At 28.3% G+C, this 230,686-nt stretch carries 239 protein-coding genes, 3 pseudogenes, 1 CRISPR repeat array and 6 riboswitches (1 of these 249 running past the window's edge); of the genes and pseudogenes, 196 read left to right on the top strand and 46 right to left on the bottom strand.

Features of this window, described 5'->3' with window-relative positions:
* Positions 1–74: 74 nt before the first annotated feature.
* The 4 genes from ccpN (at position 75) to ACTG48_RS13485 (ending at position 4,711) form a co-directional block, all read left to right on the top strand.
* Positions 75–713: a transcriptional regulator CcpN gene (ccpN, locus tag ACTG48_RS13500; protein WP_044213709.1), complete on the top strand. Its 639-nt coding sequence runs from the start codon at positions 75–77 to the stop codon at positions 711–713.
* A 6-nt stretch (positions 714–719) separates the two neighbouring features.
* A complete protein-coding gene (locus ACTG48_RS13495) occupies positions 720–1,562 on the top strand; it encodes a pyruvate, water dikinase regulatory protein (protein ID WP_044213707.1) in 843 nt (280 codons plus the stop codon).
* A gap of 60 nt (positions 1,563–1,622) precedes the next feature.
* Complete coding sequence (gene ppdK, locus ACTG48_RS13490; protein WP_021385345.1) at positions 1,623–4,250, top strand: pyruvate, phosphate dikinase; 2,628 nt, start codon at positions 1,623–1,625, stop codon at positions 4,248–4,250.
* Positions 4,251–4,465: 215 nt separating this feature from the next.
* Positions 4,466–4,711 carry a zinc ribbon domain-containing protein gene (locus ACTG48_RS13485; RefSeq protein ID WP_021385311.1) on the top strand — a complete coding sequence of 82 codons (246 nt, stop codon included), beginning with the start codon at positions 4,466–4,468 and terminating at the stop codon, positions 4,709–4,711.
* A gap of 66 nt (positions 4,712–4,777) precedes the next feature.
* On the opposite strand, the gene ACTG48_RS13480 is transcribed toward ACTG48_RS13485, so the two are convergent.
* Positions 4,778–6,043, bottom strand: coding sequence for an ROK family protein (locus ACTG48_RS13480; RefSeq protein WP_479917109.1), 1,266 nt, complete (start codon positions 6,041–6,043; stop codon positions 4,778–4,780).
* 168 nt (positions 6,044–6,211) lie between these two features.
* On the opposite strand from ACTG48_RS13480, the gene ACTG48_RS13475 reads away from it, so the two are divergent.
* Positions 6,212–7,243: a proline racemase family protein gene (locus tag ACTG48_RS13475; protein WP_479917108.1), complete on the top strand. Its 1,032-nt coding sequence runs from the start codon at positions 6,212–6,214 to the stop codon at positions 7,241–7,243.
* A 318-nt stretch (positions 7,244–7,561) separates the two neighbouring features.
* On the opposite strand, the gene ACTG48_RS13470 is transcribed toward ACTG48_RS13475, so the two are convergent.
* The 3 genes from ACTG48_RS13470 to ACTG48_RS13460 are packed head-to-tail and all read right to left on the bottom strand — an operon-like array spanning position 7,562 to position 13,256.
* The gene (locus tag ACTG48_RS13470; protein WP_479917107.1) at positions 7,562–8,872 is read right to left on the bottom strand and encodes a TolC family protein; all 1,311 of its coding nucleotides are present in this window, start codon (positions 8,870–8,872) and stop codon (positions 7,562–7,564) included.
* Between the two features lie 21 nt (positions 8,873–8,893).
* A complete protein-coding gene (locus ACTG48_RS13465) occupies positions 8,894–12,028 on the bottom strand; it encodes an efflux RND transporter permease subunit (protein WP_479917106.1) in 3,135 nt (1,044 codons plus the stop codon).
* 4 nt (positions 12,029–12,032) lie between these two features.
* A complete protein-coding gene (locus ACTG48_RS13460) occupies positions 12,033–13,256 on the bottom strand; it encodes an efflux RND transporter periplasmic adaptor subunit (protein WP_021385269.1) in 1,224 nt (407 codons plus the stop codon).
* A gap of 251 nt (positions 13,257–13,507) precedes the next feature.
* Between ACTG48_RS13460 and ACTG48_RS13455 the strand changes: the two genes are divergently transcribed.
* Entirely contained in the window at positions 13,508–13,993 is a 486-nt protein-coding gene (locus ACTG48_RS13455; protein WP_021385271.1) for a MarR family winged helix-turn-helix transcriptional regulator, read from the top strand.
* 112 nt (positions 13,994–14,105) lie between these two features.
* On the opposite strand, the gene ACTG48_RS13450 is transcribed toward ACTG48_RS13455, so the two are convergent.
* The gene (locus ACTG48_RS13450) at positions 14,106–16,334 is read right to left on the bottom strand and encodes a type IA DNA topoisomerase (protein ID WP_479917105.1); all 2,229 of its coding nucleotides are present in this window, start codon (positions 16,332–16,334) and stop codon (positions 14,106–14,108) included.
* Positions 16,335–16,446: 112 nt separating this feature from the next.
* Here ACTG48_RS13450 and dut point away from each other — a divergent pair, with 112 nt between their 5' ends.
* Positions 16,447–16,878: a dUTP diphosphatase gene (gene dut / locus ACTG48_RS13445; protein WP_021385268.1), complete on the top strand. Its 432-nt coding sequence runs from the start codon at positions 16,447–16,449 to the stop codon at positions 16,876–16,878.
* 261 nt (positions 16,879–17,139) lie between these two features.
* Positions 17,140–18,330 carry a C40 family peptidase gene (locus tag ACTG48_RS13440; RefSeq protein ID WP_021385281.1) on the top strand — a complete coding sequence of 397 codons (1,191 nt, stop codon included), beginning with the start codon at positions 17,140–17,142 and terminating at the stop codon, positions 18,328–18,330.
* Between the two features lie 239 nt (positions 18,331–18,569).
* Here the strand turns inward: ACTG48_RS13440 and ACTG48_RS13435 are convergent, their stop codons facing one another.
* Genes ACTG48_RS13435 through ACTG48_RS13425 form a run of 3 tightly spaced genes read right to left on the bottom strand, consistent with a single transcriptional unit; the run spans position 18,570 to position 19,646 of the window.
* Positions 18,570–19,142 carry a manganese catalase family protein gene (locus ACTG48_RS13435; protein WP_021385285.1) on the bottom strand — a complete coding sequence of 191 codons (573 nt, stop codon included), beginning with the start codon at positions 19,140–19,142 and terminating at the stop codon, positions 18,570–18,572.
* Between the two features lie 28 nt (positions 19,143–19,170).
* On the bottom strand, positions 19,171–19,437 hold the full coding sequence (locus ACTG48_RS13430) for a spore coat protein CotJB (RefSeq protein WP_021385274.1): 267 nt from the start codon (positions 19,435–19,437) through the stop codon (positions 19,171–19,173).
* On the bottom strand, positions 19,437–19,646 hold the full coding sequence (locus ACTG48_RS13425; RefSeq protein ID WP_021385270.1) for a spore coat associated protein CotJA: 210 nt from the start codon (positions 19,644–19,646) through the stop codon (positions 19,437–19,439). The genes ACTG48_RS13430 and ACTG48_RS13425 overlap by 1 nt, the downstream gene beginning before the upstream one ends.
* A gap of 268 nt (positions 19,647–19,914) precedes the next feature.
* Between ACTG48_RS13425 and ACTG48_RS13420 the strand changes: the two genes are divergently transcribed.
* From ACTG48_RS13420 to ACTG48_RS13395, 6 genes are all read left to right on the top strand, one after another.
* Positions 19,915–20,775: a tRNA 2-thiocytidine biosynthesis TtcA family protein gene (locus ACTG48_RS13420; RefSeq protein WP_021385277.1), complete on the top strand. Its 861-nt coding sequence runs from the start codon at positions 19,915–19,917 to the stop codon at positions 20,773–20,775.
* A 47-nt stretch (positions 20,776–20,822) separates the two neighbouring features.
* The gene (locus ACTG48_RS13415) at positions 20,823–21,851 is read left to right on the top strand and encodes a 3'-5' exonuclease (protein ID WP_021385272.1); all 1,029 of its coding nucleotides are present in this window, start codon (positions 20,823–20,825) and stop codon (positions 21,849–21,851) included.
* Between the two features lie 359 nt (positions 21,852–22,210).
* The gene (locus ACTG48_RS13410) at positions 22,211–22,717 is read left to right on the top strand and encodes a flavin reductase (RefSeq protein WP_479917104.1); all 507 of its coding nucleotides are present in this window, start codon (positions 22,211–22,213) and stop codon (positions 22,715–22,717) included.
* 402 nt (positions 22,718–23,119) lie between these two features.
* Positions 23,120–23,794: an MORN repeat-containing protein gene (locus ACTG48_RS13405; RefSeq protein WP_479917103.1), complete on the top strand. Its 675-nt coding sequence runs from the start codon at positions 23,120–23,122 to the stop codon at positions 23,792–23,794.
* 211 nt (positions 23,795–24,005) lie between these two features.
* The gene (locus ACTG48_RS13400) at positions 24,006–24,512 is read left to right on the top strand and encodes a 3'-5' exonuclease (protein ID WP_479917102.1); all 507 of its coding nucleotides are present in this window, start codon (positions 24,006–24,008) and stop codon (positions 24,510–24,512) included.
* A 128-nt stretch (positions 24,513–24,640) separates the two neighbouring features.
* Complete coding sequence (locus ACTG48_RS13395; RefSeq protein ID WP_479917101.1) at positions 24,641–25,657, top strand: transglycosylase domain-containing protein; 1,017 nt, start codon at positions 24,641–24,643, stop codon at positions 25,655–25,657.
* Between the two features lie 240 nt (positions 25,658–25,897).
* Here the strand turns inward: ACTG48_RS13395 and ACTG48_RS13390 are convergent, their stop codons facing one another.
* On the bottom strand, positions 25,898–26,884 hold the full coding sequence (locus tag ACTG48_RS13390; RefSeq protein WP_479917100.1) for a CPBP family intramembrane glutamic endopeptidase: 987 nt from the start codon (positions 26,882–26,884) through the stop codon (positions 25,898–25,900).
* A gap of 20 nt (positions 26,885–26,904) precedes the next feature.
* Positions 26,905–27,069, bottom strand: coding sequence for a succinate dehydrogenase (locus ACTG48_RS13385; RefSeq protein WP_479917099.1), 165 nt, complete (start codon positions 27,067–27,069; stop codon positions 26,905–26,907).
* Between the two features lie 404 nt (positions 27,070–27,473).
* Between ACTG48_RS13385 and ACTG48_RS13380 the strand changes: the two are divergent.
* The 6 genes and pseudogenes from ACTG48_RS13380 to ACTG48_RS13355 form a co-directional block, all read left to right on the top strand.
* Positions 27,474–27,647 (top strand): annotated as a pseudogene (locus ACTG48_RS13380) (BlaI/MecI/CopY family transcriptional regulator); the annotation flags it as partial.
* A gap of 130 nt (positions 27,648–27,777) precedes the next feature.
* Positions 27,778–27,872, top strand: a riboswitch (guanidine-I (ykkC/yxkD leader).
* Between the two features lie 63 nt (positions 27,873–27,935).
* A complete protein-coding gene (locus ACTG48_RS13375) occupies positions 27,936–28,640 on the top strand; it encodes a B3/B4 domain-containing protein (protein WP_021385282.1) in 705 nt (234 codons plus the stop codon).
* 19 nt (positions 28,641–28,659) lie between these two features.
* The gene (locus ACTG48_RS13370) at positions 28,660–29,349 is read left to right on the top strand and encodes a radical SAM protein (protein ID WP_479917098.1); all 690 of its coding nucleotides are present in this window, start codon (positions 28,660–28,662) and stop codon (positions 29,347–29,349) included.
* Between the two features lie 368 nt (positions 29,350–29,717).
* Positions 29,718–30,092: a BlaI/MecI/CopY family transcriptional regulator gene (locus ACTG48_RS13365; protein WP_021385207.1), complete on the top strand. Its 375-nt coding sequence runs from the start codon at positions 29,718–29,720 to the stop codon at positions 30,090–30,092.
* On the top strand, positions 30,085–31,233 hold the full coding sequence (locus ACTG48_RS13360; protein ID WP_479917097.1) for a M56 family metallopeptidase: 1,149 nt from the start codon (positions 30,085–30,087) through the stop codon (positions 31,231–31,233). The genes ACTG48_RS13365 and ACTG48_RS13360 overlap by 8 nt, the downstream gene beginning before the upstream one ends.
* A 16-nt stretch (positions 31,234–31,249) precedes the next feature.
* Positions 31,250–31,855, top strand: a complete 606-nt coding sequence (locus tag ACTG48_RS13355; protein ID WP_479917096.1) for a peptidoglycan-binding domain-containing protein — start codon at positions 31,250–31,252, stop codon at positions 31,853–31,855.
* A gap of 127 nt (positions 31,856–31,982) precedes the next feature.
* Here the strand turns inward: ACTG48_RS13355 and ACTG48_RS13350 are convergent, their stop codons facing one another.
* Both ACTG48_RS13350 and ACTG48_RS13345 read right to left on the bottom strand, forming a co-directional pair.
* Positions 31,983–32,999 carry an alpha-hydroxy-acid oxidizing protein gene (locus ACTG48_RS13350; RefSeq protein ID WP_479917095.1) on the bottom strand — a complete coding sequence of 339 codons (1,017 nt, stop codon included), beginning with the start codon at positions 32,997–32,999 and terminating at the stop codon, positions 31,983–31,985.
* Positions 33,000–33,335: 336 nt separating this feature from the next.
* Positions 33,336–33,518, bottom strand: coding sequence for a hypothetical protein (locus ACTG48_RS13345; protein WP_021385205.1), 183 nt, complete (start codon positions 33,516–33,518; stop codon positions 33,336–33,338).
* A 317-nt stretch (positions 33,519–33,835) separates the two neighbouring features.
* Between ACTG48_RS13345 and ACTG48_RS13340 the strand changes: the two genes are divergently transcribed.
* The 11 genes from ACTG48_RS13340 to ACTG48_RS13290 all read left to right on the top strand — a co-directional run bounded on the left by ACTG48_RS13340 (position 33,836) and on the right by ACTG48_RS13290 (position 47,890).
* Positions 33,836–34,255, top strand: a complete 420-nt coding sequence (locus ACTG48_RS13340) for a DUF3785 domain-containing protein (RefSeq protein ID WP_479917094.1) — start codon at positions 33,836–33,838, stop codon at positions 34,253–34,255.
* A gap of 163 nt (positions 34,256–34,418) precedes the next feature.
* On the top strand, positions 34,419–36,227 hold the full coding sequence (locus ACTG48_RS13335) for a diguanylate cyclase (RefSeq protein ID WP_479917093.1): 1,809 nt from the start codon (positions 34,419–34,421) through the stop codon (positions 36,225–36,227).
* 83 nt (positions 36,228–36,310) lie between these two features.
* Complete coding sequence (locus tag ACTG48_RS13330) at positions 36,311–38,140, top strand: diguanylate cyclase (RefSeq protein ID WP_479918798.1); 1,830 nt, start codon at positions 36,311–36,313, stop codon at positions 38,138–38,140.
* Positions 38,141–38,156: 16 nt separating this feature from the next.
* Positions 38,157–40,148 carry a sigma 54-interacting transcriptional regulator gene (locus ACTG48_RS13325; protein WP_021385125.1) on the top strand — a complete coding sequence of 664 codons (1,992 nt, stop codon included), beginning with the start codon at positions 38,157–38,159 and terminating at the stop codon, positions 40,146–40,148.
* Positions 40,149–40,411: 263 nt separating this feature from the next.
* Positions 40,412–41,671 carry a pyridoxal phosphate-dependent aminotransferase gene (locus ACTG48_RS13320; protein WP_021385193.1) on the top strand — a complete coding sequence of 420 codons (1,260 nt, stop codon included), beginning with the start codon at positions 40,412–40,414 and terminating at the stop codon, positions 41,669–41,671.
* A gap of 60 nt (positions 41,672–41,731) precedes the next feature.
* A complete protein-coding gene (gene iorA / locus ACTG48_RS13315; protein ID WP_021385153.1) occupies positions 41,732–43,519 on the top strand; it encodes an indolepyruvate ferredoxin oxidoreductase subunit alpha in 1,788 nt (595 codons plus the stop codon).
* A 1-nt stretch (position 43,520) separates the two neighbouring features.
* On the top strand, positions 43,521–44,096 hold the full coding sequence (locus tag ACTG48_RS13310) for an indolepyruvate oxidoreductase subunit beta (protein WP_021385150.1): 576 nt from the start codon (positions 43,521–43,523) through the stop codon (positions 44,094–44,096).
* A gap of 52 nt (positions 44,097–44,148) precedes the next feature.
* On the top strand, positions 44,149–45,219 hold the full coding sequence (buk, locus tag ACTG48_RS13305) for a butyrate kinase (protein ID WP_021385231.1): 1,071 nt from the start codon (positions 44,149–44,151) through the stop codon (positions 45,217–45,219).
* A 217-nt stretch (positions 45,220–45,436) separates the two neighbouring features.
* Complete coding sequence (locus ACTG48_RS13300; protein WP_021385203.1) at positions 45,437–46,138, top strand: YczE/YyaS/YitT family protein; 702 nt, start codon at positions 45,437–45,439, stop codon at positions 46,136–46,138.
* Positions 46,139–46,186: 48 nt separating this feature from the next.
* Positions 46,187–46,693, top strand: coding sequence for an NUDIX hydrolase (locus ACTG48_RS13295; RefSeq protein ID WP_021385184.1), 507 nt, complete (start codon positions 46,187–46,189; stop codon positions 46,691–46,693).
* Positions 46,694–46,867: 174 nt separating this feature from the next.
* Positions 46,868–47,890 (top strand): AI-2E family transporter, encoded by a 1,023-nt coding sequence (locus tag ACTG48_RS13290; RefSeq protein WP_021385219.1) that lies wholly within the window; start codon positions 46,868–46,870, stop codon positions 47,888–47,890.
* 146 nt (positions 47,891–48,036) lie between these two features.
* Here the strand turns inward: ACTG48_RS13290 and ACTG48_RS13285 are convergent, their stop codons facing one another.
* From ACTG48_RS13285 to ACTG48_RS13275, 3 genes are all read right to left on the bottom strand, one after another.
* The gene (locus ACTG48_RS13285; protein ID WP_021385244.1) at positions 48,037–48,345 is read right to left on the bottom strand and encodes a DUF1540 domain-containing protein; all 309 of its coding nucleotides are present in this window, start codon (positions 48,343–48,345) and stop codon (positions 48,037–48,039) included.
* 59 nt (positions 48,346–48,404) lie between these two features.
* Positions 48,405–48,833, bottom strand: a complete 429-nt coding sequence (locus ACTG48_RS13280; RefSeq protein ID WP_479917092.1) for a hypothetical protein — start codon at positions 48,831–48,833, stop codon at positions 48,405–48,407.
* A gap of 219 nt (positions 48,834–49,052) precedes the next feature.
* The gene (locus ACTG48_RS13275; RefSeq protein WP_479917091.1) at positions 49,053–50,510 is read right to left on the bottom strand and encodes a carbon starvation CstA family protein; all 1,458 of its coding nucleotides are present in this window, start codon (positions 50,508–50,510) and stop codon (positions 49,053–49,055) included.
* Between the two features lie 383 nt (positions 50,511–50,893).
* On the opposite strand from ACTG48_RS13275, the gene nadA reads away from it, so the two are divergent.
* The 12 genes from nadA (at position 50,894) to saoL (ending at position 60,544) form a co-directional block, all read left to right on the top strand.
* Positions 50,894–51,808, top strand: a complete 915-nt coding sequence (gene nadA, locus ACTG48_RS13270; RefSeq protein WP_021385143.1) for a quinolinate synthase NadA — start codon at positions 50,894–50,896, stop codon at positions 51,806–51,808.
* Positions 51,809–51,820: 12 nt separating this feature from the next.
* Positions 51,821–53,122 carry an L-aspartate oxidase gene (locus tag ACTG48_RS13265; protein ID WP_021385088.1) on the top strand — a complete coding sequence of 434 codons (1,302 nt, stop codon included), beginning with the start codon at positions 51,821–51,823 and terminating at the stop codon, positions 53,120–53,122.
* Complete coding sequence (nadC, locus tag ACTG48_RS13260) at positions 53,103–53,939, top strand: carboxylating nicotinate-nucleotide diphosphorylase (protein ID WP_479917090.1); 837 nt, start codon at positions 53,103–53,105, stop codon at positions 53,937–53,939. The genes ACTG48_RS13265 and nadC overlap by 20 nt, the downstream gene beginning before the upstream one ends.
* 262 nt (positions 53,940–54,201) lie before the next feature.
* Positions 54,202–54,534, top strand: a complete 333-nt coding sequence (gene saoD / locus ACTG48_RS13255; protein WP_021385110.1) for a DsrE-related protein SaoD — start codon at positions 54,202–54,204, stop codon at positions 54,532–54,534.
* Positions 54,535–54,622: 88 nt separating this feature from the next.
* Complete coding sequence (gene saoT, locus ACTG48_RS13250) at positions 54,623–54,880, top strand: thioredoxin-like (seleno)protein SaoT (protein WP_243192668.1); 258 nt, start codon at positions 54,623–54,625, stop codon at positions 54,878–54,880.
* Positions 54,881–54,906: 26 nt separating this feature from the next.
* Positions 54,907–55,992 carry an efflux transporter SaoE gene (gene saoE, locus ACTG48_RS13245; protein ID WP_479917089.1) on the top strand — a complete coding sequence of 362 codons (1,086 nt, stop codon included), beginning with the start codon at positions 54,907–54,909 and terminating at the stop codon, positions 55,990–55,992.
* Positions 55,985–56,443, top strand: coding sequence for a Cys-Cys-COOH (seleno)protein SaoC (gene saoC / locus ACTG48_RS13240; protein WP_021385152.1), 459 nt, complete (start codon positions 55,985–55,987; stop codon positions 56,441–56,443). Before saoE ends, saoC begins: the two co-directional genes overlap by 8 nt.
* A 34-nt stretch (positions 56,444–56,477) precedes the next feature.
* Entirely contained in the window at positions 56,478–57,569 is a 1,092-nt protein-coding gene (gene saoX / locus ACTG48_RS13235) for an ABC transporter substrate-binding subunit SaoX (RefSeq protein WP_479917088.1), read from the top strand.
* A gap of 13 nt (positions 57,570–57,582) precedes the next feature.
* Positions 57,583–58,362: an ABC transporter substrate-binding (seleno)protein SaoB gene (saoB, locus tag ACTG48_RS13230; protein WP_479918797.1), complete on the top strand. Its 780-nt coding sequence runs from the start codon at positions 57,583–57,585 to the stop codon at positions 58,360–58,362.
* Complete coding sequence (saoP, locus tag ACTG48_RS13225; RefSeq protein WP_479918796.1) at positions 58,338–59,138, top strand: ABC transporter permease subunit SaoP; 801 nt, start codon at positions 58,338–58,340, stop codon at positions 59,136–59,138. Before saoB ends, saoP begins: the two co-directional genes overlap by 25 nt.
* On the top strand, positions 59,138–59,890 hold the full coding sequence (saoA, locus tag ACTG48_RS13220; protein WP_021385238.1) for an ABC transporter ATP-binding protein SaoA: 753 nt from the start codon (positions 59,138–59,140) through the stop codon (positions 59,888–59,890). Before saoP ends, saoA begins: the two co-directional genes overlap by 1 nt.
* A 12-nt stretch (positions 59,891–59,902) precedes the next feature.
* Positions 59,903–60,544 (top strand): MerB-like organometallic lyase SaoL, encoded by a 642-nt coding sequence (gene saoL / locus ACTG48_RS13215; RefSeq protein ID WP_265113941.1) that lies wholly within the window; start codon positions 59,903–59,905, stop codon positions 60,542–60,544.
* Between the two features lie 134 nt (positions 60,545–60,678).
* On the opposite strand, the gene yidA is transcribed toward saoL, so the two are convergent.
* Positions 60,679–61,500, bottom strand: a complete 822-nt coding sequence (yidA, locus tag ACTG48_RS13210; protein WP_021385259.1) for a sugar-phosphatase — start codon at positions 61,498–61,500, stop codon at positions 60,679–60,681.
* Positions 61,501–62,011: 511 nt separating this feature from the next.
* On the opposite strand from yidA, the gene ACTG48_RS13205 reads away from it, so the two are divergent.
* The 16 genes from ACTG48_RS13205 to ACTG48_RS13130 all read left to right on the top strand — a co-directional run bounded on the left by ACTG48_RS13205 (position 62,012) and on the right by ACTG48_RS13130 (position 78,363).
* Positions 62,012–63,706, top strand: coding sequence for a M3 family oligoendopeptidase (locus ACTG48_RS13205; RefSeq protein WP_021385122.1), 1,695 nt, complete (start codon positions 62,012–62,014; stop codon positions 63,704–63,706).
* A 330-nt stretch (positions 63,707–64,036) separates the two neighbouring features.
* Positions 64,037–64,148, top strand: a riboswitch (glycine riboswitch).
* A 103-nt stretch (positions 64,149–64,251) separates the two neighbouring features.
* Positions 64,252–64,623 carry a GrdX family protein gene (locus ACTG48_RS13200; RefSeq protein ID WP_021385187.1) on the top strand — a complete coding sequence of 124 codons (372 nt, stop codon included), beginning with the start codon at positions 64,252–64,254 and terminating at the stop codon, positions 64,621–64,623.
* 95 nt (positions 64,624–64,718) lie between these two features.
* Positions 64,719–65,666: a thioredoxin-disulfide reductase gene (gene trxB, locus ACTG48_RS13195; protein WP_021385149.1), complete on the top strand. Its 948-nt coding sequence runs from the start codon at positions 64,719–64,721 to the stop codon at positions 65,664–65,666.
* 68 nt (positions 65,667–65,734) lie between these two features.
* On the top strand, positions 65,735–66,052 hold the full coding sequence (trxA, locus tag ACTG48_RS13190; RefSeq protein ID WP_021385220.1) for a thioredoxin TrxA: 318 nt from the start codon (positions 65,735–65,737) through the stop codon (positions 66,050–66,052).
* A gap of 275 nt (positions 66,053–66,327) precedes the next feature.
* On the top strand, positions 66,328–67,614 hold the full coding sequence (locus tag ACTG48_RS13185) for a glycine/sarcosine/betaine reductase component B subunit (protein ID WP_021385101.1): 1,287 nt from the start codon (positions 66,328–66,330) through the stop codon (positions 67,612–67,614).
* A gap of 112 nt (positions 67,615–67,726) precedes the next feature.
* Positions 67,727–68,200: a glycine/sarcosine/betaine reductase complex selenoprotein A gene (grdA, locus tag ACTG48_RS13180; RefSeq protein WP_079739759.1), complete on the top strand. Its 474-nt coding sequence runs from the start codon at positions 67,727–67,729 to the stop codon at positions 68,198–68,200.
* A 31-nt stretch (positions 68,201–68,231) separates the two neighbouring features.
* Positions 68,232–69,542 carry a glycine reductase complex selenoprotein B gene (gene grdB, locus ACTG48_RS13175; RefSeq protein WP_079747011.1) on the top strand — a complete coding sequence of 437 codons (1,311 nt, stop codon included), beginning with the start codon at positions 68,232–68,234 and terminating at the stop codon, positions 69,540–69,542.
* Between the two features lie 253 nt (positions 69,543–69,795).
* Positions 69,796–71,328 carry a glycine/sarcosine/betaine reductase complex component C subunit beta gene (gene grdC / locus ACTG48_RS13170; RefSeq protein WP_479917087.1) on the top strand — a complete coding sequence of 511 codons (1,533 nt, stop codon included), beginning with the start codon at positions 69,796–69,798 and terminating at the stop codon, positions 71,326–71,328.
* A gap of 10 nt (positions 71,329–71,338) precedes the next feature.
* Positions 71,339–72,484: a glycine/sarcosine/betaine reductase complex component C subunit alpha gene (grdD, locus tag ACTG48_RS13165; protein ID WP_479917086.1), complete on the top strand. Its 1,146-nt coding sequence runs from the start codon at positions 71,339–71,341 to the stop codon at positions 72,482–72,484.
* A 569-nt stretch (positions 72,485–73,053) separates the two neighbouring features.
* Positions 73,054–73,356 (top strand): ArsR/SmtB family transcription factor, encoded by a 303-nt coding sequence (locus ACTG48_RS13160; protein ID WP_479917085.1) that lies wholly within the window; start codon positions 73,054–73,056, stop codon positions 73,354–73,356.
* Between the two features lie 78 nt (positions 73,357–73,434).
* Positions 73,435–74,451 carry a permease gene (locus ACTG48_RS13155; RefSeq protein ID WP_479917084.1) on the top strand — a complete coding sequence of 339 codons (1,017 nt, stop codon included), beginning with the start codon at positions 73,435–73,437 and terminating at the stop codon, positions 74,449–74,451.
* A gap of 19 nt (positions 74,452–74,470) precedes the next feature.
* Positions 74,471–74,821, top strand: coding sequence for a thioredoxin family protein (locus ACTG48_RS13150; RefSeq protein ID WP_479917083.1), 351 nt, complete (start codon positions 74,471–74,473; stop codon positions 74,819–74,821).
* Positions 74,808–75,224: an arsenate reductase ArsC gene (locus ACTG48_RS13145; protein WP_479917082.1), complete on the top strand. Its 417-nt coding sequence runs from the start codon at positions 74,808–74,810 to the stop codon at positions 75,222–75,224. The genes ACTG48_RS13150 and ACTG48_RS13145 overlap by 14 nt, the downstream gene beginning before the upstream one ends.
* 253 nt (positions 75,225–75,477) lie before the next feature.
* Positions 75,478–76,053, top strand: a complete 576-nt coding sequence (locus ACTG48_RS13140; protein WP_479917081.1) for a flavodoxin family protein — start codon at positions 75,478–75,480, stop codon at positions 76,051–76,053.
* A gap of 518 nt (positions 76,054–76,571) precedes the next feature.
* Positions 76,572–77,651, top strand: a complete 1,080-nt coding sequence (locus ACTG48_RS13135) for a M24 family metallopeptidase (protein WP_479917080.1) — start codon at positions 76,572–76,574, stop codon at positions 77,649–77,651.
* A 112-nt stretch (positions 77,652–77,763) separates the two neighbouring features.
* Positions 77,764–78,363: a hypothetical protein gene (locus ACTG48_RS13130; protein WP_479917079.1), complete on the top strand. Its 600-nt coding sequence runs from the start codon at positions 77,764–77,766 to the stop codon at positions 78,361–78,363.
* A 175-nt stretch (positions 78,364–78,538) separates the two neighbouring features.
* Here the strand turns inward: ACTG48_RS13130 and ACTG48_RS13125 are convergent, their stop codons facing one another.
* Positions 78,539–79,411, bottom strand: a complete 873-nt coding sequence (locus tag ACTG48_RS13125) for a LysR family transcriptional regulator (protein WP_021385235.1) — start codon at positions 79,409–79,411, stop codon at positions 78,539–78,541.
* A 432-nt stretch (positions 79,412–79,843) separates the two neighbouring features.
* Between ACTG48_RS13125 and ACTG48_RS13120 the strand changes: the two genes are divergently transcribed.
* The 9 genes from ACTG48_RS13120 (at position 79,844) to ACTG48_RS13080 (ending at position 91,266) form a co-directional block, all read left to right on the top strand.
* Complete coding sequence (locus ACTG48_RS13120; protein ID WP_479917078.1) at positions 79,844–81,229, top strand: aspartate-alanine antiporter-like transporter; 1,386 nt, start codon at positions 79,844–79,846, stop codon at positions 81,227–81,229.
* A 26-nt stretch (positions 81,230–81,255) separates the two neighbouring features.
* Positions 81,256–82,800: an acetyl-CoA hydrolase/transferase family protein gene (locus ACTG48_RS13115; RefSeq protein WP_021385112.1), complete on the top strand. Its 1,545-nt coding sequence runs from the start codon at positions 81,256–81,258 to the stop codon at positions 82,798–82,800.
* 31 nt (positions 82,801–82,831) lie between these two features.
* Positions 82,832–84,223, top strand: coding sequence for an aldehyde dehydrogenase family protein (locus ACTG48_RS13110; protein WP_021385100.1), 1,392 nt, complete (start codon positions 82,832–82,834; stop codon positions 84,221–84,223).
* A gap of 188 nt (positions 84,224–84,411) precedes the next feature.
* Positions 84,412–85,908, top strand: a complete 1,497-nt coding sequence (gene abfD, locus ACTG48_RS13105; RefSeq protein ID WP_021385092.1) for a 4-hydroxybutyryl-CoA dehydratase/vinylacetyl-CoA-Delta-isomerase — start codon at positions 84,412–84,414, stop codon at positions 85,906–85,908.
* Positions 85,909–86,042: 134 nt separating this feature from the next.
* Positions 86,043–86,318 carry a hypothetical protein gene (locus ACTG48_RS13100; RefSeq protein WP_021385158.1) on the top strand — a complete coding sequence of 92 codons (276 nt, stop codon included), beginning with the start codon at positions 86,043–86,045 and terminating at the stop codon, positions 86,316–86,318.
* A gap of 25 nt (positions 86,319–86,343) precedes the next feature.
* Positions 86,344–87,651 carry an acetyl-CoA hydrolase/transferase family protein gene (locus ACTG48_RS13095; protein ID WP_479917077.1) on the top strand — a complete coding sequence of 436 codons (1,308 nt, stop codon included), beginning with the start codon at positions 86,344–86,346 and terminating at the stop codon, positions 87,649–87,651.
* 19 nt (positions 87,652–87,670) lie between these two features.
* A complete protein-coding gene (locus tag ACTG48_RS13090; protein ID WP_021385140.1) occupies positions 87,671–88,789 on the top strand; it encodes a 4-hydroxybutyrate dehydrogenase in 1,119 nt (372 codons plus the stop codon).
* Positions 88,790–89,073: 284 nt separating this feature from the next.
* A complete protein-coding gene (locus ACTG48_RS13085) occupies positions 89,074–89,994 on the top strand; it encodes a 5-bromo-4-chloroindolyl phosphate hydrolysis family protein (RefSeq protein WP_479917076.1) in 921 nt (306 codons plus the stop codon).
* A 114-nt stretch (positions 89,995–90,108) separates the two neighbouring features.
* Entirely contained in the window at positions 90,109–91,266 is a 1,158-nt protein-coding gene (locus tag ACTG48_RS13080) for a toxic anion resistance protein (protein ID WP_021385209.1), read from the top strand.
* A gap of 143 nt (positions 91,267–91,409) precedes the next feature.
* Here ACTG48_RS13080 and ACTG48_RS13075 read toward each other — a convergent pair whose 3' ends face one another.
* Positions 91,410–92,909, bottom strand: coding sequence for an IMP dehydrogenase (locus ACTG48_RS13075; protein WP_021385196.1), 1,500 nt, complete (start codon positions 92,907–92,909; stop codon positions 91,410–91,412).
* A 594-nt stretch (positions 92,910–93,503) separates the two neighbouring features.
* On the opposite strand from ACTG48_RS13075, the gene ACTG48_RS13070 reads away from it, so the two are divergent.
* From ACTG48_RS13070 to ACTG48_RS13030, 9 genes are all read left to right on the top strand, one after another.
* Complete coding sequence (locus ACTG48_RS13070) at positions 93,504–94,925, top strand: PTS mannitol transporter subunit IIBC (protein WP_021385174.1); 1,422 nt, start codon at positions 93,504–93,506, stop codon at positions 94,923–94,925.
* Positions 94,926–94,950: 25 nt separating this feature from the next.
* A complete protein-coding gene (locus tag ACTG48_RS13065; protein WP_234781121.1) occupies positions 94,951–97,089 on the top strand; it encodes a BglG family transcription antiterminator in 2,139 nt (712 codons plus the stop codon).
* 28 nt (positions 97,090–97,117) lie between these two features.
* Positions 97,118–97,540 (top strand): PTS mannitol transporter subunit IIA, encoded by a 423-nt coding sequence (locus ACTG48_RS13060; RefSeq protein ID WP_021385085.1) that lies wholly within the window; start codon positions 97,118–97,120, stop codon positions 97,538–97,540.
* Positions 97,541–97,558: 18 nt separating this feature from the next.
* Complete coding sequence (locus ACTG48_RS13055; protein WP_479917075.1) at positions 97,559–98,707, top strand: mannitol-1-phosphate 5-dehydrogenase; 1,149 nt, start codon at positions 97,559–97,561, stop codon at positions 98,705–98,707.
* Positions 98,708–98,811: 104 nt separating this feature from the next.
* Positions 98,812–98,913, top strand: a riboswitch (purine riboswitch).
* A gap of 181 nt (positions 98,914–99,094) precedes the next feature.
* Positions 99,095–99,667, top strand: a complete 573-nt coding sequence (locus ACTG48_RS13050; protein WP_021385179.1) for a xanthine phosphoribosyltransferase — start codon at positions 99,095–99,097, stop codon at positions 99,665–99,667.
* Between the two features lie 64 nt (positions 99,668–99,731).
* Complete coding sequence (gene fsa / locus ACTG48_RS13045) at positions 99,732–100,382, top strand: fructose-6-phosphate aldolase (protein ID WP_021385171.1); 651 nt, start codon at positions 99,732–99,734, stop codon at positions 100,380–100,382.
* A gap of 137 nt (positions 100,383–100,519) precedes the next feature.
* Positions 100,520–103,444 carry a sigma 54-interacting transcriptional regulator gene (locus ACTG48_RS13040; RefSeq protein WP_479917074.1) on the top strand — a complete coding sequence of 975 codons (2,925 nt, stop codon included), beginning with the start codon at positions 100,520–100,522 and terminating at the stop codon, positions 103,442–103,444.
* A 714-nt stretch (positions 103,445–104,158) separates the two neighbouring features.
* Positions 104,159–106,444: a bifunctional diguanylate cyclase/phosphodiesterase gene (locus ACTG48_RS13035; RefSeq protein WP_479917073.1), complete on the top strand. Its 2,286-nt coding sequence runs from the start codon at positions 104,159–104,161 to the stop codon at positions 106,442–106,444.
* 6 nt (positions 106,445–106,450) lie between these two features.
* The gene (locus ACTG48_RS13030) at positions 106,451–108,370 is read left to right on the top strand and encodes an extracellular solute-binding protein (protein WP_479917072.1); all 1,920 of its coding nucleotides are present in this window, start codon (positions 106,451–106,453) and stop codon (positions 108,368–108,370) included.
* Between the two features lie 309 nt (positions 108,371–108,679).
* Here ACTG48_RS13030 and ACTG48_RS13025 read toward each other — a convergent pair whose 3' ends face one another.
* Positions 108,680–110,158, bottom strand: coding sequence for an arylsulfotransferase family protein (locus ACTG48_RS13025; RefSeq protein WP_479917071.1), 1,479 nt, complete (start codon positions 110,156–110,158; stop codon positions 108,680–108,682).
* Between the two features lie 492 nt (positions 110,159–110,650).
* Between ACTG48_RS13025 and ACTG48_RS13020 the strand changes: the two genes are divergently transcribed.
* From ACTG48_RS13020 to ACTG48_RS12970, 11 genes are all read left to right on the top strand, one after another.
* On the top strand, positions 110,651–111,109 hold the full coding sequence (locus ACTG48_RS13020; RefSeq protein WP_021385161.1) for a PTS sugar transporter subunit IIA: 459 nt from the start codon (positions 110,651–110,653) through the stop codon (positions 111,107–111,109).
* 64 nt (positions 111,110–111,173) lie between these two features.
* Positions 111,174–111,449 (top strand): PTS sugar transporter subunit IIB, encoded by a 276-nt coding sequence (locus ACTG48_RS13015; RefSeq protein ID WP_021385190.1) that lies wholly within the window; start codon positions 111,174–111,176, stop codon positions 111,447–111,449.
* A 58-nt stretch (positions 111,450–111,507) separates the two neighbouring features.
* Entirely contained in the window at positions 111,508–112,782 is a 1,275-nt protein-coding gene (locus ACTG48_RS13010) for a PTS galactitol transporter subunit IIC (RefSeq protein ID WP_479917070.1), read from the top strand.
* Positions 112,783–112,912: 130 nt separating this feature from the next.
* Positions 112,913–113,965, top strand: coding sequence for a galactitol-1-phosphate 5-dehydrogenase (locus tag ACTG48_RS13005; RefSeq protein WP_021385173.1), 1,053 nt, complete (start codon positions 112,913–112,915; stop codon positions 113,963–113,965).
* Positions 113,965–114,996 carry a zinc-binding dehydrogenase gene (locus tag ACTG48_RS13000; RefSeq protein WP_479917069.1) on the top strand — a complete coding sequence of 344 codons (1,032 nt, stop codon included), beginning with the start codon at positions 113,965–113,967 and terminating at the stop codon, positions 114,994–114,996. The genes ACTG48_RS13005 and ACTG48_RS13000 overlap by 1 nt, the downstream gene beginning before the upstream one ends.
* 90 nt (positions 114,997–115,086) lie before the next feature.
* Positions 115,087–115,899 carry a transketolase gene (locus ACTG48_RS12995; protein ID WP_021385185.1) on the top strand — a complete coding sequence of 271 codons (813 nt, stop codon included), beginning with the start codon at positions 115,087–115,089 and terminating at the stop codon, positions 115,897–115,899.
* Positions 115,900–115,901: 2 nt separating this feature from the next.
* Positions 115,902–116,822, top strand: coding sequence for a transketolase family protein (locus ACTG48_RS12990; protein ID WP_021385137.1), 921 nt, complete (start codon positions 115,902–115,904; stop codon positions 116,820–116,822).
* A gap of 174 nt (positions 116,823–116,996) precedes the next feature.
* Positions 116,997–117,443, top strand: a complete 447-nt coding sequence (gene rpiB / locus ACTG48_RS12985; RefSeq protein ID WP_479917068.1) for a ribose 5-phosphate isomerase B — start codon at positions 116,997–116,999, stop codon at positions 117,441–117,443.
* 31 nt (positions 117,444–117,474) lie between these two features.
* Positions 117,475–118,140 (top strand): ribulose-phosphate 3-epimerase, encoded by a 666-nt coding sequence (locus ACTG48_RS12980; protein WP_021385138.1) that lies wholly within the window; start codon positions 117,475–117,477, stop codon positions 118,138–118,140.
* A gap of 110 nt (positions 118,141–118,250) precedes the next feature.
* Positions 118,251–119,753, top strand: coding sequence for a phosphohexomutase domain-containing protein (locus ACTG48_RS12975; RefSeq protein WP_479917067.1), 1,503 nt, complete (start codon positions 118,251–118,253; stop codon positions 119,751–119,753).
* 339 nt (positions 119,754–120,092) lie between these two features.
* Positions 120,093–121,088 (top strand): GGDEF domain-containing protein, encoded by a 996-nt coding sequence (locus ACTG48_RS12970; protein WP_479917066.1) that lies wholly within the window; start codon positions 120,093–120,095, stop codon positions 121,086–121,088.
* A 113-nt stretch (positions 121,089–121,201) separates the two neighbouring features.
* Here ACTG48_RS12970 and ACTG48_RS12965 read toward each other — a convergent pair whose 3' ends face one another.
* Together ACTG48_RS12965 and ACTG48_RS12960 are read right to left on the bottom strand one after the other, a co-directional pair.
* Positions 121,202–122,794: a HAMP domain-containing sensor histidine kinase gene (locus ACTG48_RS12965; protein WP_479917065.1), complete on the bottom strand. Its 1,593-nt coding sequence runs from the start codon at positions 122,792–122,794 to the stop codon at positions 121,202–121,204.
* Positions 122,763–123,479 (bottom strand): response regulator transcription factor, encoded by a 717-nt coding sequence (locus ACTG48_RS12960; protein ID WP_021385102.1) that lies wholly within the window; start codon positions 123,477–123,479, stop codon positions 122,763–122,765. Before ACTG48_RS12960 ends, ACTG48_RS12965 begins: the two co-directional genes overlap by 32 nt.
* Before the next feature lie 452 nt (positions 123,480–123,931).
* On the opposite strand from ACTG48_RS12960, the gene ACTG48_RS12955 reads away from it, so the two are divergent.
* Positions 123,932–124,585, top strand: coding sequence for an NUDIX hydrolase N-terminal domain-containing protein (locus ACTG48_RS12955; RefSeq protein ID WP_479917064.1), 654 nt, complete (start codon positions 123,932–123,934; stop codon positions 124,583–124,585).
* Between the two features lie 105 nt (positions 124,586–124,690).
* Here the strand turns inward: ACTG48_RS12955 and ACTG48_RS12950 are convergent, their stop codons facing one another.
* The 5 genes from ACTG48_RS12950 to modA form a co-directional block, all read right to left on the bottom strand.
* On the bottom strand, positions 124,691–125,491 hold the full coding sequence (locus ACTG48_RS12950) for a PIG-L family deacetylase (RefSeq protein WP_479917063.1): 801 nt from the start codon (positions 125,489–125,491) through the stop codon (positions 124,691–124,693).
* 236 nt (positions 125,492–125,727) lie between these two features.
* A complete protein-coding gene (locus ACTG48_RS12945) occupies positions 125,728–126,459 on the bottom strand; it encodes a Rossmann-like domain-containing protein (RefSeq protein ID WP_479917062.1) in 732 nt (243 codons plus the stop codon).
* Positions 126,446–127,141, bottom strand: a complete 696-nt coding sequence (locus ACTG48_RS12940) for an ATP-binding cassette domain-containing protein (protein WP_021385115.1) — start codon at positions 127,139–127,141, stop codon at positions 126,446–126,448. Before ACTG48_RS12940 ends, ACTG48_RS12945 begins: the two co-directional genes overlap by 14 nt.
* 1 nt (position 127,142) lies before the next feature.
* Positions 127,143–127,856, bottom strand: coding sequence for an ABC transporter permease (locus ACTG48_RS12935; RefSeq protein ID WP_479917061.1), 714 nt, complete (start codon positions 127,854–127,856; stop codon positions 127,143–127,145).
* Between the two features lie 87 nt (positions 127,857–127,943).
* On the bottom strand, positions 127,944–128,756 hold the full coding sequence (gene modA / locus ACTG48_RS12930) for a molybdate ABC transporter substrate-binding protein (RefSeq protein WP_479917060.1): 813 nt from the start codon (positions 128,754–128,756) through the stop codon (positions 127,944–127,946).
* 553 nt (positions 128,757–129,309) lie between these two features.
* On the opposite strand from modA, the gene ACTG48_RS12925 reads away from it, so the two are divergent.
* A complete protein-coding gene (locus ACTG48_RS12925) occupies positions 129,310–130,377 on the top strand; it encodes a GGDEF domain-containing protein (protein ID WP_479917059.1) in 1,068 nt (355 codons plus the stop codon).
* A 958-nt stretch (positions 130,378–131,335) separates the two neighbouring features.
* Positions 131,336–131,431, bottom strand: a riboswitch (cyclic di-GMP riboswitch).
* Positions 131,432–131,790: 359 nt separating this feature from the next.
* Here the strand turns inward: ACTG48_RS12925 and ACTG48_RS12920 are convergent.
* Positions 131,791–131,991 (bottom strand): cold-shock protein, encoded by a 201-nt coding sequence (locus tag ACTG48_RS12920; protein ID WP_021385087.1) that lies wholly within the window; start codon positions 131,989–131,991, stop codon positions 131,791–131,793.
* A 1,768-nt stretch (positions 131,992–133,759) separates the two neighbouring features.
* Here ACTG48_RS12920 and ACTG48_RS12915 point away from each other — a divergent pair.
* Positions 133,760–134,440, top strand: coding sequence for a response regulator transcription factor (locus ACTG48_RS12915; protein WP_021385119.1), 681 nt, complete (start codon positions 133,760–133,762; stop codon positions 134,438–134,440).
* A 395-nt stretch (positions 134,441–134,835) separates the two neighbouring features.
* Entirely contained in the window at positions 134,836–135,027 is a 192-nt protein-coding gene (locus ACTG48_RS12910) for a hypothetical protein (RefSeq protein WP_479917058.1), read from the top strand.
* Between the two features lie 511 nt (positions 135,028–135,538).
* On the opposite strand, the gene ACTG48_RS12905 is transcribed toward ACTG48_RS12910, so the two are convergent.
* Positions 135,539–135,715 (bottom strand): hypothetical protein, encoded by a 177-nt coding sequence (locus ACTG48_RS12905; protein WP_021385172.1) that lies wholly within the window; start codon positions 135,713–135,715, stop codon positions 135,539–135,541.
* Between the two features lie 53 nt (positions 135,716–135,768).
* Positions 135,769–135,865, bottom strand: a riboswitch (cyclic di-GMP riboswitch).
* 147 nt (positions 135,866–136,012) lie between these two features.
* On the opposite strand from ACTG48_RS12905, the pseudogene ACTG48_RS12900 reads away from it, so the two are divergent.
* Together ACTG48_RS12900 and ACTG48_RS12895 are read left to right on the top strand one after the other, a co-directional pair.
* Positions 136,013–136,287, top strand: a pseudogene (locus ACTG48_RS12900) (N-acetylmuramoyl-L-alanine amidase); the annotation flags it as partial.
* A 105-nt stretch (positions 136,288–136,392) separates the two neighbouring features.
* Positions 136,393–136,680 carry a hypothetical protein gene (locus ACTG48_RS12895; protein WP_021385224.1) on the top strand — a complete coding sequence of 96 codons (288 nt, stop codon included), beginning with the start codon at positions 136,393–136,395 and terminating at the stop codon, positions 136,678–136,680.
* Positions 136,681–136,753: 73 nt separating this feature from the next.
* Here ACTG48_RS12895 and ACTG48_RS12890 read toward each other — a convergent pair whose 3' ends face one another.
* The 4 genes from ACTG48_RS12890 to ACTG48_RS12875 form a co-directional block, all read right to left on the bottom strand.
* Positions 136,754–137,071 carry a hypothetical protein gene (locus ACTG48_RS12890; RefSeq protein WP_479917057.1) on the bottom strand — a complete coding sequence of 106 codons (318 nt, stop codon included), beginning with the start codon at positions 137,069–137,071 and terminating at the stop codon, positions 136,754–136,756.
* A gap of 190 nt (positions 137,072–137,261) precedes the next feature.
* Positions 137,262–138,062, bottom strand: a complete 801-nt coding sequence (locus ACTG48_RS12885; protein ID WP_479917056.1) for a CPBP family intramembrane glutamic endopeptidase — start codon at positions 138,060–138,062, stop codon at positions 137,262–137,264.
* A gap of 76 nt (positions 138,063–138,138) precedes the next feature.
* The gene (locus ACTG48_RS12880; protein WP_479917055.1) at positions 138,139–139,152 is read right to left on the bottom strand and encodes an ArsR/SmtB family transcription factor; all 1,014 of its coding nucleotides are present in this window, start codon (positions 139,150–139,152) and stop codon (positions 138,139–138,141) included.
* A gap of 783 nt (positions 139,153–139,935) precedes the next feature.
* Complete coding sequence (locus ACTG48_RS12875; protein WP_479917054.1) at positions 139,936–141,060, bottom strand: tyrosine-type recombinase/integrase; 1,125 nt, start codon at positions 141,058–141,060, stop codon at positions 139,936–139,938.
* A 223-nt stretch (positions 141,061–141,283) separates the two neighbouring features.
* Here ACTG48_RS12875 and ACTG48_RS12870 point away from each other — a divergent pair, with 223 nt between their 5' ends.
* Positions 141,284–142,837, top strand: coding sequence for a cell wall-binding repeat-containing protein (locus ACTG48_RS12870; RefSeq protein WP_479917053.1), 1,554 nt, complete (start codon positions 141,284–141,286; stop codon positions 142,835–142,837).
* 112 nt (positions 142,838–142,949) lie between these two features.
* On the opposite strand, the gene ACTG48_RS12865 is transcribed toward ACTG48_RS12870, so the two are convergent.
* Positions 142,950–143,177, bottom strand: coding sequence for a helix-turn-helix domain-containing protein (locus ACTG48_RS12865; RefSeq protein WP_479917052.1), 228 nt, complete (start codon positions 143,175–143,177; stop codon positions 142,950–142,952).
* A gap of 270 nt (positions 143,178–143,447) precedes the next feature.
* On the opposite strand from ACTG48_RS12865, the gene ACTG48_RS12860 reads away from it, so the two are divergent.
* Positions 143,448–143,588 carry a hypothetical protein gene (locus ACTG48_RS12860; protein WP_159067252.1) on the top strand — a complete coding sequence of 47 codons (141 nt, stop codon included), beginning with the start codon at positions 143,448–143,450 and terminating at the stop codon, positions 143,586–143,588.
* 46 nt (positions 143,589–143,634) lie between these two features.
* Here ACTG48_RS12860 and ACTG48_RS12855 read toward each other — a convergent pair whose 3' ends face one another.
* On the bottom strand, positions 143,635–144,000 hold the full coding sequence (locus tag ACTG48_RS12855) for a helix-turn-helix domain-containing protein (protein WP_107613007.1): 366 nt from the start codon (positions 143,998–144,000) through the stop codon (positions 143,635–143,637).
* Positions 144,001–144,165: 165 nt separating this feature from the next.
* On the opposite strand from ACTG48_RS12855, the gene ACTG48_RS12850 reads away from it, so the two are divergent.
* The 4 genes from ACTG48_RS12850 (at position 144,166) to ACTG48_RS12835 (ending at position 145,851) form a co-directional block, all read left to right on the top strand.
* Positions 144,166–144,357: a helix-turn-helix transcriptional regulator gene (locus tag ACTG48_RS12850; RefSeq protein WP_167640219.1), complete on the top strand. Its 192-nt coding sequence runs from the start codon at positions 144,166–144,168 to the stop codon at positions 144,355–144,357.
* A 61-nt stretch (positions 144,358–144,418) separates the two neighbouring features.
* Entirely contained in the window at positions 144,419–144,862 is a 444-nt protein-coding gene (locus ACTG48_RS12845) for a helix-turn-helix domain-containing protein (RefSeq protein ID WP_479917051.1), read from the top strand.
* A 15-nt stretch (positions 144,863–144,877) separates the two neighbouring features.
* Complete coding sequence (locus ACTG48_RS12840) at positions 144,878–145,666, top strand: phage antirepressor KilAC domain-containing protein (protein WP_479917050.1); 789 nt, start codon at positions 144,878–144,880, stop codon at positions 145,664–145,666.
* Positions 145,667–145,722: 56 nt separating this feature from the next.
* Positions 145,723–145,851, top strand: coding sequence for a hypothetical protein (locus ACTG48_RS12835; RefSeq protein ID WP_255613034.1), 129 nt, complete (start codon positions 145,723–145,725; stop codon positions 145,849–145,851).
* A 3-nt stretch (positions 145,852–145,854) separates the two neighbouring features.
* On the opposite strand, the gene ACTG48_RS12830 is transcribed toward ACTG48_RS12835, so the two are convergent.
* Positions 145,855–146,034, bottom strand: coding sequence for an Arc family DNA-binding protein (locus tag ACTG48_RS12830; RefSeq protein WP_074438730.1), 180 nt, complete (start codon positions 146,032–146,034; stop codon positions 145,855–145,857).
* A gap of 135 nt (positions 146,035–146,169) precedes the next feature.
* On the opposite strand from ACTG48_RS12830, the gene ACTG48_RS12825 reads away from it, so the two are divergent.
* The 47 genes from ACTG48_RS12825 to ACTG48_RS12595 all read left to right on the top strand — a co-directional run bounded on the left by ACTG48_RS12825 (position 146,170) and on the right by ACTG48_RS12595 (position 171,008).
* Positions 146,170–146,349 carry a hypothetical protein gene (locus tag ACTG48_RS12825; protein ID WP_074438729.1) on the top strand — a complete coding sequence of 60 codons (180 nt, stop codon included), beginning with the start codon at positions 146,170–146,172 and terminating at the stop codon, positions 146,347–146,349.
* On the top strand, positions 146,342–147,097 hold the full coding sequence (locus tag ACTG48_RS12820) for a Rha family transcriptional regulator (protein WP_479917049.1): 756 nt from the start codon (positions 146,342–146,344) through the stop codon (positions 147,095–147,097). The genes ACTG48_RS12825 and ACTG48_RS12820 overlap by 8 nt, the downstream gene beginning before the upstream one ends.
* Before the next feature lie 46 nt (positions 147,098–147,143).
* Positions 147,144–147,395 (top strand): hypothetical protein, encoded by a 252-nt coding sequence (locus ACTG48_RS12815; protein ID WP_479917048.1) that lies wholly within the window; start codon positions 147,144–147,146, stop codon positions 147,393–147,395.
* A 77-nt stretch (positions 147,396–147,472) separates the two neighbouring features.
* Positions 147,473–147,688, top strand: coding sequence for a hypothetical protein (locus ACTG48_RS12810; RefSeq protein ID WP_479917047.1), 216 nt, complete (start codon positions 147,473–147,475; stop codon positions 147,686–147,688).
* A 10-nt stretch (positions 147,689–147,698) separates the two neighbouring features.
* Positions 147,699–148,013, top strand: coding sequence for a hypothetical protein (locus tag ACTG48_RS12805; protein WP_479917046.1), 315 nt, complete (start codon positions 147,699–147,701; stop codon positions 148,011–148,013).
* Positions 148,014–148,091: 78 nt separating this feature from the next.
* The gene (locus ACTG48_RS12800) at positions 148,092–148,373 is read left to right on the top strand and encodes a hypothetical protein (protein ID WP_479917045.1); all 282 of its coding nucleotides are present in this window, start codon (positions 148,092–148,094) and stop codon (positions 148,371–148,373) included.
* Positions 148,351–148,986, top strand: coding sequence for an ERF family protein (locus ACTG48_RS12795; RefSeq protein WP_479917044.1), 636 nt, complete (start codon positions 148,351–148,353; stop codon positions 148,984–148,986). Before ACTG48_RS12800 ends, ACTG48_RS12795 begins: the two co-directional genes overlap by 23 nt.
* A gap of 15 nt (positions 148,987–149,001) precedes the next feature.
* A complete protein-coding gene (locus ACTG48_RS12790) occupies positions 149,002–149,805 on the top strand; it encodes a hypothetical protein (RefSeq protein WP_479917043.1) in 804 nt (267 codons plus the stop codon).
* A 78-nt stretch (positions 149,806–149,883) separates the two neighbouring features.
* Positions 149,884–150,141, top strand: a complete 258-nt coding sequence (locus tag ACTG48_RS12785) for a hypothetical protein (protein ID WP_479917042.1) — start codon at positions 149,884–149,886, stop codon at positions 150,139–150,141.
* Positions 150,142–150,152: 11 nt separating this feature from the next.
* A complete protein-coding gene (locus ACTG48_RS12780; RefSeq protein WP_479917041.1) occupies positions 150,153–150,518 on the top strand; it encodes a hypothetical protein in 366 nt (121 codons plus the stop codon).
* The gene (locus ACTG48_RS12775) at positions 150,518–150,652 is read left to right on the top strand and encodes a hypothetical protein (RefSeq protein WP_479917040.1); all 135 of its coding nucleotides are present in this window, start codon (positions 150,518–150,520) and stop codon (positions 150,650–150,652) included. Before ACTG48_RS12780 ends, ACTG48_RS12775 begins: the two co-directional genes overlap by 1 nt.
* Positions 150,636–150,968 carry a hypothetical protein gene (locus tag ACTG48_RS12770; protein WP_479917039.1) on the top strand — a complete coding sequence of 111 codons (333 nt, stop codon included), beginning with the start codon at positions 150,636–150,638 and terminating at the stop codon, positions 150,966–150,968. Before ACTG48_RS12775 ends, ACTG48_RS12770 begins: the two co-directional genes overlap by 17 nt.
* Before the next feature lie 108 nt (positions 150,969–151,076).
* Complete coding sequence (locus ACTG48_RS12765) at positions 151,077–151,316, top strand: hypothetical protein (protein WP_107578205.1); 240 nt, start codon at positions 151,077–151,079, stop codon at positions 151,314–151,316.
* Positions 151,317–151,320: 4 nt separating this feature from the next.
* Entirely contained in the window at positions 151,321–151,488 is a 168-nt protein-coding gene (locus ACTG48_RS12760; RefSeq protein ID WP_021425925.1) for a hypothetical protein, read from the top strand.
* The gene (locus ACTG48_RS12755) at positions 151,481–151,852 is read left to right on the top strand and encodes a hypothetical protein (protein WP_479917038.1); all 372 of its coding nucleotides are present in this window, start codon (positions 151,481–151,483) and stop codon (positions 151,850–151,852) included. Before ACTG48_RS12760 ends, ACTG48_RS12755 begins: the two co-directional genes overlap by 8 nt.
* Before the next feature lie 2 nt (positions 151,853–151,854).
* Complete coding sequence (locus tag ACTG48_RS12750; protein ID WP_479917037.1) at positions 151,855–152,034, top strand: hypothetical protein; 180 nt, start codon at positions 151,855–151,857, stop codon at positions 152,032–152,034.
* Between the two features lie 78 nt (positions 152,035–152,112).
* Positions 152,113–152,298 (top strand): hypothetical protein, encoded by a 186-nt coding sequence (locus tag ACTG48_RS12745; protein ID WP_021408363.1) that lies wholly within the window; start codon positions 152,113–152,115, stop codon positions 152,296–152,298.
* Between the two features lie 13 nt (positions 152,299–152,311).
* Positions 152,312–152,551, top strand: a complete 240-nt coding sequence (locus ACTG48_RS12740) for a zinc ribbon domain-containing protein (RefSeq protein ID WP_227859908.1) — start codon at positions 152,312–152,314, stop codon at positions 152,549–152,551.
* An 18-nt stretch (positions 152,552–152,569) separates the two neighbouring features.
* Entirely contained in the window at positions 152,570–152,785 is a 216-nt protein-coding gene (locus ACTG48_RS12735) for a DUF3850 domain-containing protein (RefSeq protein WP_479917036.1), read from the top strand.
* Positions 152,786–152,806: 21 nt separating this feature from the next.
* On the top strand, positions 152,807–153,109 hold the full coding sequence (locus ACTG48_RS12730; protein ID WP_227437393.1) for a hypothetical protein: 303 nt from the start codon (positions 152,807–152,809) through the stop codon (positions 153,107–153,109).
* Positions 153,110–153,118: 9 nt separating this feature from the next.
* Complete coding sequence (locus ACTG48_RS12725; protein WP_479917035.1) at positions 153,119–153,562, top strand: RusA family crossover junction endodeoxyribonuclease; 444 nt, start codon at positions 153,119–153,121, stop codon at positions 153,560–153,562.
* Positions 153,563–153,942: 380 nt separating this feature from the next.
* On the top strand, positions 153,943–154,431 hold the full coding sequence (locus ACTG48_RS12720; RefSeq protein WP_074179355.1) for a hypothetical protein: 489 nt from the start codon (positions 153,943–153,945) through the stop codon (positions 154,429–154,431).
* A 626-nt stretch (positions 154,432–155,057) separates the two neighbouring features.
* Positions 155,058–155,750 (top strand): phage terminase small subunit, encoded by a 693-nt coding sequence (gene terS / locus ACTG48_RS12715; RefSeq protein ID WP_479917034.1) that lies wholly within the window; start codon positions 155,058–155,060, stop codon positions 155,748–155,750.
* A complete protein-coding gene (locus ACTG48_RS12710) occupies positions 155,728–156,981 on the top strand; it encodes a PBSX family phage terminase large subunit (RefSeq protein WP_479917033.1) in 1,254 nt (417 codons plus the stop codon). Before terS ends, ACTG48_RS12710 begins: the two co-directional genes overlap by 23 nt.
* A gap of 5 nt (positions 156,982–156,986) precedes the next feature.
* Complete coding sequence (locus ACTG48_RS12705; protein ID WP_479917032.1) at positions 156,987–158,426, top strand: phage portal protein; 1,440 nt, start codon at positions 156,987–156,989, stop codon at positions 158,424–158,426.
* Positions 158,416–159,777, top strand: a complete 1,362-nt coding sequence (locus ACTG48_RS12700; protein ID WP_479917031.1) for a minor capsid protein — start codon at positions 158,416–158,418, stop codon at positions 159,775–159,777. The genes ACTG48_RS12705 and ACTG48_RS12700 overlap by 11 nt, the downstream gene beginning before the upstream one ends.
* 2 nt (positions 159,778–159,779) lie before the next feature.
* Entirely contained in the window at positions 159,780–159,941 is a 162-nt protein-coding gene (locus ACTG48_RS12695; RefSeq protein WP_479917030.1) for a CPCC family cysteine-rich protein, read from the top strand.
* Between the two features lie 70 nt (positions 159,942–160,011).
* Positions 160,012–160,206, top strand: coding sequence for a hypothetical protein (locus ACTG48_RS12690; protein ID WP_167650228.1), 195 nt, complete (start codon positions 160,012–160,014; stop codon positions 160,204–160,206).
* A gap of 43 nt (positions 160,207–160,249) precedes the next feature.
* Positions 160,250–160,816: a phage scaffolding protein gene (locus tag ACTG48_RS12685; protein WP_021385807.1), complete on the top strand. Its 567-nt coding sequence runs from the start codon at positions 160,250–160,252 to the stop codon at positions 160,814–160,816.
* A 17-nt stretch (positions 160,817–160,833) separates the two neighbouring features.
* A complete protein-coding gene (locus ACTG48_RS12680) occupies positions 160,834–161,736 on the top strand; it encodes a hypothetical protein (protein WP_021385818.1) in 903 nt (300 codons plus the stop codon).
* Positions 161,736–162,026, top strand: a complete 291-nt coding sequence (locus ACTG48_RS12675; protein WP_021385810.1) for a hypothetical protein — start codon at positions 161,736–161,738, stop codon at positions 162,024–162,026. Before ACTG48_RS12680 ends, ACTG48_RS12675 begins: the two co-directional genes overlap by 1 nt.
* Before the next feature lie 9 nt (positions 162,027–162,035).
* Positions 162,036–162,446: a hypothetical protein gene (locus tag ACTG48_RS12670; RefSeq protein WP_479917029.1), complete on the top strand. Its 411-nt coding sequence runs from the start codon at positions 162,036–162,038 to the stop codon at positions 162,444–162,446.
* Positions 162,440–162,787, top strand: a complete 348-nt coding sequence (locus ACTG48_RS12665) for a hypothetical protein (RefSeq protein WP_168346847.1) — start codon at positions 162,440–162,442, stop codon at positions 162,785–162,787. Before ACTG48_RS12670 ends, ACTG48_RS12665 begins: the two co-directional genes overlap by 7 nt.
* Complete coding sequence (locus tag ACTG48_RS12660; protein WP_479917028.1) at positions 162,787–163,212, top strand: HK97 gp10 family phage protein; 426 nt, start codon at positions 162,787–162,789, stop codon at positions 163,210–163,212. The genes ACTG48_RS12665 and ACTG48_RS12660 overlap by 1 nt, the downstream gene beginning before the upstream one ends.
* Positions 163,205–163,642, top strand: coding sequence for a phage tail terminator family protein (locus ACTG48_RS12655; RefSeq protein WP_479917027.1), 438 nt, complete (start codon positions 163,205–163,207; stop codon positions 163,640–163,642). Before ACTG48_RS12660 ends, ACTG48_RS12655 begins: the two co-directional genes overlap by 8 nt.
* Entirely contained in the window at positions 163,629–163,811 is a 183-nt protein-coding gene (locus ACTG48_RS12650) for a hypothetical protein (RefSeq protein WP_479917026.1), read from the top strand. The genes ACTG48_RS12655 and ACTG48_RS12650 overlap by 14 nt, the downstream gene beginning before the upstream one ends.
* A complete protein-coding gene (locus ACTG48_RS12645) occupies positions 163,812–165,122 on the top strand; it encodes a phage tail sheath family protein (protein WP_479917025.1) in 1,311 nt (436 codons plus the stop codon).
* Positions 165,123–165,149: 27 nt separating this feature from the next.
* Positions 165,150–165,626, top strand: coding sequence for a phage tail tube protein (locus ACTG48_RS12640; protein WP_479917024.1), 477 nt, complete (start codon positions 165,150–165,152; stop codon positions 165,624–165,626).
* A 69-nt stretch (positions 165,627–165,695) separates the two neighbouring features.
* A complete protein-coding gene (locus ACTG48_RS12635) occupies positions 165,696–166,136 on the top strand; it encodes a phage tail assembly chaperone (RefSeq protein WP_479917023.1) in 441 nt (146 codons plus the stop codon).
* A gap of 347 nt (positions 166,137–166,483) precedes the next feature.
* Entirely contained in the window at positions 166,484–166,735 is a 252-nt protein-coding gene (locus tag ACTG48_RS12630; RefSeq protein WP_479917022.1) for a hypothetical protein, read from the top strand.
* 57 nt (positions 166,736–166,792) lie between these two features.
* Positions 166,793–167,116, top strand: a complete 324-nt coding sequence (locus ACTG48_RS12625) for a DUF6054 family protein (protein WP_479917021.1) — start codon at positions 166,793–166,795, stop codon at positions 167,114–167,116.
* A 274-nt stretch (positions 167,117–167,390) separates the two neighbouring features.
* On the top strand, positions 167,391–167,549 hold the full coding sequence (locus ACTG48_RS12620) for a type I toxin-antitoxin system toxin (protein WP_021369367.1): 159 nt from the start codon (positions 167,391–167,393) through the stop codon (positions 167,547–167,549).
* Positions 167,550–167,820: 271 nt separating this feature from the next.
* Entirely contained in the window at positions 167,821–168,669 is an 849-nt protein-coding gene (locus tag ACTG48_RS12615; protein WP_479917020.1) for an SHOCT domain-containing protein, read from the top strand.
* Positions 168,670–168,866: 197 nt separating this feature from the next.
* Positions 168,867–169,496 carry a hypothetical protein gene (locus tag ACTG48_RS12610; RefSeq protein WP_479917019.1) on the top strand — a complete coding sequence of 210 codons (630 nt, stop codon included), beginning with the start codon at positions 168,867–168,869 and terminating at the stop codon, positions 169,494–169,496.
* 177 nt (positions 169,497–169,673) lie between these two features.
* A complete protein-coding gene (locus tag ACTG48_RS12605) occupies positions 169,674–169,856 on the top strand; it encodes a hypothetical protein (RefSeq protein ID WP_479917018.1) in 183 nt (60 codons plus the stop codon).
* Between the two features lie 120 nt (positions 169,857–169,976).
* A complete protein-coding gene (locus tag ACTG48_RS12600; protein ID WP_479917017.1) occupies positions 169,977–170,795 on the top strand; it encodes a BRO-N domain-containing protein in 819 nt (272 codons plus the stop codon).
* Between the two features lie 54 nt (positions 170,796–170,849).
* The gene (locus ACTG48_RS12595) at positions 170,850–171,008 is read left to right on the top strand and encodes a hypothetical protein (RefSeq protein ID WP_227851781.1); all 159 of its coding nucleotides are present in this window, start codon (positions 170,850–170,852) and stop codon (positions 171,006–171,008) included.
* 73 nt (positions 171,009–171,081) lie between these two features.
* A CRISPR array of direct repeats spans positions 171,082–172,028; the repeat unit is 29 nt; unit sequence GTTTTATATTAACTATGTGGTATGTAAAG.
* 108 nt (positions 172,029–172,136) lie between these two features.
* On the opposite strand, the gene ACTG48_RS12590 is transcribed toward ACTG48_RS12595, so the two are convergent.
* On the bottom strand, positions 172,137–172,340 hold the full coding sequence (locus ACTG48_RS12590; RefSeq protein WP_479917016.1) for a helix-turn-helix domain-containing protein: 204 nt from the start codon (positions 172,338–172,340) through the stop codon (positions 172,137–172,139).
* Positions 172,341–172,583: 243 nt separating this feature from the next.
* Between ACTG48_RS12590 and ACTG48_RS12585 the strand changes: the two genes are divergently transcribed.
* From ACTG48_RS12585 to ACTG48_RS12480, 22 genes are all read left to right on the top strand, one after another.
* A complete protein-coding gene (locus ACTG48_RS12585; RefSeq protein WP_479917015.1) occupies positions 172,584–173,369 on the top strand; it encodes an ORF6N domain-containing protein in 786 nt (261 codons plus the stop codon).
* A gap of 32 nt (positions 173,370–173,401) precedes the next feature.
* Complete coding sequence (locus ACTG48_RS12580) at positions 173,402–173,578, top strand: hypothetical protein (RefSeq protein WP_479917014.1); 177 nt, start codon at positions 173,402–173,404, stop codon at positions 173,576–173,578.
* A 584-nt stretch (positions 173,579–174,162) separates the two neighbouring features.
* Complete coding sequence (locus ACTG48_RS12575; protein WP_479917013.1) at positions 174,163–174,318, top strand: hypothetical protein; 156 nt, start codon at positions 174,163–174,165, stop codon at positions 174,316–174,318.
* A 578-nt stretch (positions 174,319–174,896) separates the two neighbouring features.
* On the top strand, positions 174,897–175,424 hold the full coding sequence (locus ACTG48_RS12570; RefSeq protein WP_479917012.1) for a zinc-ribbon domain-containing protein: 528 nt from the start codon (positions 174,897–174,899) through the stop codon (positions 175,422–175,424).
* 82 nt (positions 175,425–175,506) lie between these two features.
* Entirely contained in the window at positions 175,507–177,918 is a 2,412-nt protein-coding gene (locus ACTG48_RS12565) for a tape measure protein (protein WP_479918795.1), read from the top strand.
* Between the two features lie 17 nt (positions 177,919–177,935).
* Positions 177,936–178,625, top strand: coding sequence for a LysM peptidoglycan-binding domain-containing protein (locus tag ACTG48_RS12560; protein WP_479917011.1), 690 nt, complete (start codon positions 177,936–177,938; stop codon positions 178,623–178,625).
* Complete coding sequence (locus tag ACTG48_RS12555) at positions 178,618–180,576, top strand: C40 family peptidase (RefSeq protein ID WP_479917010.1); 1,959 nt, start codon at positions 178,618–178,620, stop codon at positions 180,574–180,576. Before ACTG48_RS12560 ends, ACTG48_RS12555 begins: the two co-directional genes overlap by 8 nt.
* Before the next feature lie 13 nt (positions 180,577–180,589).
* On the top strand, positions 180,590–180,850 hold the full coding sequence (locus ACTG48_RS12550; RefSeq protein WP_479917009.1) for a DUF2577 domain-containing protein: 261 nt from the start codon (positions 180,590–180,592) through the stop codon (positions 180,848–180,850).
* A gap of 4 nt (positions 180,851–180,854) precedes the next feature.
* Positions 180,855–181,274 carry a DUF2634 domain-containing protein gene (locus ACTG48_RS12545; protein WP_479917008.1) on the top strand — a complete coding sequence of 140 codons (420 nt, stop codon included), beginning with the start codon at positions 180,855–180,857 and terminating at the stop codon, positions 181,272–181,274.
* Positions 181,274–182,320 carry a baseplate J/gp47 family protein gene (locus tag ACTG48_RS12540; protein ID WP_479917007.1) on the top strand — a complete coding sequence of 349 codons (1,047 nt, stop codon included), beginning with the start codon at positions 181,274–181,276 and terminating at the stop codon, positions 182,318–182,320. The genes ACTG48_RS12545 and ACTG48_RS12540 overlap by 1 nt, the downstream gene beginning before the upstream one ends.
* Positions 182,313–182,930, top strand: a complete 618-nt coding sequence (locus ACTG48_RS12535) for a YmfQ family protein (protein WP_479917006.1) — start codon at positions 182,313–182,315, stop codon at positions 182,928–182,930. Before ACTG48_RS12540 ends, ACTG48_RS12535 begins: the two co-directional genes overlap by 8 nt.
* A 15-nt stretch (positions 182,931–182,945) precedes the next feature.
* On the top strand, positions 182,946–183,968 hold the full coding sequence (locus ACTG48_RS12530) for a phage tail protein (protein WP_479917005.1): 1,023 nt from the start codon (positions 182,946–182,948) through the stop codon (positions 183,966–183,968).
* A gap of 14 nt (positions 183,969–183,982) precedes the next feature.
* Positions 183,983–185,575 carry a glycine rich domain-containing protein gene (locus ACTG48_RS12525; RefSeq protein WP_479917004.1) on the top strand — a complete coding sequence of 531 codons (1,593 nt, stop codon included), beginning with the start codon at positions 183,983–183,985 and terminating at the stop codon, positions 185,573–185,575.
* A gap of 16 nt (positions 185,576–185,591) precedes the next feature.
* A complete protein-coding gene (locus ACTG48_RS12520; protein WP_479917003.1) occupies positions 185,592–185,939 on the top strand; it encodes a hypothetical protein in 348 nt (115 codons plus the stop codon).
* Positions 185,940–185,951: 12 nt separating this feature from the next.
* Complete coding sequence (locus ACTG48_RS12515; protein WP_479917002.1) at positions 185,952–186,122, top strand: hypothetical protein; 171 nt, start codon at positions 185,952–185,954, stop codon at positions 186,120–186,122.
* A 34-nt stretch (positions 186,123–186,156) separates the two neighbouring features.
* The gene (locus ACTG48_RS12510; protein WP_479917001.1) at positions 186,157–186,348 is read left to right on the top strand and encodes a hypothetical protein; all 192 of its coding nucleotides are present in this window, start codon (positions 186,157–186,159) and stop codon (positions 186,346–186,348) included.
* 13 nt (positions 186,349–186,361) lie between these two features.
* On the top strand, positions 186,362–187,000 hold the full coding sequence (locus tag ACTG48_RS12505; protein ID WP_479917000.1) for a hypothetical protein: 639 nt from the start codon (positions 186,362–186,364) through the stop codon (positions 186,998–187,000).
* Positions 187,001–187,009: 9 nt separating this feature from the next.
* Positions 187,010–187,192, top strand: a complete 183-nt coding sequence (locus tag ACTG48_RS12500; protein WP_479916999.1) for a hypothetical protein — start codon at positions 187,010–187,012, stop codon at positions 187,190–187,192.
* A gap of 103 nt (positions 187,193–187,295) precedes the next feature.
* Positions 187,296–187,502 (top strand): hypothetical protein, encoded by a 207-nt coding sequence (locus ACTG48_RS12495; protein ID WP_021425972.1) that lies wholly within the window; start codon positions 187,296–187,298, stop codon positions 187,500–187,502.
* A 64-nt stretch (positions 187,503–187,566) separates the two neighbouring features.
* Positions 187,567–187,995 (top strand): phage holin family protein, encoded by a 429-nt coding sequence (locus ACTG48_RS12490; protein WP_479916998.1) that lies wholly within the window; start codon positions 187,567–187,569, stop codon positions 187,993–187,995.
* 3 nt (positions 187,996–187,998) lie between these two features.
* Positions 187,999–188,796 carry an N-acetylmuramoyl-L-alanine amidase gene (locus ACTG48_RS12485; RefSeq protein ID WP_479916997.1) on the top strand — a complete coding sequence of 266 codons (798 nt, stop codon included), beginning with the start codon at positions 187,999–188,001 and terminating at the stop codon, positions 188,794–188,796.
* 123 nt (positions 188,797–188,919) lie between these two features.
* Positions 188,920–189,234 (top strand): hypothetical protein, encoded by a 315-nt coding sequence (locus ACTG48_RS12480; RefSeq protein ID WP_479916996.1) that lies wholly within the window; start codon positions 188,920–188,922, stop codon positions 189,232–189,234.
* A 160-nt stretch (positions 189,235–189,394) separates the two neighbouring features.
* Here the strand turns inward: ACTG48_RS12480 and ACTG48_RS12475 are convergent, their stop codons facing one another.
* Positions 189,395–189,712: a hypothetical protein gene (locus ACTG48_RS12475; protein ID WP_227836032.1), complete on the bottom strand. Its 318-nt coding sequence runs from the start codon at positions 189,710–189,712 to the stop codon at positions 189,395–189,397.
* Positions 189,713–189,916: 204 nt separating this feature from the next.
* On the opposite strand from ACTG48_RS12475, the gene ACTG48_RS12470 reads away from it, so the two are divergent.
* Together ACTG48_RS12470 and ACTG48_RS12465 are read left to right on the top strand one after the other, a co-directional pair.
* A complete protein-coding gene (locus ACTG48_RS12470) occupies positions 189,917–190,648 on the top strand; it encodes a hypothetical protein (RefSeq protein ID WP_074178328.1) in 732 nt (243 codons plus the stop codon).
* A 29-nt stretch (positions 190,649–190,677) separates the two neighbouring features.
* Positions 190,678–190,965, top strand: coding sequence for a hypothetical protein (locus ACTG48_RS12465; RefSeq protein ID WP_479916995.1), 288 nt, complete (start codon positions 190,678–190,680; stop codon positions 190,963–190,965).
* 413 nt (positions 190,966–191,378) lie between these two features.
* On the opposite strand, the gene ACTG48_RS12460 is transcribed toward ACTG48_RS12465, so the two are convergent.
* Both ACTG48_RS12460 and ACTG48_RS12455 read right to left on the bottom strand, forming a co-directional pair.
* Positions 191,379–191,582, bottom strand: coding sequence for a hypothetical protein (locus ACTG48_RS12460; RefSeq protein WP_479916994.1), 204 nt, complete (start codon positions 191,580–191,582; stop codon positions 191,379–191,381).
* 23 nt (positions 191,583–191,605) lie between these two features.
* The gene (locus ACTG48_RS12455; protein ID WP_054272103.1) at positions 191,606–192,025 is read right to left on the bottom strand and encodes a DUF6530 family protein; all 420 of its coding nucleotides are present in this window, start codon (positions 192,023–192,025) and stop codon (positions 191,606–191,608) included.
* 731 nt (positions 192,026–192,756) lie between these two features.
* Here ACTG48_RS12455 and ACTG48_RS12450 point away from each other — a divergent pair.
* Both ACTG48_RS12450 and ACTG48_RS12445 read left to right on the top strand, forming a co-directional pair.
* On the top strand, positions 192,757–193,134 hold the full coding sequence (locus ACTG48_RS12450) for a BlaI/MecI/CopY family transcriptional regulator (protein ID WP_479916993.1): 378 nt from the start codon (positions 192,757–192,759) through the stop codon (positions 193,132–193,134).
* A 103-nt stretch (positions 193,135–193,237) separates the two neighbouring features.
* Positions 193,238–193,624, top strand: a complete 387-nt coding sequence (locus tag ACTG48_RS12445; protein WP_479916992.1) for a BlaI/MecI/CopY family transcriptional regulator — start codon at positions 193,238–193,240, stop codon at positions 193,622–193,624.
* A gap of 106 nt (positions 193,625–193,730) precedes the next feature.
* Here ACTG48_RS12445 and ACTG48_RS12440 read toward each other — a convergent pair whose 3' ends face one another.
* Positions 193,731–193,877: a hypothetical protein gene (locus ACTG48_RS12440; protein ID WP_479916991.1), complete on the bottom strand. Its 147-nt coding sequence runs from the start codon at positions 193,875–193,877 to the stop codon at positions 193,731–193,733.
* A gap of 334 nt (positions 193,878–194,211) precedes the next feature.
* Here ACTG48_RS12440 and ACTG48_RS12435 point away from each other — a divergent pair, with 334 nt between their 5' ends.
* Both ACTG48_RS12435 and ACTG48_RS12430 read left to right on the top strand, forming a co-directional pair.
* Positions 194,212–194,904 (top strand): response regulator transcription factor, encoded by a 693-nt coding sequence (locus ACTG48_RS12435; RefSeq protein ID WP_479916990.1) that lies wholly within the window; start codon positions 194,212–194,214, stop codon positions 194,902–194,904.
* A gap of 195 nt (positions 194,905–195,099) precedes the next feature.
* Positions 195,100–197,175, top strand: coding sequence for a HAMP domain-containing sensor histidine kinase (locus tag ACTG48_RS12430; RefSeq protein WP_479916989.1), 2,076 nt, complete (start codon positions 195,100–195,102; stop codon positions 197,173–197,175).
* 202 nt (positions 197,176–197,377) lie between these two features.
* On the opposite strand, the gene ACTG48_RS12425 is transcribed toward ACTG48_RS12430, so the two are convergent.
* The 4 genes from ACTG48_RS12425 to ACTG48_RS12410 all read right to left on the bottom strand — a co-directional run bounded on the left by ACTG48_RS12425 (position 197,378) and on the right by ACTG48_RS12410 (position 200,793).
* Entirely contained in the window at positions 197,378–197,704 is a 327-nt protein-coding gene (locus tag ACTG48_RS12425) for an AzlD domain-containing protein (RefSeq protein WP_021385118.1), read from the bottom strand.
* A complete protein-coding gene (locus ACTG48_RS12420) occupies positions 197,697–198,398 on the bottom strand; it encodes an AzlC family ABC transporter permease (RefSeq protein WP_021385123.1) in 702 nt (233 codons plus the stop codon). Before ACTG48_RS12420 ends, ACTG48_RS12425 begins: the two co-directional genes overlap by 8 nt.
* A gap of 276 nt (positions 198,399–198,674) precedes the next feature.
* Positions 198,675–200,060, bottom strand: a complete 1,386-nt coding sequence (locus ACTG48_RS12415; protein WP_479916988.1) for an aminotransferase-like domain-containing protein — start codon at positions 200,058–200,060, stop codon at positions 198,675–198,677.
* Between the two features lie 310 nt (positions 200,061–200,370).
* Positions 200,371–200,793, bottom strand: a complete 423-nt coding sequence (locus ACTG48_RS12410) for a DUF3284 domain-containing protein (RefSeq protein ID WP_479916987.1) — start codon at positions 200,791–200,793, stop codon at positions 200,371–200,373.
* A 483-nt stretch (positions 200,794–201,276) separates the two neighbouring features.
* On the opposite strand from ACTG48_RS12410, the gene ACTG48_RS12405 reads away from it, so the two are divergent.
* The 9 genes and pseudogenes from ACTG48_RS12405 to ACTG48_RS12365 all read left to right on the top strand — a co-directional run bounded on the left by ACTG48_RS12405 (position 201,277) and on the right by ACTG48_RS12365 (position 211,434).
* Positions 201,277–204,180 (top strand): sigma 54-interacting transcriptional regulator, encoded by a 2,904-nt coding sequence (locus tag ACTG48_RS12405; RefSeq protein ID WP_021385245.1) that lies wholly within the window; start codon positions 201,277–201,279, stop codon positions 204,178–204,180.
* Positions 204,181–204,211: 31 nt separating this feature from the next.
* Positions 204,212–204,658, top strand: coding sequence for a PTS sugar transporter subunit IIA (locus ACTG48_RS12400; protein WP_479916986.1), 447 nt, complete (start codon positions 204,212–204,214; stop codon positions 204,656–204,658).
* A 121-nt stretch (positions 204,659–204,779) separates the two neighbouring features.
* Positions 204,780–205,082: a PTS sugar transporter subunit IIB gene (locus ACTG48_RS12395; protein ID WP_021385097.1), complete on the top strand. Its 303-nt coding sequence runs from the start codon at positions 204,780–204,782 to the stop codon at positions 205,080–205,082.
* 189 nt (positions 205,083–205,271) lie between these two features.
* Complete coding sequence (locus ACTG48_RS12390) at positions 205,272–206,678, top strand: PTS galactitol transporter subunit IIC (RefSeq protein WP_479916985.1); 1,407 nt, start codon at positions 205,272–205,274, stop codon at positions 206,676–206,678.
* 660 nt (positions 206,679–207,338) lie between these two features.
* Positions 207,339–207,404 (top strand): annotated as a pseudogene (locus ACTG48_RS12385) (transposase); the annotation flags it as partial.
* A gap of 22 nt (positions 207,405–207,426) precedes the next feature.
* Complete coding sequence (gene tnpB, locus ACTG48_RS12380; protein ID WP_479916984.1) at positions 207,427–208,536, top strand: IS200/IS605 family element RNA-guided endonuclease TnpB; 1,110 nt, start codon at positions 207,427–207,429, stop codon at positions 208,534–208,536.
* Positions 208,537–208,928: 392 nt separating this feature from the next.
* Entirely contained in the window at positions 208,929–209,987 is a 1,059-nt protein-coding gene (locus tag ACTG48_RS12375) for a galactitol-1-phosphate 5-dehydrogenase (RefSeq protein WP_021385239.1), read from the top strand.
* Between the two features lie 95 nt (positions 209,988–210,082).
* Complete coding sequence (gene araD / locus ACTG48_RS12370; protein ID WP_479916983.1) at positions 210,083–210,769, top strand: L-ribulose-5-phosphate 4-epimerase; 687 nt, start codon at positions 210,083–210,085, stop codon at positions 210,767–210,769.
* Between the two features lie 17 nt (positions 210,770–210,786).
* Entirely contained in the window at positions 210,787–211,434 is a 648-nt protein-coding gene (locus tag ACTG48_RS12365) for a class II aldolase/adducin family protein (RefSeq protein WP_479916982.1), read from the top strand.
* 151 nt (positions 211,435–211,585) lie between these two features.
* On the opposite strand, the gene ACTG48_RS12360 is transcribed toward ACTG48_RS12365, so the two are convergent.
* Entirely contained in the window at positions 211,586–212,953 is a 1,368-nt protein-coding gene (locus tag ACTG48_RS12360; RefSeq protein ID WP_021385186.1) for an alanine/glycine:cation symporter family protein, read from the bottom strand.
* Between the two features lie 186 nt (positions 212,954–213,139).
* Positions 213,140–213,228, bottom strand: a riboswitch (glycine riboswitch).
* A gap of 420 nt (positions 213,229–213,648) precedes the next feature.
* On the opposite strand from ACTG48_RS12360, the gene ACTG48_RS12355 reads away from it, so the two are divergent.
* On the top strand, positions 213,649–215,769 hold the full coding sequence (locus ACTG48_RS12355; RefSeq protein WP_479916981.1) for a DNA topoisomerase III: 2,121 nt from the start codon (positions 213,649–213,651) through the stop codon (positions 215,767–215,769).
* A 103-nt stretch (positions 215,770–215,872) separates the two neighbouring features.
* The gene (locus ACTG48_RS12350; RefSeq protein WP_479916980.1) at positions 215,873–217,126 is read left to right on the top strand and encodes a flagellar protein FliS; all 1,254 of its coding nucleotides are present in this window, start codon (positions 215,873–215,875) and stop codon (positions 217,124–217,126) included.
* Positions 217,127–217,217: 91 nt separating this feature from the next.
* On the opposite strand, the gene ytvI is transcribed toward ACTG48_RS12350, so the two are convergent.
* Positions 217,218–218,279, bottom strand: a complete 1,062-nt coding sequence (gene ytvI, locus ACTG48_RS12345; RefSeq protein WP_479916979.1) for a sporulation integral membrane protein YtvI — start codon at positions 218,277–218,279, stop codon at positions 217,218–217,220.
* A 274-nt stretch (positions 218,280–218,553) separates the two neighbouring features.
* Between ytvI and ACTG48_RS12340 the strand changes: the two genes are divergently transcribed.
* From ACTG48_RS12340 to ACTG48_RS12295, 10 genes are all read left to right on the top strand, one after another.
* A complete protein-coding gene (locus tag ACTG48_RS12340) occupies positions 218,554–219,294 on the top strand; it encodes a tyrosine-protein phosphatase (RefSeq protein WP_021385117.1) in 741 nt (246 codons plus the stop codon).
* An 11-nt stretch (positions 219,295–219,305) separates the two neighbouring features.
* Entirely contained in the window at positions 219,306–221,084 is a 1,779-nt protein-coding gene (locus ACTG48_RS12335; RefSeq protein ID WP_479916978.1) for a BglG family transcription antiterminator, read from the top strand.
* Between the two features lie 173 nt (positions 221,085–221,257).
* Positions 221,258–222,175 carry a 1-phosphofructokinase gene (gene pfkB / locus ACTG48_RS12330; RefSeq protein ID WP_479916977.1) on the top strand — a complete coding sequence of 306 codons (918 nt, stop codon included), beginning with the start codon at positions 221,258–221,260 and terminating at the stop codon, positions 222,173–222,175.
* Between the two features lie 36 nt (positions 222,176–222,211).
* Positions 222,212–224,131, top strand: a complete 1,920-nt coding sequence (locus ACTG48_RS12325) for a PTS fructose transporter subunit IIABC (RefSeq protein ID WP_479916976.1) — start codon at positions 222,212–222,214, stop codon at positions 224,129–224,131.
* 376 nt (positions 224,132–224,507) lie between these two features.
* Complete coding sequence (locus ACTG48_RS12320; RefSeq protein ID WP_021385223.1) at positions 224,508–225,329, top strand: transporter substrate-binding domain-containing protein; 822 nt, start codon at positions 224,508–224,510, stop codon at positions 225,327–225,329.
* 13 nt (positions 225,330–225,342) lie between these two features.
* Positions 225,343–226,011, top strand: coding sequence for an amino acid ABC transporter permease (locus ACTG48_RS12315; RefSeq protein ID WP_021385257.1), 669 nt, complete (start codon positions 225,343–225,345; stop codon positions 226,009–226,011).
* Positions 226,012–226,344: 333 nt separating this feature from the next.
* On the top strand, positions 226,345–227,871 hold the full coding sequence (locus tag ACTG48_RS12310; protein WP_479916975.1) for an FAD-dependent oxidoreductase: 1,527 nt from the start codon (positions 226,345–226,347) through the stop codon (positions 227,869–227,871).
* A gap of 26 nt (positions 227,872–227,897) precedes the next feature.
* Positions 227,898–228,455: a DUF2238 domain-containing protein gene (locus ACTG48_RS12305; RefSeq protein WP_021385210.1), complete on the top strand. Its 558-nt coding sequence runs from the start codon at positions 227,898–227,900 to the stop codon at positions 228,453–228,455.
* 363 nt (positions 228,456–228,818) lie between these two features.
* Entirely contained in the window at positions 228,819–229,946 is a 1,128-nt protein-coding gene (locus ACTG48_RS12300) for a hypothetical protein (RefSeq protein WP_021385162.1), read from the top strand.
* 110 nt (positions 229,947–230,056) lie between these two features.
* Positions 230,057–230,686: the 5' portion of a peptidylprolyl isomerase gene (locus tag ACTG48_RS12295; RefSeq protein WP_021385262.1), read on the top strand. 513 nt of this gene lie beyond the right edge of the window; only the first 630 of its 1,143 coding nucleotides appear in the window; the start codon lies at positions 230,057–230,059; its stop codon lies beyond the right edge, outside the window.

The raw sequence follows: 230,686 nt of genomic DNA, 5'->3' as shown, positions 1-230,686 counted from the left end.
AGAATGGTATATATAGTTATATAATATACTATATAAGATGCGAAAAGATAAAAAGTATAGCACAATGAAAGAAGGTGATTATTATTCAGCTTAATGAAAGACAACTAAAAATTATAGATATAGTTAAGGAAAATGAACCAATAACGAGTGAAAATATTGCCTCCAGCTTGAATGTGACTCGTGCTACGCTTAGATCTGATTTAGCTATATTGACAATGACAGGAATACTAGACGCAAGACCAAAAGTTGGATATTTTTATTCAGGAGTCAGTGAAATTAATTTAATTGGTAAAAGTATAAAAGAGAAATCAGTAGAAGATATAATGAGCATGCCTGTACTAGCTAAGAAAGACGAAAGTATATATGATGTAATAGTCACTATGTTTTTATCTGATGTAGGCAGTATAGTTATTATAGATGAGAATGAAGAGTTATGTGGAGTTGTTTCCAGAAAAGACTTGTTAAAAGCAACAATAGGAGGTTCTGATATAAATAAGATGCCAATAGGTATGATAATGACAAGAACTCCAAATGTAGTTACCTTAACTAAAGGAGCAAGTGTTTTATTAGCTTCAAGAAAAATAATAGAACATGAAGTAGATTCGATTCCAATTGTTGAATATAAGGGAGAAGACAAAAATCATATGAGAGTTGTTGGGAGAATATCAAAAACCAACATAACTAAGCTATTCTTAGAAATAGTTGACAATTAAGGAGGTATGCTGGTGAAAAACCTAATTATATATGCAGTATCAGATTCAGTTGGGGAGACTGCACAACAAGTTGCAAAAGCATGTATGTCTCAGTTTTATGTAAATGAAACTTATGAAATAAAAAGATTTCCATACATGATTAATAAAGGAGTACTACTTGAAACTTTGGAGAATGCAAAAGCTGAAAACGCTTTGATTGTATATACATTAGTCGATGAAGAGTTATGCAGTATTGTTGAAAGATATTGTGAGAGAGAAGGTCTTAGCTGTATAGACCTGATGACAGATATACTAAGAGAAATAAGCAAGAGAACAGGAAGAAAACCTAAAAGAGAAGCTGGTATAATTAGAAAATTAGACGAATCTTATTTTAAGAGAGTTGAAGCTATAGAGTTTGCAGTAAAATATGATGATGGAAAAGACCCTAGAGGTGTTCTTCAAGCAGATATAATTTTAGTGGGAATCTCAAGAACATCTAAAACTCCTTTGAGTATGTATTTGGCTAATAAAAATATAAAAGTAGCTAATGTTCCATTAGTTCCAGAAATACCAATTCCTAAAGAGGTATTTGAGATAAATACTAAGAAGATAATAGGTCTTACTAATTCACCTGAAAAGCTTAATGAAATAAGAACTCAAAGATTAAAAGCTTTAGGTCTATCTAGTAAAGCCAACTATGCTAATCTAGAAAGAATACTTCAGGAATTAGATTATTCAGAAGAAATAATGAAAAAAATTGGATGCCCAGTAATAAATGTTTCAAATAAAGCAATAGAAGAAACAGCAGGTATAATCTTAGACATAATGAAAGAAAACGGTCTAAAGATATACAAAGAAATAGAAATTTAATAATGTCTATTAATAAAAATGATATAAATTAAAATAAAAAGATTAATGGGGGATTTAACAATGGAAACTAAGTATGTTTATAGTTTTGGTGAAGGAAGCAAAGACATGAAATCTTTACTAGGAGGTAAAGGTGCCAATTTAGCAGAAATGACTAAGATAGGCTTACCTGTCCCTCCTGGGTTTACTATAACAACAGAAGCCTGTAATGATTATTATGTTAACAATGAAAGTATAAGAGAAGATATAATAAAAGAAATAGAAGAGCATTTGGCTACTTTAGAAAAAGACTTAAATAAAACATTAGGATGCAATAAGAATCCATTATTAGTATCAGTTCGTTCTGGTGCAGTATTCTCTATGCCAGGAATGATGGATACAATTCTTAACTTAGGTCTTAATGACAATAGTGTTGTTGGTCTAGCAGAAGCTACACAAAATGAAAGATTTGCATATGATAGTTACAGAAGATTCATACAAATGTTTTCTGATGTTGCTATGGAAGTTCCAAAATATAAATTTGAGAATGTATTAGATAGAGTAAAAGAATCAAAAGGATATACAGTTGATACAGAGCTTACAACTGATGATTTAAAAGAAATAGTAAAAGAGTTTAAAGCAATATACAAAAAAGAAATTAAAAGTGATTTCCCACAAGACCCAAAAGAGCAATTAATGCTTGCTATAGAGGCTGTATTTAGATCATGGAATAACCCTCGTGCAATCGTATACCGTAAATTGAATGATATAGCTCATAACTTAGGTACAGCAGTAAACATCCAATCAATGGTATTTGGTAATATGGGAGAAACTAGTGGTACAGGTGTTGCATTTACTAGAAACCCAGCTACAGGAGAAAATAAATTATTTGGTGAATTCTTAATGAATGCACAAGGTGAAGACGTTGTTGCAGGTATAAGAACTCCTCAAAATATATCAACTCTTGCTGATGTAATGCCAGCTGTATTTGATGAATTCGTAAAAATTACTCATATACTTGAAGGTCACTATAAAGATATGCAAGATATAGAGTTTACTATAGAAAATGAAAGATTATATATATTACAAACTAGAAATGGTAAGAGAACAGCAGCAGCAGCAATAGCTGTAGCAGTTGATTTAGTTGAAGATGGAATAATAGACGAAAAAGAAGCTATAATGAGAATCGAACCTAATCAATTAGACCAATTATTACATCCAAAATTTGAAGATAAGGCATTAAAGGAAGCTAAAGTTATAGCAAAAGGTTTACCAGCATCACCAGGTGCAGCAAGTGGTAAAGTTTATTTCAATGCTGATGATGTAGTAAAAGCAAATGAAAAAGGAGAAAAAGTAGTTTTAGTTAGACTAGAGACATCTCCAGAAGATATAGAAGGTATGGTTAAGGCTGAAGGAATCCTTACAGCTAGAGGTGGAATGACATCACATGCAGCAGTTGTTGCTAGAGGTATGGGTAAATGTTGTGTTGCTGGATGTGGAGAAATAAAAGTTGATGAGTTTAACAAAGAAATAAGAGCACTTGATGATGTAGTTATAAAAGAAGGAGAATATATTTCTATAGATGGTTCTACAGGAAATGTTTACTTAGGAGATGTTAAGAAAACAGAAGTAGCTTTAACTGGAAACTTTGAGAAATTAATGAACTGGGTAGATAAACACAAATGTATGATGGTTAGAACTAATGCAGATAATCCTAGAGATGCTCGTGCAGCTATAGAGTTTGGGGCTGAAGGTATAGGTCTATGTAGAACTGAGCATATGTTCTTTGATGAAGATAGATTACCAGCAGTTAGAGAAATGATATTATCTAATACAGTAGAGCAAAGAGAAAAAGCACTAGAAAAAATATTACCAATGCAAAGAGAAGATTTTGTAGAGTTATTCAAAGTTATGGATGGAAAACCAGTTAATATAAGATTACTAGACCCACCATTACATGAATTCTTACCTCATGATGATGAGACTATAGAAGAACTTGCAAAATCTATGGGAATAAAAGTAAGTGATATTAAGAAGAGAATAGTTGATTTAGACGAATTTAACCCAATGCTTGGACACAGAGGTTGTAGACTTGCAATAACTTATCCTGAAATATGTGTAATGCAATCTAAAGCTATAATACAAGGTGCTATAGAAGCAATAAGAGCAGGTGTTAAAGTTTCTCCAGAAATAATGGTTCCATTAATTGGTGAAGTAAATGAATTAAAGATAATAAGAAAAATGATAGTGGATACTGTTGATGCTATAATAAAAGAAGAAGGTGTAGAAGTTCCTTATACTGTAGGTACTATGATAGAAATACCTAGAGCTTGCTTAACTGCTGATGAAATAGCACAAGAGGCAGACTTCTTCAGCTTTGGTACTAATGACTTAACTCAGATGGCATTTGGATATTCAAGAGATGATGCTGGTAAATTCTTAGGTCAATATGTAGATGAAGAAATATTAGAAAAAGACCCATTCCAAGTACTAGACCAAAATGGTGTTGGTAAATTAGTTAAAATGGGAGCTAAATTAGGTAGAGAAGTTAAACCAGAATTAAAACTAGGAATATGTGGAGAGCATGGTGGAGAACCATCTTCAGTAGAGTTCTGTTACAGTGTAGGACTTAACTATGTATCTTGTTCACCATTTAGAGTGCCAATTGCTAGACTTGCAGCAGCTCAGGCATCTATAAAAAATCCTAGATAGTCATATACTGTAAAATTATATAATTAAATTAATATCCCCTATACATTCAATGTATCAAATAAATTATTTGTAAGTTGAATATAGGGGATTTTTATTTTATTATAAAAAGATAACTTATATAGTTGTAAATGAAACGTATTTAATTATATTGCATATATTATTGTAGAGAGAAATTTCAACTAGCAATTAAATTGAGTTTACTGGAGGGGATAAAGTTGACAAAGTGTCCTAAATGTGGAAAGGAAGTATCATCACGTCCAGGTAGTATATGCCCACGATGTGGATTTAAAGTAGCAGAGGAAAGTCTGAAAATGAGATGCCCAGAACCTAGTTGTAGGGCTTTGGTATCTAGGAAATTGGATTATTGTCCTAAATGTGGATGCAAACTGAAAGGATATAATATTTCTGAATTTGTTAACATGGTGAGATGTAAAATAGATGAGACATTTGATAAAAGATAATTAAATTTAGAGTTAAACTTTTGAGCCATCCAATTCGGATGGCTCTATAAAAGCATAGGTTTTTGATTATTCTTCATTCCCCTTAACGCTACCTTCATAAAGTATGGGATTATCAAAAAAATTTTGCGTTAAGACCTGATATCCTCCAGCTTTTTGTAGTTCTCTTAATGGTCTTGTATCATAGTATATTATAGACGCAGTTTCCTCTGGGAAGAATCGAGCTTTTTTTCGTTCTTCTTTTAATTTAAGCTTAAAATATTCTCCTGCATAAGCATACTGCCCAAGTAAGACTACAACTTCTGGGTCAAAATTGATTGCTACATTTTTTAACATTAGTGAGAACATTTCTGCTAAATAGCCAACCTCTATCTTTGCTAGCTCGTCTCCATTGTCTGCTTCTTCAAACACATGTTGAAGTAAATTCTTAGATTCTATCCATTGGTTTATAGATGATTCCAAAAGTTTTAATGAATTTTTCTTTAGCCTATAGCGAATCCTTTCAGCACTAACCATACGTTCAAAGCATCCTTTACTTCCACAGGAGCAAATCTCTTCGTCACTGTAATCAACAGTCATGTGTCCAATTTCTCCAATAAGAGCATTTCTACCAGTAAGCACAACTTTATCAATATAGCATGAAGAAATTCCTGCTTCTGCATACATGACAACTGTTCTTTTATTGCGAAATTCTTCTTCAAGAAGAAGTGCATTTCCAGCCATTCTAACTAGATTTTCTACTATAATTTCCTGTTTTGGATACAATTTTTCAAGCCATTTTTTTATATTAATATTTCTGCCCCAATGTGGAGCCATCATAAAAAATCTGACAATACCACATTTTTGGTCTACAAATCCAGCAATTGCAAGACTTATACCATATAACTCCTCATGAGAGACTTCTGCATTTGCTAGAATCTCTTCAATGTGACCTGCAAGTTCTTTTTGAAATGTATCCAATGTATTTTTGTAAGTGGCAGGAATTTCTATTTCTAAGATACATTCATTTTTCATGGTCAAAATTGCAAAATGAATATAATTCTCTTCAAGTGATATACACAGTATTCTTTTATTACAAGAAAACGAATATAATTCTGGGCGTTTTCCACCAATATTTGTAGAATTTCCTTTACCTACTGAAACCAAAAGTCCTATTTCTTCAAAACTCTGCATAGCTTTTTTTACTGTAGGACGGCTAATTTTGGTTGCTTCACTGATATCATTGACTGATACCTCTGTTGAATTTCTAATGATGTCAAGTATTCGTTTCCGATTTAAATATTTTAAGTCTGAAGGCATGGATGCATTTTTTACATGTTTCTCTCTATTTCCCATAAGACTATATTTCCTTTCTTGTTACATTTCATTGGTCGTTACTTTTGTTTAAATATACGATATCATATTTTCTTAATCTTTTCCAGTTCTCTGAGTTGACAATTTAAAAATAAAGTTATAAAATAAAGTTACATAACTATATTACATAATGTTGAGGGGGTTTCCAAAATGGAACTAAAACCAAATGTAAATCTTAGTATTTACGAGAAATGTTTTACTGCTGTTGATACACATACAGTTGGAGAATTTACACGTGTTGTGCTATCTGGATTTCCAGAATTACCAGGAGATACAATGATTGAAAAGAAAAAATATTTGGAAGAGAATTGTGACCAGTATCGTAAGGCGTTAATGTTTGAGCCTCGTGGGCATCATGATATGTTTGGTTCTATTGTTACTGAGCCAATTAATTCAGAAGCAGATTATGGAGTTATCTACATGGATACTGGTGGATATTTGAATATGTGTGGGCATGGAACTATTGGAACTGTTACTGCAATTATAGAAGCTAGACTTGTAGAAGCAAAAGAACCATATACAGAGGTCGTATTAGATGCACCTGCTGGTCTAATCCGTACAAAGTCAGAAGTAAAAGATGGTAAGGTTGTGAATGTAACATTAACAAATGTACCTGCATTTTTGTATAAGGAAAATTTAACTACTGTTATTGAGGGGAAAGAGATTACATATGATATTTCATTTGGAGGAAGTTTTTTTGCATTGTGTGATGTTACACAGTTTGGTATGGATGTAACACCTGAAAATATTCCATTTCTAATTGATTTTGGCATGAAATTGATTGAATATGCCAACAAAGAAAATGAAATTCAACATCCTGAATGTGATATTACTTCTGTTGACCTTGCTGAATTGTATTGTCCTACTTCAACACCTGGATGTGATATGAGAAACGTTGTAATCTTTGGTGATTATATGGCAGACCGTTCTCCATGTGGAACTGGGACGAGTGCTAAACTTGCTACACTTTATAAAAGAGGTAAAATTGGTATTGGAGAGCCTTTTGTGTATGAAAGCTTTATTGGTACTACATTTACAGGTGTAATCAAGGAAGAAGCAAAGGCTGGAGAGTATTCTGCAGTAATACCTAAAATCACAGGAAGTGCTTATGTAACAGGAGTATCTACTTATATTATTGATAATGATGACCCTTTGAAATATGGATTCCAGGTTTCAAAATAATATTTATTCTTTTAACTGTCAATTATTCTATTAGAATAAAGAGTTACATAGGTATAAGTTCTAGGTAAAATGAAATTATATCATACAAAACTTAGAAAAGTTATAATAATTTAAAATGAGGATTATTTTACATGAAATTGAAATCTTAGATGTAGACAATTAAGTAGGTTTGTATAAAACAAATTTATAAATTGTATATTAAAAAGACTGTAGATAAATTTGCTTCTATTCAAATCTATCTACAGTCTTTTATTTAATAATAAATCAATTCTATATATATTTTTATTAAATAATTTTGTGAAAGTTGTTTAATATTTTCTATTTGCCAGTATTAAGTATCCAAGGTTTTTCTATACCATTTTTTAATGAGTTATAGTTTACAATAAGCGTGTCATAGCTATTTTTAGCATCTTCATTGCTTACTACTTGTTTTTTATAATCAGTTAGAGTAATTAATCCTAAATCATATCTTAATTTAGTATTTTTTACTTGTTTTTCTGATAATTCAAGTTGTTTTTTAGTAATGTCAATTGTATCTTCTAAAGCAAGTAATTGAGCATAACTATCAATCAAGCCTTTTTTTAGAGCTTTTTTACTGTCTTCTAATGTTACTAAACCATTTTCAGTATTGTATTTTTGTTGAAGATAATTTGCATATGTAGTAAGTCCAGAAGCATAGGTCTGTCTTTCAAGATTGTATACCTCAACCTCTTTTTCATATCGCTCATAATCTTTTTTATACTTATCCATAAGAACCTTATATTCATCATCAGTCAAACCACCTTGTTCTGGTTTTGTAGGAGCAACTGGTCTTGTAAGATTAGGTCTATCTGGTAAATCTGCTTTATTCTCATCATCATCATTAAAACTTTCTTCAGTACGCTCCAAAATCAATTGGTCGTACTTTAAGTATTCATTTACTTTACCTTCCATATATGAATCAACTGAGCCACCTACTCTAAAAGATTCAAATCTATATTCCTTATCCAATTGATAATTATCTAAATTTATATTAGTCAATAACTTAAAATAGTCTTGATTATTTTTTAGTTCTTGAAGTTTAGCTTTTTGAGTATTTTGTAGTGTCTGAAGTTCAAGTTCAGCTGACTCAGTTTCTAATGATGTTACTAATCCTAACTCTTTTTTTAATTTCATATCTTTAATTTCTTTAGTTTTTATCTCAAGATTGTTTTTTATTTTATCCAACTCATTTTCTCTTGATACTAAATCATTGTATTTATTCGTAATATCATTTGCTATTTGGTCTTCCATAAACCCTTTTGCCTGTTCACTTTGATTTTTAAGAAGTCCGATTTGGTCGTATGGAAATGAGTTATCACTTCCAGTAAAACTATCAAACTCATCTTGTACTTCCAATTTTTCTTTTAACATTTTTATTTCTTCTGATTTCATCTTTAATTTATCACTATTTTTAAGTGCTGCACTGACAGCTTCTCTAGCAGTTAAAAGTTCCTTTTCAGATGTCCTTTTAGTTGAATCATTCACTATAGAATTATCAACTTTACTTATAGAAGAAGTATTATCATTTGCATAAACTGGCATTAGGTTGGCTGTTATTATTCCAACACCGCATCCAATCGCAACTATTTTACTAACCTTCTTATTCAATACAATCACCCTCCATTCTATTTAAACTTTAGCTTTCAATTTTGGTTTCTTTATTATTTTTCTTTTTATAGCACCTATTTTATCTGTTATTTTACCAAATATTTTAGGAATTTTATCTGAAAACTTATCTTCCCATTTATCAAATATTAAGTATATAGTAGGTATAAGCACCAAAGTTATAAGTGTAGATACAGTCAGACCTCCCATTATAACTATTGCTAGTGGTTGCATTGTTTCTCCACCTTCACCAAGAGATAGCGCTGTTGGTAACATACCTAAAATTGTTGTTGCTGTTGTCATTAGAACTGGTCTTAATCTTGCTGCACAACCAATTGAAACCAATCCAATTAAATCATTATTACGATTTGTTTTTCTAAGTTGTTCTATGTAGTCAATAAGAACTATACCGTTATTAACAACTATACCTATAAGTAAGATTATACCTAACATACCTACGGTACTTAAACTTTGCCCACTGACTAGGAGAGAAAGCACAACTCCAACAAATGCAAATGGAACACAGAACATGATTATAAATGGTTTACTAAATGATTCAAACTGAGCTACCATTACCATATAAACTAGTGCTATAGCTATAACCATTGAGAATCCAAGACTTGCCATAGACTCATTCATCATCTCTGTTTCTCCACCAACGCCAATAGAGTAATCTTTAGGAATTACCATTTTGTTAGTTTTTTCTAGTGCTAATTTTGTAGCAGTACCAGCATCTACATTATCAAGTGTAGCAGTTATATTTACAGAGAAATCTCCATCAGTTCTAGATATAGATTGTAGACCATCAGCCATTTTTATATCTGAAAAAGCACCAAGAGGAACTTCTTTTCCAGTAGCAGAGTTTACTTTTAATTGTTTTATATCTTCTAGATTATCAATACTGTCTGCTTTAAATTTTAAGTTTACATCAACTTTGTAATCATCAATTGTAGCAGTAGTAACTGAGTCACCATTTATTGCTGTACGCAGTAATCCTGCTATTTCAGCAGTGTTTACACCATATTCTTGAGCTTTATGTTTGTCTATTGTAAATTGAGCTTCTTGTGTTGTATCTGTAAGAGAAGTCTCAACATTTCTAAATCCTTTTATTGAACTGAATTCTTTTTCAGCTTCTTTTCCTAATATTTTTAATACATCTAAATCAGGGCCTTTCATTTCTAATGTAAAGTCTGCTCCTGTGCTTCCACCCATGACACTACTATTTTGGCTTACATTTATTTTACAATCTGGGACAGTGGCAACTCTATCAATTATTTCTTTTTCTATCTCATCAGTAGTTCTCTTTCTATTTTTTTGAGATTCTAATTCAATTGCTATATTTGCTGTATTATTATTTGAATCTGATGTTAAAGTTGTTATTAAAGTTTTGACTTCTGGAATATCTGAAACTTTTTTCTCAGTCATAGATACATAATAATCATTAGATTCTAGACTAAGACCTTTTGGAAGTTCTATAGAAACAGCAAGTGCTCCCTTGTCGGCAGCAGGCATAAAGTCCATACCTATAAAGCTCATTCCAATTAAAGAAGCTATAAAAATAAGTAAACTTGATATTACTACTAAGCGTTGGTGTCTCAAGCATACACTTAGTAATCTTTTATACCCTTCACTTACTTTATCAAATATGGGACTGTCTTTTTCTTGCATCTTTTCGCTATTTTTACCTCTACTTAATTTTGCAAATACACTAGGAACAAGAGTAATTGCACCTATAAAAGAGAAGGCTAGGGAAGCTATAAGAGTTTTACCTAATGCTCCAAAAGTTATTTTAGCTATACCTTCTGTAAACATAATAGGTAAAAATATTGCTATAGTAGTCAATGTTGATGCAAGTATGGCATTGGTTACGGTTCTTGTACCTTCAATAGCACAATCATCAATACTCATACGACCACTTTTCCTATATTTAAATATATTTTCAATTACAACCGTAGCATTGTCAACAACCATACCAACTGAAATTACCAAGGAACTGGCCGTAATAAGGTTTAAACTTTCTCCTGTAAAGTAGAGAACTGCTATGGCTCCTATTATGGAAATTGGGATTGCTATGGCAACAACTAGTGAAGCTCTTACACTTTTTAAGAAAGCAAAGATTACCACAAAGGCAATAACAGCACTTATAAGCAAGTTACTCATTACACTGTTTATTGATTCACTTATGTACGAACTTGTATCGTTAGCAATTTTAATTTTAAATTGAGGATTTTCTTTATTTAATTCATCTACGTATTTATACGCATTTTGCATAACTTTTACAGTATTGGCATCTTGTTGTTTAGAAATATCTATTACTAAACTGTCTTTTCCATTATATCTATAAATACTGTCTTTGTCTGCATATCCATAATCTACACTACAAAGATTATCTAATCTAACTGTATTTCCACCCTTTACAGGAATTTGAATCTGTTTTATATCATCTAAAGATTCAAGTTTATCAATTGCTCTTAAAACTATTTTATCTTCACCTTGAGTAATTGAGCCATAAGGGTATGTTTTATTACTAGATGATAATATACCTTTTATAGTTGATAAACTAACTCCATAATTTGAAAGAACAGCTGGGTCAGCTATTACATTGACCTGTGCTTTTTCTCCACCTTTAAGGTCTGCTGATGTAACACCATCTATAGATTCTATTTTAGGTTGAATCACATCCTCAGCATATTTTCTCAATGCCTGTGAACTATTTTCATTTCCTCCAGATATAACAAGCTGACCTATAGCTTGTGCATTCATATCTAATTTTAGAACTGTTGGTTTAGCTGCATCATCTGGAAGACTAGTCTGTAATGCGTCAACTTTAGACCTAACATCGTTCATTATTTCATCTAAATTAGTTCCAAACTCAAATTGAGCAACTACCATAGAAACACTTTCTTGTGAACTTGATATGGTAGATTTTACGTTTGAAACAGCTGATAGACTTTCATCAACTTTTTGACTAACTTGTTCATCAACGTCTTGAGGACCAGCACCTGTCCAAGTAGTCATAACCATTACAACAGGTATTTCTATATCAGGCATTAGATTTATTGACATTTTCTTATATCCAATACCACCAAAAACTATTAATACCAAGAAAACCATTATGATTGTAAGAGGACGCTTAACAGAAGTTTGTATAAAATTCATAGTACTATTTCTCCTTTTCTACAGGAAATATCTTAGTTCCATCAGAAATAAGACTTATCCCCCCAATAACCACTGTATCTTTTTCGCTTACACCACTTTTGATTTCTATTTTATCCTCTGTTACAATTCCTGTTTGAACTAATTTTTTCTTTGCTATATTATCTTTGTTTGCTATGTATACATATTTCTTTCCTTTTTCTTCAAATATTGCTTTTTTAGGTATTGTAACAGCACCATTTTCTTTTTCAACACTTAAGTTTACTTGAGCAGACATTCCTGCTTTAAACTTGTTGTTTGTGTTGGTAACAAGCACTTTAACAGGATATAAAGATGTCTGAGGGTCAACTACTGAAGGTACATAATCTACCTTTCCTAAAATCCTTTGGTCTTCAATTATAACTTCTACATTTCCATCCTTCTTGAATTTACCTATATCTGATTCTGCTACATTTAAATCAACTTCTAATATGTTAGGATTAGAAATAGTAAAAGCTGGCTGTGATTGTGTTATCATTTCTTTTGCATCAAAGTTTTTAGCAGTTATTGTACCATCTACTGGAGCTGTCAAAGTTAATTTATCTAAGTTACTCATTGCTAAATTATATGATACTTGAGCTTGGTCAAGTTGTTTTTTAGCAAGAGCCTTAGCTTGAGGTATACTCTTTGAAGTTGCTGTATCGTATGATCTTTGAGCAGAGTCTAGTTGTTGTTTTGATTGTTCTAAAGCAAATTCTATTTTTTTAAATTGGTCTAAACTAATTACTTCCTGCTCATAAAGAACCTTATTATTGTCATAATTCCTTTGAGATTCATCATATTGAATTTTTGCGTTATCAAGAGCTGTTTTTGCTTGATTTACTTGTGCTTCTAATGAACCACCAGTTGCACTTGAATAACTTGCTTTAGCCAAATCTAGTGCTGCCTTACTCTGTTTTACACTATTTTCTAAATCTGGACTGCTTATACTCAATAATTCATCTCCTTTTCTTACATTTTGCCCAAGTTTTACATAAACTTCTTGAACTGTGCCAACAGTCTGTGCAGTAACAGCTGTTTCATCTTTAACCTTTGTAGTTCCTGAGAAAGCATTTGTGTTTTCAATTTCTCCTCCTACTGCTTTTTGAACAGAAACTGCTATTGGTTTCTCGGGTTCAGGTTCTTCTGTTTTTCCACATCCAACTAAAAACAGTGAACTACACATTAAGAAAACTATTAAATATCTTTTCATATCTCCTCCTATTATATATTGCACACTAGCTTGTTGTAGAATTTAAAGTGTCTTATAATTTAAGTTTAGTTTTAGGCTAATTAAAAAACTTCCCTTTATTGGCAATTTATAATTCTCTAATTTGATTATAAATTTATAATTATTATGAGTCAATAACTTTTTCTTGTTTTAAATTTATTAATAGTTTATAATTTATACTATATAAATAACGAATGGTTTATTACATTATTTATTGAAGGGATGTTACAAAGATGGATAACAATAATATACTTAAAATAGCAGACTCTTTTTTAGATTTCTTATTTGTACTTGAAAATAATATATTTAAAGAAAGTGATTTGTTAAAGAAATTTCAAAATAACTCGGATATAATGAAAGCGTATTTTGAAGAATGTCCAATGGCTCCATCGCATGCTAAGGTAATTCTTTATCTTATGACATCGAACTCATCATCAATTTCTCAAATAGCTTCTAATTTAGGAATCTTAAAATCAAATATGACACCAATTATTGATAGATTGGTAGAACATGATTTAGTTAATAAATTTCCTGACCCAAAAGATAGAAGAATTCTTAGGGTGGAATTAACAGATAAGGCATTCGACTTATTTGATGCAGTAAAAGCTATCCTTAAAGAGTCTTTAGTAAAGAAACTATCAAATCTCTCTGAGGAGGAATTAACTTTATTAGATGAACATACACTGAAGTTATCAGAGATAGTAAAAAAATTAGGCTAGATGTAATTGTGGAAGTCATTGTTAACAAAGTTAAAAAATCGTAAAACAATAAATGTCAGTAGTATAATATAGAATATTATGCTACTGACATTTATTGTTTTATGAGTATTATTTAGTTATCAAACTCTATTTTCCAACTGAAATAACCGTTATCTGGATTCTTATTATATTTTAATGTAGCATCAAACTTATTGCCATTTTTAGATGTTAAGGATTTTACTTTGGTTTCACCTTTTTTTAAAATATTTTTGACCATTGTTTTATTAACTTTCTTTTTATAAAGATTTAAATACTTATCATTTTTCCAAATAACGAATTTACATTCTTTATGATTTTTACAAGCAAACCCTTTATCAAATTCAAGTACATCACCCTGACAAACAGGACATTTACCAAGAGATGGATTGTCATCTTTATTTTTGTTTTCTTTTTTGTTATCAGAATCTTTTGATACAGCAACTTCTTTTTCAGTATTAGTCATACTCTTTTTCTGTTTTTTTTCTTTTATTTTAGTAAACTTTTTAGTTTTTGAATCAAAAGTATAGGCTTCTGTATTTATGTTTTTTGAAGCATCGTGTTTTATAATATTGACATTTTGGTATATAAAATTAATGATATTAGTAAGATATTCTTTTCTAGTGTATTTGCCTTTTTGTATATCACTCAAACTTTTTTCAAGTTTTCCAGTGTAATCTACATCAAATAAATCTTTAACAGGAAAAATCTCAACTAAATTTTTTCCGAGGTCTGTTATAGAATAAGACTTTCCTTTTTTATTTACATATCCAACTTGACTTATCTTCTTCAATACATCAGCACGTGTAGCTGATGTTCCTATAGAATATCCTGACAACACAGTTGTATCTTCTTCAGGTACATTTTTACCACAATTTTTCATAGCTTTTAAAAGTGTGTCCTCAGTATACGGTTTAGGAGGAGTAGTTTGTTTAGTTAATGGCTTTACTTCTAATACATCTACAATATCATCTTTATTTACAAGTGGAAGTAAATCGTTTTTTTCTTCCTTATTATATACTTCAAGATATCCTTTTGATTTGAGTACTTTACCCTTTGTTAAAAAAGTGCAATTATCTACTTCAGTCTTAATTTCTGTATTCTCGTATTCAGCAGGGGGCATAAAGTTTGCTATAAACCTATCTTTTATAGCATCATAAACCAGTTGCTCATCTTTAGACAAGTTTTTGGGAATTATATAAGTAGGGATTATAGCACTATGGGAATCTACTTTAGAAGAATCAAAGACCCTTTTAGTTTTAGAAAATTTAATCTTAGTTTCATATTCAAGTCCAACTTTTAGTTTGTCTAAAGTTTGAGAAACCTTTGAAGTCAAACTTTCCTCTAAAAAAATAGAATCAGTTCTAGGATAAGTTATATATCCACCCTTACCATTACCCTCATAAAGAGATTGACAGACATTTAGGACCTTGTCAGAGGTAAAATTAGAATACTTAGAAGTTATATATCCTTGAAGTGATGTCAAACTAAAAAGTTTAGGTGCATATTCTTTTGACATAGTAACTTTTTTATCTAGTATTTTACCAGTTTCAGATGTAATTGAAGCTATAATTTTATTTGCATCTTCGAGTGTATCAAATTTACTTTCTTTGCCCTTAATATATTTACCTTTATATTCACCAGCCTCAGCTTTAAAATGACCTTCTATTTCATAATAAGTTTTAGGAACAAAATTTAGTATTTCCATGTCTCTGTCATAGACTAATTTAACTGTTGGAAGAATTACTCTACCTATATTTAATAATTTTCCATTTCCATATTTCAACGTAGCAACGGAAGTAAAATTTATTCCAATCAACCAATCAGTGATAAGTCTTGTGTATCCAGCGGCTTGAAGATTTCTCATTTCATCTTCATCTTTTAAGCTTTTTATACCTCTTGTAATGTCTTCTGGCGTCCATTCATTTACTAAAATTCTTTTTACTGGTTTTTTATTGTTTGCAAGTAAAAATATTAGAAATGCTATGAGTTCTCCTTCTCGGTCATTATCAGTGGCATTTATTACATATTCTACATCTTTTCTATTCAAGAGTTTTTTCACAGTATTGAATTGTTTGGTTTTAGAACTATCAATCTTAAATTTAAACTTATCTTCAGGAACAAATGGAAAATTATTCATTTTCCAAGAACCAGAATATTTATCTTTATCATAATCCTTCATATCATATAATGATACTAAGTGCCCAACTGCATAAGTAATTATATAATCATTTCCTTCAAAGTAACCATCTTGTCTAGTCTTTGCACCCAGAAAGGATGCTATAGTTTTTGCAACAGATGGTTTCTCAGCAAGTACAAGTTTCATAAAAAATCCTCCTTTAAAACACTAATAATTATATTACCACAAAAAAATAAAAAACTTCAAGAGGTCGAAATTTAAGTTATAATATTTATAGAAAGTTGAAAGGAGATATAAAATGTACAATTTGAAAGTAAAAAAACTAAATGACGATGCTATAATACCTAATTTCGCTCACAAAGGTGATGCTGGTATGGATTTGTATTCTATAGAAGAGGTGGTAATACCTTCTGGAGAAACTAAACTTATTAAAACTGGAATATGTATAGAGCTTCCTACTATGACAGAAGCGCAGGTAAGACCTAGAAGTGGGCTTGCTTTAAAACATTCAATTACTGTGTTAAATACACCTGGAACTATTGATGAAGGTTATAGAGGAGAGCTTAAAATTATATTAATAAACCATGGGAAAAATGATTTTAAAGTTGAAAAACATATGAAAATTGCTCAAATGATAGTAAAACCTATCTATGATATTAATATAGAAGAAGTGAAAGAATTAAGTGATTCTGAAAGAGGAAAAGGTGGATTTGGTTCGACAGGATTTTAAAAAGTTACAAAAAAGTTAAAAAATATAGCCATCTTTTAAAAAGGTAAAAGATGGCTATATTACTAAGTTACAGGCTATTGATGATTAAAATTCACTTATGGTAATTTGTGGTAAATAAATATTACTATAGACAAATAGTTACAAATTTGTAATAATATTAATATAAAAGAAATAATTGATATTTTAATATAGTGTCAGTTATTTCTTTTATATTTAAAAAATGAATAAAGCTACTAGAAAAGAGGAGATGAGTGGAAAGTTATGAATTTTAATCAAAAGAGAATAGCAGCCAGCATAATGGCAACTGCGATAATAATGCCTACAATGGGAAACTTAGCATATGCTGATGAGTCTGGGGTAGAGAGTGTAAGTATAGAAAACAGAACAATAACAGGGAATGCAGTAAATTTTAGAAAAGGACCAAGTACAGACCATGAATCAATGGGGAAACTTTACAAAGGAGATAAAGTTGAGTATGTAGGAAAAGAAGGTTCTTGGGCAAAAGTTAAATATAATGGAAACACAGGTTATGTGCATGGAAATTATGTAGGAATAAATAACCTTGGAAATAGTAATGAAAGTAATGATGCTTCAGTTAAGTCAACAAAAGTTGTTACAGCAAAAGGGTTAAATTTTAGAACAGGACCAAGTACAAGTAGTTCTAAAATATCTACACTAGGATACGGTACTGAAGTTGGATACATATCTGAGTCAAATGGATGGTCAAAAATAAGTTCTAATGGTAGAGTGGGTTATGTTTCAAGTAAATACTTAGGAACTAGTATAAATGAATCTACAAATGGAAATACTGGCAGTAGTTCAAATGACCTTGTAAAGGACACAAAGGTTGTAACGGCAAAATCACTAAACCTTAGAACAGGACCAGGTACAGGTCACTCTAAAGTAGCTACATTAAGCTATGGAACTGAAGTTGGAAGTATTGCTGAAAATGGAGGATGGACAAAAGTAAATCATGACAATCAAACGGGATATGTGTCAAGTCAATATCTTGCTGAAAAAGGTTCTGTTGATACTTCAACTCCATCTGATTCAACTAACTCTCCAAGTCAGGGAGCTGATAGTGTAATAAGTTTTGCAAAGACTCTACTTGGAAAACCATATGTATGGGGAGCGGAAGGTCCAAATAGTTTTGACTGTTCTGGATTTACACAATACGTTATGAAAAAATCAGCAGGAGTTAGTATACCAAGAGTGTCTAGAGATCAAAGTAAGTATGGAACATATGTAAATAGAGGAGACCTTAGAAGTGGAGACTTAATATTCTTTGATACACAAGGGTCAAATAATGGTTCTGTAAGTCATGTTGGAATATACATAGGAAATGGAGATATGATACATGCATCTTCAGGTTCATCAAAAAAGGTAACAATATCTAATATAAATAGTAGTTACTATTCAAGTAGATATGTAAATGCAAGAAGAGTTTTATAATCATTTTTTATTATAGAGCTCAATAAATAGATTTTTCTTTATTGCTTATAATATAAAAGCAGGTACAATATTGATAGTATTATAGATTATTATCTATGTTACTACTTAATTGGTACCTGCTTTTTTCTTTATTTTCTTTAAGTATAGAAAATAAACTATGTTTATTTTATTTTGTAAACTTTAACAAAAACAGTAAATTATAAATTATCAAATAATAGTAGTTTATATAAATAAAAATTTTAGAACATTTTTTGAGATTCTTCTAATTCGTAAGCATCCATTAAAGCTTCACCAAATCTTTGATAGTGAATTATTTCTCTTTGACCTAAGAATTTTAGTACTTCTATAACATCAACATCATCTGTTAAATTTATAAGTTGATAATAAGTTGCAAGTGCTTTTTGCTCAGCAGCCATATCTTCATGTAAATCAGTTACAGGGTTTGACATAACAGCAATAGGTCTTACATCAAATGGAACACCATTTGAATCTGTTGGATAAATTCCGTATCCATTTTGTGCATAGTTTGAACCAAGACCTGCAGCCTTTAATTCTTCTGGGCTTGCATCAGAAGTCAACTGATAAACCATAGTACATATAAGCTCAACGTGAGCTAGTTCTTCTGTACCAATATCTGTTAAAAGTGCACGCATATTGCCAGTAGGCATTGTATATCTTTGGCTTAAATATCTTAAAGATGCTGCAAGTTCTCCATTTGGTCCACCAAATTGAGTTATAAGAAATTTAGCCATTCTAGGGTCGCAAGTTTTTATATTAACTGGGTGTTGTATAGTTTTCTGATATATCCACATGAATTTTCAATCCTCCAATACTTGATGTCTAATAATTAAATTCTCTGTCCCAAGGCCAAGGTTGTTCAGCCCATTGCCAAGGGCATCTACTTGGAGCATACCCAAAGTTAGTTAAAGGACCGTATTTATTTTCGTAAGCGTATCTAGCTTGCGCAAATTGATTACATAATGAATTGTAAGTGTTGATAGCGTTTTTATCATCAGGGTGAGTGTCTAAATATAAGTTCATATCAACACATGCAAAAGATGTCTCCTGAATTTTTCTCATAAGTTCAGCTCTAGATGAATCTTTCATTATCTTCTACCTCCTCTATATTTTTTTGGCTTAGCATATAATTCTTTGTTGTACATTTCAGAATCTAATAGATTTAGTTCTGGAAATATAGTTCCAAATTTTAATGCATCAGAAAGGCAGTACATTTCTGTAAAAATTTGATTATTAACGTATGGTCTAGCTAAAGATGGACCACAATTCTTTTTAATATCTCTAGTTTTATTTTCCAAGATGAAAACCTCCTTGTTGTAAATAGATAGGTAACTCTATCTAGTGTATAATATTCAGTCATTTAAAAATCGTTACTCATAATAAAATATTAAATGAGAAAAATAAAAAAGATAATAAAAGAAAGAGGTTATTTATGTTATTATAAGTTTATGCGTTATTGAAAATTATAAATTATTTGTTGAAATTAAAGTGAAAATTATAGTATTTTATAGATGAAGGTAGACTTTTTTGTAAAATATTATTAACATAAATATACGAGGTGATTAAATGAGTGAGCTATCAGGAAAAGGCTGTGAAATTATAGTTCCTTTTGAGGAAAGACTTCCAGTAAGAGATATAGAAAAAAGTATAATAAAAAAATATAGAAAAAATTTATGGTCCAAGTTTATGAAAGCAATAAGAGATTACAAATTAGTTGAAGAAGGGGATAAGATAGCTGTAGCAATTTCTGGTGGAAAAGACAGTATTCTTATGGCTAAAATGTTTCAAGAGTTAAAAAGACATGGACAAGTTAATTTCGATGTTGAATTTATTGCTATGGACCCTGGATATCATGCAAATATAAGGCAATTACTTATAGATAATTGTGAGTATCTAAATATACCAATACATTTATTTGATTCAAGAATATTTGAGATAGCAGATGAGATAGCAAAAGATTATCCATGTTATATGTGTGCAAGAATGAGAAGAGGAGCATTATATTCAAAAGCAGAAGAGTTAGGATGTAATAAACTTGCATTAGGTCATCATTATGATGATGTAATAGAGACAACAATGCTTAATTTATTGTGTGCTGGTAATTTTAAAACAATGCTTCCTAAACTTAATTCTACTAATTTTGAAGGAATAAAAATCATAAGACCGCTTTATTATATAAGAGAAGAGCATATTATAAGATTTATTCAAAATAGTGGGATATGGCCATTAAATTGTGCATGTATGGTTGCTGCTAAAAAAACAGGAAACAAGAGATATGAGATAAAAGACTTAATAAAGAGCTTAGAGCCAAATTTTAAAAATGTAGAAAAATCTATATTTAAGGCGGCAGAAAATGTAAACCTTGATTCAATACTTGGTTGGCAACAAAATGGGGAGAAACATTCTTTCTTAGAAGATTTTGAATAAAAATAATTAAAAAGAATCACTATAAACAATTGGAAAGGGTGTTTATATTGAAAAGAGTATATATAGACTTTGAAATGAATATGCCAAATTCTAAATCAAAGAGGGCAGTATTGAATTCTGATATAATTGCAATTGGAGCAGTTATGTATGATGAAAAAACAAAAAATATTGATAAATTTAAATCTTTAATAAAGCCAGTGAGTAATGAAGAAGTGTATCCTCATATACAGGAATTAACACATATATCTTCAGAAGAATTGAAGAATGCACCAAGTTATGAAGAGGTCATGAGAAAGTTTAAAAAATGGCTAGGCATATTTTCTGATATTGAAGGAATATATACTTTTGGCAACTTAGATTTGACATGTTTCAATAATACTGATATTAGAAGTTCTAAGAAAAACAATCATCCAAGATTTGTAAATAATATTAGGGATTTATTTATAGATATAAAAGAAAAATATATAAATTGTGGTATGAGATGTATGAACTACATATCATTAAAAAATTTACTTGAGTTTGCCAATTTAGAGTTTAGTGGAGACGCTCATGACCCATTAAACGACGCATATAATTTATTTGTTTTAGATGAGGCAATCACAAATAATGTAGCAATACAAAATCTTTTGATAATACGAGATATAATAAGACCACCATTTAACGACATAAATTGTGATTTAGATAATTGTTTTAATAAATTTAAAGAGTCACTGTATAAAAAAGAAGGAAATTATAATATTGTAGATTTTTCTATTGAAATAATAAAAACTGTGAGAATGTACTTATCAACAATTATAAATATAAATATACAAAATTTAGAGGTTATGAAAGATGTAAGTAAGAAACTGGATACTATAGATAAACTGAAAGATATAGAAGAAGGTTATTTTTACTTATTGGAAGATGTATATTTTGATATGAAAGACTTACTAGAAGATTTAATGCTTTATAGAGTACATGAAGATGAGTATAAGTATGAGGTAGAAAATATAATAAGAATGTTTGATGAAGATTTATATAATGAAAAAATATATATAAATAAAGATAATAGTATAAATATTGTTAATAAGATATAGGAAATTATTAATAATACAGTAAAACTTGATGATTATGGTAATTTTTTATAAGATTAAAGTTAAATAGAGCTAAATTAATATAAAATAATAAAAAATGTAGAAGGTATGTGTACTTTCTGCATTTTTCATTATACATTATTTTAAGTTTAAGAAATGTAGCATAGGTTTTATAATTAATATATTTTATTGATATTTTATGATTGTAAAATTCAAAAACTACTTCTTGCGAAAGTAATTTATTTGTTGTATTATAATTTACATGAATATGTAAGACAATTAAAAGGTATTATTAGAGTAGATATATTCAAAATTTTAACTATTAGTTTATATATTAAAAAGATGAAGGGTAGGATGAAGTCATGGGTTTTAGAGAAGGAAAAATTGAGGAATTACAGTTTAATCCATTTACTAAGATTGGTAAAGAATGGTTGCTTATAACAGCTGGTAATTCAGAAAAATTTAACACAATGACTGCTAGCTGGGGTGGTGTTGGAGTATATTGGAGTAAAAATGTTGTTACAACTTACATAAGACCACAGAGATATACAAAGGAATTTGTAGATAATAATGATACATTTACAATTGCATTTTTTGATGAAACATACAGAGAAGCTTTAAATATTTGTGGAACTATTTCTGGTAGAGATATAAATAAAGTAGAAAAAGCAGGACTTACACCATATTTTGTAGATGATACTGTAGCTTTTGAAGAAGCTAACATGATTATGGTATGCAAGAAATTATATCATGACTCTATGCCACCAGAAAATTTTGATGCCAAAGAAAATGATAAAAAGTGGTATCCAGAGAAAGATTATCATACTATGTATATTTCAGAAATTATAAAAGTTCTTGTAAAAGAATAGCTATAGTAAAAATATCTAAAAATAATTCATTATAAGGGAATTAATGTAACTTTTTATCTAGTATTTAATATAGATACTAATGACTAATCAGATGTTAATTATTAAATAGATACTATTGTAAAAGAAGATGAACTCCATTTGATAGAGTTCATCTTTTTATTTATTCACGTAAAATTAATTATCTGAATAAAAATATTTATTTGAAATATTCAAGTGTGTTTTATAAATATCTTTATGTTAATTAGAATCTCAATTTATTACTTTTATAATGGCTTTGTTTTAACATAAATAACTTTAATATTAATTTTATTCAATATATTATTATAAAAGTATAAATATCACTTAATAAAAATATATATTGTATTAGGTATTTTAAATAAATTTTTTAAAGGGTGATTTATTATGGAAAGTATAACTAGTTATTTTAGAACAATATTATGTGTATTTATATGTTTATCGTCTGTATTTATATTTATTCAATTAGCTAGAGTATTCATTAATAATAAAAAGATTAATCAGAAGAATAAAATGAAAAAAGGATTTAGATATGATAGAGATTTAATTGAAGCTAGAAGAGAAGATGTGTATGTAAAAGACAATAATATTAATAAGAATAATAGTAGCAATAGCAATAAAAAATTAAAAGAAGAAAAAGTATTCAAATATGACAATGGAGACCTATATAAAGGTGAGTTTGTTGATGGAAAGAAAAATGGATTTGGAATATATATTTTTTCAAGTAAGGAAAGATATGAAGGGCTGTGGAAAGATGATAAGATGCATGGAATAGGAAAGTATACTTATAGAGATGGTTCAACATATACAGGTGAATTTAAATACGGATTAAAAAATGGTTTGGGAAAATTAACATATCCAAATAATGATATTTATAAGGGCTATTTTTTAGATAATAAGAAAAATGGCAAAGGTGTATTATACAAAAATGATGGAAATAAACAGGCAGGAATATGGGAAGATGATGAACAGTGTAAAAATTTAGATTTTAAAGATTTAAACAATAAAGAAATAAATAATTTTTATCAGAATAGATTAAACAATCATAAAGTGAAAATTTAGCAATTATAAAAAAATAATCTTTATTTTAGTGAAAAAAATAATATATGTGTGTTGTAATTTGTAAAATCTTCCTATATCATATAAAATTAAGTATTGATTAGTCCATTACATAAATATAGAATATAAATATATCCACTTGATTATGCAAAATTCTATGAAGCAGGAACCTTGTAACTTTAGTCATGGGAGGTTCAGAATAAGGAGAAGAGATATGAATGAATATGTAGTTGTGGATTTAGAAACTACAGGTTTAGATCCATATAAAGGTTGTGAAATAATAGAAATAGGAATAACAGAAATAAAAAATGACGAAATTGTAAAAAACTATTCAAGGTTGGTAAAACCTAAAGGTATAATTTCTTCATTTATAACAGAATTGACACATATAAGTAATGAAATGGTAGAAAACGAAGAGCCTCTAGAATTGGTTTTACCTAGATTCAGAAAATACATAGGCAATAGAACTATAATTGCACACAATGCAAAATTTGATTTGAAATTTTTAAATTACTATCTTAGAATATTAGATTTGGAGCCAATAAACAATTATGTATGTACACTAGAATTATTAAAAAAATGTAAAAGTTATAAAGGAAAAAATAAGAAGCTTGAAACAGCTTGTGCTTATTACAATATAGAGAATATAAATGCTCATAGAGCTGACAGTGATACTTTAGCAACTGCAAAACTATTTTTGAAAATAAAAGATGCATATTAATCTTAAATAAAGAGAAAATTAGTGAAAATATCCTTTATAAAATTGACCCTTAAACTTACAATTTTGTTCTTTGATTTATTTTGTAGAACAATGTATAATGTACCTTAGTATGAAGAAGGGAGACTAAAATGGGTTATTACGATGATGATGATAATAATAAAATAAGACGTAAAAAAGTCAATAATAGTAAAGATAGTAATAAAAAATCTAAACATTCTTATACTTCGACAAATAAAAAAAATAAAAATTCTAAGACAAGTTCTAGTAAAAGAATGAGTGAAAAAGTAGATTCACAGAATCTTATAAAAAGAGAAAGAGATAGTTTTACAAGAGATAATGTAAGACCTTTAAATACAGATTATAATCAAAGAGAAAGAAGAAAAGTTGATTACAAGCAAAGAGAGAAAAAACTAAAAAGTAAAAAAAGAAAAAAACAAAAAAGGATTAAGATAGCTAGAGCATTGTTATCTATTATGCTAGTTGCATTGATTATACTTTCAGTATCAGGAGCAATATTTACAGTTTCAGCTATAAAAGGGTCGCCTGAAGTCACTAAAAAATTAATTAGGTCTAAATATATAAGTAGCGAGGTTGTAAGTATAAAGCAAATGCCAAATGATTTAAAACAGGCTATAGTTTCCATAGAAGATGAGAGATTTTATAAGCATAAAGGAGTAGATGTTATTTCTTTAGCTAGGTCAGTGCTCAATAATGTATTTACAGATACGACACAAGGTGGAAGTACTATAGATATGCAAGTTTCAAAAAATCTGCTTACCAGTGATGATAAAACTATGAAACGAAAAATAAGGGATATGTATAATGCTAAGCAGATGAATAAGATTATGACTAAGGATGAAATTCTTGAAGCATATTTAAATAATATGTATTTAGGTAAAAATGCATATGGAGCTGCAAAGGGAGCTGAAGTGTATTTTGGTAAAAAAGTTGATGAGTTAAATTTAGCTGAATGTGCTATGTTAGCTGGTATGACGAATAATCCTGCAAGGTATATTGACCATGGAGAGGCTAAGAAGAGACAATTGATTGTGTTGTATAAGATGCATGAGCTCGGTTATATAACTGATAAGGAATATAGAATAGCAAAAGCTGATGACACTCCATTTAAATCAGAAATTGATTAAAACTATAAAAAATATAGCGTTTTTAACAGTTTGAATAACTGAAAATGCAACAAAATGGGTGGTTTGCCACCAATTTGCCACCGAAGTTACAATTCGGTGGCAAATTAATTTATAATTTCTTCAAAAATATTCACTGTTTCAGTTTTCATTTTATTAGTTACATGAGAATAAGTGTTTATAGTAGTGGTAATTTTATTATGACTAAGTTTTTTTTGTATATCTCTAACAGAAGAATCAGCCTTAGGTGTTTTGTCTATATTCCTTTGTAAATAGAAATGGAACATAAAAAATTAAAATAAGTATTGATATTTCTACTATATCAGAATGAGTAATAGTTGTACCATATGTCAGACTAGAAGTCGATATAAGGAAAGATGTATTATTTAAAGCGTGGATTACAGCACAAAACCATACATTTTTAGTTTTCATGTAGACATATCCTAAAAATATTGAAATTCCAAATATGTATATTGAGCGAGATATTAAGCCTAATACTGGTGTTTCAGGTGTATATAATGTAAATATTAGAGGTAAATGCCATAAATTCCAACACATACTTAGTGCTATAACACCTATTTTTTTACCAAATCTGTCAAAACAGATATCTTGCAAAAAGCCTCTCCAACCATATTCTTCACCAAAAAAGAGATATATAGAGAAGAAGGACATCATAAAGGAGAATATATAATTCAAAATACCCTCATAGTTAGGTTGATTTCCTTGCATTATCAGGCTAAATGATATTGGAATAATTTTGGAAAGCATGAAGTAAAAAATTAATAAAGAGCCTATTTTAATATTTTTTATAAGATACAAATCTTTTACACTATCAGAATAAAGAATAATAAATAAACTACTTATAATAACTAATATAGTATTTAGTGATTGAAATTGCTGATTATTTATTAAGTTTAACAATTCAATAATAAGTAGAAATAAATAAATTATAAAAAATAATATTATTAATGAATAAAACTTATATTTATCATTAGTCATTCCTTCTGTATAAAATTTTGCAATTGAAACTGAGGATAAGGGTAATATCATCATAAATAATCCAAAGTTTTCTGGGTCAATAAATTGTTTAAAATATAATAGAAAACCTAATAAATAAGTTAATCCAAAAGTTATAGAAAAAAATATTATAATCTGAATTTTCTTTCTTTTTGTTTCGTCTTCAATATATATTGGATTTAATAAATTAATCCATTTATCTTGTAAATTCAATAGAAAAAACCTCCTTTAGATTAGGATTTTCTTTTTTTGTTAAATAAATAAATTAATAAAAATGCAATTCCAGTTCCAATTATTATTCCTACCATAGTATCTATTATCAATTTTTTAAATATAAAAAATGCTATAATTAGACCTAAAATATATCCCCCAAAATAGGTTGAAAGTTTTCTTTTCATACAATCACCAACTTATACTCTAATTTAGTTTATTTAATTAGAGTATAGCAGTGAAACAAGTACAAAAGGTATCTAAAATATTACAGATATTAACAAATGATATAAATTTATAGTAAAAATTGTAATAGTGCAATGAACAAAAATTATCATACTAAAATATAAGAAATATTATAATCAAATTACCAAATTACATTAATATACATTAAAAGTATTCTAATAATAGAAGTGCTTTTGATGTATATTTTATTAAAGTATAAATTATTAATGATAATGTTTAAAAACATTTAGAATGCTGTAAAACCTCCATCAACAGGCATAAATATACCAGTTACATTACTTGCTTCATTTGATGCTAAAAATAAGGTGTTTTAAAAAGGTTAGAGGGGAGGTGATTTTTAAGTACAGAGAAAATAGGTAAACTTACACACTATAGTATACTAGTAAAAGAGAAAAAATATCTAAGTTTTGAAATGAAAGAATTTTTGAAGAACATATGTAAAAATTCAATTTCAAGCTCAGTGTCAGCATTATATGGCAAAGATAAGCAAGTAGACGACAATACCTTAGATTTATTATAAGAAGATGAATAATCCTGTTAGTATATTAAATGCGGTGGTAAATTGTTTCAGTGTGCAAGTTGAGAATAGAGTATTGTTTTAAACACTATAGTGTGCTAAAATTTATTTGTATTTTGTAAACTTAGAAATAGATTTAGTTTTCTAGGGTTCCGCATTTTATAATGGTCAGGTCCAAGAGAAAACGCACGATTATTGTGTACACGGAAGGATAAAAGCCTGGGAGATATTTAATAATATTTCTTTAGGCTTTTTTATTTTTACATATTTTAAAATTTAGGAGGTATTCTAATGAAAAGATTTGTTATTGAGGATGAGTTTTGGAATTTATTTCCCAATGCTAAGCTTGGAGTTGTTATTTGTCATGATATAGACAACTCTATAGGAAATGAAGAATATGAGAAAATGATTTTGCAGGGAGAAGAAGAAGCACTAAAATACTTAAAGGATTCAGAGTTTAGTAATAATCAAGTAATTAAAGTATGGAGAGAAGCATTTAAAAAGTTTAAAACGAAAAAAGGGGCAAGGTCATCTATTGAGGCATTATTAAAAAGAGTACATAATGGAAACAATATAGGAACTATTAACCCTTTAGTGGATATCTACAATTCTATCTCACTAAAATATGCATTACCTTGTGGAGGAGAAGATATAGATAAATTTATAGGAGATATTAGGTTAACTAGAGCAATTGGAAATGAGGAATTTATTCCATTGGGGACAGATGAAAATTCATCTCCATATGAAGGAGAGATAGTCTATAAAGATGATGAAGGAGCAATTTGTAGATGTTGGAATTGGCGTGAAGCAATAAGAACAATGCTTACTGAAAGTACAAACAATGCCTTTTTATGTATTGAATTAGTAGATGAAAGTAGATTTGAAGAATTTGAAAATGCTTTAAGTGAGTTAGCTAAAAGGATTCAAGAAAATTTAGGTGGTACATGTAAAATTTCAATTTTAGATATTAACAATAAAGAAGTATCAATAAATTAATATTGGAGGTGATATCGTGATGGGTAGCTTTAGCTATAAAGACATCTATGTTGAGGATGGAAAAAGGGTATTGGAAGTGAACATACTTCCTGAAAAGTACTGCAATTTTGACTGTATATTTTGTCCTATTGGAAGGTCATATAATAAAGTAGATGTGCCTCAATCTTTTGATAATATGAATGATTCATTGAAAGAATTAGAAAGTATGATAGAAAAGAATAGAGCAGAACTAATTTTTATTAATTCAAAGGGAGAAGCTCTATTGAATGATAAAATTTGTGATATTATTGAATTAATAAAGAGAAAAAAAGTACCTGTACGATTACTTTCTAATGGGTATCTATTGGGTAAAGATGAATATATAAAAGTAGCCAATATGTGTGATGAAGTTGTTGGAGAGATAAAAACAATATCAGAAGAAGATTTTCAACGAATTCAAAGACCAATTATAGGATATACTCTAGATGAATATATTTCAAATATGATTTTATTTAATAGACAGTATAGAGGAAAATTTATTTTAGATGTAACAGTTATCAAGGGATATAATGATAAGTCTATTGATAAGATGAAGAGTATTATTGCTGAATTATCTCCAGATAAAGTGATTGTTGAAAGCATGAATGATGAAAAGTTTAAGAAAAAGTTTAGTGTATCTGATGAAAGATTTAAAGAAATTTCAAAAGAATTGTGTAATATTAAAATTTAAACTAATTTGTTTAAGATTACTATTTAAAATAAGATTATTTGGTAATCTTATTTTATTATTAAAATTTATTTACTGATTAGTCTAGTCTATTTTGAAAAAAAGTATTATAATATCCTTTGTATGCAAATAGAGGCATTTTATGAAAAAAATTTAGTATAACAAAAATTACTATATATTGTTGTAATTAAATATCTAAAAAAGTAAAATATTTAGAAAATTATATTTCTAAATCTAACTTTTAATATAGTATAAAAATTAGAAAATTAACAAAAAATACAAAAATTCACATTTTTTTCATAAATTGTTTGACTAAAAAATTCACATGTTGTAGAATTATGTTAGCGGGAGTTTTGAGGGAGGTGTAAAGAATGATAAAAAAAATACCACAAGCAGAACTAAAAGTAATGAAATTTATTTGGAGAGTAGATGCTACAGTGACATCAAAAGATGTTATTGAAGCAATGGAACAAAAATATGGCTGGAAACAAACTACGACACTGACACTTTTATCAAGGCTAGTAAAAAGAGGATTCTTAGATGCTCAAAAAATAGACAGATATACACATTACACAATAGTGGTAAAACATAAAGAATATTTAAGCTTTGAGACAAAGGATTTCCTAAGCAATATACATGATGATTCTTTTACAAGCTTAATTTCAGCATTACATGAGGATGAAAATTTAGGCAGAGATAAGCTGGATTTTTTAGAAAGTTATTTTGATAATTTAAAGGATGAATAATTATATGCTATATGTCTTTGACAATCTTATACAGACAACTATTATATGTAGTCTTGGTATTTGTCTATTATTATTTTTGAAAAGATATGTGTTTAAGAAGTTTAGTAAGAGATTCAATTATTATATTTGGTTGGTAATAGTCTTTAGGATGTTACTTTTTCTATTTAATTATACAGTAACGTATGAAGTAAAAGAGTCCAAAGGAAATACAGTAGGAAATAATATTACACAAATTGATATTCCTAAAGATAATAATCTCATGTTGTATGTAGCTTATTTATGGCTATTTGTAACTATAGTCATTGCAGTTTATACATTTATAAAATATACAAGATTTAAAAATCTTATTGTTGATGTATCTTATGATATTGAAGATATTAGTGTAAACTGTATTTATAAAGATTTGTTGAAAGAATTAAATATAAAAAAGAAAATTGAGTTAAGAGGTTCTGATGAATTGATAAGTCCAGCAGGTATAGGATTATTTAAATCGTACATATTTTTACCAGATTATCCTTATAGTAAGAATGAGCTGACTTGGATTTTAAAACATGAATTAATGCATTTTAAGAACAAGGATATTTTGATAAAGTTTGCAGTCTTGTCTGTTAAAATAATATATTGGTTTAATCCACTTGTTTATATAATGAGTAACAAAGTAAATCTAGATTGTGAATTATGTTGTGATGAAAGTGTTTTGAATGATTGTTCTTTAAAAGACAAGAAAGAGTATGCATTAGCTCTTATAAAATCAATTAAGCTTAGTAAGAATTATAATAGTAGAATTTTGACAACAGAGTTTAATAAAACAAATTTAGAAAAGAGACTTGAGAGCATTGTTAAAAAGAAGGGCAGAAGTGGAATATTAATTGCTATTTTAGTATTTATGACTTCTATAACATCTTTTATTGAAGTTGATGCTCAAATTAAAGTTAGTAATAGTAGTAATCAAATAAATAACAATATTAATGACTTTATATTAAATAAGTCAACTGATAAATCTCAAACTTTTTATTATAAAGATGCACCAAGTAAAATTAGAAAATTTTATGAAGATAAATGTAAATTGAAGGGTACAACACCTAAAGATTATGACGTAATAATAATTAATACTGAGGATTTCAATAAATTAATGAAATAATTATAAGGAGGGTTTTATGTTAAAAAAATCAAAAAAAACATTAACTATTATGTGTTGCTTATTGCTTACTTTTACAAGTGTAGCATTTGCTGATACAAGTAAAGGAGAAGGAGAAGGAGTAAGTAAGGAAACTGTTTCTGAAAAAAACATATATTCTTTTAATATTTCTGGGTATTTATATACATATGAAAATGCTCCACAAGAAATAAGAGATGAACATAAACAGAACTGTGATGATGTAAATATAACACCTAAGCCAGATGATAAGATATTTGTCCCAACATCAGCTAATCTAATGAATGATGATGATAAAGCTGTTTATGTAAATTATGCTGTTGCTTATCAACCTGATGAGAAAACTATAACGGTTATAGGTGGCGGTGAATTTATGACTATAAGTACAACAAAAGTTATACGTAAAGGTAATACTGGAAAAGAAGTTACAGTTGCACAAATTATGCTAACTAAATTAGGTTACAATACAAGTCCAGATGGAATTTTTGGAAACAATACATATAATGCAGTTGTAAGTGTACAAAAAAAATATGGCTTATCTGCAGATGGAGTAATTGGTCCAGCCACTTGGGATAAATTGGGTAGACTAACTGACTCTAGTTTTTAATAGGATTAAAATCTAAAAAATATATTAAATAGTGTCTCAATGTAATTGTTCAATTTAAATGAGACACTATTTTTATATGTGAAATGATATACTATTTAAATATAAATGTTATAAAATGAGTTTGCAATCACTTCCATATAACCTTACTATCAATATCCTCAATCTTCTGACAACCAGTCAAAATCATAGTCTCACATAACTCATTTCTAACCTTCTCTATAAAAAACTCCACACCATCAAGACCACCACCAAAAGAAGCAGTAACAAAAGGTCTTCCCATCAAAACAGCATCAGCACCCAATCCAAGCATCTTAACTACATCAACACCGCTCCTAACACCACCATCAGCAAGTATTGTTATCTTTCCTTTTACAGCATTAGCTATATCTGGAAGTACCTCACAAGTACCAGGAGTATAATCAAGTACTCTTCCTCCATGATTTGAAACAATAATAGCACTAGCACCAGACTCTACAGCCATCAAAGCATCATCTACAGTCATAATTCCTTTTATAATAAAAGGTAATCTAGTAGACTCAACCAATTCTCTAATCTCATCAATCGTCTTAGGAGAAAAAGGATTCTCTTGAAGTTGATTATTAATCAATCCACAAGCATCAAGGTCTACACCAACCGCAAAAGCACCTGCTTCTTCAGACAATCTAATCTTTTCTATTATCTTTGAATTTTTCCAAGGCTTTATAAATACAATCCCATTTCCATCATTATCTTTTAATACATCTAAATTATTCAATAAAAAAGTATCCACATTGGTATCACCAACCATAGCATAAATTCCAGAATTGGAACAACCTCTAACAACAGGCTCTATGTATTCTTTTTCAGAAACTTTACCTCCCATATTTAATATAGTACCTGATACAGGTGCAGCGAATATAGGAGAACTCATTTTTCTACCAAACAATTCTATAGAAGTATCTGGATTTGAAACATTATGTATTACTCTCATATTTATCTTTATTTTTTCTAGGCTCTTTCTATTTTCAATAAAAGATGAGCCACTTCCTTTGCCTCCCATGCCAGGAACATTTCCAGCACAAGCTAATCCATTACAAATTTTACAGACTTTACATGTTCCATTAAAGTTCTCTCTAGCTGATTTTAACAATTCATTATAATTCATATAAAAAGCCTCCTTTTTTATAATATTAAAATTGAGCATTACTATATTGAAAATATCTTAATTGTAAGTATAGAGATGATATTATGATGAGTTAAACTAGATAATACATATTAGATATTTTTTATTGTTGTAGATACTTAAAGTATAGCATATGAACTGCATTAATTATAGAAAAATAAATAGTGCTTGTTTAAGTATACATTTTGAGAAACTTTAAAAGGACTATATATAGATTTCTTTGAAAACCTATATATAGTCCTTCAATTTATGTCAATTCCTTTTTTATTAATGAATATATAATATAGAATACAATATACAAAAAAGTTTCTCAAAATGCTACGCTAATCCCCATTTACAGAGCAACATCATTATGCTGTGTAAATTTGAATCAACAATATTTTCACCATATCTAACCATAAAATCATCTAATTGTGTGTCAATAAACGAATAATATCCACTTATACTATCAATGTAGGCAGTCATTAAGTGTATACATTCATCACTCTTGTCTTTATACATATATATCTCCCCCTATATACAATATATAAATTTAGATACAAAATCGTATCATATTAAATATTTGAGTATGTCACATCTATGCAGTTCTATATTTATATCATTATATTAATAGCTAAAGTGAGTTTTGACAATAGGTTTTGAAAAACTGGATATTTAAAGCGTAAACTTGGATTTTAAGATAATTAATTAATGTAAATGTATGACGATATATGTATACATGATTTAATTAATTGAAGATATTATAAACAATTACTTTTATTAAGGTTATTTAAGTGGTAGAATAACTTGGAGATTAATAATTATAAGGAGGATATAATATGAGTTTATATAAGTTTATATATGATGATAAGGAATATTTGTTAAAAGAGGAGAATTGTAGTGCTTTAATAAATGATGAAGAAAATCCAATTCAAGGAATAAGTGTTTCAAAAATAATTGATATACTTAATGAAGTAGATGAGATTGATTTTGACATAGAATATTATCAAGAGGCATGTCCATTATGTCTAGAAGGAGTTAAAGAAAAGAAAAAATTCTTTCCTTTCTTAGAATATCATTTTTATATTTTTAGTAAAGATGGAAAATATGTAATAAGTAACATATCTAGTGATTATGAAGGATTATCTTTTAATAAATTATCAAGAGCAAATAAAGTTGATAATAGTTATATTGTGAGTGTGATAATTTGCAAAAATTGTCAGGATTATATAATTCAGATAGAAAATTGTATAGTTTAATGTAAAGTATGTCTTAATTTAGGAGAAATTTCTAAATTGGGACACCGACTTTTTTATCAAATAGTATGGAAAATTACTAAATTTATGAGATAATGTAAGTCGGAGGTGAGTTACAATATATATTAAATGTTCGGAAGAGATAGATGATACAATTTTAGATTTAATGTTTAGGTTAACCTTGAATGAAAGATTATTGAATAATAATGATTTTATTGAAAATAAAATTGACGTAGTAAAGAATTCAATAGATTGCTATAAAATTGAACAAAATAGTTTGATGCTATTAAAATTAAATTTTTTGTTAGCTTTATTATATGGTATTCAAGGGCTTAGTGAAAAAATGAAAGAGTATATTTTGATTTCCTATAAATATATTAGTAAAGACTTACCTAAAGATTATAAGTTTCTAGCACGATTTTATTCACAAATAGCTATTTTAAGTTTTAAAAATGAAGATATAAATAATACAAAGCTACATATAGATAAATTTAATGTTATTTGTAATGATAATAATTGTTCAATTGAAGAGATTATTTTCAAATCACAACTTATTTATATTAAGGCAAGTAAGTGTATAGAGTCTTCTATAATAATTAAAGAGATAGAGGATTTATATATAAAGGTAAAAGAAATCAACGATTTTAATTGTAAAAAAATATATTTTTTTATTGTTGGTAAAATATATTTTTTGTTTTTAGATGATGCTATAATTGCTAAAGTAAATTTTTTAAAAGCAAGAAAATATGCAGATTTATTGAAGGACATGGAAGTATCTTCGTTATGTAATATAAAAATAGGTGAATGTGAGTGTTCATTTGAAAATTATGAAGGTTCAATAGAGTATTTTAATGAAGTAATAAGTAATAAAAAATATATAAATGTAGATACAATACAAAAATATAGAGCATCAAATAATATAACTAGAATATTAATAAAAACTAAAAACTATTCTGAGGCGATAAATAATTTAGCAAAATCTGAAGTATATTTAGAAAAAATTAAAAATCAAAATTTAAAAGAAGTTGAGAAGTTCGATTTATTTATAAGTTTAGCTATGTATTATGCAAAAAGTAATGAAAACTCATTTGAACAATCAATTTGTTATTTAGATAGAGCTAAAAATATATTAAGTATTATAAAAAATGAAGAAGAATATATAATGTATGATTTGGAAGTAGATTATCATCAAGTAAAGATATATTATAGTTTTGGAGATTATAATAGTGCATTAAATACAAGCAAAAAACTACTTGAGAAATCTAAAAATGCTAAAAATTATAATTATGTGAAGTTATCATATAAGAATATATATATGTGTTTTGAAAAGCTTCAAGATTATGAAATGAGTATGAAATACTTTAAAATATATTATGAGTTAAAAATGATGTATGTAAAAGCTAGAAATAGAAACTATATAGATTCTTTAAATTATAGACACGAATATATTGAAAAAGAAATAAATAACATGAGAAAAGTAAAAATTGATTTAGATAAGAAAAAATATATGGACCATTTGACAAGTGCATATAATAGAAGTTTTCTGAATGATTTTTTAGAAATGCAGGAAGTCAGCGAATACAGTACTGCGTTTATGATAGATGTAGATTACTTTAAAGACTACAATGATACCTATGGGCATTATAATGGTGATATTGCTCTTAAAAATATAACTACAATAATAAAAAAATATCTAAAAAAAGACATGCTTATGATAAGGTACGGTGGAGAAGAATTTTTAGTACTGTCTGTATGTAAAGATTATAAAAAAAGTAAAATATTTGGAAGAAAGTTGTGTAGAATTGTAAAAAAATTTTTAAACAATAATTTAACTGTTAGTATTGGTATTGATACATGTAAAAATAGTAGTATAGATATAAGGGAAATAATTGGAAATGCGGATAAGGCCTTGTATAAAGCAAAACAAAGTGGAAGAAATAGATGCTTGCATTATCATGATTTTAAGAATTTTTAACTATTTAAATAGGATTGGTGATTTACTTGAAAGGATGTTCAATAGAAGATTTAAAGAGAAATATAAAAAAGATAGAATATGATATGTTGACTAAATTCTATCTAAATTTGACAGATTTAAACTACATCTTGGATTATCACAAAGAACTCTTAAATACAAACATAGAAGTTAAGAATAAAGTTTATGTTTTATATTTAATTAGTTTAATAAACTATATAAAAAAAGATAGGGAAGCATCATACAAATATTTGATAGATTCATTAAAGGATATTAAAAAATTGCCATTAAAAGAGAATGCAGAAATAATATCTAAGATTTATATCTATCTTACATTATCAGCTATTTCTATAAGAAAATATGATAAGGCAAATAACTTTTATTTTTTAGCAAAAAAAATTATAAAACAATATCACTTAAATGAGTTGTTAGTCTTGTTTAATATGAATTTATGTGTAGAAATAAGTGCATTATATCAGACCAAAACGGACGTAATATCCTTAGTAGAGGAAGTATCTTTTTTTACAAATTTAAAAAACAAAACGCTTGTAAGTAGAGCAAACTATATATTTGGAAGAGTCTATCTATATTTATTTAATAACTTTATAAAGAGCATGGAGTATTTAATTGAATGCCTAAGGTTGGCTCAAGAAAATAACTTATATTCTATAGAAGCTTTTTGCAAATGTATAATAAGCTTGTGTTATTTGGAAAGTGGAAATAATATAGAAGCTATAAAATACATAAAGAATGTACTAGATGTTGCACACAATAATAATTCAATATCACTAACTGAAAGAGTTGCCATAAAAATAGACCTTATATGGGCGTATCTAAAGGAAGGTATGAACAAAGAAGCAGAAGATATCTTAGTAAATGCTATAAAATTGATGAAAGTTGTTGAAGGAGTATATAAAGATTATTTGTACTCATTTATATTTTTGTATTCAGCTGAAATTGAGTTAAAGAAAGATAATTTTAATTTTGAAATAGTAAATGCATATTTGATTTTATCAAAAAACATATATAAAAGCTTTGGAGATGTTTTTATATATAATTCTAAACTAGATTATATATATAAGTTGTATGGAGACTTATATATAAAATTTGGTAGTATAGATGAAGGTATAAGCTATTATCTAAAAGGCTTAAACTTAGTTAAAAAAAGTTCATTAAACCCTAAAAAAATGTCTATATTTTATGGACTAATAGCAAATGGATATGAACTAAAAAAAGATTTTAAACTAGCAATAGAATATTATAAAAGTATGGATTGGTACTCTGATAAGTGGGAAAAAAATAATTCCTATAAAACATCTCAGGGAATTCATAAACAATATGAACTTAGACAAAAACAAGAAAGTTTAAGGGCTCTTGTGTATAATAATAAAAAGTTAGAAAATGATATTTTAAAAGATGGACTTACTCAACTATATAATAGAAGATATTTGGAAGAACAATTAGATTTATTTAATGGAGTCAGAGATAAAAATATGGTCGCAATATTGGTAGATATAGATTATTTTAAAAGTTACAATGATAACTATGGTCATCTAGCAGGAGATAAAGTTATAATTAAGGTAACTGATATTATAAGAAATGTATTTATAGATATTACAGAACACATAATTAGATACGGAGGCGAAGAAATCTTAATATTAGTGGATTCTATAAAATCAGTAAATATTGAAGAAATTAATAATATAGAATTATATATTAAAAGAGTCTTCAAACTTCTTGAATTTGAAGGTATTGAACATATGCATTCTAAAGTAAAAAAATATATAACTATAAGTGCTGGAGTAAGTATAAAAAGATGTCGTAGTAGAAAAGATGTTGAACTATTAATTGAAGATGCAGATAAAAACCTATATAAATCAAAAAAAGCAGGTAGAAATCAATATATTATAATTTAAAATTGAGGTGATTTTATTGAGAAAAAAAATAGGAATTATAGCCTCTGATATTGAATTAAAAGAAAGAATAGAAGAATTATATAGAGAAGATGTAGAAAATGGAACTTTAATAATCGACATACTTAATCTAGACTTAATGGAAAATCAAGGACGTATACTTGTTGAAAAAGGTGCACAAGCTATAATTGGTAGAGGTGGAGGTTATAGTCTAGTAATAGATACAGTAAATGTACCTGTTATACCAATGAATATGAAATCAACTGACCTCTTAAGGGCAATAGAAATAGCAAAGAGATATTCTAAAAAAGTAGTATTGATTCTTGGAGATAATGAGGTTTCTTTTGATTATGTTGGCTGGAGAAATGTTATAAGTACTGAAATAACCGAGGAATGGTTTGAATCTAAATATGAAATAAGAAGTAAGGTTGTAAAATATATAGACCAAAAAGATGAAGTAGTAATAGTAGGTGGAGGTCTAGCTTGTTCTTTTGCAAGACAATATGGCATTGATAGTGTATTTGCAACTGCGAGTGATGAATCTATAAGAGAGGCTGTTGAGTATTGTAAGAAATTATTAGATACATTAGGTGAAGAAAAATTTAATAATGAAGTCTTACGAAATATACTTGATGGTATAAAAGATGGAGTAATCGCTATAGATAGTAATGGTAGTATAATTTTATACAATGAAAGTGCAAAAAACATGCTTAAAGTGGAGAGAAAATGTGCACTTAATAAATACATACTAGATGTATTTCCCAAAATGGAGTGGATGTTAGACTGTTTACATGAAAAAAATGATGTAGAAGATAGAAAGATAAGAAATATAAATAGCTTAATTGTTAATACTAGAACTACATTGATAAAAGTAGACAATAGCACTTATGGAGTCTTAGGAATAATACAAGATATAACAAAATTACAAAACTTAGAAAGAAAAATAAGATTTGATTTAAATCAAAAAGGTCTCTATGCTAGATATACTTTTGATGATTTTTTATTTAAAGATAAATTAACTAAAGAATTTATTGAAGAAGCTAAAAAAATTGGAAAAAGTGATTATACAACTTTACTATATGGAGAAAGTGGGTCTGGTAAAGAAATTATAGCTCATAGTATACATAACATAAGTAGAAGAAAAGATAGACCTTTTGTTGCAATAAATTGCGCTACTATAGCAGAAAATTTGCTTGAAAGTGAACTTTTTGGATACGAAGAAGGTGCGTTTACTGGTGCTAGAAAAGGTGGAAAAAGAGGACTATTTGAACTTGCACATGGAGGGACTCTTTTCTTAGATGAAATAAATAGTCTATCCTTTAATATTCAGACAAAACTATTGAGAGTAATAGAGGAACGCCAAATAATGAGAATTGGTTCTGACTATATAATACCTTTGGATATAAGAATCATAGCAGCAACAAATGAATCTTTAACTGAAAAAATAGTTATGGGTACATTTAGAGCAGATTTATTTTACAGGTTGAGTAGTTTAGAGATAAATATTCCGCCTTTAAGAGATAGAAGAGAAGATATAATACCACTGTTCAATAATTTTGTAAATGAAGTATTAAAGGATGATGGTCTTAATGGAATAAACAGCATAGATGAAAATTTTGTTTTAACTGAAGATGAAATTAATAAGCTGTATAATTATAGTTGGCCTGGAAATGTAAGAGAATTGAAAACAATAGCCCAGAAATATGTTGTGACAGGAAAAATTAAATTGAGAAAAGAACGAGATTTTAAAACTCAAAAAGTAGAATCTAGCTCTGAAATAGACAAATTTAATTCTGAAACGACAGCCAGTGTAGAAATACAAGATGAAGTTGTAGATATAAGTAAGATAAATGATGGTAAGGTATGTATAGATGTAAAAGAGGTAAATAAGTATGTTGAAGAAAAAATAATAAGCATGCTTTTTGCTCAGGGGCTTTCCAAAAATGAAGTTGCACAAGTTCTTGGGATAAGTAGGACATCTTTATGGAAAAAGTATAACAAAAATCTTTAGATAGAAATACATATATATCATTTTAAAAATAATGTTAATTTTTTTAAACAAGTGTTAAAAAAAATTAACATTGTTTTTTTGCAATTTTTTGTTTTTTTAGACAAGCATATATATTTACAAGAAAAATAACTAAAATACTTAATTTAATAATGAAAAAAATCAGAATTCTAAACAAAAGTAGTTTTACATAAAGTAAAATTTATTGGCATGCTAATTGCTTAATATATAATGTGAGAGGTAAATACAATTTTAGGGGTGATGGTATGAGTCAAAGTATGGTTGGTAAGCATGCAATGTGGCCAAAAGAAAACGATGTTATATTTAGCATATCTGGTAGAGCTCAAGCAGCAGAGAAGGCTTTAGGTATGGATAATGTAATAAATGCAACAATAGGCGCTCTAATGGATGATTCAGGAAAATTAATAACAATGAAAACTGTATATGAAGAATATAAGGCACTAGATAACTGTGAGATAGGTGCATATGCGGCTCTTGAAGGCCAGCCAGATTACTTAGAAGCAGTTAAAAAAGTATTTTTCAGAGATTACTTACCAGAAGGACATATAAGAGTATTAGCTTCACCAGGAGGAAGTGGTGCAATAAAATTGGCTGTATGGAACTATACTAATGAAGGTGATGAAGTTTTAACATCTGATTGGTTCTGGAGTCCATATGTAAGTATAGCTGAAGAAGCTAATAGAAAAGTAGTAAACTACCAATTGTTTGATGAAAATAGAAGATTTAATTTTGAGTCATTCAAAGAAAATTTTGTAAATATAGCAGAAAAACAGGATAGAGTTTTTACAATTATAAATACGCCAGCTCACAATCCAACTGGATATAGTGTTGCAGATGATGAATGGGATAAAATATTAGATTTATCAAAAGAAATCGCACAAGATAAAGATAAAAAGATAATATTTTTCGTAGATTCAGCATATATTGACTTTGCAGGTGATGATAATGTCTGTAGAAAGTTTTTTAAGAAGTTTTCTAATCTTCCTGAAAACGTTCTTGTATTGGTTGGATTCAGTATGTCAAAAGGATTTACAGCTTATGGTATGAGAATGGGAGCTATAATTTGTATATCTTCAAGTGAAGATGTAGCTGAAGAGTTCCATTATTCATGTGTTCATTCATGTAGAGCAAACTGGTCAAATTGTAATAGAAGTGCCATGGCAGTATTATCTAACATTGTAAATGACCCTAAAAAATTCAAAGAATATGAAGATGAAAAAGAAATATACAAAAAAATGCTAACTAGAAGAGCAGATGTATTTGTAAAAGAAGCTGAAAGAGTAGGCTTAGAAATTCTTCCGTATATAGCAGGATTCTTTGTAAGTATACCATGTGATAATCCAAGAGAAGTATGTGAAGAATTAACTAAACATAATCTATTTGCAGTTCCATTAAAAATGGGCTTAAGATTTGCAGTTTGTGCAGTTTCAGAAGAAAAATGTAAGAAAGCCCCAAGTATTATAAAAGAAGCACTTGAAAGTTTAGAAGTAAAAATAAATAATTAATTTCATTGAACAAATTGGGTGGACTATGAATTTAATAATTGTAGATGGAGGGAATTTTATATGAAACAATTGATGACAGGTAATGAGGCAATTGCACGTGGAGCCTATGAGGCTGGTGTTAAATATGCATCCGCATATCCAGGGACTCCAAGTACAGAAATATTAGAAAATATAGCAACATATAAAGATGCAATAGTTGCAGAATGGGCTCCAAACGAAAAGGTAGCACTTGAGGCTGCTATAGGGGGTTCAATTGCAGGAGCAAGAACTATGGCTTCTATGAAACATGTTGGTGTAAATGTTGCAGCTGACCCGATATTTACTTATGCATATACAGGCGTAAATGGTGGTATGGTACTTATTACAGCAGATGAACCGGGAATGCATTCATCTCAAAATGAGCAAGACAATAGGATGTATGCAAAATTTGCAAAGATACCTTTATTTGAACCAGCAACTAGCCAAGAAGCTAAAGATATGATAAAAGAAGCGTTTGAAGTTAGTGAAAAATATGATACACCAGTTTTATATAGAGTTACAACAAGACTTTGTCATTCAAAAGGTTTAGTAGAATGTTATGATAGAGAAGAAGTTGAAATTAAAGAGTATACTAAAAATGCTAAAAAAATGGTAACTGTTCCAGCAAATGCTCAAATAAGAAGGGGCGTTGTTGAAGAAAGAATGGAAATTCTTAAAAAATTCTCAAATGAAACTGACTTAAACTATTATGAAATAAATGATACAAAAATAGGTGTTGTAGCTTCAGGTATGTGCTGTAATTTTGCTAAAGAAGTATTTGGAAAAAATGCATCATATATGAAGTTAGGATTTACAAATCCATTACCTTATGAAAAAATAAAAGAATTTGCAGATAAAGTTGATAAAATATATGTAATAGAAGAAAATGACCCATTTATAGAAGAACAAATAAAAGCATATGGAATAGATTGTATTGGAAAAGATGTAATGCCTCCATATGGAGAAATGACACCAGATGTTTTAAGAAAAGCTATATTTGGAAAAACAAATGATACTATAGAATACAAATCTGAATTAGTAACACCAAGACCACCAAGTTTCTGTGCAGGATGTCCACATAGAGGATTCTTCTATGAACTTGGAAAGAGAAAAAATTTAATAGTTGGTGGAGATATAGGATGTTATACTCTTGGATTTGCTCCTCCATATAATGGAATAGATTATGTTGTTTGTATGGGTTCTGCTTTTGGAACTGCACATGGAGCTCAAAAAGTCCTTAATATGAAGGAAGGAAACGAAAAAAGATTAGTAGGTGTACTTGGAGATTCAACTTTCTTCCATACAGGAATAAATGGTCTTTTAGATGTAGTTTACAATAGAGGAAATTCTATATCAGTTATATTAGACAATAGAATAACTGGAATGACAGGTCATCAAGAAAATCCAGGTTCAGGATATACTTTACAAGGTGCCAAAACTAAAGATGTTGACATAGAAGGATTAGTTAAAGCTTGCGGAATAGAACATGTAAGAGTTATAGACCCTAACAATTTAAAAGAAGTAAATGAAGCATTAGATTGGGCTTTAGCTATAGAAGATGAACCATCAGTAATAATTACAAGATGGCCATGTGTACTTAAAAAATTCTCTAAAGAAGATATAGAAGAATTTAATAACCCATTTAAGACTAAGTGTAAGGTTGACCATGATAAATGTATTGGATGTAAATTATGTTTGAAAACTGGATGTCCAGCCCTATCATTTGATAAAGAAAATAAATTATCAAATATAGATAGAAATCAGTGTGTAGGATGTGGAGTATGTTCACAAGTTTGTCCAAAACAAGCAATAGTTAAGGAGGAAAAATAATATGACTAAGAGTATACTTTTGGTAGGTGTAGGAGGTCAAGGAACTATACTTGCTAGTAAATTATTAACTATGGGATTGATGGAAGCTGGATACGATGTAAAAATGAGTGAAATACATGGAATGAGTCAAAGAGGAGGTTCAGTTTCCTCACAAGTTAGATATGGAGATTGTGTATATTCTCCAGTTATAGAAATTGGTGGAGCAGATATATTAGTATCTTTTGAAAAAATGGAAGCTTTAAGATGGTTCAATTATCTAAAGCCAGAAGGAAAAGCTTTAGTAAACGACTATAGAATAGATTCTATGACTGTTTTAATCGGAGGAGCTGAATATCTAGAAAGTGATATAGATGCAGAGTTAAATAGATTAAATGCAAAAGTTATAAATGCAGCTGATAAAGCTGAAGAACTAGGAAATTCAAAAATAATGAACGTTATTTTATTAGGATGTCTAGTTAAATCTATGGAGTTAGAGTCTATTGATTGGGAAAAAATTATAAGTGAAAATGTTAAACCAAAATTTATTGAATTAAACATAAAAGCTTTCCATGAAGGTATGGAAATGGTTAGCAAATAGTTTATAATAGATATAGATAAACTATAGAAATTAAGGTGAAAGGAAGAAAATTATGACTTACAGAATATTAGCCATAAATCCAGGTTCTACTTCTACAAAAATAGCAGTATACGATGGAGAAGAACAAATTCTTGTGAAGACAATAGACCATCCAGCTGAAGAGATTGCAAAATATAATACAATACAAGACCAATTTGAAATGCGTAAAGAAGCTGTTTTGAATATTCTTGAAGAAAATAATATAGATTTAAAATCTCTTAGTGCAATAGTAGGAAGAGGTGGAGTTTTACCACCAGTAAAATCAGGAGCATATTTAGTAAATGAAGAAATGATTGATGTACTTAGACATAGACCAGTGCTTGAACATGCTTCTAACTTAGGAGCTGTTGTGGCACATGCAATATCAGAGCCACTTGGAATAAACTCATATATTTATGATTCTGTTGCAGTAGATGAGCTTATAGATGTAGCAAGAGTATCTGGACTTTGTGGAATGGATAGAGCAAGTACAGGGCATGCATTAAATACTAGAGCAATGGCTTTAAAATATGCTAAAGATAATGGGAAAGATTATAAGAGTTTAAACTTAATAGTAGCTCATATTGGTGGAGGAGTAAGTATTTATCTTCATGAAAATGGAAGAATGGTTGATATGTTATCTGATGATGAAGGGCCATTTTCTCCAGAAAGGTCAGGAAGAGTACCTGCTACAAAATTAGTGGCAGCTTGCTATTCAGGCAAATACTCAGAAAGAGAAATGACTAAAAAGATAAGAGGTAAAGGTGGTATAGTTTCATATCTAAATACTGTAGATGCTAGAGAAGTTGAAAAAATGATAGCAGAAGGAAATAAAGAAGCAAAAATTATTTATGAAGCAATGGCTTATCAATTAGCAAAAGGCATTGGAGAATTAGCAACTGTAGTAGATGGAAAAGTAGATGCTATAATTATAACAGGTGGAATTGCATATTCTGAAATGTTTACTTCAATGGTTAAAAAGAAGGTTGAATTTATAGCACCAGTAGAAATTATAGCAGGAGAAAATGAGCTAGAGTCACTTGCTTTTGGGACTTTAAGAGTATTAAATGGAGAAGAAGAAGCTAGAATTTATAGTGAAAATTAATAAGAACAACTAAAAATGTTTATATATTAAAAAGTGGTATATCCATTTTTATACACGAAAGCTTAGAACATAGGTAAAAGTGTATAAAATCTGGATTGCCACTTTTTTTGTGATTGAAATTTTATATTAAATTAATGAAGAGTTATGTAAAATTTTGTATTTATATATATATTTTATTGGTATTTATTGTTATTATTATTATGAGGAGTGATTTTTGATGGGAAAAATAAATTTAAAAAGTATGATAAGATTATTTTCAGGTTTCTTTATATTTGCAATTTCTTCTGTATTGATGATTAATGCACATGTTGGGCTTATGCCTTGGGATGTGCTTCATCAAGGTTTATCTATAAAATTAGGTATAACTATAGGTCAGGCATCTATAATGGTTGGAGTTATAATCGTTATATTGGATGCAGTTTTTGGTGAAAATATAGGATGGGGTACATTACTGAACATGACATTTATAGGAATATTTATTGATTTAGTAATATTTTCTGAAGTAATACCTCATGCAAGTAACACTTATGTAGGTGTCTTTATGGTTGTTATAGGAATTATCTTAGCAGCTATAGCAAGTTTTTTATATTTAGGTGTTTGCCTGGGAAGTGGACCAAGAGATGGTCTTATGATTGCACTTCAGAAGAAAACTAATAAATCAGTACGCCTTGTTAGAACAATTCTTGAAATACTAGCATTAGTTGTTGGTTGGTTATTAGGAGGTTCTGTAGGTATTGGTACGCTTGTAAGTGCATTAGGATTAGGATATGTACTACAAATAGTATTTAGGATGTTTAACTTTGATACAAAGTCACTTAAGCATAGATTTATTATAGATGATATAAAAGATTGGAAAGAGAAGAAAAGCGATGAACATAAATGTAAATCAAGTGTTGCAATAAAAAATGAGCAAAATTAAGTATATTTATATTTTATCTAATTTATGTAAAGGTAAGGAGATTTGGAAATGGAATTATGGGATTTATATAATACTGATGGAATTAAAACAGGAAAGGTTATAGAAAGAGGTAATTCTATTGAAGAAGGTTATTATCATTTAGCAGTTGAAGTATGGATTTTAAATAGTAACTCTCAAATTTTAATTCAGAAAAGGTCTAAAAGTAAAAAGACATTGCCAAATATGTGGGGAATGACAACTGGATGTATTGTTTCTGGAGAAGAGAGTTTGGAAGGTGCAATTCGTGAAGCAAAGGAAGAAATAGGGATAGATATATCAAAAGATGAAATGAAGGTTTTTAGAAGTATGATTCATGATGATACACTTTGGGATGTATATTTTGTTAAGAAAGAGTATGATATATCAAAAGCTATTTTGCAAGAAGATGAAGTAAGTGATATAAAATGGGTAAGTACAGATAAAATAAGACAATTGATAAAGGATGGTTTGTTTTTTGAATATCCAGAAATATATGAATTACTATATGATATAGATAATAATAATTTAAACTTATGATGTGGAGCAGATTTTAGTATAAATATGATTATATAGAATTATCTTCTCTAGATTTTAATATTGTTTTATGAAGAATTAATAAGTTATTTTTAAAGTTTTTCTGATTATTTTTTAGAATTAGAATAAAAAAAAGTAGCATTGTAAAGTCATAAAGATTTGGGGAGGATTTAAACTGTGGAAGATAACAAAGAATTGGCACGTGATGGTTCAAAATATAAAATTGTTTCTATATCTGTTGTAGTAATTATTTTAATTACATTCTGGTACATGTTAAATATGGTTCTTTTAACATTTATAATGACCTTTATTTTCTATAATTTACTTGTAGCCATAAGAAAGCGAATTAATAAAATTTCTTCTAGAATTATTCCTGATTCGCTGATAATTGTAGTGTTATACTTACTATTTGCTGTATTATTGGTATTGATTAGTTATGCAGTTGTACCAATAATTATAGTACAACTTACGGAGCTAAGTAGGATTTTTAGTGATTTTGATGTAAATCAATTTGCTCAATCTCTAGGACCAAAACTTTATCCTCTTGTTTCAAAGTTAGATTTTAATAAATATGTCTCACAGGCGGGGCTACTTATAGCATCAACAGCGACAAAGGTTGGAAGCTTTGGAGTAAACATATTATTAGGTTTCTTATTGAGTTTACTTCTTTTACTTGAAAAAAATGATATTAAAAAATTTGGAAATAAACTTGCAGATAGTAAGATTTCCTTCATTTATAATTCCCTTGTGTTTTTTGGAAAGAGTTTTGTGAAAAACTTTGGTGAAGTAATGAAAGTACAAGTTATGATTGCGTTTATAAACTCTGTTGTTTCTATGATTTTTTTAGGTTTCATGGGATTTCCTCAAATATGGGCTTTAGGATTTATGATTTTTGTATTAGGTCTTATTCCAGTGGCAGGTGTTATAGTATCGTTAATTCCATTAACTGTAATAGCTTTTAATATAGGTGGAATAACGAAAGTACTTGGAGTTTTGGCAATGATTTGTATAGTACATGCAGTAGAAACATACATATTGAATCCTAAATTGATGTCAAATAGAACAAAACTTCCAGTTTGTTTTGTGTTTATTATTTTACTTGTAGGAGAGCATTATCTAGGTGTATGGGGATTATTAATTGGAGTTCCAATATTCATGTTCCTTATGGATATTTTGGGTGTTAAATTTACTTCTAGATAATATTTTACAGCAATAATTTATTTGTGCATGTGACTTATGATTTGTTTAAAAAAGAACCTATGAATAGACGTCATTAATAAAAGAAGTCTATTTTATAGGTTCCATTTTGATTTCTATAAATACTATATAATTAAATAACAAGAAATTTATTTCATTTCAAAAGTTTCACAACTTGCATTTCCTGAATTTATATGAACTTTTTCAGCTTTACAAAGTTCATTTTTATTGTATTTACATTTTACAGCTTCACAATGAATATTGTCTGTATCAACTTGATTAGTATCATTAGAACGACTAGTTATTCCAGAAGTATATTTGTCTTCAAAAGAAGCACAATAAGTATTTCCTGTAGTAGTTGCTTGCATTCCATCTACTTTTATGCTACCAGCATAACAGTATCCACTAGTATTATAAGCACAATTAGTAGCGTCACAATTTAAATTATTATTTTTCATAAATAACCTCCTAAGTTTTATTTACACTTATTATGTGAAGTTATTTAAATTTTATACACCTATTTACAATTACATTTATCACATTTAACAATTACATCTTTTGAAGTTTCTCTTCCTAAATTTCTATTGATATGATATACATCTATATTTTCAGTTGAACCACATATAGAACATTTAAAATTGTTTTCTAGTAAAATTCTTTCTCTAAATAATTTCCAGTACATAGAATTGATGTAATCATTGTAATTCACCTTGAGGCATGTTTCAAGAAAATTTATGTATAGATTATCTAAATCTCCTGTATCTAACTCTGTATACTCTGGTTCAAAATATTCACAACACCCTCTAAAATCAGGCTTAGTATCAGAAATAACACATCTAATATCATATCTATAGTCTAGGCTAGGCCCCTTGAATAAAAGATGTGTGCAAAAAGAGCAAGATGTCTCTGGTAGATTTTTTTCAAGTTCATGTAATTTATTATTCATAAGTATTCCTCCAAAAAAATTTATTTTAAGTATATAAATGTGTAGATTATTTTAAAACTTTTATTTATTTATATTAGAAATACAGGATAAATATTCCAATAAAGAGTAAATACTTATTTATTTATGAATTGAATAAAAAGAGACAATCTCTAGCTTGAGACAGTCTCTTTTTATGATTTTTATATTAAAAGTTTAATCTAAGTGTAACTTTAGTTGATTTTAGTCAGCTAGTTTAACATCTGCCTTGTTTTTTAACTTTCTACCATAATAGACGGTTAAAACAGCATATAATACAGTAAAGATAGCAGCTAAAATATAGGATATATTTATACTTAAGTTAAATCCAATTTGAGCATTGAATATATAGCTAAATATGATAAAAGAATAAAACATACCTGGAATTAAGCTTATAATATAATTTTTTTCTTTTATTATAAGGTAGACTGTAATCATAGCAAATGCAAATATAGCGATGGTTTGATTACTCCATGAGAAGTATCTCCATAATATATTAAATCCAGAAGAACTAAGTTTTGCAAATATCAGAATTGCTATGACAGGAATAAATATGCATATTGATAGTATAACGCGATGTTTCTTTTCCTTTTGGTCATAATGAAAATAATCAGCAAGCATTAATCTTAGAGATCTTAAAGCTGTATCTCCAGAAGTTATTGGTAAAACGATAACACCTATTATTGCGATGATTCCACCAATAGAACCAAGTAAATCTCTTGCAACTAAGCCTATTACATCAGGAGAGCCTATCAATTCCTTAGGTATACCTTTATTGTAAATACCCATAGCAGCTGCAGCCCAAATCATTGCAATTAAACCTTCTAAAATCATCATGTTATAAAAAGTAGTTTTTCCTTCTTTTTCATTTGAAACTGATCTTGCTATAAGAGTGGCTTGAGTTGAGTGGAATCCAGAAACTATACCACAAGCAACTGTAACGAAGAATGTAGGGATAAGAGGAATTCCATCAGGATGAATACCTTTCCAATTCGCAAGACTTAAATTAGCTAAATCATAACCTTGTGTAAATATTCCGATTCCAACACCAGCAGCAGATAAAAGTAGGATTGCTCCAAATATTGGATATACCTTTCCTATAATTTTATCAATTGGGAATAGTGTTGCACATAAGTAATATACAAAAATAATTCCGTAAACTATCCATACAACTGGATTATTTATAGTTGACTTCATGTTTAAGATTTGTGTAACAACCAAATCTCCAGGTGTGTAAATAAAAACTGCACCAACTAAAAGCATTAATAGGCAAAGGAATATATTATAGACTTGAAAGACTTTGTTACCTAAAAATCTACTGATAAGTGAAGGCATCTGCGCTCCTTTTTCTCTTATACTAATCATTCCACTCATATAGTCATGTAAAGCTCCTCCAAATACACAACCAATAGGGATTAGTATAAATGCTATTGGACCAAATAATATACCTTGGATAGGTCCTAGAATCGGTCCTGTACCAGCTATATTAAGCAATTCAATGAGACTATTCTTCCATTTTTTCATTGGAACGTAGTCTACACCATCACTCTGAGCAAGAGCAGGTGTTTTTCTGTCATCTGGGCTAAATACTTTTTCACAATAAGCACCATATAAAGCACCTCCTATTAGTAATATAGCCAATCCAATTAAGAACGTTGTCATAATATCACCCCATTTATAAAATTTTTTGGATTCTGTATACGTATTGAAATAACCTACCAATTCTATAAAATACTAAAAGTAATATAATTTCAGAAATTAATACATACACATAATCATGTACTTAGTATACATGTGTTTGATAAAATTTTCAATATTATAGCAATAAAGAATATAAACAAAATTCTGATAATATTTTACAAAAAAATTAAAAAACATAAAAAATAGTTTAAATAGGTAAGTAAAAAAGATAAATCAATTGATAATGTAAATGTCTATATCTTAACAATATTAAGAGGTCTAAAATTCTTGAAGAAAGAATAGTCAAGTGATATAATGAGTTTACAGGTGTATATACACTAGTACATATAGAAAGCGGTGCGATTATGGATAAAGATTTAACATATCAAATCAAAGAGCTAAAGAAAGAAAAAAATGCAATAATACTTGCCCATTTTTATCAACCACCAGAAATACAAGAATTAGCAGATGCAGTTGGTGACTCATATTACTTAAGTGAAATTGCTAGAGATTGTAAAGAAGATGTGGTTGTATTTTGTGGGGTAAGATTTATGGGAGAAAGTGCTAAGATATTATCACCTGAGAAAACTGTATTAATGCCAGTAAGTAACGCTGGATGTGCTATGGCAGATATGGTAGATGAAGAAGGCGTGATAAAACTAAAACAACAGTATCCAAATGCTTTGGTTGTATGTTATATAAACTCTACAGCTAAAGTCAAGGCACATTGTGATGTTTCCGTTACATCGTCCAGTGCAATTAAAATATTAGAAAACATAGATAATAAAGAAATTATATTCCTTCCAGATAAAAACCTAGGAGGATATATTGCAGAGAAATTTCCAGATAAAGACTTTATATTTTGGGACGGATATTGTAAATACCACAACAATATAAAGGCTGAAGAAATAATTGAATTAAAAGATAAGTATAAAGATGCAGAAGTATTGGTACATCCAGAATGTAAAAAGGAAATAAGAGATTTAGGAGATTATGTAGGAAGTACATCAGGAATAATAAAATATGCTACTAATAGTGAAAATAAGAATTTTATAATAGCAACTGAAGAAGGAATATTACATGAATTAAAGAAAAAGAATCCTAATAAAAACTTTTATATCCCTGGAGGAAGAATACTATGTACGGATATGAAAAAGACAACATTAGAAAATTTATACAGTACACTTAAAAATATGGAAAATGAAGTTACTGTAGAAGATGAAATTATGGAAAAAGCTTTAAATTCACTGCTTAATATGCACAGATTAGCAGAAGGATAGAGGGATAGACTTATGAATTTAGAACAAGATGTTTTAATAGTTGGAAGTGGTATTTCAGGATTATATTGTGCATTAAATTTAGAAAAAAATTTAAATGTATTAGTAGTATCAAAATCTACAATTGAAAACAATAATACATATCTTGCACAAGGGGGAATTTCAACTGCTAGAAATATTGATGATATAGAGTCTTTTGTGGAAGATACAATGAAGGCTGGACAGTATAAAAATAGAGTTGAAGCAGTACAAGTTCTTGCAGATGAATCTATTGAAAATGTAGGACAAATAGTAGATTATGGTATGCCTTTAGATAGAGAAAATGGAGAGATAGATTACACAAGAGAAGGAGCTCATAGTGTAAATAGAATAGTTCATAGTAAAGATAATACTGGAGAGGTTGTTTTTAAGACTTTATTAAAGGAAGCTAAAACTAGAGAAAATATAACTCTTATAGAAGATGCATATCTTTTAGATATATTAAAAGATGGTAATAAGTGTATTGGAGCTAGACTTTTTAAGTCTCAAAAAGAGATTCATGTTTTTTCAAAAGTGGTAGTTTTAGCAACAGGTGGAATAGGTGGGCTTTTTAAAAACTCTACTAACCAAAGACACCTTACAGGTGATGGAATCGCTATAGCTTTAAGAAATGATATAAAAATAGAGAACTTAGAGTATATTCAAATACATCCAACAGCTTTCTATGAAGAGAATAGTGAAGGTAGGAGAATGCTTATATCTGAATCACTAAGAGGAGAGGGAGCTAAACTTTTAAATAAAAATAAGGAAAGATTTGTCGATGAACTTCTTCCTAGAGATGTAGTTTCAAAAGCTATTTTTGAACAAATGGAAAAAGACAATTCACCTTATGTATATTTAGATGCAACACATTTAGGTAGTGAATACTTAATTAATAGATTTTCTTTTATTTACAATGAATGTCTAGCTAGAGGAACAGATATAACTAAAGAATACATAAAAGTATCACCTGCACAGCATTACTTTATGGGCGGAATACATGTCGATTTGGACTCAAAAACATCTATGGAAAATTTATATGCAGTTGGTGAAATTAGTTGTACAGGCGTTCATGGAGCAAATAGACTGGCAAGTAACTCTTTACTTGAAGGACTTGTATTTTCAAAGAGAGCAGCCAAAAATATAAACTCAGTTATGGACAATATAAAAGTTAAATTTATAGATATACCAGATATGGACATAGATATAGAAAAGATAAAAAAAGAGAATAGAATATTAGTTATAAAAGAAATTGAAAGAACAAGTGAGGATTTTGGCGATGAATTATTTGATTATTGATAGAATGATACAGGATGCTTTAGTAGAAGATGTGCCAAGTGAAGATATAACAACTAATTCTATTGTGGATGAAAATTCTAAGTCTACTGTAGATTTAATTTGTAAGCAAGATGGTATAGTAGCTGGTTTAGGTGTATTTAAGAGAGTGTTTGAGATTCTTGGAAGTGTAGATGTAGAGTTATATAAAAATGATGGTGATAAAGTAAAAAATCGTGAAAAGATAGCTGTATTAACTGGGAATACTAGAAATTTACTTGTAGGAGAACGTGTAGCATTAAATTATTTACAGAGAATGAGTGGTATAGCTACTACTACTAGTAAATATGTTGAAAAGCTTGAAGGTACAAATACAAAGTTGTTAGATAGTAGAAAAACGATACCTAATCTTAGAATATTAGATAAATATTCTGTCAAAGTAGGTGGAGGATGTAATCATAGATTTAATTTATCTGATGGAATATTGCTTAAAGACAACCATATTGGAGCTGCTGGTGGTGTTAAAAATGCAGTTGAACTAGCTAGAAAAAACACTTCCTTTGTCAGAAAAATAGAAGTAGAAGTGGAAACATTAGATATGGTAAAAGAAGCTCTAGAAGCAAAAGCAGATATAATAATGTTGGATAATATGAGCTTAGAAATGGCAAAACAAGCTGTAGATATTATAAATGGAAGAGCCATTGTAGAATTTTCTGGAAATGTGAATTTAGATACCATAGAATCTATAGGAAAAATTGGAGTGGATGTTGTTTCTGTAGGAGCACTTACACATTCTGTCAAAGCTCTCGATATAAGTATGAAAAATCTGAGAAATATATAAATTTGATATTGATATAAATTTAATTAAGATAGACTCCCTAAATTTACTTGATAAGTTTAAGGAGCCTATTTTTTATTTATTAAAATTAATAAGAATAGAAAAATGTTAATCAATAATTTAATAAATATAGATAAATACTATATATACTTTTAATGATATAGCTATTATCTATTTTACATATAAATATAGAAGAACTTATAATATAATTGTATATGTAAAAATTTGTATAAAATTTAGGAAAAAAATGGATGGAGGAATAAAAATGAAAGTAGCATATATCTTTAATAGTACTAATGTACATAAGATTTTAGACAAAATGATAATACCACAATTAGAACAAGGAACTCATGGAGTAGATGTTCTAGGGATGTTTTTCTTTATGGATAATACATTATTCTTATCGAAAGGAAATCCAATAGGAGAAAAACTAAGTGAATTACATAAAAAAACGGATATGATAATAATGGCTTGTGACCAATGTGCTATAGAGAGAGGTATAGAGAATAACTTGGTTGATGGGGCTACGATTGGATGCTTTCCAAACTTATATGCTTGTTTAGGTAGTGCAGGTGTAGACCAAGTCATAACATTATAAAACAGTTTGGTATACAATCCATGGGAAAACTTATTTTCTGTGGATTATTTTAAGTCAAGGATAAATTGTTTGAGTAGGGGATGAACAAATGTCTAAAGTTTTAGTTGAATTTATAAATACTTGACCATCTTGTGATGAGCATGGAGTGTTTATAAAAAAAATGTCAGAAAAATATACTGATAAATTGGAAGTGAAACTGTATCAGGCAGGTAAAGATTTTTCATATGTAAAAAAATATGGAATTATAACAAAAGGAACATTAATAATAAATCAGAAAAAGAAATATGACAGATTAAATAAAGATACAATTGAAAAGGCAATAGTAGAAGCTATAAATAATAGTTAAAAGTTTAAAAATTAGGAGTAGCAAAAATGAATATATTAGAAATTGTTTTAAATGGAGTTAAAGAGACGATAGTAGCTTCTATAGTTACATTGAATGGAGCATCAGGATGGCTTATGATAAGTTTCATATTGGCAGGTATACTCCACAATGTTTTAACTCCAAGAAGGTTTCAAAAACAACTTGGAAATAAGAAATTTTCTTCTTTGATTAAAAGTACTATATCAGGAATGTTTTTACCAATATGTAGTTGTGGGGTAATACCACTTGGTATAAGCATGTATTATTCAGGAGCATATTTAGGACCAGTACTTGCTTTTATGACATCAACTCCAATAATAAACCCAATAGCTGTAGTTCTTTGTCTAGGTCTTTTAGGACCTAAAGTTACAACTATTTATCTAATATCTGGTTTTTTAGTACCATTTTTAGTAGGATTTTTGGGAAATTGTTTTGGAAAAGAAGAATTATCTTTGCATAATGATTCAGATGAAGATGTAATAGAATTAGAAGAAGAAAAAAGAAGTTTTTTAGAAAATATGATTGATGGGCTTAAGTGGTCTTTTGGAGAGTTAGCTCTTACTATTAGTAAATATGTAGTAATGGGAATGCTTTTTGCAGGTTTTATAACAACAATTTTTCCAAATAGTATAATTCAAAAATATTTGGGGAATCCAGGTTTGCTATCACTTGGAAGTATAGCAATACTTGCATGTGTTATGTATGTATGTGCAGTAGGACATATTCCATTTATAGCAGCTCTTGTTGCAAGTGGAGCATCTCCTGGGATAGCGATAACATTTCTAATAGCTGGTGCAGCTACAAATTTACCAGAGCTTATAAGTATGTTTAAACTCATTGGAAAAAGGACTGTTATTATATATTCAGTAACTTTGACATTATCCTCAATAATAATTGGATACATAACAAATTTACTTTTAGTAAACAACAATTCAGTAAATTTAGATACAACAAATTCTTCAATACAGTTGGCAAATAAACTAATGTTAAATATACCAGATAGTTTTGAATATGTATGTACAATTTTAATTATTTTATTTGCATTTAAATCAATAATACCAAAGATGAAAGAGGTCATAGGGAATAATGCTTAAAAAGATAGTTATAATATCCTGTGTAGTAGTTGCATTAATAGTTTTATCAAAAATAGTGGATGATAATCTTAAAGAAGATGCCTCTATTCCAAATGTGAATAAAGAAACATTAGAGTATTTTAGAAAAAATTATAAAGAAGATATAATAACTTGTGCTGAAGAAGACTTAAATAATGATGGAGAAAAAGATTTAGTAGTTATATATAAAAAAGGTAATAATTCAAATGAAATGGTAGTGGTAGTTTCTGATAAAAACAGCCATTATATAACAAAACCAATACCAGCACCTATAGAGAATCAAACCATAACTTTTAAAAATATTGATGATAAACCACCAATAGAAGTAATAGTGTCGGGTTCTAAGAATGGTAATGTAGGGTATGCAATTTATAGGGTAGAAGGCAACAAGTTTGTTGATTTATTTGGAGAAGATATGGACAAATGTTGTTAAAAATAAAAATAATACACAAAGGTGGGAAATTTAGATGAGAGTATCTAAGAAGATTCAAGCATTAATCTTAGTTAGTGTAATGGGGGCATCTATACTAACAGGCTGTAGTAGTAAACCAAAAGAGAAAGAAGAAGCAAAAGCTGGAAAGGATGATTATACAATAACAGTAGGGTATTATAACTGTGACCATATGACTGCTGGACCAGTAGCAGAAGCATCAGGAATATATAAAGATTTAGGTCTTAATGTAAAAACTGTAGGAAATGGTAAAGTTCCTGAAGCTATGGCAGCAGGAAAAATGGATGCTGGTTATATAGGTACAAAAGGTCTAGTGGGAGCTATACCTAAGGGTTCACCAATAACAATAGCAGCTAACAATCATACTGGAGGTTCTGAATACTTAATAGTTTCAAAAGATATAAAAGAACCTAAAGATTTAGTAGGTAAAAAAATTGCAACAGATATGAGTGATTTTTTATGGACAAGTGATTATGGACCAGAAACAGGTCTACCAACTGACCCATCAAAATATGAAATTGTAAATATGGATTCAGACAAAGATAAATATTTAGCTCTTAAAACTGGAAAAATACAAGCTTTTACATCTTGCGACCCTTGGGGTTCTGTAGCTGAAAATGATGGTGCAGGAAAAATAATAGCATCTACTCAATATAAAGAAAAAGCTAATGGTAAAGAATATAACTGTTGTTCATTCTCATTAAACAAAAACTTTATAAAAGAACATCCAGATTTAGCAAAAAAATTGGTTTTGGCTCATACAAAAGCAATAGAATACATATATACAAATCCAGCTGAAGCTGCTAAGATATTTGCAAAATATTATAATGTAGAAGAAGAAGTTGCACTTAGAACTATTTATAAAAAGACAGTTGGAGAAGGTAGAACGCTTACTTGGAAAGTTACAGGAGAAGAATATAAAAATAATTTACAAATGTATAAAGATTTAAAAGCATTAGATGATATACCTAAATATGAAGATACAATTGATACGAGCTTATTGGATTCTTGTGGAGCAGATGATTTTGATAAATTTATAAAAGAAAAAGTTAATCCAGAGTTTCCTGAAGGTATGAGTTATGAAGATTGGAAAGCAAAGGTATTATAAATAAATGGAGAATATAAAAAATATAATAATACTTTTTATTATTATTTTGGGAAGTATATTTATAATATTTTTTAATTTTGAAGATAAAGAAGAAATAGAAGGCAAACTAAGAATAGGGGTATCTGATGATACCTCTGGTTTTGTAATAAATTATATGGTAAATAGGGACTACTTTGAAAATATAAAAGTAAGTGATATAATGGATACTTTTACAATTAATGATTGCTGAGCAAGTACAATGCAATGGGCTCTGAGTTCAGAGGAAATAGATATAGCAATCATATGTAAAGATGCAGCAAAACAGTATGTAAATGCAACTAGTGGATTTGAAATTGTTGGTACAGTAGTTCAAAATTCAGATATATTTTTATTAAGTAAGAGTAATCCCAAAAAAATTGGAATCATTCAAAATAGAAATTACCAATCAGAATTGGTGAAGAAATACTATGGAAATGTAGAAATATCTCCGTTATTAGGGACTGCATTAGCATATGGATTAGAAAGCAATCTAGTAGATGGTGTTGTAATGGACTGTATAAAATCAATCGGATTAGAAGGAATAAGAAAACCTACAACTGAATTAGGTGATTATGATACTTATGTATTAGTTGTAAGCAAAGAATTTAAAAAAAGTAAAGGATATAGTGATTTTATAAAACTTTACAATAAAAGTGTTGATGCTTTAAATAATGAAGCTACATTTAAAAAAGCACTGAAACAGTACAAGAATATAAGAAATATAGATATGGAGGAAATAAGAGATTGGAAATTAAAATTTCTAAAGATAAAATAGATAAATTAACTAAGAAAAAATCTGATAGTGGTATGGATATTTTATATAAGATAATACTCTTAGTCATTATATTTTCAGTTTGGCATTTTGCAGCGAAAGATATAGGAAGTTCTTTACTACTTCCAATGCCAGTAGATGTAATAAAAGGTTTCTTTTATTGCATAACAGATATAGAGACAGTTACTAATCTTTTTATAACATTACAGAGAGTACTTAAAGGTTTTATGTATGCACTATTGTTTGGACTTCCAATAGGATTTATCATGGGATTTTCTAAAACTTTTGAAAAAGTTTTATCTCCAGTAGTAGATTCTGTAAGACAGGTTCCTATAATGGCATGGGTGCCTCTTACTATAGTATGGTTTGGTATAGGAGATGGGCCAACAATATTTTTAATAGCTTTTTCAGGCGTTTTTCCTATAATCTTAAATACTATTCAAGGTGTAAGAGCAATATCAAAAGATTATTATAATGCGGCTAGAAGTATGGGAGCATCACCAATTGTGATATTTACAAACGTAATAGTACCAGCGTCTCTTCCTGATATATTAACTGGTTCGAGAATTGCTATAAGTACAGGATGGATGTCTGTTATCTGAGCTGAGTTTATAGCTACGAGTGCCGGTCTCGGTTACTCAATGGTACAAGCTCAAACGTTAATGCATACAGATGTATTAATTGGGCTTATGATATTTGCAGCTTTAATAGGATTTATAATAGATAGAGTATTAAAGTTTGTAAATAAAATCCTTTGTAGATGGAGGTTTGCAGATTAATGAAGTTAAGCGTAAGAGATATAAATAAAACATTTGTAAATAATAAAGTACATACAAAGGTTTTAGAAGATATAAGCATAGATATAGAAAATGGTCAATTTGTTTGCCTTTTAGGGCCATCAGGATGTGGAAAGACTACTTTACTTACTATAATAGGAGGATTTCAAAAATCAGAAAGTGGAGATGTTTTTATAAATGATAAAAAAGTTAAAAAACCAGGCATAGATAGAGCTTTTATATTCCAAAATTACGCTTTATTTCCTTGGAAAACTATAAGAGGAAATGTTCTATTTCCTATGAAACAGCAGAAAATACAAAAGGAAAAAAGAGAAGAAATGTTAGAAGAACTCTTGGTGATGTCAGACTTAAAAGGAAAAGAAAAGTTATTTCCTCATCAATTATCAGGCGGAATGAAACAAAGAGTAGCTATGATAAGAGCCTTAGCATGCAATCCAGAAGTATTGTTAATGGATGAACCACTGGGAGCTGTTGACTTTCAAATGAGACAAAACTTACAAGAAGAGTTAGAAAGGATATGGATAAAAAAGAAAATAACTGCATTAATGGTAACTCATGATGTTGACGAAGCTGTATATATGAGTGATAGAGTTATAGTAATGTCAAGGGATAAAGGTAGAGTTATTGATGATATAAATATAGATATTCCAAGACCTAGAGTTAGAGGAAGCAAAAAATATGAAGAATATAAGACTAGATTAACTGATACTTTATCGAAGTGTTATGAGGTTTAAAGAGGAGTAGATATGAGTCAAATAGAAAAATACAATAGTTTGGATAATGTACAACAAAAAATAAGACTATCCATTATGGATGTGATAATAGATAAAGGTTCTAGTGCTACACTTAAAGAAGTGACTGAATGTATAAGTAATAATTTGAAATTAGAAAAAGAATATATAGAAAATACACTACAATATTTTATTGAGAAAAATATAATAGTTGTTGATGGAGATAGTATAAATTTTATATATCCTGTATCAGCATTACCAACTAATCATAAAGTAACTTTGAGCGATGGTAGAAGTTTCAGTGCAATGTGTGCAATAGATGCTATAGGAACTTCTTGTACATTTAATCAAGATGTAAGAATAAATTCTATGTGTAGTGTTACAGGTAAAGAAATAGAAATATTTATAAAAAACGAAAAAATTGAATATGTGAATAATCCACATTTAAGAGTGCTTCATATAAATCTTGATAAATATTCAAATTGGGCGGCAAGTTGCTGAAATATAATGAATTTCTTCTGGACGAAGAATGATTTTGATGCTTGGACAAAAGAAGCAGGATTATCGGATGATGAAGATGTATATTGCTTAGATATTAATGAAGCAATAGTAGAATCATATAAAATATTTAAACTTAAACAAAAAGTATTATTATAAATATAGATGAAAAACTAAAAATAACCTTTAACTAAAAATTTTAGACCATACTATCACTAGATACTTTTAGTATCAAGTATGTATATTAAATAGAATTTAAAGCTAAAGAGTTATTTTTAGTTTTTTTTATATATCTAAATAGCTCTATTAAGTATATATTTATTTATAACCTTTGCAACTCCATTTTCATTGTTAGTATCTGTAACATAATCAGCAATTTCTTTTATACTGTTACGTGCATTTCCCATAGCTACACCAAGACCTGCATACTTTATCATATGTTGGTCATTTTCTTCATCACCAACAGCAATAGCTTTTTCTATAGGAATATCTAAATTAGTACACAATGTCTTAAGGGCAGTTCCTTTGTTAGTGGTCTTACCTAAAAACTCTAGGTAAAAAGGAGCAGACCTTACTATAGTATATTTATTGAATAAATTTTTAGGTAGTTGTTGTATAATTTCTTCTAATCTTTCTGGTTCATCAACTATCATAATTTTGCAGATTTTAATAGATTCATCAATTTTATCTTTTTGTATATATTTAACGTCTATATCATTTAATTTCGCTTCATGAAGTGTATATTTGCCAGGAATTTCGTTTGGTGTAATTAAATTTGTCATTGTATTTATGTGTATTTTGGTATTATATTTTTTACAAACGTTATTATATATAAAATCAAAGTCATCTAAAGTCATCTCTACATCATGTATAATTTTTTCACTTTTGACTTCTTGAATAATGGCTCCATTAAAACATATAACATAATCACCTTCATCCGTTAAGTTTAATTGATTTAGAAGTCCCTTGACACCAGGAAGAGGTCTGCCCGTTGTTATAACAACTTTGGCTCCAGCCTTTTTTGCTTCTTGAATAGATTCAAAGACTTCAGGAGTAATCCTTTTTTGCGTGTTTAATATTGTTCCATCAATATCTAATGCGATTAATTTGTACATATCAGCCTCCAGTAAATTATATACTCAATTTTCCTGTGAAAACGTTGACACAACTAGTGTTGAACAAAATTTCAGTGGAAAATATGATTAGTTTTGTATACTATTATACCAAGAGATAAGCAATTTAGAAAGTTTAATAATATTAATTTTTTGATAAAAATATCATCTATATAATACGTGTATTTAAAAAGCAGATTTTTAATTGTTTTGTAAGTATTAATTATAAAAATGCTATCGTTTGCATTTTAGTATAGATACTAAGCTTTTATATAAGAGGGTAGTTTTTATATGAATGTTTTTCTAATAATTTATGTAGTAGTCAGTTTTATACCACAAAATATTGTAATTATATGAATCATATGTTATTATTCAACATGATTACAATGTAAAGAATATTTAATATATATAATAATTTATAAGTTGGCATCAGATAGTATATAAAGATATGTATATCAAAGATATAAAAGTATGATATAAAGATATGAAATAAAGTTGTAAAGGAGTGCTTTAAATGAAGTTTTCACAATTTAAGTATGAAAGACCCAATTATGATAGTATAAAAAAAGAATTTTTGGAGTGCGTAGAAGATATAAAAAAATCCTGTAATTATGAAGAACAGCAAGAAAATATACATAAGATTAATTTATTGAGAAATAAAATAGAAACGTTGTCAAATATAGCATCAATAAGATACAGTATAGATACACTTAATAAATTCTATCAAGAGGAAAAAAATTACTGGGATGAATATCTGCCTTTGTATGAAGAATTAAATTCTTATTTTTATGATGCTGTAATAAATTCAAAGTTTAAATGTGATTTGATAAAAAAATTTGGGGAACAATTTTTCACAATAATAGACTATTCTCTAAAAAGTTTTTCTAAAGATATAATAAGTGAATTGCAAGAAGAAAATAAATTGTGTTCGGAGTATACTAAACTTTTAGCATCAGCACAAATAATGTTCGATGGAGAAGAAAGAAATTTATCTGGTATGGGAAAGTTTATGTATTCTAATTGTAGAAATACAAGAGAATTAGCCAACAAAGCGTATTATAATTTTTTTGAAGAAAACGAATCAAAATTTGATGACATATTTGATAAACTGGTCAAACTTAGAGATAAGATATCTAAAAAATTAGGCTTTGAAGATTTTGTAGAGCTTGGATATGTTAGAATGATGAGAAGTGACTATAGAGAAGATATGGTAGAAAACGTTAGAAAGCAAGTATTAAAATATGTTGTTCCAATGGCTAATGAGCTTTATGAAAAACAGGTTAAAAGACTTGGTTTAGAAAACTTAAGCTACATAGATGAAGACGTGGAATTTTTAACAGGAAATGCAAGTTTAAAAGGCGATTCAAAATACATAATTCAGAATGGGCAAAGGATGTATAGTGAGCTTTCAAAAGAAACAGATGAATTTTTTAATTTTATGCTAGAAAATGAACTTATGGATTTAGAAACAAAGAAAGGTAAAGGAGCTGGAGGCTATTGTACCTACATACCAGATTACAAGTCGCCATTCATTTTTTCTAACTTTAATCAAACTTCTGATGACATAGATGTATTAACACATGAAGCAGGACATGCGTTCCAGTTATACATGTCTAGATGGATTGATATGCCAGAGATTAATTTTCCCACACTTGACAGTTGTGAAATTCATTCAATGAGTATGGAATTTATAACATGGCCATGGATGAATCTGTTTTTTAAAGAAGATACAGATAAATATAAATTTACTCACTTGTCAACAGCAGTCAAATTTATACCTTATGGAATAATTGTTGATGAATTTCAGCATTATGTTTATAAAAATCCTAATGAGGATAAGGCAAAAAGAAAAGAAAAATGGAGATATTTAGAGAAAAAATATTTACCTCATAGAAACTATGATAATAATTCTTTTTTAGAGCGAGGTTGTTGGTGGTTTAAGCAAGGTCATATATTTAAAAATCCGTTTTATTACATAGACTATGTACTAGCTCAAGTTTGTGCATTACAATTTTGGAAAAAAATGATTCAAGATAGAGATGCAGGATGGCAAGATTATATAAATATTTGTAAAGTTGGAGGAACAAAATCATTTTTAGGTATTGTAAGTATGGGAAATTTATATTCACCATTTGATAATAACTGTATTAAGTCTATCATGGGTAATGTTAAATCTTGGTTTGATGAAATAAATGATAGCAAATTATAAAAAATTATGAGAATTTCAGTGGGTAAAAGTAAAAAATTAAAAAATATGTAAAAATCAAAGATTTGCTGTGAAAATAGTTATATTTTTAATCAGTTTGAGAAAGTAAACCAAAAAAGGTTTGTACTTAAAAAAAAAAGAAAATACAGGAAATATGTAATATCAACACTTGGAAAAAAAAGTAAAAATGTATACAAAATACATATAAAAAAACTATTGCAAATTTTATAGAATGTTTATATACTTAAGTCAACAGAGATAGAAAAAAGCTATTTATAGAAAACAAAGGATAAATTGCTTAATTTTCAATTTTCTGATAACTTAATAATCCGGATGAAGAGTATGGGAGACTGCTTTATAAAAAAGCGACCGAAGGGACAAATTTAATCCTATTTACCCAAAAGATTAGATGAAATTCTCAGGTAAAAATGACTGTACTTGGACGGGGCTCTGAAAATGATTTTAACAGGGAAGACAAATTGGGAGATTTGTTTTTCCTGTTTTTTATTTATCAAGTAATAAATAAAAGATTGAAAGAGAGTAAAAAAATGATAATAATTACAAATAATCCGAAAGTAAGAGAAGAAGTTCAAGAAAGAGAAGTTTTGTTTAAAGACACAACTTATATTGGTATCTTAGAAGCAAGTAGAGATTTGATACATGAAGGATATGAACTTTTATCTCATCCACTCTATGGGAGTGTAAAACCAAATGAAACACCTTATAGAACTGTTATACTAAAGAGAGGAAATCGTTTGGATATAAACTCTTTAACCTTAATTGAAGAAGCAATCATCACTGCAAGTAAATTTCAGAATAATAAAAAGACTCCAAAATGGACAGAAAGTGTTCAAGACGACTTTAGGGTAATTGATTATGATATATTTTATAATACAATACAAAGAATGCAGTATGAATAAAAAAAATTGTTAAAAAATTATTAAAGCAGCCTAAATATTAAATCTAATTTAATATTAAATAAAATGAGAAATCTAATTGGGGAGGATAAGTCAAAATGGAAAATGTGTATGACTTAGTAATAATTGGTTCAGGACCAGCAGGGCTTGCAGCAGGGCTTTATGGGGCAAGAGCAAAGTTGAATACTCTAATCCTAGAAAAAGACAAAACTGGTGGGCAAATTGTAATAACACATGAAATTGCAAATTATCCAGGGTCAGTTCCAAATGCAACAGGACCAAGTCTAATAGCTAGAATGGTTGAACAATGTAAAGAGTTTGGAGCAGAAATTCTAAGAGATAACATTGTAGATACTGAGCTAGATGGAGATATAAAAGTTTTAAAAGGTCAAAAAGCAGAATATAGAGCTAAAGCAGTAATAATAGGAACAGGAGCAACTCCAAGAAAAATTGGTTGCCCAGGGGAAAAAGAACTTACTGGTAAAGGTGTTTCATATTGTGCAACTTGTGATGCAGACTTCTTTGAAGATTTTGAAGTATTTGTTGTAGGTGGAGGAGATAGTGCATTAGAGGAAGCAATGTATTTAACTAAATTTGCTAGAAAAGTAACAATTGTACATAGAAGACAAGGATTTAGATGTGCTAAGAGTGTTGAAGAAAAAGCAAAAGCTAATCCAAAGATAGAGTTCTTATTAGATACAGTAATAGAAGAAATCAAAGGTGATGGAATACTGGAGTCAGTTGTATTTAAAAATAAGATTACTGGAGAAACTCATGAATACTTTGCAGATGAAGAAGATGGAACAATGGGAGTATTTGTTTTCGTTGGATTAGATGCTCAAACTGATTTATTCAAAGGTAAAGTTGATATGGATGAAAAAGGTTATATAATAACTGATGAAGACATGAAAACTAACATACCAGGTGTATTTGCAGCAGGAGATTGTAGATCTAAAACTCTAAGACAGGTTGTAACTGCAACTAACGATGGAGCAATTGCATCTATAGTAGCTGAGAAATATATTGATGAAAAGTTTGGAAACTAAAAATCTGTAAATTAAATTTAATGAATAATATTTAAAATAAAATAAAAATTTCAAGGGGGAAAAATAAAATGTTAGATTTAGATAAGGCTACATTTGAAGAAGAAGTTTTAAACGCAGAAGGTTTTGTATTTGTTGATTTCTGGAGTGAAGGTTGTGAACCTTGTAAAGCTTTAATGCCAGATGTTCATAAATTAGCTGAGACTTATGGGGACAAAATAAAATTCTGTAAGATGGATACAACAAAAGCTAGAAGATTAGCTATAAAACAAAAAGTATTAGGTCTTCCAACTATGGCTATATACAAAGATGGGGAAAAAGTGGACGAAGTTACTAAAGATGATGCTACAGTTCCTAATATAGAAGACATGATTAAAAAATATCTTTAAGATATTGGCGAAATATTAACAATAAAATAAAAATATGTTTTAGTCTGAAGATAATAAGATAAAAGAGATTTTTATATTCAAGTTTGTTAAAAAAATAATTTTAAATAAAATAATTTTTTTACAGTAAATATTTTTTAATAGTATAACAAATAGTTAAGACATAAAAATACTATATTATAAAAATATCTTTAAGATTTAAGATAAGTTATAAAATGATATAATTTTGAGAAAAACTCAAATGCATATACACAAATTAAATAACAGGAGGTGCAAGTATGCGTCTTGAATTAGGGAAAATCTTTATAAAAGATATTCAATTTGGTGATGTAACAGAAGTAAAAGATGGAGTATTATTCATCAATAAGCAAGAGATGCTACAAGAGATTGGTGGAGATGAGCATATAAAATCTATAGATATAGAATTAGCTCGTCCAGGTGAAAGCGTAAGAATAACACCTGTAAAAGATGTTATTGAGCCAAGAGTAAAAGTTGAAGGTAATGGGGGAATATTCCCAGGTATAATGTCTAAAGTTGACACTGTAGGAGAAGGAAAAACTCATGCTTTAAAAGGTGTAGCTGTTGTAACTACTGGAAAAATAGTAGGTTTCCAAGAAGGTATAGTAGACATGACTGGAGAAGGAGCTAAATACACTCCATTTTCTAAATTAAATAATGTTGTAGTAATAGCTGAACCTATTGATGGTTTAAAACAATACGCTCATGAAAAAGCTGTTAGAATGATAGGATTTAAAGCAGCAATGTATTTAGGAGAAGCAGCAAGAAATCTTACTCCAGATGAAGTTTCAGTATATGAAACTAAACCTCTTCTTGAGTCAATAAAAGAATATCCAGAACTTCCAAAAGTAGGATATGTTTACATGCTTCAAACTCAAGGATTATTACATGATACTTATGTATATGGAGTGGATGCAAAACAAATAGTACCAACTTTATTATATCCAACAGAATTAATGGACGGAGCAATTGTAAGTGGTAACTGTGTTTCTGCATGTGACAAAAACCCAAGTTATGTTCATATAAACAATGGAGTTGTTGAAGACTTATATGCAAGACATGGTAAAGATATAAACTTTGTAGGTGTAATTATAACTAATGAAAATGTTTACCTAGCAGACAAAGAAAGATCTTCAAACTGGACTTCTAAATTATGTAAGTACTTAGGATTAGATGCAGTTATAGTTTCACAAGAAGGTTTTGGAAATCCAGATACTGACCTTATAATGAACTGTAAGAAGATAGAAATGCAAGGTGTAAAAACTGTTATAGTTACAGATGAATATGCTGGACGTGATGGAGGTTCTCAATCACTTGCAGATGCAGATGAAAGAGCTGATGCTGTTGTAACAGGTGGAAATGCTAACCAAGTTGTAGTACTTCCTAAATTAGATAAAGTAATTGGTCATTTAGAAGTAGTAGATGTAATAGCTGGTGGTTCTGATGGAAGCTTAAAGGCTGATGGAACTATTGAAGTTGAAATACAAGCTATAACAGGTGCAACTAATGAAACAGGATTTGGTCATTTAACTGCTAAAGGATATTAAGAAGTATCTTATTAAACGATTGAGTAATGTTAATTAAACATATTATAGATAAATTATAATAAATGTTATAGATATAAAAAAATATATTACAAATATAATAAGGAGGATTATTATGAGTTTACTTAGTAATAAAAAGGTTCTTATAATAGGTGACCGTGATGGTATACCAGGACCTGCGATAGAAGAATGTGTAAAAACAGTAGAAGGAGCAGAGGTTGTTTTCTCATCTACAGAATGCTTTGTCTGAACTGCTGCTGGGGCTATGGACTTAGAAAATCAAAACAGAGTTAAAGAAGCTGCTGATAAATTCGGAGCTGAAAATGTTGTGATTTTACTAGGTGCTGCTGAAGCCGAAGCTGCAGGTCTTGCAGCCGAAACAGTAACTGCTGGGGATCCAACTTTCGCTGGACCACTTGCTGGAGTTGCTTTAGGATTAAGCGTTTACCATGTTGTAGAGGAACCAATGAAAGCTTTATTTGATGAAACTGTATATGAAGATCAAATAAGTATGATGGAAATGGTTTTAGAAGTTGAAGAAATAGAAGAAGAAATGTCTGGTATAAGAGAAGAATTTTGTAAATTTTAATGCCTAAAAGCAAAAGGGGTGAAACTAAGAGATGGGAAAACTAAAAGCGGTACATTATATTAATCAGTTCTTTGCTGGTATAGGTGGAGAAGAAAAAGCTGATACTAAGCCACATGTGGCAGAAACTTTACCTCCAATAAGTTTACAACTTGATAAATTATTAGGTGAAGATATTGAAATAGTTGGAACAGTAGTATGTGGAGATAGCTACTTCAATGAAAATATAGACAGTGCAAGTGAAGAAGTTTTAGGAATGATAAAAGGTTTTGAACCACAACTTTTCATAGCTGGTCCTGCATTTAATGCTGGTAGATATGGAGTTGCTGCTGGAACAATAACTAAAGTTGTAAAAGATGCTTTAAATATACCAGCCCTAACAGGTATGTATATTGAAAATCCAGGTGCAGATATGTTCAAAAAAGATGTTTATGTAGTAGAAACTTCTGATTCTGCAGCAGGTATGAGAAAAGCACTTCCTAAAATAGCAAAACTTGCAGTAAAACTTGCTAATGGAGAAGAAATTGGAACTCCTAAAGATGAAGGATACATAGCTAGAGGAATAAGAGTTAACTACTTCCATGAAGACAGAGGTTCTAAGAGAGCTGTTGACATGTTAGTTAAGAAAATAAAAGGTGAACCATTTGAAACTGAATACCCAATGCCAAACTTTGATAGAGTTGACCCAAGCAACGCTGTAAAAGATTTATCAAAATGCAAAATAGCTTTAGTTACTTCTGGTGGTATAGTTCCAAAAGGAAATCCAGATAGAATAGAGTCTTCTTCAGCTTCTAAATATGGAACTTATTCTATAGCAGGAGTTATGGACTTAACAGAAGAGACTTATGAAACTGCACATGGTGGATATGACCCAGTGTATGCAAATTTAGATGCAGATAGAGTATTACCTGTTGATGTTCTTAGAGATTTAGAAAAAGAAGGTGTAATTGGAAAATTACATGAAACTTTCTATACAACTGTAGGTAACGGTACATCTGTTGCAAACTCTAAAAAATATGCTTCTGAAATTGGAGCAGCATTAGTGGCTGATGGTGTAGATGCAGTAATATTAACTTCTACATGAGGTACTTGTACTCGTTGCGGTGCAACGATGGTAAAAGAAATAGAAAAAACTGGACTTCCAGTAGTTCATATGTGTACAGTAGTACCTATTTCATTAACAGTAGGGGCTAATAGAATAGTTCCAACTATAGCAATACCTCATCCACTTGGAAATCCAGCGCTTGACCCTACAGAAGAAAAAGCCTTAAGAAGAGGCCTTGTAGAAAAAGCATTAAACTCTTTAACTACAGAAGTAGATGGTCAAACAGTATTTGAAAAATAAAAATAACACACACATATATTATATAGATAAAAATATAAACACACACTAAAAATAAAAAATAACTATACACAAAAAAATAATATAGATTTCATGAATGGGTAAATTGGAGTTATTCATTCATGAAATCTTAAAAAATGCCAAAATACATAAACAATAATAGAATCAAATATACAACAAAACAAAAATAACAACAATTAGAGTCTTTAATTAAATTAAAAAATAAGTGTTCATAAAATTTATGGAGGTGCACAAAATGACTTATCCAGTTTTAAAAGGGGCAGGCTATGTACTTATTCATACTCCAGATATGATAGTGCAAAATGGAAGTACTTGTACAGTTGAAAGAGCAACAAATCCAGATTCAGAATTTTTAAAGGAAGTAAGCAATCATATAAGAAGTTACGAAGATGTAGTTAACTACATGCCAAATCAAGTTTATATAGGAAATAGAAGACCAGAGGAATTAAGAGATTTACCAATGCCATGGTGTGAACAAAAGATTGAGGGAAATAGAAATGGTAAGTTTGGAGAAATAATGCCTCAAGATGAGTTCATAGCTTTAATGCAAATAAGTGATGCATTTGATTTGGTAAAATTATCACAAGAATTTATTGATGAAGTAAAACCAAAAATCGAAAATAACTACCCTGAAATTGCTCCATTTGTAGGTAAATTAAAGGGTGATGATATAGAAGAAGGTAAAGAATTAGTAGCAACACACATAGCAGAAGGATTATACCATAATGGGAAATTCATTGGTTATGTAAAAAGAGCACATGATGTAGATGTTAACTTAAATGCCCATACAATGTTTGAAAATCTAGTAGTAAAAGCATCTGGAGTTTTATCTGCTATTCAAATGCTAAGACATAGCAAAATAGACCCTGCTGAAATAGATTATGTTATTGAGTGTTCAGAAGAAGCTTGTGGAGATATAAACCAAAGGGGTGGAGGAAACTTTGCTAAATCAATAGCTGAGATAGCAGGACTTCAAAATGCAACTGGTTCTGACACAAGAGGATTCTGTGCAGCACCAACACATGCATTAATTCAAGCTGCAGCTCTAGTAAAAGCTGGAATACATAAGAATGTAATGGTAGTAGCAGGTGGAGCAAGTGCTAAACTTGGAATGAATGCTAAAGACCATGTTAAAAAAGGACTTCCTGTACTTGAAGATGTTGTTGGAGGATTTGCAGTACTTGTATCTGAAAATGATGGTGTAAACCCAGTTATAAGAACTGATTTAACAGGTAAGCATACTGTTGGAACTGGTTCTTCACCTCAAGCAGTTATGACAGCACTTATAACTTCAGGTCTTGATAGAGCTAATTTAAAAATAACAGATGTTGATGTATACTCTGTTGAAATGCAAAACCCAGATATAACTAAGCCAGCAGGAGCAGGAGATGTTCCAGAAGCAAACTATAAAATGATAGGAGCACTTGCTGTTAAGCGTGGAGACTTAGAAAAGAAAGAGTTAAAAGACTTTGTTTCTAATAAAGGATTACCAGGATGGGCACCAACTCAAGGACATATACCATCAGGAGCTCCTTATATAGGATTTTTAATAGATGATTTAACTACAGGTGAGAGAAATAGAGCCATGATAGTTGGAAAAGGTAGTTTATTCTTAGGAAGAATGACTAACTTATTTGATGGAGTATCTTTTATAGCTGAAAGAAATACAGGTGTTACTGAAGAGACTTCAGGAATATCTAAGGATGAGATTAAGAAGATAATAGCTGAATCTATGAAAAAACTAGCACTAGACATGTTAGAAGAATAGGGGTGAGGATATGTCAAAAAAAGTAATCGCAGATGTATTCTTAGAAGTAGCTAATGCAATAGAAAGCGGCGAATTTGGCAAAAAAGTAAAAATTGGTGTGACTACACTTGGAAGTGAACATGGTGTAGAGAACATGGTTAATGGTGCACAATTAGCAAAATCTAATTTATTTGATATAGTACTTATTGGACCAAAAGTAGAAACTGACCTTGAAGTAGTTGAAGTTAATGATGAAAAAGAAATGCATGTAAAAATGGAAGAATTATTAGATTCAGGATACATTGATGCTTGTGTTACTATGCATTATAATTTTCCAATAGGTGTATCTACAGTAGGTAGAGTGATAACTCCAGCTAAAGGAAAAGAAATGATACTTGCAACTACAACAGGAACAAGTGCTACTAATAGAATAGAAGCAATGGTGAGAAATGCCATTTATGGTATCGCTACAGCCAAATCAATGGGTAATAAATGCCCAAGAGTTGGAATACTTAATGTAGATGGGGCAAGACAAGTTGAGAAATGTTTAAAAGAATTAAAAGATAATGGATATGACATGGAATTTGCTGATTCAATTAGAGCAGATGGTGGGTGCGTAATGAGAGGTAATGATTTACTTGTAGGTGCTCCTGATGTTATGGTTACTGATACATTATCTGGAAATATATTTATGAAAGTATTTTCTTCATATACTACAGGTGGAGATTATGAAGCTCAAGGTTTTGGATATGGTCCTGGGGTTGGAGAAGACTATGATAGAAGAGTCCTTATAGTATCAAGAGCATCAGGTTCTCCAGTAGTAGCAAATGCACTAAAATACGCTTATGATGTTGTAAAGGGCGATATAAGTAATGTTGCAAGAAATGAATTTGCAAAAGTTAAAAAAGCAAAATTTGATGATATTATAGCTTCTCTTACTAAAAAAGAAGTTAAAGCTGAAAAAGTAGAAGTTAAAATGCCAGATAAAGAGATTGTTACTCGTCAAATAGCTGGTGTTGACATAATGGACTTAGAAGATGCAGTATCTGAGTTGTGGAAAAATGGAATCTATGCTGAAAGTGGTATGGGTTGTACAGGTCCAATAGTTTTAGTAAATGAAGCTAAAGGTAATTTAGCAGTTGAAACTTTAATTAAAGCTGGATATACTGCAAAATAGGTAGGGGTATATTAAAATATGTGACTTTCCAATTGATGAGTTTGGAAATGTTTATGTGTACTCTTTAAATATAGATTTATTTTTTAAGTGATAATTAAGTATTTATAAGGTTATGGTTTTGAAAATCATAACCTTATTTTTGTATTTTTTCTAAGAAAGATATATCTATTCTTAAATTACTTTTACAAAACCCTAAGATGTCTTTTTCTGATAAATTATTTAATTTAAATACAGCTGTAAATCGAGTTTCATTAAAAGGAATATTTAAATCATCCTTAATTTCTGTTTCTAATTTTTATCTACCTTTCTATTCCTCCATTTCTAATTACTTTTTTCTCATTTAAATAGTTCTATAAAAAAGTAATTAGAATTTAGACTATAAAAGAATATCTTGTTGTAGAGGATATTAATTAAGATTTATGTCTAAAGGAAAATTATTTAAGTATAGAGTATTTAGTCAAAAAAATAATCAATAAATCATATCAAAAAAAATTGATGTGACTGTTGACAAAGTAAGATTAATATAGTACGATAAACACATCAAAAAATTTTGATATGAGAGGTGAAAAATGATGATTAACTATAAAAATGATGCAAAAATATTTAAAGCCCTTTGTGATGAAAAAAGGCTTTTAATTCTCGAACTTTTAAGGAGTGGCGAAAAATGTGCTTGTGTTTTAATTGATAAAATGAATATTGGCCAATCTGCACTATCTTATCACATGAAAATATTGTGTGAATCGGGCATAGTATCATCAAGACAAGATGGAAAATGGACACATTATAGCCTTAGTAAAAAGGGCAGTGAATATGCTAGTAAGCGTTTATTAGAAATCACAACACCTAATACAGATACAGAATGTTGCAAATAAAAGTCATCTACAGATGGCTTTTATTAAAAAAAACATATCAAATAAAATTGATATGAAAAATAGAATGGAGGAATTGTTTTGGAAATATTACAAATAGGCATACTGTTTTTTCAAGACCAAATTCTTGGCATGAAATGGCTAAATAGTCTTATTGGCAACACATTATCATTTTTAGGATTAGATAATACTACACAACTAGGTGGTAGTGTTCAATTCTTTTTTTATGATGTTATAAAAATCACTATACTGTTATGTATTTTGATTTTTATTATATCTTATATACAAAGTTATTTTCCACCAGAAAGAAGCAAGAAAATTTTAGGTCGCTTTCATGGTATTGGAGCAAATATTGTTTCTGCTCTATTAGGGACAGTAACTCCATTTTGTTCCTGTTCTTCTATACCACTTTTTATAGGTTTTACAAGTGCAGGGCTTCCTTTAGGAGTTACTTTTTCTTTCTTGATTTCATCTCCTATGGTAGATTTGGGGAGTCTTGTACTTCTTATGAGTATATTTGGTGCAAAAGTTGCAATTGTTTATGTAATAGTTGGACTATTAATTGCAGTTATTGGTGGTACTATTATCGAAAAATTGCACATGGAAAAATATGTTGAAGACTTTATACAAAATGCAAGTCATGTAGATATTGATTCACCATCTTTGACACGAAAAGATAGAGTTCAATATGCGAAAGAACAAGTTAGTGAAACATTTAAAAAAGTATTCCCTTATATTTTAGTAGGGGTAGGAATTGGTGCTATAATTCACAACTGGATTCCAGAAACTTGGATAGAAACAATTCTAGGTAGTGACAATCCGTTTGGTGTTATTTTAGCAACATTGGTTGGTATTCCTATGTATGCAGATATTTTTGGAACAATACCTGTTGCAGAAGCATTGCTAATCAAGGGTGCACAATTAGGAACTGTACTTGCATTTATGATGGCTGTAACAACATTAAGTTTACCATCTATGATTATGCTTAAAAAAGCTGTAAAACCAAAACTACTTGCCTTATTTATAGCTATCTGTACAATTGGTATTATCGCTGTTGGTTATATGTTCAATGTTTTGCATACATTCTTAATATTATAAAAATTAGGAGTAAATTAATATGAAATTATTTAGTAAAAAAGAAGAAAAAAAATCATGTTGCTGTAGTGGAAATTGTACATCAGAAACTATGGAACATGCAGAAATGACAAAGAAAAAAGATGGAATCAAAGTTCTAGGCTCTGGTTGTGCAAAATGTATCGCTTTAGAAAATGCAACACGTACAGCAATTTCAGAAATGAATTTAGATTTCAATATTGAGCACATAACTGATTTTACTCAAATTGCTAGCTATGGAGTAATGAGTACTCCTGCACTTGTTATAAATAGCAAGGTTGTATCATATGGTAAGGTCTTAACAATTGATGAAGTGAAAGCAATTATAGAAAGGGAAAAACATGGTAGCCTATAAACCCAAAGTAGCTTTTATCTGTGTTCATAATTCTTGTCGAAGTCAAATAGCAGAAGCATTAGGAAAGAAACTAGGTTTAGATATTTTTGAAAGTTATTCAGCAGGTACTGAAGTGAAGTCACAAATAAATCAAGATGCTGTACGTTTAATGAAAAAAATTTATAATATAGATATGGAAAAAGAACAATATTCAAAGTTACTAAAAGACATACCCGAAGTTGATATTGTTATTACAATGGGGTGTAATGTAGAATGTCCATATCTTCCATGTATATATAGAGAAGATTGGGGACTGAATGACCCCACAGGAAAAAGTGATGAAGAATTTATCTTTGTGATAAATGAAATATTAGATAAAATATTGTTACTTTCCAAAAGAATCAAAATGAATAGTATTTATTAAAATCTCAACTTCTCTTTTTTATACAATTATCAATCTTGCTTATAAACAGTAAATTAGTAATATAATATTAAACTAGGCTCATATAAAGCATTAAAAAAGTATATAATGTTATTAAAATGCCTGAAAATACAATAAATAAAATAGATACAATATTTTATAATAATTTTGAAATTGAAGATATTAAGAAAAAGAAAAATATTTGGAGCAAATATTTCTTAATATAGCAAATATATATTAAATAGGAGAGTTGAAAATGTCTAAAATAGTAGCATTTGTAGGAAGTCCAAGGAAAAATGGTAATGTAGATACAATAATTAATGAAATAATTAAAGGAGCAAACAAAAATAATGTTGATGTAGAAAAGTATTACTTAAATGATATGAATATAAAAGGTTGTCAGGGATGTTTATATTGTAGAAAAAATTATTCATGTTCACTTAAAGATGATATGATTCAAGTATATGAAGATATAAAAAAGGTTGAGTATGTAATTATAGGTTCACCAGTTTATATATGCCAGGTATCAGCTCAAACCAAGTTATTATTAGATAGACTTTATCCACTTACAACAATAGATAAAGGTAAACATATGCCTAGATTTGGAGATAAAAAACTAATTATGGTTTATACTCAAGCAGCACCTTTATCAATATTCTTTAAAAGATATTTTAGATATACAAGTAAGCATCTTAAAGGAATGGGTTTAAATCATTATAAAACTATAATTGCGACTAAAGCATTTGAAAAAAATTCAATTGAAAATAATCCTAAAATATTAAAAAAAGCCTATAATCTTGGATTTAAAATATCAAAGGATATTAATATATAAAATCTATTTCAGATATTGACTGAAAGATAGTGAATATTATATAACAATTCACCATCTTTCTTATAATTGTTTTTGTAAATAGTTTACTTGAAATTTTTATATGAAAATTTGAATTATCCGCATAAACACTCTATTTATAAGCGATTTTATAACTAAAAAACATTCATTTTCAATATAGTCATAAGGAACGTGGTTTTTTTGCAGAGGCTTAATCAAATGTTTAATACTTCCATAAGGAACGACTTTATTATGTATCCCATATGCACATAATGTAGGTACTGAATTTTGATTAACCAACATATATAATGAAAAAAAATCCTCATAAATATTGATAGAACTTATGAATATAAATGTAATTTGCAATTATAAATATATCTTAGATAAAACTAATGAAATCTTAAAATAAAGTTAGAAAGATATGAAAAAATTTTAGAAATAAAGTATCTATTAGATAAAAAAGAACACTAATTAGTGATATAATATAATTGAGGTAAAATTTATTATTTGGAGGCAAAATCATGAGCAGAGTAAAAAAGGTAGTAGAATTATTGGAATCCAAAGGTCTTGATGCACTGTATTTAACAAAGAAGACCAATGTAAATTATATAAGTGGTTTTCCTGATGAGGAAGCATATGCAGTGATTTGTAAAGACGGAAATTTCTTAGTTACTGATAGTAGATATATGGAGCTTGCGGAAAATGTTTGCAAAGGCTTTGAAATTATAAATTGGCATAACTTTGACAGAAGTGTGGCAAAAGCAGTAAAAAGTGTGTGTGATAAAGTAGGTATAAAGAAACTTGGATTTGAAAGAACTAATATAGTATTCGATAAATATGAGGAACTTAAAAATCTAATTGAGAAAGATAATGGAGAATTAATACCTACAGAAAATATTGTAGAGACATTAAGATACGTAAAAGATGAAGAAGAAATAAAAAATACAAGAAAAGCATGTGAGATAGCAGATAAGGCATTAGAAGAATTGATTCCACACATAAAAGCTGGAGTTAGCGAAATTGAGCTGGCTACGAAATTGGAATATTTCATGAAGATGAATGGAGCACAAAATATAGGCTTTGAGACTATATTGATATCAGGTGCAAAGACTTCATTACTTCATGGTAAACCTAGTGATAAGATTATAGAAAAAGGCGACTTTGTACTTATAGACTACGGTGCTATATATAATGGTTATATATCTGATACAACTAGAACTTTTGTAGTTGGAGAAGCTTCTGAAAAACAACTAGAGGTATATAATTTGGTTAAAGAAGCACAAAATGTAGGTGTTGAAAACATGAAAGTTGGTGTACATGCTACAATCCCAGATGCTGAGATAAGAAAAGTTGTCAAGAAATATGAAGATTATTATTATCAAGGTATAGGGCATGGAGTTGGTAGAGATGTTCATGAAGAACCTTTCATTGGTAATTATGGTGATAAAATTATAGAAGAGGGATGTATAATAACAATGGAACCAGGTATTTATTTCCCAGGATGGGGTGGAGTTAGAATAGAAGATACTGTTCTGATTACTAAAAATGGTCCAGAAAGACTTACTAAATTCCCTAAAGATTTGATGATTTTAGACAAATAATTTAATTTATATATATTTTTTTACATAAGACATAGCGTAATCTCACCATTAAGCTCTCTTTACATATTATAGTAAAGGGGGCTTAGTTTTATTGTGAGAGGTGATAATATCTATGTATAAAAACCATAAATTTATAAAAAATATAAAAAAAGCCTGGTATAAAATCAAATTAATTGACAGATGTCTAATAATCGTAATGGCAATACTCATGTTTCAATCTATATACAATTTATTTGTTAATGAAGTGAATTCACAAGATACAACAACCATTGATGTGGTAGTAAGAACAACTTCAGCAGCTATATTTGGATATTTTTTAAGTGCTAATTTTATAAAGAAATCTTCGAGAAAGTATATAAATACTGATGTATCTTCAAATATTTTTGTAGATGAGAATTCATCTAATAAAGGTCAAGAACCAAATACAAATAATATAATGAATGTAAAAAATACCATTGGATTTACTTCAGATACTGATAATTATGAAAAGAAAGTGTCTGTTAATAAAATTGAAGGTATTGAAGAAGGAGAAACTAGTGAATTACAAATTATTATAGCTACTGTAATTTGTGTTGTAGCACTAATAGTACTTTTTGTTGTAAGGAATTTTACGACTACAGCTCCAGCTTCTTTAGGTACTATTTCACAGATGAGAGATTTTGTCTCAGGATGCGTGGGTTTTTTGTTAGGTTGTCCAAGTAGACCTGATTAAAAACATGATTATTAATTAAAAAATATTGTTAAAAGTATCAGTATAATAATATTTAAATGTAAATGTATACAATTATAATTTCTAAGATTATATATTTTATTTTTATACTGATACTCTAAAATATTTACAATGTTTTACTTAAATAAAATATTGTACTATCTAGTATAAAATAAAGCTAATTTATATGAATAGATGCCATATATTCAATAAAAAGTCTCATACTATGAGATATGTATTGATTTCTTCTCCAAAGAACACCAATGTTTGCAGTAATTGCACGCTCTAATGGAATTGAACAGAGATTTTCTGTATTTTGAAATATTTCTTTATACAATATTGTTGAAGCTAAGTCATTTTCTAACAAATAGCGTATAGTAGAAAGTTGGTTTGAATGTAAAATTATATTTGGTTTAGCTTTTTCAAGCCTTTTTGTAATAATCTTATAATGATAAGAACCTTCAGATAATATGACAAAAGGTACATTTTTTAACATATAATTTGAAATAATAGGTTGTTTTGCCAATTCATTTTTTGGATTTGTAACTAAATACAATTCTGTTTTGTAGATTGTTTTTGAATCTATATCATCATAAATATCACTATCAATTATGCCAATACAAAAATCGAGTGAAGATTCTTCAATCATTTTAGCTCCAACAAATGTTGGAACTTCGAAAATTTTAAGTTCTATATCTGGATAAATTACATTAAACCTAGGCAGTATCTTTGAAAGTAAAAAAGTACCTAAAACTGTAGGAATACCTATTTTCAGAGAGGCCTTTCTCTTTTTCCCTAAGTCTAGTGCATCACTTTGAAAGTCTTCAAATTGTCTTGTAAAATTTTTTGATTTATCTAAAAAAATCTTTCCTTCAGGAGTTAATTCTATCTTGTTGCCTATTCTGTAAAAAAGTTCAAAGCCAAGTTCTTTTTCTAATTCTTTAATAGCTAGTGTTATTGATGGCTGGGAAATATGGATACTTTCAGCAGCTTTAGTCATGTTTTTATATTTACAAACAGTCTGAAAATAATATAGATAATTTATGTTCATTGGATATTAATTCCTTTCATTTATGTATTAGTGACAAGTATATAATTAACGACAATATAAGTTTTGTATATTGTTGTAAAAAAATAGAATAGTTTTAAACTATCATATCATAAGTTTTTGATATTTTCAATCTATTAAGAATAGTGCTATTATTAAATTAACAAAAGAGAATAGCTGATATACTTTGACGATAATCAACTTACAATGTAGTTATATCAACGAATATTAAAATTTTAACTATTTAAAAATAAGTAATTATTTTTGAAATTAAATTATTAATTAAATCGCAAAGAAAAAGATTAAGATTAATAAAAGAAAATTTTTTTAACTAGAAATGTTAATTTAATAACAAAATAGAGTTTTGGGGAGAAAGGTGAGATATATTTTTTAATAATAATTGTTAATTTAATAACGATGAAAGGGAGTGATTTAGTGAAGTTTGAGTTAATGGATTTTTTAATGAATCCTTTTGTACTTATGTTTGCTGCTGTAATTACAGGAATTTTATTTGGAAAGATTAAATTTGGGAAGTTTAATTTTGGGGTATCAGGAGCATTATTTACAGGATTATTTATTGGATGGCTTGCATATAGCTTGGGAAATTCAGTAATAGCAAAAGGAGAAACAGCAGCAGGATATAAGGCAGCAACTGTCATGATGGGAAATGGAATTATTTCTCCTGACTTCTTTGATTTCTTTTTAATCATATTTGTTGCAGCAGTTGGTTTATTGGCTGCAAAAGATATGAAAGCTGTATTAAAGAAGTATGGAGCAAGATTTGTAGTATTAGGAGTTCTTATAACTTTTATAGGTGGTTCTATGACTTATGCAATGACTTTATTATCAAGCAATAAAGGAAGCAGTGCTTATGAAGTTTCTGGTGTTTATACAGGGGCATTAACAAGTTCACCTGGATTAGCTGCTGCTTTAGAAACAGCTGGTAAACATGCAGAAGATGTATCAAAAGAGTTTGAAAAAGCTTCAATAGAGGATAAAAAAGAAATTTTAAAGATTGTTGACCCAGAAGGAAAATTAGATGTAAAAACAACTACATCACTAACTCAAGAGCAAATAGATAAATATATTGCATATGCTGAAGCAGGTGTTGGTATAGGGCATGCAGTTGCATATCCTTTTGGAGTTTTAATAGTAATATTAGGTGTAAATTTCCTTCCAAAAATATTTAGGATGGACCTTAAAGAAGAAAGAAGAAAATATGAAAAAGAAATGAAGGAAGCAAGAGATAGCGTTGCAGGTAAAACGATACCAGAAGTTCCATTTAATATAATAACATTTTTCTTAACGTGTCTAGCTGGATATTTAGTAGGAGGAATACATGTATTTATGGGTCCGTTAGGATACTTCACACTAGGAGCTACAGGTGGTTCACTAATTGTATCTCTAGTACTTGGATATATAGGTAAGATAGGGGCAGTAAATTTTAGAATGGAAGAAAAGGTTTTAAACATTTTAAAACAAATAGGTCTAGTGTTTTTCTTAGCAATAGTTGGATTAAGATATGGTGGTAAAGTAGTTGATTCAATTATGACATCTGGTATGCATCTGGCTTTTGTAGCAATAGTAGTAGGTATTACAGCTATGATGATAGGATTCTTAGTTGGTAAATATATATTTAAATTAAACTGGATTTTACTATCTGGAGCTGTCTGTGGTGGTATGACATCAACTCCAGGTCTTGGAGCAGCTGTTGATGCTCTTGATAGTGATGACCCAGCAGCAGGATATGGAGCTACGTATCCATTTGCACTGTTAACTAAAGTTATATTGGTTATAGTTTTACACAAACTTCCAATGTAAATAAGACTTTATATGGGGGGATATTTATGAATAATGAAGGAGTATTTGAAGAATTAAGTGAAAGATTAAGAAATAAAAAGTTATGTGATTTAATTATGAATGCAGATGAAGCTGCTAAAATTATAAATGATGGGATGGTTGTTGGACTTAGTGGATTTACACCTTCAGGTTACCCAAAAGCGGTACCATTAGCAGTTTCAGAAAGAGCTAAAAGTGGAGAAAAAATAAAATTGACTGTGTATTCAGGTGCATCTTTAGGCCCAGAGGTAGATGGAGCATGGTCAGAAACAGGTATAATTGAAAGAAGGCTTCCTTATCAGACTAATTCTACACTTAGAAATAATATTAATAAAGGTGATGTCAATTATATAGATATGCATCTAAGTCATTCTACTCAATTTTTAAATTATGGGACTATACCTAAAGTAGATGTAGCTATAGTAGAAGCACTTGCAATAACTGAAAATGGGGATATTATACCTACTAGTGGGATAGGAAATTCACCATCTTTTATAAAAAGTGCAGATAAAGTGATAGTTGAAATAAATCTTGCAAAACCAATGGAAATGGAAGGAATGGCAGATATATATATTACAGAAAATCCTCCAAATAGAAAGCCAATAGAAATAAATCATCCTAAAGATAGAATTGGTACGACATATATACCTTGCGGATTAAATAAGATTGCAGGAATAGTAATCACTAATATGCAAGATAAGACACGTCCATTAGGTATTGTAGATGAAGCTTCAAAGAAAATATCAAATAATATTATTGCTTTTCTGAAAGAAGAAGTAAAGTCAGGTAGATTGTCAAAAAATCTACTTCCACTTCAATCTGGTGTAGGAAGTGTAGCCAATGCAGTTTTATATGGATTGTGTGAATCTGAATTTGAAAATCTAACTTGCTATACAGAGGTTGTACAGGATTCTATGTTAGATTTAATAAGAATGGGTAAGGTTACAATGGCATCTACTACATCTGTAAGCCCATCACCAGAAGGGTTAATAAAATTTGAAGAGGATATTGATTTCTTTAAGGATAAGATTATACTGAGACCTCAAGAGATTAGTAATAATCCAGAAATAGCTAGAAGAATTGGGGTAATTGCAATGAACACTGCAATTGAAGTTGATATTTATGGAAATGTAAACTCTACTCATATTATGGGTTCAAAGATGATGAATGGAATTGGTGGTTCTGGTGATTTTGCTAGAAATGGAGCAATAACTATATTTAGTACTGAGTCAATTGCAAAAAATGGTGATATATCATCAATAGTACCTATGGTGTCTCATGTAGACCACACTGAACATGATGTAATGGTAATTGTAACAGAACAAGGATATGCTGATTTAAGAGGTCTTGCACCTAGGGAAAGAGCTATAAAAATAATAGAAAATTGTGCTCATCCAGATTATAAAGAACAACTTAGAGATTATTTAAATAGAGCCTGTCAAAATGGAGCAAAACAAACTCCTCATATATTAGATGAAGCTTTATCATGGCATAGTAAATTTATGAGTACAGGTACAATGAAAAAGTCTGAAACTTTTAAAAGTGCATTATAAAAATATTTAATAAATTGGAGGCGGATTTAAAATGGAAAAAGCGGTAGAAAACTTTGAAGATTTAAGTAAGGAATACATTAACGGTTATATTGAGAGAGCTAGAAAAGCTCAAAGAGAGTTTGAATGTTATACTCAAGAACAAGTAGATAAAATAGTAAAGATAGTTGGGAAAGTAGTGTATTATAATGCTGAATACTTAGCTAAACTTGCTGTAGAAGAAACTGGAATGGGAGTATATGAAGACAAGGTAGCTAAAAATAAAAGTAAAGCAAAGGTTATATATAACAATCTAAAAGATAAAAAATCAGTTGGTATAATTGATATAGATAGAGAAACTGGAATAACAAAGGTAGCTAAACCAATTGGAGTAGTAGCGGCAATAACTCCTTGTACAAATCCAATCGTTACACCTATGAGTAATGCAATGTTTGCACTTAAAGGAAGAAATGCAATCATTATCACACCACACCATAAAGCCATTGGATGTAGTACTAAAACTGTTGATATGATTAATGAAGAATTAGAAAAAATAGGAGCACCAGAAAACTTAATACAAATACTTGACCAACAATCAAGAGAAAATACAAGAAATTTAATTTCATCAGCAGATGTAGTAATTGCTACTGGTGGAATGGGAATGGTGAAAGCGGCATACTCAAGTGGAAAACCAGCACTTGGAGTAGGTGCAGGAAATGTTCAATGTATTATAGATAGAGATGTAGATATTAAAGAAGCAGTGCCTAAAATAATAGCAGGAAGAATTTTTGACAACGGTATAATTTGTTCAGGAGAGCAATCAGTGATAGTAGCAGAAGAAATGTTTGATAAAGTAATGGATGAATTTAAAAATAATAAAGGTTTTATAGTTAGAGATAATGCACAGAAAGAAGCTTTTAGAAATGCTATGTTTATAAATAAAGCTATGAATAAAGATGCAGTAGGTCAATCTGTTCATGCAATTGCAAAAATTGCAGGTGTTGAAATTCCAGAAGATACAAAAATAATAGTAATAGAAGCTGATGGTCCAGGAGAAGAGGATATACTTGCAAAAGAAAAAATGTGTCCAGTTATATCTGCATATAAGTATAAAGATTTTGAAGAAGGTGTAGCTATTGCAAAAGCAAATTTAAATGTAGAAGGAAAAGGGCATAGTGTATCTATCCATTCAAATACAATTAAAAATATAGAATATGCAGGAGAAAATATAGAGGTATCAAGATTTGTTATTAATCAATGTTGTGCTACTAGTGCTGGAGGAAGTTTCTTTAATGGTCTTGCACCTACTAATACTCTAGGTTGTGGTTCTTGGGGAAATAACAGTATTTCTGAAAATCTTGATTATAAGCATTTAATTAACATTTCTAGAATTGCTTATTATATGCCAGAAAATGAAGTTCCTACAGATGAAGAACTTTGGGGATAGGATTTAGAAAAAATATTCATTCTAGATTAAGATAGGAATATATTTTAATTTAGAATGAATTTAAGACATAAATTAAATTTAAAGCAGAGTATTGTACTAAATTTTAAATATTAAGAAACAGACATAAGAAGGAAGTATTATAATTAACATAAATAAAAATTTTTATAAAAAAAAGGAGTGGTTTTATTATGGCATTAATGACAGGAGCTCAATATATTGAAAGTTTAAGAAAATTAAACACTAAGGTTTATATGTTTGGTGAAGAGGTTAAAAACTGGGTTGACCATCCTATGATTAGACCATCTATAAATTGTGTAGCAGCAACTTATGATTTAGCTCATGACCCAGAATATACAGACTTAATGACAGTTACTTCAAATATCACAGGCGAAAAAATAAATAGATTTGGGCATCTTCATCAAAGTACTGATGATTTAGTGAAAAAAGTAAAGATGCAAAGACTATGTGGTCAAAAAACAGCTTCTTGTTTCCAAAGATGTGTTGGTATGGACGCATTTAATGCAGTATATTCAACAACATTTGAATGTGATAAAGCTCATGGAACTAAGTACCATGATAATTTTGTAAAATACTTAACTTATATACAAGAAAACGATTTAGTAGTTGATGGTGCTATGACTGACCCTAAAGGAGATAGAGGATTGTCACCTAGTGCTCAACCTGACCCAGATATGTTCCTTCATATAGTAGAAAGAAGAGAAGATGGTATAGTTGTAAGAGGAGCAAAGGCACACCAAACTGGTTCAATAAATTCACATGAGCATCTTATAATGCCTACTATAAGTATGACGGAAGCAGATAAAGACTATGCGGTATCATTTGCAGTTCCTTCAGATGCTGAGGGTGTGTTCATGATTTATGGAAGACAATCTTGTGATACTAGAAAATTAGAAGAAGGCGCAGATGTTGATTTAGGAAATAAGGAATTTGGAGGTCAAGAAGCTTTAGTAGTATTTGACAATGTATTTGTTCCAAATGATAGAATTTTCTTATGTGGAGAGTGGGATTTCTCTGGTATGTTAGTTGAGAGATTTGCTGGATACCATAGACAAAGTTATGGTGGCTGTAAAGTAGGCGTAGGTGATGTAATAATAGGAGCAGCAGCTTTAGCAGCTGACTATAACGGAGCAAATAAAGCTTCACATATAAAAGATAAATTAATAGAAATGACTCACCTTAATGAAAGTTTATACTGTTGTGGTATAGCATGTTCATCAGAAGGACATAAGACAGAAGCTGGAAACTATCAAATAGATTTGCTTCTTGCAAATGTATGTAAGCAAAATGTAACTAGATTTCCTTATGAAATAGTGAGACTTGCAGAAGATATAGCTGGTGGTCTTATGGTTACTATGCCTTCAGAAAAAGACTTTAAATCAGACCTTAAAGTTGGAACAAGTGGAATGACTATTGGCGAAGTATGTAATAAGTATTTTAAAGCTTCTTCAGTGGCTTCAACAGAAGAAAGAATGAGAATTTTAAGATTCTTAGAAAATATATGTCTTGGTTCAGCAGCTGTTGGTTATAGAACTGAGTCAATGCATGGAGCAGGTTCACCACAAGCTCAGAGAATAATGATTTCAAGACAAGGAAATATAAGTCAAAAGAAAGAATTAGCTAAGACAATTGCAGGAATAAAAAAAGAGGAAGCTTTAAATTTATAAAAAGTTGATATGTAAAAGGGAAATATATATCAACATATATTAATTAATGAAAAAATATAGAGTATAAGAGATAATTATAAAATTATAGTGGTTTTTAATTAAACAAGGAAATTTTTTATAAGGAGAATTTACACATGACCTGTGGAGTTAGATTTTGTGGGGGCTGTAACCCTAGATACGAAAGAGGGAAGGCTCTTACAATAATCAAAGAGCACTTCAATGGTAGAGTAGATTTTAGTGTAGCACAAGAGAACGTGGAATATGATTTGTTACTTATAATTGGAGGATGCGCAACTTTATGCGCATCCTATCAACAATATAAAGTGAAAAATGAGTGTATTAAGATGTGGGATTTTAGCCATATAGAAAGAGTTATAAATATAATTGAATCAGCAATTTGTGAAACTTAAATAAGAGCTAAATGGGGGGATTTCATTGAATTGGCGAGAATTGTATCAAGAAAAATTATGTAGCGCTACAGAGGCCGTAAAGCATATTAAAAACGGGGATACTGTAGTATTTGCACATTGTGTAGGTGAACCTCCTGCACTAGTAGAAGCTATGATTGAAAATGCTGAACAATACAAAGATGTTGAGATTAAACACATGGTAAGTTTAGGTAGTGGAGGATATACTTCTAAAGGAATGGAAGCTCATTTTAGAGTAAATCCAATGTTTGTAAGTGGAAATGTAAGAAAAGCAATTGAAAACGGAGATGGAGACTTTACACCTGCATTTTTCCATGAAGTTCCAAAGTTAATTAGAGAAAAAAGATTAAAATGTGATGTTGTATTAGCACAGGTAACTCCACCAGATGAACATGGATATTGTAGTTTAGGTACATCGGTTGATTATACTTATGAGGCTATTAAAAGTGCTAGGACAGTAATTGTTCAAGTAAATGACCAATTTCCTAGAACTTATGGCGAAGTAGTTAATGTATCAGAGTTTGATTATATAGTTGAAAAGTCACAACCTTTATATGAGTTACAACCTGCGAAGATTGGAGAAGTAGAAGAAGCAATTGGTAAAAATTGTGCTTCATTAATTGAAGATGGTTCTACTTTACAACTTGGAATTGGCGGAATTCCAGATGCAGTTATGTTATTTTTGACAGATAAAAAGGACTTAGGAATTCACTCAGAAATGATTTCAGATGGAACTTTAGCTCTTTATGAAAAAGGAGTTATAAATGGCAAATATAAAAATTTTGATAAAGAGAAAATGACAGTTACCTTCTTAATGGGTACTAAAAAATTATACGATTTTGCAAATAATAACCCTGCAGTAGAAGTAAAACCTGTAGACTATGTAAATCATCCAGCAATTATAATGAAACAACATAAAATGGTTTCTATAAACTCTGCTATACAAGTTGATTTGATGGGACAGGTAGTTGCAGAAGCTATGGGTCTTAGACAGTTTAGTGGTGTTGGAGGTCAAGTTGATTTTATCCGTGGAGTATCTATGGGAGAAGATGGAAAGGCGATTATAGCTATGCCTTCAATAACTACAAAAAAGGATGGTACAGTAATTTCAAAAATCGTCTCTATTGTGGATGAAGGTGCACCTATAACAACATCAAGAAATGATGTTGATTACATTGTAACTGAATATGGTATAGCAGAGCTAAAAGGAAAGTCTCTTAGAGAAAGAGCAAGAAATTTAATTAATATAGCTCATCCAAGTGTAAGGGAAAGTCTAGCATTAGAATTTGAAAAAAGATTTAAGGAGAAATATTAATAATAGAGGGGTGTTAATAATGGAAGCACTTAGAGTAGTTCCAAAAATATTTTATTTCGATACATTTAAAGAATTCAATGAAGAATTTAAAATAGGAAAAAATGATTTAGTAATTACTAATGAATTTATATATGAGCCATATATGAAGCCTCTTGGAATAGATACAAATCTAATTTTCCAAGAAAAGTTTGGAACAGGTGAACCATCTGATGAAATGATAGATTCTATGACAAAAGAAATGAAAAAATATAATTTCGATAGAATTATTGCATTTGGAGGAGGCACAATAGTTGATATATGCAAGATATTAGCACTTGATGTTCCAGAAAAATCTATTGACTTATTTGAAGGAGAAGTAGCACCTAAAAAAATAAAAGAGTTAGTAGTAGTTCCTACAACATGTGGTACAGGTAGTGAAGTAACAAATGTAGCCATTGCAGAATTAAAATCTAAGCATACTAAAAAAGGGCTAGCAGTAGAAGAAACTTATGCGGACTATGCAGTGCTAATTCCAGAGACTGTAAAAGGATTACCTTATAAATTCTTTGTTACAAGTTCAGTGGATGCTCTTATACATGCGATTGAGTCTTATCTTTCTCCAAAAGCAAGTCCATTTACAGAGATGTATTCTTTACAAGCAATAAAAATGATTATGGATGGATACAAAAAGATAGTTGATAAAGGGGAAGAAGAGAGATTTAATCATCTTAGAGACTTTGTTCTTGCATCAAACTATGCAGGAATTGCTTTTGGAAATGCTGGTTGTGCAGCAGTTCATGCTTTATCTTATTCAATTGGTGGGGCTTTCCATGTTGCACATGGTGAAGCAAATTATCAGTTCTTTACTGAAGTGTTTAAGATGTATTCTAGAAAAAATCCTGATGGAAAAATCACAAAATGTACAAAAATTCTAGCAGATGCTCTTGAATGTGACCCTAATTGTGATGTTTATGGAGAATTAGAAAAGTTTTTAAATAAATTAATAGCTAAAAAAGCCTTAAGAGAATACGGAATGGTAGAAAGTCAAATTGATGAATTTACAGATAGTACAATTGCAAATCAACAAAGATTACTTGCTAATAATTATGTAGAGCTTAGCAGAGAAGAAATAAGAGAGATATTTGCAAATCTTTATTAATTATAAATTTCATTTATATGTATAGCTAAGATAAACAATGTTAATTATATTTATATAAAAATAAAAATGAGGGAACTTAAATTTAATTAAAGTTAAGTTCTCTTATTTTTATATGGAGTTAAATATAAGTATATTTTTGATTTAAAATATGCTTATATTTAAGTCTATTACTTTATTTGAAATAATTTGTAGAAATTCAAATTCCTTGACAGTAATAAGTAAGTAATTGTATAATCAAACTGCAATATATTAATAATATTAGTGAAAATGAAAGGATATAAACTATGTATAAATCAGAAAATTTTTCCAAAAAATCTGTGTTAATAAATTCATTTTTAAGTAAATTTTTAAAAATAGTTGGATGGGGCTTAGTAGGTTTGTTTACGTTATCAGCTCTAGTACTTTCAACTATTTCTATTATAATTGGATGGGCTGTAATACTTCCTATTCAAGTATGTGCAGTGTTTTTAATTATAGGAGGAGTTTGTATCTTTAAAGGTAAGAGATTAGGAGACCAAATTTCTCGTTATAAAAAATATTGTACAATCATAAGTAATAGAAATATTATTCCAGTAGAACTTATTGCCGAAAGTACATCTAAATCACTAAATTTTATAATAAAAGATGTGCAAAAAATGATAGATAAAAACTATTTTATAAATACTTATATTGATAAAAGAAGTAATCAAATTGTGTTGACAAATGAAGATTTCATTCCACCAAGATATGAAGATGTAGCATATAAAGTCAAAGAAGAAGAACAAACTGATGAGGTTAATGAAGTTGATACAATTATAAATAAAGGAATGGATTATTTAACACAAATAAAAGAAGCTAATAAAAATATTAAATCAGAGTCAATGTGTAATAAAATTGTACAAGTAGAGGATGTTACAGGGAAAATATTTGATGTTGTAAAACATGACCCATCAAAACTTACTCAAATACAAAAATTTATGGACTATTATCTTCCAACGACTTTAAAGCTGTTGAATTCATATCATACATTGGAAGAGCAAGGTATAGACAGAGAAAATATAACGACAACTATGGAAAGTATTGAAAATACAATGAGTACAATCGTAATAGCTTTTGAAAATCAATTAGACTATCTGTTTGAAGATGAAGCAATAGATATCTCTACAGACATTACTGTTTTAGAGAACATGTTAGTTCAAGAGGGATTAACGAGTGGTAAATTTTAACTTCAATATAAAAAATATTCTGTTATTTTTGAACAATTAAGTAGTCATAAAGTAAAAAATATGTGACATATAAGTTAATCAGTACTTTATAAAGGAAGAGGAGAGAAAGATATAATGAATAATCTAGATGATATACCAGTTATGCCAACTTTAACACTTGACCCATTTGGAGAAGAATCAAATACAAGTGATATAAATAATTCTGATATGTTAATGAAAAAGGATGAAAAAGACCCAGAAGAAGAAAAATTGTCTGAATCTGAACGTAAGATGGTAAAGGAATTTGCAGAAAAAATAGATATTACAAATACAAATATGATTTTACAATATGGAGCTGGTGCCCAAAAAAAGGTGGCAGGATTCTCTGAAACAGCTTTAAAGAGTGTTAAAACTAGAGATTTAGGAGAAGTTGGAGATATGCTTACAAATCTAGTTACTGATTTAAAAGCATTTTCAGCAGACGAAAAAGAACAGGGTGGTTTTTTAGGAATCTTTAAAAAGGCAAATAATAAAATTTCAAATCTAAAAACTAAGTATGATAGCGCAGAGGTAAATGTAGACAAAGTAAGCAAAGAACTTCAAAAACATCAGGTTAAAATATTAAAAGATATAGCTATGCTTGATAAGATGTATGAGTTGAACTTAGCTTACTCAAAAGAACTTACTATGTATATTATAGCAGGGAAACAAAAGTTAAAAGATATGAAAGAATACGAAATGCCAAAATTGAGAGAAAAGGCTAGATTATCTGGCTCAACAGAAGACGCTCAAGCTGTGAATGATATGGTTTCACTTTGTGACCGATTTGAAAAGAAGATTCATGACTTAGAATTAACTAGAATGGTATCGCTTCAAATGGCTCCACAGATAAGACTAGTTCAAAATAGTAATAATTTGATGGCAGAAAAGATTCAATCAACTATAGTAAATACAATTCCATTATGGAAAAATCAAATAGTACTTGCTCTTGGAATTTCTCACTTAAATCAAGCTATGAAAGCACAGCGTGAAGTTAGCAATATGACAAATGAGCTATTACTAAAAAATGCAGAAACTCTAAAGATGGGAACAATAGAAACAGCAAAAGAATCAGAAAGAGGAATTGTAGATATAGATACAATTAAGAAAACTAATCAATCTTTAATATCAACTATTGATGAAGTGGTTAAGATACAACATGATGGTAGAATAAAGAGACAAGAAGCAGAAGTTGAACTATCAAAAATAGAAAATGAACTTAAAAGCAAGCTTCTTGAATTTACAGTTAAATAAAAGCGTATATTAGAAAAAGGGTGTCTCAAAATAAACTTTTTAGTTCATGAGGCGCTCTTTTTGTATGAAATAAATATATTTTTATAATTTCAACAATAGAAAAGAAGCTTATCTCTGTTTCGAGACAGCCTCTTTTATTTATATTATAAATTTCTATTATCCTTTAACATAACATCATGAGCTCCACCTTCAACTATACTAGTAGAAGATACAAGTGTAAGCTTAGCATTCTTTTGAAGTTCAGGTATGCTAAGAGCTCCACAGTTACACATAGTAGAACGAACTTTACTTAAAGAAAGAGTTACATTGTCCTTTAAAGAACCAGCATAAGGTACATAAGAGTCAACACCTTCTTCAAAAGAAAGTTTCTTATCTCCACCAAGGTCATATCTTTGCCAGTTTCTAGCACGTGCAGAACCTTCTCCCCAGTATTCTTTCATATAACTACCATTTATATTAACTTTGTTAGTTGGACTCTCATCAAAACGAGAGAAGTATCTACCAAGCATTATAAAATCTGCACCCATAGCTAAAGCTAAAGTTATATGATGGTCATAAACGATACCACCATCAGAACAAATTGGAATATAAATACCTGTTTTTTCAAAGTACTCATCTCTAGCTTGTGCAACTTCAATTATAGAAGTAGCTTGTCCACGTCCTATACCTTTTTGTTCACGAGTAATACATATAGAACCACCACCAATACCAACTTTAACAAAGTCAGCACCAGCTTCAGCTAAGTAAAGGAATCCTTCACGGTCAACTACATTTCCAGCTCCAACCTTAACTGTATCACCATATTTTCCACGAATAAAATCAAGAGTTATTTTCTGCCATTCAGAAAAACCTTCTGAAGAATCTATACATAAAACATCAGCACCAGCTTCAACTAAAGCAGGAACACGTTCAGCGAAGTCTCTAGTATTGATACCAGCTCCAACTACATATCTTTTAGAAGAATCTAAAAGCTCAAGTGGATTTTCTTTATGAGAAGAGTAATCTTTACGGAATACCATATAAACAAGATTACCGTTGTCATCAAGTACAGGAAGAGAATTAAGCTTGTGGTCCCATATAATGTTGTTTGCTTCTTTTAAAGTAACGTCTTTGTTAGCATAAACTATGGATGACATAGGAGTCATAAATTCACTAACTTTAGTATCTAAATCCATACGACTTATACGATAATCACGACTTGCGACAATACCTAATAATTTACCAGTTGAAGTCCCATCTTCAGTAACAGCAACTGTAGAATGTCCAGTTTTTTCTTTTAATTCAAGAATGTCTTTTAGTGTATTCTCAGGTTTAATATTTGAATCACTTACAACAAAACCAGCTTTGTGAGATTTAACACGTGCTACCATAGCAGCTTCACTTTCAATACTTTGAGAACCGTATATAAATGAAATACCACCTTCTTTAGCAAGTGCAATAGCCATCTTGTCATCAGAAACAGATTGCATAATAGCAGAAGTCAAAGGTATATTCATATAAATATCTGCTTCCTCGCCTTTTTTAAATTTAGTAACAGGTGTTTTCAAACTTACATTAGCAGGTATACAATCAGTAGAAGAGAAACCTGGAACAAGAAGGTATTCACTGAAAGTATGTGATGGTGTATCAAAATAAAACGCCATTTTTTAATCACTCCTTATATTTTTATACTTTTTATAATTGATAGTATTAATTATAACTTATTCTTTAATTTTATTAAAGTATTTTGTCAAATATTGAGATTTTTGAAAAATTTAAACTATTTTCATTAAATTTGTTTAATATATATTGCTTTATAGGGTAATATTGTATATTAAATAATGTTTAATATTGTATAGTAGCTAATTAGAAATTAATATTTAGTTATCCATACATTATACTTATACACTTTATGTTGACAATATTGACATAGAGAGTACAAATATCAAAAGCACAGGTCAAATAAGTCTATATTAGTATATCCAAAAGTACCTCTAATAAAATTATTTAATTGAATTATTATTGGTTTTTCTATTAGATTTAAATATTTTATAAAAATAGTATTATTTACAACACTAGATACTCCAAAACACTACATAAATAAAGTTAAACAAAAACTAAAATGACAAATGTCATTATCTTAAGTGACATAGAAACGATTTCTTAAAGTTGTTACTAGAAAATATAAACTCTATAATAAAAGTATAACAAAAGGGAATCATATCGATATAGAATATAATTCAAATGGAGGTAAAATTATGAGCAGTTCTAATCAATCGACAATAAAGACATCTATACAGCGAATAGGAAAATTTTTAAGTGGTATGGTAATGCCAAACATAGGAGCTTTTATAGCATGGGGCCTTATAACAGCATTATTTATACCAACAGGGTGGATGCCTAATGAGAAATTAAGTACAATAGGTGACCCAATGATAAAATACCTTTTACCACTGTTGATAGCTTACACTGGTGGTAAAGCAATAGCAGGACAAAGAGGTGGAGTAATAGGTGCAGCAGCAGCGATGGGCGTAATCGTTGGAGCTGATATACCAATGTTTATCGGAGCTATGATAATGGGACCATTTGCAGGATGGATAATCAAGAAATTCGATAAATTTGTAGATGGTAAGATACCAACAGGATTTGAAATGTTAGTAAATAACTTTTCAATAGGTATAATAGGTATGCTTCTTGCAATATTAGGATTTTATGCAATAGGGCCAGCAATAGTAGCAGGTACAGCTCTTATAGAATCTGGAGTTCAATTTATAGTTAGCAAAAGTTTATTACCTTTAGTTTCAGCATTTATAGAGCCTGGAAAAGTATTGTTCTTAAACAATGCAATAAATCATGGTATATTAGGACCTATAGGTATAGCTGAAGCAAAAGAAGCAGGTAAATCTATAATGTTCTTATTAGAAAGTAACCCTGGACCAGGTTTAGGAGTTCTATTAGCATACTGGATGTTTAGTAGAGGAAGCGTAAAACAATCAGCACCAGGAGCTGTAATAATACATTTCTTTGGTGGTATACATGAAATATACTTCCCATACATCTTAATGAATCCAGTTTTAATATTAGCTACAATGGCAGGTGGAGCAGCAGGAATATTAACTTTCTCAATACTAGGAGCTGGACTTGTAGCAGCACCATCACCAGGAAGCATATTTGCACTTATGGCACTAGCACCAAAGGGAGGGTTACTTCCAGTCTTAGCAGGGGTTGCAGTGGCAACAGCTGTATCATTCTTGGTAGCAGCGCCATTTGTTAAGAGAGCTTCTGCAAATCAAAGTGAAGAAGATGGTACTTTAGAAGAAGCTAAAGCAAAAATGAGTGATATGAAATCTGCAAGTAAGAATTCTGATAAAAGTGTTGAAGAAAAGCAACTTGAAGTAAACGAAATTAAGAAGATTGTATTTGCATGTGATGCGGGAATGGGTTCTAGTGCAATGGGAGCTTCTAGATTTAAAAATAGAATAAAAAATTTAGATTTGAATATAGAAATTACAAATTCATCTGTCGATAATCTTCCAGATGATACACAAATAGTAGTAACTCATAATACACTAGTTGAAAGAGTAGCTAAGAATAATTCAAGTGTTGAGATAGTTTCAATAAACAACTTTTTAAATGACCCAAATTTAGATACATTATTTAAAAGATTAGAATCTAAATAAAAATAAAAAGTACCACTGATTAGGAGTGGATAATTTGAAAAAAAAGAAGATTACATCTAGACAAAAAAAGATAATACTAATGATAGTAGAAAATTCAAAAAAAAATATTCCAATAACTATTTCTGAGATTGCAGGAGAGTTGGATTTAAGTTCAAGAACTGTACTTAGAGATATGTCTGGAATTGAAAAATGGTTTGATGAAAATGATTTTAATTTTGTAAAAAAACCAGGAGTTGGATTGATTTTAGAAGAAAATATAGAAAATCAAAACTTTATAATCGAGTTGTTAGAAGAAGAGAAAATAGAAAAAGAATACAGTAAGGAAGAAAGAAATTTAATTATATTATCAAAGCTACTAATTTCTAATGAGCCAGTAAAATCTTATTATTTTGCAAAACTATTAAAAGTATCTGAAGGGGTATTGAATAATGATTTTGCATTAGCAAGTAAATGGTTGGAAAGATTTGATATTGAGCTTGTTAGAAAACCAGGGCTTGGTGTTTACCTAAAAGGTCAGGAAAAAAGCTTCAGAGAAGCATATGTAAATCTTATATATGATTCATTCAATGAAAAAGAAATATTAGATATGGTCAGAAATATAAGTGAGAATATACAGACAGATAAAGCAATAGAAATTTTAAGTGAAAATAGACTTTTAAACTTAATGGATAGATGCATAATAAGAAAAGTTGAAAGTACATTAACAAAGAAGCTTTCAGATTTAGATGTGAATTTAGCTGATAGTGCATATATAGGTCTTGTAGTTCATATTTCATTAGCTTTACAAAGGATAAAAAATGGTGAAAATATAACTATGGACAAAGAATTTCTAAAAGAATTATCTATGACAGAAGAGTTTAGATTAGCCCAAGAAATCGTAAATGGTATGGAAATAGACTTTAGTATGGATATACCATTAGATGAGGTTGGATATATAACCATGCACATCAGAGGTGCAAAGCAAAGGTCATCTTCAAATCATAAAGCTTTAAACTTAGATGATATAGAAGTGATGGACATTACAAACAAGATGATAGATTTAGCTGAAGATGAATTTAAAATAAGTCTTAAAAATGATGAGAGATTGTTTAAAGACCTAGCAAATCATTTAGGGCCTTCTATAAATAGATTGAATATGGGATTAGAAATAAGGAATCCTCTTTTAGATGAAATAAAAAGTAAGTATTCATATGCCTATAATGGAGTTGAAAAAATTTCTAGAATAATAAAAGATAAGCTAAATATAAATTCAATACCTGAGTCTGAAATAGGGTATATTGCAATGCACTTTGCATCAGCTATAGAAAAAAATCTAATGATGTATACTAATATAAATCTTGTTGTAGCATGTCCTACTGGAATAGGGACATCAAGATTCTTATCAACTAAGATTGAAAATAAGTTTCCAAACTTAAATATACTTGAAACCATCTCAGCTATAAATATAGATGAAGATTATTTAAGGGAAAAAGATGTGGACTTAATTGTGTCTACAGTTGAGTTAAATACAAACTTAGATTATATATGTGTAGGTCCATTTATGAGCTTAGAAGATGAACAGATAATCAAGGAAAAAATAAAGTCTATAGCTCAAAATAAACTAATTAATTTAAATGTAAAAAACGATACTAAAAATAAGAATAAAGTTTATGAGCAGATAACAGAAAGCATGAATATAGGAAAAGATATTCTTCAATTTTTAGAGGAAGTTCAATTTGAAAAATTTAAAAGTAAAGATTTAAGTGAGCTTATTGTAGATTCATCAAAAATATTTGCAAAGTCTAGTGAAGATAGAATATCTATAAAAGAAGCATTAGAAGAAAGATTAAAAATCTCAATTCCATATATAGAAGAATCAAAAATTCTATTATTACATTGTATGAGTGAAAGAATAGATATTATGAAGTTAGCAATAATAAAGTTAGAAAACAAAATCATGCTAGATTCAAATGAAGAAATTGATAATGTAGTTTTTATGTTGCTTCCTAAAAATTCACCTAGCTATCAGAGGCAAATAATGAGTGAAATAAGTGGTTCACTAATAGATAATATAGTTTTTACTAATAAGATAAATAAATTTTATATAGAAGAGATGATATTAGAAGTAAAAGATATAGTTTTTAATTTTTATACAAACAGATTAAAAACATTTATAGATAAATAAAATTATATTAAAAAGGAAGGTTGATATTATGAGTAAAGTATTAAATGAGAATAATATATTTTTAGGATTAGATAGTGTTTCAAAGGAAGAAGCTATAACTTTAGCAGGAAGAAAATTAGTTGAAAATGGGTATGTAAAAGAAGAATATATACCAGCAATGTTAGAACGAGAAAAAGTAATGACTACATATATGGGAATGGGTGTTGCTATTCCACATGGTGTAAATGAAGCTAAAAAAGAAATTTTATCTTCAGGAATAGTTATATTACAATTTCCTAATGGAATAGATTTTGATGGAGAAAAAGCGTATTTACTAATAGGGATAGCTGGTGTTGGAGATGAACATTTAGAGATATTATCTAATATAGCAATAGTTTTAGACGATGATTTAACAGAAAGACTAAAAAATTCAAATGACAAACAAGCTTTCATGGAAGCTTTTGCCAACTAATCTTAGGAGGAACTTAAAATGAAAAAGGCAATTCAGTTTGGAGCAGGAAATATTGGAAGAGGATTTATTGGAGGCTTATTAGTTAAATCAGGTTATCATGTAGTATTTGCTGATGTAAATGAAGAAATATTAAACGCAATAAATAAAGATAAAAAATACACTATACACATAAGGGATGTAGAATGTATAGATGAAGTAATTGATAATATAAGTGCAGTTTCATCTATAAAAGAAGAAATAATAGATGAGATTGTAGAGGCTGAAATAATAACTACAGCAGTTGGACCTTTAGTTTTAACTAAAATAGCTTCTACAATTGCAAAAGGTATAAAGACTAGAAAAGAAAATGGATTAACAGATAATCTAAATATAATAGCTTGCGAAAATGCAATATATGCAAGTTCTTCTCTAAAAGAGGAAGTTATTAAGTATTTAAGTAAGGAAGAAGTGGATTATTTAGAGATGTATGTTGGTTTCCCAAACTGTTCAGTTGATAGAATAGTTCCTCCAGGTAAAAATGAAAATCCTCTTGATGTAACAGTCGAAAATTTCTATGAATGGAATGTTGAAAAACAAGGATTTAAAGGAGAGATACCAAACATAGTTGGAATGAACTTAGCTGACAATCTTATGGCTTATATTGAACGTAAGTTGTTTACACTAAATACAGGACATGCTATAACAGCTTATATAGGCTATTTAAAAGGATATAAGACTATAGAAGAAAGTATAAAAGATGAATACATTTGTAATATAGTTAAAAATGCTATGATAGAAAGTGGAGAAGGATTAATTAAAAAATACAATTTTGATTCCAAAGCACACTATAAGTATATTGATAAGATTTTAAATAGATTTAAAAATCCATATCTTAATGACGATGTAGTTAGAGTTGGAAGAGAGCCATTAAGAAAATTAAGTGACAAAGATAGATTGATTAAACCTTTAATTACAGCAAAGTCATATGGATTATCAGTTGATAATTTGATTCTTGGAATAGGTGCAGCACTTCATTATAATAATAGTGAAGATGCTCAAAGTGTAGAATTACAAGAGTTGATAAAATTGAATGGGGTAAAAAAAGCCATTGCTAAAATAGCTAATATAAATGATGATGAACTTTTAGATAATATTGAAAAAAGTTATACATTTATGGAAAATTTATAAATTTGCTTGAAAAATTGAGTGTTGATAAACTATTTATGGTATATTATTCTACACAGTTTGAATTATTTGTTGAATAATAGAGAATTATAATATATAATTAAAAAGAATAAATTAATATATTTACCTGTATATTTTTGATAATACGGTTCAAATGTTTCTACTAAGCTACCATTAATAGCTTGACTACAGGAGTGAAGAAGATATAGTTTATACTTATTTTAAATTATATATTAAGTTAATTACTTTGAATTTTAAGCTCCTGTCTATGATATAGACAGGAGCTTTTTTAGTATTTTAATATAAAATACTAGTAGTATATATAGTAAAATTAGAGCAAATATAATTTTTTTATTAATATAATTTTAGAAAGGGTTAGGTGGGAGTTCAATGAAGGCTTTACAAGAAAAGATATTGAGAGAAGGCAGTGTTTCAGGAAATGACATACTAAAAGTTGATAGCTTTTTAAATCATCAAATTGACGTAGCTTTTTTAAATGAAATAGGAAGAGAGTTCAAAGAGAGATTTAAAGGAGAAAAGGTAGATAAAATATTTACAATAGAAGCTTCAGGAATAGCTATAGCATCAATTGTTTCGCAGTATTTTGATAATGCACCTGTAGTATTTGCAAAAAAATCGGAATCTAAAAACTTAGATAAAGACGTGTATGAAACTAATGTATATTCATTCACTAAGGCTAAGGAATACTCAGTTAAAGTTTCTAAAAAGTATATAAACAAAGGTGAAAAGATACTGATAGTAGATGATTTTTTGGCAAATGGAAGGGCTGCTCTTGGTCTTAAAGATTTAATTGAGCAAGCAGAAGCAAACTTAGTTGGAGTAGGAATTGTTATTGAAAAAGGTTTCCAAGCTGGAGGAGCACTTTTAAAGGCCAATAATGTAAGATTAGAATCTTTGGCAGTAGTAGAATCTATAGATAATGGAACTGTAAACTTTAGATAATTTATGATATTATATACTTGTATTTAGCACATATTTTAATTATGTAATTATGGAGGATTTTTTTATGAGATTTTTTATAGACACAGCCAATATTGAAGAGATAAAAGAAGCAAATGATTTAGGTGTGATATGTGGAGTGACTACCAATCCATCACTAATAGCTAAAGAAGGTAGAGATTTTATAGAGGTAGTTAAAGAAATAAGCGAAATAATAGATGGACCAATAAGTGCAGAAGTAATAAGTTTAGAGCATAAAGGAATGATAGAAGAAGCAGAAAAATTATCTAAGATACATAAAAATATAGTTATAAAAATACCTATGACAGCAGAAGGATTAAAAGCAGTAAAAGTACTATCAAGTAAAGGTATAAAAACTAACGTTACACTTATATTCTCTGCCGGACAAGCTCTTTTAGCTGCTAGAGCTGGTGCTACATATGTAAGTCCTTTTGTTGGAAGATTAGATGACATATCACAAAATGGTCTTGATTTAATTGAAGAAATCGTTGACATATTTAGTGTAAATAGTATTGAGGCTCAAATAATAGTTGCTAGTGTTAGAAATCCAATACATGTTTTACAGGCTGCTAGAATGGGAGCAGATATAGCAACAGTTCCTCTTAAAGTTATAAACCAAATGATTAAGCATCCTTTGACAGACAAAGGAATAGATAGCTTTATGAAGGATTGGGAAGGTGCTTCTTTAAAATTATAATTGTAAAGTGTGATTATAAGTATATTAAAGTGGCTATTATGGAAATTCTAAGTAATAAGGCTAGGCTATTTTGTCTAGTCTTATTTTGGTGTATAATATATTGAAATAGATTAATTTTTTAAGTGAGGAGGCGAAAAATGGATAAAATATTAAGAGAAATACAAAGAGAAGATAAAAAAAATCCATATACTGACCAAGAACTTGCTGAAATGTTAGACGTAGCTAGGTCTGAAGTTATAGCAGTCAGAAAGAAGAATAATATTTTAGATTCAAGAGAAAGAAGAAAAACAATATTAATAAAAGATATATCAAAAATTGTAAGTGAAAACCCTCATATGTCTGAAAGAAAAATAACTGAGATATTAATAGAAAATGGATATAACATATCAAGAAGTGCAGTGTCCAAACTGTTAAAAGAAGAAAATTTGAATCAGTCAAAGAGTGGTATTAAAGATAAAGAACCAGCATCATCGGGAAAGCATGTAAAGGTAAGTAAGGCTGTAGAAGAAGATGGATTTGAAGACTTGATAGGTATAAAAGGAAGCCTAAAAGAAAAGGTAAACTTAGCTAAGTCAGCAATAATGTATCCTCCTAATGGTCTTCATACTATAATATATGGAGAGACAGGTGTAGGAAAAAGTGAACTAGCTACATGTATGTATAAATATGCTGTAAAAAACAATATCAAAGAAGAGAACAGTCCGTTTATAGTGTTTAACTGTGCAGATTATGCAGAAAATCCTAATTTATTGATAGCTCAACTTTTTGGAGTAGTAAAAGGTGCATATACAGGAGCCGATGCAAATAGAGAAGGTCTTGTAGAACAAGCTGATAATGGAATTTTATTTTTAGATGAAATTCATAGATTGCCTGCTGCTGGGCAAGAGATATTATTTTCATTAATAGATAGAGGAGAATTTAGAAGGTTAGGAGAAAGTAGTTCTACTAGAAAGGCAAATGTTCTCATAATAAGTGCTACAACAGAAAATCCAAATTCTAATTTACTTCAAACATTTAGAAGACGTATACCAATGGTAATAAATTTACCTAATATGAGTGAAAGACCGAAGTCTGAAAGATATGAAATAATAATAAAGTTTTTTGAAAGAGAAGCAAAACGAGTAAACAAGAATTTTATAATAACTAAAGAAGTTATGTGTGCACTTATGAATTATAAGTGTACTGGAAATATAGGTCAGTTAAAGAGTGATATACAAGTAACCTGTGCTAGGGCTTTTAGCAAATCAATATTTTCTAGCGATAAGGTAATTATAGATTTAGATAGTTTAAGGGATTATATAAAAAGTGGATATTATGATTGTAATTGTGAAAATGAAAAGTATTCTGAGTTCTCAGTTGAAGATATATATATAGATATTAGTGAATTGGTTAGTGGGAAAAATAGAATTTTATCAGATAATGAGATAAGTGAAATATACAATTATGCAGAAAAAGAACTTAAGGTTCTGGAGAGTAAATGTTTTTCTGAAGAAGAATTAAAAAATGCATTTATAGAAAAGTTAGATAAAAAGTTTAATGCTATTAAAAATAATAAAAACTTGTCTGACAGGAGAAGTAGAATAGACTGGGGTGGACAATTAAAAGAGTCTACACTAGAGATAATGGATAAGGTAATAATATTTATTAAAGAGCAGTTTAAACATGTAAATCAAGGGCTATATTTAGCTCTAGCAATTCACATCGAACATGCTATAGGTAGAATAAAAGATGGTAAACCTATAATAAATCCGAGTTTAGATAAAATAAAAGCATCAATGCCAATGGAATATGAGTTATCCAGATATATAATGGGTATAGTAGAAGACTTAACACAAGTTACATTTCCAGAAGATGAACTTGGATATTTAGCTTATTATATAAATAAATTTTGCTATAATGAGGAAAGTATAAAAGATAAAGTAAAAGTAGTAATAGTTACACATGGTAAAGTCGGTATTGAAATGTCTAATGTCGTAAACCATATTCTTGGTATAGAATGTACATTGGGTATAGAAATAGCACTTACGGATTCACCATCAGAAGGTATAGAACATGTATTAGAGGAACTTCAGAAGATAGAAGCTAGAAAAGGGATTCTAGTCCTAATTGATATGGGTTCTTTAGTAATTCTTGGTGATGAGGTTGAAAAAAGACTTGGTATTAGATGTAAAACCGTAAACAGAGTAGATACACTATTGGCAATGGAAGCAGGAAAACTTGCAACTATTGAAGGAAAAAGTTTAGATGGGATAATAGCGGATTTAAAGAAAAATAAAAATTATGCCATGATAAATACAAATAAGTTTAGTTATAGAAAAAATGAGTATGGGAAGAAAAATGTAATTATTACATTGTGCTTGAGTGGTGTAGGCACAGCTTTAAATTTAAAGGAGCATATAGAAAAACAAATTAAGGAGTATGATACTTCAATTGAAGTAAAGCCAATTGCTTTTTTAAATAATAATTTAGAAGAAGAGTTAAATGATATTGAAACTGAATATAATATTATTGCTATCTGTGGAACTATTGATATAGATTATAAAAATGTACCTTTTATTTCTTATAACGAGGTACTTGGAAAAAATGGTATTAATAAAGTTTTAGAACATTTAAATAATAAACAACCAGCTTTAAATAGTGACAATAAATTGGATAATTTAATACATGAAGATTTGATTTTATACAATTTTGAAGGAATTTCAAAGGAGTATATAATTGATACTCTTGTTTCAAAGCTTGAAGAAGGTGGATATGTAGATTCAAAGTATATCTTAAGTGTATATAAAAGAGAAGCTATGGGAAGTGTTGTAATGGGCTCAAAGGTAGCTGTACCACATGGTCTTCCAGAAAACGTTATAAAGCCTGCAATAGCCATAGCAAGATTAAATAAACCTATTGTATGGGATAATAAATTTATGGTAGATTTGGTAGTATTATTAGCACTTAAAGAAAACAATAAAAAAGAAATACGAAGCTTGTTTTCAAAAATTAATGACCAACATACTTTAGAGGTTCTATTAAATACTGAAGATAAAAATGAAATAAAAAAGATATTAAGTTAATTTTTAATATAAAAATGTAAAAATAAGGACAATTGATTTTAGTATGAGTTTTAAAATAGATTATTTTATCTAGTCAATTATTCAATATAAGGTTAACACCTTAAAATCAGCTTATTTGATTTTATAGTGTTAGCCTTTTTTATTTACAGATAACTCAGTATAAGATAATGTTTATTAATAGTTTTGTTATCTTATTTTTATAGTATAGTTATTATCTATTAAAACATAAATATAGCACCAAAATATAAGTACATAGTAAGCTTTTTGGTATGTTTAAAGATATGTTACACATAGATTTTAAAAAAAATCAAGATATTATTCTATATAAATATAAAAAATATCTAAACTATTCCAAAATTAAAATATAGAAGCTATAATAAGGATAGGTTGCTATATTAAAAAATTAATTATTAATTATTTCTAATAACTAATAGAATAATTAGACCAGCTTTTATAAATTGATAAAAATGGCTATCAAGTGTTTATTTTTTAAGGACTGATTATTATGAGATTAGTAATGAAAATACATTAAATTCTTATTTTCTTAAGTAATAGAGGATAGTAGAAAATAACATTCTTATATAAATAAAGATATTTAAATTATTATTAATCTAAATTTGTATTATACAATAACTTACTTGAAGCTTAAGTTAAATTCGAAATTTTTAAATTATTCATACATATTTAGATTTACTATTCAAGGGGATATATTATATGAGTGTAAAAAGAAAAACGTTAAACAGCGCACAAATGGTTAGAACAATAGCGATAGTATTCATAGTTATATGTTTTTTTATGGGTATAGTATGTTTTAAATACTATTGCAAATTGAGAAATACTGTGCAAGAAGAAAGTAGTAACTATCTTCAAGAAATATCTAATAGAATAGGGAGTAATGTGAGTAAGATTATTGATGATAGTTACTCTATATTAGATACAATAGCATTAATGATAAAAAATACAAATATAGATTCTTTTCATAAAGCAAAGCCTATAATGGATTCTCAAAAAAAATATTGGAATTGTCAAGATATTATGATGATTGATGAAAATGGAGTTGCATACAATTCTGATGGTAAATCAGTATCTCTTAGTAGTGACACATACCTTCAAGATGCTGTCATAAATAAGAAAGAGTCTATGTCTACATCACAAATGATAGATAATAAGGAATGTATAGTTTTTGCTGTACCACTAGATAGTGTAGTTATTGATAATAAAAATATAGTTGCACTTGCAATAAGTTACTCTCCTGAATCTTTTGATAAAGTGTTATCTATGACTTCATTTAATAATCAAGCATATTCACATATTATCAATAAAGATGGTACTGTTGTAGTTCGTTCATCATCTCCTATTGCTGAAAAAACAGGGTATAATATACTGAGCACTATAAGTCAATCTAAGTTAGACTCTAATAGTGATTTTAATAAGGTGAAAAATGATATAAACAATAATCTTAGTGGGCAAGTAGGATTTAAATTAAATGGTTCACATGAATATATGGTATATATTCCTATTGGACAAGAGGATTGGTACTTGTTAACTTTTGTACCAGTATCTGTAGTAAATGCAAAGTCCAACTTATTGTTGAAGATTACATTATTATTATGTGGTTTTATAACACTAGCATTTGCAATTCTTACAATAGCTTTGATAATATCTTTTTATCGACATAAGAAGAACTTAGAGTATATTGCTTATGTAGATACTGTAACTAGAGGAAATACAATACAACGATTTTATAATATCTCAGATGAATTATTGAAACAATCATCTGAACAACATGCACTTGTATATATGAATATTGAAAAGTTTAAAATGCTAAATGACCAGTTTGGAAGAGAAGCTGGAGATTCTATATTACGTGGAGTATACGATGGCATAACATCTCTTTTAGCTCCTAATGAATGTATGGGAAGATTGTTTGCAGATAACTTCTGTATACTTATAACATATAGTGAAGACACTTCTCTAACTACAAGATTTGAAGATTGGTATAATGCCATAATGAAAAATTCTGGAAAGTATGGGTTTGAATGGGCTTCTCTTTCTATGCAGTTTGGTGTTTTTATAATTACAGATACTTCTATGGAATTTCCATACATGGCGGACCGTGCAAAGCTTGCACTGCGTGATTCTACAAAAGATTTTAAAAATAATAAGATAAAGTACTCGATTTATAATGAAAAAGTTCGTCAACAATTAGTACGTGAAAAACAATTAGAAGATATGATGGAAAGTGCCTTAGAAAAGGGAGAATTCCAAGTATATCTACAGCCTAAATATATGACTGAAAATGAAAAAATAGGAGGGGCAGAGGCATTAGTCCGTTGGATTAGTAAGTCAGAGGGAATGATTTATCCAGACGCATTTATCCCATTATTTGAGAAAAATGGATTTATTGTAAACGTAGATTTATGGGTGTTTGAAAATGTCTGTATGACTTTGCAAAGATGGTTTGATGAAGGTAAAGATTTAGTAAAAATCTCTGTAAACTGTTCAAGGATTCAATTAAAAGATGAAAAATTTTTAGATAAGTATTATGAAATTTTCTCACGTTATAATGTACCTTCACAGTATATTGAGATTGAGTTGACAGAAAATATGGTATATGAAGACACTGAACGTCTATCTGCCATTATTGATGAAATTCATTCAATGGGATTTGGATGTTCTATGGATGATTTTGGAAGTGGATACTCTTCATTAAATCTTATACAGGATATACCTGTAGATACATTAAAATTAGATAAGATATTTTTTAGAAATACTAAAAACAACTATGGTCGTACTAAGTCTGTAGTAAGTAGTATCATTGGTATGGCGAAATCACTTTCCATGACTACTGTGGCAGAAGGTGTTGAAGATTATAATCAAGTAAAAATGCTAAAAGAAATAGGTTGTGATTATATTCAAGGTTATGTATTTGCAAAACCAATGCCAATTTCAAATTTTGAAGAACTTTTATTTGGGTTACCAAAAAATGATGAGGAGTGATACTATATGCTACAATGTTTGAAGCTTAAATGTTTAAAACGCTTTTATAAAATCAAACTATCCTTGGTATTAATTTTACTTAGTATTTTTGTAACTTTTATAACTTGTGGGTGTACAAAAAATGAAACAGAAGATATTCTAACACAAAAAGTAACCCAAGATAATCGAACTCCTGTTACTATTTTGGTTAAGTATGCTTTTTCAATTAATAATTTTGAAAAGGCTGTTGAAGAAAAGTTTCCTAATATTGATATTGTTCAAGTTGGAAACTATACAGCTAATACTACTCTGGCAGAGGAATATAAAGCACGTCTAGAACATGATGATTTAACGGATATAGTTATGACTTGGCCACTAGATGTAGGAGAGGAATATTGGGATGACCGACTTATTGATTTGTCTGGTATGACTTTTACCAGTAAATATAATACATCTATGCTTAAACCTATTACTAGGGATGGAAAACTTTACTATTTACCAGGTCCTGCAACTATACGTGCTATTGTATATAATAAAACGTTATTCAAAGAACATGGTTGGGATGTACCTAAAAATTATAATGAGTTTATTGAACTATGTCAAAAAATTGAGAAGACAGGTATACGTTCGTTACAATTGAGTCTTGGAAATAAAGAAGTTTTAGAGACGCCATTTATTGGTTTTAACTATGCAAATAGTTTTAGTAAACCTGAAGATGCTAAGTGGCTTGATAATTATAATAATGGAAATGGAAGTTTTGGCGACCAATTTAATACGTCTCTAGATGTTTTTCAAGAACTTATCCAAAAAGGTATACTAAAGAAGAATGATTTAAACCTACATTATCAAGATAGCCAAAACATGTTATTTACTCGTAAGTGTGCTATGACAGAAGACTCTAATTTATTGGCACGTTCAGGTTTTGCTCAAACTGGCTCTACTGATGAATTTGCACTGATGCCATTTTTTAGCCCTGGAGAAGATGGAGATTGGGCTAGATTATATATGGTTTGTTACATTGGTCTTAATAAAAATTTAACTGAATCAAAAAATAAAGAAAAATATGATTTAGTAATGCAGTTGATGAATTATATTAGTACGCCTGAAGGGCAAAAAGCATTGTCTAGTGATGCAGGTGGTATGTTCTCAAGTCTAAAGGGAATGTCATTACCAAGTGAACCTGAGATAGAACCTTTATTGCCAGCTTTAGAACATGGTAGATATGCTGTTTTTCCTACTTTTAAAAATACACAAGACTCGTTGCGTGATGGTCTTGCTGGAATGATAAATGGAACCTTAGATAAAAATGATGTTATAAAAATGGTGGATAAACAGAACACCCTTTCTTCAAAAGCTGTAAGTCCTAAAATAATTGGAAATGCTAAAAAAGATTTCTCTATGATTGAAACAGGAAATATTATAACAGATGCGATGCGTGCTAAAAGTGGATGTGAAATTGCATTATTTTTAGATAATGGTAAAGATGGACGCTATAATGGTAAAGGAGTTAGTGCTAAGCTTTATAAAGGTGATATTACTACAACAGATATACAACGAATATTTCCTGATTTAAAGCATGGAGAGACTGGTACACTATGGAAGATAAGTATGACTGGTAAAGACCTTCTTAATACTTTAGAACATTCTATAACTGTGGATAACAATAGTAGTGGATGGTTTTATTATTTCTCTGGTCTTAAAATGGAGTACTCTCCAACAGATAAACCAGGTAAACGAATTAAAAAAATTACAACATCAGAAGGAGATTCTATAGATTTAAATAAATCATATTCAATTGCTGTTATGGACTATAGTGTTCCAGAGAAATATATTAAGAAGTGTGATAAGACAAACATTAAAATTACTGATATAATAACAGAATATATAGAAAAACAGAAAAATGTTTCTCCTAGTGAAGACCAAAGGTTTGTAATAGCAAAACCTTAACAACTTAAATTAAGATATATACAAGTAGAAGTTAATACAGGACAGTGAAAATATGTATTATAATAATTTATATAGGCCAAATAAATAGGATTATATAGTGAATATAAGAAATTAAAAACTGTAGGCAGGAAAATACCAATAATATGGTATTATAGTGATTTTCTAATATTTAAGCAGGTGTTATAACAACATAAGAGTTGGCACCTGCTTTTTATATTAAAATAATAATCCTGCAAGTGAAATAATAGGTTTATTTTACTTGTAGGAGCTGTATTAATTTAAATTGATATCTATTTCAAGATAAATTTTTTATTGAATCTTATAACATCTATACATACTTTCACCACTTTTGAATGAGAACTTAAAATAAATTTTGTCATTAGAAAAGTCTTTTTCTATAGCTACTAAATCTTGATTTTCTCCAGCTTTTCCTCCAGTACCAATTAAAAATACATTTTTATCACTATCTATTTCTTGAACTGAACCCATGTATTTATAGTAGTCATCTATACTGTATGAATGATATTCAGTAACTTTTTTATTTTCTTCATCCAATTTTATTTTAACAACTCTTGTAGCTTGATTTTTTACACCATTATCATATAGAGTTATATATCCATCTTCTGTAATTCTAGCATTATGTTGTCTTGAGAATTTTTGATTATCTGTTAAGTTAAACTCATCTCCTAATCCTCCTAGTGTCCAAACAATTTCTCCTGTTTTTCTATCTAATTTTATAACTTCATCTAAATTTCTAAATGAACAAATTAAATTTCCGTCCTTTGGGTCAATAGTCATAGAATTAAAATGTACATAATCTAAAGCTGAGTCACTTTTGTCGCTAAAAGTATTATTTTCAACACTTTCTGAATATAGTTTCTGGTTGTCAATGCTTTCCCACTGCCATACAACTTTTCCATCTTTTATTTCTTGTAATACACTATTTACCACATAAGGTGAATTCCCCTTACTTAAGTCTGATGAAATATTTGTTGCTTTAACTTTTTGATAACTAGAAACAATGTAGTGATTATCATTTATGTATATAAAGTCATGATTTTCTAATTCAGTGCCAGCCTCTATATTTTCACTTTTTTCCATAGTAATTTTATTTATTTCATTATAATTTTCATCTAAGATTACAAGATAAGTTGGTGAATATCCAACGGCATTTATTCTTTTTGTTGAGTCTTTATCTTGTAGTAAGTATCCATATCTAATTTTTCCATCCTCTGTAGTTATTTTTTTAAAGTCAAAAGGATTTGATTCAACTTCTTTATAAAAAACTATATTTCCATCATTGTCCAATTTAAATACAAAATTATGTTCTTCATTGTGTGTAGTAAGATAATAATCACCATCATAAGGGCTATTTGCAGTAACATTATATTTTGGAAAATTTTTTGAAAGAGAATTTATATAATAATTTCTATATGAATTTTCGTTTTTGTACATAACAGATATTTTTATTTTTGAAGAGCTATTTATTTCTTTCAATTCAAAAGTAGAATTTTTAGATATATCTATTTCTTTGTCATTTATTTTTACGATGCTTGCTTTATCATGACTTTTTATTGTTATGCTATTTTGATTAGTAGAATTAAGTTGCTTTACATTTTGACTATTAAAAATGCCTTCTTTAGAAAGTGTTATATTATAACCATTTATAGTAATATCTAGTGTTGGTTTTGATTTGTTTTGACTTGCAAAGACTCGATTTACAAATAATCCAAAAATGAATAATACACTGCATAAAAATACAATCTTAAATAAATTTTTTCTTTTCATAGTTTACCACCTTTTCATATTAAGTTTTCATATTGACAACTTGATTTTATTATATGAATAAATAAAATAGATGAATTTATTTATGCCAAAAATGAATTTTATTGGACAATTATATGAAAATTCATTCATATAAAAATAGAATGATAGAGAAAATATAAAAAAGTAAATCATATTTAGAAAGAATAATTACATAAAATTATTATTAAACATAAAAAACCATTAATAAAAAACAAAAAAATCATTTCTGTAACAAAAAAAACCACAAAAAATATAAAAAAGTATGGTTAGTTAAGTGATTAACAAGTAAAAATTAAAATAAAAATTAAAAAAAATTTATCAATGAAAGTTAGGTAAAATCCTATAACAGAGTGGTATTTTAGGGAAAACATTTTCTTTTGTTTCACAAAAAAAGCCACTTTTTGGCACGCGACATGCTTTATATAAAGGCAAGAAAAACAAGATATAAGATAAGTGCAATTAGGAGGTGTAAATATGGAGTTTATAAATTTTGTAAGTGATAAAGTTATAAACCTTAAAATGGAGTGTAAAACAAAAGAAGATTTCTTTAAAGAAATACATAATAAAGTTTTTGAATTAGGCTTTGTAAAAGAAGAATTTGGAGAAAAAATATTAGGAAGAGAGAATGTATTTCCAACAGGTTTAAATCTAGGCGATTATGGAGTAGCCATACCACATACAGATGCAGAATATATAAAAGAGCAATTTATAGCAGTCTGTACTTTTAATGAACCAGTAGTATTTAGTTCTATGGAAGACCAAGATGAAAAAGTTCCTGTAAATTTAGCTTTTGTACTAGGACTTAATCAACCACATAGTCAATTATCTGTATTAACAGAGTTGATGGGAATTATGCAAAATAAAGAGTTAGTTGACAAGTTAATAAATTCTACTGACAAAGAAGAAGTTTTAAAGACAATAAAGTCTTTATAAAAATAAAAAATAAAAGTACTAAGAATAAAAAATAGAAAAATAAAATCATTGGGAGGAAATAAAAATGAAAAAAATATTAGTAGCATGTGGAGCAGGAATAGCAACATCAACAGTAGTCTGTGACAAGGTAGAGAGATTAGTTAAGGAAAATAATATACAAGCAGAAGTTATACAATGCAAAATAGCTGAGTGTGCAACAAAGCAAGATGGAGCAGATTTAATAGTATCTACAACTATATTGCCAACAACTTATAATATACCAGCAATAAAAGCAACAGCGTATATAACTGGAGTAAATACAGCAGCATTAGATAAAAAAATATTAGATGCTTTAAAATAATCCTATCATAAATACATTGAAATCATATTTTATAAAACAGAAAAAGGAGGATTTATAAATGGATAAATTATTAGCAGTAGTACAATACATTTTAAACATGGGACCAACAGTAATACTACCAATAACAATTGTAGTCTTAGGAATGATATTTAGAATTAAATTTACAAAAGCTCTAAAGTCAGGTCTTACAATTGGTATAGGGTTTGTGGGTATAAACTTAGTTGTAAACCTATTAACTTCAACACTAGGGCCAGCAGCTCAAGGAATGGTTGAAAGATTTGGACTTAACTTAACAGTAATAGATGTTGGTTGGCCAACAACAGCATCAGCAACATGGGCTTCACCAGTTGCACCAATATTAATACCAGTTTGTTTATTAGTAAACTTACTATTATTATACTTCAATAAAACAAAGATATTAAACGTTGATATATGGAACTATTGGCACTTTATAGTAGCAGGTGCAGTTGGATATATAGTAACAGGAAGTTATATTTGGGCTATATTCTGTGCGATATTAATGGAATTATTAGTACTATTTATTGCAGAAAAAACAGCCAAAAACGTCCAGGAATTTTACGATTTAGAAGGTATAGCATTACCAACTGGTTCAACAGCTTCATTTGCTCCACTTGGATATATAGTAGGAAAATTTGTTGAAAAAATACCAGGAATAAATAAAATACAAGCAGACCCAGACTCTATACAAAAAAGATTTGGTATATTTGGGGAACCAATGATGATGGGTATTATATTAGGTATAATACTTGGAGCACTTGCTGGATATGATGTAGCAGGAATATTCAATGTAGGTATATCAATGGGTGCAGTAATGTTACTTATGCCTAGAATGGTTAGAATATTAATGGAAGGTTTAATTCCAATTTCAGAATCAATAAGAGATTTCTTACAAGCAAAATATGGCGACAGAGAACTTTATATAGGACTAGATGCAGCAGTAGCAACTGGACATCCAGCAGTTATATCAACAGCTCTTATACTTGTTCCTATAACTTTATTCTTAGCTGTTATATTACCAGGAAATAAAGTTTTACCATTTGGAGACTTAGCGACAATACCATTCTATATGGCATTTATAGTATGCTTTAGAAAAGGTAATATAGTTCAATCAGTTATAACAGGAACTATAGTAATAGCTATATCACTTTACATGGCTACAAACTTTGCAGATGTTCATACACAATTATTACAACAAGCAGATATGATGCCAAAAGGAACAACAATGGTTACAAGTATAGATACAGGTGGTAACTTGCTAAAATGGGGAATATTGAAATTATCTCAATTAGTTTCTTCATTTGGAATATTCTAATATGTAGTTAATAGAGATTACTCTTTTTTAGTAAAGTATGCGAAAATTTAACATTTAGCAGCTACTAGAAAAGAGTAATATTTTTTATAAATTTTTAAAAAATACAAAATACAAGAGGAGGAGATTTATCGTGAAAGCAGCAGTATTACATGGCACAAATGATATGAGATTTGAAGATATAGAAATAAAACCATGTGAAAGTGATGAAGTAAAAATAAAAGTTATGGCAGCAGGAATATGTGGGTCAGATCCTCCAAGAGTATTAAAACATTGGAAATATCCAGTTCCAGCTATACCAGGACATGAATTTTCTGGAGTAATTGCTGAAGTTGGTAAGGATGTAAAGAATGTAAAAGTTGGAGATAGAGTAGTTGCAATTCCTTTTATACCTTGTAATGAATGTGAATATTGTAAAAGAGGATTATTTTCACTATGTGATGACCATGGAATGTTAGGAGCTAAGACTTTTGGAGCTTTTGCAGAGTATGCAAATATAAAAGCTACAAATGTATTACCAATAGGAGACATGGATTTTGAAGATGCAGCTATGATAGAGCCATTAGCAGTTGCTATGCATGGAGTACTTAATATAGGTGTTCAAGTTGGAGACACTGTAGCTGTAATGGGTAGTGGAACAATGGGACAATTAGTAATACAAGGACTTAAAATAGCAGGAGCAGGAAAAATTATAGCAGTTGATATATCTGATAATAAATTAAGAGAATCAAAGGAATTAGGGGCTGATATAATAATCAATGCTAAAGATGTTAACCCAGTAGAAAAAATAAAAGAACTTACTGATGGAAAAGGCGTTGATATAGCTCTTGAATGTGCAGGTTCAAAAATAACTCAAGAACAATGCTTACTTATAACTAAAAAGAAAAGTAAAATAGGATTTTTAGGAATAGCATATTCAGATATAACTTTATCAGAAGAAGCATTTGAAAATATATTTAGAAAAGAACTAGAATTAAAAGGTTTCTGGAATTCTTATTCAGCACCATTCCCAGGACAAGAATGGACTAAAGGAATCAACCTAGTTAATGAAGGAAAAATAAAATTAAAAGAAATGGTATCTCATAGATTTTCGCTTGAAGACACTTACAAAGCTTTTGAGATGATAAGAGATAGAAAAGAAGAATTTAATAAGATATTAATTTTACCACAAGGGGTTGAAAAATAATGAAGGCAGTAGTTAAAACTAAACCAGGTTATGATAATGTAGAAGTCTTGGAAGTAGAAGAACCAAAAGCTACAGGAGACAAGGTTAAAATAAAAGTAGAATATAGTGGTATATGTGGTTCAGATATACATTCGTTTAAAGGAGAATATGCAAATATAAAAGCTCCTGTAACATTAGGTCATGAATTTTCTGGAATTGTTGTAGAAATAGGAGAAGATGTTAAAAATATAAAAGTAGGAGATAGAGTTACATCAGAAACTACTTTTGCAACTTGCGAGAAATGTATATACTGTGCAACTAAAGATTATAACTTATGCTCAACTAGAAAAGGTATTGGTACTCAAGTAAATGGAAGTTTTGCTGAGTATGTATTATCAAGAGAGGAAAGTATACATGTGCTTCCTGAAAATGTATCTTTATTATCAGCAGCTCTTACAGAGCCACTAGCTTGTTGTGTTCATGCTGCTCTTGAAAAGACTACTATAGAAAGTAATGATACAGTTTTAATAATAGGACCAGGACCAATTGGTTTATTATTAGCTCAAGTTGTTAAATCTCAAGGTGCTACAGTTATAATGTCTGGAGTTACAAAGGATAAAGAAAGATTAAAAATAGCTAAAAATCTTGGTGTAGATAGAACAGTAAATGTAATGGAAGAAAATTTAGCAGATGTAATAAATGAAATGACTGATGGAAATGGAGTAAGTAAAGCCTTTGATTGTTCTGGATTTATGCCAGCAGTTAATGAAGCTTTAAGATTACTTAGAAAAAAAGGTACTTTTGTTCAAGTTGGAATATTTGCCAAGAAACTAAATGAAATGGACCAAGATGCGATAGTTCAAAGAGAATTACAATATATAGGAAGTAGATCACAAAAGCCTAGTTCTTGGATTATAGCATTGGATTTAATGAATAATGGAAAAGTAAATACAGAAGCTTTAGTTACGAGAACTGTTAGTTTAGACGAATTTAAAGAGGGTATTACAGCTTTAATGAACGGAGAAGAAATAAAAGTAGCAGTAAAATCTTAAAAAAACATTTGTATTATTTTAAAAAAAATTGTAAAATCTACTGTAGGATAAGAAATGTAAGGTCTTAAAAAATAACAGGAGGAAGAAAGTATGAGCACTCTTAGAGATCATTCTAATAACATTAGAAAAAACATAATAAAAATGGTTGCAGAAGCTAAAAGCGGACATCCAGGTGGTTCATTATCAATAGCTGACATATTGACAGTGTTGTATTTTGAGAAAATGAATGTATGTGTAGAAAATCCAAAAATGGATGATAGAGATAGATTTGTTCTATCAAAAGGTCATGCAGCACCAGCTTTATATGCCACATTAGCAGAAAAAGGATTTTTCCCAAAAGAAGAACTAATAACATTAAGAAAATTTGGTTCTAAATTACAAGGTCACCCAGACATGAAAAAAGTAGCAGGAATAGATATGTCTACTGGTTCTCTTGGTCAAGGTCTATCTGCAGCAAATGGTATGGCACTTGCAGGAAAATTAGATAACAAAGACTATACAGTGTATACTATATTAGGTGATGGAGAAATTCAAGAAGGTCAAATATGGGAAGCTGCAATGACAGCATCACATTACAAATTAGATAATTTAATTGCATTTGTTGACTTAAATGGATTACAAATAGATGGTTCTAATGAAGAAGTAATGAATGTAAATCCAGTAGATGACAAATTCAAATCTTTTGGATGGAATGTAATGGTAATAAATGGACATTCTTTTGAAGAAATAGGAAATGCAGTTGATGAAGCTAAAAAAGTTACAGGAAAACCAACTGTAATAATAGCTAAGACAGTAAAAGGTAAAGGTGTTTCATTTATGGAAAATAATGCTGCATGGCATGGAACAGCTCCAAATGCAGAACAAGCAGAACAAGCATTGAAAGATTTAGAAGGAGGTCTATAGGAATGGGAATAGCAACTAGAGAAGCTTACGGACAAGTGTTAAAAGAACTTGCAGAAAATAAAGATATAGTAGTATTAGATGCAGACTTAGGAAAAGCTACAAAAAGTATAACATTTAAAGAAGTTGCCCCAGATAGATTTTTTGATATGGGGATAGCAGAAGGTGACATGATTGGTACAGCAGCAGGTCTTGCTACTTGTGGGAAAATACCTTTTGCAAGTACTTTTGCAATATTTGCAGCAGGAAGAGGATATGAGCAAATAAGAAACTCTGTAGCATATCCAAATTTAAATGTTAAAATAGCAGCTACTCATGCAGGTGTAACAGTAGGAGAAGATGGTGGTAGCCATCAAGCTATAGAAGATATATCTTTAATGAGAGGTATACCAAATATGGTTGTATTAAATCCAGCAGATGCTTTAGAAGCAAGACAAGCTATACTTGCATCTATTGATTATAATGGACCTGTGTATATAAGATTAGGTAGAGCTGCAACTCCTGATATAAACAGTGAAAACTATAAATTTGAAATAGGAAAAGGAACTGTTTTAAGAGAAGGTTCTGATATAACAGTAATAGCTACAGGAATAATGGTAGCAAAAGCTTTAGAAGCAGCAGAAGAACTTGCTAAAGAAGGTGTAAACGTAGAAGTTATCAATATGCCTACAATAAAACCACTAGATGAAGCATTAATAAAAGAAACTGCTAAGAAAACTGGAAAAGTAATTACAGCAGAGGAACACAGTATAATAGGTGGTTTAGGTTCAGCAGTATGTGAAGCTTTAGCAGAAACTAAAGATGTAGTGATTAGAAGAATTGGTGTTAAAGATGTATTTGGTCAATCAGGTACACCAGCTGATTTATTAAAACATTATGGATTAACTACAGAAGATATAGTAAAAAACATAAAAGAATTGTTATAGATATAAATATATCCAATTAACAAATTGATTTAATATAAATCAATTAAAGCTGTCTTAAAAATAGAAAGAAATTTCTACAATGGGACAGCTTTATTTTTACGGTACTTTATTTTTATGATAATTTAAAATATTATAAAGATAAGCAAATAAATTTATAAAAAGAGGTGTTGTTTAATGAAAATATCTATTGGATGCGACCATGGTGGTTATGAATTAAAGGAATATATAAAGGAAAACTTGATAAATAAAGGTATAGAAGTTGAAGATGTAGGGACAAATTCAAAAGAAAGTGTTGATTTTCCAATATATGCAAAAAAGGTAAGCCAAAATGTTCAAAGTAAAAAATCAGATTTAGGTATACTTTGTTGTGGAACAGGAATTGGTATGTCTATTGCAGCAAATAAGTTTAAGGGAATTAGAGCTGCTGTTGTTTCAGATTGTTTTTCAGCTCAAGCTACTAGAGAACATAATAATACAAATGTACTTTGTTTAGGGGAAAGAATTATTGGAAAAGGATTGGCAATGAGAATTGTTGAAGAATGGTTAAATTCAAGTTATAATGGAGAAAGACATGCAAGAAGACTACAAATGATTGATGACATAGAAAAAGAAAACTTATAAGTATCTAAAATTTATAACGAGGAGGAAAGTTATGTCTATTATTTGTGCTTCAATAATGTGTGCAGACCAAATGAAGTTAAAAAAGGAGTTAGAAGCTCTTGAAGAAGCAGATGTGAAACTACTTCATTGTGATGTTATGGATGGAATATTTGTTAAAAACTTGGCTATGGGTCCAGAACTATTAAAATCAATAAGTGAAAATACAACGATACCTTTAGATATTCATTTAGCTACAGAAACTCCAGATAAATATATTGATATGATGTCTTACATAAAACCAAAATATATTTCTTTTCATGTAGAATCAAGTGCAGATGTAAAAGCAGATATACAAAAGTTAAGAGATTATGGTATAGGGCCAGTGCTAGCAATAAGTCCTCAAACAAGTGTGGATAAAATAGAAGAATATATAGGTTTGGTTGAGGGTATCTTAGTAATGACAGTAAATCCAGGATTTGCAGGTCAAAAGTTTAATCTTTCTGTGCTTGATAAGTTGGATAAACTTACAGAGATACTAAAAGATTATGATAATCCTCCGTTTATAGAAGTTGATGGAAATATAAATAAAGATACTATCAAACTTATGAATGGTAAAAAAGTAGATGTATACGTTGTAGGTACTTCAGCTTTATTTAATGATAAACCTCCCATTTCATATAAAGATAAGATAAAAGAGCTAAAAGAAAGTATAAAGTAACTATGTGATAAAATTATAATAAGTTTCCGTTTAATAGTGAAGAATTTAGATAGAAACGAGAAATTTTACAATATTTAATAAAAATTTTAATTAAGTAAGGAGAATTTTTTATGGGTGACCTATATAAACTGCAAAATGGTACTGATATTAGAGGAATAGCATATGAAAATGATTCTAAGGAAGTTAATCTAACTGTAGAAGAAGTAAAAAAAATAGCTAAAGCATTTCATATTTGGCTAAAAGAAAAGACGAAGAAAGATAAGGTAACTGTTGCTATAGGAACTGATTCTAGAATAACAGGAAGCCAATTTAGAAATACTGTTATTGAAACTTTAACTAATGATAATTGTAATGTAATTGATTGTGATATTGCTACAACTCCAGCAATGTTTATGACAACTATTATGGATGGATACAATTCTGATGGGTCGATTATGATTACAGCTAGTCACTTACCATATTATTATAATGGTTTAAAGTTTTTTACAGAAAATGGTGGTCTAGAAAAAGTTGACATAAAAGAGATGTTGGATATAGCTGTTAAGAGTGTTAGTGTAGATTGTGAAGAAGTAGATAAAAAAGGTGAAGTGGTAGTAAAAAATCTAATAGAAGATTACTCTAATTTATTAATAGATAAGATTAGAAAGGGTGTAAATTCAAGTAAAAATTATGAAAAGCCTTTTTCTGGACTTAAGATATTAGTTGATGCAGGAAATGGAGCTGGCGGATTTTTTGCTGAAAAAGTTTTACACATACTGGGAGCAGATACAACAGGCAGTCAATTTTTGAACCCAGATGGTATGTTCCCAAATCATATACCAAATCCTGAAAATAAAGAAGCAATGGAAAGCATATGTAAAGCAGTAGTGGATAATAAGAGCGACTTAGGAATAATATTTGATACAGACGTAGATAGAGCTGCTATTGTAGGTAAAAATGGCAAACCAATAAATAAAAATGCCCTTATAGCTGTTATATCATCAATAATATTAGAAGAACATCCAAAAACAGCTATAGTAACTGATTCTATTACTTCAGAAGGTCTTGCTAAGTTCATAAATGAATTAGGAGGAAGACATCATAGGTTTAAAAGAGGATATAAAAATGTAATAAATGAAGCCATAAGATTAAACAGTGAAGGCGAAGAATGCCATTTAGCAATAGAGACATCTGGACATGCAGCATTAAAAGAAAATTATTTCTTAGATGATGGTGCATACTTAATAGCTAAAATTTTAATAAAAGTAGCAAAACTGTCCTTAGAAGACAAGACGATAGAAGAATTAATAGAAAATCTTGAAGAAGCAAAAGAAGAAAAAGAAGTTAGAATAGGCATTAATAAAGAAGATTTTAGACCATATGCAGAAGATATATTAAGAGATTTAGATTCTCATGTTGAAGGTATTGATGGATGGTCTGTTGCACCAAATAATTTCGAGGGAATAAGAGTTAATTGTGATGAATCAAATGGTGATGGATGGTTTTTACTTAGAATATCACTACATGAACCATTGTTGGCTTTAAATATTGAATCAAATAAGATTGGTGGAGCAGAACAAATTTATTCTAAGTTAAAAATTTTCTTAGAAAAATATGATTTAAAAGGTCTTTAAGATTAATAAAAAGCATATATTTATATTAAAGAATGGATGTAAATTTATACCTAAGATTACAAATATTACAAAATTGTAATCTTAGGTAACAGAGATGTAACTGATTATGGAAACTCTATGTGATATTATAAATACAGAGAGATGAAATACATGATGAATTATAGAGAAATATAATTTAAAATGTATTAATATCAAACCAAAAAGGTATAATCAAAAAAATATGTAAATATAAACCCCAACATTTAGAAAGAGACCTCCAAGGAGGTTTTTTTCTTTTTTAAAAACATACAATGTCATGATATAATAACTTTAGTTGAATGATAAGGGGATAATAATAATATGGTTAAAAGTGAATATATTAAGCGAGTTGAAGAATTTATAAATTCATATTTTGTAGAGAGAGATGTGAAAAAATGTATGTCTTTTTTTCATAAAAACATCTGTTGGGTTGGCACTGGAAAGTTTGAAGTAGGGAATAGTATAGAAGAAGTAGAACAGTTATTAAAGGCATATGTAAAACAGTCTCCAGAAGGTTTTAGCATAGAGAAATTATGGCTGGATAGTAGAGAATATTCAAAAAATTTATATATGGTGTTTGGCGAATATTTGGTTGGTAAGAAAACTAGGAAAGGCTATAATTTTCAAGTAGAAATAAGAGTAACCTATTTATGTATCGAATGTGAAGGGGAGATATTAATAAGTAGTGTTCATACTTCTGTTGCAAATGACTTACAGAAGGTAGGGGAGTATTTTCCAATAAGTTTGATGGAAGCAGAAAATAATAGATTAGAAGCAATTGTTCATGAAAAAACGAGGGAAATAGAAGCACAGAAAGTTATGTTAATAGAGGCAAATAAAAAACTACAGCAATTAGCCATCACTGATGAATTAACAGGTTTATTAAACCAGAGAGCAATTATTGGAAATATAAGAAAAGCTATTAAAGAAAATTTTAAACAATATGCAATAATGATAATTGATATAGATAATTTTAAAAGTGTAAATGACAATTATGGACACTTAATAGGTAATGAAGTTATAAGAGCGGTAGGTCATATGGTTCAATCATTTGAATCTCACTACTTATTTTCTGGAAGGTATGGTGGAGATGAGTTTATTATCTTATCAGAAAATATAGAGAAAGCACTGTATATAGAATCTAAGGTCCATAGTAATTTACTTGAATATAACTTCGAAGGTATAGAACATAAAATAACTGTAAGTATTGGTATCTCTGAGTGGAAAAATTTTAGTTCTTTCGAAATTTTTTTAAGTGAAGCAGATAAAAAATTATATAAAGCCAAAAAATTAGGCAAAGATAGGACTATATATTAACAAAGTTTTTTAGGTTGTAAGTTGCAAGATAACTATTTTGTAATGTAATACAATTTGTAATGTAATACAAAATGACAGTTATCTTACAATTTACAACCTTACATAATTTTATATTAATTAATTTTTCTGAAAGTAAGCATTACCTTAAATAAATCAGCATCTATAATTATTTCCATGCTCGCATCTTCTAATTCAATTATATTTTGAGCTATTGATAAACCAAGACCAGAGCCATCGGTTTTTCTAGATATATCACCTCTTCTAAATCTTTCTAGCAGTTCTTCTGGTTTTAAATTTAATTTGTCATTTGAAATATTTTTAAATGTTAATATTATATTTTCTTCTTCTAAAAGCATATCTATATAGACTCTAGTATTTGGCATAGAGTATTTTAGTATATTGCTAATTAGATTCTCAAAAACTCTCCAAGTTTTTTTACCATCTATCATAGTAAATACAGCATGTTCTGGTGTTTCTATTATAAAATCTAAATCACTACTTTGAATTTTATCTTCAAACTCTACTGTACTCTGAATTAAAAGTTCCCTTATATCAGTTTTTGTTATATTAAATTCTACATCACCACTACTGAGTTTAGAAGCTTCAAATATATCTTCTATCAATAACTTTAATCTTTGTGCTTTTTTATCTAAAATACTTATATAATCATTTATAGTTTCTTTATTAAATTCATTATTTTTTAACATATCTACATAGCTTAATATAGATGTAAGTGGAGTTTTTAAGTCATGAGATACATTTGTGATAAGTTCTGTTTTCATCCTTTCATTTTTTATATTAGAATCTACAGCAGCTTCAAGACCATCTGTTATATTATTTATACTTTTGGATAAGTCAGATATTTCATCGTCTCCTATTACTTCTAGCTTGTATTTTAAATTTCCATTCTCAATATTTTTTATATTCTTTGATATGTTGTTTACATAATTAAACTTGGAAGCTAAAAAGTTATATATATAAAAGTGAAAAATTGTGTTTACAAGTGTAAATAAAATTACTATAGCTATTGCCTCAGTGTAATATATGTACATAAATAATATCAAAACTAGATATTGAATAACAGCTTGTATAACTATAGATATTAAAAATACTATAGCTAATTTTTTATTTATAGTTTTTCTATTATACATACTAAATAAGTTTGAAAAGAATATATATGTTATAGACATATCTTTTAGATTATAGCTATTATGTTTAATATTTTCATATATTATGTAGACTATAGATATAATGATAAAATTGTAGATTGTTAAATTAGTATTATAAAACATTTTAGTACTTGTAAATGCATGAAACCTTAAGAATAATAGTATCAAAATTAAGATAAGTGTAAGTTCTATTTTTACCTTAGAAAAAATATTTATGACATTTTCTAAGAATTTGACTTTAGTCTGTTTATTTTTTTTATACAATGTAAAACATAGTATAGTCAGTAAAAAACTTGATAGTATAATACCTATACAAAAAAACTGTAACTCTGTTTTTGATAAATGCAGAGAAGTACCGAAAAAATAAAAGCAAGGTATAGCAAAGTCTCTATAATAATAGTTAATATTATAAACAAAGTTATTATTCAAATCATAAACTGCTTCAAATAATATAGAAACTAATAGAAATAGTAATAATAATAAAATAAATTTTGCTTTAGAGTCATTAATAATTAAGTTTTTCAATTTTGTAACCAATACCCCACACCACCTTTAAATATTTTGGTTCTTTTGGATTAATTTCAATTTTTTCTCGAATTCTTCTGATGTGAACAGCAACTGTTCTTTCACAGCTGAAAGCATCTTCATTCCAGACATTTTCATAAATCTCGCGAGAAGAGAAAATTTTACCTTTTCTTGATAGAAGAAGTGTAAGTATTTTATATTCAATAGGTGTCATTTTAACTTCCTCGCCATCTAAAGAAATTATTTTTGTATCTGTATTTAACTCTAGACCACCACTTTTTAGAATATAATTAGTATCCTTTGAATTGTTTAAATTGCTAAAATCGCCTAAATTTATATATCTTCTAAGTTGAGATTTTACTCGTGCAGTAAGTTCTAGTGGATTAAATGGTTTAGTTATATAGTCATCAGCACCCATATTCAGACCTATAATTTTATCCATATCTTCTGATTTTGCAGACAAGAGTATTATAGGAATATTCTTTTTTTCTCTTATCTTAAGTGTAGTTTTAAGTCCATCTAAATTGGGCATCATTACATCCATTATTATTAATTTAACATCATTTCCAATCAATATATCTAATGCTTCCAATCCATCATATGCCTTTAAAATATTAAAGTTATCAGGTCTTAAATAGAATTCTATAGCATCAACTATTTCCTTATCATCATCCACAACCAATATATTTTGAATCAATTTATTAATCCCCCTTGAAATTTTATTTTAACCAATTTTTATTTTATACTAAAAACAGGTATTAGAAAACAGTAAGCATACTCATTATGAAATAAAACTAGTATTTTTATATTGCTAATGAATATAGTAAATGTTGAAGTATAGACGTCTATATTAATATGAACTTAAAAGTTTATGAAAGTGTTTAGTATAATTTATCACACTCCTTACCTTGTTTTAGATTTATTAATTTCTTAGGTATAAAGATATATTAACAAATATAAATAACAAATGAGTTTCATAATTATTAAGAATTTATAACAAATAATTATTTTGATGTAGTTCATTATAAATACATATAAAACATTTAAGAACAAAATTTATAGATTTTAAGGATAACATGTTTATATTCTTCAATTTAGATGTATTCATATGGTAGAATATAGGAAATAAACAAAGGAAGTGAGATTATCATGTCATATAAACTTACTAGAACATCTAAAAATACTATTTTATCAGAACCTTGGCTAAAATGGGCTATGGAGATTCAGAGTATTGCTCAATGTGGTTTAACATATTCAAAAGATGTATATGATATAGAACGATATGAACATTTACGAAATATATCAGCAGAAATGTTGAGCTATAAAACTGATATTCCAATTGAAAAAATTAAATCCCTTTTTTGTAATGAACAAGGGTATCAAACTCCTAAATTAGATACGAGGGCAGCTATATTTAACGATGGGAAAATACTACTTGTCCATGAAAATAATGGTAAGTGGTCTTTGCCTGGTGGATGGGTTGATGTGCTTGAATCTATCGAATCGAACACAGTGAAAGAAGTAAGAGAAGAATCTGGTCTTGAGGTAAAAGCAAAGAAAATTATTGCTATACAAGATAGAAATAAGCATAACATACCTACATACGCTTATGGAGTATGTAAAGTATTTGTACTTTGTGAGGTAATTAGTGGAGAATTTATAGAAAATATTGAAACAATTGGATTTGATTATTTTACAGTTGATGAATTACCTTTACTTGCAGAAGAAAAAAATACTCAAAAGCAAATAGAGATGTGCTTTGAAGCATATAGAGATAAGAATTGGGAAACAAAATTTGATTAGAATAAATATCATAAGTAAACGAGAAAAGGTAGTATAGCACAAAAAAGTGCTATATTACAAAATCTCAAATAAATATCTTTATCATGAATTAAGTTAAAATGAATATTATAAATTAGGAGTATGAAGTATAGCAGGGACGTTTTTATCACTAAGTAATTCATCAAATGATTTATGGTCAGATTTGTAGCCGATACCTTCTCTACATTCTAACTCGTCAACAAGCTTATATTGTTCACAAGCATTTTTTACTTTTTCATAATCTTCAGAAGAATGAGCTTTGTAAACTATCTTATTATTAAAAGTTATCTTATCAGCAAATTTGGGTTTTACAAAATATTTAACATCTTTTATCTGACCAGCATTATATAAATTTTGGATAACAGAACCATTTTTTAAATGTTGTAAATGGTCATCTAACTTGTAGGTATGTGCTATATGAGTTACACTTTTGAGATTTTCTTCAAAAGTGAGAGCAATTTTCTCCATATAATTGAAATCAGTATTACCATGTGTATTTTTTTCTGGTAATAATATTATATTTTCTCTTTTTACTCCAAGATTGTTAAGAGAAGCTAAAAATTCTCTATTTCTGTACTCTGATTTTTGTATGTCTGTAAGATTTTCATATTTTTTATATTTATTAAAAACAGATATACCACATCCAGTAGACACCAAAACTACAAATACATGATTTTTTCCTCTTTCTTTTATAGCGTTTACAATAGCACTGCCAGCCCACAATACTTCATCATCTTGATGTTGTACATAGAAGACAACATAATCTTTAAATTTTCTATTACTATAATTCACATAACTATTGAAACCTGTTAAAATCAAGCATAAAACTAAAATGATAGATAAAATTCCATACTTATTTATAGTAAATTTTTTATTCTTAAGTGTCATTTAATCATCTCCTGAAAGCTGTCTTAGTTATATTATCAAACAAAATCCTAAAAATTATTTCTCAAATCCTAAAAAATATAGAGTGGATTAATGGAATAAAATTTTTTTACTAGTTTAAAATTTAAAAAAATATTTATATGTAAAACTAATAAAAAGAATGGGGAATTGATAGGAATCTAGGCATAAATATAAAAAGTGCACATTGATATTTGTGCACTCCTTATTAGTATAATTGATTATTTGCTACAAAAACAGAGTCTTTTAAGTCCTAAAATACTTGATGCACCAGCTATCGTAGTTCCATAATAGTAAACTGGTTTATTCAATGATATAAAGTTTATGATTGAGTTATTACATAATGTACTTCCTGTACAAATGATTACCTCAGCCCAAGATATTACATCTTCATAATCTCGTATGCCATCTTCAATCCTAATATTGTACTGAATAGTATCTATAAACTCAGGATTTAAATCTAATACTCTAGTCTCAAAACAATCTTTAATATTATCAATTATAGCTGGTTGATATCCTATAATTGCTACTTTTGGATTATCAAATTCATTTTTTATAAATTTAGGAAAGTTCTTTGCGCATACTTCTGGCTCATTATTTTTACAGTGAATGGTTCTATCTGTCATGCCTAAGTACTTCATAACTGCATTTAATGATGCTATAAAAAGGCTTCTATCATGAGAGCTACCATGTAAATCTAATGATAGTATTTCTTTCAAAGAACCTTCAAATGTAGATGGTGTAGAAGTAAATGCTTGTCCTTTAGCTCCTTTAAAATCGGCTTCAAGCATTATTTCTTTACCAACTATAATTGGAAAATCTTTACGTTTGGTATTTCCAATTGCTTCTTTAGCAGATAGAGATTTAGATACAATACTTATCATATCCATATCTAAATTATATTTGTCAACGTGTTCTAATAAGTAATCTTTCAAGGTATCAAATATATTCATAGAAAAAAGACTCTCCTTTCTGTTTTACTTGTTCATTTAACTCAAAAATATGATTTATTTTTCCATTGTTCATTATTCCTATCTTATGAGCAAAAAACATTGCTTCAGAAATATCATGAGTAACATGAATCACTGTTGGTCTGTACTTTAAGTAAACATCTTTTAGTATTTTACTTATATGTTTTTTTGTAATATAATCTAATGAGCTCATAGGCTCATCTAGAAGTAATATGTCTGGCTCACCTATCAATGCACGTGCAAATGCAACTCGTTGTTTTTCTCCTCCACTTAAATTTTTAGGATACCTGTTTTTTATATTTTCTATCTGCATTAACTTAGATAAGTGATTAACTTTAAATATTTGCTCATCTTTAGATATTTTTCTCAATTTAAGTGGGAATCTTATATTATCTTCAACACTCATATTTGGAAAGAGTTCAAAGTTTTGATATACAAATCCTATATTTCTGTTTTCTGGAGGCAAATTTGATATTAAATTTTCTTTGTATCTTACATCACCTTTAGCAGATGAGTATCTTCCTGCTAATGTTTCTAGAAATAGAGTTTTACCTGAACCACTGGAGCCTAATAAAACAAAGTACTCGTGGTTATTAATGTTTAAACTATTTTTTTTTAACTTAAAATTAGGCAAATCAAGTGATAAATTTTTAATTTCCAACATATTAGTTTTCATCAACCTCTCTATTAAAAAATATCTCAAAGAACATCAAGCATGTAAGTGATATAAATATTAAAATTACAGCTATACCTATTGCAATATCTATATCACCAGTAGACATATTTAAATATATTGAAGTAGGTATAATTTCAGTTTTCATACGTGTAGACCCTGCTATCATAGCTACTGCACCAAATTCACCAAGTGCTCTTGACCAAGTCATTACAGTTGCAGATATTATTCCAATTTTTAGATTTGGAAGAATTACAAACTTAAATGCCTCCCAACTATTACATCCAAGAGTACGTGCAACAAATATCATTTTTTCATTACCTTCACTTAATGAAGTGTGAAGTATTTTAATAGTAAGTGGCAGATTTACAAATACCTGAGCTAAAACTATTCCTTGTCTTGTGAACACAAAATCAAGTTTAAGAATTTTGTAAATGGAATCTCCAATACCCATTCTACCAAACAAAAGTAAAAGAGCAATTCCTGATACTAGGTGAGGAAGAGACATCGGAAGATTTATTATCTGTATAATTAGTTTTTTAAATGGTAATTTAGTAATATGTAAAAAGTAAGCTGTTGGAACAGCTAATAAAAGACATAATATGGTAGATATTAAAGATGTCTTGATGCTGAGTACTATTGCATATTGTACTTCCACTGAATTTAAACATATAGGAACATAACTCAGACCTTTGATTATTAGCATAAAAAGTGGGGACACAATAAATAAAAAAACTATAGCAAAAAATCCAGTGAGTAGTATAGTAAAAATTTTATTTCTCAAATTCAAGCACTACTTAACTGGTTCAAAACCATATTTTTTAAATATTTGTTTAGCTTCATCTGATGCTACATAATTTATAAATTTATTAGCTAAATCTTTTTTATCACTATAGTTTACAGTTCCTGCTGATATAATTTGGTCTATGTTTTTGTCTGGAGCAATTTCTATAACTTCTACATCATTATTACCAAAAATAGAGTCTTTTGTGGCTATTGTAGCATCTGCTTTACCTGATGTTAACTGTACAATCATTTCATTTACAGTTGCAGCTGTAGAAACAACATTATCATTTATAGATTTTAAATTATTTTTTTCAAGTATTTTTTGAGTAGTCTTACCTATAGCATTAGATTCTTTATCTCCGAAAATAAGTTTTATGCCATCTTTATTTAGATCTTCTAGTTTTTCAATATTAGCGGGATTTCCCTTAGGTACAACCATTGCAGGTGTATGATGTGCCACTGTTTTATGTTCACTTACAAGTTCTTTTTCAAATGCTTTTGAGTAAATTGGCTCAGAGCCAACAATAAATGCATCACCTTTGTGACTTGTTTCAATTTGGGCTATTAGTTGTGCAGAGCCTGCATAACTATATTCAATCTTTATATTATTTTCTTTCTCAAATTTTTGAGCTATTTCATCCATTGGCTTTTTTAAGCCTGCCCCTGAATAGACAAAAAGCGTTTCTTTTTCTTTTGAATCATTAGTTGTTATAACTTTAGTATTAGTTTCATTATTAACTTTCTTTTCTTTAGAATTACATGCAGTAATACTTAACGAAATAATCATAGCTAAAGCTAATACCGAAAATTTTTTTAACATAATATATTCCCCCTTAGTAATTAATGTAAATTCTTTTTCAGTATATCATATTAAGAAAACGATGTCTAAGTTTTTGTTATGTTTTGTTATATTTTATAATGTTTAGTTATGTTTTGTTGTGTTAAAAAGATTTATTTGAGGGGGTAGATATAATATAGTGTCTAGATTGTAAAGAGTTTACTGTATTAATTATTGTTTAAAATTTCTAGTGTTAACTTAGTTCATATGAATTTAATTAATAAAATATGAACTAAGAGCTATTATGTAAAATAATTATAATCTATTGAATAAATTCAAATAATAAATTTATTTTTGCATAATAAAAATATTATATATTATGGAATTAGAGTTTTAATCTTCTATTTAATTGATATAAAGTTTATATTTATTTTTTATAAAAATATGGTAAATATTTACATATTATAATATAATAAGTCATTTTTCTAGTGTATAATATATTATATGAAATAGGCGTTATAAAGCGTAAATCATAGAAATTTTTAAGTATAGAAGTATATTTTAATTGATAATGTATATAGGAGGAGGACAAAATTTGAGTACCATTATTTATGCCTATTTGATACCATTTATAGGATTGATTTTTTTGATATTTCTTATTAAAATGAATCATTTATTTAATAAGGAGCAGAGTAAATTGTTTATAATATCAATAGTAATTAATTTAATACTTATTATAGTTACATCTACTGATTACATAATATCAAAACAGACAAATTCATCACTATGGATGGTTCGTAGGATTACATCTTTTTTAAATTTTGCAATAAGTCCATTGATTCCTATTTTACTTATAAAGATATTTAAACAAAAAAAGGATACAATTATATTTTATTTGCCATTTTTGATAAATTTTATTATTTGTTTTTTTAGTATGTTTATTAAAATTATATTTTTTATAGATATAAATAATTATTATGAAAGAGGGTGTCTATTTTTTATACCTTCTTTTACAGTATTATTATATATTTTAATATTTATAATCAATCCAGTTACTTCTCATGTGCAAGAAAAGAGAATGGAACGTATTATTGTTACATCTATTGCTGTTACAATAATTGTAGGATTACTTTTAGAAATTTTTTATTACTATCATTTTCTAAGTTATGGGTTTTCAGCATTAGGACTTATTATTTATTACATACTACAAAATATTAATTTCTTTTCAAAAGATTCACTGACAGGAGCATACAATCGCCAAATGTATAATTATATGCTAGATAAAATTAATAATTCTTTAAATTGTGTGATTGCTCTTTTAGATATTAACAATTTCAAGTATATCAATGATAATTATGGGCATGATGAGGGCGATAAAGTATTAATTTTATTTGTTGATATTATTAATAAGAATGTTAAAGATATTGCATCTCTTTATCGTACGGGTGGAGATGAATTCATGTTGATATCAACTAAAGTAAATGAAGAAGTACTCTTAAATGCTCTTAATAAATCTAAGATAGAGTTAGAAAAATATGACCTTAGTTTTGCATATGGAGTAAGTGAATATAATAAAGAAGATGACCTTGAGGAAATACTACATATGGTTGACAAAAAAATGTATATAAATAAAAATCAAATTAAAAATCAAGAAAAAGAATAATTCCAAGTAAGAAATTCTTTGAAATTCTAAGAATAATTAAGTGAAATATATTTTAAATAAAAGCATGTATTTTTTAGTATGATTTTTAGTTTTTATCTCATTAGTAGTGGAAGAAAAAAGATATTTTATAAAAAAGTTTTAAGTATATTAACAGAAAGTATCAAAAAAATTACATAGAATAAAAATGTTAAAAAACACTATAAAGTATATGAAAAAATAAATTGAATTTTTTTAGATGCAGATAAAGCAACCATTTTCCTTAGTTTATCACACAAATAGGATATAGGATAATAGTCCGTAATTTAATCTCCTCATAGAATCAGTATGAGTCTAGAATACTATGAGGAGGCAACTATATCAATTTAATTTGTAGTATTGTAAATAAATTGATATAAGAAAGTATTTTCATTTCTTTATATTTGATATTATCATAAAATACTTTCTTTATGAGTCATTACAAATTCCAATAGCTACATTGATAAAAGGCAAGGGGATTATATTTGAAAAATATCCCATTAAATTAGAAGAATTCATTTTTACATAACTTAAAAAATCGCCTTAAGTTAAATCAAGACGATTTTAATAAATAAGTGGGTACTTCAAGCTATTTTAGATTTGTTATATTTCATTAAAAAATAAAACTCTGAAATGATAAGAATATATCAATTAATTTTCATCAAACATTTCTTAAAAGTAGATAAAACTAAAAAGGGTTTTCTAGAAAATAAAATCTATCTAATTATGTTTACTAATAACATAACTTGATGTAAATAATTTTCTACTATTTTTATCCGCTCTGTAGTATAAAATTACCTAATTGTGTATGTATAAAATCGTAATAATCATATGCACTACCAATATAGGTAGATAATATATGAGTGTGTCTATCTATATTATTTGTAAATGTACTATCATATCCCCCTAAAAAAATTTCATAAAAACAAAAAGAAAATATCTTTTTGGCAACTGGCTAACATAACTTATAAAAATTTTATAAGCCTTAGTCCCTATAGTTTTGCGTCACTAAATTTCTCTAGTTTTGCCGATTTAGTTTTACTCTACAATTATATAATACAACAGAATGAAGCATTATTCAATAGACTTATTTGAAAATTGAAAAATTTATGAATATGAAAAAATTATTTTTTCGAGAAAGATTAACGACCAATTAATTTCAACTTAGTATTAATATTAAAAGATATCTAAGTGGATAGAAGAATGTTTATAGCTAAATTGAATTGATATTATAGTATGACAACATCACCAAACTATGGAAGATATTTTAACAAGTTTAATATTAGAATAGTTGTTTTTATTTGGAGTTGTTCATAAAGTTTTAGGATTATGTGCAAAAATATAAATAGCTAAATAAAAAAAGACTCTAAAAAGAGTCTTTTCCGAAAAATCTATATATTATAATATAGTTATATTTTCTGCTTGAGGACCTCTAGCGCCTTTAACTATATCAAAGCTTACTTTTTGACCTTCTTCTAATGATTTAAATCCTGAAGTTTGTATAGCTGAGAAATGAGCAAATACGTCATCTCCATTTTCTACTGATATAAATCCAAATCCTTTTTCGTTGTTGAACCATTTCACTATTCCATTATTCATTAAAAATACTCCTATTAACCTATATCAAGATATACTTGATTTAATTGTGTACTAACACAAATACTATTGTATCATAAATTAATAAAGATGTCTACTTAATTATATAATTTCCAGTTAATATTTAAAAATTATTATATTAATAGTTAGACAATGGAACATTAATTTTCTAAAGTAGCCATTTTTGGGGAAAGGGAAACTTTTTTTGAAATATAATATAATTATAACGGAAAAGTAATGTTTTTATAAAGATTAAGATTAGAATCTAAAACATTCATAATAATATATTTACCAAAATAATACAATATATCTTATATTATAACTATATAAATCATAGAAATCAATACTTAAACAGAGTGATATAGGTGTTTTAAAAAAAACAATATATTTATAATACAAAACTATCTTAAGCTCCTTTTCCCCAAAATAGGAGACTTTGATTAGTATTTAATAATATTATTTAAGATAATATTTAAGTATTATTTAAAAATACTTAAGTTTTAAAGCCTAGTTTATAAAGGTATTGTAAAAATGAAGCACTATAATCTGTAATAATTAAAACTTGATACTTTGAAAATAGTTTTGAATAGAGTAGTGAAATGTATAACCTATTGATTGTATATGGTGCTGATATTTTAAATATAAATCAAATTTATTTTTCTAATAAAGGTTTTAATGTATATACATATGAAATTGCTAAGGTTGAAATTGTGATAGTAAAAATATAGTTTTGAATTGTATAATTCTAGATGTTACATTACTAGACTCAGATGAATATAAGATGTGTAATGCTATAAAAGAAAAGTTTAAAATACATATAATATTTTATCTAATTATGTATATAGAGAAGAAAGAGTTCAAGAATTCTTAGCTGGAGGAGATGAGTATATGACAAAACCATATAGCTTAAAAGAACTTAAGCTTAGAATATATTTCCATATGAGGTAATATAAAAAGATTACATTAGTTTCTAATGTATTAAAGCTTTCATTTTTAGTAATAAATGTGAGCTTAAGAAAAGTGCTTTTGATGGAAAATCATTTATTTGACCATTATGTAGTTTGAAATATTATTGTTTATAGTTGGAAACAAAGAACGAATGTTCTTAAAATTAGAAATATATAATCAAATCTAGGAAATGCTTGATATTAGAAGATAACATATGGCACAGGTTCATATTACATAGATTAAGAGTAAAATTAATTCTTTAAGAAAAGAGCATTAATATATTCAGACTGTATAGGGAAAAGGATATAAGTTTGTTCTATAAGTGAGAAACTATAATTAATAAATAGTTTTTATTTAGTAGAGGTGTGGTCGATGTAATGAAAATTAAATTTTATGTATAAGTATGATAATAAGTACCAATATAACTTTTTAGATCAAATAATGGACTTTTAACTATAGGTGGTTATACTTTTTCTAAAAATAAACTTATTCTTATACAATAAATCAAAAACCAAATGAAGACAAAATAAAATCTATAGTCTACAATAATTTACATTAAAATATAAAAATATTGATTTTAGTTAAAAAGTATGTCTAGTAATTTATTTTACTATGTATACTAAAATAAATTACTAGACATACAAGGACATTGTGTTAATTTTGAAGTGTTCAAATTTAAAAATATATATACAAATAATAAAGAAAATAGACTTATAATTGTTAAAGTTTCTTATAACAGTAAAGACAAACTATTAGAAAATAGACTAAAGATATTTGTCTGATTCTTTATAGAAAGAAATAATTATATTTAGGAGTGATTATAATGCAAGCTAATATATTGATAATAGATGGAGATAAGGATAATTGCCAGGAATTGAAAAATTTTTTAGAAGGAAAAGGGATAAATGTTGATCTAGCATATAACTGTGAAGAAGCTATTACAAAATTATTTAGTAATAAATTTGATTTAATATTTTTAGAGATAATTTTAACTGATGGTGATGGCTGGACTTTTTGTAAAAAAATCAGAAATATAACGACTTGTCCAATTATTCATATGACTTGTATAAATAAAGTACAAAGTATTTTAAATGCTTTGGATTCTGGTGGAGATGATTATTTAACAAAGCCTTTAAATTTAGAAATATTATATGCAAAAGTAAAAGCACTTTTAAGAAGAGAGAATTTATATGTAAATAATAATAAACATAATACTGAGTTGGAGAATTATAATAGAAATAGTGGAGTTATAAAATTAGAAAATAAAATAATAAAATTAACTCCAATAGAGAATAAGTTATTAAACTTCTTTATGGAAAATCCTGAAAAGACATTAACTACTAAAGAGATATATGAACATGTATGGATGAATGAATATTTAGAGGATAACTATAGTGTGGTAGTTGCAGTAAATGGATTAAGAAAGAAAATAGAAAAAAATTATAAAAACCCTCAAAAGATTATAACAATAAGAAAAGCAGGATATTATTTTAATAAGATATAAAGTTTTATAAACGCTACAATTGATGAGATTGAACAGTTATTTAAATCTCAAGTTAAAAATTTTAGTGTATCAAAATTTAAGCATTGACTATTATAAGATAACAACTGGAGAATGTTGTTACCTTCTTTTTGATAAATAAATATATTTAGATATCATCATATGGAAGTTATAATGTTACTAGAAGGGGAGCTAAATATAAACATTGTAAAATCACAAAATTTTTTATAGATAGCTTTAATTTTAACTAGGGGGAAAGTAAATTATGAACTTTAAGAAAGTAATATTTTTATTATTATCAACAGTAATATTAGGGAGGAGTTTTTCTATTAATATCTTTGCAAATAATTTTTTAGAAACGGATATATCAAATAGAAAAAATGTTTTGTTAGATTCAAATGTCAATAATCTTGATATATATTGGCGGTTACAATGGATACTTGGAATTTAATAATGATAATAGATTAAATGTAAAAAGTATTACTGGTAAGACTTCAAATTCTCCCACCTATGTAGAAAGATTAAAAAAAGGCAAGTCTAATGGAGGAGCAAGAATTTGTGATATAGTCATAAATGGAACTCAATTATAACATTTTAATTATAAATATATAAATTAAAATGTTATAGATAAAAATCAAATAAAACATTTAATATAATACTATTTGTAAAGAATTATATTTTTTCAATCAAACAAAATATATTGAATAGTAATAAGACGAATGAAATTTATTCTGAAAAATAAAACTATATTATGTAATAAAAAATGGAAGTGTATTTGTAGTACACTTCTATCATTATAATTAAGCATTCTCATTTGGATTGCTTTTTTATTTTCCAAACAATATTATTTTTTCATCAATAATTATTAAATCAATCTCATTCTCTCTTAATGTTTATTTTGTAATATCAACAAGATTGTCTAAATCGAAATTTCTTGTAACTTATAGTTACTTTATAACTATAATTCTTTTAATATATAAGTTTTAAAATCATTAATATTATGTTTCTTTTTAATAAATATATTTTAATAAAATCTTTAGCAAGAATTAATTTTTAAAAGTAGAAAAAACTAAAAAGGATATTCTAGAAAATAATGTCTATTTAATTATATTTACTTACCAATACCATCACTTGATGCAAACATGATTCTACCACATTTTCTCCGTACTCTAGGATAAAATCATCTAGCTGTGTATCTATAAAATCACAATAATCATATGAACTAGCAATATAAGCAGTTAACATATGTGTACATCTATCCATTTTATCTCTAAACATATATATTATTATCCCCCTAAAAAACTTTCATAAAAACAAAAAGAAAATATCTTTTTGGCAACTGGCTGACATAACTTATAAATTATTTTATAAGTCTTAGTCCCTATAGCTTTGCGTCACTAAATTTCTCTAGTTTTGCCGATTTAGTTTTATTCTACAATTACAATAATACAATAGAATTAATTATTATTCAATAGACTTGTTTGAAAATTGAATAAATTTATATATATGAACGTTATTTTACTTTAAAAAAATAGACTAAATATGTAGAATGTATGGTAAAACTTCCCTAAAGAGAATGGTGAGGGAAAAATAATGTATAAATATACAATCGTTTATGATGGAGAGGTTGGCAAAATCTCTGCAACTGTATTTGGTTGGGGTATAATGACGGAAAAATATTAATATGTGATATAAAAGATTATGTACCAGGTCAGACAGAAAATTTATATGTTATAGGTGGAGGAGCATGCAATAAGATAAGTTCTATAACTAAAGAGAGATACACCATGATAAAAGGTAATGATAGATTTGATACACTTTACAAAGCACTAGATTTTATTAATAGATAGATTAGATACTATATAAAATAATTATGAAAATATGGGAAAATATGTTTAATATCGTTTTGATTAAGGTATAAATTTAAATAAATAGAATGATAAGGGGTGGATAAGATGTTAATAAATGATAAGAGTTTTTATCCAAATAATATTTATCCAACAATAGACTTTCCCAAGATAAAAAGACAATTAAAATCAATATACAAAAATGATTTATCAGATTGTGGAAGTATATGTATAATAGAAAGAAAAGAATATTCTGTAAGTATAAATAGTATAGGTGAGATAAATATATATTATGATTTAGAATATGAAGATAAGATACAGAGTATAGTTGATGAGATTGAGCAGTTATTCAAGTCTCAAGTTAAAAATTTTAGTATATCAAAACTTAAGAATTGATGATTAGAAGGTAACGACTGGAGATAGTTGTTACCTTCTTTATTGATTATATCAGTGTTTTATTATAAATAGTTTATATAGTTATATATTTCTTTCTAATTAAACAATGGGATACTATTGTGATAATGGATACTAATATTAATGATATTATTGCAGTATTTAATCTTTTTATTAATAAGCCCATTATTATGTATTCCAAGCCTATTAAATATTGATAAAACATCTCTAGTTTAATAGTTTTTTCTCTATCTATTTTTCCATATTTTAATTCTAATTTGTTAAAATATTTTTTCCTAAAATAGTTGAATTTATGTTTAGCTAAACCTTTTATTACATTCCCTATTATGAATATTATCCCAAAAAGTAAAAATAGTCCATTCCAAAAATTCATACACATATCTCCTTTACAATATATTCTATTAATTAAAAACGATTTAAATAGGTCTTTTTAACAACATAAATTATATGGTATAATAAAAAAAGTAAAGATGCACTTCCAATACATCTTTACTAAGTCAACCGATATTAAAGAGAGCATTTTCCGTTATGGAGAGTGCTTTTTTCATTTTTTCGAAAAATATTTATTTCTGTGATGCAACGATTTCACTCCCTGCGTTACGATATTTTAATACACAGATAAGGTCAATAATCACCACTACAATAAGTGAAATAATCCCAATTTCGCCAACAAGATAGGGACGCATTTCACCGCCTATGGATTGGTCTAAAAGCAATTGTGCGACAAAGTTATGTACGAAATGAAGCCAAACAGCAGGCCATGTGCTCTTTGATTTCATACTTAAATAAAATCTGGAATAGGATACTGAGATACACATTAGTGCTAGAACTGGAAGCTGATACCAAAGTGGGATATCAGACATATATCCAACCACAAACAACGGGAAATGCCACAAAAACCAAATCACACCAGAAACAAAAGCACCTTTGTTAAACCCAAAGAGTTCATTAAGCTTTGGCACTAAGTAGCCACCCCAGCCTATTTCTTCACCCATTGCAGTGACAAAATAGATTGCCAGATATGTCAGCAACATACTTGGCGCTTTTATAAGAGTCAGAGCCATATTACCTACGATTACGCCCTTACCATAAATCAGCAAGTAGATACTATATGAGATTCCCCAATATGCTAATGGAATTAATATACCACCCAAAATATATTTCGCATGGCATCTTCTAAAGTTTACTCCATTATCGCCACGGTGGTATATCATACTTACAATAATGGCAGCAACACCAGGACACCACATAAGAAAGTAATTAAGTTGCAACATTCCGTGGACAATAATCAGGTAGTAGAAAATTGAGCTTAGAGCAAAACAAATGATAAGAAATAACAAAATTGATTTTTTTACTTTTTTCATGAAAAGACCTCCTCTAATTGTATGTAAGAGGATTATAACATTAAATTTGAAGTAGGTCAAAATAATTTGATGTATATCAAATTAATAGATTTTCAAGTCCTTTTATTGTTTTTTCAATTTCGTCACTATTTAGATGATAATAAACTCGTCCAGATTTCTTATCGATATTGACTAAATTTACTTGTAGCAGAACCGCCATATGATGTGAAATTGTCCCAGCAGATAATCCAAGCTTATTAGCTAATTCTAGGCTATACATTGGTTTATTTTTTAAAGAAATTAATATTTGAAACTTACTTTTATCTGAAAGTGCTTTTAGTTTAATTAATATGTTATCATCAATTTCTTTAGAGAAATCATTGTCACTAAATATATCTAAATTTAACAACCCAAAATAACGTTTTGTCTTTAAAACAATTTGAGACAGAGGATTTATGAAAGTTGGATAAATCGGAAGTCCTTCCCCTTGTTTTGATATCATATTTTTTTCTCTTGTGCTCTCAAGTAAAATGGAACATTTTGAAATTAGCGTTTCAATATCAATTTCGAGATATAATTTTTTACATACAGATAAATTTGAATTTATTAGTATAAAAAGTTTATTAATCAGCTCTTTAGGTGACTGATAGAATGAAAAGAATTTCCATTTTTCACTTTCATTAAAATCTGATACAGATAGAAATTCATAGAACTCTAAAGATGAAAGTTGTTTATTTATACTACTTTTTTCTGCGATAGCACAAATTAATTCAATAAAAATTTTCCTAAAATATTCATCAGATTTTTCTTCACTATCAAATAGCTCGAAATATTCTGCCACTAGAGCAACCATGAATGTATAGAAATTCTTTTCTTCATTAATGACATTCTTAAAATAGAAATTGTAATCTCCATTTGTGGTCTTCATTTTGTCAAAAGAGGTAATTAGTTTCTCCCAATCAATCAAATGAGCATCGTATACTTTCTCGCCAGCAAAGCCAAACCCATTTAACTCTTCTATTAATTCTATTTTTGTTGTCGAAAAATTATTACAATAAGAAAGCAGTCCTAGTGTTTCAAGGTAGTAATTAAATTCACGATTAAAATTCATTTATTTATTCCTCCTTAGTTTGATGTTTGTGATAATTATATCATATATATCAAAAACTGTATAATTAAGATATAGGATAGATATTTGATGTACAATCATCTTCATATGAAAAGGGATGAGTGTATGAAGATAAATTAATTGAACTCGAATAACATTTTAAGAGTTTGAAAGAAAAAATTACAAATAGATACATAATAAATAAAATGAAGGTATGAAATTATAACTTTTTCTACCTTCATTTTGTTTATTATTCTGAACATGTTAAAAAAATGAAATAAATTTGTATTCTATTTATATAAATTTTAATAGGATATGTATAGTACATAATAGATAGGATGTATAAAAATAGAATTTAAGTAAGTAGCTATTATTGCAGTGAAATAAATACTTCTAAGTCTATTCGGATGGAAGAATGGTGGAAGAAAATTAGTAAAATATGATTCTTCCACCATTCTTTCACCCAGAAAATAAAAACTGCTCAATAAGAATTAATATACATTAATTCAGATGAATCCAATCAAAACACTTAAATGAAAGTAATCTGAAAACAACATAATTCAAATCAATTAATTCAAATAAACATGATTTTAGTATAAATCTTAAGAAATATTTAAGTTGAAAACTTTATTTAGAGGAATTATATTTATATTTAGCATATGCTTAAATCTAGCGATACCAAGAGGTGTAGCGAGTTGGAAGAATATAAGTGAAGCTATAAATATAACATTTTTAAAAGAGTCTTCCACCATTCTTCCACCGTAATTATTTTTTGGTGGAAGAATTTTATTTTATGGATTTTTCAAATAAATCTACAGTTTCTTGTTTCATAGTTTCTGTTACATGAGAATATGTGTTCATAGTTACTGCGATATTACTATGACCTAATCTTTTTTGTACTGCTTTTATATTTGCTCCAGCTTCTAGAAGCATTGTTGCATGAGTATGCCTTAAACTATGAAAAGAAAAAGTAATATTCAATTTTTTGCTAATGTTATTGCACATAGTGGAAATAGAATTGATGTTTATTGGATTTCCATTTATTTTTGTACATACGAAGTTGTTGTTTATGTAAAATTCACCAAACAGTAATTTATTTTCATTTTGATACTTTTTATGTTCTTTTAAGGCTTTCACTAAAGTATCACCTATAGTAATAGTTCTATAAGAACTAGAGGATTTTGGCGTTGCTAATTCAATATCACCTTTTTTCTTTTTTATCATAGTATGATTAACATTTATAGTTTTTGTTTTTAGATTTACATCTTCCCAAGTTAGACCAGCAACTTCACCTTTTCTCATTCCGGTATGAAAAGCAATCATTAATGATATATATTGATAAGTCCCTTTATTAAATAAATTTAAAATATTATTAAATTCTTCTAGTGTAATTACTTTGATTTCTTTTTTGATAGTTTCATTTTTAGGAATGTTGATATATTGCATTGGATTATCTTTCAAAAATTGATATGGATATACAGCTGATTTTAGCGCTTTTTTTAAAATAGCCCTAATAACTTCAAGTGTACTTTGTGAATAGTTGCTTCTGAACTTAGCATTAATAAAGTTTTGTAATGTAGCTGGTGTTAGGGATTTCAGTTTATAATGTCCTAATGCTGGTTTAATATGTGTTTGAATGTGTATTCTATAACTTTCTTGAGTATTATATTTGCAGTTTAAAATAACATACTCATTAAACCAAAAATCTAAATATTCTGCTAAGTTCATTTCACACTCATCAAACATTATTCCTGTATTCTCATATTCTTTCAATGCTTCTCGAAGCGCTTTTTCAGCATCTTTTTTATTATCTCCACCAGCTCTTTCTACTTTTTTTCTCTTGCCATCAATTATACCTAAATCAAAATAGTAATACCATTTTTTACCTTTTTTTCTTACGCCACCTTTCATAAAATTTCTCCTCTCAAAATTAAATAATATGGTTAAAGTAAAATACTTCAATTATATTATAACAATTATATATATTATAAAGAATAAGATTATAAGAAAATAATTTATTCTAATGTTATTTAATGTCGTTAATTGAGTAGAAATAGTTTGTTATTTCGACAACATATAATATATGTTTGTTATACAATTTAATTGAGAGACATGAAAAAAAGGGGGAGATATTTTGAAATCAAAGAAATTATTATCATTAGGGTTAGCTATGTCAATGTTTGTTGCTTGTTATCCTATATCTGCAAATGCTCTTGACAAGGTTGAATCAATTAAAGGTGCAGATAAATATGAAACTGCGGGTATAATTGCAGATAAGCAAAACTATACTACAGCTATATTAATTAATGCAGACAGTACAATGGCTGATGGGTTAAGTGCTAGTGGACTTGCAGGAGCTACAAACGCTCCAATTCTTTTAACTAAGAAGAATAACATACCAAATGCAACTATTAAGAGGGTAGAAAAAGCTAACAAAGTGTACATAATTGGTGGAGAAAATTCTATTGATAAGGCAACAGAAACTTTTCTAAAAGATAAAGGAATAGAAACTAAAAGGCTTCAAGGTAGTGATAGAATTAAGACAAGTTATAATGTAGCAAAAGAGATAAATTCTATTAATAAAGTAAATAAAGTTATATTAACTAATGCTTTTAAAGGTGAGCCAGATGCTATGAGTGTTGCCTCTGTATCTGTTAGAGACAAAGCACCTATAGTATTGACTGATGGGAAAAGTGTACCATTTAATACTACTGGAATAGAAAGTTATGCAATAGGCGGAACTTCATCAATGAGTGATAAACTAGTTAATGATACTAATTCAACTAGATTGGGTGGAGTAGATAGATATGATACTAATAAGAAGATAGTAAATAAATTCTATAATGGAGCAAAAGAATTTTATATAGCAAGTGGAACAGATTTAGTATATGCACTTGTTGGTTCTACAATGGCTAAAAATACTCCTATTGTGTTAGTCAATTTAGGTAGTAATAAAGAAATTTTAAAATATGCAACTAAGATAACATCAATAGGAACAGTAGATTCAAATGTACTTCAAGAATGCTTAAATATAACAAATGCTTTATTAAGAGATATTTTAGGTGTTTGGTATGATAAAGATTCTTATGAAGATTTTAATTTTGGTATAACTAATAATACAATTGATGGAAATAGTTACGATATAATATCAATAGATGAAAAAGATAAGAGTGTTAAAATTAATGTTCATTATCCAGATGGAGACTTACAACACCTTATAAAATTAGAAAATAAAAATAAACTTTGGTTTTATACTTATAATGATATAAATGGTGGCTTTTCAGGTGGTACGCCTTTTGAAAAATTATATAGTTTCAATAATTCAGATACAATTTACAAAAATAGTAAATATGGATTTAGCTTACGAATACCTAAAAGTTGGGAAGGAAAATACAAAATTAATGAGTATAAAGATGGAGTAATAAGTTTTGATTATTATAAAAATGGAAAATGTTATGATTCAGCTTTATGCATAGAAACATTTAATAAAAATGATTATGATGAAGAGAGCTTTAGACTAAATGGATATACTTATATTGGAACATCTAAAGATAAAGTGTTCTGTTGTGATTTAGGTGGAGACCCATCTGTAGATGCTTTGAATGATGAAGCTATGTTAAAAGAAGTTGGAGAGATGAGAGAAGTTGCTGCTGATTATGTTATAAATTCTTTTGAAATAATTAAGTAAGCTAATAGTTATAATATTATTATAACTTTTAAAAAAACAATATAGAAATAGACTAGTATTTAGCTAGTCTATTTTTTATTTGATAAAATTGCATTATTCATTGTATTTTTGACTAACATAAGTTTTTCTTATTTCTTTTTGCCATTTCTTCTTTACCATAAAGTTCACATAAATATAGAAAATCCTCTTCTAATGCAATAGATAAGTCTACTATTGTGGATATTGTTATGTCTTTATATTTACCATTTTCCAATTTTGAAATTTGACTTCTATTACAACCTAATTTTTCTGCCAGCTCTAATTGTGTCATTCCTTTGTGTCTTCTTAATTTTCTTAACATTTAATTTAACCTCACTTTTAATTATTTTTATAATTAATAGTTTGTGTAGTTTTTTGTAATAAATGTGCTTGAGTAGCACACTTTTTGTTGGAAATTTGTGCTAGAATGTAGTTAAGAAATAACTTTATCTAGATAAAGTGAATATAAGAAGAGTAATTTCAAAGGACAGTTTTAATTTTATTTGGTTTTCAATTAAGTTTTAAAAAAGGGAAGATTCTAACTATTTTAGCGAACGTAAGTTCTTGTATGGAGTAAAGAAGGGGTGGTAGTATGCAAAATGATAAAGAAAGACTTGTTGCTATTATAAGAATGTTAAGGGAAAAGGACGAAAATGATTATGAAAATTTCACGAAAATTATAAGGATTCTTATGAAAAATAAAAAAATGATTAAAAATATATATTTTTATTAAAGTTAATAAAAAAATAAAAATACATTGGATGCAACTCAATGTATTTTTATTTCTGTTTATTATCTAAAGAATCAAGAATTTTCAAAATGGCTTCTCTATCTCCTTTATCTAATTCAGCTATTTTAAATATACTTTCTCTATCTTCTTTATCTAATTCAAATATTGCATCAACTATTTTTTTTATCTCATTATCTATTTCTTCTGATAAAGTATTCAAGTTTCTGCCTAAAAGAAAATCAACAGAAACATTAAAATAAGTTGCAAGTTTATCAAGTAAAACTGCATCAGGCATTCTTAAATCTCTTTCATATTGAGACAAGGCTTGGCTTGTTATATTAAATACTTTTGCCAATTCAACTTGTTTAATATTATTATCTTCTCTTAGTTTACGCAATCTATTTCCAAAAGTCATATTTAAACCTCCAAAATAAACATTTTGTTTACTATAGTATATCATAGGTAAAAATTTTACTAAAAAAATTAAACAAAATGTTGTAATAAGTATTGACTTAAACGTTGTGTTTGAATATAATATAAATATATTAAACAATATGTTTAAAAAAGAGAGGTGAAAAAAATGAATAGACTAAAAATTATTAGAGAAAATCAAGGTCTAACTCAAACTGAGATGGCTGAATTATTGGGAATTTCTCGCCAAAGATATTTTATGTATGAACATAATAAACGAAGTTTTCCAATAAAATATGCTTTCAAAATATCTAAAATATTTGGTGTTGAGTTAGAAGAAATTTTTTTAGATATAAGTTAAACATAACGTTTAAATATTTAAATGATTAAACTAATTATACATCCTAAAAGGAGGAATTCAAATGTCATATGAATACCAAAATATATATCAAATTAGCAGGGAAAATACTGGTCTTACACAAGAAAAGGCATCTGAACTACTAGATATATCAGTAGAGAGTTTAAGAGCATATGAGAATGATAAAAGGATACCACCAAATACAGTAGTAGCCAAAATGGTTTCTATTTACAACAACAACTTATTAGGATATGAACACGTTAGAAGAACTACAGAAGCAGGAGTAATGTTTTTGCCAAAGCTGGAAATGAAAAGTCTTTCAAGTATAACTTTGAAGTTACATAAAGAAATTAAAGATTATCTAAAAAAAGAAGATGATTTCATAGATATAGTTGAAGATGATGTGATTGATGAAGATGAAGAAGAAGTTTGGAATGATGTTATGCAGGAATTAGAAGACATTTTTAAATCAATTTTAATTCTGAAACTTTCAAAGAAAACAATATAGGAAGGAGAAAATTATATGAACAACTTACAAACAATTAAAGAACAAGAATTATTAGGTAAAGAATTTAGAGTTTATGGAATTTTAGAAAAACCTTTATTTTTAGCTAAGGATGTAGCTGAATGGATAGAACATAGTAATGTATCAACGATGTTATCTAATATCGAAGTAGAAGAAAAAGAATTAATACAGATAGGCACTCTAAACAATGCTTATAGTGCTTGGTTTTTAACAGAAGATGGATTGTATGAGGTTTTGATGCAAAGCAGAAAACCAATTGCTAAGCAATTCAAAAAAGAAGTTAAAAAGATATTAAAAGAAATTCGTAAAACTGGTGGATATATACATACAACAGAAGATATGTCAGATGATGAAATAATGGCAAGAGCATTACAAGTAGCTCAAAAGACAATAGAAAAGAAAAGTAGAGAATTAGAAGAAAAAGATAAGGTAATTCAATTACAACAACCAAAAGTACTTTTTGCTGATGCAGTAGCATCTTCTGATGATTCTATATTAGTTGGAGAACTAGCTAAATTACTTAATCAAAACGGTGTTAACACAGGTGAGAAAAGATTATTCGCATGGCTTAGAGATAATGGTTACTTAATAAAACGTAAGGGTGAAGATTATAATACACTAACTCAAAAGAGTGTTGACTTAAAAATAATGGAAACTAAAAAAAGAGCAATATATAACCCTGATGGAAGCACAAAGATTACTAAAACACCAAAAGTAACAGGAAAAGGTCAAATATACTTTATTAACAAATTGAAATCAGTAAATCAAATATCAATGTTAGGTTAAATAAAACCAGTACTTTGAAAACTAAATACAGAATATTCAAAAAGAGGTGAGATAGATTGAATAGTAAAAAGAAATATACCCTGAGTATTACAGAAGAATTATATGTTAAATGCAAAGAAAAAGCTAATCAAAGAGGTATGTCAGTAAATGAATACATACTATCAGTGATTAGCAAAGCTTTATAAACGTTATTCTTCAATATTAACTTTTATTTCTCCTTTTGTTTGTTCATAATTTTCAACATGCTTCTTTATTAATTGTTCAATTTCTTTATTAGCAGAACGACCTTCACTTTCTGCAATATACTTAATTTTTTCAAGTAAAATTTTATTTATTCGCAAAGTGTATTTAGGCAATGAAGTTGACATAATAATACCTCCTTTTTAAAGTCTAAATGATGTCATTATTATATCATAAAAATAAATTATAGAAAATCTATAAAATATATTGACGGCATAAAGACGGCGTGATATTATTAAAACAAGAAAGGAGTTGACGGCAAAATGAACTCAAATAAAAAGAGAATAACTGTTAGGATGCCCGAAAAATTAAATGAAGAAATAACAAGAAAATCAAAATACTTAGGATTAACTAAAAACTCATTTATAATAGATATTTTATGGAAAGAGTTTGATTTATCTGAATATAAAAATAGTCATAAGGAGGATGATAAGTATGAATAACTTAACAATTATCAAGCAAAACAATAAATATTTAGTTGAGAGTAGAGAGGTAGCAGAATTAATAGAAAAAGACCATAATCAATTACTAAGAAGTATAAGAGGTTACATAAGTGTATTAAAGCAGAGTGCAAAATTGCACACTGATGATTTTTTTATTGAAAGTACTTACAAGAATGAAAACAATCAGAAATATCCTTGTTACTTATTAACTAAAAAAGGTTGTGACATGGTAGCTAATAAAATGACAGGGGAAAAAGGTATTATATTTACGGCAATTTATGTAACTAAGTTTGAAGAAATGGAGCAAGAGTTAAAAGAACAACAACCTAAATTACCAACTACATATAAAGAAGCATTACAACAATTGCTAATAGAAGTTGAGGAAAAAGAACAACTACAATTGGAGAATCAAACAATGAAACCAAAAGCAGACTACTTTGATGCTTTAGTAGAAAGAAACTTACTTACAAACATAAGAGATACAGCAAAAGAACTTGGAGTCAAAGAGAAAGTGTTTGTGTCATGGTTAATAGAGAAGAAATATTGTTATAGAGATACAAAAGGAAAAATAAAGCCTTATTCTAAGAAGATGCAATATTTTGAGTTAAAAGAGTTTACAACACCATACGGACATTCAGATACTCAAACACTAATAAATCCAAAGGGAAGAGAAGCATTTAGATTATTACTTATAAAAGATGGACTAATTAAAGAAAAAGAACAATGTCAGATAACTTTATTAGGTTAGTACTTTGAAAACTAAATACAGAATATTTTGAAAAGGAGTGAAGAGAATGAAAGAAGTAAACATTGTTCGAGGATATCCTAATTATCTAATGACAGTAGAGGAAGCTAGAAAAGCGTTAAAAATGGACATGAACTTAATTCGTAAATTAATTAATTTTAATTTAATACAAACATTAAGTTGGGGAAATGGCAGAAAAATATCAAGATATGAATTAGATGATTTTATTGATAGAAACCAAGGTCGAAATTTAGACCAGCTTTTGAAAGAAATGGAAGGAAACAGAGAGGAGGTGATTTAGTAGAATCAGTTCTGACAGTAGAAGATGTAATATACAACGATTATTATATTGAAATATTAAATTAAAAGGAGATAATTATGAATAAATTCGATTTAAAGAAAGTTGAAGTAGGAAATGCAGTAAAAATAAATTGTAAAAGACTTAATTTTGAAATTGATTGCATTGTAGTAGTAGCAACAGAAAATGAGCTAAATTTAGCTTACTACGACAAAGAAAGAGGATGTATGGAGTATCAAGCATTAACAGTAGAAGATATTAAAGATAATGATTATGAAGTTAAAAATTTAAACTAGGGGGTTAATTATGGAAAGTTTAAACAAAGTAAAACAAATGGTGCAAAAACAATTAGATTTAGCTGAATTAGAGATAAGTAAAAATAGTGTGCTTTATGAGGAACTTAGAAATAAAGACAGGGATTTAATAGATGATGCATACATGAGAGATTATCTAAGAGAAATAGTTGCATGGCAAAGAGCAAAATATGCTGTTGAAAATATTTTAGGTGGTATAAATTTAGAGATTAAATCAAAAGAACATGAGGAAAGCGAAGATTACAAGATATTTCAACTATTTTTAGAAGAACTTGAAAGAGATAGACCTATAGAGGTACAGATATAAGAAAAGAGCCACTGCAATGGCTCTAATCAAAAGGCAAATCAAAAAATTATAGCTATATTATAGCACAAGGGGGAAGAAATGAAAACTAGAAATGAAATAATTAATGATTTAGAAGATAGATTATTTATATTAAAGTTTACTAGATTTGAAGGAATAGAAGCAGAACAAGCTTTAGGAAGTATTGCAGGACTAGAATATTGTATAAAAAGGCATAAAGAAAATTGGACAATAGAGCAGTTTAAAGAAGATTTAGAAAAGCAAAAATCAGATGGTTTGTATGGAGACTATATAGATGGATGGGAAGGTGTTTTAAAAAGAAATATAAAGGACATGGAGCGTGGTGGAATTGGAAGTAAATAATATTTACATTAAATTAATGGATGTAAGAGTTAAATTAAGTAAATTGAATTTGAAGAAAAGCGGAGAGAATACTTATTCTAACTTCAAGTATTTTGAGTTAGCAGACTTTCTACCTCAAGCTACAGAGTTATTAGAAAAAGCCAAATTATGCCCTATAATAACCTTTACAAATGACTATGCAACACTAACACTAATTAATGGAGAAAATCCAGCAGAACAGATTGTATTCACTTCTCCAATGCGAGACTTACAGTTAAAAGGTTCCAATGAATTACAAGCACTAGGAGGTATAGAAACTTACCAAACTAGATATTTGTATATTCAGTTACTCAACATAACTGAGAATGATAGTTTTGACGCAGTAAGTGGAAAAGAAATAGCTAAGAATAATTTTAATAATAATGTTCAACAAGATAAAAATACAAGTGAAAGAATAATAACTGATAAACAAATAACTAGATTGTATGCAATAGCTAATAGCGTTGGAGTTAATAAAGCATTATTAAAAGAACAGATTTTTAAACAATTAGGAAAAGACATAAAAGATTTAAATAAAAGTGAATATGATGCTGTTTGTACAGCTTATGAGAAACAAGCCTTTAAAGGTGCATAAATAGGAGGTGATAAGATGGCAAAGTATAGAATTTTACAAGCTAACTTTTGGGATGATGCTTTTGTACTGGATTTAACTCCCGAAGAAAAGTACTTTTATAATTATTTGCTTACTAATGGTAGAGCAAGTCAATGTGGGTGTTATGAGTTACCATATAAAATCATGGAAATGCAAACAGGATACAACAGAGAAACTGTAGAGAAGTTAATAAAAAGATTTATAGAGTATGGAAAAATAAAATATGATTCTGATACTAAAGAAATATTAATCATCAACTGGAGTAAACATAATTTTTCTAAAAGTCCAAAAGTGCGTACTTGTATCTTAAAAGAGGTTGAAGCCATTAAAAATAAAGAGTTCCAACAGTATATGTATAAAGTATGTATAGACTATGGATACAGTATCGATACAGTATCTATAGACTATGGGGAAAAAGAAAAACAAAAAGAAAAACAAAAAGAAAAAGAAAAACAACAACAAAAAGAAAAAGAAGAAAAATCTTTGGTGGTTGTGGATAACATAAAAAGATATTTTGATTTAGAACCTAAAGACATTGAAAAAATTGTTGATGTATTCATACATACAAAGAGAGATATAAATTATCTAATAGAGAAGCTAGAGCTAGTTAAAAATACAGATAATGTAAAAAGTATCACAGGTTATCTTATAACAGCTTTAGAGAGGGATTTTGAACTTATACCAAGTAAGCATAATAAGAATAAGTTTCATAACTTTAATCAGACTTTTGACAAATATACAGATAAAGAATTATGTGAGATGTCTAAGAGAGGTCAGCTTGAAAAAAGTAAATTCGGTTAAGTTAAACAATCTAGGGAGTAATTATACAATATTACTTCCTAGAAGTTAAATAAAAATAAATATATTGGAGGAATAGAAATGATAATAATTAGAAGTCAAGATAGATTAGATTTAATGAAAGTCAATAGAATTGAAGTGAATAGAGAGCAAGTATATGCAGTATTTGAAGGAGAATCGAATTTTAGAGAGATAGGAAAATATAAATCAGAAAGAAGAGCCATTGAGGTATTAAACAGAATACAAGAGGCTATCATTGCAGGAACTAAGTTTGACATTATTAATAAAGATGGAGTTAGGTATTACAAAGAAAAAGTATTTGAAATGCCAATTGAATAAGGAGGATTAAAATGTTTAAAGTTGATAGATATTTTAGTGGTTCTGTTGCAGATAACATATTTGAAGATGATTTGACACTTAGAAGTTACATGGCATTATATTGCTGCATCTATGGAGTAATAGAAGATGGAGAACTTGTATTTCCAACTTCTGAAAAAATGTTAATAGAGTTTGATGTTGAAAGAAAAAGAAAAAAGATAAAAAAAGGTTCAAAAATAAAGTTGATTAATATCAAAACTGGCAAGGAAAAAATATTTAATTCTATAGATAGTGCAGCATGTTTCTTAAGACTAAAACATCAGTCAGTTTATCAAGCAATAAGAAATAAAAGTCAAACTAGAAGTGGGTGGAGAGCTGAATATGTTGAGGAGGAATAATGGAAGTTTCAAGAACTGAATACACAATTAAAAGAGCAAAAGAGTTATACAATGATGGCAAGGAAATATTAGTTGCTATAGATAGGGCTAGAGAAGAATATGAGGAGATGATTAAAAATGAATATTTTAACTAGTATTACATTAATAGTAATTAGCTTTATGGTTGGTAGGATTTATGAATACAGAATTTCAAATGAAGATAATGAGATAGATTCAAAGTTACTTTTAGATGTTTTTAATGAAATTATTGAGTTAAGAGAAGAAAATAAAACTCTTAAAGAAAAATTACAAGAAAAAGGGTCACTATCCATCAATAGATTAATAGATTTTTTACATAATAAACAGGTGTGTGAATGTTGTATTTATGACTGTAAGAAGGATGACATTGAATATGATTGTGAGGATGGTATTAAAAAGTGGCTTGATAGCGAAGAACTTATATTTGAATAGAAGAAATATCTAACAAAAATAGTTTAGAGAGTTTAAAAATGTATTTTAATATAAATTACTGTTGAAGTGTTTTGCGACTCTCAAAAACGAAATAAAGGAGGATTTAAAATGAAAAAATATAAAATTGAATTTGAAGAAAAAGTGATTTTGAGACATGAAGTTATAATTGAAATTCCAAGCGATACTAGTATAAATGATATTTGTAATCATATAGAGCAAGATTGTCAAAGAATATATGATATAGCAGCTTATGTAAATGATTATAATGGTAAACAAATAGATTTTACAGAAGATACTAGTGGGGAAACTGAAATGGTAGTTGAATCATTTAGAGAGTGCAAGGAGTGATTTTATGACTAATAAAGAAATGTGCAAGTCAAAGAATATCACAGAGAAAGAAAGTTATAAGCGATTTAGTAAAGAGATTTGTAAAAGTTGCAAAAACAATAAGAGAGATTGTGAAAGTAAAGATTGTGATATAACATACAAAAATTGGTTGGAGGATATTTACTATGTATAGTACTTATAAAGTAAAACTTAAAACTAAAAGAACATTGGAACAGGTAAGAAATCAAAGTGTAGATTTTGAGTATTCAGAAGAAGGATTAAAAAATACACTTAAATATTACAACTTGATTGATGGTTTAGAAGTAATTGTAGTTAAGTTTAAAGATGAATATTCCCTAGCTGGTTGCGATGAAAAAGATATAGAAAAAATAAGAGATTCATATTATATTTTAGAACAAGATGAATATTTTGGGTGTTATATAAATGAATATGAACGATTTAAAAAAGATTGGGAAAATGGTGAATGTGGTGGGGAAATTGGTATGGTATTTTCAGATGATGAAGTTGAGATAATTGAGAAATTAATGGAGGGTTAAATATGAATAAGAGAATTAAGTTGAAAAAAGGTATACTTCATAAAAAATGTGATGAAAGATGTGTCAATTATGACTTTGTAATTAGTAATAAGCTTATAACTTGTAATGTGTGTATAGGATGCAGATACAAAGAAAATATGGATAAAATATGTCAAGAAAACTATAAGGAATTAAGAAAATAAAATAAATAGTCAAGGTAAGTTTGTGAATGAAACTAGAATATTATAGACTTACTTTGACTTATAAAAGGAGTCGTCGATATGGTTATTACAGAATTTAAAGTAACTTGGCAGACAACAAGAGAGTGGGAAAAAGGAGAAGTATATAGCTCTATATTTACTGATTTAGAAGAAGCAAGAGCTTTTAAAAAAGATGAGGAAAATATAAAAGAAAATTATAATGTAAAGCTTTTAAGTAGAGCTATAGTCGAAATCGAAATAGATTAGGCAGGTGTTTTTAATGAATACTTTGATATATAAATATATAGTTAATGAACATAGAGATGAAGCAAATGAGTTGGATAGAGACTATGGAGAATTTGAAATATTCAATGGAGGTAAATGTTTTGGTGGATGTGGTAGGAATTTCTACACATTAGTTAAGTTTAAAAAAATGATAGTTACTTGTCCTCATTGTGGAAAAAAATATCAAATAAAACTTTTTAAAAATGGAAAAGTGAATATGAGAGTAATTGAGTAAATTAAGGGATGTGAGCTTATGATACATGAATTGCAAATATCTTCTAGTACTTTTAAAGATGTAATTAAGAATAAAAAACAAATTGAAGTAGAGCATATAGCAGATTTTAGAACAGGAGATACAGTTATATTACAGTCATTTAAAGATAAAAAATTTACAGGAATCGAAGTAAACAAAGAGATTGAGTATCTTGTTAAATTGGGAAATGGGTATGTTGAGCTAGGAATAAAATAAAAATTTAAGGAGGAAGAGTAAATGTTAGAATCTGCAACAGCAACTATAGCACTAGAAGATTTAGATGAATTAAGAAAAGATAGAGAGAATTTAAGACTATTAAAAAAAGAAATAGGTAAATTAATGAAGGTTGAAATGTATTGTGATAGATGCAGTAGGGATGATTGTGAGAATTGCAAAACAAAGATTAAAGTTGAAGTTGAAAAAGATGAAATTAAGGAATTTTTATTTAACTATATTTATTATAGTAGTAGTAAAGCACGTGACTGGATAGTTCATGAATGTGAAGTAGGAGAAGCGGAATTTTATTATATAGAGGATTAAGGAGAGGCAATGAAGATTAATTTTACAATAGATGGAGAACCAAAGGCAAAGGCACGACCTAGAATGAGTACATCAACTGGCAATGCTTATACACCTGAACAAACTGTACTTTATGAAAATTGGATTAGACTTATGTATAATTCTACAGTAAAACATTTCTTTGAAGGCAATGTTAAAATGACGGTTATTTGTTACTTTGATATTACTAAAAAAGATAGAGAAGCACTAAAGAAAAATAAGAAAAATACTAAAGCGTATAAGGATGCTATAGCTAAAGTAGAAGGTTCAATAAGACCAAGTAAAAAACCCGACTTAGATAATATAATCAAGTCTGTAGCTGATAGTTTGAATGGTATAGCTTATAAAGATGATTCTCAAATTGTAGAAGTAGTGAGTAAGAAATATTATAGTGATAAGCCTAGAGTTGAAGTTGTACTAGAGGATATTATATGAAAAGAATCTAAATAAAAATCACAATAAAATTATTAATATACTCTATAAAAAACGATACTAATAAAATTAAACAAATCCATATAAAGATATGCTTTTTGAATGGATATGTCTTATTGAGTTTTTGTGCAGCAGATGCCAGTAAAAAATAAATACAAAGTCTTATTAAGAAAACTATTAAATCTCCCATAAATTCCTCCTAATGTTAGATGATATAAAGTTAGGATACTATGAGATATTAATAATAACAATAGATTTTTTAGAATTGTAAATAAATTGAAATGAATTATTCAAAAGAGAAAAGGAGTGCTTTCACACTCCACTTGTCAAAAATATAAAGCTTTTATCCAAGATTATTATAACATAAACAGGAGTGTGAAAGTATGGATAATAATATCAATAAAAAAGAACTATTTAAAAAAGTAGAAGGTAGATTACATCATTATAAATTTTTAAATGCAGAGATTAAAAATCTTGAATTGGATATAGAAAGTAGAGAAAATGAAATATTTGGGTGCAAAGCTATTGGTTATGGTGAGAAAGTAAGTCCGACATATGCTTTTAATTCAAGTGTGGAAGATGAAGTTATTAAAAAAGAAAGAGATATTGCTAGATTAAAGAAATTAAAAAAAGATAAAGAAATAGAAAAGAAGAAGATAGAAAATGCACTTACATGTTTAGATATAAGAGAAGAACATTTTTTTAAACTGTTTTATGATAGCAGAATGAAAAATAGCATGGTTTATATATCTTTAGAAATGAACTCAGATAGGAAAACATGTAGATGTGTGAGGGAAAGGTTAGTATATAAAGTTATGGATATGCTTTATCCAAGAATTAAGGAAAATGAGCTACCATTATTTAAAAATTAGAAAATTCCCCAGTTTCTCCCCAAAAGTTCCCACTTTATTCCCTACTTTCTCCCCTTTTTGATTAAAAAAGCATGAGATAATAGTATTGTGGAAATGAAGATTTCCCTCTCAAAACTAAATATATATGTGAGCTAGGTTAAGGGATTCGCCTAGCTTATATGAACAGACTAGGCAGGGCATGAGGATGTTGTAAGTTCAATTCTTACTATGTTCAAAATATTTTTATTAATACACTATATGTAGCAGTTGAATTTAGATTAAAATCTCATACAATTTTGTATCTTAATTCAGGTGTCTAAAAGAGTGGGGCTTGGTAACCTCACTCAATGTATAAGTGCTGGTGCATAATTCTAGGTTCAATTCCTAGAACTTATTCCTTATAAATATAATATGTATCCCCCATTAAAAAGACTTAGATTAATTTCTAGGTCTTTTATATTCTTATATTTTAAAAATTAGATTTTATACTAAATAAATTAGGGAAAGAGCTAAGAAGAAAGGTTATTAAGATTAAAAAAGAATTAAAAAAAGAAATTGAAGAAGAAAAAATTATATAGATTTTTTATAAAGACTTTAACAAGAGTCCTTTTTTATCATCAAAACAAACAAATAAAAGAGGTGGTGATTTGCAAGATGTTAAAGAAAAGGTAAAAAAAGATTACCTAGAAGGTATGAAACAAAAGAAAATATCAGCAAAGTATGACATTAGTTTAAACACTCTAAAGTCATGGATAAAAAGATACAACTGGGTTAGTGAAAAAAAGAAAGGTGCACCTATAAACAAAAAGGGTGCACCTTTTTATAATAAAAATTCAGTTGGACATGGTGCTCCAAAAGAGAATAAGAATGCTGAAAAGTTTGGTTTCTTCTCAAAATACTTACCCGAAGAAACTCAAGATTTAATTAATGAGATAAAGAATAAAGATAAATTCGATATTCTTTGGGAACAGATAACAATCCAATATGCAGCAATAATAAGAGCACAAAAGATAATGTATGTTAAAGATAAAGAAGAAATGATTAAGGAAATAAAGAAACATGAAAGTACAGAAAATGGTGAGAGGATAGAGTATGAATTTCAATTTGCATGGGATAGGCAAGCATCTTTTCTTAATGCACAGAGTAGGGCAATGAGTGAGCTAAGAAGTCTTATAAAGCAATATGATGAAATGATTCATAAGGATTGGAATTTAGCTACAGAAGAGCAGAAAAATAGAGTTGAAAGGTTAAAATGTGAGGTTGCTAACCTAAATAAAGATGATATTGGAGATGATGAGTTGAAAATAAGTGTAGATTATGGGGATAACAATGATAGTTAGAATAGATTTTAATCCAGCTTTCAAGGGAGCTAACTTTACTAAAAAAAGATACAGAGCAATGAAAGGTTCAGCAGGTAGTGGAAAGTCTGTTAATGTAGCACAGGATTATATACTAAAGTTAGGTGATAAAAAGTACCAAGGAGCTAACTTATTAGTAGTTAGAAAATCAGAAGCCACACACAAATATTCAACCTATGCAGAACTTACAGGAGCTATAAATCGTATTTATGGTAAACAAACTGATAAGTATTGGAAAACAACTTTAAATCCTTTAGAAATTAAGAGTAAAGTTACTGGTAATTCTATAATTTTCAGAGGGGTTAATGATGCAAAACAAAGAGAAAAATTAAAGTCAATAAACTTTTCAAAAGGTAAATTAACATGGGTATGGTGTGAAGAAGCTACAGAACTTATGGAAAGTGATATAGATATACTAGACGACCGTTTAAGAGGTATTTTAACTAACCCTAATCTATATTATCAAATGACATTTACATTTAATCCAGTTTCAGCCACTCATTGGATAAAAAGAAAATATTTTGATTATAAAAATGATGATATATTTACTCATCATAGCACTTATTTACAAAATAGATTCATTGATGAAGCTTACTATAGAAGAATGCAAATGAGAAAAGAGCAAGACCCCGAAGGTTATAGAGTATATGGACTTGGAGAATGGGGAGAAACTGGTGGAGCAATACTTAAAAATTATGTTATACATGAATTTCCTACAGAATTTGAGTATTTTGATAATATGAGACTGTCACAAGACTTTGGATTTAACCATGCAAATGCAATACTTAGAATTGGTTTTAAGGATGGTGAACTATATATATGTAATGAAATATATGTACATGAAATGGATACATCAGAAATAATAAGAATTGCAAATAGTAAAGGGTTAGAAAAGAATCTATTTATGTATTGTGATAGTGCTGAACCTGACAGAATTAAAATGTGGAAAAGTGCAGGATATAAAGCTAAAGGAGTTAAAAAAGGACCTGGAAGTGTTAAAGCTCAAATAGATTATTTAAAACAGTTAAGAATACATGTACATCCTAGTTGCACTAATACAATAAAAGAAATACAACAATGGAAATGGAAACAAGATGAAAGAACAGGGTTATATCTTGATGAACCAGTTGAATTTATGGATGATGCAATGGCTGCTCTTAGATATTCTATAGATAATAAACTTAAAAATAATGGAATAAGCTTCTTGAAGTAAAGGAGGTGTTGAATATTTATATAAGTGAAACAGATTTAATAAAAGTTCAGTTAAAAAAAGAGAGCACCTTTAACCTAGTAAAAGTCATAGAACACTACATCTTAAAGCATAGGCCAGAAAAATATAAACAAGGAGAAGAATACTATTATGGTAATACTGATGTAAACAATAAGAGAAGATATTATCTCTTAGATGGAGCTAAGGTTGATGATTTTACTAAAGTTAATAATAAAGCAATTAATAACTACCATAAGCTTTTAGTTGACCAAAAGGTAGGCTATAGTGTCGGAAATCCCATAGTATTTAATGCAGATGATGATAATCTCACTAAGCTTTTAAATGACTTACTAGGAGAAGAGTTTGACGATACAATAACAGAACTATATCTCAATGCTAGTAATAAAGGGGTTGAATGGTTACATCCATATATTAATAGAAAAGGTGAGTTTAAATATGTAATAATTCCAGCTGAAGAAGCAATTCCTATTTGGGATAGTAAAAGACAGAGGGAATTAGTTGCATTTATTAGGTTTTATTATATTGAAGATATAGATGGAAATAAAATAAAAAGAGTTGAGTACTACACAGAAAATGACGTAACTTACTTTATTGAAAGAGGTAATAGTTTTATTCAAGAATTTTTATATGATGAATATGGAAAAATGACTGATATACAAGAAGGTCATTTTAGAATAAATAACAAAGAACAGGGATGGGGTAAAGTTCCATTTATACCTTTTAAAAATAATGAAAAGTGTGTCTCAGATTTAACTTTCTATAAATCATTAATAGATATATATGACAATAATATTTCTACACTAGCAGATAACTTAGATGAAATACAAGAGGTTATTTATGTATTAAAAGAATATCCAGGAAGCAGTCTACAAGAGTTTATAGATAATATAAGATACTATAAATCAATTAAAGTAGATGGTGGAGGTGGAGTTGATAAACTAGAGATAAGTATACCAGTTGAAGCTAAAAAGGAGCTTCTTGATAGATTAGAAAAGAATATAATTATTTTTGGTCAAGGGGTTAATCCCGAATCTCAAAACACAGGTGACAAATCGGGTGTAGCACTTAAATTTTTATATTCACTACTTGATTTAAAATGTTCCAAGACTGAAAAGAAGTTTAAAAAAGCAATTAGAGAACTTTTGTGGTTTGTATGTCAGTATTTAAAGATAAGTAGCAGTAAGAGCTATGATTATAAGTCAGTTCAAATAACATTTAATCACTCTATGATAATAAATGAAGTTGAAAAGATAGATATGGCAGCTAAATCAACTGGAATTATATCAGATGAAACTATTGTTAGTAATCATCCATGGGTTGAAGATGTAAACGACGAACTCGAGAGACTTAAAAAACAGGAAGAGACTCAAAAAGAATATGATGATTTAATTCCTAATAATGAAGATGGTGTTATAGATGAAACATAAAGATTATTGGAGGAAGAGATTTGAACAATTAGAAGAAGCTCAGAATAATAAAAGTGTAAAATACTATCTTGAATTAGAAAAACAATATAAACTAGCTATGACTAGTATAGAAAAAGATATACTTGTATGGTACAATAGATTTGCTCAAAATGAAGGTATTTCTTTGTTAGAAGCTAAGAAGCTACTTAACACAAGAGAATTAGAAGAATTTAAGTGGAATGTAGAAGAGTATATTAAATATGGCAAAGAAAATGCTATAAATCAGAAGTGGATGAAAGAGTTAGAAAATGCTAGTGCAAGGGTTCATATAACGAGGCTTGAAGCTTTAAAACTGCAAATACAACAACAAGTGGAAGTGCTTTATGGAAATGAACTTGATAGCATTGATATGTTAATGAAAGATATTTATACAAGTGGATATAACCATACATCTTTTATCATTCAACAAGGAATAAATGTTGGTTGGAGCTTAATGCCTTTAGATACTAATAAAATAAATAAAGTTATTTCTAAGCCTTGGACCAGCGATGGGTTAAATTTCTCAGAAAGAATTTGGAGTAAACATAGACCTGCTTTAATCAATGAGTTGCATACTAAATTGACTCAAAGTATTATTAAAGGTGAAAATCCAAAGAACCTAGTAAATGACTTTGCTAAGAGATTTAATGTATCTAAATCTCAAGCTAAAAATTTAATAATGACTGAATCAGCTTTCTTTGCATCAGCTTCTAGGAAAGATTGTTTCAATGATTTGAATGTAGAGAAATATGAGATAGTTGCCACATTAGATTTAAAAACATCAAATATTTGTAGAGAACTAGATGGTAAAGTATTTGATATGAAAGATTATAAAGTTGGAATAATAGCTCCACCGTTTCATTGTCATTGTAGGACTACAACAGCCCCTTGGTTCGAGGATGAAGAAGGTTATAGAGCAGCAGGAGGAGAAGATTGTAAAACTTATTATGTTCCATCAGATATGAAGTACAAAGAATGGTATGAAAAGACATTCATAAATGACAAAAAAGATGATATACTAAGTAATAAGAGTTGGTTAAAAGCAGATTTTCCAACTGAAAAGAAATTTAAAAAACATGTAGAGAAACACTTAAATGAATATGGAAATATAACTGCTGAAGAATACCTATCTACTGCAAGGAATTTGTTATCAGAACAATTGAGTAATGATGTAGAAGGATTTTTAAGTAAAGATAACTTTTTATTTAAATATAGAAAGAGTACTAATGATTTTGCTATTGGAAGAGAAGATGGTAAAATATCAACTTTATTTAAACCAAAAGAAGGTTATAATTACTGGTTAGAGCAAATGAAAGAATATAAGGAGGTTTAGATATGAATTGTCCAGTGTGTGGTAAAGATGTAGATATGTTTGATATTTGTGATAATTGTAATTGGCAAAATAGTGGACCAAAAGAAACTAATTACAAAGGACCAAATAAAATGTCACTAAAAGAAGCTAAAGAAGCTTATGAAAAAGGTGAAAAAGTAATATAAAAGCACTTGCTAAGTAATAAATTAGTAGGTGCTTTTATTATGTAAAAATTTAAAAAGGTAGGTGATTTTAATGTGTATATTAACTCAAGTCATAGTTGTAGTTTGTGTAGTACAAATCGTTATTAATTGTATTGCTAATCTTAATGTAAGTATTCTTTGCAATAAATTAAAAAAAGAAAATAAAGCTAATATAGACGAAGTTTCTGATGAAATTTTAAAGAAGGTAAATGAAGAGTTAAATAAATCATTAGAAAAAAGTCTTTAAGAGGCTTTTTTTATTTTGTAAAAAATGAAAGGAGATATTAGAAATGGATTGGTTAAAAGAATTACTTGAAGGAATAAAAGTAGAAGATAACAAGATTGATGTAGCTTCTCTTCAAAAGTCTATAGAAAAGAAAATAAAAGAGACTACAGTTACTCAAGAAGATTATGTGAATCTTGAAACACAACTTAATACAGCTAATGAAACTATTAAAAAGTTTGAAGGAGGTATGACAAAAGAAGATGTAGAGAATCTAAAAACAACTTATGAAACTGATAAGAAAACTTTAGAAGAAACTTACAAAAAAGAAATTGAAGAAAAAGATTTTAATTATTGGTTAGGCGATGCTTTTAAATCTGTTAAATGTAGGGATGAAATAGCATTAAAAGCTCATTTAGACATGGAAGCACTAAGAAATAGTAAAGATAGACAAAAGGCTTTTGAAGAACAGATAAATCCTTTAAAAGTTGATAAAGATTATTTATTTAATGCAACACTAGAAGGTGAAGAACCTAAAACAGATACTATAACACCAGGAGATGCACAATTAAAATCAACTGGATTTAAATTTAACTTCAATGGTGTAAAACCACATGAAAATAATAAACAATAACTAGGAGGAATAAGAATATGGCACAACCATTAGAATACGCAAAGGAATACTCACAAGCTCTAGCACAGGCTTATCCATATGTACTATATTTTGGAGAATTATATGCTACAGAAAATAATAATAGATATAGATGGACTGGTTCTAAAACAATAGAAATACCAACTATAAGCACGACTGGGAGAGTTGATTCAAACAGAGATACAATAACAGCAGCTCAAAGAAATTATGACAATGCTTGGGAGTCTAAACCATTAACTAATCAAAGAAAATGGTCAACATTAGTTCATCCAGCAGATATTGACCAAACTAATTATGTAACTTCAATAGGTAATATTACAAAGGTATATAATGAAGAACAAAAATTCCCTGAAATGGATGCTTACTGTATATCTAAAATATATGCTGATTGGATAGCTCTAGGTAAAACAGCAGAGACAACTGCTCTTACAACAGCAAATATCTTAGAGGTTTTTGATAAGTTAATGGAAAAAATGACAGAAGCTAGAGTACCTGCTGTTGGAAGAATATTATATGTTACACCAGGAGTTGACACTTTAATCAAGAATGCAAAAGAGATACAAAGAACTGTAAATATAAAAGATGGAGGGACTTCTCTTAATCGTCAAACAACTGATATTGATTCAGTTAAGATAGTTAAAGTGCCATCTAATCTTATGAAAACAGTATATGACTTTACTACTGGATGGAAAGCAGGTGCAGGAGCTAAGCAAATATTTATGTCTTTAATACATCCAAGTGCAATAATTACACCAGTTTCTTATCAATTTTCTACATTAGATGAACCAAAAGCAGTTACAGAAGGTAAATATTTATACTTTGAAGAGAGTTTTGAGGATGTATTTATATTAAATAAAAAAGCTGATGCAATACAATTTGTTGTTGAAGGAGCTGGAGCATAATGGCACAAGTAAGGAAATTAAATAGAATATTAACTATAGAAGAATGTAGAATAGATGATTTTTTAGAGATGGGATATGATTTGATAGATGAAACTGGTAAGGCAATAAAGTATGGTAAGTCATTAAATATAAAAGATTTGGTAGCTGAAAATAATATTTTAAGAAATAAAGTTGAATCGTTAGAAGAAGAAAATAAGAAGCTTAATGAGAAAGTAAAAGTTTTAGAGGAAGAAAATAGTCAATCTACAGAAAAAGCAGAACTTACAGAAAAAAGTAAGACTAAAAAGTAGGTGGATGTTATGAAAAAAGAAGCTGATAATGTGATTGACAGTATAGAAAAAAGACTCGAAGGGTTTGGATATGTTCTAAAGGATGGAGATAAATGGTTAATAGATTTTGTAAAAGAAAAGATAGAGAATATAATTAAACTTGATTGTAACATAAATGAAATTCCAAAAGAATTAAAAAATATTGAAATAGATATAATAGTTGGTGAGTTTTTATTTACTAAAAAAAATATGGGTCAATTAGATATAGAAAGTCTTAATTTTGAAGTTGTAGAAAAGTCTATATCAGAAGGTGATACAAAGGTAGATTTTGCTATAGGGAGTGGCTCACAAACACCCGAACAACGATTTGATAGTCTTATAGTATACCTTACTACTTATGGTAAAGATAAAATATTAACTTTTAGGTGTTTAAGATGGTAAGCAAATCAAGGAAAGCAATAGAACTGTTATATAGAGATAAATGTACTATAGTTGAGTATCAGCCGATTAAAGACCCTGTAACAAAACGAACTAATAATAAAGAAGTAGTTGTATTAGAAAGTCAACCTTGTAAGCTTTCATATAAAAATATTGCATCAGCTACAGATGGAAAAGTAGCTAAGCTAGAGCAAACTATTAAACTCTTTATATCTCCAGATATAAAAATTAAAGCAGGTTCAAAACTTATTATAAATGATAAAGAGTATGTAAGAAGTGGAGAATCTGCTATATACCCTAATCATCAAGAATTAATATTAGAATTACTTAAGGATAAAGCTTAATGGCTAGATGGGGCAGTGTTGATTTTAGAGAGTTTAAAAGAGCTTGTAAAAGGATGGAGAAGCTTACAAAGATTGATTTAGATAAGTTTTGTAAAGATGCAGCAAGAGAATTAGCAGCAAGGTTACTAGGAAAAGTAATTAGAAGAACACCAGTTGATACAGGATTTTTGAGAGAAGGTTGGAGCGGAGTAGCTTACGCTAGGTCGCTTCCTGTTTACAAACAAGGTAATAATTATATTATAGAAGTTGTTAATCCAACAACATATGCAAGTTATGTTGAATTTGGTCATAGAACTAAGAGTGGTAAGGGATGGGTTAAAGGACAACATTTCTTAACTATTTCAGAGATGGAACTACAAAGTCAAGTTGATAAGATTATAGAGAAAAAGTTATTAATATTACTTAAAGGAGTATTTGATGCTTAATAATATTATAGATGGAATATCTGTTAAATTAGATGGGACATTTGGAGAAAAATATACAATTTATAGTGAAGATGTAGAACAAGGTATAAATGAACCTTGTTTTTTTATTGTTCCTTTAAATCCAAGCAAGATACCATACCCAAGCGGCAGGACATTAAATAAGAACTCATTTGATGTACATTATTTTCCAAAAAGTAATGATAAATCATTTGAGATAAATGAGATAGCTGAAATGTTGTTGGAGGAATTAGAGTATATAGAAATTGATGGAGATTTAGTAAGAGGTACGAATATGAACTTTGAAATTATAGATAATGTACTTCATTTCTTTGTTGATTATAACTATTTCACTATAAAAAGTAATGATACAGAAAAAATGAATGGAGTTGAATTGTTTGGCGGTCTAAAGAGAGGTGATGATTTTGAGTAAAACATTAAGTAAAGAAGATAATTACAAATTTACTAAGGAACAGATAGTTAATTCTAAGAAGTATGTAAATAGAAAAGATTTATTAAATGCAATTTTAAAAGAAAATGAGTTATATTCTTTCTTAGAAGTAGAGGATAGAATAAATAATTTTATGAAAGGAGTGAGTTAGATGGCTTTAGGTGGAGGAACATTTATAACACAAAATAAGGTACTGCCTGGTGCCTATATAAACTTTGTAAGTGCTGCAAGGGCAACAAGTACATTATCTGATAGAGGTATTGTTGCAATGCCACTTGAATTTGATTGGGGTATTGATGAAGAAGTATTTCAAGTGACTAGTGATGATTTTGAAAAGTATTCAACAAAGTTCTTTGGATATGATTACACTCATGAGAAACTGAAAGGACTAAGAGACTTATTTAAAAATATACGATTAGGATACTTTTATAAACTAAACAAAGGAGTTAAAGCTAGTTGCACTATTGCTATAGCTAAATATAGCGGAATAAGAGGTAATGACTTAAAAGTAATAGTTACAACAAATATAGATGATAACACTAAATTTGATGTTGTAACACTTTTGGATAATAAAAAAGTAGATACACAAATAGCTAAAGTCATTACAGATTTACAAGACAATGACTATGTTAGTTGGAAGAAGGATGCAACACTAGAAGCAAGTGCAGGACTTGTATTTACAAACGGGACTAATGGAGAAGTAGTTACAGGGACAGAATATCAAGCTTTCTTAGATAAAATAGAAAGCTACTCATTTAATGCACTAGGATGTTTGGCTACAACAACAGAGATTAAAAGTTTGTTTGTAGAATTTACAAAGAGAATGAGAGATAAGGTAGGAGCTAAGTTTCAAACTGTATTATATAAGAAAAATGATAGTGATTATGAAGGTGTAGTATCTGTAGAAAATAAAGTTAAAGATACTGGATTATTAGAGTCTAGTTTAATTTATTGGACTACTGGAGTTATAGCTGGATGCGATATAAATAAATCTAATACAAATAAAAATTATGATGGTGAGTTTGATGTAGATGTTAATTATACTCAAATACAGTTAGAGGAAGCTTTAAAAACTGGTAAGTTTATATTTCATAAAGTTGGTGATGAAGTTCATGTATTAGAGGATATAAACACTTTTGTTAGTTCTACAGATGATAAGAATGATGATTTCTCAAGTAATCAAAGTGTTAGAGTATTAGACCAAATTGCTAATGATATAGCGATTTTATTTAATGATAAATATCTTGGTAAAGTTCCTAACGATAAGGCAGGAAGAATAAGTTTCTGGAATGATGTTGTTAAGCATCACAAAGAATTAGAAAATATTAGAGCAATAGAAGATTTTAAAACTGATGATGTTTTGGTGGAGCTTGGAAACGATAAGAAAACAGTTATAGTAAGTGATGCAGTTAAGGTTATTAATGCTATGAGTAAGCTTTATATGACTGTTTCTGTTAGTTAGAAGAAAGCTAGAAAGGAGAGTGTTAAAATGGCTAAAAATATTACTATGAAGTCAAAAGATGCAATAAGTGCATCTTTGGCAGAATGTTATGTTACCATAGAAGGAAAAAGATATTTTCTTATGCAGTGTGTAAAGGTAGAAGCTAAGTTTAAAAAGAATAAAAGTAAGATACCAATTTTAGGTCAAACAGGAAAAGGGAACAAAACAACTGGATGGGAAGGAACAGGAAGTGCAACTACTCATTACAATACTTCTATCTTTAGAAAACTTATGTTGAGATATAAAGAAACTGGAGAAGATATATATTTCGACATGCAAATTACTAATGAAGACCCTACATCTGCTGCAGGTAGACAGACCATTATATTAAAAGATTGCAATATAGATGAGGTCACATTGGCTAAATTTGATGCAGATAGTGAATATTTAGATGAGGATATAGATTTTACTTTTGATGATTGGGATATGCCAGAAGAATTTAAAATTTTATTAGGTATGATATAGAATACACATTTATAAATTATAGATGTGTGTTTTTTATGTAAAAATTAAAATAAAAAGGAGAATTAAGAAATGAGTAATTTAAGTGCTTTTTTAAGTCAAAATGCAATAAAAAATGAGAATGTAATGTATGTGGCAAGTGATAGATTTTTAGATGAAGAAAGAAAACCAGTCGAATGGGAATTAAGAGTTTTATCTTCTGAGGAAGATGAAGTATTAAGAAGAAATTGTACCAAAAGAGTGAAAGTGATTGGCAATAATGGGAAACACACAGGTCAATACACTAGTGAAATTGACTACAACAGTTATGTAGCTGAATTATGTGTGGCATCTACTGTATTTCCCGATTTGAAAGACGTTGAGTTACAAAATAGTTATGGAGTAATGGGAGAAGCTCAGTTATTAAAAACAATGCTTACAGCAGGAGAATATGTAAATTACACTGTAAAAGTGAATGAGGTTAATGGATTTGATACAACTTTTGAAGATAAAGTAGAAGAAGCAAAAAACTAATCAGAGGTGGCGATTTTGATGCTAGCATAACTCATTATTGTATTCAAAAATTAAAGTGGAAACCTAGTGAATACTTGAATTTAGAAGTTAATGAGAGAGCATTAGCAGCCGCCTCAATACTTGTTAAAATAGAAGATGAAGAAGAAGCAATGAAAGAAGCTGAAAGAGAGAAAAAGAGAGGTAGAAGAAGATAGAACTTAAAGATTAAATTGGCATAGTCACATACTAATATATGAAAATGTTACAATTTTGGAAATAGATGGATATGTATGTTGTATAGTATAATGTAGATAATATATCACCAAGTAAAAAACAACAAATAAATCTAAATTATGAGGGGTGTGGCTATGGAGAAAAAGACTTTAAAAACAATATGTATATTTGCTTTTGCAATTGGAATGATAGTTCTATTTTGTTGCATAGGCTTAGGTCAAATTAGTGCAGATTATCTTATTAATCAAAATGGTGTAATAGTGGATGCTAGTAAATATGATATTTATTTAGAACAATCTATTTCACAATATAGAAATGTTGGTTCTATATTAGCTTTATTAGGAGGAATAGGAATACTATTTGATAGAAATATTAAAAAAGATTAAAAGAGTGCATTTTCATTAAGATAAAAATTAATCTTTATTTAGGATGTGATGAATGATATGGCAAAAGAAGTATTTACTGTAAAAATGACACCATTAGAAGCTCACAATATTATAAAAGAAAATTTTGATGCAGATTTAGTTTCTGTCGATATTTATAATTTGAAAAATGATAAGTCTATAATAGTTACAATCTTTGAAAAATACTATGCAAGAAGCAATAGTGACGCAGGTTTGGTAGTGATTTGTGAAAATATTACAGGAAAAACACTTGTTAAAATCACCTCAACTGGTAGTGCGATTGGGTTATTTCAGATTGATTGGGGAACAGGTGATAATTTGATTAAAAGAATACAAAAAATACTTATTGATTATATTATTTAACTGTTTTATGTAGATACTTTTAGGTTGGTATGGAATTCGTACTAACATATTAATTAATCATTAAAACTAAATAAACACAGAAAGCACTTATTTTTGAAGTAGGTGCTTTTTATTGAAAAAATAGAAAATAAAATAAAAAGTAATATATAGGAAAAATATGTAAGAATTATATGTTATAATGATTATAGCAAGAAGATGCAACCTACAATTTATAGAGTGGAGTTCATGTACCAAAAAATTATCCTCCCAACATTGATAAGGGAGGTGAATATACATGGATAATTTTTTACAGGGCGTACTAGCAAGTTTAGTTGCCAGTTTAATAGTTTACTTAACTAGTAAGTTATTTAAAAAAGTAAAAAGCCACTCAAACACGACTAAGAGTGACTTTGACTTTAAACTTACAATCAAGTTTAAAAGAAATAAACATTAATTTTTAGAACTTCACTCTAGTTTCAAATAGATTGTAGTTCTTCTTGCTTTTATTATACCACAATAAAAAAATTTTAACATTAATTATTGTCAAAACTGACAATAATTAATGTTAATTTTTATAAACAATGATAATGAATCTAAATTAATGAATAAATCTAATTGTAAAAATTGTAAATAAGAAAGCACTTACTTAAATGGTAGGTGCTTTTGTTTTGCCAAATTATGCTATAATATTGAGTGAGATGAGTAATTTGTGGGGGAATTTTACAATGTGGATATTAGTACCAATAATAACAATAGCATTACTTATAATAGCTATTTCTTCTATGCAATATATTTTAGTTATGATAGCTTTTTTGTTGATTATATATTCTTTTATAGAAAAGAAAATAGTTATGGGTTTTGTGTCAGTTCTTTTTTTCACTTATTCAATTTATCTTTGTGCAACGTGGGAAGATAAAACCTTGATAGCAGATAATAAAGTTGAGACTGTTAAAGTACAAAGGGAAATTGTAGAAAGAGAAAAGGAAATGGAAAGAAGAAGAATACAAGAAGAAGTAGACAAAGAAAGATATATTGAAAAACATGGAATGGAAATATCAGAAAAGGATTTAAAAGTTAAGCTAGAGGCTTTAGTACCTCAAGAATACAAGGGAAAGAAATACGAATTAAAAGTAGGAAAATTTAAAAGATATCGTATGTATTTTGATTTAACTGTGCAAAATGAAAAATTTAGCAATTCTGAAGAATGTAAAAAGTTTGTAAAAGAAATTGCTAATGCTCTTAAAAAAATTAAAATAGCTAAGGCCAACTTTGAATTTCATTCAAAAGATGATGGTGGTATATATAATTCTGTTTATATTGATTATTTTAGAAACATACAAAATAATGTAGATAATGTTGAAAATTTAGAATTCAATGAATTTGAACTTAAAACTGAACAAGAAGAGAAGCAAGAACAAGAAAAAATAGAACAAGAAAAAAACAATTACAATAATTACATTCAAAGTAGTGGAATTGACCCACTAGATAGAATAAAGAAACTAAAAGAGTTGTTAGACTCAGGTGCAATTACACAGGAAGAATATAATAAAAAGAAAAAGGAATTATTAGAATAGATAATATAGTAAGCACTTACAAACATGTAGGTGCTTTTGTTATTCAATAAAGTAGAGGAGATTATATTAACATTGTACTATTAGATATATTTAAGTACATGTATTATGATTAATTAGATATTTAATGAAAATAAAGGTAAACCCATATTTTATGTTGAAATATATTATAAAATAAAAAAATATGGAGGATTTAGGAAATGAAAAGATTTTTTTTATTAATTATATTATGTTTACTAAGTATAGGAGTAGTTGCATGTTCCTCAAATGATGATGAAGAAGACTACGATGATGTACCTAAGATAGAAAAAAAGTCTAATCCAAATGAAATAGATGGAATTAGAATTACAGTTAAAGGTGTTTCAAAAGAAGAAATGAAAGGCGATTATGATAAAGATGGAACTCCTAATAAAAATGGAGAATATTTTGGTGTAGGGTCAGATGCAAAAAAGGCTGCTGATTATGAATATAAAGTTGTAAATGTAAGTGTAGAAAATACAACAGACAAACCTGTAAAATTGTTTGAAGCTGGATGGAATGCAGATGGTACAGATTGGGATAAAAAAATTAAAGATATAAAAGTGACTGATAAGTTAGATAATAAAGAAGTTCCAGCACATGATAAATTTGATGCACAAGTTAAAATATTAACTGAGAAGAAGATGAATGTCAAAGAAATCGTATTAAAATATAATTTAACAAATTATACGAATTTAGAAGAAGCAATGGAATATGGAGACAATGGAGCATCTGAAGAAGATTCAAAAAAGAGATATCCAGAACTTTACAAAGAAAACTGGATAGAGTTAGGGACAATAAAATTTGAATAAAGATTTAATGTGGTTTTGAAACAAAAATTAGGCACTTACTTTTATGGTAGGTGCTTTTGTTTTGCTCAAAATTGGTCGGTTGAGTAAAATAATTAGAAAAAATTAGTAAAAACTCTTGATTTATTGTACGTACTATAATATAATTTGAGTACGGACAATAAAAAGAGAGGTGATTAGATGTCCAGTAAATTAGGCAGACCACCAAAAAAAGACTCTAAAAAACTGAGATTTGAAGTTAGACTTAACCAAGAGCAAGCTGATGTGTTGAATGAATGTGCTGAAAATCTTAAAATATCTAAAACAGATGTTGTAATTAGAGGAATCGAATTGGTGAAAGAGAAGCTTGAAAAAAACAAATAAAAAACAGCCGCTGCACCGACCAAAGCACTTGCGACTGTTTCCCAAAGAAGTTACCTTCTATGAAATATATTCTATCATAGTAAGGTACTTCTTTCAAATCAATTTAAGGAGGAATTTACTATGAATGAATTAATGAATTTTGAAGGAAAAGAGATTGAGATATTTGAATATAATGGGCAAGTTTTATTTAATCCATATGATTGTGGTGAATGCTTAGAACTTACTGAAAGTGGAGTAAAAACAGCAATAAATAAAATGAATGATAAGCAAGTGATAAAACTTACAAATTCTAAAGTTGCTAAGTACAACTTTAGAAAGTTACATAATACAGGTGAAAATTTTTTAACTGAAAGTGGAGTATATAAGTTAATATTTAAATCTCAGAAAGAAGAAGCAGAAAAGTTTCAAGACTGGATAAGTGATGAAGTATTACCTCAGATTCGACAACATGGTGCATACATAACTAACAATGCTAATCCAGATAAGTTGAGAGAAAAAGCAGGTGAGATTGAAAAATTACAACTGGCTTATAATAGTACATCTATGTTAAAAGAGTTGCTAGACAATGCAGGCTTTGACAATAAATCTAAGTTACTAACAGCTAAAACATTATATAAAAAAGCAGGAATTGATTTACCTATAGAAATTGAAGAAGATGAGTCTTTCTTTGATACAAAACAGATTGCATCTAAACTAAAAATATATTCTAAGAGTAATAAACCAGCACAGATGGCTGTTTGTGAAATCATTAAAAAGATTGATTTAGAAGATAGTGAAGTAAAAGGAGTTTGGGAAACAAATGGTTCTTGGACTGGTACTGTAAATAAGTATACAGAAAGTGTAATAGATAAGGTTAAGTGTTGGATAGAGGAAAATAGTAAGCCTGCTAAGATACAAGGTGAGAAGAAGAATTATCATGTGGTATACAAAATTGAGTAAATTCTATTGTATTAAATAATTTATTTTAGTTTAGTTTTGAGGGGGATTAATGCAATGTATGAGAATTTACTTGATATGGATAGGATAGAACTTATTAAAGAACTTGGAAGTATCTTTGAAAAGATGAAAAATGAAAATCCAGAAAGATTTTATAGATTTGTAAATTTAGTGAAAGAAGAAGGTAGGAAATCAGAAGAGAAAGAGAATAAATAACATAGATAAAGCACTTGGATATTATGTTGTTTCAAGTGCTTTATATGTTAAAAAATGGTATAATGGAAATAGAGAGTTATATTAACTAAGTGGTATGTAAATACATATATTAATGTCTTTTCCAGCCGATTTTATACCGTTTTATATTAACTAAGTGGTATGTAAAGATGAATGCTTAGTGCAAAAGTGCTATCGAATAGGAAATTTTATATTAACTATGTGGTATGTAAAGCACAACTATTATAACATAAAACTTAGTAAACAACTTAATTTTATATTAACTATGTGGTATGTAAAGGTATCATCTTTGTAAGGCAGAGGTGGAATATATAAGGTTTTATATTAGCTATGTGGTATGTAAAGAAGTTTATATTTATAGTAATATTATTACTTTCTTTAGTTTTATATTAACTATGTGGTATGTAAAGTTAAATTCTTTTACTATTAAACTTTCCATAACTATTATTTTATATTAACTAAGTGGTATATAAATTGACTTTCATATGCTCTTTTATCAGCTTCTGACATAAGTTTTATATTAACTAAGTGGTATGTAAAGATACTTAGCAACTTGATTTCCCACATTTTCCATAAAGTTTTATATTAACTATGTGGTATGTAAAGATATAAACAGCTACTTCACTAGGTGTATATTTTATTCGTTTTATATTAACTATGTGGTATGTAAAGTTTTTAGCACTTTTTATATCCTGCTCCAACTGAGGTGTTTTATATTAACTATGTGGTATGTAAAGTTCAATAAAGCTGTTGCAAAGCTTTGTGCTAGGGTTAGTTTTATATTAACTATGTGGTATGTAAAGGGTGGAACAATTATATTTCCTTCCTCATTGATGCTGGGGTTTTATATTAACTATGTGGTATGTAAAGGAGAATTAATTGTTATTATGTCTGTGCTTGGTGCATTGTTTTATATTAACTATGTGGTATGTAAAGTAATATTTGTTGCAGTTACCAAAAAGTTAGTTTCATCATTTTATATTAACTAAGTGGTATGTAAAGTACTTATTTTTATCCCATAAGTCTTTTAATCCTAGCATTTTATATTAACTATGTGGAGAAAAACTAAATAGAAAAAGAAAGCACTTACTTAAATAGTAGGTGCTTTTGTTATTCTTTGTTAGATAAAGTAACAAGTTCATTAGGTGTACATTCAAGAACAAGACAAAGCTTTTCGAATAAATCTAATTTTATAGAACTTGTTTCATTGTTAGCTAATTTCATCATGTTAGGATAAGCTATACCTACTTCTTTAGCTAACCAATATCTAGTTTTGCCTCTTGATTCAAGCAATTTATCAATATTAAAATACATTTTTTCACCTCTTAAGTATATTATACACTGGCTATATAATGTTTGCAATATATAATATGCAAATAATATAATTATGTAATGTTGACATTATATAATGTATACGATATAATATACTTAAGGAATAAAAAATAAGAGCCACTCGCCCCTACCAAGTTTGAGTAACTCTTATTGACATATACTACATATGCATTAATTATAGTATATGCCATTCCTTAAAAAAAATCAATTAAGGAGTGTGTTTTTATGAACAATTTAGTATTAATTAACAATCAAGAGTTGCAAGTTAAAGAGTTTAATAATCAAAGAGTTGTGACATTTAAAGAAATTGACAAAGTACATGAAAGAGTAGAAGGAACAGCAGGTAGAAATTTTAGAGAGAATAAGAAACACTTTATAAAAGATGAGGACTATTTTTATTTAGAAGGAAAAGAATTATCAACAATTAAACAGACAACGAATTTCGTTGGCAGTAATGCAAGAGAATTAATCTTATTAACTGAAACGGGTTATCTAATGTTAGTAAAATCTTTTACAGACGACTTAGCATGGAAGGTACAAAGACAATTAGTAAATAGTTATTTCAGAGTAAGAGAAGAAATAAAAACATTAGAAGCAGTAAATGAGTCAATTAAATTGATAACTCCAATCTTTGAAGATTTAAAAATTGATAAAAGTATGCAATTTCTTGTTGCTAAAACATTTTTCAAAAAAGCAGGAGTTGATATCCCACTTGAAATTGAAGAAAAGGAACATTTTTATGATACAAAGCAGATTGCAAAAAAATTAGGACTTTACACAATGTCTAATAAACCAGCATTTATGGCAGTTAAGCAAATTATAAGAAAGCTTGATATTAAAGAAGATGAAATGAAAACAGTATTAGAAACGAATGGCAATTGGACTGGTACTGTAACAAAATATTCTAATAAGGTTACAGAAAAGGTCAAAGTGTGGTTGAAAGAAAATAATAATCCTATCTCAATCAAAGGAGACAAGAAAAACTACTATATATTGTATAAAAATAATTAGATTTTAGTTTAGTTTTGAGGGGGATTAATAAAATGCGTGAGAATTTACTTAAGGAGTACAATTTAAAAACTGATGAAGATGTAGAGTATTTTGTGAAGTTTGCTAATGCGTTATATGAACTAAAACAAAATAGTGAAGAAAAATTTCAAGAATATGCAGAGATATTGAGAGGTATTCTTAGAGAACAAGAAGAGAGAAAAAATAAGTAAAATAATATGGATAAAGCACTTGGATATTCTATTGTTTCAAGTGCTTTGTCTGTTAAAAAATGGTATAATATAGGAAAGAGTTTTGCAGTAAGCGATTTTTCTACTCAAGTATGCTTTAACAGTTGAAATATAAGGCATCGAGAAGGTTTGATAAGTGTTATCAATTGCACTACTCATGGTTCACTGCAAATTTGAGAGAGTTGTATATGTGTAGGTATTGAAAATGCTAAGTTTATTTTGGGATTTTATATTAACTATGTGGTATGTAAAGTACCTTGTGCAATTAAACTAATTCCAACAATCATCACAATTTTATATTAACTATGTGGTATGTAAAGTAATCATAGTCGCACATAATGTCACATTAGCTCTGCATTTTATATTAACTATGTGGTATGTAAAGGCAAAATGATTGTAAACTGCTACTGCTATAAACAAATTTTATATTAACTATGTGGTATGTAAAGTCAGATAATTGACCATCATTTATCATTGCTAATCGTATTTTATATTAACTATGTGGTATGTAAAGAGTAGCTATTGTTGCCGACAAAGTAGCTCCATTTGAACATTTTATATTAACTATGTGGTATGTAAAGTTAGAAAACATGTCTGATTCTCTATCTTCAACTACACATTTTATATTAACTATGTGGTATGTAAAGCCAGCTAGACTTGCTCCTACTACTGCTTTTCCTATTCATTTTATATTAACTATGTGGTATGTAAAGAATTTATAACATTCTTCTTTGCTAGACATTAGTATAATTTTATATTAACTATGTGGTATGTAAAGAATGACCAGTACAAATGCGAGGTTGGCGATGATAAAATTTTATATTAACTATGTGGTATGTAAAGAATATTATAATTGCATTATTTTTAATTGAAGTCCAAGTTTTATATTAACTAAGTGGTATGTAAAGCTTACTGCATCTGCTAAATTTGAACCAAATACAGTATCAAATTTTATATTAACTAAGTGGTATGTAAAGTGAAATGCTGGACTACTAAATAAATCAATTAACCCAATTTTATATTAACTAAGTGGTATGTAAATTATTGAGCTGCAACTTGTCTCCATGTCGCTTCTGCTGATAATTATATTAACTAAGTGGTATGTAAATGCCTAAAACTGTTTATCACAACTTAGGTATGTCACTCATTTTATATTAACTATGTGGACTCAAAATTAAAAATAATGAAAAACACTTACTCAGGTAGGTGTTTTTTAATTGAAAGGATGTGATAATAATGTAAAAATTTTACTTATATAGTATAATAATCTTATAAAATTATTGTACTAGGGGGATTTGTTATGTTTTGTTCAAACTGTGGTTATGAGATAACTGGTGCAGGAAAATTTTGTTCAAACTGCGGAACGCCTGTATTAGTAAATACAGTTAACAATGATGATTTCTTTATAAATATTCATGGAAAAGAATTAAATCTGACTAATATTTATAAAGAAACTAAAGGAGATAAAATTTTAGCAATTGATGTTGTAATGAGGCTACTAGAGCTAGACATAAAAGAGTGTAAAAATATTATATATCCAGCTTTTAAAGAATTAAAAGAGTTAAGTGAAAAAATAAATATTGAAGAAGAAAAAGACGAATTAAGGGAAGATAACTATAAAAAATTTAATGAATTTGAGAATGATAATGTAGCACGTTGCCCCAAATGTGGTTCTGTTTCATTATCTGCTCATAAAAAGGGGTTTGGTATAGGAAAAGCTGTAGCTGGAGCAACTGTTGTAGGAGGACTTGGTTTAATGGCAGGCAACTTAGGTGCAAAGAAAGTTAGAGTTACTTGTTTAAATTGTGGGAAACAGTTCTGGGCGTAAATAAATGACTAAATATAAATTTATAAGCACTTGCTTGAAAATAGGCAAGTGCTTTTATTGTGGCATGAAAGAAGGTGAGAAAGTGGCAACAATACAAACTTCTATAAAAATATTTGATGGAATGACACCCGCTTTTCGTAATATGACTACATCTATTAATACGACAATTAATAGTCTAGAAAGACTACAAGGGAGATTGAATAATCCACTCAACACAGGCGGGATACAGACATCTCAGCAGAGTTTAAACAATATAGAAAGTATTCTCACAAGGATAGAACAGAAAATTGGAAAAAATACAAATGAACAAGAAAATTTTAACAATAGTATAAAACGAGGAAGTGAAGCAAGTTCTGTATTGGTTTCTAGGCTTAAAAATATCGCAGGTATGTACATTGGAATAAAAGGAATAGAAAGTATTACAAAAGCAGCAGATACAATTGCAAGTACAAAAGCACGTTTAAATCTAATGAATGACGGATTACAGACAACAGAACAACTTAATAAGATGATTTATTTATCAGCTCAAAGTGCTAGAGCAAGTTATGCAGATACAGCAGCACAGGTATCAAAACTGGGGATACTTGCAGGAGAAGCGTTTGGAAGTAGTGCAGAAGTTGTAAAGTTTGCAGAGTTAATGAATAAATCATTTGTAATTGGAGGAACATCAGCATCAGAAGCAAGTGCTGCAATGTATCAGCTTACACAAGCAATGGCAGCTGGTAAGCTTCAAGGAGACGAGTTTAGGTCTATTATGGAAAATGCTCCACTTCTAGCTACTAAAATAGCTGAATCTATGGGTAAAGGTAAAGAAGCATTAAAAGATTTATCTCGGACAGGAGCTATAACGGCAGATGTAGTGAGAAATGCTTTGTTTAAAGCAAGTGCTGAAATAGAAAAGAAATTCGAAAGTATGCCAATAACCTTCAGTCAAGCACTTATTATGATGAAAAACGACGCTTATATGATTTTTTCTGAGACTCTCGGGAAGATAAGTGGAGCATTACAAAGTGTTAGATTTAGTGAGATTGTTGTATCTATGCGGAATGTTATGATTGCAATATCTTCGAATATTTACGATACACTGAATATTATAAAAAACATTTTAAATAGTGAATTCTTCTCAAACTTGGTGCAAGGATTTACATTAGGAGCTGTATTGATAATTAAAGGTCTTGGAGGAATTACTAATGCAGCACTAAATGTTGCTAATGTGTTTGCCCAAAATTGGAGCATGGTTGCACCTGTTATATATGGGGTGATAGCAGCAATTGCGATATATAAAGGAGTATTACTTGCAAGTACAATTGCCACTACGGTAGCATCTTTTGTAAATTCATTGTATGCAGTAGCTGCATATAAAGCTTGTGCAGCTTTAGCAGCACAAGAATTTGCGATATTCGGAAAAATATCTGCGCAAACCATGGAAGCTTTGGTAACAGCACAAGCAACAGCAGCACAATGGGGATTTAATGCAGCATTATTATCTTGTCCAATTTTTTGGATAATAGCAGGTATTATAGCATTTGTAGTAGTAGTTTTTGTTGCAGTAGCAGCAATAAATAAATTTGCAGGTACGTCTTTGACTGTGTTAGGAGTAATTGTAGGTGCTGTATTTTCAGCAGTAGCAGCAATACAAAACGTAATGATATGGCTACTAAATGGTTGCATAGCTATAAATGAAGGAATTGCAAATGGATGGAATCAGTGTGTGTATTTTATGAAACAAGCTATTGCAAAGGGTGTAATCTTTATAATAGAAAAAATGGCAGCATTGAATGACTCTGTGAATAGTGCTGGAAATGCACTTGGAAAAGCCTTCATAGACGGGGCAAATATAGCAATCAGAGGAGTAAATAAGCTTGTTGATTTACTAAACAAAATTCCTGGAGTGGACATTGGGAAAGTAGGAGAAGCAACATTCACACCAGTCAAGGCAGATAATAGCACAATCAAAAAACAAATTGCAGATTTAAACAAATGGGTAGGAGATGCACCAGAAAAAGTGACACTAGAGAGAATGGGCTATAAGGATATTGGAGCAGCATTTGAGAAAGGAAATGCACTTGGAACTAAGTGGCAAAATGCTATAACTGATAAATTTAAAGATACTTTTGATATAAATAAGATGTTGGAAGATGCAAAGAAAAAATTAGGATTAGACGACTTATGGGATAAAAAATACGGACTTGGTGATGGAATTGGTTCAGCAGGGCTTAATTCTCCACTTGGGGATGCCGCCAAAGGAGCAAAGGACACAGCAGGAAACACTGCAAAAATGGCAAAAACAATGGATAAAAGTCAAGAAGACCTTAAATATCTTAGAGATATTGCAGAACAGGAAGTAATCAATAGGTACACAGGAGTAAATATTAAAATTGACATGAACAATACAAACAACATAAATAGTGATACAGATGTTGACGGTATAGTTAATGTCTTAACTGAGAAACTGAATGACGCTATGGTTGTATCAGCAGAAGGTATAGTTTAGGAAGGAGGTGTGTAGCTGTGGCTTATGACTTTTATTTAGATGGAGTACAATTACCAATACCTCCTGCAAAATTAGAGATTAAAGTAACAAATAAAAATAAGACAGTTGACCTAATTAATATGGGTGAAGTAAATATATTAAAAAAAGAAGGGCTATCTGAAATAAGTTTCGAAGCAGAATTTACACATAATAAACTACCGTTTTACAGAGGGACTTTTAGGGATGTTCAATTCTTTTTAAGTAAACTAGAACTTTTAAAAACTGATTGTAAGCCATTTCAATTTATTGTTTCAAGGGAAAAGGGTGGGAAAGTACTATTTAACACTAATATGAAAGTATCTTTGGAGGAATATAACATAGTAGAAGATGCAGAAAATGGTTCAGATACAAAAGTTGCAATAAAATTGAAACAATATAGAGATTACTCAACTAAAAAATTAGTTCCTGCTGCACCTAAAAACGAGACAGGTAGACCTAATGTAAAAATAGAGCCAAAACGAGTTGATTCAGTCAATGCACCAAATGCTAAAACATATACAGTAAAAGCAGGGGATAGCCTTTGGTCAATTTGTCAGAAACAACTTGGTAATGGTTCTTTATATAAAAAGGTATATGAACTAAATAAAACTATGATGGATAAAGCAAATAAGGGTAAGAATCTATCTAAGTATACAATCTATAAAGGGCAGGTGTTAAAACTTGTCTAATGAATTAGTATTAGCAAATGATAGAGATATAAGACTAGTAATAGCTCACTTAGAAGATTTCTATGAGCCTGTAGTTTTAGATGGAATCACATGGGAAATTGAGAGACGAGGAACACCGTCTAAACTTGAATTTACAATAGTTATGGATAAGATATTAGAGTTTTGCGAAGGTAACTCAGTAAGATTATATTACAAGGGTGTAGGTATATTCTATGGATATATATTTCAGAAGAAAAGAGATAAAGAAAATCATATCAAGATAGTTGCTTATGACCAATTAAGATTTTTTAAAAATAAAGATACTTATGTTCTTGAGAACAATACTGCAAGTGAACTTGTAAAGATGTTAGCTAAAGATTTTAAGTTGAAATATAATATCATAGAAGATACAAAATATAAAATATCGAGAGTTGAAGAAAATAAAACACTCTTTGATATGGTTTTAACTGCACTAGATGATACTCTAAGAGAGAAAAAAGAAATGTATGTTTTATATGATGATTTTGGAAGAATAACTTTAAAAAATGTTGCATCAATGAAATTAGATACTGTTATGAATAATAATGTAATAGAAGATTTTGACTATAATTCATCAATAGATAGTGATACTTATACAAAAATAAAATTAGTAAGAGACAACGAGGAGACAGGAAAAAGAGATGTTTATATTGCACAAGATTCTACGCATATGAGGAGTTGGGGAATACTTCAAATGTTTGATACAGTAGACAAGAACATGAGTGAAGCAGAAATAAAACAAAAATGTGATATACTTTTAAAACTATATAATAAGAAAACTAAGTCATTAAGTTTAAAAAATGTTTTAGGAGATATTAGAGTAAGAGCAGGTTGTTTAGTACCTGTTTTTTTAGATTTGGGAGATATAGAGTTAAAAAATTATATGTTAGTTGAGAAAGTTAAACATACTTTTGAAAATAATTCACATTTCATGGATTTAACTTTAGTTGATGGAGACGAGTTCGCTTCTTATTCTTCATCAAGCTACAGTAGTGGAAACACTAACAATAAAGATGAAAAGAAAAATGGTCCTGCACAGAGTACTACAAGCAAAGAAGACAATGATATGATAAATAAATTGAATAAAGTATTTAAAGGAAAATTATCAAATACAGGAAATATATTTGTTAAATATTCTAATGCTTACAAAGTCAATGCAGCTTTAATGGCTGCTATTTCTATACATGAAACTGGTAATGGTAGTTCCTCGCTTTGTAAAAATAAAAACAATTTCTTTGGAATGAAAGGTATGTCTTTTTCTTCTGTAGATGAAGGGATAAAAAGAGGTATTAGCAATTTATCAAGAAACTATATTCATACAGGAAGAAAAACATTAGAGCGTATTAGAGACAAATATGCACCTCTTTATGATAGCCCTCTTAATAAAGATTGGGTACCAGGAGTAAGCAAGTTCTATAAACAAATAACAGGAAGTACCTATAGTCCTAATAATTCAGGTACAGGAGTTGGAAGTAATGAAGAAGCAGAAAAGAATTTAAAAGATACAACTTATAAAGTTCAAAATAATAACAATGCTAATACACCTACAAACAATAGCTTTAAAGCAGATAAACTAATTAGTGTAGCAAAAAGTAAATTAGGTTGTAACTATGCTCGAGGAGCAGAAGGACCTAACACTTTTGATTGCTCTGGATTCACTCAATGGTGTTATAAACAAATAGGTATAAAAATTCCTCGGACTGTTGCAACGCAAAGTAAAGCAGGTAGTGCAGTAGATTTAAAAGATAGGAGTAAATGGAAAGCAGGAGATTTACTATGTAGAGTTGGTGGAGGTAGTAGTAATCACGTAATGATGTATCTTGGAAATGGTCAAATGATTCATTCACCACAGACTGGAGATGTAGTAAAAATACAGTCTATTGATTCGTATAGAAGTGGCAAAGGATATACACATGTGAGAAGATTTATATAAATGAGGTGATAATATGAGCCAAGATTTATTACAAATAATTAAAAAAGCAGCAATGGATGCAGTAGAGACAAGTAATCCGATTAGGGTTGTATTTGGAACAATAGAAAGTGTAAGTCCTTTAAAAATTAAAATAGAACAAAAATTATCTATTGGTGAATTTTTTTTAATACAAACAGATACATTTAAAAGATATACAGATAAAAAGATAGGAGATAAATTAGTTCTAATTCGTATGCAAGGAGGACAACAGTATTTAATTTTAGATAGGATGTGATGAAGTGATACCAACAGACACTATTGACTATGATATTGAAGATGTATCAATTATAAATTTTAATGTAAGGCAAGAACCAAGTAAGACTTTTAAACTTCATATAGAGAGAAATAAAGTAGATGGTATTTGTGATGATGTGGAAGCATTAAAACAGACCATCTTTTTAATTTTAAATACAGAGAGATACCAACATCTAATATATAGTTGGAATTATGGAGTCGAGTTGAACGACCTTATTGGAGAACCTGTCTCATATGTAATACCCGAACTTGAAAGAAGGATAACAGAAGCATTAATGCAGGATGATAGGATTGAAAATGTAGATAATTTTGAGTTTGAAAATCAAAAAGGAAAGGTCCAGTGTAAATTTATTGTCCATACCAAATATGGAAATATCAAAGCAGAGAAGGTGGTGAGTATTTAGTGTTTGAACTTATGACATTTGAAAATATAATTAAAAGAATGTTAGATAGTGTACCTGACACGTTTGACAAACGAGAGGGTTCTATAATATATAATGCCTTGGCACCAGTTGCTATAGAACTTACAGAAACATACATTGCTATGGATGAATTACTAGACCAAACTTTTGTTGATACTGCCAGTTACTATTATTTAGAGAAAAGATGTAAAGAAAGAGGAATTACACCACTTGAAGCTACTAATACAATTGCAAAAGGAGTCTTTAATATAGACATTCCATTAGATTCACGTTTTAATCTAGGAGAATACAATTATATTGCAACAGAGAGAATTAGTGAAGGAGTATATAAAATGAAATGTGAAACTGCTGGACCTGTATTTGAACTTGGTCAGTTGATTACAATTGAATATATAGATAAATTAGAAACAGCAGAACTAACAGAAATATTGATAAATGGAGAGGATGAAGAATCTGAGGACAGTTTAAGACAAAGATACTATGATAGTTTAAACTCACAAAGTTTCGGTGGTAATATACAGAATTATAAGGATGAAGTTAATAAATTGCCTGACGTTGGGGGAGTTAAAGTTTATCCAACTTGGAATGGTGGAGGAACTGTTAAGTTAGTAATAATTAACTCTAATTTCAAAGTACCAAGCACTGATTTAGTTAATCTAGTACAAGAAGAAATTGACCCAAATATGAAAGGAGAAGGTCTCGGATTAGCACCAATAGGTCATAGAGTGACTATAGAAGGAGTTACAAGTACAACTATAAATATATCAGCAGAGATAACATATAAGAGTGGCTACGCTTGGGAGAATATAAAGACTATAGCAGAAGAAACAATAGACGACTATTTAAATGAGTTAAATATGAGTTGGGAAGATGAAGAAAACTTAATAGTTCGTATATCTCAAATTGAAACTAGATTGCTAAGTATTGATGGAGTATTAGACATTGCAAACACAATGATAAATGATGCAAAATCTAATCTAACAATAGATAGTAATAGCATAGTAACGAGAGGTGAGGTAGTTGGATAAAGAGATAAATCTAATAAGTTACTTGCCGCAGATTTTACAAGATAAAGAAGAATATATAAAAGCATTTAATGCAGATAACAAAGAAATAAAGATACTACATGATAAATTAGATGATGTCTTAAATGACCAGTTTTTAGAGGATTTAACTATAACTGGTATAAAAAGATGGGAAAAAATAATGTCTATAGTTCCAAAAAGTAACGAGAGTTTGGAAGATAGACGATTTAGGATTTTTAGTAAATATATAAGTAAATTACCTTATTCAGAACGATTTTTAAGAAACTGGTTAGATTCAATTGTTGGAGAAGGAAACTATGAATTAACTATAAATAATGCCGCTTATAACATACATCTTGAAAGTGATGCAAGAAATCAAGATTGGTTTGAGGAAGTTCATACATTTGTAAGTAACATTAAACCTTGTAACCTAACTTTAGATTATACTAGAGTTTTGGTTAGTAAAGATAATAGTCTGTACTTTGGAGCGACAACTATTACAGGACATGAGATTACAATTTACCCTTGGTCACCTTCAGATATTGAAACTCAAGGGGAAATTAATATAATTAGTGGTAATGGATTTGGATACCAAGAGATTACGATTTATTAGATAGGAGGTGGTAGTTTGGCTACAGATAAAAGTTATTACACGATATTAACAAACATAGGTAAAGCTAAAATAGCAAATGCAAGTATTGTAGGAGAAAAAGTTGACTTTGCTAAGATTCAACTTGGAGATGGTGCAGGAAGTGAATATAATCCAACAGAAGAACAAACAGTACTCAAAAATGTGGTTTGGGAAGGTAAAGTAGGAAATGTCACAACTGATAAAGCTATGTCTAATTGTTTACTTTTAGAAAGTCTTATTCCTGCGAGTGTTGGAGGCTTTGTAGTTAGAGAGATAGGTTATTTAGATACAGAGGGTAATTTACTTGCTATATCAAAATATAGGTCAGCATACAAGCCTAAATTAGAAGATGGAGCAGTTATTGACATGAAGGTAAAAACTATTTTTGTTGTATCTAATGTTAATAATATAGAGCTTAAAATTGACCCTACAATAATTTTTGCTACATTAAAAGATTTACAAGATTTAGAGGCTAAAATAGATGCTATTGACACTAAAATAGATACAACTAAAACAGAGTTAACAAGTAATATAGAAACTGCTAAGACAGAGTTAAACACTAGAATTGACACAGAAAACGAGAAACAAAATATCAAAATTGATAATATTATCGCAGGTGGTGTGAATGTATCTCATACACATATCATAGAAGTGGCTGATTGGGTTTTAAATAGTGAAACTAATATGTATGAAGCAACTATAGAAAATCCACTTTTGACTGAAAGAATATTAATATCTATATACAATGAAAACGGAGATACACTTGTCCCTGATGCGACAGTAAAAGATAATAATATAATCGTCAGAAGTACTGAAAATAATAGGACATTCGTATATTTGATAAATGGAAATGCACAAACTAGTTTAATTAATGTGAATATTGATGATAACAGAGTGTCTGAAATGACTGCTTATTCATCTAAAAAGATTGAAGATATATTGGCTAATATAGAAGAAAAATTGAATGGAAATTTATCTAATATTGCAACGAGTGTAAATGAGTTGATAACTTATTGTTAAAGGAGAGTGATGAAATGGTTACAGAATGGAATTTTAATTTTAAAGCAGAACCACAACCTATTACTCTAAAAGCTGGTAGATACAAATTAGAATGTTGGGGGGCATGTGGTGGAGAAACGCATAGTGCTACTTCTCATTCGGGTGGAGGATACTCTGTTGGTGAACTTATACTAAGAAAAGAGACTCTTTTATATGTTTATGTTGGTCAACTAGGTTTAGATACTTCTTCTACTAACTATGCATTTAATGGAGGTGGTTATGGTGTTAGTACTGGAGGAGGAGCTACTGATATAAGACTTGTTGGAGGAGCGTGGGACAGTGAACAAGGTTTATTTTCACGTATAATTGTAGCAGGAGGAGGCGGTGGTGGTCATGCAGGTTTTGGAGGTGGTAATGGAGGTGGATTAAAAGGAGAAAATAGTATTACTTCTGATGGAAGTGCTGTTGGAGCAACTCAATATGATGGAGGTAGAGGTTTAGAAAATGATGGCAAAAATGATGGCTTCTTTGGAAAAGGTGGTTGTTCTTCTAATCATGCAGGAGGTGGTGGTGGATGGTTTGGTGGTTCAGGTTGCTACTATTCTCACTGCAATGGCGGAGGAGGTAGTGGATATGTTCTAACTAAAAACAGTTATAAACCTACTGGATATACACCAACTTCTGAATATTGGCTAGAAAATGCTAGTACAACAGCAGGTAAAACATCAGCGGGTAATAGTGGAGTCAATGGTAAAGCCAAAATAACATTACTCCAAACATTACCTTTTTTAAATGTATCAGCTTATAACTCAACTACTGCAACGTTTAAAGCAGACCACACAGACCCTGCATTATTAACTAAAATAGAAATATTTATAGATGATGTATTAAAAGAAACTATAACAGAAGATTTAACAACAGAGAAAACAATTAACTATACATTAGAAGATAATGCACTACACACACTTAAAATAGTAGTTACAGACAGTGCAAATGCTACAGTAGAGAAAGTATTAAGTATAAGTAAGAATATAATGCCATTGCCCGAAAATGTTAATTTAAATGATATAGCATCCAAAATTGTTGAAGTTAATTCGGGTTTTAAAACTGGGAAAACAAGTATTATAAATACTTTAGCATTAAAGAATATAGAGGCAAGTCTAAATAATACACTTGTTGAGTTATCAGAGAAAATAAAGACTTCTTTTGACAGTACAGATTCTAGTGTTGAGGAGTTGCAAAATAGGATAACAGAGTTGAACAATCAATTAAGTCAAAGAAAAAGATGGGCAAAAGGTACTTCTTCTATGTTAACAAGACTTATTGACTTTAAAAAATACAAAAGCAGTGAGACTGAAAAAATGTATAGTACAGAAATAATCAATCTAGCATTTGAACCAACATTAGTAATAGTAATTGGAAACGATATAAGTAGTTTCAATTATTCTTCAAATGTTATATATAAAAAAAATGAATATTTAGTTCCTGCATTTACAACTAGTAATGAAGGCAGAAATTTTCTTTTAGATGCAGGTCAAATTAAATATAGTGATGAAAAAATAGTCTTACCTATTCTTACAATAGGTAGTTCTGGTAATGAAGGGTTTACATGGTATGCTTTTGAATAAAAAATGAGGTGATAAAATGAATAGAACAAATAGAATTATTTTTAATCAAGATGGTAAAATACTCTTACAAACAGGTGAAGCAACAGGAGATGTATCAGAACATGACGCAATAACAGAACTACATTACTTAGATGTTGAATTTGGAAGTATAGACTATAGTAAACAGTATATAGAGTCTATAAATCCAGTCACAAAAGAACTAAATATAAAAGATATACCAGTCATTTTAACAGATGAACAAAAGAGATTACAAGCATTAGAAAAAGAATTAAGTATGTTAAAAGAAGAAAATAAAAATAGAGATAGTGAGATAGTAAATACAGCATTTGAAGTAGAAAATATAAAATTAAATAACAATTTATAGGAGGAAATTAACATGTATAACTTATTAAAATTAATGATAGAACAAAAGAACTATAGCACTAAGGAAGATTTACAACATAAAATGGATGTATTCTATGCAGTAAACAGGATTGAAGAGGAACAATATTTAGAGTTAACAGGTTTATTAAATAAAGAAGAAACACCAGTAGAACCAACAGTATAGGAGGTTCTTTTTTCATTGGAAAGAGGTGATTTAATTGACTTTCAAAGAGTTAGTTAATAAAGTTAGAAATCTTGTTTTAGAAGCAAAGAAAGTAACTATAGAAGATGCAAATAATAATTTTGAAAGTGACAATGTAGAAGGAGCATTGAAGGAATTGTCAACAGAAGTAAATGGGCAGAAAGCGAAAGGAATTACTATAGTGAATAATTTAATAGATATGATATAAATGAGGTGATAATATGACAGAAAAATTAACTGAAAGTGCTAGTTTAGGGGAGCTTATGACTACATTAGAAAATGTACAAACTGATTTTCAAACTGGCAAAAATAATATATCAGATGTGTTAGGAAGCCCATTTCTGAGCACAGATAAACTAGGTGTAACTAAAACAAAAATAGAAACATTAAAAAATGTATTAGTGGAAACAATTAATTCTAAAAATGTTTCAGCAACATCATCTGAAACATTTACTAATTTGATTGAAAAAGTTAACTGGATTTTTCAATCAATAGAAATTTTTTCTTTAAAAAATAGAATTCAAGCTACAATTGTAAACACTCCTAGCATCGTTTACAATGAAGTATCTAGTATAAAAGGCACATTAAGATTCACAGGCAAACTTAAAGCGTCTAAAATGCGTGCTGATTATGCAACAGCAAAAATAGAGCTAGTATGTGGAAACCGAAAAGAATACTTTTATGTTACTGACAATACTCCTGATGCATCTTCTGCTAATCTAACATTTACAAAAGATATTATTGTTGAGAAGGGCATGGATATAAAAGTACAAATATTATTAACATCTGTAGGAGCAGGAAATTTAGATGGTTCATATGCAGCTCGTGCAGAAATAGAAGAATTAAAAATATTAAGGTAGGAATAAATTATGAAAAAACAAGTATATTATAATTCTTTAGATGAAAAAGAAAAAATAATGGGTGAAAACTCTAATTTATATATTATAGAAATATATGAAACTTTAAATGAAAATTATGTAGTATTATCAAGTAGTCCAGTAGTAGAAGATTATATAATCGAACATAGTGGAGTAGTAGAATCAACGTTATAGAAGGTTCTTTTTTTATATAAATTAAAAATAATTTCCTTTTTTAGTTATAATTTTTTTGTTTTTATCTATAATAGAAAAATTATATTATAAAGGAGATAAAAATATGAAGAAATTTATATCAATACTAGTTTTAATTATGTTAATAAGTATATTTATTAATTACAAAACAGACAAAATGGAAGAAAATATGGAAATAGGAGATTTGAAAGGCTGTTATATCGAACACCCTACAAAACAAGGGATAGATAATTGTAATATAGCATATTTAAAAAAAACTACAAAATTTGTAGATAATTTAAGAGTAAAATAATTTACACATTTAAAGGGCTTAGATAATTTCTAAGTCCTATTTTAATACAAAATTAGGAGGATGTATGAATATAACGATAGTTTTTTTAGGAACAAATATATTTATAAAGTTAGTAATATTAGCAATAGCTTTTGATACTCTTTTAGGATGTTTAAGAGCAATAAAAACACATAAGTTTAATAGCTCTTTTGGCATAAATGGAGGAATAAGAAAAGTTGCAATGATAGCATGTATATTTTTTCTAGCAGTAGTTGACATACTTACAAAGTTTAACTTTTTATTTATGTTACCGCAGGATTGGGTTGATTTTTTACGATTAAATCATCTTGGAATATCTGAATTTTTCTCTATTTTATTCATTTTGTATGAAAGTGTAAGTATATTAAAAAATATGTACTTATGTGGATTACCAGTGCCTAAAAAACTAAAAGAGAAAATAGGAAATTTACTAGATACAATGACAGATGAATTGAATATTAAAGGAGGAAAATAAATAATGAAAATAGCAATAGTACCAGGTCATACACTAACAGGTAAAGGAACAGGAGCAGTTGGTTATATAGATGAAGGAAAAGAAAATAGAATACTAACAGAACTAATAGTTAAATGGTTAAAACAAGGTGGAGCAACTGTATATACTGGTAAGATAGATAAATCGAATAATTATTTATCTGAACAATGTCAAATAGCAAATAAACAAGACATAGACTTGGCAGTGCAAATCCATTTCAATGCAAATAACACAACTCTAAATCCAATGGGTACAGAAACAATATACAAAACTAATAATGGCAAAGTGTATGCAAATAGAGTAAATGATAAACTATCAACAGTATTTAAAAATAGAGGTGCTAAATCGGATGTAAGGGGTCTTTACTGGCTTAGTCATACAAAAGCACCTGCAATATTGATTGAGGTATGCTTTGTAGACAGTAAAGCAGATACAGATTATTATATTAAAAATAAAAATACAGTTGCAAAGCTAATAGCTGAGGGTATATTAAATAAGAAAATAGATAATATTGAGGTGAAACAAATGTATAAACATACAGTGGTTTACGAGGGAGAAGTTGACAAGGTATTAGCACAAATAATTAGTTGGAACTACAAAGAAAATGAATGTAGAGTATGTGATATAAAAGATTATATACCAGGTCAGACAGAGAATTTATATGTTGTTGGTGGTGGAGCATGTAATAAGATAGGTTCTATAACTAAAGAAAGATATACTATGATAAAGGGAAATGATAGGTTTGATACACTTTATAAAGCATTGGATTTTATTAATAGATAGATTAGAAGGTAGCAACTAGAGTTAGTTGTTACCTTCTTTTTTTATTTGTGTTGAAAAAGATATTTGTATATGTTAACTTATATAATAAGTTATAGATATATTATTAATGTGAGGAGATTAATTATGAAGAGGATAAAGTTAGTATTAACAACAGCATTATCTATTATTGCAGTGTTTCTAATATTACATTCAACTCCTACACTAGCACTAAAGACGCATGTGTTTTTTAATGGATATTTCAAAGAAGCTATTACTACAAGAATAGTTGATGATGAGTTGCATAACAAAATAGACAAAGAAAAGTTGTCAAAAGAAAATGCAAAATGTTATACATTAACTAAACCTCCAATTGAGAAAGCTACAGAATCATACTTGAGAAATTATAAGGTCACTAAGAAAAGCCCTTTATATTTTGCTGAATATTATGGAGATTGTTAAATGTTATAATAATTTTTTATAGTATTTTCTCATAACTATTTAGTTATATTGGTTGATAAAAACAGGATGAAATCATATAATATTAGACAAGACAAAGGGTGATAGAGTATAATACTATCACCTTCTTTATTGATTATATCAGTGTTTTATTATAAATAGTTTATATAGTTATATATTTCCTTCTAATTAAATAATATAGCATTGTTGTTATAGTATATACTAATATTATTGCTATTATTGTAATATCTAATCTTCTTGTAAATAAGCCTATTGCTATATACTCAAGACCTGTTACATAGCGATAAAGTGCTTCTAGTTTAACAGTTTTTTTCTTATCTATATTTCCATATGTTGATTCTAATTTATTAAAATATTTTTTACTACAAAAAGCAGTTTTAGGTTTAATTAAATATATTATTGTAGTTCCTATTATAACTATTATTCCAATAAGTATAAGATTGATATTTCCAAAATCCATAGCAGATACCTCCTGTTAAATTTGCTTTTCTTAATCAAAGTATATCAGCAATATAAGTATAAAGAGTATCTAAAATATTACAAATATATGTAATAAAATTTAATGATAATATATTAAATATCAAAAAATATAACTATTCTACAAAAATAGATTGAAATTTCTGAATATTTATATTATAATTTATATAAACAAGGAGGTGTTCTTATGAAATTAAAAAAACTTGTACCATTTGTAATATCAGTGTTAATGATTTTTCAAGTATGTGTACCATTTACTTTTGCTGATGAAGACCCCCCTGAAAAAATTCCTCAAAGGATAATAGATTTAGCAAATCACAACATTAGACCTAGAAATGAAGACCCTAAGAGTAAAGTAATGTTAAACAGTAAAGATATCAAAAATTTAATATCAACAGAAGAAGATACAATATTAGATGTTGTAAAAATAGCTGAAAATAAAGATTCAGAAACATTTGACGCAACTGTAATAGTAACTAGAGCTATACTTAACAAATATCAGGAAGAAATACTTGCAGATGTAAAGTATTTTGTAAAAATGACATATGATAAACGTAATTTGCCTGATGGATATCCTGGATATAAAATAACTAATGTGAGTGGCGGTGTTATATCTAAGTCAGATCCACAAATGACTCCTACAAAACTATATCTACGTTCAATTTCTGGTTACAGTAGATATCTTAATGCTACAGGTAATCGTACTTCTGGAATAGAAAAATTTAATTCTACAACATGGAATTCACCAAAAATGGGCTCTACATATTCATTTTCTCCAAGTTCTAATTACTACTATGATGCTAGTGGAGCAGGTGGAGTAAATGCACAGGCTCATTTAACAGTAAAGAGAAGTGTATCAAGTGCCACTTGGACTGATTATGTAGATGTTTTTATAGGAACTAGATTTGGTTTAACATAAAATATAAATATGGAATTTAGGTGCTTTTTATGAAAATTTTTATATATGTTTTATATAGTTTTATAGTTATTACAATTAATTTTATATTAAAAGAAAAAAATTACAACTTTATTTTATTAGCAATATTTTTTATACTCCTATTAATTCAAAATGGGGTATTAAAAACAGGTTATCAAAATAGAGCCACATTTTATCAAGACAATTACTTTAATGAAGAAAATAAAAATGATGAGGTAAAACTTATGACTATAAAGAATTTTATATTTTTATCTTTACCATTATGCTTTAATATACTATTTAACTATTTAATTTCTTAAAATGCATTTAGATTTATTTTAGTAGTAAATAAATTAAATTTAAATATTAGACAAAAAGGTGATAGATAATTTCTATCACCTTTTTAATATATTATACTTCAAAAATAATTTTTTATTAGTTAAAAAAATTATATAAAATCATAATATATATTGTAACAATAAAACGAACGAAAATTATCATACTAAAACATAAGACATGTTATAATTGTATTAGATATATACATTAACATACACCAAAGCACTCCTATAAAAAGAGTGCTTATTTTTTTGAAATACATTAAATGTATAAACACTATCAAGAACCTTACTCAACATATCTTAGAAACGATTTAAATAGGTCTTTTTCATAGAGTAAATTATATGATATAATAAAAAAATAGAAGTGTATTCGCAGTACACTCCTATATCTGTAACTAAGCATTCTCATGTTGGGGAGTGCTTTTTTCATTTCTCCAAACAACATTGTTTACTTCATCAATAATTATCAAATCAATCTTATTATCTTTCAATATTTCTGTTGCAGTACAAATAAGATTATCTAAGTCAAAACTTCGAGTTATCTCCAGTTGTTTATTATTCAGAGTTCTTTTTAATATGTAAGTTTTAAAATTACACAATTCATTCACCTACTTAACTAACTTTAATCTTCTAAATTTATTTCATTTAAGATTCTTTTTAATTCTCTGATTCTAGGCTTTAGATATTCTTGATTTTCATCTAAAAATTTTTCTAATATTTTATTATCAGATTCATTTAATATAACTTCATCTAAATTAGTCTTTGAAAGATTATTATCTTTTTTAATCATCATTGATGATAGTATTAATATATTTAAATCCAATACTCTATGTAGGGGCAATTCTTCACTTTGTCTAGACCATTTCCCCCCAGTGTGTCTCCAAACTTTAGCTGAAATTTCAATATTCTCATCATCACTCCATTGTGCTTTCCCTAAAGACAAAGCTTTTGCATCAGAATTATTTGCATACTTTCCATCAATTCTATCATAATTATCTACCGCAACTATAGGTTTGTGTGACAAATATTCAGGTACTCTCATTTTATCAATCTCCTTTTATTTAAAAATTTTATTAAGTTTATTTTACTAGAATATTTACTAAATGTCAATAAAATAAATAAATAAATTGTTTACTAAAATATTTAGTAATCATATTGAAATTGCTAGATTATATGAAAATTTTCACTAGAATAGATATGATTTACACAAGATGGATGATATAAATTAATTAATCTTTTATAATTATATTTACCTATCAATATCATTGCTTTATGCAGACAAGATTCTACCATATTTTCTATGTACTATATTACAAAGTCGTCTAACTGTGTATTTATAAAATTATAATAACCATATAAACTATAATTATAAGAAGTTAATATATGTGTATATCCATACAATTTATTTTTAAATATAGATATTATTACCTACCTAAAAAACTTTCACAAAAACAAAAGAGTATATGTTTTTAATAACTTACCAATATAACTTATAACTCATTTTACAAGTCTTATTTAATAAATATTTATGCCACTAAATTCCTTTAGTTTTAGCAATTTAGTATTATTCTACAATTAAAACAATACAATACAACTAGTTATTATTTGATATATGTGTTTGAAAATTGAATAAATTTGTAGATATGAATAATATTTTTTATATATAAAAACAAACTAAAACAGTAGAATATATGGAAAATTTTACCTGTAGTTTTTGTGTTAAAAAGCTCCTATTATTAGTTTAAGTTAGACTGAATGAGGGAGCGACACAAGATGAAAGAAGAAATGTTAGTAGAAAAATTATTAAGAGCAGAGCTAATAGTGATGGAATATTTATGGAAAAAAGATTCTAAAATGTCTAAAAAAGAAATTGTAAAAGATATAACACAGATGTATGGATGGCATAAAAGTACAATAAAAACACTATTAAAAAGGCTACTTGACAAAGGCTATTTGGCTAGGGATATTATAAAGTTTCAATCTCATTATAAAATAATAATAGATAATGAAGAATATTATGCTTTTAAGAAAAAGGTACTAAAATCTAGTAAGAGTAGAAAAATAATGCGTTCTCTTACTACCACACATAAAAATGTAAGTAAAGAAAAGTTAGACTCATTAGAAGAGTATTACAGAAACTTAAAAGAATAATATGGTAAAAATTGGATGGATATATTTGGCTAAATTCTCTTGTTTGATAAGCTTTATTGATGTAGAATTTACATATACATAAATCGGCAAAGGGGTGTAAACTATGAAAATTAGTAAATTACCAGAAGCAGAATTAAAAGTTATGAGATATATTTGGGAAGCTAACAAAGTATTAACTTCTAGAGATTTAGTTAATACGATGGAAGAAAAATATGGTTGGAATGAATCAACTACATTTACAGTTTTAAAAAGATTAGAGCGAAGGGAATTTTTAAGCACACAGAAAATAGGTAAACTTACACATTACAATATACTAGTAAAAGAGAAAAAATATTTAAGGTTTGAAACGAAAGAATTTTTGAAGAACATACATAAAAATTCAATTTCAAGTTTAATATCAGCATTACATAGTAAAGATGATGAAGTAGATGAAGATAAATTAATTGAACTTGAAGAATATTTTAAGAATTTGAAAGAAAAAAATGACTAATAGATACACAGTAAATAAAATGAAGGTAGAAAAAGTTATAATTTCATACCTTCATTTTATTTATTATTCTGAATATGTTAAAAAATGAAATAGGTTTGTCTTATATTTATATAAATTTTAATAGTATATAATAGATAGTATGTATAAAAATAGAATTTGAATAAGTATCTACTATTGCAGTTAAATAAATGCTTCTAAGTCTATTTGGGTGGAAGAATGGTGGAAGAAAATTAGTAAAATATGATTCTTCCACCATTCTTCCACCCAGAAAATAAAAACTGCTCAATAAGAATTAATATACATTAATTCAGCTGAATCCAATCAAAATACTTAAATGAAAGTAATCTGAAAACAACATAATTCAAATCAATTAATTCAAATAAACCTCAATTTATCTTAAATCTTAAGAAATATTTAAGATTTAGGATAATATTTTCTTAAGATTTATGTTCTATTATATAATTATAAGGGAAAGTTACAAAAATGTAAGCTAATGTAATATAACAATTTAGTCATTGTTGAGAAAGGGAGTGAAAGATATTGTATAATAGAGATAAGTATTATTATACAATAGAGGAAGTGAAAATATGTACAATATATTAGTAGTAGATGATGATAAAGAAATTGTTGATTCAATAGAAATATATCTTAAATCGGAAGGATTTAAAATATATAAAGCATATGATGGAATGAAAGCTTTGAAAATAATAACAGAGAATGACATTCATCTAATATTAATGGATATAATGATGCCTAAATTAGATGGAATCAAAGCAACTGTAAAAATACGAGAAGAAAGAAACATACCAATAATTTTAATTTCAGCAAAAAGTGAAGATACAGATAAAATAATGGGATTAAATATTGGAGCTGACGATTATATAACAAAGCCATTTAACTTATTAGAGCTTATAGCTAGAGTTAAATCAAACTTAAGACGATATGTAACTTTAGGCAATTACGAAGATACATGTAAAGAAATTTTAAAAAGTGGAGCTTTAGAATTAAATACACTAACAAAAGAAGTGAAAATTGATGGTGAAAATATAAAAATGACTCCAATTGAGTACAAAATCATTGAACTTCTTTTAGAAAATAAAGGACGAGTTTTTTCAATAGATGAGATATACGAAAAAGTATGGAATGAAGAAAGCTTTAATTCAGAAAATACAGTCGCAGTACATATTAGGCGAATAAGAGAAAAGATTGAAATAAATCCAAAAGAACCAAGATTTTTAAAGGTGGTGTGGGGAGTTGGTTATAAGATTGAAAAATTTTAGTGGAAAACTTATAAAAGAAAAAAGTTTAATATTTAATTGTATTTTGATTTTGGTCATTTTTACATTTACACAAATGTTAGGAATTCTTATATGTTTTAACTTTTTCTCCAATAGTTTAGTTTATTCTATGGGAATTATGCTTGTATTAAATTTTATATTATATAAAATACTGACAATGTAGATGAGGTGGACAAGTTGGAAAAATATAGAACATTAAAGTTAGTCTCATTAATCATAATATCTATCTCATTTCCATTAACTATATTGTTGGTAACAATAGGACTTACTGAACCTAAATACAATATACAAAAAACTTCTACAAAGAATGGAATTTTTAATATATCTGATGATTTTTATGACAGTAATATGTTTGATGGTGAGACAATCTCTAATTTATTATATAATTTTAAGCTATCTATAAGCAGTGGGTTAAGTAGGGAAGAAAAAATTAAATTAAATTATGAACGCTATCAAACAAGAGGTAATAGTACAGATTCAAATAGTATTGTTTCTGATTATAATAAAAGTGTAAAAAATATAAAAGATTCTACTGAATATTTAAGTTCTCTGAAAAATATAAAAATATACATTGTTAATACAAAGACAGGAGAATTTTATACAAATACAGAATATGGTTATTTAGAGGATTTTAAAAAAAATATTAAAGGCTATTGTGATATAGAGATAGTAAATGATGGAGAAAGAAGCTCATATACTAAAAAAATAAATGGAGAAAAATTTGAGCTAAATAATGTTAGTATGGAAATCAATGGAGGATATATGCCTTTTGAGGCATATGCATCTTTTCCCGAAGAACCAACTATAGATGATGGAATAGTATATACTAACTTTCAAATCTTTAAACAAGCTACAGAAAAAGTAAGATTATTTTTTGTAGCTAGTTTAAGTTTAGCAATTATATGTTTATTATCTATAATTTTATATAGTAGAATAAAATGCGAAGCTTTAAAAAGAAATAACATATTTTTATTAATATACAGTAAGATACCTATGGAATTTAATGTAATACTAGTATCTATTTCAATAGTACTTTTGATTATGTATGTTTTTAATGTATCTTATGATATTTATATCATGATGTTAGCTTTTATATCCTTATTGGTAGTATCAAACAATATATTTTTTATACATGTTCAATTGAGTTATTTGGAAAATAAAATATGCATATTTAAGTCGAGTATTATAGTAAGAGTGATTTTATGGTTAATAAAGACTGTAAAGGAGGTCATTAACGCTATAAGGAAAGTATCTTTAGCACGAAAAGTTATTATGATAGTGATAGCATCTTTAATTTTAATCATGGCGATTAGTACTCAAAGTACAAGTTTGGGATTAGTGGTTTCTATATGGATTTTTTTAGGATTTGCAATATATATAACTAAAAGACTTTCCTACCTTAGTTATGTAATAGAAGGTACCGAAAAGATAAAACAGGGCAAATTAGATTATAAGATAAAAATTACAGGAAATGATAATTTTACGTCTTTAGCTGAAAATATAAATAATATTGGAGAAGGCCTTGATAAAGCAATAGAAGAGCAAGTAAAAAGTGAAAGAATGAAGTCTGACCTTATAACAAATGTATCTCATGATTTGAAAACTCCACTTACTTCTATAATAAATTATGTAGACTTGATTAAAAAAGAGGAATCTATACAACCAGAATATATAAATGACTATATAAATGTACTTGAATCAAAGTCAAAAAGATTAAAGCTATTAATAGAAGATTTATTTGAAGCTAGTAAAGTAAGTAGTGGTAATATAGAATTACAAATTAGTAAGATTGATTTAGTGCAACTATTAAGACAAAGTATAGGTGAGCTTGAAGAAAAATTATCTAAAAGTAATTTAGATATAAAACTAAATGTTCCAAATGACAAGGTATATATATGGGCAGATGGAAGAAGAATGTATAGAGTATTTGAAAATCTTTTATCTAATATAGCTAAATATTCTTTAGAAGGAACTAGAGTTTATATTGATGTATACGATTGTGATGAAAAGGTAAAAGTAACTATGAAAAATATATCCTCTTATGAATTAAATTTTGACCCAAGTGAGATTATGGAAAGATTTAAAAGGGCAGATGAATCAAGAAATACTGAAGGTAGTGGATTAGGACTTGCCATTGCAAGAGATTTAGTAAATTTACAAGGTGGAAAATTCTATATAGAAATAGATGGAGATTTGTTTAAAGCAAATTTAGAGTTTCAAAAATATGAAGAAGAACTAACAAGTTTGGATTGAGATAATATTTGAATATAAGCATGTTTTTTATAAAGAGTATAAAAATTTTATTATAAGACATTAAAATATTGATAATAAAGGTTGAAATGTAAAAAACAGAATAGTTTTAAACTATTCTGTTTTTTACTTAAAATCGAGATAATAATAACTTAAAAATTGTAAGCATAATCTATAAAATAATTTTAAAATAGTTACTTAAAGATTATAGGATAATTCCAAATAAATATATAGATATCACACCTGTAACAATAGAAATTCCAATAGATTTAAACTTGTAAGCAACAAGAAGTACAACCAAAAAAGATATAATTTTAGGGTTTGATATAGATAAATATAAATTATCTCCATTAAAGAATACATCTTTAGCAGTCAAAGAAGTAAGTATTGCTACAGGTATAAATTTCATGATTTTTTTCAAAAACTCAGGCATTTCTTTTTTTGAGAAAATTAACATAGGAAGAACTCTTGGAAGATATGTAACAATATACATTCCAATTATAATACAAAGTATGTAATAATTATTATTCATAAGATTCCTCCTTTTTAGAGTGAGATTCTTCTATGAAGAAACCAATTAAAGATGCTAAAATTGAAGCAACTATTACTACTAAATTATTTTTAAATAATGTGTATAAGATAACCGAAATAATAATTGATGATATAAATACCACAATATAAATTTTATTTTTTATTTGAGAAACTATTAATGCTATAAACATAGAAGTCAATATGAAACCAGAAATAGAACTATCTATAGATATACTTTCTCCTAAAAATGCTCCAATAAAATTAGCTAAAACTGATGAAACTAAACAGAAGAAATTGAGATAAATTGCATTTTTATCAGACCAATTTCCAGTAGTAAATTTTTCATAATTCACTGCAAAAGTTTCATCTGTTATAGTATGGCAAAATGGCAATATAAATTTTGGGCTTTTATTTTTTATATACATATTCAAATTAGAACTCATTAAAAAATGTCTTAAATTAACAATAAATGTAGTCAAAACAATAGATGTTACACTTGCACCAGTAGAAATCATTGAAGCTGCAATAAATTGAGAGCTACCTCCAAATACTAGCGTTACCATTAGTGCTATCTGAAAAGGTGAAAGCCCAGATTTCTGTAATAGTATTCCTCCTACTATGCCTATAGGTATATAACCTAAAAATATTGGGATTGAAGCAACAAAACTTTCTCTTAATTGCTGAGATTTTTCCATGATAAATCACTCCTTTTGTTTTAATGTATTAAATATTAGTAAAACAGTAAAATAGATTGGTTGTATAATTGCAATCATACCTTAAAAATAAATTTGGATTAATATGTGGCTTACTATATAAAATTGAGTTAGTTATAAAATACTATCAAATTCTATACACTAGTTATTACAATGTAATAATCTATATTAATCTCTATAATTTAATTATTATCTGGTGTAATTTTATTGTAACAACAAAAAAAAATACACACAATTAAAATATTGTGTGCAATACAATTATCTTTTCTTCTCCAATAATCTTTTTAATACAGTAAGACCTGCTTTAAGTTCTTCTGTACTTTCTGTAGCGCATACAGCTATTCTTATTGCAGAAATAGGTTTTTCCTTTCCAACAGCAAAACGCTCAGATGCATAAACTTGTACACCTTCTTTAAGGGCTTGTATTTCAAGTTTTTCTGCCATTATATTATCAGGTAGAATCAACCATCTAAATATACACTCTTCACTTCCCAAAATATTATACTCAGATAAATACTGATTAATAATCTTGTTTCTTCTCCTTGCAGATTTGCGACGAGCATTGATTAGTTTATCAGCTTCTCCTGAACTAATCATACGATAAGCAATTTCTGTTAAAAAATAAGACTGAGATAAATTAATATTATATAATGCGCTTGATAATGCCTCTCTATACTGTTTAGGTGTAGAGATATATGCAAGGCGTAGACTAGGTGCAATAATTTTTGATAAACTCGTAATATAGATTGTTTGATTTGGTATGTAAGAAGCTACTGGATTTAAATGTGCTTCATTAAGCAAACTATGAATAGCATCTTCAATCACAATTAGATTGTATTTAGATGCAATATTTGCAATCATTTTTCGTCCACTTTGTGACATTATATGTGTAGTTGGATTTTGATAATCTGGTATTATGTATAAACCTTTGATATTCTCATTTTTGCAAGCATATAACAAGCCTTCTTCACTAATCTCTCTATTTTTTTGTTTAATTGGCACTAGTTGTATTCCAAGCATTTTAGCTGCTGTCTTTATTCCAGGATAAGTTAATGGGTCTACACCTATTTTATCTCCATGTTGAAATAGACCTGCTAAAATACCTACAATTGCATTTTGCCCACCACTTGCAGGAAGTAAGCTATCTGCTGTAGTTTCAAGACCAGCTCTATACATTAATTTGACAATAGCTTCTTTTTGCCACTTGGCACCATCTCTTTGGCCATATTGAAATATAGTTTTAAAATCTATTTCCTTAACTATATGTTTAAATAAAGTATTCATTTCTTCTAGTGTGAAATCTGGATTCATTGTGCCCATTTCAATAAATGTAATTTTATTATTGCTCGACATTAAGAATAAATTTGAACGAGTATCATAAGATACAAAGGTTCCACTTCCTGTAACTCCACTTACTAATCCTTTTTTTTCACAAATTTTAAAAGCTCTAGAGATAGTACTGACATTAACATCTAAGAAATCTGCTAATTCACGCTGTGGTGGTAATTTAGTACCTGGCAACAAAATTCCACTGTTGATGTCTTGTTCTAATTGCTCTGCAATAGCTTTATATAATATTTGTCCTTTTGAAGGTCGTTTTGGTTTCCAATTCATAGGATAATTTTCAAAAGAATTAATTGGCATAAATTTTCACCTCTTATTATTAATTTAATTACTATCTTTATCTAAAACAATGAAGTTATGTTTTTAATTTTAGTTACTATTTGATAATTAAAAGTCACAGATTAATTATCAAATAGTTTTACAATATTCATTTTTAGTTTTATTATTAAGTTTTAGATTAAGTTAGTGTAATATAAATCATTTATAAAATATTGTATCATAAAAAGTTAGTAAGAGTTTTATATTAAAAATGATAGATGGAGCAGTCTTAAGCTAAACATTAGATTTGATGTATTAAGTATTATCCAAGAAAAGAGCACTAAATTTATATCTATAAATTAATGTTCTTATTTTCTAACTCTATTTCTAAGTTCTTGATAAATTTATTGAATTCTTCTGGATGTCTTTTTCCAAACAATACTCTTACAAGAGCTGAATTAATTTTTCCAAATAAATTTCTTTCACTTTCACTTTCAGTGAAAATAAGTTTTGTATTTTCTAAATCAATATGTATAAGTTCATATCTAGTTATAATACTTTCTCTGTTATTACTTGTTCTTATCTCATAGATTCTATTTTTTTCAAAACTAGTTATTTCAACTTTAAATCTTTTGTTATTTTTCTGTTGTACAAATGAGCCTACTGCCTTTTTTTCGCTAAAATTAGGAAAATTTAATCTTGCAGATTTTGTAAATATGTTAAATATATCTTTTGCAGAATATTTCAATAAGATTTCAGTTTTAAATGTATTCATATCGTTTTCCTCTCTGTATATAAATTTAATACTTGTAAATTAATTTTTAAGTTAAAATAGTATAGTATGCCAGATAAAAGCATGTAAAATTCATGTATATAGCTAAAATCATATGTGTATAAGATAAGCATTTATACTATTATATAAAAGTAAAATTTCAAAACAGAAAGTGTTAAAAGCATAATTTATAATAATTTTTATTGTTGAGTAGATATGTATTATTATATCTGATTGAATAAGTTTTTCAATTATAAATTTATAAATATTTTTACATTATAATTTAAATAAGGGATTAAATTATTTAAAGTTATAAATAGTCAATACATTTAGCGAATTACTAATTATACAAAATGTAAATGATTATCAAATTGTATAAATGCTAATAATGCCTAGTTATTTACAGGGTTTAAATGTCAAAAAATATTAAATTAAGTATGGCATGATAGTTGCTTATATAATTTATTAAGAAAGGAGTTATTAAGCATGGAGTTGAGAGATAAACTTGTAAACATCATAAATACAGAAAATAAAAAAGACCCATTAACAGATGTTCAAATAGCAAAGTTTTTAAGTACAACTAGAGAGAATATAACTAATTTAAGAAAAGAGCTTAATATAAGTAATTCAAGGCAAAGAAGATATCCTTATCTAAAGTCAGCAATTTCAGCTATATTACAAAAAAATAAAAATATTTCTATATCAGAAATTACAAGAGAATTGATGGCAGAAGGTTTTAATATATCAAGAAGAGTTGTAGAGGAACTTTTACCTAAAGAAAGTTTGGAAATGGATGTGGTAGAAGTACCTAAAGAAGAATCAAGCGATTCCTTTGAAACTCTAATAGGAAGTAATGGGAGTCTTAAAAATGCTGTAGAACAGGCTAAATCTGCTATATTGTATCCTCCTAAGGGCTTACCTACATTGATTGTAGGAGAAAGTGGAGTTGGTAAAAGTTTATTTTCTAAACATATGTATGAGTTTGCAAAGAAGAAAAAGGTAATAAAAGAAAGTTCAAATTTTGTTGTATTTAATTGTGCTGATTATAGTGACAATCCACAATTATTGTTATCTTTACTATTTGGATATAAAAAAGGTGCATTTACAGGAGCAGAGTATGATACACCAGGTCTTGTAGAAGAAGCTGATGAAGGAGTTTTATTCTTAGATGAAATACACAGATTGCCTCCAAAGGGTCAAGAAATACTATTTTCTATATTGGACAGAGGTAAATTTAGAAGATTAGGTGAATCCAATGCTGAAAGGAAAGTAAGTATTATGTTGATTGGAGCTACTACTGAAAATGTAGAGACTAATTTATTATTGACATTCAGAAGAAGAATACCAATGCTAATAACTTTGCCACCATTACATGATAGACTGCTAAAAGAGAAAATAGACCTTATATATAATATCTTTCAACAAGAGTGTAATAGAATAAATGCGAAAATATTTGTAGATAAAAATGTGATTGAAATACTTGCACTAAAAAAGTTTAGTGGAAACATAGGGCAATTACAAAATATGATTCAGGTTCTTTGTGCAAGAGCTTTTATGAAGTTTATAAATTCCAAAGATGAAGATAAAGAATCAATAGTAGTAGTAGATATAAATGAGGTTCTAAAACTTAAGGATTCTTTTAAAGATGCAGCATTTCAAGAGATTGAATATACAGAAATAAGAAAATATTTAAAAAATGCCATATTTATACCATTTAATTTAGATGAATCCTCAGCAAAGGGAAATCTTTTGAGTGAGGAGTATATATTACCAGAAGATATATACAAAACAATTGAAAAAAAATATTATGATTTAAAATCTCTAGATATTGAAGATATAGATATAGAAAATATTTTATGGACTTTTATTTTAAATAGATTTGCTGATTTAAAGTTCAATCTTAATAGTGATGAAGAGCTTTTTTCAATGAGTGATTTAAATAGTTTTGTAAGTGATAATTTAGTCAAATTAGTTAAAGAGCTTATGAATGATATAGTTGAAAAAAACATTAGCTTAGAAGTAAATAAAAATATGTTCAAATATCTAGCAATACACTTAGAAGAAGCTATAAAAAGAATTAAGCTAAATCAAAAAATAATAAATGTAAATTTAGAAAAGATAAGAAGTGATTTTTCAAAAGAATATGAAATTGGTAAAAGTTTTGCAATAAGAATTGAAGAATCAGTTGGTATTAAGATTCCAGATGATGAAGTTGGATTTATAACACTCTATATAAAGTCAGCTCTAAAAAATGAAGTAAAAAAAGATAAAGTAGGATTAATAATAATTTCTCATGGACGTATAGCTACAGAAACTGTAAATGTGGTTAAAGAACTTTTAGGAGTAAAGTTTCCTGTAGCTATAGATATGCCTTTAAATGAAAAACCAATAAATATATACAATAAGGCCGTAGAATTATCAAAAATAATAGACCAAGGAAAAGGAATATTATTTTTGGTAGATATTGGTTCACTTACAAACATAGGGCAAATAGTAAATAAGAGAACTAATATAAATACTAAAACTATTGATAGAGTAGACTTATTAATGGCATTAGAAGCAGCTAGAAAGGTTTCTATGGGAGATGAAGAATTAGATGAAATGTTTTTTTCTCTGTTAAAAGATAGGATGGGATATAACTATGAGTTGGAAAAACACATAGATAAAACAAATGCAATTGTAACCTTGTGTCTTACTGGAGAAGGAACTGCCAAGTATATAAGTAAAACATTAGAAGAAAAGTATGATAATACTAAATGTTATCAAATGAGTGCATTGGATGAAAATTTATTTTGTAAAATTGAAAATTTAAAGGAGACAAACAATATATTAGCTATTGTTGGGACAATAAATCCTAAGATACCAGGTATAAATTTTATCCCATATAATAAGGAACTTTTCAAAAATTTAGATATATACTTATCAAATTCAAAAAAACAAGAAGAGAAACCAATTAAAGCGTATGAAAGAATGCTTGATGAGGATTTAGTAATTTTTGAACCAGATATATATTTTAAAAAGGATTTATTAGAGTATATATGCTCAATTCTTATAAATAAAGGATATGTAGAAAAAGATTATTTGGATTCTGTTTTACATAGAGAAGAAATGCTTCCAACATATTCTAAAGGAGCTATAGGAGTACCTCATGGAGATTCCTCTACTGTAAATAGCACAAGGTTTGTTTTTGTTAAACTAAAAAATCCTATTGATTGGAGTGTAGGGAATGTAAATTTTATATTTATGCCAGTTTTTAAGACTAATGATAAAGACATTGTTAAAAATGTTCTTGAGATATTAAAAGATGAAGAATTTATGAATAATGCTAAGCAGTGTTTTAATAAAGATGATTTCAGAAATATTATATTGGATAAATTTAAACATCTGTAGCTACAGCAAAAAATTGAGAGGAGTTAGGGTAATGAATGTAGATTTAATATCATTAGGCCTAGAATCTAATGATTATGAAAGTGTTATTAAAGAATTAGGAAATAAAATGCACCAAAAAAAATACGTAAAAAACACATACATAAGTGCTGTATTAGAAAGGGAAAAGACATTACCAACAGGTCTTGATATTGGCGAAATGTGTGTTGCTATTCCACACACAGATTCAAAACATATAAATGAATCCAATGTAGCTGTAGGTATATTGAAAAAACCAGTAAAGTTTAATTCAATGATAGACCCAACAGATAGACTAGATGTAGAACTTGTATTCTTATTAGCAGTAAAGAATCCAGATTCACAAGTAAAACTGTTAAAAGATTTAATGTCAGTTTTTCAAAATATAAAACTATTAAAAAGCATAAAAAATGCATCAACAAAAGAAGAAGTAGCTCAATTATTGGATTTTATAGAATTATAGTGGAAGTCTATTCTAGAAATGAAAATGAAAATTTAAATAATCAAAAGTAAGTATCATTTTTTAAATCAATTTAATCTATATAAAATAGAAACTTAAATTATAAAATTAGGAGGAAATTATTATGAAACAATTCAACGTATTATCAGTTTGTGGTTCAGGAACAGTTACATCATCAATGGTGGCAGGAAAATTAAAAGAAGTATTAGGGAGTAAGGGAATTTCTATTACAACAACAGAAGCTAGACCAACAGAAGCACTAAATTTGGCACAATCAGGAAGATTTGATTTTATAACATTTACCAGCCCACTTCAAACAGGTGATTATGGAATACCAACTATAAATGCATTTGCTTGTTTAACTGGTATAGGTGAAGATGCATTTTTTGAAGAGGTTTTAAGTGTTATTGAAGGAATAAACAAGTAATACTTGGGAGTGAATTATAGTATTTAAATCTATGATTTAGATACTATAATTAGTCTAAAACTTAATTAAATACTTATAAATAAACTGTTTTTTATATATTGTTGTAAATGAAAAACAACAGAAAAAAAGATAGGCATTTAAAAGTTATTTAATGAATCTGATAAGTATTTATAAATAGGAGGATAAAAGATGTTAGAATTTATGAAATCTATAATCGATACATTTGGTTCTGCAATTATAGTTCCAATTATAATATTCATAATAGCAAAGATATTTAAAGTGACTACTAAGAAATCGTTTCTTTCTGCTGTATATGCAGGAGTTGCTTTACAAGGTTTTACACTGATATTAAATTCTTTTACACCAATAATAACACCAGTTATTAATAGAATGGTTGAAGGTTCAGGAGTAAATCTACCAGTTTTCGATGTAGGCTGGCAAGCTACTTCATTGGTTGCATTTTCAACAAGTGCAGGAATGATATATTTAGGGCTTGGAATATTATTACAAACAATTTTATTTTTAATAAAATGGACAGACGTATTTCAGCCCTCAGATTTGTGGAATAATTACTCATATATGGTATGGGGAGCAATGGTTATAGGAGTAACAGGAAATTTTCCTTTGGGTATAGGTTGTATGGTTTTATTAAATTTATATAGTTTATTAATATCAGAATTAGTTGCAAAGAGATGGTCTAGTTACTATAGATATCCTAATTGTACAATAATAGCCATGCATAATGTTGAAGCTTCCGTATTTGCAGTGTTTGCAGACCCTATATACAATAAATTGGGATTAAACAAAATTAAGTTAAATCCTAAAGAATTAGAGAAAAAACTAGGATTTTTGGGTGAACCAATTACTTTAGGCCTTTTTTTAGGTATGTTTATTGGTATATTAGGTAATATGACAAGAATAACTACTATGGAAGCTTGGGGAGAAATAATGAAAGTGGGGATATCTACAAGTGCTGTTATGGCAATTTTCCCTAAAGTAGCAAGTATGTTTGCTCAGGCATTTGCACCTATAACAGAAGCTGCTAGGAAAATTATGCAAAAAGCTGGAAATCGTGAGTGGTATATAGCAGTAAATGATGCTGTTGGATATGGGGAACCAGCAACTCTAATATCAGGTCTTATCTTAATACCAATAATGCTTGTAGTAGCTATGATACTTCCTGGTAATAAGGTATTACCAGTTGTAGATTTATTGGCAATTCCATATATGGTACAAGGTCTAGTTGCTATACATAATGGTAATATCCCAAAAGTGTTAGTTTCAGGTATAATTTGGTTTGGTCTAGGATTATATATTTGCACATCTACAGCACCATTATTTACAGACATGGCTACAGGTATAGGGGTTGCTATACCAGCAGGGGCAATGTTAATAACAAGTTTCAATATATTAGGGAAACCTTTAATGGGATTAGTTTTCTTTGCATTTTTAAGTTCAAACCCAATTTATATAGGTCTTGCAGTTGTAAGTTACTTTATTTTATGGGCATTATTTAGAAAAAATAAAACAAGTATACTTGATTATTTAGAAAAACAAGCACTTAAAAATGTTGCAGAAGATTCTGTAGCAGTTTAAATTTATAAGTAATAAGAGAATAATAACTAAAGGAGTTTATAGCTGATTTTATATAAGTATCAGAGAATATTTGATTAAAAAATAGCTACGCACACTTGTGACTTTAGTCATGAGTTAGTAGCTAAAGTAGTCAGCGTATAGGGAAACTTATATGTAGAGATAGGATATAACCTATCCAATACTACTTGAATTGCTGGAAACCCCTAAAGCTAACCAAACTAAAACATAAGGATGAAATAAACCTAAGCGTGAAAGTTACGAAAGTAGAAAAAATTGGTTAGATGGTATAAGGTTAAACCCTAAGTACTTTAAAATTGGCAATCAGCAGGTAAGCTCCGAATAGGAGAAACTTCAACGACTATTCCTCTTGAGGGAAGTACACTACAAGCTATTGGTAGTGGAAGTGGGTAGACCTTAACGGATAATGCCGAAGGATAAGATATAGTCTGTGCTTACATGAAAGTGTAAGAAGTTCATAAGAGAACTGCATAGGTAGTAGCGAACTTATGTGAACGACAACTTCAAAAATGATAAAAGTTAGGACTTACGGTTCTTAAATATGTTATTTAAAAATAAATATAAAAACCTTTAAAATACTTGTTTAAAAAAATTTACCTTGTTAATATTAGGATGGGTGAGTAAAAATTGAAGTAGCTCAGATATGTATATTTAGTACAATACCATATAGTATGGTGTGTAAAATATAGACATCCAGTATTACATAATCATAAAAAACAAGTAAAGTGAGGTGATAGTAGTGGAAAAAGCATATAAGTTTAGAATGTATCCAAATAAAAAGCAACAAGAGTTAATTAACAAAACTTTTGGATGTTGTAGATTTGTATATAATAAATATCTTGCTAAAAAAGTAGAAGTTTATGAAAATAATAAAGAAACTTTTACTTATAAACAGTGCAGTTCTGATTTGACCAATTTAAAAAGAGAATTAAAGTGGCTTAAAGAACCTGACAAATTTTCACTACAAAATACCTTAAAAGATTTAGAAAACGCATATAAAAAATTCTTTAAAGAAAATGCAGGATTTCCTAAATTTAAATCAAAGAAAACTAACAGATTTTCATATAGAACTAACTTTACCAATGGAAATATTATGTACTTTAGTCAATATATAAAATTACCTAAACTTGGTATGGTTAAAGTAAGGGATAAACAAGTACCTCAAGGGAGAATACTTAATGCTACTGTATCCAAAGAACCAAGTGGTAAATATTATGTATCATTATGTTGTACTGATATAGATATTAAAGCATTTGAAAATACTAATAGTCAGATAGGTTTAGATTTAGGAATTAAAGAATTTTGTATCTCAAGTTGTGGAGAATTTATAGAAAACCCTAAGTATCTTCAAAAGTCATTAAACAAACTTGCAAAATTACAAAGAGAATTATCAAGAAAAACAATTGGTAGTTTAAATAGAAATAAAGCAAGATTAAAAGTTGCAAGACTTCAAGAATATATAGCTAATCAAAGGAAGGATTTTCTACAAAAACTATCTACTAAATTAATACGAGAGAATGATATTATTTGCATAGAAGATTTACAAGTAAAGAATATGACTAAAAATCATAAACTATCTCGCTTAATTTCTGATGTGTCATGGTCAGAATTTGTTCGTCAATTAGAATATAAGGCTAATTGGTATGGTAGACAAATTGTAAAAGTAGATAAATTCTTTGCAAGTTCACAAATATGCAATAAATGTGGGTACAAAAACGAGGAAATGAAGAATTTAAGTATAAGAGAATGGATTTGTCCTTGTTGTAATGTAACTCACGATAGAGATATAAATGCAAGTATAAATATACTAAAAGAAGGATTAAGACTAATAACAGTTTAAAATAAATAACTTATGTAAGAACCGTAGGAACTACGGGGATAGCCTGTGGAGAATTGGTAAGACATATTTTAGTATGCAAAATTCTATGAAGCAGGAACCCTGTGACTTTAGTCATGGGAGGTTCAGAAGTATTTAAATGAAATATAGATTCCTTTTTATTTTGTATATATTTATAATTTACTGTATTCTTATAGTCGACTTTTTAAAATTTGTTTTACTATTTAAAACATACTCTTTTATGTTTATACAATAATGTAATTTGATTTTATAAAATGTAATTCATATTAACAAAACACTTTGTATATAAGGTATTTGCTTGAATAAGCTATTTGTTTTTTGTATGGCATAGATATTGCTATATATAAGTATATAGCATGAAAGGAGATATTTATATGGCAGATAAAATGAGAGCATCAGTATTATACAATGTAGGTGATGTTAGATATGAAATGGTTGATATACCAGAAATAGCAGAGAAAGAAGTACTTGTAAATGTAAAGTATGTTGGAATATGTGGTTCGGATTTACCTAGGTCTATGGTAAGTGGTCTGAGTGGAAATACGGCTTATCCACTAATTTTAGGTCATGAATTTTCTGGAGAAGTTGCTAAAGTTGGACACAGAGTAAAAAATGTTAGGGTAGGAGATAGAGTAACTGTTGCCCCATTAGTACCTTGTAAAAAATGTGATTACTGTAAAAATGGTAATTTTGGTTTGTGTGATGATTACAATATAATTGGTACGAGAGTGAATGGAGCATTGGCAGAGTATGTGAGAGTACCTGAAGAACACATTTTAAAATTACCAGATACACTGGATTATGAAACTGCTGCTGGAATTGAACCAGCAACTATAGCTTATCATGGAATTTCAAAGTCGGATATTAACGTAGGAGATAGTGTAGTTGTGTTAGGATGTGGTCCAATAGGTCAGTTTACTATACAATGGGCAAAGGTCTTTGGTGCATCTAAAATTATAGCTATTGATATTTTTGATGAAAAGTTAGAACTTTCTAAATCTCTAGGGGCAAATTATACATTGAATTCAAAAGAAGTAAATGTAATTAAAGAAATAAAAAAAATAACAAATGAGGGTGCTGATGTTGTTATAGAAACTGCTGGTAGTAGGTTTACACAAGAGCAATCTTTGCTCATAGCAAAAAAAAGAGGGAAAATAGTCTTTGTGGGAATATCACACACAGAACTACCACTTAGTGTAGAAGCTACTGAGTGTATATTACGTGGAGAACTTACTTTGCAAGGTTCTTGGAATTCATATACAAGTCCTTATCCTGGAAGGGCGTGGACAGCAACATTGGATTTTATGGAAAAGGGTGATATTGTTTTTACACCAATGATTTCACACAAAATAGGTCTTAATGAAGTAGGAGACTTTTTAAGCAAAATGAGCAAGAGAGAGATTAATTTCAATAAAATCCTAGTAGAAATATAAACATTAAACAAATATAAAAAATAATTAAACTCTATAATTCGGATATTAGATAAAATAAAAATAATTTTTCTAAACAAACTATAGGAGGAAGAAAAATGTTAGAAAGTTTAAAAGAAGAGGTATTAAAAGCAAATTTAGAATTACCTGCAAAAGGACTAATTACTTATACTTGGGGAAATGTAAGTGGCATAGACAGAGAAAAAGGATTGGTAGTGATAAAACCAAGTGGTGTAGAGTACAGTAGTATGACTGTAGAAGATATGGTAGTTGTTGATTTAGAAGGAAATATAATTGATGGTAAATTAAAACCGTCCTCAGATACTCCTACTCATCTCGTTTTATATAAAGAGTTTGAAGAATTAGGAGGAATAGTACATACACATTCAAGTTGGGCAACGATTTGGGCTCAGATAGGAAAATCTATACCAGCATGTGGTACTACTCATGCAGATTATTTTTATGGAAGTATACCATGTACCAGAAAAATGATTAGAGAAGAAATTTGCAATGATTATGAAAAGGAAACTGGAAATGTAATTGTTGAAGAATTTATAGGTAAAAATCCAATTTATTGTCCAGGAATAATTGTGAATGACCATGGTCCTTTTGCATGGGGTAAAAATGCAAAAGAGGCTGTACATAATGCAGTAGTTTTGGAAGAAGTTGCAAAAATGGCCTATTATACAGAATTAATGAGTCCTGACAATATTATGGATAAAGTGCTTATGAATAAACATTTTTCGAGAAAACATGGAAAAAATGCATACTATGGTCAAAAATGATTATCTGGAGGTAAATTATGCTGGAGTCTTTAAAGGTCAAAATTGTGGAAATAGCAATTAAAGCAGAACATTATGGTTTATGTAAAGAAAAGGCTGGTAATTTTAGTATTAGAGATAGAGAGACTGGATATGTTCTTATAACACCTTCAGGTATAGGGAGAGAAGAATTGAAAATTGAGCATATTTGTGTGTTGGATTTAGATGGTAATGTAATAGAAGTAAAGAAAGGTATTAAACCGAGTAGTGAGGTATTGATGCATATTGAAATATATAAAGTAAGAGACAATGTAAATGCTATATCACATACTCACTCTTTATATGCAACATCATTTTCGGTAGCAAAGAAACCTATTATACCAATTGTATATGAATCTGTTAATTATGGTGGTTATGTGGATATTGCTCCATATGAGAGACCAGGAACTTTGAAACTAGCTAAAAACGTTTCAAAATTATTGCTAGATACAGATGCATGTTTATTAGAAAGACATGGATTAACAACTGTAGGTAATGACTTAGAAGAGGCATTTTTAAAATCAAGATATGTAGAAGAGGTAGCAGAAATATATTATAGGTCTTTAATGTTAAATCAGTTTAAGGAGCCTGAAGTATTAGATATTGATGAATTTAAATCATGGGAATATCCAGAAGAAGTAAAATTTTAATATAGATAATTTACATTAAGAAGATTAATTAAAGTCTAGATATGCTATTTATATGAATTAGTGTTTTTTGTAAATATATTTAGTATACTTTTTAAACAAATATAGAATTCCAAAGTCATATAAATTTGACTTGGAATTCTATATTTTTTATTTATGCATTATTTTTTAACTGGTTTTCTGGCGAATTTATATATTCAAAGTATTTTTTAGTTTCAGACACTATTATCGGAGATAGTGCAAGTAAAGCTATTAGGTTAGGTATTGCCATAAGTCCATTTACAATATCGGCAATTATCCAAACAACTTCTAATTTTAAGAATGCACCTAAAAGTACCATAGCGACAAATACAGTTCTATATCCATTCATACCTTTTACACCAAATAGGAATTCAAAGCATCTTTCTCCATAATAACTCCAACCTAAAATTGTAGTAAATGCAAATAATGTCAAACTAACTGTAAGTAATATTGGTCCAAATGTAGGAATTGCTCCATTAAAAGCTGCTTGTGTCATAACAGCTCCATTAAGGTCAGAACACCATACTCCTGAAATAACAAGAGAGAATCCAGTAAGTGTACAGATTATAATAGTATCTATAAAAGTACCTGTCATAGATATAAGACCTTGTTCTGCTGGCCATTCAGTTTTAGCCGCAGCTGCAGCTATTGGAGCACTACCTAGACCAGATTCGTTTGAAAATACACCACGAGCTATACCATTTCTAATAGCCAGTGAAATAGTTGCTCCTAGGAAACCACCAGTTGCAGCAGTAGTTGTAAAAGCACTTTTAATTATTAACATAAAAGTTTCTGGTATCTTGTTCCAAAAAGATATTAAAATGATTCCACAGATTACAATGTATATAACAGCCATAAAAGGTACTATCTTAGTAGCTACATTAGATATACTTTTAAGACCTCCAAATACGACTAACGCTACAAATACTGCTAATATAACACCTGTGATTCTAGGGTCTACACCAAAGCTGCTATTTATCGCATCTGTTATTGAATTTACTTGGGTAAAAGTACCTATTCCTAAAAGTGCAACCAATATACCACTTATAGCGAAAAATATTGCAAGAGGTCTCCATTTTTCACCCATACCATTTACTATGTAATACATTGGTCCACCAGATACTTGACCATTTTTGTCTTTAGTTCTATATTTTATTGCAAGAACACCTTCTGAATACTTAGTAGCCATTCCAAAGAATGCTGCTATCCACATCCAAAAAAGAGCACCAGGTCCACCAGCTTTAATAGCTGTAGCAACACCAACAATATTACCAGTACCAACTGTAGCAGCTAGTGCAGTACATAAGGCTGCAAAACTTGAAACATCACCACTACCTTTGTTTTCAGCAGAGAAGATTAATTTAAGAGCTCTTGGAAGTTTAGTTATTTGTATAACTCCAAGTTTAACAGTAAGTAATATACCAGTACCAACTAGTAGTACTAGCAAGGGTGGTCCCCAAATAAAAGCATCAACTTTGTTTAAAATATCAATTAGATTCATAAAAACACTCCCTCATTTTTTTGCTTTGTACAATCAATAGAATTTTTAATGAAGTAATTGACAGGAAATAAGTATAATTTATTATAATTTCTAGTGTAATAAAAAAAGCTAAATCTAAAAAAGATTCAGCTCTGGATATACACTAATTAGCAACCAAAATAAAAGTATTAATAATACTGATTTTGGTAGATAATCCCTGTCCTTTTGCCTGAGAGATTGAGCATAAAAGCCTTGCCCCTTCGGCGCCCATAATGGGTCTCTCCAGAGTTCCGTAAATTTTACAGTCCTACTTTTAAAAAGTACCTGAGAGTGTTACTCCTTCGGTGTGCTATATAGCAACTCTTCTATAAAATCTTAACCGGATATTGATTTGTCATAGCTTATTGTATTAATAATATTAATATAAGTTTTTATGTTTTGTCAACTGAAAAATTAAAAAACAGTAAAAAAATATAAAAATGTAAGTCTAATTACGAATTATAAATTTAAAAATATAAGTAATATACGTGAAAATGGATATCGTAATAAGCATACAAATTAGGCATAAAACAAGTTTTAAATAAAAAAATCTTAAATAATTAATTAGATATGATTAAATTATGGTAATATTATAGTTACGATATTAAGAAAGGTTCTATTTATTTAGATTTTAAGTGTAATATGAGATTGAATATAGAGAAAGGAAGTATTTTTAGATGGGAAAAGTATTAGTACTAGCAGAAAAACCTTCTGTTGGAAGAGATATAGCAAAAGTTTTGGGTTCAAAAAATGAAAAAAATGGGTATATAGAGGGTCCAAAGTATGTGGTTACTTGGGCATTAGGCCATTTGGTTACGCTTGCTGACCCTGAAAGTTATGGAGAAAAATATAAATCATGGAGCTTAGAAGACTTGCCAATACTTCCTAAGCATCTAAAGACTGTTGTAATAAAAAAGAGTGGAAAACAGTTTAATACAGTCAAAGCTCAAATGAATAGAAATGATATAGATGAAATAGTTATAGCAACAGATGCAGGTCGTGAGGGAGAGCTTGTAGCAAGATGGATAATAGAAAAATCACAAGTAAAAAAGCCTCTAAAACGTCTTTGGATTTCATCAAGTACAGATAAAGCGATAAAAGAAGGTTTTGCAAAATTAAAAAATGGAAAAGAATATGAAAATCTATATCATTCAGCAATAGCACGAGCAGAAGCTGACTGGATTATTGGAATAAATGCAACTAGAGCTTTGACAACAAAGTATAATGCACAACTTTCTTGTGGAAGAGTTCAGACACCTACTCTTGCTATGTTACTTAAGAGAGAAGAGGAAATAAGAAATTTTAAACCAAAAGAGTATTATGGAATAGAGTTAATTGCTACAAAGGGAAGTTTAGATATAAAGTTTATTTGGAGTGATAAGAATAATAACTCTTCAACATTTAGTAAAGAAAAGATAGAGTCTATATTAAAAAAGGTTAAAAATTTAGATATAAAAATATCTGAAGTAAGCAAATCGTATAAGAAAAAATATTCACCTGCATTATATGATTTAACAGAGTTGCAAAGAGATGCAAATAAAATGTTTGGGTTCTCAGCAAAAGAAACTTTATCTATAATGCAAAAACTATATGAGCATCATAAAGTACTTACTTATCCTAGAACTGATTCTAGATATTTAACATCAGATATTGTTGGAACATTAAAAGACAGGATAAAAGCTGTAAATGTTAGTGATTATTCAAAAATATGTAATAAATTATTAAAAAGCAATATTACAGCTAATAAATCTTTTGTTGATAATTCAAAGGTAACAGACCATCATGCAATAATACCAACAGAGCAGAAGGTATTTATGAGTGATTTTAGTGATAAAGAGCGAAAAATATATAATCTTGTAGTAAAAAGATTTTTAGCAGTATTGTCTCCTCCTTTTGAATATGAACAGACAACCATAAATGCAAATGTAGAAGGAGAAGTATTTAAAGCGAAGGGAAACAAAGTAATCAATTTAGGTTGGAAGGAAAGCTATAAGGATATTGAGGATGAAGATGTGTATGAAAGTATACCAAATGTTTTAGAAAAGGATGTACTTAAAGTTAAGGAACTAAAGATGACTTCAGGTAAAACAAATCCACCTCCATACTTAAATGAGGGGACACTATTAACAGCTATGGAAAAAAATGGGCTTGGCACAGTTGCTACAAGAGCAGATATAATAGAAAAATTATTCAATTCATTTTTAATGGAAAAGAAAAATAAAGATATATATATAACATCAAAAGGTAGACAATTATTAGATTTAGTTCCAGTGGATTTGAAAACACCAGAACTTACAGCTTCATGGGAAAAAAAATTATTGGAGATTTCAAAGGGAAAACTTAATAAAAATACATTTATAAATGACATGAAAGATTATTCAAAAGACATTGTCTTAGAAGTAAAAAATAGTGCTAATAAATTTAAGCATGATAACTTAACTAAAAATAGATGTCCAGAATGTGGTAAATTCATGCTAGAGGTAAATGGTAAGAAAGGTAAAATGTTGATTTGTGAAGATAGAGAATGTAATACTAGAAAAACTATATCACAAGTAACTAATTCAAGATGTCCTAATTGTCATAAAAAATTAGAACTTCGTGGAGAAGGAGAGGGAAGAGTCTTCACTTGTAGTTGTGGATATAGAGAAAAAATGTCATCTTTCAATAAAAGAAAGCAGGAAGAAAAAAAGAAAGCATCAAAAAAAGATGTAAATCAATACTTAAAAAATCAAAACAAAAATCAAGAAACATTTAACAATCCATTTGCAGAAGCACTAGCTAAATTGAAAAATAAATAATTTTTATGTTATTATTATACACAATTAGAACTTTAACTATATATTAGTTATATGTACTGATATAATATAGTGTATAATTTAGGCATGAAAGTAGGGCTGTTGAATGGATTTGAATGATATATTTGAATATTATTGTAAAAAATGTGAGAATACATGGAATAATTCAAGTGTTGAATTATCTGAGAATATAGAAACATATAGTAAAAATTCGCAAAAAAAGAGTGAAAAAGAACTGGATAAATTGATAGATACATTATCACTTCACTTAGAAAAATATCCAAGTGATTTTGTATTGAGAAGAATGTGGGTAAAAAAAGGTGAGGTTTTCTTACAAAAAACCCTAGAAAAAGAAAATATCTTTAAGTTGGAAAAAATGGATATTGAAGATAGAAAAAAATTTTTAGATATAACAAAACAGTTTATTAGAGATGCCAGAGAATTTGATGATGCTTTGCCTGTAGGTGATATTATGCAAGCTATGAGAAATGTATGGATTTCAAATGCATTACAATTATTGTTTGGTAAAGAAGTCTATTATTCTAAAGCCAACTTTGCATATAGCATGTTATATCCATATACAGATAATTATTTAGATGATACAAATATAAATGAAACTGATAAGGTTTTATTTAATAGCGGGTTAAAAAAAAGGCTACTGGGAGAAAAAATTAAAACTAATAATCATCATGAAAGTAAAGTATCTCAAATGATAGACTATATTGAAAGTGTTTATCCTAGAGAAAAATTTAAAAAAGTCTATGAGTCACTATTATTAATATTTAAAAGTCAAGTGAAGAGTTTAAGACAACAAGATATAGAAAGCTATCTGTGTAAAGAAGAATTATTATCCATTTCTATTGAAAAAGGTGGTTCCTCTGTTTTAGTAGATGGATACTTAATAAGCGGACTGATGACAAAGGAAGAAGTAGAGTTTTGCATTGGATATGGTTTTTTATTACAGATATCAGATGATTTACAGGATATAAAAGAAGATTTAAAATACAATCATAAAACTGTTATGACAGAAACAGCAAAAAATGGAACTTTAGATAAAATTGCAAATAAATTAATAAATTTTACTATTGAATTAATAGATAGTTTTAAAATTAATGATAAAAATGAATCTGTAATAAGTATGGTAAAGAACGATTGCTTAATGTTGATTTTATTTTCTGTAGTGTATAATGCTGAATTTTTTTCTAAAGAATATATAAAAGAAATAGAGAAATTTATTCCATATACAATATCTTATTCATTAGATATTAAAGAAAAAATAAAGAAAAAATTTAAAAATGTAGATGTTTTAAATAATGAAAATGAATATAAAGAAATGATTGATATTATCTGTAAAGATTAGAAAAAAGAGGCTGTCTCAAAATAGAGATATAAGCCTCTTTTTCATTGTTGAAATGATGAAAATATATTTAAATAAAAATACAAAAATTAATTTATTTAAATGCAGTAATAATACCATTATCGTGTAGATTTTTTATGATTGTAGCTGCAATAGGAAATCCAAATAATCCAGCTATTCCAAAAAGTTGAGCTCCAACAAACATACACATTAAGGTTATTAAAGGATATAGACCAATTTGGTGTCCTACTACTTTTGGTTCTAGTATTTGTCTAACAACAGTTATAATTATATATAGTATTAGAAGCCCTACTGCTAAGTGGATATTACCATTAATTAATGAAATAATCATCCAAGGTGTCAAAATACTTCCTGTCCCTAAGACTGGTAAAATATCAACAAGTGCTATGATGACAGCTATAGTAAATGAATTTTCAACTCTTAGGATATTAAGTCCAATAAGTAGTTCTATAAATGTCACTGATAGTAGTATTGCGTAGGCTTTTAATAGTTTTAAAAGAGCATTAATGCTACTATTTTTTATATTTATTATCATTAATTGACTCTTTTCTGGAAATTGTTTTAAGATAAAATTTACTATTTTTTGATAGTCAAAAGTAAAGAAAAAAGAAGCAATTAAAGTAATAATAAGTTTTAGCATAAATGCAGGTGTTTTGCTTGCAATACTTGCGATGGCATTAAGTGCATTTGTTGAAACAGAGGCTACTAAAGACATCATTGATTGGCTTATATTATCCCAACCAAGTATCAATGCTAGGTTAACATTCGGTGTACTAGCATCTATTTTAGAAAATAAAGTATTTAGTGTTGGCTGTATATTTGATTTATATATTTCAGGAAGCCTAAAAAATATATCACTTACACTTGTAAATATTTTTGCACCAAAACTAACTAATAAAAATATGCATAATCCATAAAAAGCTAAAAGTACTACTACAGAAATAAATGTACGATTTAGGTTTGTACTATCTCTAATAAGTCTTATAATAGGTCTTAAGATGGATGCAATTATAAAACTAATTACAAAAGGCATCAACAATGGTAATAAGAATTTTAACGCAATATATACAATACTTGCGATTAAGACAACATATGTAAATTTAATTATAAAATTCTTTTGCTTTTGAATGTCCATAATATAAAACCTCCAATGTATTTGATATTATTTTAAATATGGTCTTTTTTACATAAAATATACTACTGTATATTGATTATAAACTATAAAGCTTCTGCAAAGTAAATAAATTATGTAAAATTTAGGTTAATTTTGTATAAAGATATACTTTTATATTTTACAATTGCTAACCAAATACTAAAAAATATTTTAAATAAACAATATGAAATTGTGATAAAATTAATTTATAAATATTAAACAGAAGGACAATAGATAGTTTTTAAGAGGTGGTAAGATGAAAAACTTTAGAGATTTAGGTGGTAATAAAACAGAAGATGGTAGGATTGTAAAGTATGGTTTATTTTATAGGTCTGCAAAACTATCAAATCTAAGTAAGAACGATATAAAGATTTTAAAAGAATTAAATATTAAATATATATTTGATTATAGAAGTGATGAAGAAGCTCGTAAACATCCATCAACAATAATATCAAATATAAAAAATATAAGAATTCCAGCTATGAGAGAGCTAGAAGAATCGGGAGGGAGTTTTGGCTCTATTGAAGATATGATTGATGGATTGTTTGAAAAAGATGGTGCGTTTAATATGTTAAATAATAGTTACTATAATTTACCTGTAAATAATCCATCCTATAAAAAATTAGTAGAACTCATAAAGGACTATTCTAATTTACCAATATTAAATCATTGTACAGCAGGCAAAGATAGAACTGGGGTAGGTAGTGCTATAATTCTTATGATTTTAGGTGTATCAAGAGAGAATATAATGAAAGATTATCTAAAAAGTAATGAATTTGCAGATAAAGAAATAGAACGATTTATAGAATATAAGCCTAAATTTAAAGGAATTCCAAAAGAAAAATTAAATTATATATTTGGTGTAAATGAAGAATATATGAAAACTGCTTTTAGAAGAATTGATGAAGAATACAGTAGTGTGGAAAAATATTTATATGGAGAATTTAATTTAGATAAAGAAGAAATAAAAAAATTAAGAAATCAATATCTAGAGTAAAAGGTGATTTTATGAGTTTAAATATAACAGCAAGACAGATAAGTATAATAAAAATCCTGTTAAATTCTAAAGATACAATTAGTGGACTTGCCTTAAGTCAAGAAATAGGATGCTCTTCAAAAACTATACAAAATGAAATAAAGGATATTAATAAACAGCTTAAAAATGGTAAAATTCTATCAATACGAGGTGTTGGTTATAAACTAGAGGGAAGTTTTGATGAAGTAAATTTAAATAGTAATCTGTATGATGATGTAGATAGGGTAGAATATATAATCCGAAAAATATTAACCTTGAGTAGTGAAGAAAAAAATACTATAAGGCTTGAAGATTTAGCAGATTCTATGTATGTAAGCGTTTCAACAGTAAAAAATGATTTAAAAGAAGTAAAAAGAATATTGGAAAAATATTCAATTTCAATTAAATCCAAGCATAAGCAAGGTATCTGTATTTCTGAAAGTGAAGACAGGATATTAAATTGTATAATTGATTTGAGTAACAAGAGAGACAATCAGTTGACTCTAAATGATTTTTTAAATAATGATATAAAAGAAAAAAGATTAATAATAAAAAAAATGTTACTAGATATATTAAATGAAAATGGGTTGGTATTAACCGATGTAGAATTTAAAAATGTGTTGAATAACATACTGGTTATGTTAAGTAGACATAAATGTGACGAAAAAGAGTTTATAGAGAGTTTTGTAGAAAATTATAGCAATAAAAGAAGTTCAATTCTAGAAAATGAACAAAACAAAGAAATTATAATAAACTCAATAAAAACCTTTTGTAAAAATTTAAAATTGGCTACATCAATAGATATAAGTCGTGATGAGATATTTGAGGAATTTTTATATAAGCATATTAGTAGTCTGTGTAAAAAAATAAAGCTAGGTATAAATCAATCACCTATAATAGCTCAAGATATCAAAATAAAATATCCATTTGCTTTTGAACTAGCTAATATAGCTAAAAAAACAATAGAAAAAGATTTAAATATAGAAATCAATGAGGATGAGGTTGCAAACATAGCTCTACATATAGGAGGAGCTGTTGAAAGGGCATCTTATAACAATAAAGATAAGGTTTTCAAGACGATAATAGTTTGTACCTCAGGGATAGGTACATCAATGTTAATAAAGGCTAAATTGGAAAATATATTCAAAGAAAAACTGGAAATATTAAAGGTCATTCCTTCATACTTAGTTGAATATATAAAAGTTATAGATGTTGATTTTGTAATATCTACTGTTCCTGTTGAAATAGGAGATATACCAGTAATAAATATATCTCCAATTTTAAGTGAAAAAGAAATTAAATTAATTGAAAAATATATAGAAACAGGAAATATATATTTAGATTTAGATATAAAAAATTTGCTTGACAATGAGTTGTTTTTTACTAATTTAGATTTTAAAAGTAAAGAAGAAGTTATAGATTTTATGGCGAGTAAACTTGTACAAAAAGGTTATATAGATGATGATATGAAAAATTCTTACTTTGAAAGAGAAAAAATAGCTACAACTGAAATAGGAAATATGGTAACCATACCACATGGAGCGATTGGAAAAGTTTTTGAAAACAAGATAGCAATTGGTATATTAAAGACTCCTATTGCTTGGGAAATATCGGATGTTCGTTTAATAATAATGTTAGCACTCGATAAGGACAAAATATTAGATTATGAAGTTATATTTTCAAATATATATAAAAGAGTAGATTCTATAGCAAAAGTTATAAGTATATGTGAAAATAGTAATTTTGAAAAGTTTGTAAACCTATTTAAGTAGAGATATATAATATAGCATTGCATATACACCTATAAGTTTGGATAATATAAAACTAAATAAAATAAAAACGATAAATTTCTCTTTTAATTAAGAGAAATTTTTTGACTTTCAGAGATATTAATATGAAGTTAAGATATAAATATAAAGTAAATAAATAAAAAAGAGGTGGCAAGATGATTTATACAGTGACATTAAATCCATCAATAGATTATATAGTTAAACTAGATAAATTAAATACAGGGAGTACAAATCGTGTAAATGAAGAATACGTTTATCCAGGAGGAAAGGGTATAAATGTATCTCGTATACTTAAAGAGCTTGGGAATGATAATACATCGTTAGGTTTTATAAGTGGTTTTACTGGAGAATATATAATAAAAACATTAGAAGAAAAAAATTTAAAGACAGATTTTATAAGGTTAAAAAATGGTTTTACAAGGATAAATGTAAAAATAAAAGAATCAGAGGAAACTGAGATTAATGGGCAAGGACCAAATATAGATGACGAATATATTGACTTGTTGTATAAAAAACTCGATAAATTAAATCAAAATGATATTTTAATATTGGCAGGGAGTATTCCATCCACTTTAGATGAAAAACTATATGAAAATATAATGTCTAGATTAGAAGGAAAAAATATAAAAGTTGTAGTAGATGCAACTAAAAAGCTCCTTCTTAATGTTTTAAAATATAATCCTTTTCTAATTAAGCCTAATAGTGATGAATTAGAAGATTTATTTGATGTTAAATTAAACTCAAATGAAGACATAGTAAAATATGCTAGAAAGTTAAAGAAAATGGGTGCCATAAATGTTTTAGTATCAATGGGTAAAGATGGGGCATTGTTGGTTACAGAAGAAGATGAGGTACTTATAAGTAATGTACCTAAAGGAAAAGTTAAAAATTCTGTAGGAGCAGGTGATTCAATGGTGGCAGGATTTATATCTGGATATTTAAATACAGGCAAATATGATTATGCTCTTAAATTGGGAGCTGCTTCAGGTAGTGCAACTGCTTTTTCGTATGACTTAGCTAAAAGAGAATACATTGATGAATTGGTAAATGAAATATCTGTAAATAGATTTTAAAATATTTTAAAATATATAGAAAGGAAATTAGGAATTATGAAAATTATAGATTTATTAGATGAAAAATCAATTAAGTTAAATTTAAAGTCAAAAAACAAGTCAGAAGCAATAGAAGAATTAGTTGAATTAGTTGCAAACAGTGGCAACTTAAAAGACAAAGAAACTTACAAAAAAGCTATTTTAGCTCGTGAGGAAATGAGTACAACAGGAATTGGAGAAGGTGTAGCTATTCCTCATGCTAAGAATACATCAGTTACTAAAGCTTGTATAGCAGCAGCAATATCAAAAGAAGGTATAGACTATGAATCATTTGATGGAAGCTTATCAAATCTATTTTTTATGATAGCTGCACCAGATGGAGCTAATAATACCCATCTAGAAGTATTATCAAGATTATCTACAATACTTATGGATGAAGATTTTAGAAACAAACTTATAAATTCAACTTCTGAAAAAGAATTTAAGGAAATAATAGATAAAAAAGAGAGAGAGAAGTTCAGCGAAGAATATCAAGATGAAATAATTAGTGAAGAAAATATAGTAGATGTTAAAAATAAAAGTATTAATAAATATCCTCAAGTTTTGGCAGTAACAGCATGCCCAACTGGAATAGCACATACATTTATGGCAGCTGAAAGCTTAAGTAAAATGGCTGAAAGTAAAGGGATATCAATAAAAGTAGAAACTAATGGTTCAGCAGGTGTTAAAAATAGACTTACAAAAGAAGAGATAGAAAATGCAACATGTATAATAGTGGCAGCAGATAAAAATGTTGAAATGGCTAGATTCAATGGAAAAAAGGTCATAAAAACTAAGGTAGCTGATGGTATACACAAAGCAGAGGAACTTATAGATAAAGCTGTAAATGGAGATGCTCCAATCTATCATGGAGGAGAGATAAATCACAACGAATCAAATGAAGAAAGTGAAAGTGGATTTAGAAAAGTGTACAAACACTTAATGAATGGTGTATCTAACATGTTACCATTTGTTATTGGTGGAGGAATACTTATAGCCATAGCATTTTTACTTGATGATTATTCTATTGACCCTTCACATTTTGGCTCAAATACGCCAACAGCAGCCTTTTTTAAAGGAATAGGAGATAAAGCTTTTGGATTTATGTTACCTGTACTTGCTGGATATATAGCATATTCTATATCTGATAGACCAGCATTTGTTGTAGGTTTTGTAGGAGGAGCTCTTGCAGGTGATGGTGGTTCAGGTTTTTTAGGTGCATTACTTGCAGGTTTTATAGCAGGCTATTTAGTAGAAGGGCTTAAGAAAATATTTAGCGTATTACCAACTTCATTGGAAGGAATAAAACCAGTGTTATTATACCCTCTATTTGGAACACTTTTGATGGGTATTATAATGACATTTTTAGTAATACCTCCAGTCACAGCTATTAATAACGCAATGGTTGGATTTTTAAATGGTTTAGGAGGAACTTCAAAAATAGTTTTAGGATTAGTTTTAGGTGGAATGATGGCTGTCGATATGGGTGGACCTGTAAATAAAGCAGCATATGTTTTTGGGGTTGCATCACTTGAATCAGGACAATTTGAAATAATGGCAGCAGTAATGGCTGGTGGAATGGTTCCACCTCTTGCTATAGCTCTTGCAACTACATTTTTTAAAAATAGATTTACAAAAGAAGAAAGAGATTCTGGTAAAGTTAACTATGTAATGGGATTATCTTTTGTAACTGAAGGAGCGATACCTTTTGCAGCTGGAGACCCGCTTCATGTTATTCCAGCCTGTGTTGGCGGTTCAGCAGTAGCAGGAGCACTTAGTATGTTGTTTAATGCAGCTCTTCGTGCACCTCATGGAGGAGTATTTGTTATACCAGTAGTTACTCATCCACTTGGATATATATTATCTATAGCAATAGGTGCTGTGGTTGGAATGATGCTTTTAGCATTACTTAAAAAACCATTAAATCAAGAAGCATAGTAAATAAAGATTATTTAACAATTAAAAATGTTATGTTTTATAAAAATTAATATATTACTGAATTATTCTAAAGTAGGAAATTTATATAAAAGTGAACTTTGATATTCAAAGTTCACTTTTTGTGTAAAGGGATATTAATAGCTTCATAATTTTTAACATATAAGTTAAATTTTTTAACTAAACTATTAATTATTTATAGAAAATAAAGATAAATTTAGCAAAATAGTATTAATTTCAAAAATAAATAAATTATAAAGAAAGTATAGAAAAAAAGAATATTGCTGTCGAATTACATAGAGAAAAGCAATAAAAAACCTTTTCAAATTATGATATTATGTTTTAGTAAGTAAAAATATAGGAAGAGGGAGTGTTATTTTTGAAATTAAAAAGTAAAAAAGTATTCTCATTATTATTGACATTAGTTTTAGGAACAACAATGTTAGTTGGCTGTTCAAGTAAAGATGGTGAAACTACAAAAGAAGATACTTCTAAAAAAGATAAAGGGACTTTAAATGTAGGTGTATCAGTAGAATATGCACCATGGTGTTATAAAGAAAATGATGAAAATAAAGGTTTTGAAATTGATGTATGGAAGGAAATATCAAAAAGAACTGGTTATAAAGTAGAGTTTAAAACTGCTAAATTTAGTGGGCTTATGGGCATGTTAGACGCTGGTAAAGTTGACACAGTAGCACACCAAATGTCAACTACTCCTGAAAGAGTAGAAAAATATGATTTTTCAGATACTTACGCATATAGTAAGTATAAGTTTATAGTACCAGAGGATAGTACTATAAGTAAGATAGAAGACGTAAAAGGTAAAAAGGTAGGGTGTGTTCTAGGTGGTAATGGAGAAAAAACTATAAGAGATTTAAATGAAAAACATAACTTAGGGATTGATATAGTTACATATGATGGAGTACCTATGGAAAAGGATGTAGAAAATGGAAGAATTGATGTTGCATGGCTTTCAGAAGTTAAAGCTAAAACAACTATAGAACAAGGTAAACTTAAATTAAAGGTTGCAGATATAGATACTGGTGTATATGAAGTAAATCAATATCCATTTAGAAAAGAAGAGAAAAGTAAAGTCATTATAGAGGACGTAAATAAGGCTATAAAAGCAATGCATGAAGATGGAACATTTACAAAATTATCTGAAAAGTGGTTTGGTTTAGATACAACTAAGGAAAATTAATTGGAGGTTAAGGATGCAAGTATTTGATTTTGGATTTGCAGCAGATATATTTCCATTAATATTAAAATATTTGACAGTAACATTTAAAATGTCTCTGTTATCTTTGGGATTGGGAATTGTTATAGCTTTACTCATAGCATTAATTGTAGATGCTAAAGTTCCTATTTTAAAAACAGTATCAAGAATATATATATCATTTTTTAGAGGTACTCCTCTTGCTGCTCAACTTTTCTTTATATACTTTGGTCTAATTCAATTAGTACCAGAACTTAAAGCATTGGAATCATTTTCAGCAGCAGTAATAGTAATTGGTTTAAATTCTTCTGCTTATTTTGCAGAGAGTTTAAGAGGTGCTATAACATCTGTAGATAAAGGTCAAATAGATGCAAGTCTAGCATTTGGAATGACGTATGTACAAACAATGAAAAGAATTGTCTTACCACAAGCTATAAGGGTTGCAATCCCACCTTTTACAAATACTTTTGCAGATATTATAAAAGGAACTTCTCTTGCTTTTACTATTGGGGTTACAGAAATTATGGCAGTTGCCCAATCGGAAGCAGCAGCAAGTTATAAATATTTAGAAGCTTTTACTTGTGTAATAGTAGTATACTGGATTGTAAATCTTATATTAGGTTTTGTTCAGACCAAGCTAGAAGAAAGACTTAGTGAGGTATATTAAATATTATAAGAGATATTCATAAAATTGTGTAGATGTGTTTTGTTATTAAATATTACTGGAAAATTTGATTTCCAGTAATATTTTTTTGTAACTAGAAAAAGTTAATCAAAGGTTCTGGAATTTCTATTTTGTAAAATTTTTAGATTTTATACACTAAATTTTACAATGTGTTCTTAATTGTATTGACTTAATTATATAGTTATTTCTATTTATATATTAAGTAATGTAACAGTTTATTTATTACAATAATATATTTATTTTTATGCTATTTATAATAAATAAACTTGATGATGGGAAAACTATTATTATTTAATATGTAAAGGAGTATTTTAAATGAACGAATCGTATTGGTTTTTAAATTCAAGTCCAAAGGAATATAAAAAGTTAGGCGAAAATATAAAAGTAGAGTGTCTTATAGTAGGTGGAGGAATAACTGGATTGACAACTGCATATTTATTAGCAAAAGAGGGTAAAAAAGTAGCACTTGTTGAAGCTGATAAAATAGGATATGGAACTTCAGGAAGAAATACTGGTAAGGTAACTTGTCAGCATGACATATTTTATTCTAAGATAGAGAAAAAATATGGATTAGATAAAGCAAAATCATATTATAATGCAAATAATGAAGCTCTAGACTTAATTGAGCAAATAATAAAAGAGAATAATATCAAATGTGATTTTAAAAGAGAACCATCTTTTGTATTTACAGAAAAAGAAGAAACTATAAAAGACATAAAGGATGAATATCGTACATGCAAGAAAATAGGAGTAGATTGTGAGTATCATGAAACTATATCAGATATTCCATTAGACATAAAGGGAGCTATTAGTTTCACTAATCAAGGTCAATTTAATCCAAAGAAGTATATTGATGGATTAGCAGAAATGGGAGTACATTTAGGTGTAAAAATATATGAAGAGACACCAGTAGTAGATTTAGAAAAAGGGAAAATATGTAGAGTTAAGACAAGAGAAAATAATATAATAGAAGCTGAAAATGTTATAATTTCATCTCATAGTCCATGGTATGATGGGTTGAATTTTTATTTTGCAAAAGAATATGCAGAACGTGCTTACTTAATGGCAGCAGTTTTAGAAAATAAATTACCAGATGGTATGTTTATAAGTATAGATGACCCATCAATAACTTTTAGGCAATATAATGATGGAAATGAAAATTTACTGATTTTTGGAGGAGGAGACCATAAAGTTGGTCAGGGAGGAACTGAAAAAGACATATTTGATGACTTAGAACATTATGGAAAAAAGGTATTTAAGGTAAAAGATTTTAAATGCAAATGGTCAGCTCAAGATAATATGAGTTTCGATAATGTTCCTTATATAGGTTATATTAATAAAAGAGAAAATAATATTTATGTGGCTACAGGATTCTCTAAATGGGGAATTACTAATGGAACTGTTGCAGGAATAATAATAAAGGATTTGATAATAAACAGTAATTCCAATTATAAGGATACTTTTAATCCATCAAGATTAGGAAGTTATTTTTCAAAAGACTTTATAAAGGAAAATGCTAATGTAGCAATGAATTATGTAAGTGGAAAGTTAAAAATAGGTAGTGGAGATATGCCTAAAAATAATGGAGAAGGGAAGATTGTTAATATTGATGGAAAAAGGTATGGTGTGTATAAAGATGATATAGGAGATTTTTATATTGTAGATACTACATGTACTCATTTAGGATGTGAACTTAATTTTAATAGTGAAGAAAAAACATGGGATTGTCCATGTCATGGTTCTAGATTCGACTATAAGGGAAATATACTTGAAGGACCAGCTCTTAAGCCATTAAAGCTTTATGGACATGGTGATAATGATGTCAATCCTAAGCTATTATAGAATTGTTTTAGAAAGGTAAAGTGTGTATGAATAAACTTTTAAAACCAATAACTATATTATTATATATAGTATATGTTGTCTGTGCTATATTTTTTGCTATAAATAGGGCTTTTGGAAGTGTAGGATTAGTAGCAATCAGTTTAATTGGTACTTTTATACTTAGACTTTTAAATAAGCATAATGAAAGACTTTTAAGTAAAGAATTATATATTGTTCTTGCCTTATTTATAATGTTTTCATCATTGTTGGGAACTTGTTTTAATTTTTACGATATAAATTATTACGATGATTTTTTACATTTATGGTCAGGTATAATATCTAGTATTGTAGCATTTTCTATGATTAGATATTTTTATATACAAAAAGATATAAGCAAAATGAGCAAAATATTTTTAGTTATATTTGTATTTATGTTTAGTATGGGAGTAGCTAGTTTGTGGGAAATAGGTGAATTTTTAATGGATACTTTTATTGGCACTACGACGCAAGCTGGTGGATTAGAAGATACTATGATTGATATGATAGATGCTTTAATAGGTACAATTATAACTATCCCTTTTATAGTAAAAAAATCTAACATATAGATTTAAATTTTTTTATATTAATTATAATGGATTTGATTAATCATATAGTTTCAGGGTTTATATGATTAATTAAGTCCTTTTTTGTGATGATTATTAGATATATTTATTATGACTTTTAGTGTAAAAGATTTAAAAATACGATATTTTATAAAAACATGATATAATTACTATGAAATAAATGCTACATTGTAAGTATGAAAATGCATTAGATAGAAATTTCATAAGTGTACAAGTATAAAAAGTAATTTGTGTAAATAAAACTTTATAGTTATAGAAATATAAAAAATTAAAGGATTTATAGGAATAGTAAATATTTTATGTGATAATATAAAATAGTAGATAAAGTATTAGGAGGAACATTGAGTGTTAAAAAAGTGGTTTGGTATTATGAAAAAAAGACAAAAAAGTGATGCAGTAAAAGAAGAAGGTGAAATAATATTAAAAAACAAAAAAATATCGTCCGAAGAAAAGTCAATAGATGAAGAAGAAAAGACATTAATCAATAAAGACAAAACTATAAATAAAGAAGATGGAGTTTTAGAACAAGAAAGATTAATATTGAATGAAACATCATTTACAGAAGACGTAATGGCTAATATTGATAACGAAATATTAACTAAAGTGGAAGTAGTGGGTGATGATAATAAAATAGTAGAGGAAGAGTGGTTAATTAGCAAAAAGACTATAGAATCAGATGAAAAAGAAGTGTTTATTACTGATAAAAACATGAACTTATGTAAAAAAGAAGTTCAAATTGAAAGTGAAAAAACAAATTTAAAGAGATTTGAAGAATTTAACCAAAATGAAAGTAATAATATAGTAAAAAATATTATTGAAAAAAAAGAAATAAGTGAATGCTTGACAGAAGAAGATTTAGATTACATAAAAGAAATAAAAATAAAAAGAGGAAAAAGTATAAAAGCAATAAACTTGTATACTAAAGAAGAGAAGATTTTCGATACCCATATACAGTGTAGCAAAAGCCTTAAAATACCACTAGGATATATAAGAGAAAATTTAAAATATGGATATATGGATTACTTTGGAGATGCAATAAACTATTTAAGTAAAGTGTTAAATGTGGAAGAGTACTGTAAAAATGAATGGAGCTATTTAGAAAATAATAAATCTCCATCTGAGATATTTAATATTCTCAATGATAAAATATTTAGTACAAGACTTTCTGATAAAAAGAGAAATGAAATTTTGACCAATGATAAAATTGAAGCATTAAAAATGAATTATAAATTTGAATGTATCGATGAAGAATATGATGAATATTTTAAAAAATATAAGTCTATAATCAAAAGAGGTGGAAAGAAAAAGATTGAACTAGTAAATAAAAAAGGTGAAGTATTAGAGATATTTAAGTCTTTAGAAGAATGTTCTATTTATTTACAAAAAGAAAAAAATGAAGTTATACAGATGTTAAAGTATGGAGATACAAAAGTAGGAAGAAATTTTATAAGATATAGTTTGAGAAATATTTAATTTCATTTTAAATTCATGAGAGTTTCATTTCTGATTCACACATTTAATATTATTTTAATGTAAAATAATAAAAGTGAAGTATTGTACAATCAAAATTAAGGAGGATATTAATGTCTGAAGAAAAAAATCCAAAAGAAAATACATTAGATGAAATTAAAAAATCAGATAATGTAAGTTCTAAAAAAGATGATGTGTCAGATAAAAAGAGCACTGACAACAAAGTCAAAAAAAGAGAAATAAAATTAAATAATAAAACACTTAAAGCAGTTGTAGCAATTGTAGCAGTAGGAGCTATATGCCTAGGTGGAGGTTACATTTCTGGCAAAGAAGCTGGAAGAAAGTTACCAGCTACTTCAAAACACTACAATAGTAATGAAGTAGTGGCTACTATTGGAGACAAAAAAATAACAGGTGAGATGCTAAGAAAAAGAATGGAGCCATTATTTTATTTGAATGCAAAGACTACTATGAGTGATGACGAAATACGTTCATATGAATCAAATATGATTGAGACTATGATTACATCTGATATACTATCTACTGAAGCAACAAAAGAAAAAATAAGTATAACGGATGATGAACTAGATGCTCAATATAATAATTTAATGACTAGTATAGAATCTGCAATGGGTATGACTAAAGAAGAGTTTTTAAAACAGTTTGATTTGACTGAAAAATATATAAAAGATGATATGAAAAAAGAACTAATAGCATCAAAATATTTAAATGAAAAAGCAAAA

It is taken from the genome of Clostridioides sp. LIBA-6822 (genome assembly GCF_056688955.1).
The sequence above is the reverse complement of the archived record's forward strand: the minus strand, read 5'-3'. Positions and strand labels throughout refer to the sequence as shown.

Excerpts from the sequence above, each read along its gene's own strand:
- ACTG48_RS13495 (WP_044213707.1), top strand. The coding sequence starts at position 720 with ATGCTGGTGAAAAACCTAATTATATATGCAGTATCAGATTCAGTTGGG.
- ppdK (WP_021385345.1), top strand. The coding sequence starts at position 1,623 with ATGGAAACTAAGTATGTTTATAGTTTTGGTGAAGGAAGCAAAGACATG.
- ACTG48_RS13480 (WP_479917109.1), bottom strand. The coding sequence starts at position 6,043 with ATGGGAAATAGAGAGAAACATGTAAAAAATGCATCCATGCCTTCAGAC.
- ACTG48_RS13475 (WP_479917108.1), top strand. The coding sequence starts at position 6,212 with ATGGAACTAAAACCAAATGTAAATCTTAGTATTTACGAGAAATGTTTT.
- ACTG48_RS13465 (WP_479917106.1), bottom strand. The coding sequence starts at position 12,028 with ATGAATTTTATACAAACTTCTGTTAAGCGTCCTCTTACAATCATAATG.
- ACTG48_RS13460 (WP_021385269.1), bottom strand. The coding sequence starts at position 13,256 with ATGAAAAGATATTTAATAGTTTTCTTAATGTGTAGTTCACTGTTTTTA.
- ACTG48_RS13455 (WP_021385271.1), top strand. The coding sequence starts at position 13,508 with ATGGATAACAATAATATACTTAAAATAGCAGACTCTTTTTTAGATTTC.
- ACTG48_RS13450 (WP_479917105.1), bottom strand. The coding sequence starts at position 16,334 with ATGAAACTTGTACTTGCTGAGAAACCATCTGTTGCAAAAACTATAGCA.
- dut (WP_021385268.1), top strand. The coding sequence starts at position 16,447 with ATGTACAATTTGAAAGTAAAAAAACTAAATGACGATGCTATAATACCT.
- ACTG48_RS13440 (WP_021385281.1), top strand. The coding sequence starts at position 17,140 with ATGAATTTTAATCAAAAGAGAATAGCAGCCAGCATAATGGCAACTGCG.
- ACTG48_RS13435 (WP_021385285.1), bottom strand. The coding sequence starts at position 19,142 with ATGTGGATATATCAGAAAACTATACAACACCCAGTTAATATAAAAACT.
- ACTG48_RS13430 (WP_021385274.1), bottom strand. The coding sequence starts at position 19,437 with ATGAAAGATTCATCTAGAGCTGAACTTATGAGAAAAATTCAGGAGACA.
- ACTG48_RS13420 (WP_021385277.1), top strand. The coding sequence starts at position 19,915 with ATGAGTGAGCTATCAGGAAAAGGCTGTGAAATTATAGTTCCTTTTGAG.
- ACTG48_RS13410 (WP_479917104.1), top strand. The coding sequence starts at position 22,211 with ATGGGTTTTAGAGAAGGAAAAATTGAGGAATTACAGTTTAATCCATTT.
- ACTG48_RS13405 (WP_479917103.1), top strand. The coding sequence starts at position 23,120 with ATGGAAAGTATAACTAGTTATTTTAGAACAATATTATGTGTATTTATA.
- ACTG48_RS13400 (WP_479917102.1), top strand. The coding sequence starts at position 24,006 with ATGAATGAATATGTAGTTGTGGATTTAGAAACTACAGGTTTAGATCCA.
- ACTG48_RS13395 (WP_479917101.1), top strand. The coding sequence starts at position 24,641 with ATGGGTTATTACGATGATGATGATAATAATAAAATAAGACGTAAAAAA.
- ACTG48_RS13385 (WP_479917099.1), bottom strand. The coding sequence starts at position 27,069 with ATGAAAAGAAAACTTTCAACCTATTTTGGGGGATATATTTTAGGTCTA.
- ACTG48_RS13375 (WP_021385282.1), top strand. The coding sequence starts at position 27,936 with ATGAAAAGATTTGTTATTGAGGATGAGTTTTGGAATTTATTTCCCAAT.
- ACTG48_RS13370 (WP_479917098.1), top strand. The coding sequence starts at position 28,660 with ATGGGTAGCTTTAGCTATAAAGACATCTATGTTGAGGATGGAAAAAGG.
- ACTG48_RS13365 (WP_021385207.1), top strand. The coding sequence starts at position 29,718 with ATGATAAAAAAAATACCACAAGCAGAACTAAAAGTAATGAAATTTATT.
- ACTG48_RS13360 (WP_479917097.1), top strand. The coding sequence starts at position 30,085 with ATGAATAATTATATGCTATATGTCTTTGACAATCTTATACAGACAACT.
- ACTG48_RS13355 (WP_479917096.1), top strand. The coding sequence starts at position 31,250 with ATGTTAAAAAAATCAAAAAAAACATTAACTATTATGTGTTGCTTATTG.
- ACTG48_RS13350 (WP_479917095.1), bottom strand. The coding sequence starts at position 32,999 with ATGAATTATAATGAATTGTTAAAATCAGCTAGAGAGAACTTTAATGGA.
- ACTG48_RS13345 (WP_021385205.1), bottom strand. The coding sequence starts at position 33,518 with ATGTATAAAGACAAGAGTGATGAATGTATACACTTAATGACTGCCTAC.
- ACTG48_RS13340 (WP_479917094.1), top strand. The coding sequence starts at position 33,836 with ATGAGTTTATATAAGTTTATATATGATGATAAGGAATATTTGTTAAAA.
- ACTG48_RS13335 (WP_479917093.1), top strand. The coding sequence starts at position 34,419 with ATGTTTAGGTTAACCTTGAATGAAAGATTATTGAATAATAATGATTTT.
- ACTG48_RS13330 (WP_479918798.1), top strand. The coding sequence starts at position 36,311 with ATGTTGACTAAATTCTATCTAAATTTGACAGATTTAAACTACATCTTG.
- ACTG48_RS13320 (WP_021385193.1), top strand. The coding sequence starts at position 40,412 with ATGAGTCAAAGTATGGTTGGTAAGCATGCAATGTGGCCAAAAGAAAAC.
- iorA (WP_021385153.1), top strand. The coding sequence starts at position 41,732 with ATGAAACAATTGATGACAGGTAATGAGGCAATTGCACGTGGAGCCTAT.
- ACTG48_RS13310 (WP_021385150.1), top strand. The coding sequence starts at position 43,521 with ATGACTAAGAGTATACTTTTGGTAGGTGTAGGAGGTCAAGGAACTATA.
- buk (WP_021385231.1), top strand. The coding sequence starts at position 44,149 with ATGACTTACAGAATATTAGCCATAAATCCAGGTTCTACTTCTACAAAA.
- ACTG48_RS13300 (WP_021385203.1), top strand. The coding sequence starts at position 45,437 with ATGGGAAAAATAAATTTAAAAAGTATGATAAGATTATTTTCAGGTTTC.
- ACTG48_RS13295 (WP_021385184.1), top strand. The coding sequence starts at position 46,187 with ATGGAATTATGGGATTTATATAATACTGATGGAATTAAAACAGGAAAG.
- ACTG48_RS13285 (WP_021385244.1), bottom strand. The coding sequence starts at position 48,345 with ATGAAAAATAATAATTTAAATTGTGACGCTACTAATTGTGCTTATAAT.
- ACTG48_RS13280 (WP_479917092.1), bottom strand. The coding sequence starts at position 48,833 with ATGAATAATAAATTACATGAACTTGAAAAAAATCTACCAGAGACATCT.
- ACTG48_RS13275 (WP_479917091.1), bottom strand. The coding sequence starts at position 50,510 with ATGACAACGTTCTTAATTGGATTGGCTATATTACTAATAGGAGGTGCT.
- nadA (WP_021385143.1), top strand. The coding sequence starts at position 50,894 with ATGGATAAAGATTTAACATATCAAATCAAAGAGCTAAAGAAAGAAAAA.
- ACTG48_RS13265 (WP_021385088.1), top strand. The coding sequence starts at position 51,821 with ATGAATTTAGAACAAGATGTTTTAATAGTTGGAAGTGGTATTTCAGGA.
- nadC (WP_479917090.1), top strand. The coding sequence starts at position 53,103 with ATGAATTATTTGATTATTGATAGAATGATACAGGATGCTTTAGTAGAA.
- saoD (WP_021385110.1), top strand. The coding sequence starts at position 54,202 with ATGAAAGTAGCATATATCTTTAATAGTACTAATGTACATAAGATTTTA.
- saoE (WP_479917089.1), top strand. The coding sequence starts at position 54,907 with ATGAATATATTAGAAATTGTTTTAAATGGAGTTAAAGAGACGATAGTA.
- saoC (WP_021385152.1), top strand. The coding sequence starts at position 55,985 with ATGCTTAAAAAGATAGTTATAATATCCTGTGTAGTAGTTGCATTAATA.
- saoX (WP_479917088.1), top strand. The coding sequence starts at position 56,478 with ATGAGAGTATCTAAGAAGATTCAAGCATTAATCTTAGTTAGTGTAATG.
- saoA (WP_021385238.1), top strand. The coding sequence starts at position 59,138 with ATGAAGTTAAGCGTAAGAGATATAAATAAAACATTTGTAAATAATAAA.
- yidA (WP_021385259.1), bottom strand. The coding sequence starts at position 61,500 with ATGTACAAATTAATCGCATTAGATATTGATGGAACAATATTAAACACG.
- ACTG48_RS13205 (WP_021385122.1), top strand. The coding sequence starts at position 62,012 with ATGAAGTTTTCACAATTTAAGTATGAAAGACCCAATTATGATAGTATA.
- ACTG48_RS13200 (WP_021385187.1), top strand. The coding sequence starts at position 64,252 with ATGATAATAATTACAAATAATCCGAAAGTAAGAGAAGAAGTTCAAGAA.
- trxB (WP_021385149.1), top strand. The coding sequence starts at position 64,719 with ATGGAAAATGTGTATGACTTAGTAATAATTGGTTCAGGACCAGCAGGG.
- trxA (WP_021385220.1), top strand. The coding sequence starts at position 65,735 with ATGTTAGATTTAGATAAGGCTACATTTGAAGAAGAAGTTTTAAACGCA.
- ACTG48_RS13185 (WP_021385101.1), top strand. The coding sequence starts at position 66,328 with ATGCGTCTTGAATTAGGGAAAATCTTTATAAAAGATATTCAATTTGGT.
- grdC (WP_479917087.1), top strand. The coding sequence starts at position 69,796 with ATGACTTATCCAGTTTTAAAAGGGGCAGGCTATGTACTTATTCATACT.
- grdD (WP_479917086.1), top strand. The coding sequence starts at position 71,339 with ATGTCAAAAAAAGTAATCGCAGATGTATTCTTAGAAGTAGCTAATGCA.
- ACTG48_RS13160 (WP_479917085.1), top strand. The coding sequence starts at position 73,054 with ATGATGATTAACTATAAAAATGATGCAAAAATATTTAAAGCCCTTTGT.
- ACTG48_RS13150 (WP_479917083.1), top strand. The coding sequence starts at position 74,471 with ATGAAATTATTTAGTAAAAAAGAAGAAAAAAAATCATGTTGCTGTAGT.
- ACTG48_RS13145 (WP_479917082.1), top strand. The coding sequence starts at position 74,808 with ATGGTAGCCTATAAACCCAAAGTAGCTTTTATCTGTGTTCATAATTCT.
- ACTG48_RS13140 (WP_479917081.1), top strand. The coding sequence starts at position 75,478 with ATGTCTAAAATAGTAGCATTTGTAGGAAGTCCAAGGAAAAATGGTAAT.
- ACTG48_RS13135 (WP_479917080.1), top strand. The coding sequence starts at position 76,572 with ATGAGCAGAGTAAAAAAGGTAGTAGAATTATTGGAATCCAAAGGTCTT.
- ACTG48_RS13130 (WP_479917079.1), top strand. The coding sequence starts at position 77,764 with ATGTATAAAAACCATAAATTTATAAAAAATATAAAAAAAGCCTGGTAT.
- ACTG48_RS13125 (WP_021385235.1), bottom strand. The coding sequence starts at position 79,411 with ATGAACATAAATTATCTATATTATTTTCAGACTGTTTGTAAATATAAA.
- ACTG48_RS13115 (WP_021385112.1), top strand. The coding sequence starts at position 81,256 with ATGAATAATGAAGGAGTATTTGAAGAATTAAGTGAAAGATTAAGAAAT.
- ACTG48_RS13110 (WP_021385100.1), top strand. The coding sequence starts at position 82,832 with ATGGAAAAAGCGGTAGAAAACTTTGAAGATTTAAGTAAGGAATACATT.
- abfD (WP_021385092.1), top strand. The coding sequence starts at position 84,412 with ATGGCATTAATGACAGGAGCTCAATATATTGAAAGTTTAAGAAAATTA.
- ACTG48_RS13100 (WP_021385158.1), top strand. The coding sequence starts at position 86,043 with ATGACCTGTGGAGTTAGATTTTGTGGGGGCTGTAACCCTAGATACGAA.
- ACTG48_RS13090 (WP_021385140.1), top strand. The coding sequence starts at position 87,671 with ATGGAAGCACTTAGAGTAGTTCCAAAAATATTTTATTTCGATACATTT.
- ACTG48_RS13085 (WP_479917076.1), top strand. The coding sequence starts at position 89,074 with ATGTATAAATCAGAAAATTTTTCCAAAAAATCTGTGTTAATAAATTCA.
- ACTG48_RS13080 (WP_021385209.1), top strand. The coding sequence starts at position 90,109 with ATGAATAATCTAGATGATATACCAGTTATGCCAACTTTAACACTTGAC.
- ACTG48_RS13075 (WP_021385196.1), bottom strand. The coding sequence starts at position 92,909 with ATGGCGTTTTATTTTGATACACCATCACATACTTTCAGTGAATACCTT.
- ACTG48_RS13070 (WP_021385174.1), top strand. The coding sequence starts at position 93,504 with ATGAGCAGTTCTAATCAATCGACAATAAAGACATCTATACAGCGAATA.
- ACTG48_RS13060 (WP_021385085.1), top strand. The coding sequence starts at position 97,118 with ATGAGTAAAGTATTAAATGAGAATAATATATTTTTAGGATTAGATAGT.
- ACTG48_RS13055 (WP_479917075.1), top strand. The coding sequence starts at position 97,559 with ATGAAAAAGGCAATTCAGTTTGGAGCAGGAAATATTGGAAGAGGATTT.
- ACTG48_RS13050 (WP_021385179.1), top strand. The coding sequence starts at position 99,095 with ATGAAGGCTTTACAAGAAAAGATATTGAGAGAAGGCAGTGTTTCAGGA.
- fsa (WP_021385171.1), top strand. The coding sequence starts at position 99,732 with ATGAGATTTTTTATAGACACAGCCAATATTGAAGAGATAAAAGAAGCA.
- ACTG48_RS13040 (WP_479917074.1), top strand. The coding sequence starts at position 100,520 with ATGGATAAAATATTAAGAGAAATACAAAGAGAAGATAAAAAAAATCCA.
- ACTG48_RS13035 (WP_479917073.1), top strand. The coding sequence starts at position 104,159 with ATGAGTGTAAAAAGAAAAACGTTAAACAGCGCACAAATGGTTAGAACA.
- ACTG48_RS13030 (WP_479917072.1), top strand. The coding sequence starts at position 106,451 with ATGCTACAATGTTTGAAGCTTAAATGTTTAAAACGCTTTTATAAAATC.
- ACTG48_RS13025 (WP_479917071.1), bottom strand. The coding sequence starts at position 110,158 with ATGAAAAGAAAAAATTTATTTAAGATTGTATTTTTATGCAGTGTATTA.
- ACTG48_RS13020 (WP_021385161.1), top strand. The coding sequence starts at position 110,651 with ATGGAGTTTATAAATTTTGTAAGTGATAAAGTTATAAACCTTAAAATG.
- ACTG48_RS13015 (WP_021385190.1), top strand. The coding sequence starts at position 111,174 with ATGAAAAAAATATTAGTAGCATGTGGAGCAGGAATAGCAACATCAACA.
- ACTG48_RS13010 (WP_479917070.1), top strand. The coding sequence starts at position 111,508 with ATGGATAAATTATTAGCAGTAGTACAATACATTTTAAACATGGGACCA.
- ACTG48_RS13000 (WP_479917069.1), top strand. The coding sequence starts at position 113,965 with ATGAAGGCAGTAGTTAAAACTAAACCAGGTTATGATAATGTAGAAGTC.
- ACTG48_RS12995 (WP_021385185.1), top strand. The coding sequence starts at position 115,087 with ATGAGCACTCTTAGAGATCATTCTAATAACATTAGAAAAAACATAATA.
- ACTG48_RS12990 (WP_021385137.1), top strand. The coding sequence starts at position 115,902 with ATGGGAATAGCAACTAGAGAAGCTTACGGACAAGTGTTAAAAGAACTT.
- rpiB (WP_479917068.1), top strand. The coding sequence starts at position 116,997 with ATGAAAATATCTATTGGATGCGACCATGGTGGTTATGAATTAAAGGAA.
- ACTG48_RS12980 (WP_021385138.1), top strand. The coding sequence starts at position 117,475 with ATGTCTATTATTTGTGCTTCAATAATGTGTGCAGACCAAATGAAGTTA.
- ACTG48_RS12975 (WP_479917067.1), top strand. The coding sequence starts at position 118,251 with ATGGGTGACCTATATAAACTGCAAAATGGTACTGATATTAGAGGAATA.
- ACTG48_RS12970 (WP_479917066.1), top strand. The coding sequence starts at position 120,093 with ATGGTTAAAAGTGAATATATTAAGCGAGTTGAAGAATTTATAAATTCA.
- ACTG48_RS12955 (WP_479917064.1), top strand. The coding sequence starts at position 123,932 with ATGTCATATAAACTTACTAGAACATCTAAAAATACTATTTTATCAGAA.
- ACTG48_RS12950 (WP_479917063.1), bottom strand. The coding sequence starts at position 125,491 with ATGACACTTAAGAATAAAAAATTTACTATAAATAAGTATGGAATTTTA.
- ACTG48_RS12945 (WP_479917062.1), bottom strand. The coding sequence starts at position 126,459 with ATGAATATATTTGATACCTTGAAAGATTACTTATTAGAACACGTTGAC.
- ACTG48_RS12940 (WP_021385115.1), bottom strand. The coding sequence starts at position 127,141 with ATGTTGGAAATTAAAAATTTATCACTTGATTTGCCTAATTTTAAGTTA.
- ACTG48_RS12935 (WP_479917061.1), bottom strand. The coding sequence starts at position 127,856 with ATGCTAATAATCAAAGGTCTGAGTTATGTTCCTATATGTTTAAATTCA.
- modA (WP_479917060.1), bottom strand. The coding sequence starts at position 128,756 with ATGTTAAAAAAATTTTCGGTATTAGCTTTAGCTATGATTATTTCGTTA.
- ACTG48_RS12920 (WP_021385087.1), bottom strand. The coding sequence starts at position 131,991 with ATGAATAATGGAATAGTGAAATGGTTCAACAACGAAAAAGGATTTGGA.
- ACTG48_RS12915 (WP_021385119.1), top strand. The coding sequence starts at position 133,760 with ATGCAAGCTAATATATTGATAATAGATGGAGATAAGGATAATTGCCAG.
- ACTG48_RS12910 (WP_479917058.1), top strand. The coding sequence starts at position 134,836 with ATGTCAATAATCTTGATATATATTGGCGGTTACAATGGATACTTGGAA.
- ACTG48_RS12905 (WP_021385172.1), bottom strand. The coding sequence starts at position 135,715 with ATGTTTAGAGATAAAATGGATAGATGTACACATATGTTAACTGCTTAT.
- ACTG48_RS12895 (WP_021385224.1), top strand. The coding sequence starts at position 136,393 with ATGTTAATAAATGATAAGAGTTTTTATCCAAATAATATTTATCCAACA.
- ACTG48_RS12890 (WP_479917057.1), bottom strand. The coding sequence starts at position 137,071 with ATGAATTTTTGGAATGGACTATTTTTACTTTTTGGGATAATATTCATA.
- ACTG48_RS12885 (WP_479917056.1), bottom strand. The coding sequence starts at position 138,062 with ATGAAAAAAGTAAAAAAATCAATTTTGTTATTTCTTATCATTTGTTTT.
- ACTG48_RS12880 (WP_479917055.1), bottom strand. The coding sequence starts at position 139,152 with ATGAATTTTAATCGTGAATTTAATTACTACCTTGAAACACTAGGACTG.
- ACTG48_RS12875 (WP_479917054.1), bottom strand. The coding sequence starts at position 141,060 with ATGAAAGGTGGCGTAAGAAAAAAAGGTAAAAAATGGTATTACTATTTT.
- ACTG48_RS12865 (WP_479917052.1), bottom strand. The coding sequence starts at position 143,177 with ATGTTAAGAAAATTAAGAAGACACAAAGGAATGACACAATTAGAGCTG.
- ACTG48_RS12860 (WP_159067252.1), top strand. The coding sequence starts at position 143,448 with ATGCAAAATGATAAAGAAAGACTTGTTGCTATTATAAGAATGTTAAGG.
- ACTG48_RS12855 (WP_107613007.1), bottom strand. The coding sequence starts at position 144,000 with ATGACTTTTGGAAATAGATTGCGTAAACTAAGAGAAGATAATAATATT.
- ACTG48_RS12850 (WP_167640219.1), top strand. The coding sequence starts at position 144,166 with ATGAATAGACTAAAAATTATTAGAGAAAATCAAGGTCTAACTCAAACT.
- ACTG48_RS12845 (WP_479917051.1), top strand. The coding sequence starts at position 144,419 with ATGTCATATGAATACCAAAATATATATCAAATTAGCAGGGAAAATACT.
- ACTG48_RS12840 (WP_479917050.1), top strand. The coding sequence starts at position 144,878 with ATGAACAACTTACAAACAATTAAAGAACAAGAATTATTAGGTAAAGAA.
- ACTG48_RS12830 (WP_074438730.1), bottom strand. The coding sequence starts at position 146,034 with ATGTCAACTTCATTGCCTAAATACACTTTGCGAATAAATAAAATTTTA.
- ACTG48_RS12825 (WP_074438729.1), top strand. The coding sequence starts at position 146,170 with ATGAACTCAAATAAAAAGAGAATAACTGTTAGGATGCCCGAAAAATTA.
- ACTG48_RS12820 (WP_479917049.1), top strand. The coding sequence starts at position 146,342 with ATGAATAACTTAACAATTATCAAGCAAAACAATAAATATTTAGTTGAG.
- ACTG48_RS12815 (WP_479917048.1), top strand. The coding sequence starts at position 147,144 with ATGAAAGAAGTAAACATTGTTCGAGGATATCCTAATTATCTAATGACA.
- ACTG48_RS12810 (WP_479917047.1), top strand. The coding sequence starts at position 147,473 with ATGAATAAATTCGATTTAAAGAAAGTTGAAGTAGGAAATGCAGTAAAA.
- ACTG48_RS12805 (WP_479917046.1), top strand. The coding sequence starts at position 147,699 with ATGGAAAGTTTAAACAAAGTAAAACAAATGGTGCAAAAACAATTAGAT.
- ACTG48_RS12800 (WP_479917045.1), top strand. The coding sequence starts at position 148,092 with ATGAAAACTAGAAATGAAATAATTAATGATTTAGAAGATAGATTATTT.
- ACTG48_RS12790 (WP_479917043.1), top strand. The coding sequence starts at position 149,002 with ATGGCAAAGTATAGAATTTTACAAGCTAACTTTTGGGATGATGCTTTT.
- ACTG48_RS12785 (WP_479917042.1), top strand. The coding sequence starts at position 149,884 with ATGATAATAATTAGAAGTCAAGATAGATTAGATTTAATGAAAGTCAAT.
- ACTG48_RS12780 (WP_479917041.1), top strand. The coding sequence starts at position 150,153 with ATGTTTAAAGTTGATAGATATTTTAGTGGTTCTGTTGCAGATAACATA.
- ACTG48_RS12775 (WP_479917040.1), top strand. The coding sequence starts at position 150,518 with ATGGAAGTTTCAAGAACTGAATACACAATTAAAAGAGCAAAAGAGTTA.
- ACTG48_RS12770 (WP_479917039.1), top strand. The coding sequence starts at position 150,636 with ATGAATATTTTAACTAGTATTACATTAATAGTAATTAGCTTTATGGTT.
- ACTG48_RS12765 (WP_107578205.1), top strand. The coding sequence starts at position 151,077 with ATGAAAAAATATAAAATTGAATTTGAAGAAAAAGTGATTTTGAGACAT.
- ACTG48_RS12760 (WP_021425925.1), top strand. The coding sequence starts at position 151,321 with ATGACTAATAAAGAAATGTGCAAGTCAAAGAATATCACAGAGAAAGAA.
- ACTG48_RS12755 (WP_479917038.1), top strand. The coding sequence starts at position 151,481 with ATGTATAGTACTTATAAAGTAAAACTTAAAACTAAAAGAACATTGGAA.
- ACTG48_RS12750 (WP_479917037.1), top strand. The coding sequence starts at position 151,855 with ATGAATAAGAGAATTAAGTTGAAAAAAGGTATACTTCATAAAAAATGT.
- ACTG48_RS12745 (WP_021408363.1), top strand. The coding sequence starts at position 152,113 with ATGGTTATTACAGAATTTAAAGTAACTTGGCAGACAACAAGAGAGTGG.
- ACTG48_RS12740 (WP_227859908.1), top strand. The coding sequence starts at position 152,312 with ATGAATACTTTGATATATAAATATATAGTTAATGAACATAGAGATGAA.
- ACTG48_RS12735 (WP_479917036.1), top strand. The coding sequence starts at position 152,570 with ATGATACATGAATTGCAAATATCTTCTAGTACTTTTAAAGATGTAATT.
- ACTG48_RS12730 (WP_227437393.1), top strand. The coding sequence starts at position 152,807 with ATGTTAGAATCTGCAACAGCAACTATAGCACTAGAAGATTTAGATGAA.
- ACTG48_RS12725 (WP_479917035.1), top strand. The coding sequence starts at position 153,119 with ATGAAGATTAATTTTACAATAGATGGAGAACCAAAGGCAAAGGCACGA.
- ACTG48_RS12720 (WP_074179355.1), top strand. The coding sequence starts at position 153,943 with ATGGATAATAATATCAATAAAAAAGAACTATTTAAAAAAGTAGAAGGT.
- ACTG48_RS12710 (WP_479917033.1), top strand. The coding sequence starts at position 155,728 with ATGGGGATAACAATGATAGTTAGAATAGATTTTAATCCAGCTTTCAAG.
- ACTG48_RS12700 (WP_479917031.1), top strand. The coding sequence starts at position 158,416 with ATGAAACATAAAGATTATTGGAGGAAGAGATTTGAACAATTAGAAGAA.
- ACTG48_RS12695 (WP_479917030.1), top strand. The coding sequence starts at position 159,780 with ATGAATTGTCCAGTGTGTGGTAAAGATGTAGATATGTTTGATATTTGT.
- ACTG48_RS12690 (WP_167650228.1), top strand. The coding sequence starts at position 160,012 with ATGTGTATATTAACTCAAGTCATAGTTGTAGTTTGTGTAGTACAAATC.
- ACTG48_RS12685 (WP_021385807.1), top strand. The coding sequence starts at position 160,250 with ATGGATTGGTTAAAAGAATTACTTGAAGGAATAAAAGTAGAAGATAAC.
- ACTG48_RS12680 (WP_021385818.1), top strand. The coding sequence starts at position 160,834 with ATGGCACAACCATTAGAATACGCAAAGGAATACTCACAAGCTCTAGCA.
- ACTG48_RS12675 (WP_021385810.1), top strand. The coding sequence starts at position 161,736 with ATGGCACAAGTAAGGAAATTAAATAGAATATTAACTATAGAAGAATGT.
- ACTG48_RS12670 (WP_479917029.1), top strand. The coding sequence starts at position 162,036 with ATGAAAAAAGAAGCTGATAATGTGATTGACAGTATAGAAAAAAGACTC.
- ACTG48_RS12665 (WP_168346847.1), top strand. The coding sequence starts at position 162,440 with ATGGTAAGCAAATCAAGGAAAGCAATAGAACTGTTATATAGAGATAAA.
- ACTG48_RS12660 (WP_479917028.1), top strand. The coding sequence starts at position 162,787 with ATGGCTAGATGGGGCAGTGTTGATTTTAGAGAGTTTAAAAGAGCTTGT.
- ACTG48_RS12655 (WP_479917027.1), top strand. The coding sequence starts at position 163,205 with ATGCTTAATAATATTATAGATGGAATATCTGTTAAATTAGATGGGACA.
- ACTG48_RS12650 (WP_479917026.1), top strand. The coding sequence starts at position 163,629 with ATGATTTTGAGTAAAACATTAAGTAAAGAAGATAATTACAAATTTACT.
- ACTG48_RS12645 (WP_479917025.1), top strand. The coding sequence starts at position 163,812 with ATGGCTTTAGGTGGAGGAACATTTATAACACAAAATAAGGTACTGCCT.
- ACTG48_RS12640 (WP_479917024.1), top strand. The coding sequence starts at position 165,150 with ATGGCTAAAAATATTACTATGAAGTCAAAAGATGCAATAAGTGCATCT.
- ACTG48_RS12635 (WP_479917023.1), top strand. The coding sequence starts at position 165,696 with ATGAGTAATTTAAGTGCTTTTTTAAGTCAAAATGCAATAAAAAATGAG.
- ACTG48_RS12630 (WP_479917022.1), top strand. The coding sequence starts at position 166,484 with ATGGAGAAAAAGACTTTAAAAACAATATGTATATTTGCTTTTGCAATT.
- ACTG48_RS12625 (WP_479917021.1), top strand. The coding sequence starts at position 166,793 with ATGGCAAAAGAAGTATTTACTGTAAAAATGACACCATTAGAAGCTCAC.
- ACTG48_RS12620 (WP_021369367.1), top strand. The coding sequence starts at position 167,391 with ATGGATAATTTTTTACAGGGCGTACTAGCAAGTTTAGTTGCCAGTTTA.
- ACTG48_RS12615 (WP_479917020.1), top strand. The coding sequence starts at position 167,821 with ATGTGGATATTAGTACCAATAATAACAATAGCATTACTTATAATAGCT.
- ACTG48_RS12610 (WP_479917019.1), top strand. The coding sequence starts at position 168,867 with ATGAAAAGATTTTTTTTATTAATTATATTATGTTTACTAAGTATAGGA.
- ACTG48_RS12605 (WP_479917018.1), top strand. The coding sequence starts at position 169,674 with ATGTCCAGTAAATTAGGCAGACCACCAAAAAAAGACTCTAAAAAACTG.
- ACTG48_RS12600 (WP_479917017.1), top strand. The coding sequence starts at position 169,977 with ATGAATGAATTAATGAATTTTGAAGGAAAAGAGATTGAGATATTTGAA.
- ACTG48_RS12595 (WP_227851781.1), top strand. The coding sequence starts at position 170,850 with ATGTATGAGAATTTACTTGATATGGATAGGATAGAACTTATTAAAGAA.
- ACTG48_RS12590 (WP_479917016.1), bottom strand. The coding sequence starts at position 172,340 with ATGTATTTTAATATTGATAAATTGCTTGAATCAAGAGGCAAAACTAGA.
- ACTG48_RS12585 (WP_479917015.1), top strand. The coding sequence starts at position 172,584 with ATGAACAATTTAGTATTAATTAACAATCAAGAGTTGCAAGTTAAAGAG.
- ACTG48_RS12580 (WP_479917014.1), top strand. The coding sequence starts at position 173,402 with ATGCGTGAGAATTTACTTAAGGAGTACAATTTAAAAACTGATGAAGAT.
- ACTG48_RS12575 (WP_479917013.1), top strand. The coding sequence starts at position 174,163 with ATGTGGTATGTAAAGTTAGAAAACATGTCTGATTCTCTATCTTCAACT.
- ACTG48_RS12570 (WP_479917012.1), top strand. The coding sequence starts at position 174,897 with ATGTTTTGTTCAAACTGTGGTTATGAGATAACTGGTGCAGGAAAATTT.
- ACTG48_RS12550 (WP_479917009.1), top strand. The coding sequence starts at position 180,590 with ATGAGCCAAGATTTATTACAAATAATTAAAAAAGCAGCAATGGATGCA.
- ACTG48_RS12525 (WP_479917004.1), top strand. The coding sequence starts at position 183,983 with ATGGTTACAGAATGGAATTTTAATTTTAAAGCAGAACCACAACCTATT.
- ACTG48_RS12520 (WP_479917003.1), top strand. The coding sequence starts at position 185,592 with ATGAATAGAACAAATAGAATTATTTTTAATCAAGATGGTAAAATACTC.
- ACTG48_RS12515 (WP_479917002.1), top strand. The coding sequence starts at position 185,952 with ATGTATAACTTATTAAAATTAATGATAGAACAAAAGAACTATAGCACT.
- ACTG48_RS12505 (WP_479917000.1), top strand. The coding sequence starts at position 186,362 with ATGACAGAAAAATTAACTGAAAGTGCTAGTTTAGGGGAGCTTATGACT.
- ACTG48_RS12500 (WP_479916999.1), top strand. The coding sequence starts at position 187,010 with ATGAAAAAACAAGTATATTATAATTCTTTAGATGAAAAAGAAAAAATA.
- ACTG48_RS12495 (WP_021425972.1), top strand. The coding sequence starts at position 187,296 with ATGAAGAAATTTATATCAATACTAGTTTTAATTATGTTAATAAGTATA.
- ACTG48_RS12490 (WP_479916998.1), top strand. The coding sequence starts at position 187,567 with ATGAATATAACGATAGTTTTTTTAGGAACAAATATATTTATAAAGTTA.
- ACTG48_RS12485 (WP_479916997.1), top strand. The coding sequence starts at position 187,999 with ATGAAAATAGCAATAGTACCAGGTCATACACTAACAGGTAAAGGAACA.
- ACTG48_RS12480 (WP_479916996.1), top strand. The coding sequence starts at position 188,920 with ATGAAGAGGATAAAGTTAGTATTAACAACAGCATTATCTATTATTGCA.
- ACTG48_RS12475 (WP_227836032.1), bottom strand. The coding sequence starts at position 189,712 with ATGGATTTTGGAAATATCAATCTTATACTTATTGGAATAATAGTTATA.
- ACTG48_RS12470 (WP_074178328.1), top strand. The coding sequence starts at position 189,917 with ATGAAATTAAAAAAACTTGTACCATTTGTAATATCAGTGTTAATGATT.
- ACTG48_RS12465 (WP_479916995.1), top strand. The coding sequence starts at position 190,678 with ATGAAAATTTTTATATATGTTTTATATAGTTTTATAGTTATTACAATT.
- ACTG48_RS12455 (WP_054272103.1), bottom strand. The coding sequence starts at position 192,025 with ATGAGAGTACCTGAATATTTGTCACACAAACCTATAGTTGCGGTAGAT.
- ACTG48_RS12450 (WP_479916993.1), top strand. The coding sequence starts at position 192,757 with ATGAAAGAAGAAATGTTAGTAGAAAAATTATTAAGAGCAGAGCTAATA.
- ACTG48_RS12445 (WP_479916992.1), top strand. The coding sequence starts at position 193,238 with ATGAAAATTAGTAAATTACCAGAAGCAGAATTAAAAGTTATGAGATAT.
- ACTG48_RS12435 (WP_479916990.1), top strand. The coding sequence starts at position 194,212 with ATGTACAATATATTAGTAGTAGATGATGATAAAGAAATTGTTGATTCA.
- ACTG48_RS12425 (WP_021385118.1), bottom strand. The coding sequence starts at position 197,704 with ATGAATAATAATTATTACATACTTTGTATTATAATTGGAATGTATATT.
- ACTG48_RS12420 (WP_021385123.1), bottom strand. The coding sequence starts at position 198,398 with ATGGAAAAATCTCAGCAATTAAGAGAAAGTTTTGTTGCTTCAATCCCA.
- ACTG48_RS12415 (WP_479916988.1), bottom strand. The coding sequence starts at position 200,060 with ATGCCAATTAATTCTTTTGAAAATTATCCTATGAATTGGAAACCAAAA.
- ACTG48_RS12410 (WP_479916987.1), bottom strand. The coding sequence starts at position 200,793 with ATGAATACATTTAAAACTGAAATCTTATTGAAATATTCTGCAAAAGAT.
- ACTG48_RS12405 (WP_021385245.1), top strand. The coding sequence starts at position 201,277 with ATGGAGTTGAGAGATAAACTTGTAAACATCATAAATACAGAAAATAAA.
- ACTG48_RS12400 (WP_479916986.1), top strand. The coding sequence starts at position 204,212 with ATGAATGTAGATTTAATATCATTAGGCCTAGAATCTAATGATTATGAA.
- ACTG48_RS12395 (WP_021385097.1), top strand. The coding sequence starts at position 204,780 with ATGAAACAATTCAACGTATTATCAGTTTGTGGTTCAGGAACAGTTACA.
- ACTG48_RS12390 (WP_479916985.1), top strand. The coding sequence starts at position 205,272 with ATGTTAGAATTTATGAAATCTATAATCGATACATTTGGTTCTGCAATT.
- ACTG48_RS12375 (WP_021385239.1), top strand. The coding sequence starts at position 208,929 with ATGGCAGATAAAATGAGAGCATCAGTATTATACAATGTAGGTGATGTT.
- araD (WP_479916983.1), top strand. The coding sequence starts at position 210,083 with ATGTTAGAAAGTTTAAAAGAAGAGGTATTAAAAGCAAATTTAGAATTA.
- ACTG48_RS12365 (WP_479916982.1), top strand. The coding sequence starts at position 210,787 with ATGCTGGAGTCTTTAAAGGTCAAAATTGTGGAAATAGCAATTAAAGCA.
- ACTG48_RS12360 (WP_021385186.1), bottom strand. The coding sequence starts at position 212,953 with ATGAATCTAATTGATATTTTAAACAAAGTTGATGCTTTTATTTGGGGA.
- ACTG48_RS12355 (WP_479916981.1), top strand. The coding sequence starts at position 213,649 with ATGGGAAAAGTATTAGTACTAGCAGAAAAACCTTCTGTTGGAAGAGAT.
- ACTG48_RS12350 (WP_479916980.1), top strand. The coding sequence starts at position 215,873 with ATGGATTTGAATGATATATTTGAATATTATTGTAAAAAATGTGAGAAT.
- ytvI (WP_479916979.1), bottom strand. The coding sequence starts at position 218,279 with ATGGACATTCAAAAGCAAAAGAATTTTATAATTAAATTTACATATGTT.
- ACTG48_RS12340 (WP_021385117.1), top strand. The coding sequence starts at position 218,554 with ATGAAAAACTTTAGAGATTTAGGTGGTAATAAAACAGAAGATGGTAGG.
- ACTG48_RS12335 (WP_479916978.1), top strand. The coding sequence starts at position 219,306 with ATGAGTTTAAATATAACAGCAAGACAGATAAGTATAATAAAAATCCTG.
- pfkB (WP_479916977.1), top strand. The coding sequence starts at position 221,258 with ATGATTTATACAGTGACATTAAATCCATCAATAGATTATATAGTTAAA.
- ACTG48_RS12325 (WP_479916976.1), top strand. The coding sequence starts at position 222,212 with ATGAAAATTATAGATTTATTAGATGAAAAATCAATTAAGTTAAATTTA.
- ACTG48_RS12315 (WP_021385257.1), top strand. The coding sequence starts at position 225,343 with ATGCAAGTATTTGATTTTGGATTTGCAGCAGATATATTTCCATTAATA.
- ACTG48_RS12310 (WP_479916975.1), top strand. The coding sequence starts at position 226,345 with ATGAACGAATCGTATTGGTTTTTAAATTCAAGTCCAAAGGAATATAAA.
- ACTG48_RS12305 (WP_021385210.1), top strand. The coding sequence starts at position 227,898 with ATGAATAAACTTTTAAAACCAATAACTATATTATTATATATAGTATAT.